This window comes from Pectobacterium wasabiae CFBP 3304, from assembly GCF_001742185.1.
Lineage (GTDB): Bacteria > Pseudomonadota > Gammaproteobacteria > Enterobacterales > Enterobacteriaceae > Pectobacterium > Pectobacterium wasabiae.
On sequence record NZ_CP015750.1, the window covers coordinates 2,650,169 to 2,880,854 of the forward strand.

Here is a 230,686-nt window from a genome sequence, read left to right on the forward strand (position 1 = left end):
CGGGGAGCGGAGTGATCATGAAGCCGCCCGTTTCCGTTTGCCACCAGGTATCGACAATTGGGCATTTGCCATTGCCGATTTTGTTGAAATACCACTCCCAGGCTTCCGGGTTGATCGGCTCACCGACAGACCCCATGATCCTGAGCGATTCACGTGATGTGCCCTCGATAGCCTTGTCACCTTCGGCCATCAGCGCGCGGATTGCAGTAGGGGCGGTATAGAGAATATTGACCTTATGCTTATCAACAACTTGCGCCATACGACTAGCGTCCGGCCAGGTTGGTACGCCTTCGAACATCAGCGTAATCGCGCCGCATGCCAGCGGGCCATAAAGCAGGTAGCTATGCCCCGTAACCCAGCCAACGTCCGCCGTACACCAGTAGATGTCACCAGGATGGTAGTCGAAGACATACTTGAAGGTTAGTGCGGCGTAAACCAGATAGCCGCCAGTGGTATGCAATACACCTTTGGGTTTGCCGGTTGAACCCGATGTATAAAGGATAAACAGCGGATCTTCTGCATTCATCTCTTCTGGTGGGCAATGGTCGTCTGCTTTTTCTACCAGATCGTGCCACCACAGATCGCGCCCATCTTTCCATTCACCGCTCTTTCCCGTGCGACGGAAAACGATAACGCTAGAAATAGTGGTGACATTTGGGTTCTTTAACGCCTCATCAATATTCTTCTTCAGCGGAATCACACGCCCGGCGCGAACGCCTTCATCGGCGGTGATGACGAGTTTGGCGCTGGAGTCGATGATACGCCCGGAAATGGCTTCGGGAGAGAAGCCCCCGAAGATCACCGAGTGAATCGCGCCGATTCTGGCACAGGCCAGCATTGCCACCGCCGCTTCCGGCACCATTGGCATATAAATGGCAACGACATCGCCTTTCTTGACGCCTTGCGACTTCAGTACATTGGCGAAGCGGCACACGGATTGGTGCAGCTCTCGATAGGTGACTTTCTTACTTTCTGTTGCGTCATCGCCTTCCCAAATAATGGCGGTTTGATCGCCACGCTCGGCCAGATGGCGGTCCAGGCAGTTTGCTGCCACATTAAGCGTACCGTCCTCAAACCAGCGAATACGGATGTGGCCTGGGTCGAATGAGGTGTTCTTGATCGTTTCATAGGGTTTGATCCAATCGACGATCTTTCCCTGCTCACCCCAAAAGGTGGCGGGATCGTCAACGGACAGCCGATACATATTTTCGTATTGCTGGGCATTAATCAGTGCATTTTCCGCAATAGCGGCGGGAATGGCGTGTTTATTATGTTGTGTCATAGCGCTTCTCCTTAAACATGTTAATGCTATGTCAAATAATGGTTAATTGTAGTTAACTCGTTATCTTTGTTTCTTTTTTGCGCGATTGATCACGCAATGCAGGAAAAGCAATGGGGCGTTACTTAAAAGGTAGTCTTTTAGTTCAGAAAACAGACAGTTTTTTTGTGGTAACTAAAATGCGATAAGTGATATACGTCACAATATGGAAGACGGCAGAATTAGCTATGCTGTTATAATGTCATTAACGATCAATTCATTGTTTTCAATAGATTATATCTATTGTTATCAAGTTTTTGATCGCCCTTTACGATCAAAAGGTATAAAGATCCCGCTTATTCAGCCGATAGTAAAAATCCTGTTCAGAGTATATTCCTACGCAGGCCAGCTATTTAGCGTGTTCAAGTGTGTTCTATGTGTTGAGATTTCGTTCTATTTGTTAATTGTCTGTAGCTATTAATGAAGTAGATTTATCCGATTATCAACGAGCAGATAAGTGTGAATAATCTACACTCTAGGTAGGCTTCATCGCACAATCGTAGGCCTCCTTAAAAAGAGTAAAGATGCCGCTCAGCAAGCTGCTGACAAAAAAGAAAAGTAAAATGTTATTTTTGTGTCTTATTCAGAAATATCCGGTTTCCAAAAATAAATAACATAGATATACCCAACATCACTGACGCAAAGTAAGGCGGCAGGTGTTTGAGCCCCGCTAGCTTGAGAACCGATAAACGGTTCCGGTCAGCGAAATTCACTCTTTTCGTTAGGTGATTTTCTAGGGTAGGTAGGAACACTATTAGTCCGGAAAACTTTTATTTTCCGGTAGGTTGATTGCTTATCAATGGCGTGCCGTGAGGTCATGGTGCGCTGTGAGATATCTTTTTACATAGCATGATGCAGAGGAAACAATGAGTCTGATATTTGGCCGGAATGAGATTTTAGGCATGCTTTCTCAACCAGTTCAGAATGATCGGCGTGCTGTTGCAGTGATTGACGAAAAATGTAAAGTCGTCTGCGCGAATTCTGCCTTCAACGCCCATTTTGGATTGCGTGCTGAAATGAATACGCCCGTCTCAATTGATGATGTGCTACCTATCAATGTTAAGTTTGCCTATCACGACTTTATAACGAATGCCAACGTGTTGAGTACGCGCGTGGTTTCGGATCTGTTGTCTGATGGCTTTACCAAAAAGCAGCTAAGCACGCTGTCTTTTTCTAAGCTGAACGTTGAAAATCGGGTGCTTTCCTTGTTGATCCTGAACCAAGATACGGTTGAGCCTTCAACAAATTTGGCATCATAAGTTTGGATCATCGTTGATTATCTGGCCAGAAGAGTAGACGCGCGTATTTTCCAGTAGAAAATAATGATAAAAGAAAAATTGTTGTTATTAACAACGTTGTTATTGCCAACAATAGTATCGTTTTTCTCAATGCAACCGATTGCGCTAGATTATTCCCCACGGCCGGTTACGGTTAGTAAAACAATAAGGTAGCATTGATTTTCCGCGAATGGAGAATAAGAAACATTTTCTATTTGCCACGAAAACTTGAAAAATCAAGTTAAAATAAATAGTTAACTATTTTATTGTATATAATATGCTTCTTTAAAATAAACAGCGAAACGTTTCGATTTAATCCTGCTTTTTTTCTATCTGCTTGCACTTGCTTGCGAATTATCCTTTTAACCATAACCGTTTATTAAATACGGTAGTTTTTTCTTAAAAATCTCTTAATTTTTAATGTATTGAGAACCTTAAGGGGTAGCACATCAATAAGTAGACTCTCGTCTACTTATTGATGTGGCTAGCTAATATAACCTTTGCTGCCAGATAGCACATTTTGATTAAGAATAACGTCATTTTTACTCGCAATGGCAGGGTTATCACTATTGATAACGTGTTTCCCATAATTATTTTTATTCATAATACATCATTTCAATTTTTTTCGATTTTTAGTTCCCCTTTTTACCTCCTCAATTGGCATAGCTTCTGAAAACAAATGTTTCTTATGCGATAGGGGATAAATAATGGTTAAGTTTCGTACCCACCTGTTGGCGCGTACTTTACGTGCCGGAGTACTTGGGGCATCGTTTGCCTCAGTGCTGCCAGTGGCTGTGGTCTATGCTGCCACTGTGGCACCTGTCCGGCCCTACGCGGTGTCGTCCGGCCCGCTCAATCAGGTGCTCAACCAGTTTGCCCAACAGGCTGACGTATTACTTTCATACGATCCGGCACTCGTGGCAGGTAAACGCAGCCCGGGGTTGCAGGGAAACTACAGCGTTGAGCAGGGTTTCCAGCAGATCCTCAACAACAGTGGCCTCAGTGCTCAATACAGCACCGATGGCAGCGTGACGCTAGTACAGCGCATGGCGAGTGAACCTGTGCCAGTTTCAGCGCCCGCTACTGCTAAAAACGATCGGATCGTCGTTACTGCGCCACCGAATACCGCGATGAAGCTGGATGTGCCGATTTCAGAGACGCCGCGTGCGGTTGCTGTTGTCACGGAGAAACAGATCGAAGAGCGTGGGGCGCAAAAGGTCGATCAGGCGCTGCGCTACAGCAGCGGCATTCTGGCTACGCCATACGGGCCGGATAATAAGGCCGAATGGGTGACGATTCGTGGATTTAGCGATCAATCCCGGTTCCAAAATGGCTTGGCTACGCTGAATGAAGATGGGTTCTATGGTCAGCAGATTGAGCCATTTGGCGTCGAGCGTATCGAAGTGCTGAAAGGCCCTGCTTCTGTTCTGTACGGGCAAAACCCGCCGGGTGGCCTGGTTAACGTCATCACTAAACGACCAACGCGTTTGCCGCAGGGAAAAGTGGAGCTGGAATATGGCTCTAATGACTATCGCCATCTGGCCGTCGACAGTGCAGGTCCGTTGAATGATGACGGTTCGGTGCTGTATCGGGTTGTCGCGCTGGCGCGTGATACCTCGGGCGAGATGGATTTCTCGAAGAGCAAGCGCTTTTATCTGGCACCGAGCGTCACGTTCCTCGGAGAAGACACGGAATTGACCGTGTTAGCCAGCTACATGGATACGAAGTCCGATACTACCAACGGCTTTAAGCTGCCATACGGCACATTACAGGGCACGCCGTTTGGCAAAGTGGGCTATAGAACCTCGCTGGGTGAACCGGGAATGAACCGCCACGACAGCCGACAGTTCAACCTGGGCTATGAGTTCACGCATCATTTCAACGATACCTGGACGTTCCACCAGAACCTAAACTACGCCTATCTGAATTTGGATCTGCGCAATGCCTATGCAATAGGTATGGTGGATGAACGTCGCGCCAGCCGTGGGCTGACCTACCGCGATGGTTTTGCGCAGAACTGGGCTACGGATAACCGTTTAGTGGGTGAATGGCAGTGGGAAAGTATTGAAAATACCCTGCTGCTTGGTTTTGACTATCGCCGAGCCAATACACAAAGCCGCGATGCTGATTTATCACCTTATAATTCAGCACAGTATCAGTTCATTAATGACCCGATTGATATTTTCAACCCAGTCTATGGCAACTATATGCTGCGCGACGATCAGCTTTCCTACCATCGCTCCGGCCGTCATCAGAATGGTTACTATATCCAGAACCAGATCAAATATGATGAACGTTTGATCTTCTTGCTGGGTGGGCGTTACGACCAGTCAAAATCACGTACGCAAAATGAAATCATGGGGATTGATTCCCGGACGGATGATTCCAAATTCACGAAGTCTGCGGGAGTGATCTATCTGTTTGACAACGGAGTTTCTCCTTATATCAGCTATGCAGAATCTTTCCTGCCTATCGCCGATTACGATGCATCAGGACGGCAATATCAACCGACGATGGGCAAACAAACTGAGGTTGGTGTTAAGTACACCCCTAGTGGGGTTAATGGCTATGCATCTGCTGCTGTTTTCAATCTGAATCAGGAAAATATCCTAACCACAGATATCAATAACCCTATTCGCCGGGTACAAGCCGGTGAAGCACGTTCTCGTGGTGTCGAGTTAGAGCTGAGCGGTGAGGTATATTCCGGCCTTTCGGTGACAGCCAACTACACGTACAACAAAGTTGAGACAACGAAGTCCGGCACCGTTGAGGAAGTTGGAAAACGTCTGGCAGGCTTGCCATTACATAGCGCTTCCGCATGGGCAACCTATGCCTTCTCTGGCCCGCTCGAAGGGCTGACGGTTGGGAGCGGCGTACGTTATGTTGGGAGTTCATTCGGCGATAAAATTGAAAGCCGAAACTTGAAAGTCCCTGCTTATACATTATGGGATGCGATGATCGCCTATGATTTCAGTAAAGACTGGCGCTTGCAGGTTAATGCCACCAACCTGACAAACCGTGAGTATGTCAGTGCTTGCGATTTCTGGTGCTACTACGGCGAAGGCCGTAACGTTAGCGCGAATGTCAGCTATCGCTGGTAATCGTTACGCTGAAGGGGCCGACATCAGTATTTTATTTAAAATATTTTTTCGGTTTCACAACGGGAGTGCGGCATCTGGCGGGTGCCGTGTTCCCCCCTTGCCCTTTTGGGAGAACCGCTCTCAAAAACGGCTGACACATTCCATTGCTAGCGTCTTGAATGCTGCAAAATCCGTACAGGCACACAATCTTGTCGTGGCGCGTTCACGCAGAAAGGTGACAAAGATGTCGTAGATAGCCATTGCCTCTTCATACTCGCGCTTGCTAATCGCTAGCAAAAAGATCACATATGCGGTTTCTTCTCCCCACTGGATCCCTTGTGGGGCTAATACGGTGTAGACCACGGTTTTTTGCGCCAGCAGTCCCAGTGAATGCGGCAGCGCGATCCCTTCGCCGAACAGAGTGCTGACAATCGCTTCACGCTCGACCACCGAATCGAGGAACGTTGTATCGACAAAACCTTCATCACGGAGCTGATCGCACAGGGTAGTAAACAGCGTTTGCTGATCGATCGTGCCATCAATAATGCGGAAATGCGTCGCGTCGAAATACTTCTCTAGCATCCACGGGCGAGTGCGATCCACCAACACTCGCTTACCGATTTGCTCTAACTGGTAGTCGGTAGGGAACGGGGCGATGGTGACCACCGGTTTATCTTTTTCGCTAATGCGTGCCGTGGAAATCACGAAATCTTCGACGATGTCCTCACACTGTTCATACTCGCGCAGAGTCACGGTACGCGTAACGATAATCTGTGGATACTTACGCGCCAGCACTGCCTCAACCATCCGCACCATTGCATTACCGGCGTCGCACACGAGTAACACGTGTGGTTGGCGCTGGTAGCCGATGTTGTAATGCCGCTCAAGCCCTACGCCGATATGCAACACCAGGAAACCAATCTCGTTTTCGCTGATTACATATGGTGTGTATTTTCCCCAGCTTGAGACTGCCGCCAGCGTCATATCCCACGCCATCGGATAGTGCTGTTTGATGTTATCCAACAGTGGGTTAGGGATCATTATCTGGTAACGTACACGGGTGATCATGGTCTTGATATGCGTCAGCAAATCTGCGTGCAGTTGCACATCATCTTGCAGGTTGTAGTTATAGTGCGTGTTGATATAGTCGAGGATGTAGTTCACTAGCGTTTCATCGTCATCGGCACTGATGGTGCTTGGTACGAGTTCCTGTACGCGCCGTCCGGCAATATGCACCCGCAACCAGTGCTCTTCGGCGGCAGCCAGCGGTTTCCCCGCCAACTGTTGCAACGCTGCCGAAATATCTTTCGCTGCGTCACGCACGTTGTCATCGCCATCTTCGGCGCTAAATTCCGACAAGGGATAACCTTCACTGATGCGGCGTATCGCCACCGCACAGTAGAGGCGAATAAACAAATCTCCCTCATCGGTGAGGCGAATGTGATGATGGCTAAAACAATCATGCAGGATAGAAGCGAGCGCCTCCGGTACACCCAGATTAAGCGTTTCTTCAGTGAGCAGCGGGCTTTTCGCGTTCTGTTGCGTCAATTCCCATAGCAGATCGGTCAGACAGGCGCGCAGAGACATTTCGCTGCCGAACAACTTCATACCGTGGCGCGGACGCGTCTCCAGTATTAATTGGTAGCGGGAGAGTCTCTCCCGCACTTCGGTCATATCATTTTGCAACGTGGCACGACTGACAAACCATTCGTCCGCCAGGTCTTCAAGTTTGAGGGAGAACGCTGAGGTTAGAAACCTGACCACCAGATATTGCACGCGTTCCTGCCCGCTACGGGGGATGCGCAGTGCGCGCGAGCGGGTGGTTTGTAACGTCTGGTAACGCGTTTCATCGTCGATTTTCAACTGATAACCGCTACCACGCGCCAGAATAAACTGCGCACCGTGTTGTTCCAACAGCGCGTTTAATGCAGTGATATCTGCTCGAACGGTACGCGTGGACACCGATAGCCGTTGTGCTAACTCATCCTGTGGCAGTGTCTCGTTTTGCAACATTATAAACAGTTGCGCTAAACGTTGGTTAGGGAATCGCACGTCGGTCTCCTCGCGTAGTCTTAAGTCCTGAGCCCGTTACACTCGCGCTTTGGTCATTGCCAGCAGTTGGCGAACATCAGATGGACGAGTGTCGCCGCTTACCTTATCAATAATAGAGCTATAAATGTGCGGAATGATTTTACTGACTCCTGCATCCAGAGCGATTTGTAAGATCTCGCTATAGTTATCCAGATCGATACCGCCAGTCGGCTCCAGCCAGAACCCGTTACGCGCACAGGCTTCAGCGACGGCCTGATACTCATCACGGCATTTCAGGCCGCCCATCGGGAAGTATTTAATCGAGCTACCGCCCATATCTTTTAGCAGGGCAATAGCGGTATCGATTGGCACGATGCCGTCCGTTGTCTGGCTGCTTAGTGGCCCGGTGGAAATTTTTACCAGACCTGGCGTACCGGTCGGTGACACCAGTCCGTTCACCACGGTGTCGTTTTGGCCCAGCAGTGCGCGGCTGGTTGCCACACCGGTAAATACCTGGTTGACGTGTTGCGGCTGTACTTCACGGGCGATGAGGCTGACCATCGCCGATTGGTTCGGATCGCCCGCACCAAGGCCAATAGAGAGCGCGTTATTGATACGCTCGGCATAGTCACGCATATCCGCCACGGCGCTTGCCACATCCGGGTAGTTTTTTGACAGCACACCGACCAGTACATGCCCTTCGGCGGCGTCGTAAATCTCACTGGCGTTCTCTTTGCTACCCGCCAGCACATTCAGGCATATACGGTCATGGTAAAAATTCGGTGTCAGTTTCATGCGGTGTGCTCCTTGTTCAATTCTTCGGCGATACGGCGGTAAACGATCTCTAACTGGTCGGCCGTCACGCTGCGTACATCGGCTTCGATAATCCCTTCATTGGCTTTGTAGCCACGGAAGTAGATAGCATATTCCCCTTGTTTTAGAGCGCTAACCAGCTCGGCAGTGGCAATACCGGTAGTGGCTTCATCAAATTTTATTTCGCTGCGGGCAATATCACGCCCAGCGCTGTCCCACACCACACGGGCGCTAACGCCATTCAGGGTATTGAGATGCTCAAGGAACGGCGTCATTTTGGCGACCATTTCCGTACCGCTCTCTTTATTTGCGCTGAGGTAGTGCTCTATAGCGCAAGTCAGGCCGAGGATGCCTTCTTTGCCTACCTTCATTGCGCGGCCAATACCTGCTGTCTGGCGTTTCACCCACTCCACATATTGTGTTTTACCGATCACCAGCCCGCTGGTTGGCCCTTCAATCGCTTTCGCACCGCTGTAAATAATCAGGTCGGCTCCCGCACGGTAGTAGCGCTGTAAATCTTCTTCCGCTGCTGCATCGACAATCAGCGGCACGTTGTGTTTGCGCGCTACCGCAGCAGCCTGTTCAACACTGAGCATGCTCTTTTGTACACAATGGTGGGATTTAATGTAGAGGATCGCCGCTGTGCGCGACGAAATTGCCGCTGCCAGTTGGTCTGCGGAGCACTCGTTGGCGTAGCCCGCTTCCACTACTTTGCCGCCGCCCAGCGCAACCATGGTGCTGACTGGTGCGCCGAAGTTAACGTTATGGCCGCGTGGTAGCACGATTTCGTTGTTATCTATCGCCGTGCTGTGCAAGTTTTCCAGCAGCCAGTCGCTGTCGCGTACCAGCACTGCCGCAACAGATTGAGCAATTCCTGCCGATGCGCATGACACCACGGTTGCGCCTTCAACCTCTAACAACCTGGCGATGTATTCACCGGTTTTGTTCACCAGATCTTTCATTTCGAAGTAGTGGTTCATGCCGCTTAATACCGCATCCACCACGTCTGGACGTGGCGTGGAAACACCGAGTGCGGTCATGCGCCCCGAGGCATTGATGACGCGTTTTAACTGGTACTTTTCATAAATCGAAGGCATGTTCTGCACTCCCTTGTTCGGTCAGATAGATTTTTCCCATACGCATGGCGGCCAATGGCGTCAGTAACTGGTCAGCCTGCAAACAGTTGTTTTCCGCATCGGTAAATCGTATTGGTTGTTTGCGGAGATCGAAGATCGTCAGGTCGGCGTCATAACCGACGATAAGCTGACCTTTACACTCCAGATGCAGGGCGGCGGCGGCATTGTTGGTCACGCAGGCAATCACCTGTGGCAGTGATAGGCCGATGGCGAGGAATTTGGACATCACGTTTGCAAGCGTTCGCACTGGGCCATCGATGCGATTGCGACAGTAAATATCGGAACTGATGGTTTGTGGCAAAATCCCCAAAGCAATCGCCTGCTGCGCCACGGCAAAGCTGAAACTGGCGCTGCCATGTCCGACATCCAGCCGCACACCGCGCGCAATCGCACGCGCCACCGATGCTCGCAGCTCACCGCTAGGGGTGAGAATACGATTCGGTTTGCCGTTATAGCAGTGAGTAATGATGTCCCCTGTGGTTAGCAGATCGGCAATTTCATCAAGGTTCGGCGGGTTGTTACCAATGTGTACCATTAATGGTAGTTCGCCGTTTGCTTTCTGAATTTCCTTTGCGCGCTCCAGAGGCGCGATACCGTTCTCGCCGACCACGCTACTGCTCATACGTGCTTTCAGGCCGACAATAAAATGGGGGTGACGCTTCACCGCGTTGCGCACAGCCTCGGCATCAATATTTGCCATATTGGCCAGTTCATTCTGTGCGATAAGCCCTACGCGAGAGATATTCAGCAGCGCGTATACCTCAGTCACTGCCTGGCGGGTAACGGTGTAAAAATCATCCACGTCATCAGCGCCGGTGCTGCCGGCATCAATCACTGTGGTTACACCTGTGGCGATCCCCACACTGTCTGGCTGGTCATGGTAGATAGGGGAGTGCGGGTAGCAGTGCACATGGGAATCGATCCAACCGGCACTCACGTAGTGCGCTGCGTGCAGGTCGATGGTTTTGAGTGCTGGGCCGTGGATCTCTCCCAATGCGACGATTTTCCCCGATTTGATGGCAATATCCGTTACTGTGTCGTCAGCCAAACGTGCCCGGCGCAGGAGTAAATCAAACATACATATCTCCAGTGGTAACGGGCACCTCAGTGCCCGTGTGTGTCAGAGGGCGATTGGGAAGAGGGAGCCCAGCAGCATCGCTCCCAAGATCGCGCCTCCGGTGATCGGCTTTTGCCAGAGATAGAACAGTAGTGCGCCGACTAAAGAACCGATGCCGATTGGAATTGAAGCCGTCATCGCGCTGAGAATGATCAATGGGCCAAGGAAGCGACCAGAGGCGTTACCCGCGCCCATCATCACGTCTGCACCGTAGGTGGAGTCGCTTTGGTTGATAGTAAATTTACGAGCCAGAATAATCAGGTAGCCAATCGCCAAACCGATCACCAGACCTGTCGCCAGAGAAGCAACAAAGTTCGCTACCGGAAACACAAACCCCGCACCAAGCAGTAGTGCTGGAACGCCGAGACCCACGCCGGTCTGGATTGCGCCGCCGATATCGAGGATCCCCACCAGCGAACCTTCAATAATACGGGCGAACAGGAAGCTGGCCCCGAACGCTGCTACCGCACCGTAGACACCGGTATCCATCCCGGCTCGTAGCATTGATACGAACGCGACTTCGTTAAACGCGCCAATACCGTACAGGTAATACATATGTGTTCCGGCGAAGACGCCGGAAGAGAGCAGGCCGACGAAAATTGGGAATGACCAGTCGGCGTACCAAAAGCCTTTATTCTGTTCCATCGTCTTTCCTTATTTACCGCTGAGCGAATTGTGGATGAGCTCCAGCCAGTTCGGCGCGCTCAGGTTGAAGGAGGCGATCACTTTCAGATCGAAACCACGGAAGAAGGCGCTCAGCACGAACAGCGCAACAATGGCTGTCATCATCACTTTAGTAACGCGGTTCCAGCCGCTTTCTTCCACACCTTTACCAATCAGAATACCCAGAACCAGTCCCGGTACGGCGTTCCCCATAATCAGTTGTGCTGAACCACCGAAAACGGTAGCCCAGAAGCCGGATTTTTTGCCTGCGTCAATTGCCGCTAGCCAGAAGATCACTGGCATCACGATATTCACCAGTAGATTGGCTGCGGGAACCAGCACCTTAACGGCGGTCACCTGTAGCGCTGCGGGTACGGAAGAGGCGGTCAGATTAAGGAAAGTCACCACGATCATGCCAATCAGACCACAAGCAATGGCCATCTTTTTTGGATCGTGCAGGGTTTCGCCAACATTGCGGTTTTTCACCATCAACGCCGCCGCGCCCCAGTTTGGGATAATGCGGTGGTCAACATCCTGAGTGAAAGAACCTGCCGCAACGGAGGATGCCCAGGCGTTAAAAAAGAAGCCCAGGCCGAAGGAGAAATGTGACGCCGGATCCCCTTCACAAGAGTTCAGTTCGCCCAGTGTACGAAATGCGCCCATTCCCTGAGTGGTCGGCGCATGAAACATGCGTGCAGCCCCTGCACCAACGCCGACGCCAACCAGGCCGCCAATGATGAGCGATTTTATTAGTATGATTAAGAACATCAGTCAGCCCTCTTCTATCTTGTAAATCCGCCCTCTAAGGGGGCGAAGAACTGGATATGCGTTGAGTTATGTCGTGACAAAATCCACTTTATCGAGATTGATGGCGGTCACGTTGACGGTAACGTCCAGCTCCACGCTGTACGTGCGTCTTTCTCGACGCAGAAAGAGGAACAAAAACGCCTCTTTACGCGCCGTTTCGTGCGCATGAACAACCTGCACATCCTGTGGTTCAATACGCAGTAAAATATGCGGTGACGCCTTCATCACCGCGGCTTGAACATGGTTCAGTGCATCGGCGAAGGCGCGCGTTTTTGCGTCACCTTTTCCCTTAACCCTGACCGTAGTGGTGAATTGTTCTTTCATGGTTATACGCCGTACTTTTTTTGCCACGCCAGTACCAGACGTTCGCCTAATTCTTCTTTATCCATAAAACCGAATCCTAGTACGTTGCAGCCTTCGTTGATGGCGGTGACACCCTCCTCAACAGAGCGCATGCCGTACTTGGCTTTGTAGCCGTACTTATTCTGTGCCGTGATAGCACCAGCGCCGCCGCTACCACAAAATGAAATGCCGAAAGTTGCGTTTTCCGCTTTCATCACATCGCCCAGCTTCATATCCGCCGCGACACCGGGTACGACAACCGCACGGCCTCCTGCTTTTTCAACACCTGCTGCCACTTTCTGGCCTTTGCCTAAACGATCGCCAATGATGACGGTAATCTGTTCCATCTTCCGTTCCTTATAGGTTGTTTTTCGCTACTTCAAAGTGGACTGACAGCAGCCAGGCCTCTTCCTCTGGGAGGTTGCCAAATTCCTCCACCACGTCGTGAGCAAGATCCATCGACTCTGGCGAAATTTCGTCAAACAGGCTGGCGTCCACATCCGGCAGCGGTTCGCCGGTCACGGACCGATGAGCCATCGCGCGGACATGAGAAGTCAGCATCTGTTGCTGTACTGCGTTCGGTGTGATGTCGTGGTGGCTTAGCAAGGTATAAATTTGCGCCAGCATACGCTCGGCGAGGGTTGCTGTTTGCTTCGCCCGATCTCCAACGTCGTTCATTACCGCTCCGTTATTCACTCGTCTTACCCCATTAATGGCCTTGGTATAAAACTAACGTTTGACGTTAAGAGTTTGTAGCGAGTAATTTTCCACTTCTAAGTGGAAAGGTGGATGTCTTGAGTGATCTACGCCACAGAAGTCGGCCCGGCTGGGATATCCCACGGCGAAATACGTATTTTATTGACTGAGATATGTGAAGAAATGCGGAAGGAAAGTGATTGGAGGTTAATTTTAACTTTTTGATTTGTCTGTGAATTATGTGTTTTGTGCTGACGGTGTCGATTTTAGGTTCGGCTCCAATGTTTGTCGCTTCTTCTATTTCCCCTATGCGATGCCGTATTCCCGAATACTGGCTGCTCAAGCTCATTTTTAGGAAAAACATGGGGATGAGGTTTCCGCAGGGACACCTTGCTCGTGGTGCTTTGTGTATCTCGATGCTTAAACGATCGACATTAGTCTTTGAGCTTCTTTCTCTTTGTACCACACGCCATGTAACCCTCTCCTTTTTACCGTAATCAGCACGATAGGCGTGAATAGTCGTTGACTTTGCTTTTAATGATAATGAAAATCATTTCATTGCTGTCACATTGAGCGAATGCCGTGAAGAGTCCTGCCGTTGCCTGCCCCCATCAGCCTGAAACCTTAAGCGTTCAGCAGATTTATTATGAGCACCATGCTTGGTTACAGGCATGGTTGCGTCGGCGTTTGGGGTGTTCACAGCAGGCTGCCGATCTGGCACAGGATACGTTTCTACGTTTAATCTGCCAGCATCAGACCGATCGTATTCGTGAGCCGCGTGCCTGGCTGACGACCGTGGCTCACGGGCTGATGGTGAACCACTGGCGACGCAAAGACATCGAAAATGCCTACCTTCAGGTGCTGGCAGAGCAAGAGTTTACCTTTTCGCCCTCGTTAGAGCAGCAGGCGATGGCGGTTGATGCGTTGCTGGCCATCGAACAGATGCTATCGACGTTGCCGGGGAAAGTGCGTCAGGCATTCCTATTGGTTCATCTTGACGGCCTGACCTACCGACAGGTGGCTGAACAATTAGCCGTTTCCGAGCGGATGGTGAAAAAATATATGGCACAGGCAATGCTGAATTGTCTATTGTGTCAGGACTTATGATTTCCTCTATCACATCCTCTATTCCGAAAGACGTTCTTTATGCCGCCGCTGAGTGGTATGCCACGCTGTATGACGAAGACTGTTCCGAACACGATCGCCAGACATGGCAGCGTTGGTTACATCAAGATGAAGCCCATCGGCTTGCCTGGCAGCAGGTTGAACAGGTTCATGCTCGCTTCCATGCGGTAGACAGCCAATTAGCCTCTTCGGTGTTGAGCAAGCGGGGTGAAGAACGCCGACGCATACTCAAATTGTTGGTGATTGCGAGCATGACTGGCGGCGTAGGTTTTAGCCTGCCGTGGGAAAGCTATGCTGCGGATTACCGTACCGGGAAGGGAGAAACCCGTGAGCTCAGCATCGAAACGGGGATGACCCTCTGGCTCAATACGGATTCGGCATTGAATCAGCAGGGCGACCCCGCGTTGTCTCAGCCGCTGACGTTTCAATTGATCAAAGGTGAATTGATGCTGGACAACCAAACAGCTCATGCAGTCAGGTTGACCACCCCGCATGGCGATCTCACCGCCGCGGCGCACTCTTGCCAATTGGCGCTACGCTATACGTCCACTCATAGCGTGCTCTCTGTTTTTCGCGGTGAGGTTTTGCTACAAACGGCAGTGCCTGCCGCGCAGCGCGTGATAGCAGGGCAGCAGGTTATTTTTACCCGTGACAAATGCAGCGAACCCGCACCCGCTGAGAGTTTCCGCCAGAGTTGGCGCAAGGGGCAACTGGTCGCGGATGGCATGCCGCTAGGGCAGTTCATCAATGAAATTTCCCGCTATCACAATGGGTATTTTCATGTAGATTCTGCTGTTGCGAATCTACGGATTTCGGGCGTTTTTCCGCTACAAGAGACCGATCGCCTACTTGATGCAGTGACACGGACGCTACCCGTGAAGGTAACAACGCGTTTTTCCTGGTGGATTGATATCCGTCCGAGCTAAAACACTGCTGGTATTTCACCGATAAAACACCAAAAATACTCCTCGTTTGTTATCTGGTTGGTTATCACTCGCAGAATAGACATAAATCTAGCGCATATATATCAATCTGTTGATGCCGAAAAAGGCGTAGCATACTCCACAAAGGGTATTCTCGGCGTTGCCTCTTCATACGGGATGTCATCATGCAGTTACTGAACCTGAAACAAGCTCGCCTGCTGAGCTTTTTCTTTATTATGGGTGGCTTGTTTATATTGCTGCCTTTACGCCTGCTGGCCTGCTTTATTGCCGGTTTTTTGGTGTATGAAATTGTCAATTTGCTGACCCCCTATTTTCAACGGGTCATCAGCGGTAAACGTGCCCGCTGGATTGTGGTTGCGGTGATCAGCACGCTGGTAGTCAGTTTGTTGAGTCTCTTGTTTGGCAGCTTGGTCGGATTGTTGATGCAAGAAATGAAGGATACCGCCGCGTTCAACGTGCGCATTGGCTATATCCTTAATGACATCCAGCAGCAAATTGTTCACTACTTGCCGGGGTATCTGCCGGTCAGTATTGAAGAGCTTCAGCATGAGTTGTTGCAATGGGTTCAGGCGCACATTGTGATGTTGCAGAACATGGGGAAAAGTTTCCTGCATGGATTTGTGACAATGCTCATCGGTATGGTGCTTGGGGCGATAGTCTCACTTTATAACGTCGATCAGGACACGGAAAAACCATTACTGAAAGCGGAATTGCTACGTCGGGTTTCGCTGCTGTCGGCATCGTTTCGCAATATTGTTTTTGCCCAGGTGAAAATTTCTGCGGTTAACACAGTGCTGTCTGCTATTTTTATTCTTGGTGCTCTGCCGCTGTTCGGTGTTCATCTACCGTTTGCCAAAACGCTGGTGGTGCTCACCTTTGTTTTTGGCTTGCTACCGGTTATCGGTAACCTGATTTCCAACTCGATCGTTTTTCTGTCTGGTTTATCCCTTTCGTTGCCGATCGCGTTGGTTGCACTGGTGTATTTGATGCTGATTCACAAGTTTGAGTATTTCCTGAATGCACAAATTGTCGGGACGAGGATTAAAGCACATGCGTGGGAAATCCTATTAGCGATGTTGGTATTTGAAGCGGCATTCGGCTTGTCTGGTGTCATTGCCGCCCCGATATACTACGCCTACCTGAAAAGTGAATTGAAAGAAGCCGCGCTGATTTAACCCTGCATTTCGGCAGGTGATTGAGACGATCGCCTGCTATGTCTTGCTCACTTAGCTAATCAAAAAACCAAAATGAATCAGCCCAATACAAGATTGGGCTGATTGTTTTTAAGTGATGGCCGCTTTTAACTGATGGCGGTTTTTAATAACCGCCTGTTTTCAATCGATGACGGGTTCCAATTAATGCTGTGCCGTCGCAACCTGTGGTTTTGTCTCTTCTGACTGAACACCTAACGGGTTGTTACCCCAGCACTTCTCATATTCCCAACCCGTCAACTCTTCCGCAACAGCGCGAGCATGAGGCGGTATATCACTAATGGCTCCACCCGCTTTGATACGTGCAATCTCTTCTAGCAGAATGCCGTGGTTCTTACGATCCAGCTTCATCTGCGTCGTGTAGTAAATTGCTACCAGCGCCAGAGCGATAACGCCCAGTGAGAACACGCCAACAATCGCCTGCACGGCAGATTCCGGCTGTACAGATTGCCCAGAGACAAAGCCGAATTGGCTCAGCGTCCAGCCCATTGCGAAGACAATGACGGAACGTACCATTTTGCCAGCAAACGTCATTGCACCTGCGTAAATACCCTCACGGCGACGTCCGGTCAGGACTTCATCCACATCGGCCAGGAAGGTATAAACCGTCCAGGGAATGTAGTAGATACCGCCAGTGCTCAAGCCAAATACCGCGGTAATGGCAAACAGGACGAAGATAGTCATGTCTTCTGACCAGTTCGCAAAATAGAGCGCGGCATAGGCCAATACGCTGACAATCACCACCATCAGTGCCAGACGGAACGGCCGTGCAAAGCCCATTTTCACGCAAATACCGATGAAGGCTGCGGTAGAAATTAGCTGCATGACCGAGCTGAAACTGTTGAGGTGTGACACCAGCGCCGTATTCTGTTTCAGGCCAAAGACGATGAAGTAGGTAAATGCGGAAGCGAAAAGCCATTCAGCGCCGAAGCCAAACAGGTACATCCCCAGATGCTTGCGGAAAATACGCAGGCGGAAGGTGGAGGCCATATCTACGCTCAGTTTTTTCATGGCCTGCCACAGGCTGGATGTGCTTTCACGGACGATTTCGTTTACCGGACGCTCCCAGGATGTCATATACAGTGCGATCATCGCAGTACACATAATGGCACCATAGACCAGACCGGTGTAGAAGAAGGGGGTCGCAGAGTCTTTACCGTAGACGGCAATAAACTGTCCTGGAATGAATGCTGCCAGAAAGTTGGCGATTTTACCGAAAATGGCTTTAGAACCTGTCAGCTTAGAGCGCAGTTTAAAGTCAGAGGTCATTTCGGTAGCCAGCGTTTCATACGGCACCATGATCGAGGTATAAATCAGCTCGAACAGCACGTATGTCGCCAGATAGTACCAGAAGCCAAAGCCTTCAACCCACAGCATGGGGTAGACCAGAACCAAAGGGGCACCCAGCAAAATAAAGAAGCGTCGGCGTCCAAATCGGCGACCAATACGGGTGTTGTAGAAGTTATCGCTGATGTACCCCATGATCGGGTTACTGATAGCATCAATGATGCTGGCGACGGAGAAAATAGCAGCAGCTTGAACCAATGTTAATCCACAAAATGTGGTGTAAAAGTACATCAGCCATGCGCCGCTGATAGCGAGCGCGCCACTGCCAAGCAGGTTTGCACTGCCGTAGCAGAAGGTGTGTTTAAAAGAGATTGGTTTATTCATGATCAGCCTAATTACAAATATGAAACAATATTTCAGTTCAATTGAACTATCATTTCTTTATAATTTGCTCTATTGAAAAGAAAGTAAACTGACGATCACGCTTTCGAGCGCTTTTAATGACGATCTGTCAGGTTGATCATGAAATCAAATATTTTAATTTGCTTTTTATTTTTTTTTGATTTTCATTTTGTGTTCTTAATTTACAAAATGTGTATATTTATTACGGTGAGGTAGTATGTATGCAAACAGGTGACGAGGAAATATTGAGCCCTGCCCGACAAATCGATAGCATAGTGTGCAATAACGCATTGACCTTATAGAGAAAATGGCGTCATCATCCCGAGCCGTGTGCTTTATCGTATTCCCTCATCAGGAGCCGTAACGTGAGTCATTTGCTGGTCTACGCCATTATTTATGTGATTTTTATTGCTGTGGTTGGGTTGTTTGCTTTTCAGGCTTGGTTACCTTCTTCGGCCCCGCGTGGGTTGAGAGATCGTGCGGGTATCTTGGTCGGGGTATTACGCTGCGTCACGCTGTTTCTTGTGGTTTCCGCATTGCAAATTTTATTTCCCAATTCGCTGCTGGATAAGCTTGTCTGGCTGATCGCCGTAGCGATGTTGGCGATCGCGGTTATTGGTGGGGGAATGAGTTGGTCAGCGCTGCCGTGGCTGGATGAAACAAAAGGCAAAAGCCGCACTCTGGGGCTAGGCATCCAAAGTGCGATTTACCTTGCGCTGCTTGGGTTTATTATTATTTAACGTCGTGTATCAGTGCGGCCACGGTGTTCTTTGCGCCGTGATCGCGCAGCTTCAGATAAGCCTGTGCGATGGCATTGAATACATCGTGGTTTACTGGCAGGTCCTCGCCGAAAATAGAACGAATATTGAGAAACGCACTGACCCGTTCGGCACTATCTGAGGTTTCCGAAACGATGTGCCCAAGCTTGTCAGCCAACGGATCGCGAATTTCGATCGGGTTGCCCGCATCATCTTTTCCGCTGACATAGCGCATCCAACCCGCGATCCCCAATGCCAGAGCACGATAGTCTCCTCCATTACGCACATGCCAACGTAGCGATTCCAACATGCGTTGAGGCAGCTTCTGTGAACCGTCCATTGCAATTTGCCAAGTCCGATGTTTGAGCGCTGGGTTGGAAAAACGAGCAAGCAACTGAACGGCGTAGTCTTTCAGATCGATATCCACCACGCTGAGTGTCGGTGCCTGCTCCAATAACATGAGATGAGACACCGCCCGACGATAGTTCTCGTCGTTCATACAATCGCTGACGTGATTATACCCGGCGAGATAGCCAAGATAGGCTAAAAATGAGTGGCTGCCGTTCAACATGCGCAGTTTCATTTCTTCAAACGGCAGGACATCATGTACTAGCTGTACGCCCGCTTTTTCCCATTCGGGACGTCCGGCGGTGAAACGATCTTCGATCACCCATTGAATAAACGGCTCACAGGCTATCGCACAGGGATCGGTAACACCAAGGTGGTCTGCAATTTCCTGCAATGCTTCTGGCGTTGCCGCAGGAACAATGCGATCCACCATCGTATTTGGGAAGGAAACATTAATCTTGATCCACTCGATCAGACTCTGATCGTTGATTCCTGCTGATTCCAGTACGGCAGCTTTGGCCGTTTTACCATTCTCTGGCACGTTATCACAGGAGAGTACGGTGAATGGCGCAATCCCGCGTTCGTGGCGCAAGCGCAGTGCTTCCGCTAGCAATCCTGGTACGGAGGCAGGACGACGCGGATCGGCGAGATCCTGTTGAATCAGTTTATTGGCACGATCCAATTTGCCGCTCGAACCGTCCATACAATAGCCTTTTTCGGTAATTGTCAGGGAGACGATGGCGGTTTCTGGTGCGGCAAGTTTCTCAATAATGGCATCAATGCCTTCTATTTTGGCATGTAGCGATTCACACACAGCACCGACGACAATCGGTTGGTTGCCCGTTGCGGCTTTTTCCAGCACGGTAAACAGGTGATCCTGCTGTCGCAATGCATTGATCATGGTGTCGTCGCTGAATAACACGACCTCACAAATCCCCCAGTCTCCTTCCACCTTATTCAGAACGCGATCGGTGAGCAGCGCCTGATGAGCGCGATGAAAAGCGCCAAAACCGATATGGACGATACGCGGCTTTAGCGCCCGACGATCGTAGAGAGGGAATTGGACGCTGGCAGGCAATTCACAGGTGGCGATATTTTTTATTTTATCAGTCATTTATTGCGCTTTCGGGTGGGGAGATCCATGACGTTAAAAGTAGCTGTGATTTGCAGACGGTGCAATACGATACGAGTAGATAGGTTACGGTGCGCACATTTTTTCCTCTGCACAAATTTTATCGCTTTTTCCGGTTCGGTCTAGCAGTAGTGTGTGGTTTTGCGAGGGGGCTCCAGCGTAATAATGTAACGCTGAAATTTAGTCTTGTTTTTACTAACTTATCTCCATTTCTTCTACATCATCAAGTGCTTTTCCCGATTGTAGTCTGCTATTTTGTCTCAATATTTTCCTCACTCCAACGATCAACAAAAAGGCCCGTAAGATGAAACTTGAATCCCTCGCGCTACATCACGGTTATGAATCTGAAGCGACAACGAAGTCCGCCGCTGTGCCGATTTATCAGACAACCTCTTACACCTTTGATGACACGCAACACGGTGCCGATCTATTTGATCTGAAGGTGGCAGGCAATATCTATAGCCGTATTATGAACCCGACAAATGCGGTGCTGGAACAGCGACTGGCGGCCATTGAAGGCGGGGTTGGTGCGCTGGTACTGTCGTCCGGCATGGCGGCAATTAGCTATTCGCTTCAGGCACTCACGCAGGTTGGGGACAATATCGTCAGCACCAGCCAGTTGTATGGCGGCACCTATAACCTGTTTGCTCACACATTGCCGCGTCAGGGGGTTGAGGTACGGATGGCCTCTTTCGATGATTTTACGACGCTGGAATCGCTGATTGATGAACGCACTCGCGCGGTTTTCTGTGAGTCGATCGGGAATCCGGCGGGTAATATCGTGGATATTGCCAAAATCGCGGAGATTGCACATCGTCATGGTGTTCCGGTTATTGTCGATAACACGGTGGCGACGCCTGTGCTGTGCCGACCTTTTGAGCACGGCGCAGATATCGTCGTCCACTCGCTGACCAAGTATATTGGCGGTCATGGCACTACGATCGGCGGGGCGATTATCGATTCTGGCAAGTTTGACTGGGTTGCGAATAAAGCGCGTTTCCCGTTGCTGAATGAGCCCGATCCTTCTTACCACGGAGTGGTGTATACCGAAGCCTTCGGTCCGGCGGCCTATATTGGGCGCTGCCGCGTAGTGCCGCTGCGCAATACTGGCGCGGCGCTTTCCCCTCATAGCACGTTCTTGTTGTTGCAGGGACTGGAAACCCTCAGCCTGCGTATCGAACGCCATTGCAGCAATGCGGAGGCGCTGGCTGGTTACCTGAATCAGCATCCGCTGGTGACGTGGGTGAATTATGGCGCATTGCCGGATAGCCCATACAAAGCGAACTGCGACAAAATTACCTCAGGTAAAGCATCCGGGATTATCAGCTTTGGCATCAAAGGCGGGAAAGCATCGGGTGGTCATTTTATTGATGCGCTGAAGATGATCTTACGACTGGTCAATATTGGTGATGCCAAATCGCTTGCATGCCATCCAGCAAGTACCACGCATCGGCAGTTGAATGCGGAAGAGTTGGCGAAGGCGGGAGTGAGTGAGGATCTGGTTAGAATTTCAGTGGGTATTGAGCACATTGACGACATCATCGCAGATGTGGCACAAGCGCTGGAAGCTTCACAGAAAGAGTAAACGGTAGGGCGTTTGAGAAACGCGTTGGAAACCTAAGTCGGTTTCCAACGCATCATGGCAATTACGAACGGTTGGCGTTGGCCTCTGTCGTCGTTTGTGACTCAACAGGGGCTGCGTTTTGTTCCGCATTTAGGCTGTCTTGTGACTGTGCTTCTGGAGTGACAGGTGCAGCAACAGATTCAACCGGGATCGCCGGCGAGACTTCTTCGATCAAACCATTGATTTTGGTCGGCATGCCAGAGCGTCTCTGGATTGCCTGATCGACTTCGCTGGTGTTCACGCTGGCATCGGCCAGAACCTTGCTCACTTTTGGCGTCATGCTGATCGGTGCTGGAGAATCAGAATGGAACTCTTCTACTGTGCGAGACAACGGATTGTGAACTTCGACATAGCGTGAACCATCTGGCTCAACGGTGGCTTTCACTGGCTCATTGATGAACTGAACGCGTGTACCGACCGGAACGTTGTTGAACAGATATTTAATATCATCAGCACGCAGACGAACACAGCCGTGGCTGACGCGCAGGCCAATACCAAAATTGGCGTTAGTGCCGTGGATGGCGTACAGGTTACCGATGTACAGCGCGTACAGCCCCATCGGGTTATCCGGGCCTGCTGGGAACACGGCTTTCAGCGTTTCACCGCGTGCGGCATACTCTGCATGCATCTTCGCGGTTGGCGTCCAGGTTGGACCCGCTTTCTTGCGCTGAACAGAGGTTGTCCAGTTAATCGGCGTATCTTTACCTAACTCACCAATACCGATCGGTAGCACCACCACTGTCTTGGAGCCTTTCGGGTAATAGTACAGACGCATTTCTGCGCTGTTAATGACAATGCCTTCACGCGGTGCGTCTGGCAGAATTAACTGATGAGGAATCACCATTTTGCTGCCGGGAACGGGCAGATAGACGTCCGCATCCGGGTTGGCTTCCATGATGTTGCTCAGCCCCATTTGAAACTGTGCTGCAAAATGCTCCAACGGCAGCGTGCTATCTCCCGGTACGGTGATTTCCAGATTCTCGCCTATTAGTCGGCTGTTAGCCGCAGGCAGAGGATAAACAACGGCAAAAGCGGCCTGGCTGAATGCGGCGGCTGCAAGAACTAAAGTAAAGATCGCGCGAATACTCATTTTCATTTCTTTATTTGAGTGATAAATGCGCCTCCGAATAGGGAGGCCGGGCTGCTAGGGTCGACAATGACCGGATGCGCATTATATGTGCAGAATGGCCTTTGAGGGAAACAACATGTGTAACTAATCACACTTTTTGACGCGCCAATAAGAGCGCGGGTTTATCGAGTATATCGCCAACTCAGCTTTCCCCTTCCAGCATGGGTTTTGTAAAACGTCGATTAGCGAGTACCGGAAGAACCTGACGGGCATGTGCCAGCCGTTCTGGCTGAATGTCGGCATAGATGAGCGCCGGAGTTTCCGGTGCCTGAACCACGACAACGCCTAAGGGATCGACGACCATGCTGTTGCCGATATTCTTGGCGCCGCATTCGCCAACGGCAACGAGATAGGTGGTGTTTTCCAGTGCTCTTGCGCGCACCAGTAGCTCCCAGTGCGCTTCTTTCAGCGGCCCCTTAATCCAGGCGGAAGGGAGTACGAGTACGTCTGCGCCATCCAACACCAGACGGCGTGCGAGCTCAGGGAAGCGAATGTCATAGCAGGTCATCAGCCCGACGTTCAATCCAGCGATGGTCAATAATGGCGGAATGACTTCACCTGCCAGAACGTTTTCCGATTCCTGTACGGAAAACGCATCATACAGATGCAGCTTTCGGTATTGAGCGATGATCTCGCCGTTGCGCAGTGCCAGCAGTGTATTCCAGACTTTCCCTTCGTCATTTGGAATATGCACACACAGCATGGTTGTCATGTCACTACCTTTGCTGGCCTCCAGCAGATGCGACACAAACGGGCCATCAAGCGGTTGGGCGGCGGTGAGCACCATGTTGGGGTTGGTGATATCGCGAGCCAGCACACCTTCAGGCAGCACCAGCAGATCGGCACCGTTTTGCTGTGCTGCCGACATAAATTCGGCGATTGTCTTGGCGTTTTGTTGCCATTCGCGGTCAACGGCGAATTGTCCCAGCGCGACTTTCATTCTTGCCCCTTCTTTGCCTGATTAATTGCGCTTGGCTGGCATCATGCGCAGCAGCGTGTTGTCTTTCATGACGTAGTGATGGAACAGGGCGGCGGCGGTGTGCAGGGCAATGAGCCAGTACCCTAACGGTGCCAACGTTTCATGCCAGCCAATCAGCGTTTCAGCAAGGTCGAAATTCGGCGTAGCGGATGTTGGCATACTGATACCAAAAAGCATCCAGTCGCGGCCGTTGTAATAGCGTGAGGCAACGCCCAGTATCGGCAGAGCGATAAACAGCAGATAAATAACGGCGTGAGTGAGTGAACCCAGCAAATTCTGCAAACGGGACGGCGGTGGCGTAATCGCAGGCGAGGCATGGCGATGGCGTAACAACAGGCGGGCCAGCATCAGAACCAATATGGCTACGCCACAGCTAAAATGCGTAACAATCATCACGGTGCGTAGCAACGAACCTCGTTCAGCAAATCCACGTAGTTCTATCGTCGCGTAGGTGACAACGAGCAACATAAAAACCAGCCAGTGCAGTGCAATCTGCGATGGTGCGAACTTTCCCTTCATGTTTCATCCTCTGCAACGTTGAGATCGATTTAACACCGTAACGAGCGAATAATCCCATAAAGTATAAGGTAACGCGTCTCTTGTCAGCCCCTCTTTACCCTGCCTGACAAACTGGGCTATCCGCGTTGGATTCTTTAGTATTAATCCTCATTCGGTTCTCCGTTTATCGGGGGAAGGAGCAAACCAAATGGTATTGATGAGTCGGCGTAAAAGAGGAAAGTGAGAAGGCAATGACAGAGGAAAAGGGATAATAAAAACGGCAAATAAAAAACCGGCCGAAGCCGGTTTGGGATGAAGGATTATTCCTGCGGGTTTTTCTCTGCCTTGCCTGCCATCATGGTCAGGAAATCAAAGCGGCGGCGTAGATCCAGCTCGGCCTCTTCATAGAGCTGCGCGGCTTCTTCCGGCATCATGCTATTCAAGCGGCGGAAGCGTTGCTCTTTCAGCAGCGTTTCGCTCAGGCTGCTTGATGGTGGGCGAGAATCCGTCACCAGCGCCGCTTTACCTTCTTCGGCGCGACGTGGATCGAAGCGATAGAGCGGCCAGAAGCCGGTTGCCGTCAACTGACGCATCTGATCGTGGCTGAATGCCAGATCGTAGCCATGCTCTTCACACGGGCTGTACGCGATAATCAGTGACGGACCTGGCCAGGCCTCAGCTTCCTGAATTGCTTTCACCGTTTGGTTCAATTGCGCACCCAGCGAGATCTGCGCGACGTATACATGGCCGTACATCATGACGTTGATGCCCAGATCTTTACGCGCTTTGCGTTTTCCTTTCTCGCCAAATTTGGTCACAGCGCCCAGCGGCGTGGCTTTGGACTGCTGGCCGCCGGTGTTGGAGTAACACTGCGTATCCAGTACCAGCACGTTGACATTTTCGCTCAGGCTCATGACGTGATCCAAGCCGCCGTAGCCGATGTCATATGCCCAGCCGTCGCCACCGATGAGCCAGATAGATTTATCGACAAAGTGGTCGGCTTCGCTTGCCAGCACGTTGGCATCGGTATCATTGATTGCTGACAGCAATCCACGCAACTGTTCAATCTGCTGACGTCGCAGATCGGGCGCGATGGACGCTTCCTGTAGCGCGTTCACCAGAGCTTGCGGCAGTTGCGGTGCCAATTTCTTGAGCAAACGCACGGCACGTTGGCGATGTTGATCGACGCTCAGACGGAAGCCCAGACCGAACTCGGCGTTATCCTCGAACAGCGAGTTTGCCCACGCTGGGCCGCGGCCATTGGCATCGGTGGTCCACGGCGTGGTGGGCAGATTTCCGCCATAAATAGACGAGCAGCCCGTGGCATTCGCCACCAGTAGACGATCGCCATAGAGCTGTGTCAGCAACTTGATGTATGGCGTTTCGCCACAGCCAGAACAGGCTCCTGAATACTCGAACAGCGGAGAAATAAGCTGAGAGGTACGGATATCAATACGTTCCAGCGTGGATTTGTCGATCTCCGGCAGTTGCAGGAAGAAATCGAAGTTCTCTTTTTCTGCTGTCAGATTATCCAGACGGGATTCCATATTGATGGCTTTGATTTCTGGGTTCTGACGGTCTTTGGCCGGACAGACTTCCACACACAGGTTACAGCCGGTGCAGTCTTCAGGGGCGACCTGCAACACGTATTTCTGGCCGCGCATGTCACGCGCTTTCACATCCAGTGATTGCAGCGAAGTTGGCGCATTCTCCATCGCATTGGGCTGGACGACTTTGGCACGAATAGCTGAGTGCGGGCAGGCGGCGACACAGTGGTTACACTGCGTACAGAGCTGCGGTTGCCACAGCGGAATTTCTTCCGCGATATTACGTTTTTCCCACTTGGTGGTGCCGGTCGGCCAGGTGCCATCGGGCGGCAGGGCAGAAACGGGCAGCGTATCACCCAGCCCAGCCAGCATTGCGGCTGTGACGGTCTTGACGAAATCGGGTGCCGCGTCGGAAACCACGGGTGGGCGTTGCGGGCTGTCTGGATTGACGGCTTCTCGCGGGATTTCTGCTAGTGCTTCCAGCGTGGCGCTCAGTGCTTGCCAGTTACGCTCAACCAGTTCCTGGCCTTTACTGCCGTAGCTCTTGGCGATGGCAGTGCGCAGTTTTTCTACCGCGACATCCGCTGGCAGAATCTGTGACAGGTGGAAGAACGCCATCTGCATCACGGTATTAATGCGCGCCCCCAGATGGCACTCGCGGGCAATTTTGGCGGCGTTGATACTGTACACACGGGCATTACGCTGGTTCAGCCCTGCCTGCACCTCCTGCGGCAAACGGTGCCACAGATCGTCGCTGCTATACGGTGAGTTAATCAGGAAAACGCCGCCGGGTTTTAGCCGCTCGACCATGCTGTACTTGTCGATAAACTGCCACTGATGGCAGGCGACGAAATCGGCCTGATCGATCAGATAAGCGGAGTTGATCGGGTGTGGGCCAACGCGCATGTGGGAAACGGTGAGACTACCGGCCTTTTTCGAGTCATAGACAAAGTAGCCTTGCACAAACATCGGGGTGGTTTCACCGACGATTTTGATCGCATTCTTGGTCGCAGAAACAGTACCGTCACTGCCCAGACCGTAGAACAGAGCCTCGAGTGATGCACTACTTGGAAAGTGCTGTTCCGGCAGCGGCAGAGATAAGTGAGTGACATCGTCATAAATCCCCACGGTAAAGCGTGGTCGTGGGTTAGCAAGCGCTAACTCATTAAAGATGGCCTGTATGCACTGCGGGGTAAATTCTTTGGAAGACAGCCCGTAACGTCCACCAATCACACGTGGCATAAGTGAACGCTCACCAGCGGAGAACGCCTCGGCCAGCGTGGTCATCACATCGAGATACAGTGGTTCAGCTAGCGCACCGGGCTCTTTAGTACGATCCAGTACCGCAATGCTCTTTGCCGTTTGCGGAATGGCGGCTAGCAGATGTTTGGCGGAGAACGGACGGTACAGGCGAATTTTCACCACGCCAACTTTCTCGCCGCGCGTCAACAGTGTATCGACCACTTCTTCACAGGTGCCGACGCCGGATCCCATCAGGATGACGACTTTGGTCGCTTCCGGGTGGCCGTAGTATTCAAACGGCTGGTACTGGCGTCCTGTGGCAGCGGCGAAATCGTTCATCGCTTGTTCAACGTGCTCATAAGCGGCGTCATACCAGCGGTTAGTGGCTTCACGCGCCTGGAAGAAGGTATCTGGGTTAGATGCCGTACCACGAATCACTGGACGTTCCGGTGTGAGTGCTCGTTCACGGTGCGCATCAATGGCCTGCTGTGGCAGAAGTTGGCGGATAACCTCATCACTCAGCGGCTCAATCTTATTAATTTCGTGTGAGGTACGGAAACCGTCGAAGAAATGGATAAACGGTAGGCGGCTGTTCAGGCTGGCAATCTGTGAAATCAGCGCAAAGTCCTGGGCTTCCTGCACATTGCTGGCGCACAACATGGCGCAACCTGTCTGGCGTACTGCCATGACGTCCGAATGATCGCAAAAGATGGAAAGTGCATGTGTCGCCACTGTACGGGCTGCGACGTGCAGTACGAACGGGGTTAGCTCGCCGGCCAGCTTATACAACGTGGGGATCATCAGCAGCAAACCCTGCGATGAGGTAAACGTGGTAGCGAGTGTACCCGTTTGCAATGCGCCGTGGACGGTAGCGATCGCACCGCCTTCCGATTGCATTTCAACAACGCGTGGCGTGTCTCCCCATATATTCAGCCCGCCGTCGCTCGACCAGGCGGCCGCGTGTTCAGCCATGCTGGAACTGGGGGTGATGGGGTAGATGGCGATGACTTCATTGCTTCGCCACGCCACAGAGGCGACTGCGTTATTACCGTCGGTGGTGATCATGACTTATAGCCTTCTTGCTCACTAAGCCCTTTATTTTACATGGTCTTTTCGGGCGATGAAAATGACTGGGCATAAACGAAAATGCGATTTTTATCGGAGGATTATCGCATTTCAGGAAAAAAGAGGGTGGAACGATGTATGCGGAGTTGTATCAAACTGTGTTTTATCTCCGTCATACTTCAAGCTATCTTTCTGTATGTTGCTTTCGTGATTAAGATGTAAGAAGAGCCGCGTTTCCGAAAGATGGGCGTTATTATATACCGCAGAGTGGGTTGATGTCTTTTTGTACCTATTCAAGAGCACTGATGCATGATTTTGTTTGCTCATTACGGTCATGACAGGTAGCGTGCTTATATTAAAACAACATCAGTAATAAACGTATGAAGGAACCGAATGATGGCGAATGATGAAATAAAAAATAAATTGGTTTCCGTACTAGCTTCACAACAGGCGCAGGGAAAAACGCCAGAACAGGCCGTCGAGAGCATCCTTCAGGCACTGGGTGGGCGAGTGGGGGATGTGTCTCGTATTTCGGTTTTGACGTCGACATTAATTGCCGATGTGCTTTATACCGTGTATCAAGACGCGATAACACACCAGCAGATTGCAGTGATTTTACGCAAACTGGGCTACGCTGCGCGTGATATAGCTGTTGCCTCACACGCTATCTACCCTCAGTTGACGGCTCAGGATATTGGTCAGCTTTTGCAGAGTTCGGATATTTATCCGGCAATCGATCGCGCTGCGTTACTCGATGCGCTGATCTATGCAAGCTTCCCCAAAGCGGAAAGTGAGCAGGCTGCTGATGCTCTCGGCATTTAATATTAAACTCGCTAATACCAAAACTGCACCGAAGCGCAGACAGCCAGACTCGTGACCTTTCCTATAGCCGCTATCGGGTTATTGCTTGATAGCGGTGACGTTCACATCGTTGACCCAAGCGTGACTTCCACTATTTCCTAGCGCCGTCGTTAGTGCGTACAGCCCCACTTTAGCACCTACCCACTTGCCGGGGCCTGCAGCGAAGCTATCGTCAAACGTACAATATTCCCCGTTATTGCCCAGCCAGGCGAACTGGCAAATGGCGTTTTGCCGCACGGTGACGCGCAGAGTTATGCTCTGCTGTCCAGGTAACACCGCTAAAGTCTTCTGGTGTTGTTCCAACTGCTGAGCATCACTCATCCAGCCGAATCCGGTTACCAATTCAAGACCTTCTGCGCTTTTCTCTACGCCGAGGAAAGCGAAACGCTCACCATAAATAATCAGGCCACAGCGATCGCCTATATGCTCAAGAACCGGTGTAAGGTGTGTGGTGACCTCGAATTCCTCAGCCGGAAATTTTTGCATCAGAAAATTCGGTACGTCATACCATGAAGGTTCACCCGCGCGGGTAGGCATGGGCTGGCAGAATAGTTGAAGCCCCGGCCGGTTGAGCATCAACCAGTGTTCGTCGGGGTTCGCTTGCCACTGCCATTGCCGCCCGAGTACTGCCGAAGAAAAATCGTCGGAGGTTAATGGCTGCTGCATGCTAATGGAGGCTCTTACGCGAGGTTTGGCGGCTTCCAACACCGGTTGCCCTAATCCTTGTGCATTATGCTGTTCACCGATCAGCGGCCAGTCGTTCTGCCAGCACATCGGCTGTAGGTGGACGACTCGTCCATAGGCATGGCGATCCTGAAAATGTACAAACCAGCTTTCACCGTTATCTAATTCGACCCAGCCGCCCTGATGCGGGCCATTAACCGATGTGGTTCCCTGATGCAGTACGATTCTGCTTTGCCAAGGCCCATTCAGTGAGCGTGCGCGTAGCACCGTTTGCCAGCCAGTGGGAACCCCTCCCGCCGGTGCGAAAATGTAATACCAGCCGTTGCGCTTATACAGTTTGGGGCCTTCGATGGTTGGCTGGGTTGTCCGACCATCAACTACGATCCTTCCTTCATCGAGTAGAGAGCGGCCATCTTCTGCCATCCTACAAAGTTGCAGCAGGTGTTTCTTACCGCTGCGGCTGAAGGCGAAAGCGTGGATTAGCCAAGCGGTGCCGTCGTCGTCCCAGAAGGGGCATGGATCGATCCAGCCTTTAGCCTGTTTGAGACAATGCGGTGTGCTCCATTCATCTTTGGGATCGTCAGCCTGTGACATAAAGATCCCTTCATCGGGCGTACTGAAAAACACCCAAAATTTTCCAGCATGATAGCGAATACTGGGTGCCCATACGCCTTTTCCAGGCTGAAATTGGTCGTATCCTGGCAGATCGAACCGGTTGAATACGTGATTGATTAGCGTCCAGTTCACGAGATCCTGAGAATGCAGGATCGGTAACGCAGGCATGTGGTTAAAGCTGGATGACACCATGTAAAAATCGTCACCGACGCGCACAATGTCAGGATCGGAATAATCGGCGCATAAAATTGGATTCTTATAGCGTCCGTTACCCAAATCTGGGTTCCAGGGAGAATGTACTGTACTCATATCATCATCCTGATAGTAAAGGGCGGGCAGCGTGCTACCCGCAGATATTGCGATCAGGCTGCGCCTTTTGGCGTCAGGCCCTGATCGACAGGAAGTTCGCTTTCCGCCGCACGGTCGGCTGTGTTGTGACGTTTCGCCAGATCGGCCTGAATAGTTTCCATCGTTTTATCGTCCAGCTTGTAAAAACGCACCAGCCAATAAAGTACCAGATAGGAAAGTGATGGGCCGATGCTCAGCAGGCCAATGATGCCAGCGGTAGCAAGTGGCGTTTGTGTAGGAGAACCCGCCACATAGCCGAACCAGCCGAGCGAAAAGCCGACGATGGCTCCCGCAATTGCCATACCCAGTTTCAGTGCGAACAGATTGCCAGAGAAAGAGAGGCCAGTAATGCGGCGGCCCGTTTTCCACTCGCCGTAATCGGCGGCGTTCGCCATCATGTTCCATTTGAACGGTTGGTACATCTGGTGGAAAAATCCGATCAAAAAGTAGAGCGGGAAGACGACAGCCAGCCACTGTGGCGGCACCATGAACAAGATGATGCCGACAAACACCAGCAACAGGTTGATATTTTTGAACAGGCTTATGCTGCTGAAGCGTTTACCAAAATAACCCGCCATCATCGCACCAATAATGGTGCCGACGACGCTGGTGGTGATAAACGCGGATTTCATCGCGGTGCCGGCTGCGCTACCTTGTTCCGGCCCAACCATCAGGTAGGTTGCATAGTACAGTGTCGCCGCGCCGCGCATGACGCCAGCCATGCTGGAAAAGAACGTAATAATAGCCACGATGCGCCACTGATCGTTGCTCAGCAGATTTCTGACATCGTCCCAGACGTTCTGATTTTTATCTACGGCAGGGTTGATACGTTCGTTTGTGGTGAAGAAGCAAAAAAACAGCATCACAACAGCCAGGCTACCCATAATCATCATGGTGCCCTGATAGCCTAATTGCTTGTTGGTGCCGCCAATCCAGTCGACCAGCCACAGCGTGCCGACTGACACCAGTAGCCCGGCCATTGAAGAAATAGTAAAGCGGTACGACTGCGCGGAAATCCTGTCTTTTTCATCGCTGGTGATGACACCGCCGAGTGAGCAGTAAGGAATGTTGATAAAGGTGTAGAACAGCATCAGCAACGTGTAGGTGATGTAGGCATAAACCAGTTTACCGGTGCCATTCAGCTCCGGTGTGGTGTAGGCCAACACGGCAATCACGGCGTAGGGGACGGCAAACCAGACCAGCCACGGGCGAAAGTGCCCCCAGCGGGTTTTGGTGCGGTCCGCAACGAGGCCAATCAGCGGATCAACGATGGCGTCCAGCACGCGAGTCACGAGAAACATTACCCCCACTGCGGCGGCGGAGATGCCATAAATATCGGTATAAAAGTAGGTAAGAAACATGGTTACGGAAGAATAAACGATGCCACAGGCGGCATCGCCCATGCCAAAGCCAATTTTCTCCGCAACGCTCAGCTTGTTATTGTTGGTCATTGGAAACTCCAAAAGAGGATTGAGGAACTTCTTGCTAGGCTCGCGGCTATTGTTATCCCCTTAGTAGAGGATTAACTATTGCGGATTTTATTAAGAAGGTTACGTTTCTTGGTATGTGTTAGACAGGTCACAAAAAAATGCTAACAAAAGCAGCGTAACCAGAAGATATGCGGAGCTATTTCCATTTTATATCAATGTATTAATGTGGCCTTTTTTCTGTTTTATCTGTATGACAAGTTATCTTATGATCTATAGAAAGCTTTAATCGATACGGTGTAAACCCAGGTGCATGATATTCATTCGTCGCTGTAGAAAATGCAGTTCATACAGTATTTTTAATCCGGTAGCATGGTAAGCCTTGGCTATTGTCGATACTGAAAAGTTAGCACCGGAGAAAAGACGCGTTATGAATATTGTCATCCGCCCTGCGCAGAAATCAGATGCGAGCGTGATTTTGGATTTAATCATTGAATTAGCTGTGTATGAGAAGGCGCGCCACGAAGTGTTAGCCTCGCTTGAAGATATTGAAAATTCGTTATTTGGCGAAGATGCGACGGCCGAAACACTGATCTGTGAGATTGACGGCAAGCCCGCCGGTTATGCGATTTTCTTCATGAGCTATTCAACCTGGCTGGGGAAATATGGCATCTATCTGGAAGATCTCTACATTGCGCAGGCGTATCGTAATGTGGGAGCGGGTAAAGCGCTGCTGAAACAGGTTGCGCATCTCGCGCAGGAAAGGCAGTGCGGACGGTTGGAGTGGAGTGTGCTGGACTGGAACCAACCCGCGATCGATTTCTATAAAAGCATTGGCGCAAAACCGCAAGATGAGTGGGTTCGCTATCGGCTGGATGAAAAGGGCATTGCTGATTTCGTCACGGCATCGTAAATACTGTGGCTCCTGTTGGCCTGAAGGCAGCAGGAGCCATATTTCTTAACGCGTTGACGCCGCCAACGTGGTGCCTGCCAGAATAAAGATCCCACCCGTTGAGCGGTTGAACAGCTTGATGCGGCGTGGATTGGAAAACAGCCCCGATAAACGACGGCCAGTGCAGGCATAGATAAACATGATGCTGAAATCGAAGAAAGCCCAGGTCACCGCCAGAATGATGAGCTGTAAGGCGTGTGGGGCGCTAGTATCGATAAAATTTGGGAAGAGCGCGGCGAAAAACAGCAGATCTTTAGGATTGCTGATCCCAACCAGAAAGCCCTTTCGGTATAGCGGAAACCAGCCTGGAGCCCCTGTTTCCTGCACATCCTGCTCCACTGCGGTCATATCTTTGGAACGCCATGATGCGATGCCTAACCAGATGAGATAAACCGCCCCAATAATTTTTAATACGATAAACGCAGTGGTTGACGCGGCGAGGATGGCACCTAACCCCAATGCTGAACAGGACATTAATATCATTGCCGCGCTGACTCCGCCGAGTACGGTTGCTGTTGCGCGTGAAGCGCCATAGCGCAAACCGTGCGACATGCTGATTAGGGCGGAGGGGCCCGGAATGGCAATTAGGGCGATGATGATTCCTGTATAAGCCAGCCAGAGGTGAAGGCTCATGATTTCTCCTGCGAGTCGTTTATTGTGAAAGCGTGATTGAGAGCGGCGATGTGATGCGAGATATATTTACATACATACCGCTATTTCCCAACGCGCGATAGTAACAGAAAAAGGGGCTGATGGCGTTCTCCTTCTTATCAACATTCTGTTGCCAACTCAGGTATGGGCGGAATGCCACTCACTGTTAGATCATGAGGGAGTATTAGTTTTTAAACACGACCTCATCATTGTTTGGATAAGTGATGAGATCGCCAATACAGGTGCTAATTGAAAAAATAGTTACGGGTATAGTCTGCATTTTTCTACCTAGCTAATCTGATTGTGTATAATTAAAGGCAAACGATTTTCACCCCACAGTACATTCAAACTGACATGAGCGAAAAAAATACTGAAAATGAGGTTATTCAATACCTCATGGAGCATTATCCTATTAGGATTCATTGGTTTAAATCCGGCATTAGGCAAGCCACTAAAGACTGGACATTGCAGGACGATTATCTGTTTCTGCCGGAAGATGCGCACGATTTCCTTCTCGATGTATTTGGACATTTTAATATCGATTATTCAAATTTTGAGGGAAGAAATTATTTTGCATATGAGTACCCAATCTGGCAAAAGAAACCACTACCGAAGGCGTTAAAACCACTCACTGTCGGGATGATCATTGAGTCAGCTAAAGCCGGGAAGTGGTTATATGATTAGGGGTATGTGATTTTATGAGTATGTGAATATCAATGTAAGGCTATAATACTAATGTATCAATACAGATCAGGGTGTGAATAATCGATCTTTCACCCTTACGGATGATCAGATCCCTCTAAAGCATCTCATCATCTATCAAAAAAACCTTGTTCCTCTGACTGAAGATCCAGAGAAATCTCACAGTAATGGTTCTCTTCACAGAAGAGGCAATGTACACTATCTGACCTTTTTGAAAATTATAAGAATAAGAACCATAGCAATTAATGCCCCAGTAAAAGAAACCGTGAGTAACTGGTCAAAATACCCTTCGTACAACTTAGCTATCGCTCTACATGTTTCAACAGATATGCTATTTCCATAGGGCGCCTCTTGATATTTTTTTGTGATTCCAAAATCTAAGGTAATTAATAAAATCTTACCGAAATAAATTCCGAATACTAACAAAATCAGCAACCATCTGATAAAAAGTTTCATATTATTAGTTAATTTCATAAGATCACTCCAAGTGAGCCACCAACCGCGCCGCCAGAAATACCAGTGGATGAACCTATGACGGACGCACTACCAGCAGCGACTTCTTCTCCTTCTCCTTCTCCTTCTCCTTCTCCTTCTCCTTCTCCTTCTCCTTCTCCTTTACCTTTACCTTTACCTTTAGCTGTCTGATCATCAGGTTTAACTCTTTCAATGTTGGGATATTTTTCCCTAAATAGATCAGTTACTTCAATAAATTTTATTGAAGAAATATCTGCACTTAATTTTCCTAAGTTATTCTGTAACGATAGAGGTACTGCAGGGTAGGCACCGAAACTATTGCGCTACAGGAGGTGACACAGCGACTTGAAAGCCGGATGGAGAGTTATCGCTTTGACATGAAAGAAGAAGCTCTGTTACAGGAAATCCGCCTCTATAGCGAATCCATTAAGAATGTGGATCAAAAATTATTGACCAGCCCAATAACAAGAATGAAAAAAGCAGAGGCACTGCGTAAACAGCGGGAGAACGCAAAATGATGCATTGCCCGTTCTGCGGCCATGCCACTCATGCGCGTACCAGTCGCCCGTTATCGGAGAACGTCAAACAGCGTTATCACCAGTGCTGGAATATTGAATGCTCCGCAACATTCCGCACACTGGAATCGATAGAGGAAATTATTCAGCCATCGAACCGAAGAGATCTGCCAGTGCCGAATATTCCGTTATCACCGGTCATGCAAAAAAAATATAAGGATTACCCAACCTCAACCCTGCGGAATTAATTAGCCTAATTATAATTTCATTTCCGTTAATATCAGGACGTCGCCCGCCATTGCGCGGGCTTTTTTCTCTGGCTAGCGATTTTTTGACCGTGCATGCATACGGCGCATGGATTTGCATGCAATACTTACCTCCGAATCTGCCCTACAGCGCCAGTATTGGCGCGGCCTGAACGCTTCCATGCAACTGCATGAAATGCGCTACATAAAGCGGGCAGGCGTGGCGGGGATAGCATTGCGCGCGTGGGGTAATGTTTTGCTATTGATTTTTTGCAACAAATTGAGGGTAGTATGAGAGATCTTGGCGCTATGGGAGAAAGCTTTTTTGCTTATATTTGTGCGACTGTGGGCTTAGTTGCTAATGGTTCAAAAATAGATAAAACAGGATGGGATTATTTTGTGGAGTTTCCTTTAAATGCTAATATCAATTCTAATGCCGACCTTATTCCTACACCTATCTCTTGCAGAATTCAAGTTAAAGCTACAGACAAGAATAATAAAAAAATTCAAATAAAAATATCAAATTTATTGACTTTGGCAAAAGCACATACACCATCTTTTATATTTTTTTTAGAATTTAATGGAAAAAATGAACCTCAGGGTACATATTTAGTTCATCTTAATCATCAAATGATATTTTCTATTTTGAAAAGGGCAAGGGAGTTGAGTGTTTTGAATCAAGGAGGGGAGTTACATAAAAAAACAATGACAACCCATTACGATAATTCTCATAAACTTGATGAGAATACCGGTTTGTCATTAAAGAAAATGATAGAGAATTATGTCAATAGAAGATATGAAAAATATGTTTATGATAAAATAAAGTATTTAAAGAATGCAGGGTATGAGAAAAGTGTAGCTAGCATATCTTTCAAGGTTAATACAATCAGCGATCTTTGCGATTTAATAGATTCATCCTTGGGTCTCAAAAAAAGTGGAAGAATTACAGATTTTTCAGTTTCTGATACACGGTTTGGAATAAAAACAAATTCACATATAATAAAAGAGGAGAAAGGTGTACTTTCGTTTAATGGAACGGGGCACGTCTCTGAGGGTAAAATAATATTTATAGAGGATAAGTTTTCTTCCCCTTTGATTTTTAATTGCAGATTATATAGTAGTCCATTTAACTTTTTTGTTAAAAAAGAACTTATTAAAATAAAAATAGAAGGTGAATTTTTCATTATTACCATAAACCCCTTTACCGGAAAAGTAACCTATAATTTTAACTATAATTCGGTTTTCATGCCACTGTATAAATTTAGAAATGCATTTCTTTTGATGGAGTTGCTTTTTTCTGGAGATAAGAAAGTAAAGGTAAGGACTGAGTTTGATGATTTTCCTGAAATGGTTTTTGACATCAAATGTCATGATAAAAAAACAACGTGGGTTAAAAATATTCAATCTTTTAATGACATGATTTATCTTTCACAAAGATTTAATATCCCTAGTGATGCTCAAACTACTATTGATTATGTGTTAGAAAATCATGCTGAGTTTAGTAAAATATCTCAATTATTGCAGGCGAATGAAAAAGATATAAATCTCAGTTTTATGTTAACTGATAGCGAATCTAGGCCTATTACAGTTGATTCAGAGTATTTATGTGTTATTAATACCATCAGATTTGATTTTCTAGGGAGAAGCATAGTCATAATTATGTTATTTTATGGATATGCTTCTCAAGGTAATGAACATCGAATTAATTTTGAAGTTCATAGAAAGAGTATTGAGAAAGAATTTTCTTTTATCAATAATGAGATAACTAATGAAGATATACAGGAACTTATTGAAAATATTTTTGATCTACATAAAAATGATGGAATTAAAGTTGTAGTGTTAACAAAATAAAATATTTCATTCATTAGTTATGGGAAATATTAAGATGATAATTTATGGAAGTAGATAAGCTCCCTACTTTCGGATTTCTTTACCCCACCAATCCATCAACTCTTTACGTTGCTCAAGGTAGGTAGAGCGGTTATAAGCCCGTCTAACCTCATTCTTATCACAATGCGCCAACGCCGCCTCAATCACATCAGGATTAAAACCGGCTTCATTCATTGCGGTGCTGGCTATTGGGCGTAAACCATGTGCGACCAGTTTGCCACCGTAGCCGATGCGTTTTAACGCAGCGTTGGCGGTCTGGCTGTTCATGGGTTTTTTAGGATCGTTGCGGCTGGGGAATACATGTTTCCGGTTGCCGCTGATAGGGCGCATGATGTCGAGTAACTCCAGCGCCTGATCGGAGAGCGGAACGATATGATCGTGCTTGGTTTTCATGCGTTCAGCCGGAATACTCCACGTTCTTTTCTCAATATCGATCTCTGCCCATGCCGTGGCGGAGGCTTCCGCCGGGCGAATCAGCGTCAGTAGCTGCCATTCTAATAAGCAACGGGTTGGAATGGACAGGTTAGACATGGCAATGGTGCGCATCAGCTTAGGGAGTTCTTCTGGCCGGATAGTCGGCATGTGCTGCTTTTTAGGGCGTTCAAAGGCCATACCAATGCCAGAGGCGGGGTTAGCGTCAATCAGCCCCGTATTGACCGCGTAAACCAGGATTTCGTTAATGCGCTGCACTAACCGCCTGACGGTTTCCAGTGCTCCGCGGGCTTTAATCGGTTCTAGCGCCTGTATCAGCGTGCGGGCTTTGATTTCCTGTACTGGGATATTCTCAATCGCCGGGAGCACGTCTTTTTCCAGCGATCGCCAAATGTCTTTGGCGTGATCTGAGCTGACTTTGGTCTGCTTCAATGTGAACCAATTACGTGCAACATTGATGAAGATGCTTTCTACCGCGATTTGCGCTTCTTCGACTTCCTTAGCCACTTTTTCCTGTGGGTCTATTCCTTTGGCTAACAAAGACAGTTTTTCGTCTCTCATGGCGCGTGCGTCGGCTAATGACAATGCTGGGTAAGCGCCAAATCCGATCATGGTGCGCTGGCCGGTTATTGGTTTCTGGTAGCGGAAGCGCCACAGCTTTTTCCCTGTGGTTTTGACTAAGAGGAATAACCCGTTGCCGTCATGCAACGTCAGATCTTTGTCTGTCGCTTTGGCTTTTTGTACTTCAGCGTGGGTTAGGGGGCGGGTTGTCCGTGCTATGGGGGAATATCCTTCGTGATTGGTATACGCCTTTTGGTATATATCCTACCGTATGCCAATTCGTATACCAATAATCTCTGGATTCAGGCGAATACCGTCGGACAATGACGGACACAAAAAAGCCCGCAGGGCTTGCGCCATGCGGGCTTTTCGTACTTCATCGGACTTATCTGGTAATACCCGATGTCTAAATTGGTGGAGCTGGGGGGATTTGAACCCCCGTCCGGAACTACTCTACCGTCGGTACTACATGCTTAGTCAGTCTTTACATTCGCTTGCCAACTGCGGACAGACACGCCATTAACAAACTAGCCTGATTAGATTTAGCACTTCAACCCCAGGCAGGGCATCCACGCGATCTCTTTTGGGTTTGACCTCTCTTGATCCCCGTCCTAAGAGCGGAGGCTAGGGAGAGAGGGCTCTTAGCAGGTTATTAAGCTGCTAAAGCGTAGTTTTCGTCGTTTGCGACTATTTTTTTGCGGCTTTTTACGAGGCAAACCGCCCCTCGGCATGCACCTTGGGCTTTGCAAATCCCGTCGAATCCAGAATCAGCCCCCAAGAAACTGTCGCCAGTATACCAGAACTCACCGTTGTTAAGCCAGCGGCTTAGCGCTTGGCGTTCTTCATGATACGGGCTTTGTCTACTTTCCATTCACGTTCTTTGATGTCATCACGCTTGTCGTGATCTTTTTTACCTTTCGCTACGCCAATTTTGACTTTACTCCAGGCATTTTTCCAATACATGGACAGCGCGACAACCGTATAACCGTCACGACTGACGCGGCCAAACAGTGAATCCAGCTCGCGTTTGTTGAGCAGGAGTTTGCGTGTGCGTATAGGGTCGCAAACGACGTGCGATGAGGCCACATTCAGCGGCGTGATCGTTGCGCCAAACAGATAAGCTTCACCTTTCATGAAGGTGACATAGCTGTCGCTGAGGTTCGCTTTACCTGCACGCAGTGATTTAACTTCCCATCCTTGCAGCGCAAGGCCAGCCTCAAATTCTTCCTCAATGGAGTATTCGTGACGGGCGCGTTTGTTCTGCGCAATGGTGGCGGAACCGGGTTTGTATGCTTTTTTCTTTGTCATAGTACCGTCATTATACTGGATGTCATTGGGAATGAAATCCCCGCCGTGCGTCCGTGTCGTGGTTAATGATATCGTGCGATAAGCTTCGCAGAGTTTTTGTCTGTCAGGCTATCAGTGCTATTATTTTGCGCGTTTTATGAATCTCGGAAAATAGTATGCCAAAGATAAGTCGTTCAGCACTGGTGCCGTTCAGTGCTGAACAGATGTACAAGCTGGTGAATGATGTTGCTTCTTATCCCGCGTTTTTGCCGGGTTGTACGGGGAGCCGTGTGCTCTCCTCGTTAGAAGGGGAGATGACTGCCGCCGTCGACGTTTCCAAAGCGGGTATTAGCAAGACATTTACTACACGTAATACGCTGACGCACAACCAGAATATCAATATGCAACTGGTCGATGGCCCATTCCGTCAGTTGGGCGGCGATTGGCATTTTACGCCGCTGAGCGCTGATGCCTGCAAAGTCGAGCTGCATCTGGAATTTGAATTCACCAATGCCTTGATTGAACTCGCTTTTGGCAAAGTATTCAAGGAGCTGGCCGGAAATATGGTGCAAGCTTTCACGCAGCGAGCAAAAGAGGTCTACCGTGTCCGTAATGCAGGTTGATGTGGTGTACGCGTTGCCAGAACGCCAGTATCTACGCACGGTGAAGCTGGAAGAGGGCAGTACGGTTGAGCAGGCTGTTGTGGCATCCGGTCTGCTGGAGTTGCGTCAGGATATCGATTTGCAGGTGAATAAAGTCGGAATTTACAGCCGTGCGGCGAAACTGACCGATGTAGTGCAGGATGGTGACCGCGTGGAGATCTATCGTCCTCTGATTGCCGATCCGAAAGAACTACGCCGCCAGCGGGCTGAACGTTCTAAGAATAAAGCCTGAGCAATACGGTTGAATGGAGGATGATGTTTTCCTGCTCGTGAATTACCAAAATGCCCTTACAAAAAAACACAGGCAAGCCTGAAATATTCAGATTTGCCTGTTGTTGCACCCATCATACATCAAGCGATGTTGAAATAATCAATCCAGCGCAGGCTTGTTGTTGATGTTGGTCAGCACACCACCGCTGCTGAAAGTGAGCGTCAGCGTTTGCTGTTTTATCGATTCATGACCAGGCTGTTGGCGGAAGATGTAAAACCAGGTATCGCTGCCAAACGGATCCTGCATCATGGGGGTACCCAGCGTATAAGCGACCTGTTGCTTGGTCATGCCGGTGTGAATTTTTGCAACGTCAGCCGGTGCCAGATAGTTTCCCTGATTGATGTCAGGCCGATAGACCACCTTTTCCAGTGTGGAACAACCGGCAGTCAGCATAACAACCACCGCGGCGACGACAGTCAGCGTTTTACAGCGCATAGTGATTACATTCCTTAAGGGCATAGGTTGCCGATGATAATAGACCTTGCAGGACTTGGAAACCTACAAGGCGATTGTATGACCTCAGGAAGGTAAAAAAGTTGAGCTTTTTTACCTGTTATGCCCCTTTCTAGCCCTTGGCGGCTGCAGATTTTACGCCGCCAGCAATTCTTTGGCATTCGCCAGCGTATTTTTGGTCACGGCGCTACCGCCCAGCAGTCTTGCCAGTTCTTGTAACCGCGCACGTTTATCCAACGGCTGCATCAGGGTTTCCGTTTCTGCACCGTCCGTTTGTTTACTCACGAAGAAGTGTTGGTGACCACAGCCTGCGACCTGCGGTAAGTGTGTCACACACATAACCTGTGTAGATTCACCGAGCTGACGCAGCATCCTGCCGACAATGGCGGCGGTTGGCCCGCTGATTCCCACATCGACTTCATCGAAGATCATTGCGGGGGTGTCCATTTTCTTCGCGGTGATGACTTGAATAATCAGTGCGATACGCGACAGTTCGCCACCCGATACCACTTTCGCCAGCGCCTGATGTGGTTGTCCGGGGTTAGTGGTGACGCGGAATTCAATACTATCGGCACCGGTGGCCGTCAGGCTGTCTGGCGTAAACGTGACATCAATGGTGAAGTGACCGTGCGGCATTGCCAGTTCACGCATATTGACGGTGATGAGTTGTGCCAGTTCACTCGCGTGGTGCTGACGATGCACGTGAAGTTGTTGTGCCAGGTGCAACGCCTGCTGGTGGTATTCGCCGACGGCGGCGCTGAGCGTGTCATGGTCACTTTCCTGCTGTTCCAACTGTTGTTGCTCTTCCAATAGTTGCTGGTGAAATATGGGGAGCGTCTCTGGAGCAACATGGTGCTTGCGCGCCAACGCGAGTTGACGTGACAGACGCTGTTCCAGCTCATACAGCCGAATCGGGTCGAGGTCCATCTGTTCGCTGTAGTGGCGCAGTTCATCACTGGCTTCACTTAGCTGAATGCCTGCTTCTTCGAGCATCGACAGCACGCCGAACAGGGTTTCATCCATGCCGATCAGTTCACCGAGCTGATTTTTTACGCTGTGCAACATATTAAGTATGTTCTGCTCTTCGTCTTCGCTCAGCAACTGCATGGCTTGTTGGCTCATCGTCAGTAGCTGACCGCTATTTGCCAGACGTTTGTATTCAACATCAATTTGTTCGTATTCACCGGGTTGTGGGGAGAATTCATTCAGCTCTTTCAATTGATATTGCAGCAGTTCTCGGCGGGCCTCGCGTTCAATCGCCGCCTGTTGTAGTTGTGCCAGCGCGCGGCAGCTTTGGTGCCACTGATGCCAAACCTGCTGCATGGCAGCCAGCAATTTGGGTTCATCGGCATACGCATCCAGTAGGTGTTTTTGATGGTCGGGGCGTAGCAGGAGCTGATGAGCATGCTGGCCATGTACCTGAATCAAGTGCTGACCGAGTTCACGCAGTTGAGACAGTGGCACGGCAGTGCCGTTAATAAAGCCGCGTGAGCGACCATCGGCACTAATGACGCGGCGTAGCAGGCACTCGTTGCTGTCATCTAACTGGTTTTCTTCCAGCCACTGACGTGCAGTCGGGGTATCTGCCAACGCAAATCGGGCGCAGATATCGGCTCGGGCAGTCCCCGGCCTGACCATGCTGGCGTCAGAACGATTTCCCAGACATAAGCCGAGGGCATCAATCGCAATCGATTTCCCCGCACCGGTTTCCCCGGTGATCACGCTCATTCCTGACTGAAAATCGATTTCTAATTCGCGCACGATGGCGAAGTTACTGATAGTGAGTTGCGCCAGCATGATAATTTTCCTGTATGGGACTGTGTTTACATACAGTATAAACTGGTTTTATATACAGTAAAGTAGATTAGTAGAATCTTAGAATAATTTTTTTGACCAGCCAAGTTTTGAACTTAGTGTATTGAAATAACTGTAGTTTTTTGGATGTATCAAATTCAGGTGATGTTCGCTGCGGCGAATCAGTACCTCTTCGCCTTCCTGCACCGGTAGCGCAATCTGGCTGTCGCAACTGATTTCCAGATCGTTAGTAATGCAAGAAAACTTCAGCCGAATTGTGCTGCTACTGTTGATGACCAGCGGGCGGGCAGACAAGGTGTGCGGGAACATAGGCACCAGTGCAATGGCTTCCAAAGACGGTGTCAGGATAGGGCCACCAGCAGAAAGCGAATAGGCGGTCGAGCCTGTGGGCGTGGCGATAATCAGGCCGTCCGAACGCTGAGAAAATGCGAATTTGTCGTCAATATAGACTTCAAATTCAATCATATGTGCGACTTTTCCCGGATGAAGCACCACTTCATTAATGGCGGTACTGATACTGTCGGGCTGGTTTGCGCGGCAAACGTGCGCTTCCAGCATGAAGCGCTGTTCGCTCAGGTAATGGCCGTCGAGTACGTCAGAAAGTTGCTGCTGGGCGTGATCGGGGTCGAGATCGGTTAAAAAACCGAGATTACCGCGATTCACGCCGATCACCTTGATGTCATAACGCGATAGCACGCGCGCGGCACCCAGCATATTGCCGTCACCGCCGACGACCACGGCTAGATCTGCCTGCTGACCGATATCGGCAAGGCTACCCGTCGGTGCATTTTTTAGGTTAAGTTCTCGCGCAATCTGCTGTTCGATCAGAACGGAGTAACCTTTTTCGGTGAGCCAATGATAGAGCATCTCATGCGTTGCCAACGCCGTTGGGTGGCGCGGGTGGCCGACAATGCCAATACAATTAAACGGCTTGTTCATTGTAAGCGGTGTGTTCATTGCTGTTTTGTCCTCAGCGTGGTGTATCGGCAGCGTTGGGAACCAATATATGACAGGTTCCCTTGAATCCCCGATTTTGATCCCCATAATAAGCAACTAGCGAGATTAATGCTAAACCGCGGAGAATTTCATGAGTAGTAAAGAACAGAAAACGCCTGACGAGCAAGTCCTGGATCAAAAGGAAGCAGCAAAAGGGCAGCAAGCGGATGCCACGCCAGAGACGGCAGACGTAGCTGACCCGCGTGATGCGCGCATCGCCGAGCTGGAAGCCCAGTTTAGTGAGCTGCAACAGCGCGAACGCGACAATATGCTTCGCGTTCGTGCCGAAGCCGATAACGTTCGCCGCCGTGCGGAAATGGATATCGAGAAGGCGCATAAATTTGCGGTAGAGAAATTTGCCAATGAAATGCTGCCAGTTATCGATAATCTGGAACGTGCGCTGGATACGGCGGACAAAGCCAACGAATCATTGGCTGCGATGATTGAAGGTGTCGAATTGACGCTGAAATCGTTGCTGGATGCCGTGCATAAGTTTGGTATCGAGGTTGTAGGTGATGTGGGTGTACCGTTTAACCCAGAAGTGCATCAGGCGATGACCATGCTACCTTCGGCCGATCACCAGCCGAACCATGTCATGATGGTCATGCAAAAAGGCTACACGCTGAACGGCCGTTTACTGCGTCCGGCGATGGTTGCCGTATCAAAAGCACAAGACTGATACCTTCTGCTTTTACGCGCCATCTGCTTTCTACGCATTCTATTTACCACGTATCTTCATTCCAAACCCTGTGCTTGCTGCATGGGGTTTTTTGTTTATATCTTGTTAAGATTTGTTTGATAAAAAAGATGTTTTTTAGCTTTTGAATGACTCATCATCGTTAACTATCAAAAGAATTGGTATTACCACTCTAAATGCACTTGATAATCATTATCGTTTTTGTGAGAGTAATAAAACAACAGTGTTAGAAGGGTCATACTATGCCGAGTAGCCGTGCTATTGAGTCAACAAGCCGTACATCAAGGAAGGTCAAACTTTCTCTGATGGGCCCGGCTTTTATCGCGGCAATTGGTTATATCGATCCCGGTAACTTTGCCACGAACATCCAATCTGGTGCAGCCTATGGCTACACGCTGCTGTGGGTGGTGGTGTGGGCGAATCTGATGGCGATGCTGATCCAACTGTTGTCCGCCAAGTTAGGCATAGCAACCGGCAAGAATCTGGCGGAACATATTCGCGATCGTTTCCCGCGCCCGGCCGTTTGGGCATATTGGGTGCAGGCTGAAATTATTGCGATGGCGACCGATCTGGCCGAGTTTATCGGCGCGGCGATTGGCTTCAAATTGTTGCTGGGCGTGTCACTGCTGGAAGGCGCGATCCTCACTGCTATTGCAACCTTCCTGATCCTCATGCTGCAACAGCGTGGGCAGAAACCGCTAGAGATGGTCATCGGCGGACTGCTGCTGTTTGTTGCTGCGGCGTATATTGTCGAGCTGGTATTTTCTCAACCTGAGCTGTCCGCGTTAGCCAAAGGCATGGCAATGCCTAGTTTGCCGACCTCCGATGCCGTGCTGCTAGCTGCGGGTGTGTTAGGCGCGACCATTATGCCGCATGTGATTTACCTGCACTCTTCGCTGACGCAACATGAGGGAAACCATACCCGTGCCGAACGCTATTCTGCAACGAAAGTTGATGTTGCGATTGCGATGACGATCGCGGGATTCGTCAATCTGGCGATGATGGCAACAGCAGCCGCAGCGTTCCATTTTAGCGGCAATCAGGATATTGCCGATCTGGATAAAGCCTACCTCACGCTTGAGCCGCTGTTAGGGAAAGCAGCCGCAGTCATTTTTGGTTTGAGTCTGGTGGCGGCGGGTCTTTCCTCTACCGTTGTCGGTACGCTGGCAGGACAGGTGGTGATGCAGGGATTCGTGCGTTTCCATATTCCGCTCTGGGTTCGCCGCACCGTTACGATGCTGCCGTCGTTTATCGTGATCCTGTCCGGTATGGATCCGACGCGGGTGCTGGTGCTAAGTCAGGTCGTTCTGAGCTTCGGGATTGCGCTGGCGTTGGTTCCCTTACTGTCCTTCACCGGTAACCGCGAACTGATGGGTTCGATGGTTAACGGCAAATGGGTACAGCGTATCGGACAACTCATTGTCGTGCTGGTCGTTTCCCTGAACATGTATTTGCTGGTTGATACCATGCTGGGGATATAAGTTTGGGGTAGGTTTCGTTCTACGTGGGTTGTGCCACATTATTGATTCAGCGTGACGTAACCAATGTAGTGGGGTCCTTCCCACAAGGTCCATGTGCCAACACGAGAAAGTGTGTCTACTTGTTCTGCTGAAGCGATAACGGTTACGGTGGCTGAGGTTGTTTCTCCTGCGGCGATCTCACCGTCAAAATGGAATTGCCCCATAAAGTACGCGCCGCTAACCGGATCTTTATGATTAGGCCGATAGCCGGAGCGGCAGGGGGTACGTCTGGCTGACTCTGCGGCTAAACATAACGTTACCTGAAATTCAGCGGTTTTATGTTCGTGCATCACGACACCAGTTCAGAAAAACCGTTAACAGTTTTGTCAGATTACTGACGCTACAAAAACCAATGAATTGCAGGTTTTCCGTTTTGCAGAATAGCCAATCGTTGTCTTCTGATTGCTCGCCTTGACTTAGGGGGGCAAAAGACTTGCCAGCAAGTGATGTTTCAGCCAGATCGATTTTTACTTTCCAGCCAGGGTTATCCAGCGTATCGATGCTAATGCCGAACGTGTGTTCCCACACTCCGTTACACTGCGCCTGATACCACTGTTGAATTTCCTGCAACTCGTTCATTCATCATCGTCTCATGGGCGTTCAATATGAGGTATTTTCTTGGTCTGCTGATGTTTCAGCGTCGGGGAAGATTTCTTGTAGTTCCACTCGTTTGCAAATGACAAAGCCAGAATCAAAGAGTAATGCTTTAACGTTCCCTTTCATTTCAACTGATGGAACGAAGCGGGTTTTAAGCACGCTGGATAACGCCTGTTGATAGGCTTCCAGTAAAGGTTTGGGGCCGTTAGCGAGTAATCCGTTGCCATCATTGCCGAATATCGGCTCATCTTGGTGCCGATAAGTGTTGATATAACGGCTCATTGGTCGCCAGTCGCTGAGAAGATGTTGGTGAACCACCCAGATGCGCCCGAGTAGTTCATAGCTTGATGCTGTCGCTGCGGTGGAATAGTACAAGCCGCCTTTCTGTGCGTTGTAGTCCCATAATAACGGATGCTGATCGGTAAATGTCAGTTCGCCTGAGCTGGTAGGTTGGATGTCATGCTCGACAACGCCATAGCAGCAAATCATAAAGTGACGCAGATAAGACTCATGCGGTTCGCAGTAGACGGAGTAATTGTGTTGCTCGTCATAGCGCCAGTTATCACAACAGAAATGGATCGTTAGCGTGTTCGTATTGGTGTGTTGTACGCTGGAAATATAGCCGTTTAAATCCTCGTATAGCGCCTCGGCTAACTGTTCAATATCCATATTTCTTGCTCCCTTAAGCGGTGGATTCCCAAAGAAAATGCAGGTATTCCTGTTCATACTCGGCAAAGATGGATACCAGCATATCAGTATCTGCTTCGTACATCAGCAAGGCCCCGTGAAAGGAAACATCCTTAATCACCATCAGGCGGTGCAGTGGGTTTCCCTGCCGCTTTTCTTAACGCCGTTACTGGCACGCCGCCAATCCCCCAGTTATCCGTTTCAACTTCATCAATCACGACTACGGTCGTTTTTGGGTTTTTATTGAGCACATCGACCAGCAACTGTGTCACGCCCTCAATCAACTGACGTTTTTGTTCAGCGGTGACGCCTTCATTGGTGATTTTGATATTGACGTATGGCATGGATTCTCCGGGGATTGTGGCGATCGACGATAAGGTTAGGAGATTTATCATACGACGATCGAAGACAAGAATGCCGTTATCCTGCCCGTTTTCTCATCAAATAAAAGGGGATATGATGAATTTACGTTGTTATAAATGAACGAGCCCTTCCAACCATCGATCGCCGAGGTGTTTGCATGTCGTCTCCTATTGATATCGTCGAAAAGAAGCTGCTATCCGATAACTGGTATATTTTGAATAAATATACTTTTGATTTAAAAAGAAATAATGGCGGCGTAGTTCGCCAAATTCGTGAAGTCTACGATCGTGGTGATGGGGCGACAATTCTGTTGTACAACCGGGCGAAAGGCACGGTGATTCTGACTCGGCAGTTCCGTATCCCGACCTACGTTAACGGCAATGAAGGCGGCATGCTGCTGGAAACGTGCGCCGGCTTGCTGGACGATCATTCGCCTGAAGAGTGCATTCGTAACGAGGCGATCGAAGAAACAGGCTATGCGATCGGCAACGTTGAGATGTTGTTCTATGCCTATATGTCACCGGGCAGCGTGACGGAACGCGTGTACTTTTTCGCTGCTGAATATGATGAGTCGCTGCGGGATAATGCAGGCGGTGGTGTGGAAGATGAAGATATCGAGGTACTGGAGCTGCCGTTTAGTGAAGCCGTCGCGATGATGAACGATGGCCGGATTAAAGACGGCAAAACTATCATGCTGCTACAGCACGCGATTATTCACGGTTGGTTTGCCTGAGCCGACACCGCAGGATCGCGATGATATTATCGCCACCAGCGAGAGCAATATTCGTACTATTCTGAATATGCCGCCGTAACCTATCTTTCTCCGTTGCGCGGTGTGTTTGCATCACGCGACGGCTTTTCCCCGTTTTGTCTGAATTTCTCCCGGTTGTCCTATTCGGCGTATCTGATTCTGACTGCAAATTGAACAAAAAACCGTCGAATAAAATAACTATATTAACCAGCATTCCCCCTCAGTTTTTGCCATCCTCGGTAGTGTAGCCATTGGTAAACATTATACTGGGTACTCTTTACCCTACAGACACAACAAAACCGAAAAGGTACATAAAATGGATGAACAGCTAAAACAAAGCGCCCTTGATTTCCACCAGTATCCGATTCCTGGAAAAATTCAGGTTTCCCCGACTAAGCCACTGGCGACGCAGCGCGATCTGGCACTGGCGTACTCTCCCGGCGTGGCAGCACCCTGTCTGGAAATAGCCGCAGATCCGCTGGCTGCTTACAAATACACGGCACGCGGTAATCTGGTTGCGGTGATCTCTAACGGAACGGCCGTTCTGGGTCTCGGCAATATCGGCGCGCTGGCCGGTAAACCGGTGATGGAAGGCAAGGGCGTTCTGTTCAAAAAATTCTCCGGCATTGATGTGTTCGATATCGAAGTCGACGAGCTAGATCCAGACAAGCTGATCGATGTGATCGCTGCGCTGGAGCCGACGTTCGGCGGTATCAATCTGGAAGACATCAAGGCACCGGAGTGCTTCTACATCGAGAAGAAACTGCGCGAGCGTATGAAGATTCCGGTCTTCCACGACGATCAGCACGGCACCGCGATCATCTGTACCGCCGCCGTTCTGAACGGCCTGCGGGTAGTAGAGAAGAATATTTCTGATGTGCGTCTGGTGGTATCCGGTGCGGGAGCGGCATCTATCGCCTGCCTGAATCTGCTGGTGGCGCTGGGTCTCCAGAAGCACAATATCGTGGTGTGTGATTCGCGCGGCGTGATTTTCCATGGTCGTGACGAAAATATGGAAGAAACCAAAGCTGCTTACGCTATCGAAGATAATGGTGCTCGCAAGCTGGCTGACGTGATCCCTGACGCGGATATCTTCCTCGGCTGTTCTGGCCCCGGCGTACTGACACCAGACATGGTGAAAACTATGGCACCACGGCCGCTGATCATGGCGTTGGCAAACCCGGAACCGGAGATTCTGCCGCCGTTGGCGAAAGAAGTGCGACCAGATGCGATAATCTGTACTGGCCGTTCAGACTATCCGAATCAGGTGAACAACGTACTGTGCTTCCCGTTCATCTTCCGTGGCGCACTGGATGTCGGCGCGACCACAATTAACGAAGAGATGAAGCTGGCCTGCGTACACGCGATTGCCGATCTGGCGCTGGCGGAGCAGAGTGAAGTCGTCGCTTCTGCCTACGGCGATCAGGAGCTGTCATTTGGCCCGGATTATCTGATTCCGAAACCGTTCGATCCGCGCCTGATTATCAAGATTGCACCGGCAGTGGCGAAAGCGGCAATGGATTCTGGCGTGGCGACGCGTCCGATCGCAGACTTTGATGCCTATATCGAAAAATTGACCCAGTTCGTCTACAAAACCAACCTGTTCATGAAGCCGATCTTCGCACAGGCGCGTCAGCAGCCGAAGCGTGTGGTCTTTGCCGAAGGTGAAGATGCTCGCGTGCTGCACGCTACGCAGGAACTGGTCACGCTGGGGCTGGCGTTCCCGATCCTGATTGGCCGTCCGAGCGTCATCGAAATGCGTTTGCAAAAGCTGGGGCTGCAACTGACCATCGGTAAAGATTTCGAAGTGGTTAATAACGAATCCGATCCGCGCTTCAAAGAATACTGGAGTGAGTATTTCGAACTTATGAAGCGTCGCGGTGTGTCACAGGAAAAAGCACAGCGCGCGGTGATCGGCAATCCAACGCTGATAGGTTCGATCATGGTTCACCGTGGCGAAGCGGATGCGCTGATTTGTGGCACGATTGGCACCTATGAAGAGCATTTCGATGTGGTTGAGAAAGTGTTCGGCTACCGCGAGGGCGTGCACGTTGCTGGCGCGATGAATGCGCTGATGCTGCCGAGTGGCAACACGTTCATCGCCGATACCTACGTCAACGCAGATCCAACGCCGGAACAACTGGCGGAAATTACGCTACTGGCGGCAGAAAGCGTGCGTCGTTTCGGTATCGAACCGAAAGTCGCGCTGCTGTCGCACTCCAGTTTCGGCACCTCGGACTCCCCGACGGCGCAGAAGATGCGTGCCACGTTGGCGTTGGTTAACAAGCTGGCGCCGGAACTACAGATCGACGGTGAGATGCACGGCGATGCCGCGCTGGTGGAAGCGATCCGCCGTGAGCAGATGCCAGATAGCCCGCTGAAAGGCTCGGCTAATATTCTGGTCATGCCTAACATGGAATCTGCGCGTATTAGCTATAACCTGCTGCGTGTTTCGTCTTCAGAAGGTGTGACGGTGGGGCCAGTATTGATGGGAATTTCGAAACCGGTCCACATCCTGACGCCGATTGCTTCGGTGCGCCGGATTGTAAACATGGTGGCGCTGGCCGTGGTGGAAGCACAAACCAAGCCGCTGTAAGTTATTTCCATTAATACAGACAAACCCAGTCGATGGTTGGCTGGGTTTTTATTTATCTCAGTTTATCGACCAAATAATCGACTAACCACGATGAACCGATGGAATAATTTTCTTTTTGTGCCATGATCCCGCCTCGTCTGTAGGGGGGCACTTTCCTCGGACTCGATAAAAAAACCAACGAGCGAATATCGGTTATGGTCACACACGTAGTGAAAGAAAATACAGTAGAAAAAAGCGGTGCAGAAAAGCGTCTTCCTTCGCTATTTGGCGGGGCGATGATTATTGCAGGGACGATTATCGGGGCGGGGATGTTCTCCCTGCCAGTGGTGATGTCGGGTGCCTGGTTTTTCTGGTCATTTGCCGTGTTGGTGTTTACCTGGTTCTGTATGTATCACTCGGGGCTAATGATTCTGGAAGCTAACCTGAATTATCCGAGCGGTGCCAGCTTTGACACGCTGACCAAAGATCTACTGGGCAAGCGCTGGAATGTCCTTAACGGCATATCGATTACTTTTGTCCTCTATATCCTGACCTACGCCTATATCTCGGCGAGTGGTTCCATTATTCATCACACGCTTGCTGAGATGTCGATCGATTTCTCTGCCCGTGTCGGCGGTTGCCTGTTTGCGCTGTTTGTCGCGTTGACCGTTTGGTGGAGTACGTCGGCAGTGAGTCGGATGACCGCATTTTTTCTGGCGGCAAAGATACTGACTTTTTTCATGACGTTCGGCAGTTTGCTGTGGAACGTTAAGCCTGCCGTTTTATTCAATGTTGCGCAAGAAGCGCCCAGCTATCTTCCGTATGTGCTGATGACGCTGCCATTCTGTCTGACTTCTTTCGGTTTTCATGGCAACGTTCCCAGTTTGGTGAAGCATTACGGCCACAAGCCACAGGTAATCAAGCGTAGCCTGTTCATTGGTAGCGTGCTGGCGCTGGTGATGTATGTCATCTGGCTGATTAGCACCATGGGAAACATCGCCCGTCCTGACTTTATCGGAATTGCTGAGCGGGGCGGCAATATTGACGTTCTGGTGCAGGCGCTGGGCGGCGTGCTGAATAGCGCTTATCTGGACGTGTTGCTCACTGTTTTTTCCAACTTTGCCGTTGCCTGTTCGTTTCTCGGTGTCACGCTGGGGTTGTTTGATTATCTGGCTGATTTGCTGAAATTTGACGATAGCCGAATGGGGAGAGCCAAAACGGCGCTGGTGACCTTTTTGCCGCCGATTATTGGTGGGCTGGTCTATCCGAACGGTTTTATTTACGCGATTGGGTTTGCCGGGCTGGCCGCTACCGTATGGGCGGTGATTACGCCAGCGCTGTTGGCGCTCGCGTCGCGTCGCCGTTTCGGCAGCCCGCAGTTCCGCGTGTGGGGGGGCAATGTGATGATTGCGCTGGTGTTGTTATTTGGCATCGGCACCGCGCTGATACATATTATTGCCAGCCTTGATCTGCTACCGGTTTATCGCTAAGTCATATGCGCTTACCCGCCTTGCCTGCCAAAGCAGAGGGGGCGGGATAGTTACCACTCAAGATAACGATGGTTCCAATCACTATTCCCTAGTAATCATGCCCAAATAACTATGACTTCCGTACCTGCTGCAACCACTTGTCCAGTTCATTGGCAAACTGCTGACGATCGCGTTGGTTTAAGGTGCTGGGGCCGCCGGTCTGTATCCCGCTTGCACGCATGGTGTCCATAAAATCGCGCATGTTCAGACGCTCCCGAATGGTGTCCGGCGTATAGCGCTCCCCGCGCGGATTCAACGCGATGCCGCCTTTTTCTATCACTTCCGATGCCAGCGGAATATCCGCAGTGATCACCAGATCGCCCGTTTCAACGCGGCGTACAATTTCATTGTCGGCGACGTCAAAACCCGCCGAGACACGCAGCGTGCGAATGAAGCGCGACGGCGGCACTTTTATGGTTTGGTTGGCGACCAACGTGACCTGCATTTGTGCGCGATCCGCCGCGCGAAAGAGCACTTCTTTGATAACGTTAGGACAGGCGTCGGCATCGACCCAAATCTGCATGGCTTATGCTTCCTTGTTGTACGTGTTACGTTCTGCCAGCCAGTCTCTGGCCGGTAAAAAATCTTGATACAGCAGGGCTTCCGGGCTACCCGGCTCAGGCTGATGCTGGTATTCCCAACGGGCCAATGGCGGCATCGACATCAAAATGGACTCGGTGCGGCCGCCGCTTTGCAGGCCAAATAATGTGCCGCGATCCCAAATCAGGTTGAATTCCACATAGCGGCCACGACGGTAGAGCTGGAATTCGCGCTCGCGTTCTCCCCACGCCAGATCTTTACGCCGCTCGACGATGGGGAGATAACCATCGAGGAATCCGTTACCGACAGCACGGATGAAAGCAAAGCTGGTAGCAAAATCGGGTTCGTTGAGATCGTCAAAAAACAGTCCGCCGATGCCGCGTGCTTCGTTACGATGCTTGAGGAAGAAATAATCGTCGCACCACTTTTTGTAGCGCGGATACACATCGTCACCGAACGGCTGGCACAGGTCGTGAGCGGTCTGGTGCCAGTGCACGGCGTCTTCTTTAAAACCATAATAGGGTGTGAGATCGAACCCGCCACCAAACCACCAAACCGGTTCTTCTCCTGGCTTCTCGGCGACGAACAAGCGCACATTAGCATGGCTGGTGGGAATGTAAGGGCTAAGCGGATGAATCACCAGCGACACGCCCATCGCCTGAAAGCTGCGGCCTGCCAGTTCAGGACGATGCGTGCTGGCTGACGGTGGCAACGACGTGCCGGTCACATGGGAAAAATTTACGCCAGCCCGTTCAAAGATACGTCCGCCGGACAGCACGCGACTGCACCCGCCACCGCCTTCGGCACGTTGCCATTCGTCCTTGGCAAAATCAGCTCCGCCATCGATCGCCGCAAGCTGTTGACAGATATCTTTCTGTAAATTAAGTAAAAAATTTTTTACCGCATTGACGTCAAACATAGTGGACATCTCGTTTCCATAGCGATGGTGGCACAGTAATCAGGCGAGCAGTATACCATCAATAAAATTGATCCCCGGTCACCCGTTGTGTGATTCCTGATAGCGGCACGCAATTTTGGATTGCGTCTGATAAAAATCACGCGATAATCACGATTTACCTTATTGTAAAATGGCGACTGTGATGGAAATCCGCATATTCAGGCAGGATGATTTTGAAGCCGTGATCACCCTCTGGGAACGTTGCGATTTGCTGCGTCCGTGGAACGATCCTGAAATGGACATCGAACGTAAGCTCAATCACGATCCCGATCTGTTTCTGGTCGCAGAAGTGAACGGTGAGATCATAGCATCGGTGATGGGTGGGTACGACGGCCACCGTGGGTCTGCATACTATTTGGGGGTACATCCTGATTTTCGTGGGCGCGGCATTGCAAATGCGTTGATTAGCCGTCTGGAGAAAAAACTTATCGCTCGCGGCTGTCCGAAGATCCACCTGATGGTGCGTGAAGACAACGATGCCGTGATCGGTATGTATGAAAAACTCGACTATGAGATCGTCGATAGCGTCACGTTGGGAAAACGCTTGATTGAAGATCGAGAATATTGATTGTTGGTGGTTACAATCATTCCCATCTGTGATGCTCGGAAGGGCGTTGTTTAAAAAGTGTTGCATCGTGTCACTGGCTTAGATGATAATGAGTATCAATTAAACTAATATCATCTGCTTTTTGCCTGTTGAAACCACTATGACGCAGCTAACTTCTTTCTGGAGTGATTTTTACCAGACCCACCAAGGATGGCTGCGGGGATGGCTTTGTAAAAAAATGGGCTGTATCCATCAGGCAGATGATCTTACCCATGACACCTTTCTTAAACTCCTGACGCTTGCCGACCCTTCTGCTATCCGTCAACCTAAAGCCTATCTGATGGTGACGGCGAATCACGTCATGATCGATCAGTTCCGTAAGCGTAAGTTGGAGCAAGATGCGTTATCTGCATTAGCGCTGCTGGTTGATGGAGAAGAAGAGCACTCTGCGGAATACCGTGTTGCGATAAGCCAACTGGTGGCGACGGCGCTGCATATTCTGACCCATGAGCTAGACGAAAAAGTACAGCGTGCGTTTATTATGGCGCGTGTGGAAGGGCACGATTATCGGACGATTGCTGAGGCGTTGCATGTGAGCGAAAGTAGCGTAAAGCAATATCTGGCAAAAGCGATGGTGCATTTCCACAGTCGGATCTTTTTTCAGGAACAGGATGAAGCGTAACGCTGATTTTGAGCAGATCCAACAGCAGGCCGCTGAATGGATACTACGCTTCTCGGAAGTCGAGCAGGATAGCGACGACGCAATATTACTGCATAAAGAGTGGCAGCAGTGGTGCCTGATAGATGCTCGACACCCTGTGGTTTATCATCAGATGCAGCAATTATGGACAAGTGCGACAGTCACACCTGCCTCGACATCACGTAAATCACGTCCATCCCGTTATGCTGCTCTGGCGATTTTCATCGCAGGGGGCTGGTTGCTAAGCCAGTTACCTTATGCTTATTGGTTAGCCGATCAACGAACGGTAGCGGGTGAAGTTCGACGTATTGTGCTGGACGATGGCAGTGAACTGATGCTCAACAGTAATTCGGCTGTGAATATCTCCTTTACATCACAGAAACGAACGATCACGTTGCTACGTGGCGAAGTCTATGCGCATGTTGCCAAAGATCCGCGCAGCAGACCGTTCGTGATTGACAGTGCACAGGCAACGGCTCAAGCCTTAGGTACTCGCTATAGCGTGCGTGACGCCGGGGAAGATACGCTGGTAAGCGTTGACGAGTCTCGTGTTCGCGTTACTGCAAATAAGAATCCAGATATCCGTCTCGACCTTGGTGCTGGCCAACAAGTTGGACTCGATCAGCACCATATTACCCGACCTGTGAGTGCATCAACGGAAGCGGGCTGGATCCACAACCAATTGATTTTTGAAAATGCACCGTTCACTCAGGTTATCGATGAACTTTCCCGTCACTATCCAGGGCTGATTTATCTGGATCCGCGCCAGCGTCAGGAACTCGAGCGTTTGCACTTTACTGGCGTTTTGCCATTGAATAACAGCCAGCAGGCACTTGAGCTACTGAAACACTCCCTTCCTATCTCCGTCCGACAGTCCTTTGGCTATATTTTCTGGATTGGTGAAAATAAAAATCGTTAATAATCAATGATAAAACAGATTTTTAAATATAAATGATAATTATTTTTATTTTCTTCTGCCCGATTTCCGCTGAGCAACGTCTTCTCTCCTGAAAACATAAAATAATTCAGGGTAAATTCATGCGTAATTTTTTGGGGATGCGTAACACAATTTGGCCGATAACCGTGCTCACTCTGGCGTTAAGCGGGGGCAGTGCGGCGTTTGGTGCAACAGCACAATCAATACACCTTCCTGCACAGTCATTGGAAAAATCATTAACACAATTGGCGCGGCAGACCGGTGTTAATTTTGGGGTTGATAGCCAACTGGTTGCAGGGAAGCAAGCTCCCGCGCTGGAAGGGAACTACACGGTTGAACAGGCTTTGGATCGGTTATTGAACAGTAATAACCTTTATGCGGAGCCTACGGAAGCCGGTAAAGCGTTTATCATTCGCCCCATGGCCAGTATGTCGGCGTCGGATGATACTCAGACGATCAATACGAGTGCAGCGAATAGTCGTTCGGGAACCGAAAACAATGGCGATGTGATCACGGTAAAAGCGCAGATTTCGCCGGGACCGATGGAGATCGGCAGTCAGCAACTAGTGGCCGAGGAGATCGCAAAAAAGCCGACCGCTAATGGAAATATTACTGAGTTGCTGCGCACCAATCCAAACGTGCAATTCTCTGAAACGTCACGTAATAGTGAGACACCTGGAGAACTGGCTCCTGACGTTGTCTCGTTCCACGGTGAGAAGTTCTATAACAACAACTTCATGATCGATGGGATGTCGAACAACGATCGTCTGAACCCAGGCGTGAATGTCGGTGAGGTTGGGGCTGTCGCCAATGGGAATGGCCCTAATGATTTCCCATCTGGCCATCCTGAGTCTTTTTGGATAGACAGTAGCCTGATTGAAAGCTTGTCCGTTTATGACAGCAACGTGTCGGCGAAGTATGGCCAGTTCACCGGTGGTGTCATTGATGCAAAACTTAAAAAACCGTCGTTTACCGAGCCATCCGGTTCTGTCTCTTACAGAACAACGCGTTCATCATGGACGAAATATCATCTGGAGAAAAAAGAGGAAGCCTCGTTTAGTGCCGCAACCACGCTTAAGAAGCAGCCTAAATTTACCAAAAATTTTTATAACCTGAACGTTAGCCAGCCCCTTAATGATAATGCGGCGCTGATGTTTGTGTATAGCCGTAAGGAATCTGATATCCCATTCTGGCATACGATTTTCCAAAGATGGGAAGATCAATCACGCGAATCCGAAACCTATATGTTACGTGGTGCGTGGGATGCGAATGAACGGAACCAATTTAGCTTATCACTCATGCATTCACCCCATAGTGCAAGCTATGTGCGTTCCAATATGAAGGATGCTGGTTTTACTGCTGAAGGTGGTGGATATAATGCCAATCTGAAGTGGGATAATCAGAATAAATGGGGAAAAGTTGCCACACAGTTAATATGGAAGCAGAACGAAAATACCATCAAAAATAAAGGAAATAATTTTTATAATTGGGTTAAAACAGACAGTATTGACTGGGTATCGAGCTATTCTGGAACTGCTGCTCAGGAAGGGGGATATGGCACGGTAAGAACCGAGCAGTCGGGCATTAATTTTAAGCAGGATTGGCAGCTAAATCCTTTTTCTGCCTGGGGTGTACAACACCAGTTTGATTTCGGCTTTGATACCGATTTTTCCGAGGCTCGTTATCAGCGTAAGAACAATTCCTATTCTTATGCTACTGCGAACAGAAAAAGTACTGTGGTATGTAACGGCGATTCTGCATGTATTGACGGTGAGCAGTATTTCCGCCAACGGACAGTATATGAAGCATCTGATGTAAAAGTGGCGGCAAGCACTTATGCAGTTTATTTACAAGATACATTAACCTATTCCCGCCTGGCTGTGACATCCGGTATTCGCGTTGATTATGACGATTACATGAAAAACGTGAATATCTCTCCACGTTTCAGTTCGAGCTATGATGTTTGGGGCGATCGTTCCACTGAGTTTTTCGGTGGAATAAACCGTTACTATGCGGGCAATATTTTGGCTTATAAGCTGAGAGAAGCGCGTAAGTTGGGCTATAACGAATGCCGCGCTGAACATGTGAATTCGCGTGGATCATGTAATGCCTTGTCAACGAGTTCCAGTAATACGCCAGGTGAGTGGGTCTTTAATAAGGCATCTACTCAAGCTGATTACCGATACACGTCATTAAATACTCCTTACAGTGATGAACTCAATCTCGGTGCGCAGCAGCGAATTTATGACACCGTTTGGACGTTGAAATGGGTTCATCGTGAAGCAAAAGACCAATTTGCTGCTGAGAAAAATAAAACCACAAAAACCTATGAGTTAACCAATAACGGGAAATCCGAGTCCGACACATTTAGCTTGATGGTCAAGCCTGTTTCTCCCATTGAATGGAATTCTGCGGTATTCAGTTGGTCGGCGGGAGCGAATATTCATAAAAGTACCTCCTCAAATAAGGACTATGACACTGAGGTGGATCTCGATCGCCAGATTATCTATAACGGAAAAATGATCCGCGCGATTGATAAACCCGCCGATAATTACAACCGCCCCTGGACGGCGTTTCTTGAGCTGAATACTGAAATACCCAACTGGCGTTTAGATTGGACACAGCGTTTAAGTTATGTCGGCGGCTACAAAGCCATGAAACGGACTGAAACCATTAACTGTCCAGATGATGACCGCTGTTCCGGGTATGTCGGTTCTACTGATGTATATGAAGAAGATCAGTATGGCAACAATATGCTGCTGGACTGGCGTGTGAATTATACCCAGCCATTAGGTAAGCAGAATCTAAAAGTGGGTGTAGATGTACTCAATGTCCTGAATAAAGCCAACAAGAACGAATCTAATTATGGATTAGGTCGTCAGTTCTGGCTGGATGTGACGTATTCATGGTAAGTGATAAAAATAATAAAGGTCAGTGATGAAAAATAAAATTATGTATTGGCTGACAGGTGTTATTTGCCTGTTAGCGGGAAGCATTGTGGGCGTGAGCCAGGCCGAAGAAATAAAAAGTCCGTTACCGGTTATTAAAGAAGGGACGCTGGCTAACGGGTTGCGTTATACCCTTGTGCCGCTGGAAGGGCAGAAGACGCGGGTCGATATTCGCCTGATTGTTGATGTTGGTTCGATTGATGAAAACGACAATGAATCTGGTGTGGCACACATGGTGGAGCACATGGTGTTTCGCGCCAGCGATACGTTTCCTCAAGGTGTGAGCACGGAACTGCACAAACAAGGCTGGGTTCGTGCGCAGCACTATAACGCCATGACCAACTACGAACGCACCATGTACATGATGAGCCCACCGAAAGGTAATCGCGATCTGGGCGTGACGTTACAGGCGCTGAGCCAGATGACGGGTCATGCCAAGCTGTTGCAAAGCGATCTCGACGACGAGCGCAAAATTATTTTGGAAGAGTGGCGTGGCAAGCTGGGCGTCGCGGAGCGGATGAATCAGCAGCGCGTACAGGCGATTCGCCATGACTCGCGTTATCCTTCGCGCCCGGTGATTGGCACAGAAGCATCGATCAACGAGATGCCTGCCAGCGTACTACAGGATTTTTATCAGCGCTGGTATCGTCCGTCGAATATGCGCTTGATGATCATTGGTGATATCACACCTGCGGATGCGGAACGTGAAATTCAACGCTATTTCACACCATTGCCCAATGTCGCTGTGCCTGTTCGTGATTATTACGAACCATTATTGAAACCGCAGCTTAAAGTTATGCGTTTGCAGGATAGCCAAAGCGGCAGCAGTCAGGTGTCGTTTGTCTACCGTTTCAATGATAAAGACACATTAGGTCAACCTGAGTATCGTCACCGTTTACTGACGCAAATCACGATGTCTGCGGCCACGCGTCAGGTTCGCCGACAGAAATCGGAATTGCCGCAAGACGCCAGTAGTCTGGTGGTGCGTAAATCGGATATCGGTAAAACGACGGCAGCGCTGGGCTTTTTCGCCAATGTGATGCCGGGAGGCCATGACGCCGCGCTTTCTGCCGTACTGAAAGAAATTGAGCGGTTAAAACGCTATCCGTTAAACGAGCGGGACATCACGGAGATCGCATCCGACATTCGTGAAGTTGCGCAGCGTATGAGCGTTACCCCTGAAACCCGTGAGTTTGCGGACTGGGTACAGCAGTTGACCATCGTCTGGCAACAGGGTCGTCCTTATGTCGGCAGCCAGCAGCGCGGTAAAGATGCGCTGGAAGCGCTGGACACCATCACGGTGGAAGATGTGAATCGCCATTTGCAACGCTGGCTAGCCTCACCGGATACGCTGGTGCAGTTTAGCGTGCCGGGCGCGACACCTTTCACGCTGCCTAAGCCGGAAGTGATTCTCAAATTGCAGAGACAGTGGGCGGTAGCGACGTTGGCACCGTTGCAGGTAGAAAAAGAGAAAGTCATCCCTGAGCTTCCTTCCGTGACACAAAGCGGAAAGCGTACAGCTGTGAAAACTTTTGCTGCACAAAAGGTAGAACAGTGGCAACTGAGTAATGGTGACCGCGTGGTATGGCTACGAACGCCAGAGGCAGGTAAAAACATCCACCTGACCGCCATCAGCCAAGCGGGATTTATGGCAACCTCAATGAATCCGTGGCAGGCACAGTTGGCAAGTCAACTGGTCAATCAAAGCGGCCCTGCGACGTGGAGTGGTGAAGCGTTAAGTAACTGGAAGAAAGAAAAAACGCTGTCGCTGAGCATCAATCAGGAATCGGATCAACTGACAGTCAGTGGCACCGCACCCATGGAGCAACTGGCAAGTTTGTTTGGGCTATACCGTGAGCTAAACGTTGCGCCGGGAATCGATCCGGATGTGATGAAAGAGAGCATGATGAGCCTGGCGCGTCAGAAAGCCAATGACGACCAGTCTGTTTCAGGTATACGTGCCAGTGAAATTACTAAACTGCGCTTTGGTGGGCCAACCTGGCAACAGCCTGAAATTGCCGAACTGAAGCACATTACGGCACCAGCCTTACTGTCGCAGTGGCATAAAGCGGCTTTTGCGCCTGTTACTTATTATCTGGTGGCGGATATGCCTGCCGCACAACTGTTGCCGCAGGTAGAACGCTATCTGGCGACCATTCCGCGTCAGCCTGCTAGTGATGTCAAACAGCACCTTGCACTGCTGGGCCAGCGTGAAGCAACCTCTGCCATCAATATCGAACCGCGTGCTGATATCTTGACCTGGAGTTTCACACCGCATACGTGGACGCCGCAGGCTGCGGTACAGGTGAGCATTGCTCGTAGCATTGCAAATAAATACCTCAAAGCTAGCCTGCGTGATGACGCTCTGGGTATTTACCGCATGCGTATCGATAGCGAGTTGGAAGATAAAAAACAGCGCATTGAGACAGAAGTGAACTTCACCACGGCACCTGGTCGTGCGCAAGAGCTGTGGAAGCTGGCGGAACAGCAGTTTGCTGAATTGCCATCAAAGATTACGCAGCAGGATGTCGACGAACAAAAAGCACGGTTCATCCGTATGGAAAAAGGACGTCAGAGCGATCTGACCACCATACAGCGCCGCTTGATGTTGAGCTACCGCCACTATGACGATCCGCGCTATTTGAGTAGCGTATCCAAACTGGCAGACAGCATCACGCTGGAAGGCGTGCGCTCCATGTCGGCGAAGCTCTATAACCCCGATAACCGGGTGCTTTACATCGCCTTGCCACAAGAGGTTAAAGAGTGAAGAAGATCGTGGTGCAGTTTGTCGATCTCTGCCGTCCCTTTTGGGGCGGCAAACGAAGTTGGCAGGCTTGGTTACTCCTGTTTGTTACTATCGGGATGGGCGGGATGATCGTCTATCTCAACGTGTTGTTAAACGCGTGGAGTAAAACGTTTTATGATGCGCTAGGGGCATTCGACAGCGGTTTGTTGCTTTCCCTGATGAAAGAATATGGTATTTACATCCTGCTTTATATCGGGTCGATCGTGTATCAGGAATGGTTTACCAAACTGCTGATTATCCGCTGGCGCAGCGCGTTAACCGCAGAGCTGGTGGACAGTTGGCTGGCGAAGCGGGCATTTTATCGTATGTCGGTGGCGGGCAAGATTGATAACCCAGACCAGCGTATTGCCGAAGATATCAACCTGTTTGTCGACAAAGCCGTTAGCCTGGTCGTCGAGTTTTTGATCGTGACGGCACGCTTGTTTTCTTTTGTCGTTATCCTGTGGGGGTTATCGGGCGTTCAGCGCTTTACGTTGTTTGGTGAAGAGTGGGTAATCAAAGGTTATCTGGTTTGGATCGCTATTCTGTATACGCTGATCGGCAGTCTGATTACGCATGTGGTCGGGAAACGCCTGCACGATATTAATTACGATAAGCAAAAAGCGGAGGCAGATTTCCGCGCCGCGCTGCTGCGTAAGCATGATAATGCTGAGCAAATCGCGCTGTACGGCGGCGAAGCGCAAGAGAAACGTCATCTTCAGCGCCATTTCTCTGCCATTGTGTTGAACTGGGGACGTTTTATGAATGCCGAACGTAATCTGGGCTTTTTCACCACGGGTTATATGCGCGTGAGCCAGATTGTGCCGGTCTTTGCGGCGTTGCCTGCCTTCCTGAGTAAGACGGTCACTCTGGGCGGATTGATGCAGATCCGCGGGGCGTTTGCGCAGGTACACGGTGCGCTGAGCTGGTTTATCCATAAGTACAAGGAGTTTGTGATTCTGTCCGCCAGTATGGCGCGTCTGAGTCAGTTCAAAGAAGAAATCAGACGTCATCAGTCTGAACAGGCCGATGCGCCAGTAGGACAGGATTTACGCATTGAGCAACTCTCCTTTACTACGCCACAGGGCTCTCCGCTGTTGCAAAATGTGGATCTGAGTTGCGAAGCGGGTAGCTGGAGTAAATTTTCTGGCCGCAGCGGGTTGGGGAAATCCACGCTGCTGCGCACGCTACATGGTTTATGGCCGTATTACGATGGCCGGTGGCAATCGCTCGAAGGGCGCAGCCTGCTGTTACCACAGCAAAGCTATTTAGGACAGGGCACGCTGGCGGAGATCCTCTGCTATCCCCATCCACCGCTGGCTGACAGCGAGATGTTGCGCCAGACGCTGGATAACGTCGGGCTGGGGGCGTGGCGCGATCGTTTAAGTGAGCAACTGAACTGGGATCGGGTGTTTTCCGGCGGCGAGAGACAACGTATCGCTTTTGCCCGTGCGCTGATTGCCAAACCCGATACGCTCTATCTGGATGAAGCGACCAGTAATCTGGATCATGACTCTGCCAGACAGCTTCTGGCGCTGCTCAAGCTGGCGTTGCCGATGTGTACCGTGGTGGCGATTACGCACCAGACAGAATTGGACGATCTGTTCCCACATCGTTATGACTTAACGGATTTCGCCTCGCCACGCAGTTGATGTTGTCCGCAGGCTTTCCGGTTCTCGGAGGGCCTGCGGTTCTGGTAGGTTTCTTTTCGTATGCCCCCTATAATCTTCCGCAGGATTATCTAATACCGATCGTTTAAGGCTCAAGCTCACGTGGCGACCACGGTGCGAGGCATCCCTGCGGGAGCCTCATCCTCGTGTTTCCCCTCAATACACGATTAGGTAAATGCCAGACATCAGCGTCATTTTGTCTTTTACGGCACTTTTCGTCGCTCGCAGACTCCAACTCCCATCTTGCCAGAGGGGCTGATGACGGAAGCCGTTCAATTTTGAGGAGTACACACTATGAATTTTCGCTCGCGCTCTTTGCGGTTACCGCTCGTGTTGGGTTTACCGCTACTGCTGGCCGGATGCAGCACGCTGTCCAATTTTTCCTGGTCCAGCCTATCGCCGTTTAACTGGTTCGGTAGTTCGCTGCAAATTACGGATGCGGGCGTCGGTGGTATTAATGCGGGTACGCCGTTATCTGAAGGCGCATTACAGAATGCGCTGGATGGCAATTATCAACTGCGTAGCGGAATGGGAACCTCCAATGGTCAACTGGTCGCGTTTTATCAGGCGCTGGATGGCAAAGAGGTGAAGATGATCATCAGCGGCCAGCCGAAGGGCAGCGTGCGCAAAGTTGAGGTCATGGACCCGACGATTGGCAGTGCAGGTGGCGTGAAAATCGGTGATGCCTTTAGCAACACTTACAATAAAGCCTTTGAGTCTTGTCAGTTGGGACAAGGTGATGATGCGCAGGGCGTTGAATGTGCCGCGCCACAGAGCGCGCATATCAGCTACGTTTATTCCGGCGAGTGGAGCGGTCCAGAAGGCTTGATGCCGCCCGACGATATCCTGAAAAGCTGGAAAGTGAGCAAAATTGTGTGGCATGCGCAGGCGCGTAACACATCCGTTCTATAAAGGGACGTCTTGGCGTTAATGGACTAATTTGTCTTCACGCAAGGTAAAAGTCAGGCGGCTTCCGGTATGATACCTGTGCCGCCTGATCTTTTTTCGGCCGCCGTATTTGCTGTAACCATGGTAGTAAACCATAACAACAAAAGAAAAAACTGACGCTTGAGGAAGCAGAAATGACACCAATTCAAAGCGGTATTTTATTGGAACACCGCCGTTTTGCCATTTTTATGGAAGCGATGATTCAGGGAGAGTTTGATGCTATCCGGCAGGGATGCAAAAAATTCTGTCAGACATTACAAGATTTACAGCAGCAGTATCCCGATGCTGGGTTAGGTGCGGTGCTGGCATTTGGTAACGATGTTTGGCGCGATCTGGACTGCAACCACAGCGCGACGGAGCTGAAATCGTTTACGCCGTTGGGTAAAGGGCTTGCCCCGGCAACACAGCGCGATCTGTTGATCCACATCCAATCGCTTCGCCATGATGTTAACTTCACGCTGGCACAGGCGGCGCTGGCCGCGTTTGGTAGCGCGATTCGCATCGAAGAAGAAACACACGGTTTCCGCTGGGTGGAAGATCGTGATTTAAGTGGCTTTATCGATGGTACGGAAAACCCACAGGGTGAAGCTCGGCACGCCGTGGCAATTATCTCTGAAGACCAGCCGGATGCAGGCGGTAGCTACGTGTTTACCCAACGCTGGGAACACAATTTGAAGCAGTTGCAGCGTTTTAGCGTGGAACAACAGGAACAGATGATCGGGCGCACGAAGCAGGATAACGAAGAGCTGTCTTCCGATGAGCGCCCTGTGACCTCGCATCTCAGCCGCGTGGATTTAAAGGAAGACGGCAAAGGGCTGAAAATTCTGCGCCAGAGCCTGCCTTATGGCACCGCCAGCGGGAAGAACGGGCTTTACTTCGTTGCCTACTGCGCGCGTCTGCACAACATCGAGCAACAGTTGTTGAGTATGTTCGGCGATCGTGACGGCAAACGTGATGATATGCTGCGCTTTACGCGGGCCGTCAGCGGCAGCTACTTCTTTGCGCCGTCTTTGGCGAAGCTTTTGTCGCTGTAAGATCTGACGCATTTTCCTGATGCCTGTGTTTGTGCAGGCATCGGTTTTTTCTGCTTCTTTTCATCGGCTACATTGCCGCGCTTTCTTCTCCTCTCTCTCCTCCTTTTTCCCTGTTATCTCTCGCTGTGACGTTATGCCCTTTAGCGCTTAAAAACTCCGAAATATTATATATAAAGGTTATATGTTAACCAGCACTTCCCCTACACTGATTTGCGCTATGCCCGTCATACTTCAAGCTGCTTGTGCGTTGGCCGCCCTTACTCACCCCAGTCACTTACCTGAGTAAGCTCCTGGGGATTCGCTCGGTTGCCGCGTTACAAGGCCATAAATGAGCCTTGCCCTAAAGGGTCAACGCAGAGCGTTGTTCAAAACGTTAACGTTTTGTCACGCAACTCGAATTATTTAGGGTATATACAAAAACGGCTATGAAACGGCCCCGATAACAAAGCCTACCGAATAGGCTCTAACTCTGGCAGGACATAAGATGAATCAAGTACAGGTGAAAGGCTGGCTGGTGAAAGGTTCTCTGGCGCTGTCATTGCTGCTGGGCGGGCAGAGTGCTGTCTCCGCTACCGAGCTGTTGAACAGCTCTTATGATGTGTCTCGTGAGCTATTTGTGGCGCTCAATCCCGGCTTTGAAAAGCAGTGGTTGTCGCAGTATCCCAACGACCCGCTAACAATCAAACAATCACATGCGGGTTCATCTAAACAGGCGTTGGCTATCCTGCAAGGGTTGAAGGCCGATGTGGTGACCTACAATCAGGTGACGGACGTCCAGATCCTCCACGATCGTGGGCAACTGATTCCCGCTGATTGGCAGGCACGTTTACCGAATAACAGCTCTCCGTTCTATTCCACCATGGCTTTTCTGGTTCGCAAAGGTAACCCAAAAGGGATTCACGATTGGAACGATCTGGTACGTGATGACGTAAAACTGATTTTCCCGAACCCGAAAACCTCCGGCAATGCCCGTTATACCTACCTTGCAGCCTGGGGCGCGACCAGTAAAGCTAACGGCGGCGATGACGCCAAAACTCGCGCATGGATAACGCGTTTCCTCGCGAATGTCGCGGTATTTGATACCGGCGGTCGTGGTGCAACCACCACGTTTGTGGATCGCCAACTGGGCGATGTGTTGATCAGTTTTGAATCTGAGGTGAATAACATTCGTAACCAGTACGGTGCCGAGAACTACGAAGTGATCGTTCCGAAGGTCAACGTACTGGCGGAATTCCCCGTGGCGTGGATCGATAAGAATGTCGAGAAGAATGGCACGGAGCAGGCGGCAAAAGCCTATCTGAATTATCTCTATAGTCCAGAAGCACAAAAGGTGATCACCGATTTTTACTACCGTGTGAATAACCCCGAACTGGCGCAAACGCTAAAATCTCGCTTCCCAGAAACCACACTGTTTCGAGTTGAAGATCAGTTTGGCTCGTGGCCACAGGTGATGAAAACCCACTTCGACACCGGTGGTGAACTGGATAAACTGCTGGCGGCTGGTCGTCAGTAATGTCTTTGGGTTCGGGTAAGCGGGTGCTGCCGGGATTCGCGCTGAGTCTGGGCAGCAGCCTGCTGTTTGTCTGTCTGATTCTGCTGCTGCCCTTAAGTGCGCTGGTGATGCAACTCTCAGAAATGAGTCTGGCGCAGTACTGGGCGGTGATATCTAATCCGCAGGTGGTGGCGGCCTACAAAGTAACGCTCTTGGCTGCGGGGCTGGCGACGGTCTTTAATGCAGGATTCGGCCTGTTAATGGCGTGGATTCTGACACGCTATCGTTTTCCCGGTCGTGCCTTTCTGGATGGATTGATGGATTTACCCTTCGCTCTGCCCACCGCCGTCGCGGGGCTGACGCTGGCCGCGCTGTTTTCAACGACCGGCTGGTACGGTGCATGGCTGGCAGAATACGGCATTAAGGTGTCCTATACCTGGCTGGGTATCACGGTTGCGATGGCGTTCACCAGCATTCCTTTTGTGGTGCGTACCGTGCAACCGGTGTTGGAAGATCTGGGGCCAGAATATGAAGAGGCGGCGCAAACGCTGGGGGCGAATCGCTGGCAGTGTTTTCGTTACGTCATTTTACCAGAGTTAACGCCAGCGCTATTAACCGGCACCGCGCTGTCGTTTGCCCGCAGTCTGGGTGAGTTTGGCGCGGTTATCTTTATTGCAGGGAATATCGCCTGGCAAACAGAGGTCGTTTCGCTGATGATTTTTATCCGCTTGCAGGAGTTTGATTTCCCTGCTGCCAGCGCGATTGCCTCTGTCGTGTTAGCCGCGTCCTTATTGATACTGTTTGCTGTCAACGTGCTGCAAAGCCGTTTTGGTCAACGGACTCGGAGCGTGTAATGGCAGAGATTCCTACTGTGACGCCGCGGCGTCAATCTCAGCCTGTTCGGCAGGCGCGCAACTGGGCGAGAACCGCGCTGATTGCGCTGGGCGTGATATTATCGCTCATCATGTTGGTCATCCCCTTGGTGTCAATTTTTGCCGCTGCGCTGGCGCATGGGCTGGGAGGCGTCTGGCGTAATCTGAGCGATCCCGACATGCTGCATGCGATTGGCCTCACGCTGCTGGTGGTCGCGATTGTTGTACCAGTGAATCTGGTCTTTGGCACGCTGCTCGCGTGGTTGGTTACACGCTTTCAGTTTCCGGGGCGACAACTCTTGCTTACGCTGATCGACATTCCTTTTGCTGTCTCACCAGTGGTCGCCGGTTTGCTGTACCTACTCTTTTACAACACTAATGGCCCGGTTGGCGGCTGGCTGGATGAGCAGGGGCTACAGTTGATGTTTGCCTGGCCAGGTATTGCGCTGGTGACAATATTTGTGACCTGCCCGTTTATGGTCAGGGAGTTGGTTCCGGTGATGATGAGTCAGGGCAGCCAAGAGGAAGAGGCTGCTGTACTACTCGGCGCATCAGGTTGGCAGGTGTTCTATCAGGTGACGCTACCGAATATCCGCTGGGCGCTGCTCTATGGCGTCGTGTTGACCAATGCCCGTGCGATTGGCGAGTTTGGCGCGGTATCCGTCGTATCGGGCTCGATTCGTGGCGAAACTTACACGTTGCCGCTACAGGTTGAATTACTGCATCAGGATTATAACAGCGTGGGCGCGTTTACCGCGGCGGCGCTGCTAACCGTGATGGCGATACTGACGCTGTTTATCAAAAGCGCTATTCAGTGGCGTGTAAAACGGCAAATGAATAAACACTAACTTTTATCTCACTCACGCAGCAGGCGTGAGTTTTTTTAGGACTCAATTTGTGACGACGCTTGAGCAGTGTATTGGCAATACCCCACTGGTGAAATTGCAGCGTGTGACGCAGGGGTTAAACAGCGAAATCTGGCTGAAATTGGAAGGGAATAATCCCGCTGGATCGGTAAAAGATCGTGCTGCGCTTTCTATGATCCAGCAGGCAGAAGATCGCGGGGATATCGTTCCCGGCGACAGGCTGATCGAAGCGACCAGTGGGAACACCGGTATTGCGCTGGCGATGATCGCGGCGGTAAAAGGCTATCGACTACGCCTGTTGATGCCGGACAATATGAGCTATGAACGCCAGACCGCGATGCGTGCCTACGGTGCGGAGCTGGTGTTGGTCAACCGCAAACTAGGGATGGAAGGCGCACGGGATCGGGCGAAACAGATGGTGCTGGCGGGGGAAGGGAAAACGCTCGATCAGTTCAATAATCCAGACAATTCGCTGGCGCACTTTCTCACGACGGGTCCAGAAATCTGGCAACAGACGGCGGGGAAGCTGACCCATTTTATTTCCAGCATGGGGACAACCGGTACGATCTCTGGCGTCAGCCGTTATCTGAAGCAGCAGAATCCGGCAATTTGTACGGTTGGGCTACAGCCTGCGGAAGGGAGCCACATTCCCGGCATTCGGCGCTGGACGCCGGACTACATGCCGGGCATCTTTCGCGCCGATCTGGTCGATCGTATTTTGGATATGACACAGGTGGAAGCCGAAAATACGCTGCGGCAGTTGGCGCGTCAGGAAGGCATCTTTTGCGGCGTCAGTTCCGGTGGAGCGGTGGCTGGCGCACTGCGGCTTGCGGCGGAAAACCCCGGTAGCGTGATTGTGGCGATCGCCTGCGATCGCGGCGATCGGTATCTGTCTACCGGGGTATTTGATTAACCTACTCGTCGTACTTCAAGTTGCATGTGCGTTGACTATTCCCGTTCCAGCGCGTGAATCGGTTCCATCCGTGCCGCGCGACGGGCGGGGAAGAAGCCAAAGATAATGCCGATCAGGCTGGAGCACAGGAACGCGGCAATAATCGAGGCGCTGGAATAGATCATCGCGAAATTGCTGCTGAATTGTGCGAACAGCACGCCGATAGCTAGCGACAGCCCCACGCCGATTATGCCGCCGAACAGACAAACCAGCACCGCTTCGATAAGAAACTGCTGCATGATGTCGCTGGTGCGTGCGCCAACCGCCATGCGAACGCCGATCTCTCGGGTTCGTTCAGTGACAGACACCAACATGATGTTCATCACGCCGATACCGCCGACCAGCAGCGAAATCAGGGCGATCATCGACACCAGCAGTGCGAGTGTGGTGGTGGTTTTCTCGATCATCTGGCGGATGTTGTCGGTGTTCATGATAAAGAAGTCTTTCGTACCGTGCCGCTGCGTCAGCAGCGTGGTGATGTTCTTCTCGGCGATGTTCATATCAATATTGTCTTTTACCCGCACCGTGATGCTTCTCAGGTAGGACTGCCCGACCATGCGCTTCATCACCGTGGTGTATGGCACCCAAACGTTCAGATTTTCATCGCTGCCGAAGCCGCCCTGATTCTTGCTGACGACACCGATAATCCGCACGGGTAGTGAGCCCAGCAAAATCACTTGCCCAATGGGGTCCTCGCCGTGGGGAAACAGCTTATCGCGCGTATTTTTGTCAATCACCGCATCCTGCGTCAGTTGATCGACGCTGCTGCGCGGGAAAAGCACGCCGCGATCCAACGTGTAGCCGCGCACGGTGAAGAACTGTTCGCCAACCCCAGAAACGCTAGCGGAAACGGCAATGTTGCCGTAGCGCATGGTGACGCTGGTGGAGATTGAGGGCGTGACGCTATGCACGTAGGGCTGCTGTGTCAGTGGTTGAATATCGCTGGCGCGCAGCGTCTGGATCGCGCTGGCATCCATGTCGCCAAAGCCTTTGCCGGGAAAAATTTCCAGCGTGCTTGTGCCCATCGAGTTGATATCGGCCAGCACCTGCTCCTGCGAACCTTTTCCCAGTGCGACTACCGAGACGACCGACGCGATGCCGATGATAATCCCTAACATGGTCAGGAAGGTGCGCATCCGCTGTGCATTCATCGCCAGTAGCGCCATTTTAAAGGCATCAATAAAGCGATCTTTGAACTGATTCAGAGCCGAGGTGGTAGGCGACGCGGTTTTAGGTAACGGCGCGGTGGCTTCTTCGGGACGCGTTTGCCGATCGGCAATCACTTCACCATCGCGCAGTTCGATGATGCGCTGCGCGTGTTCGGCGATCGTCATATCGTGCGTGACGATCACAACGGTGTTGCCCTGTTTATGCAGGTCGCGAAGTATGCCCAGGACTTCGTTGCCGCTGTGGGTGTCCAGCGCCCCGGTCGGTTCATCCGCCAGAATGATACCGCCAGCATTCATCAGCGCCCGCGCGATACTCACGCGCTGCTGTTGGCCACCGGAAAGCTGGCTGGGTCGATAGTGAAGGCGATTTTCCAACCCCAGTCTGCTTAGCAGATCTGCTGCCCGCTGACGGCGCGCCAGCCGACTCTTCCCGGCATAAATCGCAGGGACTTCAACATTCCCGAGCGCCGTCAGGTCACCAAGCAGGTGATAGCGTTGGAAAATAAAGCCAAAATGCTCGCGGCGCAGTTCGGCCAACTGATCGTTATCCAGTTCGCCAACGGCGCGCCCTGCCACCTGATAGTCACCGGCGGACGGCTTATCCAGGCAGCCGAGAATATTCATCAGCGTGGATTTTCCCGAGCCTGATGCACCGACAATCGCCACCATTTCTCCCTGGTTGATGGTCAGATTAATATCTTTAAGAACGGTAACGTCCTGTTCACCGTTGGAAAAACGGCGGGTGATACCAGTCAGTTTAAGCAAAGATGTGGACATGCGTTACATCCCCACTGGCGGGCCGGGATGCGTGGAGGTTACATCGCCGGGGGAGGGGCTGACAACGACCTGCTCCCCGACGCTGAGCCCCGAACGGATCTGGGTGCGCACGTTATCATTGAGGCCAAGCGTGACCAGACGTGATTCAACCTTTTTGTTCGCATTGACGACCTGCACGTACCACATGCCATTGCGCAAGGTTAACGCTGTCGCAGGGACGACGATGGCATTTTTCACCGAAGACAGCAGAATATTGACCTGCGCCGTCATCGAAATACGCAATACGCCATCAGGGTTTTGCACATCGAACTGACCGTTGTAATAAATTGCGGTACTGGATGAGGAACTGGAACTGCCTGTGCTGGATGATGTGGTTGCCGAGTCTGTGTTGATAGAGTCCGGCGCGGGCTCTATCGAACTCAACGTCGCTTCATAACGCTTATTCGGTTCGCCCAGAATGCTGAACCAGACCGGCATGCCGGTTTTCACCTTAACGACGTCGGCTTCTGAGATTTTTACCTTGATGGTCATGGTGTCCAGATTAGCGACTTTGGCAATGGTCGGCGTAGTCTGGATCGCGTTCACCGTCTGGCCTGCTTCAACCGGAATCGCTACCACCGTGCCCTCCATCGGTGAGCGAATTTGGGTATACCCAAGATTCACCTTGGCGGTGTTAACGGTGAGCTGCGCCTGAACGATTTGAGCGTCTAGCGCGTCGATATTGGCTCTGGTGGCATCAAGCGTTGCCTTCGCACTATCGTAATCGGCCTGAGCGCCCACTCCGCGCTTCATCAGCATTTGCTGACGCTGCCAGCTTAATTCGTTATTACGCAATTCCGCTAGTTTGGCTGCTCGCTGGGCCTGAACGTTTTTTAGCGCGGCTTCGCCATTCTTTAATGTGTCCTGCTGGGTGAGGTCATCAATCTCGGCGATCAATTGCCCTTTTTTCACCTTATCACCCAATTTGACGTGCAGCGCTTTGATTTGCCCCGAGGCTTGAGCGCCGACGCTAACCTGCTTCTGCGCCTCAATGTTTCCATCGGCGAGTACCGTTTGTTCGAGATCCGCGATCTCTGCGGCGGTGGTGACCGCGTTTGGCACGGGCGATGGCTTGCTGAAAAACAGATGAATAAGCACGGCAATAGCAATAAGGCCAAGTGCGATCGTGATACGGCGTCGTGTAAAAAATCGTGATTGCATCAGGGGGAGTTGTCCTTAATAAGTGCGTATCAACGGGAGTAAATAGCGCAGGTGAGTAATTTACCCTGAGTCCGTAAAGGTAGCGGTAATCTTTGCTGAAAGAAATGGTAAGGATTACGTAAATCTGGCTGCGAATATTAACGCCAGGCCTGAGAATACAACATATATACCGTCATATTTTACGTTGCTTGTGTGTTTTTTCTACAAATCGAATTATGCAGGGACCCGATTAATAAGGACAGAATATGAATATTTTACTGGTCGATGATGACGTAGAGCTGGGCGATATGCTCTGTGAATATCTGAATGCGGAAGGATTTTCGACCTCCCGGGTGCTGACGGGCAAAGAGGGCGTCGATGGCGCAATGTCGGGGGATTACACCGCGATGATTCTGGATGTCATGCTACCGGATATGAGTGGGATTGATGTACTGCGCCAGATCAGAAAAACCGAGCAGTTACCCATCATTATGCTGACGGCGAGAGGGGATAATATCGATAGGGTCATCGGTCTGGAAATGGGGGCGGATGACTATATGCCCAAGCCGTGCTACCCGCGTGAACTGGTGGCGCGACTGAGGGCGGTGCTACGTCGCTATGACGAGCAGCCGAGTACGAAACGGGACGAAAGCGCAGCGGCCAGTGGTGAACTGGTATTGAACCCTGCGACGCGCATCAGCGCATGGCGCGGGAAGCCGTTTGATCTGACGGCATCTGAATTTAATTTGCTGGAACTGCTATTGCGTTTCCCCGAGCGGGTGGTGTCAAAAGATGAACTGTCTGAAAAATGTCTGGGGCGTCGCCGTGAGGCTTATGACCGCAGCGTAGACGTACATATCAGCAATATTCGTCAGAAGCTTGGGGCATTGTCGGGCAACACGATGACGATTGAAACCGTGCGCAGCGTCGGATACCGGATTCGCTGATGATGATTCGTGGAAGGCTTTTCTGGAAGATATTGCTGGGATTCTGGCTGACGTTCCTCGTTATGTCTCAACTGCTGTGGTTGGCTTTTTCTCTGGACGGAGATCGCCATAAACCGCTGGAAGAGATGGTGGTATCGCGTATTGCGACAGTGCAAACAGAAATAGTGGCTGCGGCGTTACAACATGGTGGCTTGGGCGAACTCAACGATGTGATATCGCTGCTGCCAGAAGAGGATCAACAATACATTTCCATCACGGCGTCACCGTTCCCGCTGTCGGAACAGGATCTCGCCGCCTCACCACAGAACGCCCTGCTCGACGATGCTTTCACGCTGGATAAACGTGGCGCGCAGCGGGCCACTTACGTTATCAAGCAGGTTAGTGGCCCGGCAGGAAAGTGGTATCAGATACGTTATGACGCCGAGCGGCTGCGCAGTGAATTTCGTCCTCCTCGTCCCGTTGAATTTCTCAATGTGCCAGCGCCGTTTGTCATTATTGCGGGGTTTGGCGGTTTGCTATTTAGTTCGGTGCTGGCATGGAGTTTAGCTCGCCCGTTGAACCAGATTCGTGCCGGTTTTGATCAGGTTGCGCAAGGCGATTTGAACGTACGTCTGCTGCCAGTGATGCGCAAGCGCCATGATGAAATCAGCGACGTGGCACGCGATTTTGATTCCATGGTCGAACGACTGGACAGCCTGGCCAGCACGCGCGAACAACTGCTTCATGATGTCTCGCATGAGCTACGTTCTCCGCTGGCGCGTTTGCAGCTTGCTATCGGGCTGGTGAGGCAGAACCCAGACAACCTGGAGAATTCCTTGCAGCGTATCGAACGTGAGGCACTGCTGATGGATAAGATGATTGGTGAACTGTTGACGCTATCGCGCACGGAGCATTCCGGCATTGAGGAGGCTTATTTCGATTTGCTGGGGTTAGTGACAGCCGTGGTAAATGATGCGCGTTATGAAGCACAGGTCACCGGCGTTGAAATCCTGCTCGCGGCGGATGAAGATGAAGACTACACGGTCAAAGGCAACGCGGAGCTGATGCGCAGGGCGGTCGATAATGTCATGCGCAACGCGCTACGTTTTTCTGCTCCTGCACAGCCGGTTGCCGTGTCGCTCATTGGCAATGAGCAGGAATGGATGATTCAGGTTGTCGATCAGGGGCCTGGCGTAGAGAAAAGTAAGCTCTCCAGTATTTTTGATCCTTTCATTCGTGTTGATTCGCCGCTGTCCGGCAAGGGCTATGGATTGGGGCTGGCAATAGCCCGAAAGGTTGTGCTGGCGCACGGTGGGCATATTGAGGCGGATAATGGTGAGCAGTGCGGATTAGTGATTCGCCTGTGTGTACCGCGCTGGAAAGCCTGAAACGAAAACGGCACCATCCTGGTGCCGTTTCGTGCAAACGTAGTAAACCATCCGTAGAGGAAAGGCTTACTTTTTGATACGGATAACCGGTGTTTCACCGACAACAACCGTACCACTCAGTTTGGTCAATTCCTTGATTTCATCCATGTTGGAAATAACCACTGGTGTCAGAGTAGACTTCGCTTTTTCTTCCAGCAGAGCCAGGTCAAACTCGATAACGAGATCGCCTTTCTTCACGCGCTGGCCTTCTTCGGCGATGCGTTTGAAGCCTTCGCCTTTCAATTCAACGGTATCAATACCAAAGTGCACAAACAGCTCAATGCCGCTGTCAGACTCGATGGAAAACGCATGGTTGGTTTCAAAAATTTTGCCGATGGTGCCATCTACTGGTGCAACCATTTTGTTGCCAGTTGGCTTGATCGCAATGCCATCACCGACGATTTTCTCTGCAAATACGACATCAGGAACATCTTCAATATTGACGATTTCACCGGACAGCGGGGCAATGATTTCGATGCTGCCAGTGTCTTTTTTATCGTCAGAAACCAGAGATTTCAATTTATCGAACAAACCCATGATTCTCTCCTAAGCATTAATATTGGGCCAGCGCATACCCTAATCTTTCAAGTTGTTGTGGCATTTGCGTTTTTTCGCTACCCCGACGGCGACGGTATCGACTGTCGGGGGTGCTGATTGCCACCTTGAAACCTATTAGGTAAAGCAGAATCAGCAGAGCGTTTTTTCTTTAATAAAGCGGCTCACCAGATTGCTTAATTCTTGTGCTGTCGGTTGAGCTAGTGCTTGATCCGCCAGCGCCTTCGCATCTTCGTAATTCGCATTACGGATGATTTTCTTGATGCTCGGGATAGAGATCGCACTCATACTGAATTCGTCCAGACCCATTCCCAATAACAGTAGTGTAGCACGTTCGTCACCGGCGAGCTCACCGCACATCCCTGTCCACTTGCCTTCGGCGTGAGACGCGTCGATGACCTGCTTAATCAGGGTAAGGACGGCGGGGGACATCGGGTTATAGAGATGAGAAATCAGCTCATTACCGCGATCAACTGCCAGAGTATACTGGGTTAAGTCATTTGTCCCAATACTAAAGAAGTCGACTTCTTTGGCTAAATGAGAAGCAATGGCGGCGGCGGCAGGCGTTTCAACCATCACGCCGACCTCAATGCTTTCGTCGAAGGCTTTACCTTCTTCTCGTAGCTGCGTTTTCAGCATCTCCAGTTCAGCTTTTAGCTCACGTACTTCTTCCACGGAGATGATCATCGGGAACATGATACGCAGTTTGCCAAAGTTGGACGCGCGTAGAATGGCACGCAACTGAGCATGCAGAATTTCTTTGCGATCCAAACAGATACGAATAGCACGCCAGCCAAGGAACGGGTTCTCTTCCTTCGGCAGATTCATGTAAGGCAGGTCTTTGTCGCCGCCGATATCCATGGTACGGACGATGACGGCCTGTGCACCAACGGCTTCGGCAACGGCCTTGTACGCCTGGAATTGCTCTTCTTCGGTCGGCAGCGAGTCACGATCCATGAACAGGAATTCGGTACGATACAGGCCAACGCCTTCTGCGCCGTTACGCTCCGCACCCGCGACATCACGCACGGTGCCGATGTTGGCACAGACTTCAACCTGATGACCGTCCAGCGTGATAGCTGGCAGATCTTTCAACTTAGCCAGCTCATATTTTTCAGCGTGGTATTGCTGCTGAACGGCTTTTAATTCTTCGATCTTATCCGCAGTCGGATTCTGATAGATCTTGTTGTTGACCGCATCCAGAATCAGATAGTCGCCGTTTTTGACCTGACGAGTGACATCTATCGTGCCGACGATCGCAGGCAGTTCCAGCGAACGGGCCATAATGGAGGTGTGAGAGGTACGGCCACCGATATCGGTAATGAAGCCTAACACTTTGTCCAGATTCAACTGTGCGGTTTCTGACGGTGTCAGATCCGTTGCGACCAGAATCACTTCATCCTGAATATCGCCCAGATCGACGATGGTCATATTGAGAATGTTGCGTAGCAAACGCTTCCCGATATCACGCATGTCTGCGGCGCGTTCTTTCAGATATTCATCATCAAGTTCTTCCAGCGCTTTGGCCTGGTTTTCGATAACGGAAAACGCGGCGGCATCGGCGGAAGCATGTTCATCTTTAATCAGGGCTATGATTTCCTGCTCGAACTCTTCATCTTCCAGCAACATGATGTGGCCTTCGAAGATGGCTTCTTTCTCTGCGCCCAGCGTCTCGCCCGCTTTCTTCTTGATAGCTTCCAACTGTGCGGATGCTTTGGAACGGCCAGTCAGAAAACGTTCAGTTTCCTGTTCTACCTGATCCGCAGAGATTTTTTTCCGGTTGATGAGAATTTCATCTTCTTTCAGTAACAGTGCCTTACCAAAAGCAATTCCCGGTGATACTAATATGCCTGAAATCATAACCCTACCTTACTCGATTCTGATGTTCACTAAAAAGACCCGTCGGTTACTCGAGCTCTGCCATCAGTTTAACCAGATGTTCAACCGCTTTTTGTTCGTCTTCGCCTTCCGCAGCGATAGTAACCACAGTTCCTTGGGTTAAGCCGAGTGTTTGTAATTTGAACAGGCTCTTGGCGCTGGCGCTCTTGCCGTTAGACGTCACGGTGATTTCGGAGGTGAAGCCTTTGGCTTCTTTGACGAATTGAGCAGCGGGACGAGTGTGCAGGCCATTTGGTGCGGTGATAGTCACTTCTTGCTGGAACATGTTTTTTCCCCAACTTATGGATTAGATTAATGTTGTGGAACTAAAGTTTAGCTGATTCACTGAACTTTAGCCTGTTTGGTTAGCGCCTGATTTATGTTACAGGGGCGAGCCACGATGCGACAAGAAAACCGTCAAACGTATTTCCTGAATAAAATACCATCAAACACCGCAGATTCCGCCACCCATTATCTTAACCCCGGTCGCAAAACGGCGATGTGGCTATCGTGCGCGGGGAACAAACAAGGTAATGAGGCGTGGCATTTGTCGGATATTAATTTCACGCATCAAAATAATTGCTTGGTTAAATACTAAACCTGATGCGGAAAAGCAATCTGTATGTGGTGGAAAGTTTGAAGTGTGCCACAAAAAAGCACCTAAATAGGTGCTTTTTTAACACATTGTTTACTTAGTGTTCGAGGGGGCGACGTGGCTATTGTTGCAGTTCCTGCTCGGTGAACAGGTCGGCAAAGAGTGCGGTGCTGAGGTAGCGTTCGCCGGAAGAAGGCAGAATAACGACGATAGTTTTACCGTCAAACTCTTTCTCTTTGAGCAAATTCAGCGCGGCAGCAACGGCTGCACCAGAAGAGATACCGGCCAGAATGCCTTCTTCTTCCATCAAACGGCGCGCGGTGCTGATCGCTTCTTCATTCGTGACTTTTTCTACGCGGTCAATCAGTTTCAGATCCAGGTTATCAGGAATAAAACCTGCTCCGATGCCTTGAATCTTGTGCGGGCCGGGTTTTAGTTCTTCGCCTGCCAGCGCCTGAGTGATTACCGGTGAGTCGGTAGGTTCAACCGCCACGCTGATAATGGCTTTGCCTTTGGTGTTTTTGATGTAGCGGCTTACACCGGTCAGCGTACCGCCAGTACCGACGCCAGAGATAAAGACATCAACCTGACCATCGGTATCTTCCCAGATTTCAGGGCCGGTAGTTTTCTCGTGGATCTCTGGGTTAGCCGGGTTGCTAAACTGTTGCAACAGCAGATAACGCTTTGGATCGCTGGCGACAATCTCTTCCGCTTTGGCGATCGCGCCTTTCATGCCTTTCGCGCCTTCGGTCAGCACCAGGTTGGCACCCAGTGCTTTCAGCAGCTTACGGCGCTCAATGCTCATGGTTTCTGGCATGGTGAGCGTGAGTTTGTAACCGCGAGCGGCTGCGACGTAGGCCAGGGCAATCCCTGTGTTTCCGCTGGTAGGTTCAACCAGTTCAATACCTGGTTTGAGAACGCCACGCTTTTCTGCATCCCAAATCAGGTTGGAGCCGATACGGCATTTTACGCTAAAGCTGGGGTTGCGGGATTCCACTTTAACCAGAATGCGTCCGTTGCCGATACGGTTCAGGCGAACCAGCGGCGTATGGCCGATTGTGAAAGAATTGTCTTCGTAGATCTTGCTCATAGCCTGTCCTTAATAACTGTATGAAATTTTTGCGAACGTAGAGAGAATACTCGTTCACACTTTTCAGTGAAGTAAAGAATTGCTATATCGTTATGTTCTTAAGAAATATCTTTTCATTACAATAGAAAACACTTGCCATGATCAACCCATGTACATTGTCTTTTTATGGTGCTGTTTTCGGTAGCGTCGCGGACAGATCCCGATAGCGATCCACCCACAACTGCGTCGCACCACATACCGCAACGGGCATGATGACCAGATTCAAGAAAGGCACCAGCGTAAATAGGCTGACCAATGCGCCAAACTGCATATTGGTGACTTTGTGGCGGCGTAATGCCTGCCGCATTGTGGAGAAGCCCACTTTGTGGTTATCAAAAGGGTAATCGCAGTACTGAATCGCCAGCATCCACGCGCTGAATAGAAACCACAGAAGCGGGGCGACAGTCTGTCCGATGCCGGGGATGAAATAGAGAAGCAACAATACAATCGCGCGTGGCAGGTAATACGTCAGCTTTTGGACCTCACGCGTCATGATGCGCGGGACGTCTTTGGCAATGCTGAGTATGCCACTGTCCGGCAGCGTTTGGCCGGTTAATTTTGCTTCCAACTGCTCTGCCAATAAGCCGTTAAACGGGGCGGCAATAAAATTGGCGATAGTGCTGAATAGGTAGCTGAATACCAGCAATATGGAGAGTACGGCGAGTGGCCAAATGAGGTAACTGAGCCATTGCAGCCAGCTCGGTATATAGCTCATGATCTGAGGGATCCAGTTATTAAGCCGGGTGAAAAGCCACCAAAAAGCGCCGCCCATCAGCACGATGTTCATGAGTAAAGGAAGAATAACGAAACGTCGGATGCCAGGTAGTGAGATCAGACGCCATCCGGCAAGAAAATAGTGTATACCACTGCGAGTTTGGTCTGCTGTATTGCCGTAAGGCGGTTTTTCGGAAGACATTGTGACAATGTTCTCAGTCATTTGTTTGTTGAGGCATCATATCGGGATGATCTTATGCTGGCTAGCCTATATTTGGATGAAAAAACAGCAAAAAAATGCGTTCTATCTATCTTTATTGCCATAAAGTACCGCGCAGGCTTGCACTTGTGTACTCAGGCAAATAGAGTTAGTAGTATAAGTATTTGCCGTGGTGGCAATGTATTGTTAGAACAATTGGGATAGCAATGATGCAGGACTTGCGTCTGATATTAATCGTTGTTGGCGCGATCGCTATAATAGCGCTTTTACTGCACGGCTTGTGGACTAGCCGTAAAGAGCGCTCGTCCCTTTTTCGTGACCGCCCGGTTAAACGAGCAAAGAAAACGCGGGATGAAGCGCCGCTTGACGATCTGGACGAAGGCGTTGGCGAAGTTCGCGTGAAGGGGGCTCGCTCGCAGCAGAATGAGCCTTCATTTGGCGGTACGTCCTTTGAGCAGAATGAGCCTTCATTTGGCGGTACGTCCTTTGATAACGCGCCGTCTGACAACGCGTCGTCTCATCACCATAGTGCACGCGAAGACGTTCGTTCTGCGGCGAAATCGCCGTTTGAGAATCTGTCTCCCGTTTCGTCTTATGACCCTTTGTTGGATGAAGCGACGCCAGTAGATTCGTCACGTGCGCAGGTGCGCGGTGAGACGGCTCCGCAGTTCAGAGAATCCTCTGTTTCTGAGCCCAATATTGCTGCTCCGCGTGAGCCATTTGCGTATGATGCACCGCCATCAGCGCCACAGGAACCTGCAACGCATTCACTGCATGAGAAGGTTCAGCCCGCGCAGCCTCTGCAACCTGCGGAGCCGGTTGAACCCGCCGCGGCAAAAGAAGCCGTTCTGGTGCTGCACGTGGTGGCGCATCAGGGGGGAGTGATTGGCGGTGAGGTGCTGTTACAAAGCCTGCTTCAGGCTGGCTTCCAGTTTGGTGAAATGAACATTTTCCATCGTCATGTGAACCCGGCTGGCGCAGGGCCAGTGTTGTTCAGTTTGGCGAATATGGTGAAACCCGGTTCGTTTAACGTGGATGCGATGGCCGAATTCTCGACGCCCGGCGTGTCCATTTTCATGATGGTGCCGTCTTATGGCGATGCCGGCCAAAACTTTAAACTGATGTTACAGTCTGCGCAGCGTATTGCTGACGATGTCGGCGGCGTGGTGCAAGATGATGAGCGTCGTATGATGACGCCGCAGAAGGTTGAATCCTACAAAGCCCGTATTCGCGACGTGCTGAAAGCCAACGCCTGATAGCACAATCTATCTATGTGAAAGCATAAAAAGCGTATGTGAAAGCATGAAATTTGTGAATGCAGTGGGTGAGAGAGAAGCCTCCGTTAGTGGAGGCTTTTTTTTATCCTTTGCTCTGGCAGTAGTGTAAAAAAGTAAGAAAAGGGTGACATGTTGTGAGTGAAGCAAAAGGATTAAAACAAGAGCTTGGCCTGATTCAAGGCGTTGGGCTGCTTTCTACCTCGCTATTGGGGACTGGGGTATTTGCGGTTCCTGCGCTGGTCGCACAGTTGGCACAGCAAGACAGCCTGTGGGCATGGCCGATTTTGATCTTGTTTGTTTTTCCTATTGCCATTGGCTTCGCTGCGCTGGGGCAACATTTTCCTAATGCGGGCGGTGCTGCGCACTTTGTTAATTTGGCCTTCGGGCCGCGTATGGCGCGTGTGACCGGCTGGCTATTCCTTTCCGTTATTCCTCTTGGGCTACCGGCGGCCTTGCAGATTGCTGCCGGATTCTGGCAGGCGGCATTTGGCTGGAGCGATTTGGGGCTGCTCTGCGTACAGTTGCTGACGCTGGGTGGTATCTGGCTGCTTGGCCTGCGCAGTGCAGGATCGAGTGCCAACATTCAGATCGTCATCGCGCTGCTGGTGGTGGGATTAGTCGCCGCAATCTGGTGGCAGGGAGAAATCACGCCTGCGCATATCCCTTGGCCGTCGGTGAATGAATTGTCATGGCCTAACACCTTCGGCGCGTTGGCGGTCATGTTTTGGTGCTTCGTTGGCCTTGAAGCTTTTGCGCATATGGCGACGGAGTTTCGGGTGCCAGAGCGGGATTTTCCACGGGCTTTACTCATCGGCATGCTGGTCGCAGGTGCGGTTTATTGGGGATGCACGGTCGCCGTACTGCATTTTAAGGCTTATGGGGAAGGGATTGCCGCAACGGCATCACTGCCGGGGATCGTCGTGCAATTGTTTGGTCAGCACGCGCTGTGGATCGCCTGCTTTGTCGGGTATCTGGCCTGTTTTGCCAGCGTGAATATCTACACGCAGGGGTTTGCCCGTTTAGTCTGGTCGCAGGCGCCGAAAGGCAGTGCATTGGCTAAGCTGTCCGCAGGGCAGGCACCAGTGAATGCGCTGTCGGTTGTGGTGACCTGCTGTCTGGTGTGTTGCCTGGTGATTTACTGGCTCAGGCTACCGTTGGACATGCTGATTGTGTACGCGAACGGCATTTTTGTACTGATCTATCTGCTGTGTATGCTAGCGGGATGGCGTTTGCTGCAAGGAAAGGCCAGAGTGATGGCTGTAATCGGAGGCATACTCTGCTGTGCGCTGTTGCTGATGATCGGCTGGAAATCGCTGTATGCGTTAATCATGCTGGCCGTACTATGGCTGTTTTTGCCGCGCAGGCACGTTGAACTGGTTTCTCACTGAGTTCTTTTTTCTGACATTCTGCGGTGTGAAATTTTTCGTTCTGAAGAACTGCTGCTGTTGCCGTGTCTGGAATTGAGCAGCGCCCTGGACAGGGCGCTGCATCGGGTGACGATCAATCGTTTTCCGCTACGGCGGCCGGTTTTTCTTCCGCAGACAATTTTGCTTCCAACTCGGTCAGACGCTGTTCCAGACGGGCAATCTTCTCGCGCGTGCGGAGCAGAACCTGCGTCTGAATATCGAACTCTTCACGGTTCACCAAATCCAGTCGGGTCAGTTGTGCCTGCAAGACCTGACGAACTTTTTTCTCCACATCATCACCCAATTCCCGGATACCTTTTGGCATGGATTCATGCACTTGACGGGCGATTTGCTCAATCTTCTTTGGGTCAATCATGTCGCTTTCCTGATTAGGTTATGTAAGTAAATACTATAGCAAGAGCAAGTGTAATGCCTATAAACGAAATCCGACATCTGCTTTGCACATATTCAGCATAATTTTACTGTATTCCAGCATACGTTTTGCCCTATTTCCTGCAGCGGATCAATTGCCCTATCGAGGTATTAGCGTTATAGTAAATCCGCTTATTCTCAGGGCGGGGTGTAATTCCCCACCGGCGGTAAACCAGTGAACGTATGAACGAATAAGGTTCTGCGCACTGGAAGCCCGCGAGCGCTTACGCTGTGTTTTCCGGTTCTTATTGCCGGTTTCGCAACGTCAGGTCAGCAGATCCGGTGTAATTCCGGAGCCGACGGTTAGAGTCCGGATGGGAGAGAGTAACGGTATCTGTCGGGCTATATGCCCGCTCGCGTTATTTTTGTTAGCCATTACTATGCAACCAGTGGTAGTGGTTACTCCTCAAGCTCGCCCTGATTCTGGTAATTCATAATAACATTGAGGTTTTTTACCATGAATCAGACATTACTTTCTGAATTTGGCAATCCTACCGAACGCGTAGAACGCGCACTTGATGCATTGCGTCATGGCCGCGGTGTGCTGGTACTGGATGATGAAGATCGTGAAAACGAAGGTGACATGATCTTCTCCGCTGAAAACATGACCGTTGAACAAATGGCGCTGACGATCCGTCACGGCAGTGGCATTGTGTGCCTGTGCCTGACGGAAGAGCGTCGCCAGCAGTTGGAATTGCCGATGATGGTGGAGAAAAATTCCAGCCATTACCAAACGGCGTTCACCGTAACCATCGAAGCCGCCGAAGGCGTGACGACGGGGGTTTCCGCTGGGGATCGCTTGACCACCATTCGTGCTGCGATTGCGGATAATGCGAAGCCGAGCGATCTGAATCGCCCAGGCCACGTGTTCCCGTTGCGCGCCCAGCCGGGTGGCGTATTAACGCGCGGTGGTCATACTGAGGCAACGGTTGATCTGATGACGCTGGCGGGCCTGAAGCCGTCTGGCGTACTGTGTGAACTGACGAACGATGATGGCTCAATGGCGCACGCGCCGGAAGTGATCGCGTTTGCCAAACAGCACGATATGCTGGTGCTGACGATTGAAGATCTGGTCGCTTACCGCATTGCGGCAGAGCGCAAAGCTAGCTGATTTTCGCGGATATCATGTAGACAAAAGGGCCAATTAATCGGCCCTTTCGTATTTTATGACTTATATTTTCAGCGGCTTAGGGCTTTCTTGCCAACAGCGTAGCGAAACGCAACTTGATGCGATTACCCTGCGCGTCTGTCTTATGTAATTCACCCATATCCTCGTTATATTTGAGGATCTCCCAATCGGCGTAATAGTTTTTCAGTTCGTCTTCTTTAAAAGTAAATGAGAAGGGCATTGGGCACGGACAATCTTCCGTCGACATCGCGGCGATAATCAGGTTATAGCCGCCGCTAACGGTGCTGTCCTGCATATTACTGATGATGTGTGGAATACGGTCACGTTCCAGGAACATCAATACGACGGTCGACAGGATAAAGTCGTACTGCTCTTTGATTTCCGCCAGATTGATGTTGTAAACGCCCGCACGGATGTTTTCCAGCGCTTCGCTCTTGATGATATTATTCAGCGAATCAATGCTTTGCTCGTGTTTATCACAGGCCGTTACGTCAAACCCACGCAGGTTCAGATACAGCGAGTTACGCCCGCCACCACAGCCTAAATCCAGCGTTTTGCCTGGTTTGATGTGCTGTACCGCGTTGATCACTTCGGAATGGGTGCGCGTCAGACCGTATTTTTTATGGTAAAAATCTTCCGCCGAGCAGAAAAAGCTGAGCTGACATTCCAGATCGTCAGAAAACGAGACGATGCGGTGCCACGCCTGCGGCTCAACAAACGGTGGCTGGTTCTGCTCGGAGAACTGGAATGTTTCCAGCGTCTCGCCGTCTTCAGTCAGCATGGAAAAGGTCATTTCCCCTTTCAACACGATCAATTTTGCCCAGGTGCCTTCCTGCGTGTTGTGCTTTTCCTGAAACGCGGCAGGCAGCGTCTGGTTGTTCCACTGCGGCATCTTCTTATAACAAATGAGATCTTGCATCTTCACCTCGGTGTGTAAATTTCAAATAACTATGACCGTATTCTATAAATCTGCGCGCAGGCTGGCTATAAAATATGTATTTTAAATGCATTATTTGTTTTTCAGTGTCAAACGGTAGTGGAAAGCTGTCGCAGCAGCGGAAACGCCTCTTTCATCCACTCGCCGCCGACCACAAAGGCACGCAGCTTTTGCTGACCATCCAGCGCTTTCGCCACCATACCCTGCTCGTTCCATTCCTGCTGCCAATGCAAATCGTCGCCAGTGGTATCACCAGCCATCTGTAGGGGGAACAGCGGCGTCTTGATTTTAACCAGCATCGGCGGCAGTGCCAGCGTCTCATTGGCTCCCAGCAGATTTTTCGCCAGCGCGATGGCGCTGAGTTGAATCGGTTGCAGGAAAGGCAGCAACTTACCGCCAATTTCCGCACAGTCGCCCAGCGCATAAATCTGCGGATCGGTGGTCTGTAACTGTGCATTGGTCTGGATGCCTTTCCGCACCGCCAAATCTGCCACTTTCGCCAGTTGCATATTGGCCTGCAAACCGATTGCAGAGATGATTTCGTCCACTTCGACCGTGCGGCCATCGGTAAATATCGCCTGCACGCCCGTTTCGGTTTTCTCTAACTGCTGCACGGTCGTCTTTAGCAGCAGCGAAACGCCCTGCTGCGTCAGTGTGAATTGTAGCCGTGCGCTGACTTCGGGTGGCATCAACGCAGGTAGAATGCTGCTGGCGCAGTCAACCAGCGTAACCTGTTTTCCGGCGCGGCTCAGATCCATCGCCAGTTCGGTGCCAATGAGTCCGGCACCGAGCACCAGCACGCGTTCGGCCTGCCAGAGTCGGGATTCGTGGGTGCGGTATTCCTGCTGGCTATTGAGCGTCAGCATGTGCTCGCGCCCCGGAATCGGTGGCACGATGGCGCTGGCCCCAGTTGCGAACACCAGCTTGTGGTAATCGTAACGATCCGCACCGCAGATGACCTGCTGTGTGTTGCGATCAATTGCGGTAACGCGCGTATTGGCCAGCAGCGTAATACGGTTTTCTTCGGCAAATGCGGTGGCCTGCATCTTGGTCAGATCGTCGGCGTGCTGCTGCTGGCTCATCACATGGCTTAAATCCGGCTTGTTGTACTCATCGCCGTTGTCGGCAGTAATCAGGCGGATAGGGCAGTGCGCATCCAGCTTGCGTAGCTGCCGGATGAGCTGGCGGGCGGCAAAGCCCGCGCCAATAATCACGATATCTTTCATCATCCTCTCCTTAGCGAATCGGATTGAAAACGTCTTTACCCAGCCCACATTCCGGGCAGAGGAAGCTGTCTGGAACATCTGACCACATGGTGCCAGGTGTGACATCCTGCATCGGTTCGCCGAGTGCCGGATCGTAGATCCACTGGCAGACGCTGCACAGCATACAGCCGCTTTCTGACTGTGTGGTTGGCTGTGCTGTTGACCGTGGCGCAGCGACTTCATTACATCCACAGGCGCTTTCGGCAGGGGCGCTCACATTTTGTGGGGCGGCTGCGGCTTGCGGTACGGCTGGGGTCGGTTTCACTGGCGAAATGACGCGACGAGCAGGCGTATCATCCAGCGGATGCAGCGCCCACTGACGAGCGATTTCGCGACCGTGCTCGCGGCAAATTTCTAGCGCTGAACCGTCAGGACGCCATTTGGTTTTCAGCGCCAGCGTGGTTTCAAAACCGGCATCCATCAGACGGGTTTGCACACGGTCTACCGCGCCGCCGTTCCAGCCGTAGCTGCCGAACGCCGAAGCCTTCTTGTTTTGGAAACGCAGGCCGGTGATCTCTTCCAACATGGCAGCAACTTTCGGCATCATCACATTATTCATGGTGGACGAACCGACGAGCACGCCTTTCGAACGGAAGACCTGCGTCAGGATTTCGTTCTTGTCGTGACGGGCGACGTTGTAAATTTTTACCGCTACGCCGGGATCGACATCGTTGATACCTTGCGCAATGGCGTCGGCCATCATGCGGGTGTTATTGGACATGGTGTCGTAAAACAGCGTGATGCGATCTTCCTGATAGCTGTCTGCCCACTTCAGATACAGGTGAATGATCTGGGCCGGATCGTCACGCCATACCACACCGTGCGAGGTCGCGACCATCGACAGTGGCAGGTTAAAGCCCAGCACTTCGTGGATCTTCGCAGTCACCAAACGGCTGAACGGCGTCAGGATATTAGCGAAATAGCGCTGGCACTGCTCAAACAGCTCGGTTTGATCGACTTCGTCATTAAACAGGTGCTCATCACAGTAGTGCTGACCGAACGCATCGTTACTGAACAGCACGGCATCCTCGGTCATGTAGGTCATCATGCTGTCCGGCCAGTGCAGCATCGGTGTTTCGATAAAGATCAATTGCTTGCCGTTACCGATATCCAGCGTGTCGCCGGTTTTGACCGTATGGAAATTCCACTCAGGATGGTGATGATGACCGGTAATGGAATCGATCGCATTGTAAGTACAATAAATTGGCGTATTGGGAATACGCGCCATCAGCTCGCTCAGCGCGCCGGCATGATCCTCTTCGGCGTGGTTGATCACGATATAATCAATCGTGTTCAGATCCACTTCTGCCATCAGATTCTGCACAAACTCGCGGCTGAATTTGTGATCGACGGTATCGATCAGCACGGTTTTCTCTTCGCGGATCAGGTAGCTGTTGTAGCTGCTGCCTTGCAGCGTTTTGTATTCCGTACCGTGAAAATCACGGACTTCCCAGTCGCGTTGCCCAACCCAGTGGATGTTGTTCTTAACGTGAATCGTCATGTTCTGAAACCTCAATAATCATATGCGGGAAAATATGTTGTAGAGATTGCAGGAAGCGTGCCAGTTTTTATTGTGTTGATTTATAAAGATTTAATAAATAACTATTGTCAAAATGACATTGTTCATCTATTGTCTTAATGACACAGATAATGTCATTAGGACACACCATGACGCTCTCCATTAACGCTCTTGCCCGCATCGCTATCGAACTGCAAATGGGGTTGTCGAATCAGGATCGCTTTCAGCGTTTGATCAACAGCCTACGTCAGTTGCTGCGCTGTGATGCGTCGGCGCTGCTGCGTTACGAAAATCAGTTGTTCCGCCCATTGGCGATCGACGGGCTAGCACCTGACGTGCTGGGGCGTCGTTTCCGTCTGTCCGATCATCCCCGGTTAGAGGCGATTGCTCGTGCAGGCGACGTGGTACGTTTTCCGGCGGATAGCCAGCTTCCCGATCCATATGACGGCCTGATCCCCAGCCAAGAGGATCTTAAGGTGCACGCCTGCGTTGGTCTGCCGCTGTTTGCCAATCAAAATCTGATCGGTGCGCTGACCGTAGACGGCATGGACCCTTGTCAGTTCGACCATTTTAGTGATGAAGAACTGCGGCTGGTGGGAGCGATGGCGGCGGCGGCGCTGAGTAATGCGCTGCTGATGGAGCGTCTTGAGCGGCAGTTACCTGCACCGGTGCGGGCTGAAAGTCCGGCGGCGGAAAGCGTGGAGGAAATGGTTGGGCTATCGGAACCGATGCAGCGGTTGAAGAAAGAGGTGAATATCGTCGCAGGTTCCGATCTGAACGTATTGATCATGGGAGAAACTGGCGTCGGTAAGGAACTGGTAGCGCGGGCGATCCATCATGGTTCCAGTCGTGCGAATCATCCTTTGGTCTATCTGAACTGTGCCGCGCTGCCTGAATCGGTGGCGGAGAGCGAACTGTTTGGCCATGTGAAAGGGGCGTTTACCGGTGCGATTCACCATCGAACCGGCAAGTTTGAAATGGCGGATAACGGTACGCTGTTTTTAGATGAGATTGGTGAATTGTCGCTGACGCTACAGGCGAAACTGCTGCGCGTATTGCAGTATGGCGACCTACAGCGCGTGGGGGATGACAGCAGCCTGAAAGTGAACGTGCGTGTGCTGGCGGCGACCAACCGCGATCTGCGGCAAGCGGTGTTGGATGGTGCGTTTCGTGCCGATTTATTCCACCGCTTGAGCGTGTTCCCGCTGTCTGTACCGCCGCTGCGCGAACGTAGTCAGGATGTGGCGCTGTTAGCCGGTTTCTTCTGTGAGCGCAGTCGTGCGCAGTTAGGGTTGGCGCGTCTGGCGTTAACCGCGGAAGCGGGGGCGCTGTTGGAGCAGTACGACTGGCCGGGTAATGTACGTGAACTGGAACATGCCATTTATCGCGCCACCGTGCTGGCGAGAGCGGGGCAGGAATCGGGCGAAGTGCTTTTAGGCCCTGAGCATTTCAATCTTGAACTTCCCTCCCAGCCTGTTCATGCGACCTCCGGTTCATCGAGTGCTATCGACACGGTACCCGCGTATTTCATCAGCGGCGGCCTGCGAGAGGCAACGGATGACTATCAGCGTCGGATCATCCAACAAACGCTGGCGCGCCACGAAGGCAACTGGTCATCCTGCGCAAGAGAACTGGAAATGGACAGCGGCAACCTGCACCGCCTAGCGAAGCGGTTGGGCATCAAATAAAAAACGCCCCGAAAATCGGGGCGCTGAGGTTGCTGACAAAGCCCGCAGAGCGGGGGTAACGGATAGATCGTAAAGACGCTGCAAGTACGTCCATGTAAGCCCGAGTTGCGCAGATATGAATCTCATCCCTGAGATTCACCCTTGCAGGGCCGTCGCTAGCGACGTTCAAAAACGTTCCTGACGTTTTTGTCCCTGGCGCAAACGCTTTACTCTTCTATTCCGTTACTCCCGTTTTCGTTCGGTAAATAGGTTTGTCAACGGTCTGAACGTCCCGAAAATCGGGGCGTTGGCACACGAAATATCTCCTAACCTCTAATCACAGCAGAGGTGAGTTAACCGCATTTCACGCACTTGGCGCTCTGAATCACCTGGAAGAAATCGTTGCCTTTATCATCGACCAGAATAAAGGCAGGGAAATCTTCGACTTCGATTTTCCAGATGGCTTCCATTCCCAGCTCTGGGTATTCCACGCAGGTCAGGCTCTTGATGCTGTTCTGCGCCAGAATTGCAGCCGGGCCGCCGATGCTGCCGAGGTAAAAGCCGCCGTGTTTATGGCACGCGTCGGTCACCTGCTGGCTGCGGTTGCCTTTCGCCAGCATGACCATGCTGCCGCCGTTGGCTTGCAGTAAATCAACGTAGGAATCCATGCGGCCTGCGGTCGTTGGGCCTAATGAACCCGATGGGTAACCTTCCGGCGTTTTTGCCGGGCCGGCGTAGTAGATCGGGTGATCTTTGATGTACTGCGGCAGGCCTTCGCCGTTATCCAGACGCTCCTTCAGCTTGGCGTGAGCAATGTCACGACCCACGATGATGGTGCCGGTCAGGGAAAGGCGGGTGGATACCGGATACTGCGACAGCGTCTTCAAGATCTCGGTCATTGGGCGGTTCAGGTCGATTTTAACCGCATCACCTTCGCCCGTTTCACGCAGGTGCTCAGGGATATATTTGCCCGGATTTTGCTCTAGCTGCTCCAGCCAGACGCCTTTGCGGTTGATCTTGCCTTTGATGTTACGGTCAGCGGAACAGGACACACCCATGCCGACTGGACACGATGCGCCGTGGCGCGGCAGGCGGATAATTCGCACATCGTGTGCAAAATATTTGCCGCCGAACTGTGCGCCCAGACCCAGATCGCGCGCCGCTTCCAGAATTTCCTGCTCCAGCGCCACATCGCGGAACGCCTGACCATGTTCATTACCTTCGGTCGGCAGTTCGTCGTAGTACTTGGTTGAGGCCAGCTTAACGGTTTTCAGCGTGGTTTCTGCCGAGGTGCCGCCAATCACAAACGCGATGTGGTATGGCGGGCAGGCCGCTGTGCCCAATGAACGCATTTTCTCGATCAGGAAGCTTTTCAGCTTACCCGGTGTCAGCAGCGCTTTGGTTTCCTGATACAGGTAGGTCTTGTTGGCTGAACCGCCGCCTTTAGTGACGAACAGGAATTTATAGTCTTCGCCCTCGGTGCTGTAGAGATCAATCTGCGCAGGCAGGTTGGTGCCTGTGTTGACCTCTTTATACATATCCAGCGCGGCGTTCTGCGAGTAACGCAGGTTGTCTTCAATGAATGTGTTGTACACGCCATGCGATAGCGCTTCGGCATCGTTACCGCCAGTCCACACGTTCTGGCCTTTTTTGCCGACGATGATCGCCGTACCGGTATCCTGACAGGTTGGCAGAATACCCTTAGCGGAAATTTCTGAATTGCGCAGGAATTGCAGGGCAACGTATTTATCGTTTTCGCTGGCTTCCGGGTCGTGGAGAATATCGGCAACTTGCTGCTGGTGAGCGGGGCGGAGCATGAAAGAAGCATCATGGAAGGCTTGCTGTGCCAGCAAGGTCAACGCGGCTGGCTCGATTTTCAGGATGTCCTGACCTTCAAATTTAGCGACAGAGACAAAATCGCTGCTCAGCAGGCGATATTCGGTGTCATCTTTACTGAGTGGAAAAGGATCTTGGTAATAGAAGGGTTTATTCGACATTTTTTTCTCACTTGCAATGGCATTAATTAATAAATTCCGACCTTTATAGGATTCAACGTCTTATTATTAAGGTAAGGCGTATTACGCAGCACTACAGGGATGTCTCGAATACAAAAGTAGTGTACCCGTCATACTTCAAGTTGCATGTGCGTTGGCTGCATTCAGTCACCCGAATCACTTACCTGAGTAAGCTCATCGGGATTCCTTCTCTTGCCGCCTTCCTGAAACTCGAATTATTTAGGGTATAAACACCATAATAGTATGGTTTTTTGTCGGGAAGTACCACTTTGGTACATCACAATAATAATGATGTGACAGGTTATTTTTTTCCCTGCGGTAGACGAGCGAAGCCGCTGTGCCGCGCCGATTTGCCGTGTGAGGATTCCACAGGAAACGCGTCACCCTATCTACTATGCGGGCAAGATTGAGCGTAAAAATATTTCTCTTTTAATTGGCTTAATTAAGTAAAGTAAACGGTGAGATTAAAAATAATAACCATTTAACCTTTAATGCTATTAATTGGCGATATAAAGGAACCGTTATCGGCTAATACCGATCGTTTAAGTGCCGAGATACATGGAGTGACCACAGGGCGAGGTGTCCCTATGGGAACCTCATCCCCGTGTTTCTCCTAAAATGAGGCTTAAGTGACCAGTATTACCGTTATCGGCGTTATGACGGCGTACTCTCTTGTTGGGCAAGGAGATTGTCGATCATCCATAGCCCTGCCGGGCCGGGAGGATGGGGTTTGGACCAAATGACATCGACGTCGATCCACTGTGGCCAGCCTGCAACGGGCAGTTCTACCAGTTTTTGTCGGTCATATTGTGCCACCAGCCAGCGCGGTAGAATGCTCCAGCCGTGCCCCTGCTGTGCCATTTCCAACAGCATGAGGTAGGACGGTGCCGACCAGACGATCCCCTCCGGCTGTGGTCGGTCACTGCGCTTATAGGTATTGAGATAGAGTTGGCGGATCGTCGCCAGTTGACTACGGGTTACGGTTTTTTCGATAGCGAGTGGGTGGGCTGCTGACACGAAGACAGCCATTTCAGTCTTAACCTGTAAACGCGCGGCGGCGATATCGGGCGGGTAATCTGTTTGGGTTCGTACTAGCCCAACATGTGCGCGGTCCATTTGCAGCAGATCGATGACGTCGTCGCCTTCCGCAACCAGACATTCAAATTCAATGTCGGGAAAGTTGTGTGCAAAACGCTGAATTACAGGTTCGTAATGGGTGGCCTGCCAGATATCGGACAGCACAAACGTCAGGCGGGGTTCGATATGGTCAGCCAAACGGATCGCCAGTTCATCCAGTTCCTCACTGGCGGATAAGATGGCCTGTACGTGAGAAAGCACTTTTCTGCCCGCCAGCGTCAGTACCGGTTGGTGGCCGCTACGATCAAACAGCGTCAGCCCCAGATCGGTTTCCAAATTCGCTATAGCGGCGCTGATGGTGGACTGGCTTTTATGTAGACGTCGTGCGGCGGCAGAAAACGAGCCTGCATCAACGGCGGTGATAAAAGCCAGCAAGGATTCTGGTGAATATCGCATCTTTATTTACACCCTATCGCTTTTATCGATGGAATCTAACTGTACTCTACCATCTTATGCGATGAAAATAAGACAGTAATACGATGCCATCCATGGTCATGGCAAAAACTGACCAGTAACGTGTAATAAATAAAAGTGAATGTGCTATGCAGAACAAGACCAGCAAAACCTTACGTGAACGCCTGTACCATGCGGTGGGCTTTGAGCTGATTGCGTTAATGATCTGTGCGCCGGCGGGTGCCTGGCTACTGAATAAACCGCTTTTCGATATGGGCGCGTTGGCGATTATGCTCTCCAGCGTCGCGATGATCTGGAATATGATCTATAACTCGGTGTTTGATCGCTTATGGCCTGCGGATCGCGTTAAGCGCCGACTACCCATTCGTATCGCGCATGCGCTGGGGTTTGAAGGCGGCTTTATCCTGATTGGTCTGCCGCTGGCGGCGTGGATGCTGAACATTACGCTGTGGCAGGCGTTGATGGTGGAGATCGGCTTCTTCCTGTTCTTCCTGCCTTACACTGTGGCGTATAACTGGATATACGATACGTTGCGGGAACGCATTATGAACCGCCGTCGCCACGTTCGTCAGGTGTCGGCGAACTCCCGTCTGCGTTAACCCTACGCTTTACCGGTGTGTCAGTTTAAAACTCTGATACGCCGGTAGTTCAAGCGAACGCCATAAATACCATGATGCCACCGTGCGATAAGGCTGACAGGACAGGCTAAGCGCCTGCAAATCGCGCGGTTTTGGCATATCCGGTAAATCATAGACGTAGCGTAACCCCTGACGAATTCCCAAATCATCGAGCGGCATGATATCGGTACGTTCCAGCGAATAAATCAAAAACATTTCCACCGTCCAGCGCCCGATCCCTTTTAGCGACGTGAGTTGCTGAATGAGCGTGTCATCATCCCTCTCTGCTGCCTGTTCGAGACTGGGCACCAATCCACTCAGCACGCCCTGTGCGATACCATGCAGCGTATCCGCTTTGCGAGCGGAAAAACCGCATTGCCGCAGCGTGTCGGTGGAGCAGGCCAGCACCTGCTCCGGGTTGGGAAAAACATCGTCATGCACCCGCAGGAGCTTTGCGACCATCGCATCTCCGGCGCGGGTTGTTAGCTGCTGATAGGCGACGGCACGCATCAGCGCCTCATAGGGTTCCCGGTGTGGCGCGGTCTGATGACGACAGTCACCGATCTGTTCGATCACGCTGGCCCAGCGTGTATTGATGGCACTGAGATGTGTTTTGGCGTGCTGCATGAAATCCGGCGGTGGGTGGGATGGCATAAACGGCTTCCGTGATAAGAACGCAAAGGACAGGAAATGAGCATAGGAGATTGCCGCGCGGCGCGCTATCTGGGAAGGGATATTTCAGCGGCTGACTACGCCGCTGTTGAACATTAATAATAATCGCCGTGCCGATAGTCCCAGGTGGTGAAGGTGTCAGACAGCAGCGACATCACCTTGTCCACATCCAGCCCCTTGCGTATCAGCGCCGGGCAAGGAAACACGCTACGTCTTCCTTTCTGTTCCGGTATCAACTGACCGTCCATATCCACCATCGACACCATGACTCCCTGCTCATAGCGCGTGTCATGAGATTTATTCGGCTGGATAGATTTCACATAATCGTCGGCTTCGATAACCAGATCGGCGAAGGCATGAATACGCTCGCCGATACCCTCTACTTCGCCTCGATTCCCTTTACCTGACGGATTGGCTGAACTGGCAAAGGTCAATTTACCGTACCTTTCCCATAGCTCCTGCGTAAGGATTTCACTCGGCTTACCGAATTTAATAACGAAACAGCTAGTTTTGCGGTCGTCCATCATCAACGCTTTCGAACCGTCTTTGGGGATACGCGCTAATGCACTATCGTGCCAGGGAAGGATACAGCCCAGCAGCACATCGGTATTCCAATGACGTTGATACAACCGTTCGATTTCTGGATTCAACTGCGCCAGCGCTTTCAACTGTGCGAGGGAGCCACACAGCACGACGCCCGGCTTGTTCCTGCTACGCTGTTTGGCATCAAACTTGCGCTCTAGCCCAACCTTATCGGAAGCCATGATGATGTAACCGACTTTGGTGGGGGAAACGATGATTCCCCCGCCGCGAGACATAATCTGCACTGCATCATCATGTAAACCGCCATTCCAGTGAACGTTATTTCCACTCATGTGGCCCCCGGTTGCAGAGAAAAAATCTGAGTCCCACCGTGTACCATTTATTCACATCACAGATTTGTTCGAAAAGTAACCACAAATGTCGACGGAAATATCAATGTGAGCCTGTTTTCTGTGTGTTAGTCATCGCTCCTGTACGAGAAAGGTTCGAATGAAAAAGCAAGAGCTGAACGTGTGCATTGGGCTGCTTCAGTTTAGCCTTAGCTCATAATGTGACTTTCAGTAATATTACGATGAGCAGCCATGCTGAATGGGAATGAGGTGCACAAATGCGTAACGACATAATGCTTAATGATACGCCATTTCAGGATGCCGACTCGCGCTGGCAGGCAGTGGTTACGCGTAATAAGGCGGCTGACGGCTGCTTTATCTATGCGGTGAAGACGACGGGGATTTACTGTGCGCCGTCTTGTGCATCACGCCAGCCTCGGCGTGAAAATGTGGTGTTTTTCACGACGGCTGATGAGGCGTCGGCAGCGGGTTTCCGCCCATGTAAGCGATGTCGCCTGGGAACGCTGTCGCGGCAGGAACAGCAGGCGCAGCAGATTGCCCGCGCGTGCCGGATGATTGAGCAGTCGGAACATCCGCTGACGCTGGCGATGCTGGCTCAAGCGGTAGGGATCAGCGCTTTCCATTTTCATCGCGTGTTCAAAACCACAACGGGTCTGACGCCGAAACAGTATGCCAGCGCCCATCGTCACCGGCAGTTACGTGAACAATTGGCAGATAACGATGAGGTGACCGCGGCGATTGTCGCGGCCGGTTATGACGCCAGCGGGCGCTTTTATGCTGAATCGGGTGCGCATTTAGGGATGACGCCGACGGTGTTTCAGAACCGGGGGAAAGGGATGACGATCCACTTTGCCATTGGTCGCAGCTCACTTGGCGAGGTGCTGGTGGCGGAAAGTGAGAGAGGGATCTGCGCGATCCTGCTGGGAGACGATCCTGAATCTTTGCTCAATTCACTTCAGGAGATGTTTGCCAACGCACACCTGATTGGTGGTGGTGCGGCGTTTGAACAACGGATGGCGCAGATCGTTGGGTTTGTCGACGATCCGTCCATCGGGCTGACGCTGCCGCTTGATATTCGTGGCACCGCATTCCAGCAGCGTGTCTGGCAGGCGCTGCGGGCAATTCCGGCAGGAGAAACGCTGAGTTATCGTGAGGTTGCTGAGCGAATGGGAGCGCCTGCGGCTGTGCGTGCTGTCGCGGGTGCCTGTGCGGCGAACCGGTTGGCGGTCGCGATCCCTTGCCATCGCGTGGTACGGCATGATGGGGCGCTGTCAGGCTATCGCTGGGGTGTTGAGCGTAAGCGTGCTCTGTTGGAGAAGGAACTAGGGAAAGAACAGATTGTGCATCAGTCAGAGGAATCGTCACCGTGAATTTTGATTTATTTGCCGATGAAGCGCCGCGTCGCTGGACGGAAACGCTGGCACCGGGCGCGGCCATCCTGCGTGGTCACGCCTATGACGATGCGCCAATATTGCTTGCGGCGCTGCAAACCGTCATTGCGCACGCGCCGCTGCGTAATATGATCACACCGGGCGGCTTTGTGATGTCGGTTGCGATGAGCAACTGCGGACAGCTCGGCTGGGTGACGGATGAACAGGGTTATCGTTACACCTCACGCGATCCGCTAAGCGGAGAAGCGTGGCCCGCCATGCCGGAGGCCTTTTCCCGACTGGCGAAGCAGGCGGCGGGCGACGCTGGTTTTGCGGATTTTGAACCGGATGCTTGCCTGATCAACCGCTATGATGTCGGTACGCGTATGTCTCTGCATCAGGATAAAAACGAACGGGATTTTCGCCAGCCTATCGTGTCTGTTTCGCTGGGTCTTAGTGCGACATTCCTGTTTGGCGGAATGGTGCGTAGCGATAAAGCACAACGTGTTCCGCTGACACACGGCGATGTGGTGGTCTGGGGCGGCGAATCGCGGCTCTATTTTCACGGTATTTTGCCGTTGAAAAGTGGCTCCGTACCGGAAGGAATGCCTGATGAATGCCGTTTTAATCTGACGTTTCGTAAAGCCGGATAAGAGAGCGCGATGCTGCTTACCGTGAATTTTGTTTGCGCTTGAGTGAATAGCCAGCCCGCATCGGCATACAGGCTGGCTTAAGGGCATAATACTGGTCACTTAAGCCCGTTGTTAGGGGAAACACAGGGGGAGGTTCCCGTAGGGACGCCTCACCCCTGTGGTCGCCCCGTGTATCTCGATGCTTAAACGGTCGGTATTAGGTTTAGAGTCGAGCTTATTTCTTGCTGAACTTCATATAATCAAGGGCGCTTTCTGCCGCAATACGACCTGAGTTGAGCGCAAAGCCAAACGTACCGCCGCCTAACAGCAGGTCATAGGTATCGCCATACATGCCAGCGGCATCATTACCTGTGACATACAGGCCCGGAATAACCTCACCAGATTTATCTATCGCCTGCATTTTCTCGTCGATCTTCACGCCACCCAAGGTGCCCAGTGCGGCGGGCTGCATTCTCACCGCATAGAACGGGCCGGTTTTTATTGGACGCAGGTAATCCATGTTTTTGTTAAACACGTCATCCCGTTTTTGTGTCGCAAACTTGTTGTTTTCTTCCAGCGTATGCTTCAGCACGCTGGCATCAACGCCCATCTCTTTTGCCAGCCCGTCAACGGTGGCGGATTTGAAGACGAAGCCGCGATTTTTCTGACTTTCCTTCGTAAATTCGCTATCGAATTTTGTCAGCTTGGTATTGGCGATCACCCATTCACCAATCGGTACATCAATGCCATCTTCGACATAGTGCTTACGGGATGCTTCGTCAAAAATGGAGTACATGATGCCGCCCGCTTTTGACAGTGCGTTGCCGGAGTGTGGCCAGATGATGACATTAGATTCATCGGTAAAGCGGCGGCCGTGTTGATCAACCCACAGATAGGGCTGGCGCGCGGCGGCCAGCAGGTGGGAGTTAGGGGCGTAGTCTGGCAGGCCGGGGCGATAGGCTTGCAGCAGACCCAGGCCGTCCGGTTTTGCTCCGGCTTTCCAGGCCATATTGATCCCGTCACCGTCTTTACCGACGTTGCCGACCATGATGGTGTCGGGGAAGGCGGCGTATTTTTGCAGCATCTCTTTGTTGTTGGCATAGCCGCCGGTTGCGATGATGACGGCCTTGGCGTCTATCTGGAAGGTGTTGCCTTCGCTATCTTGTGCGATGACGCCCGTCACTTTACCGTCTTTCACGACCAGATCTTTACCCGCTGTTTTCACCAGCGTGGTGACATCCATACTTTTAAACTGCTCGTGGAATGTCTTAATCAGGTGGCGTCCGTGGCCGGGGCCGTCAATGACATGCCAGGTCAACATACCGCCGGGGCCGCCGGGGCCGATGTATTCAAACTTGATGCCTTTCGATTTCACCCACTCAATGGTGTCCGCCGAGCGGTTCACGAAGGCGCGAACCACGAAGGGATTTGCCATCCAGTGGCTGTATTCCATGATGGTCTTAAAGGCCATATCTGGCGTCACCACAATCCCCTGACGTTTCTGCATGCTGCTGTTGGCGGCGAAGATGCCTTCGGCAAAGTTACCTGTGCCACCGACAATCGGCTGTTTTTCCAGTAAGACGATTTTCGCCCCTTTTTCTGCGGAGGCCATGGTTGCCGAGGTGCCTGCCGCGCCTGCACCGATAATAACGATGTCGGCACTTTTCGGGATTTCTGGCTTTGCCGTGTCTGCCGCCTGTGCGGTAGACCAGCTCATCATCGAGAGACAGAGCGTCGCGAGTACACTTTTTCTGAAGCGTTTCATGATGTTTTCCTTAATGTTATTAATATTCTTACAACACGGGATTAATTCGCCTTAGCCTGCGAGTACGCGTCTTCCGCCGCTTCTTGCACCGCGCCACTGGTCATCGTGGCACCGGACACGCCATCAACCTGTATGCTTTGCTTTTCGGTCATGGCTTTTGCGAGTTCGATTGCTGCTTCCCCGCCGACTTCGGAGGTCTCTTCCGGGGCATCAATCGTTGATTTGAGGACTTTCCCTTGCGCATCGATGTCGAGCGTGACGGTGACATCCCCGCCGATACCTTGTCTGGCGGCGGAATAAGTGCCCGCTTTAAAATTCCCTTCTTGTGCAACGGCGGTTCCGATTACGAATAACAAGCAAAGCGGAAAGATTCCTGAGCATATTTTCATATCAATAGTTCCATGCGTTTTTGAATAAATACGGTGAATAGCCACGTTATTTCTCATAAATAAAGCTATCTCCCATGAATAAAGTGATAACCGTCGTCGTTATTGAGGGGCCTGAATATCAGGCAGCACATCGGTAAGCCAATGCCGAGTAATAAAAACAACAGGCTGAAAGGGTTAAGATTGAAGAAGACTTCAAACTGAGAGAGAAAGCGTAAGATTGGAAACGTCAGCGTCATGCTGAGCATGACGGAAAGTAATTGGCTAATGGTTAACAGGTTATTACCGCTATGGTAGGTGCTGTCGTTCAGATTACTGAAGGCCAGCGTACTTTCGGCTGAATATAAGGTCGAAATCAGCACACCTAATAGCATGGCGATAATGCCAATGAGGTGCATCGATCTCTCTTGCACGGCGACACTCAAAGCAAGCACACATAGCGATGTTACACTGGTCGTCAGCATCAACAGCCGCCGGTAGCCGATACGCTTGATCAGCGGCTCGAACAGCAGTTTTGACAGCAGTGCGCCACTGGAAAAGAGCAGCAGAATCAGACTGGTTTCGGCGGGTTGACAGGCCAGCGTCGTTTGTAGCGTTAATGAAAGGACGACTGGTGTTGATGCCAGTAGCGTGCGCGTCGCGATGCCGCCAATAATACCGACAGAAAAAGTTCTGATGCCAAACAGGGCACGCGGAAATAATGCGGTCTCTGCAATGAGATGTTGTCGGTAGTAAAGAAATACTAATCCTAGGGTGCTGCAAGATAGGAATAACATGACGAACGTTGGCAATATATTTTTCGTGGCGCTGGTTAGCATGAAAGCGATAAGAAATAACATCAAAATGGGAAAGGCCACTTCATAGGCACCCGTGCGTGACGTCTCGTTTATCGTTGCAACAGGAATATATTTGCTTGCCAGAAAAAAGCAGACGAAAGCCAGTGGAATATTGACGAGGAAAATAGCCTGCCAGGAGAGAAAGCTAACCAGAATATTACCGAGCACGGGGCCGAGTAGGGTGCCAAGTAATCCCAACAAGGTCACCCGATTAAGAAAGCGTAACTTCAGGCTCTGCGGTGTGGTACGCAATATCACGGTTCTGATGATGGGTAACATAAGTGCACCGCCAATGCCTTGAATAAAGCGGTACACGCTTAAGCTGCCGAGCGTGGTGGCCGTCATGCACAGTAGCGAACCGAGCGTGAAAATGGCAATCGCGATTTGGTAGGTTTTTCTTTCTCCCAGCCGTTCCGCCAGCCAGCTATTGGCCGGCGTAAACGCGACGACCGTGACAATGTAAGAAATCACGATCGTTTCCATATGCAGTACCGGTTGGTGCAGCGACTGTGCGATAGCTGGAATAGCGATATACACCATGGTGGTATCCAGGGATTGCATGAAAAAGGTGGTTGAGGCAATCCAGAATAAGACCCATGACGTATTCATTTAGGCCACCGTCATTTGTCCGGCATAAAGCACGAACAGTCGTAGCAGGAACACGCCGAACAGGCTCATGACGGCTAAGGTAATCACTTGCCCTTTGCCCGAATGGGCGGAAGGTTTGCGTACCCGATTGATCATTGAAGGGATCACAATGCCGATGCCGATAATGCCAATCCAGAATACGCTGCCCCAGAAGCCTGACAGCGCGGTCTGAGCGGCGATAACCTTTTGCCCGCCGCCAAGCAGCAGCCCGACAAAAAATGCCAACAGCAGGAACAGCTCGGCATACACCACAGGGGTTTCCACACGATGGATGAAATGCAGGGAGCGTGAATCCCCTGAGGTATGACGCCCCCACGCGCTGGCCAGCAGCATGACGGCAATACCGGATGTCGTACCGGATACCAGAAACAGGACGGGCAGGACGGGGTTATTCAGCAGCGGGAACGATTTCAGTGCGGACAGCAGGAAACCGGTATAACAGCCGAGCAGGACTGCCAGTACCAGCAGCAGGTTTTCAATCACCGCGGCATTTTTAACGATAATCATCGTTAACTTACGTGCTCGTGTAGCCAGTGCGGGCCGATGCCAAATGGTTTCAAGATGAGTCAACCATACGTCATGATAAAGCGTGGCGAGCCATAACAGCATGACAACGAAATACACCTGAAAGAGCATCACCCCAAGCGACATGATGGAGGTGGGATTGTAAAAGACCATCAAATACCAAAAGGTCAGCGGTTTAGTCAGATGAAAAATCAGAATCACCAGCCCGAAGATCACGGCAAGCGGTGCCACGATGGCGGTGGCTTTTATCATGCGATTACTGCCGTTATATTCGGCGGGAACGCAGTGCCTGAGGAGCATTGAGAGCGACACCATCCCCGCCGAAATGCCGACCAGAAGAAGATAAACGGCGACGGGCCAATCCCACACCAGCGTGTCGAACGTGAAGGCATTATGCATTGTCGATGACTCCTCGTTTCCCAGGAATACGATAGAGTTGAGGCTCTGTACCCAGATAAACCTTGGAACGGTAGGTCGCGTTGCTCTCGATCATCTTGGCAATGTTGCTCTCAGGATCGTTGAGGTCGCCAAATACCAACGCTTTGGTAGGACAAATCTCGACGCAAGCGGGTTGTTTCCCGGCGGCTAGATTGGATTCGCGACAAAAGTTGCATTTGTCTGCCGTTTTCGTGACGGGGTTGATGAAACGCACATGATAAGGGCACGCGGCAATACAGTAGCGGCAGCCCACGCAGCGTTTATCGTTGACGTCGACAATGCCAGTGAGCGCATCTTTGAAGGATGCGCCCGTTGGGCAGACGGCAACGCAGGGGGGATTCTCACAGTGCTGGCAGGACTTGCGGAAAAATTGCTTGATGGCACGCGTTTTCTCGACGGCGGGAATATCGACGGTTTGCAGTATGTCCAACCGGGTTACGCCATCAGGGACGTTATTCGTCTCTTTGCAGGCTTTGATACAGGCTTTGCATCCAATACAACGCATTTCGTTATGTAATAAGCCATATTTAACGGCTAATTTACCCTGCGTTTTTTCTGGCTCATTTTGCGCTTGGGCGAGACCGATATTTCCACTAACGGCAATCGCACTCCCCATATAGGCAATAAAACGACGGCGAGATAATTCTTCCATATTATAAATCTTCACATTGAGGTGACAGTTGCGTGAGCACCCAATTTTTCATGGATGTTATTGATCCAGCAATAGCGCTAATATTTCGCACTTTGACGCTAATAGAAAAACAGTGGTCAATCATTACGATGAAAGTAATAAATAGGCCATGTCGTTATTGTGGTTTTATTGGAACATGGCAATAAAAGGCTAAATGTGACCAAGTGCACATTTGTTTTTTTTGTAGAATCGTATATGACAAATATGGATTTGTTATAAGTGGGTTTTTATTTTATTTATTCTTCTCGTTCATTTAAGAGATCGTGTTTCTATTATATATACCCGTCATACTTCAAGTTGCATGTGCGTTGGCCGCGTTCACTCACCCGAATCACTTACCTGAGTAAGCTCATCGGGATTCCTTCTCTTGCCGCCTTCCTGAAACTCGAATTATTTAGGGTATAGACGTACGCTGTTATTTTTATTCTCGAGATAAAAGTGAATAATTGATGTGTGTCAGATTACTGGTTTTTTATGTGAGGAGTGTAAGGGGAGATAAATAGATGATGACCTTTTTTGTAACAAATAAAAAACGTTAATGCTTACTTAGCACTAACGTTTATGTAGTCTGAATCATTAAGAATACAGATTGGTGTTAGGGTTTTAGGTGTTTATCAAGAAAACGGACGGTAATCTGCATGATTTCCGGTTGCAGCCAGTGTGGCCCACCGTGCTCTGCACCGTTAACGCTGTAATAGGTCGATTCGATATTTTTCGCTGTCAGAGCCTGATGCAGTCGTTCGGTCTGGCGTGGAGAAACTGAGGTATCGTTCGTGCCGTGCATGATCAAAAATGGAGGTGTCGCGCTGCTGATAAAATTAATCGGGTTTGCGGCTGCCGCTTTGTCTGGATAACGAGTGATTGCGCCTCCTTCATTAAACACCGCCGTGCCGTTAACCCAGATAGCTTCAGTCGCGGAAGACGACGCGTGTTTCTGAACGACATCGTCAGGGAAGCCTTCACCAACGAGCGTCAGATCGGATAAGCCATAGAAATCGATCACGGCCTGGACATCACTGCTTTGGTCAAGATGATCGCCTTTATCGTAGGTTTTTGAGCTATTGGTCGCCCCAGCAAATGCTGCCAGATATCCTCCCGCAGATGCGCCAAAAACCGCAGCATGTTGACCGTCAATACCGAACTTTTTCGCGTTTGCCCGCAGATAACGAATAGCGGATTTTACATCTTCCAGCGGCGAGGGGAAAAGTACGGTGGGGGCGACACGATATTCCATGCTGGCAACCACATAACCCGCCTCGGCAATGTTAAGGCGCTGTTGTAGGTAATTATCTTTATTGGCGTTAACGAAGCCGCCGCCGGTAATGAATAATACGACGGGAAGTGCTGTCTTCGCTTCAGGCTGGAGAATATCCATTTTTAATGCAACATTCGGATAGCCCCGCACTGATACCTGAGAATAAACGACGTCAGAGATTAACTTCACCGATGTGGTTTCCTGCTTTACGGTGATGTCATGTTGATTCTGTGCCGCATTGATTGCTGTCGCGCTCATCATTGCCAAGGTTGCCAATCCTATTTTTTTTGCTTTCGAATAATCCATATCTTAAGTCCTTTTGTTAGGGGGATGTAAATTTTTTCGGTTTTTGAGCGGTAATGTCATATTTGTAAAAATAATATTAAAAAATCTTTAATATTATGAGTTGTCGTCTTAAGTGAATAAATTATTCCCTCATTGATAATAAGTTGACTATATCTACTATTAACGTTATTTCTCATTAATTAAATGTGGTTCTAATCACATTTGATTATTTACAAAGCTATATAATTATTATTGTGGTTAGTTATAAATGAGGCAGTTGATGCGTAATATAAAACAATGTTCAGCATAAAGCGTGTGATTTATTATCAGGAACTCATCCGGGTCGGGAGTTTCACTAAAGCGGCGAAGGCGCTGAATATTTCTCAGGCTTTTTTGTCACAGGAGATCGCACGCCTGGAGAGTGAAACGGAAAGAAAACTGATCAACAGAACCACCCGACAGTTTTCTCTGACACCATTTGGGAAGATCTTTGCTGACAAAATTCAGGGGATGATTAAAGAACACTATGAGCTGGAGCAGTTTGTCAGCAGCTATGAAGAAAGCTCGGATGGTGCGTTACTGGTTGGTGTGATCCCGATTTTTAATCGTCTGGCGCACTACAATGTGTTTAACCTGTTTCAGAAAGCCTACCCCAATATCGATATCTCTTTCATTGACGGCGTAAGCACCGATTTACTGGAAAGGGTGCGCAATAGCGATATCCACCTGTCTTTTTCGACGCCTTTTGATGAATACCTGAACGATCCTTTGTTTCATCACACCATTTGCCAGATTGATGACATGGTGGCGGTGATGGCGACGTCCCATCCTCTGGCATCGAATAGCACGCTAAGTCTGCCGCAACTGGTAAAAGAAAAGCTGATCGTGCCGCAGAAAGGAACGGGGGAGCATGCTGCTGTTTCTGCGTCTTTCACCAGACAGGGTATCAACCCCAGTTATTTCCGCGAATGCAGCAACATGGACATTATTATGGATCTGGTGATGAACCTGTCCGGCGTGGTCTTCCTCTGTTCGTCCGTCGCCAAAAGCCTAACCGCTTACGACGTCGCCGTGATCCCGCTAGAAGAACAGTTGAAAAGAACCTTCGCGATTAGCTACCTGAAGCGAAGCGTGAATATTCCCATGGTGCGCCTGTTTCTGGATTTTCTGCAAGATTACCGCGAGCCTGATCGGTAGCGCGTTTACTCCCCCTCGATTCATTCAAGCCCTTTTTCCCACCACTCACGGGTTTTAGATACATTTTGCAAATGTGAATAAATGTGAGGCAATTCAAATTATCACCATTAATATACTTGTATGGTAGTCAGCATAAACGAATGACTACATGCACAGAAGGATAAGTAACGTGAAGATTGTCAGCGCTGAAGTGTTTGTCACCTGCCCAGGGCGGAACTTCGTCACCCTGAAGATTACGACAGATAGTGGATTAACTGGCCTTGGTGATGCGACGCTCAATGGGCGTGAGTTGCCGGTTGCCTCTTACCTCAAAGATCATGTGTGTCCGCAGCTTATCGGCCGTGACGCACACCAGATTGAAGACATTTGGCAGTATTTCTACAAAGGCGCGTACTGGCGTCGTGGGCCCGTTACCATGTCCGCGATCTCGGCGGTCGATATGGCGCTGTGGGACATCAAGGCTAAAGCCGCCAACATGCCGCTTTATCAACTGCTGGGCGGCGCATCGCGCACAGGCGTCATGGTGTATTGCCACACGACAGGCCACTCGATTGATGAAGTGTTGGATGACTACGCCAAGCATCGCGATCAGGGTTTCAAGGCAATTCGTGTGCAGTGCGGCGTGCCGGGCATGAAAACCACCTATGGTATGGCGAAAGGCAAAGGGCTGGCCTATGAGCCTGCGACGAAAGGCAACTGGCCGGAAGAGCAGTTGTGGTCCACTGAAAAATACCTCGATTTCACGCCGAAGCTGTTTGAAGCGGTGCGCGATAAGTTTGGTTTCAACGAACATTTGTTGCACGACATGCACCATCGCCTGACGCCGATTGAAGCGGCGCGCTTCGGCAAAAGCGTTGAAGATTATCGTCTCTTCTGGATGGAAGACCCGACGCCGGCGGAAAATCAAGAGTGCTTCCGGTTAATCCGTCAGCACACCGTCACGCCGATTGCCGTCGGCGAAGTCTTTAACAGCATTTGGGATTGCAAACAACTGATTGAAGAGCAGCTCATCGACTACATCCGCACCACGATTACCCACGCGGGCGGGATTACCGGTATGCGTCGTATTGCCGACTTTGCCTCGCTCTATCAGGTACGTACCGGTTCACACGGGCCGTCGGATCTGTCGCCTGTCTGCATGGCGGCGGCGCTGCATTTTGACCTCTGGGTGCCAAACTTCGGCGTGCAGGAATACATGGGCTACTCGGAGCAAATGCTGGAAGTGTTCCCACATAACTGGACATTCGATAACGGCTATATGCACCCAGGTGAAAAGCCAGGGTTAGGCATTGAGTTCGATGAAAAGCTGGCGGCCAAATATCCCTATGACCCCGCTTATTTGCCGGTTGCCCGTCTGGAAGACGGTACGTTGTGGAATTGGTAATAAGAGGCCAAAACATGAAAAGCATTGTGATACAGCAGCCAAATGAGCTGGTGATTGAGGAACGCCCGATTCCGCAACCGGCGGCAGGCGAAGTTCGGGTGAAGGTTCGTTATGCCAGTATTTGTGGCTCGGACGTGCATATTTTGCATGGGCATAACCCCTTTGCTAAATACCCACGTGTCATCGGGCATGAGTTTTTCGGCGTGATTGATGAAGTGGGCGAGGGGGTGGATGCAGCACGACTGGGTGAGCGAGTCTCGGTTGATCCGGTGGTGAGCTGCGGCCACTGTTACCCGTGTTCAATTGGTAAGCCGAATGTCTGTACCTCGCTAGTGGTGCTGGGTGTGCATCGTGATGGCGGGTTCAGCGAGTACGCTGCCGTGCCAGCGAAGAATGCGTACCGCATCCCCGATTCCATACCGGATAAATTAGCGAGTTTGGTTGAACCTTTCACTATTGCGGCAAATATTTGTGCGTTCCTTAAGCCAGTATCAAATGATATTGCGCTGATATACGGCGCAGGGCCGATGGGGTTAACTGCTGTTCAGGTATTAAAAGGCGTCTATAACGTTCGACAGGTTATTGTTGCGGATCGATTACCTGAACGTTTGGATATGGCGAAAGAAAATGGTGCTGATATTGTATTAAATAATAGTGATAAGCCACTTTCTGAGTTATTAGGTGATATTAAACCTACGTTGATTATTGACGCTGCATGCCATCCTTCTATTTTAGCTGAAGCGGCTGCATTGGCCTCACCTGCGGCACGTATTGGATTACTTGGTTTCTCCGGTGCAGTTAGCGAAATTACTCAGCAAAGTTTGACGAGCAAAGAACTTTCTTTATTTACTTCACGATTAAATAGTCATCGTTTTCCTCTGGTGATTGACTGGATGAATAAAGGATTGGTTGATGCTGAAAAATTGGTGACACATTATTTTTCATTGGAAGATATTGAAGAGTCTCTACGTGTTTTTGAACACGATCAACGCAATTGCTGCAAAGTGATTTTAGCTATTCAATGACGTTAATGCGGGTTGGTTCCCGCATTAAAAACTAAACCTTTGTTACCCTAAAAATAAAAAAATAATATCATGAGGTCCTTTTATGATTAACAAGATGAAAGAAAGGCCATTGACACCTAAAAATATGCTGGCTTATGGTGGTGGCGATTTTTTTGGCGGGGGAAGTTTTGCGGTTCTCGGTCTCTGGCTTATGTTTTTTTATACCACGTATGCCGGATTAAGTCCTGCGGAAGCCGGTGCGGTTATTGCTATTGCAAGATTGCTTGATGCCTTCTTTGACCCACTGATGGGATATGTGACAGATAACTTTTATCGCACTAGTTTAGGCCAGCGTTTTGGGCGGCGGGGATTCTTTTTCCTGCTTGGTGCGCCGCTTGTATTCATTACTTATGTCATTATGTGGATCGATGGCATGGGATTTGGATATTATCTTTCCACCTATATTTTGTTCTATGCCGCCTATACCTTAGTCATTGTGCCTTATGAAACGCTTGCGGCTGAAATGACTAATGACTTTAAAGTCCGTTCGAAATTAACGGGCGTAAGGATGTTCTTCTCTACAGGTGCGGGAATACTGGCTGCCTGGTTACCCGGAAGAATTATTTCATTCTTGGGAGACGATTCATCTTCTTCATTCCTCTATATGGGGGTGATCTTCGGCAGCTTGTTTGCCATGGTGATCGTCGTACTGTATTTGTTTACATGGGAACGCCCAATTGCATTTGATCCTAATGAGCCGAAAAAGTCCTTTAGCCATGACATGAAGCAACTCTTCAAATCACTGGTATCGACTTTTAAAGTGAGAACATTCCGCCAGCATGTCGGGATGTATCTGGGGGCTTATGTTGCATTGGATATATTAGGTGCGGTGCTTGCTTATTATATCATATTTGTTCTGGGGCAAAGTGCAGTGAGTGCGTCAAATGCATTGACATTGATGACCATTGTTCAATTCCTTTGCGTTGCTCTTTTTATCTCGCTCTGTATTAAGTTTGGTAATGGTTTCTCTTATCGTTTCGCGCAAGTATTTATGCTATCGAGCGTAGGTCTGTTTATCGCTATACATACTTTTGAATTACCGGGGACTATTTATCTTGTTTATGTTGCCGCTTTATTAATGGGGATCGGACGATCTGGCAGTTATTATGTGTGCTGGAATATTTACAGCTTTATCCCAGATATTGATGAGGCGCTGACTGGTGAACGTCGAGAAGGTATTTTTGCTGGTGTGATGACATTTGTCAGGAAGGCAGTCCAGGCTGTTGCCTTATTCATCGTCGGTCTTGTCTTACAGCATTACGGATTCATTGCTAAAAGCGCTACCCAACCGGAAGAAGCCGTTCATGGTATCGTAGTCATATTTGGCTTTGGCTCTCTCATATTTTTGCTGTTTGGTATATATAGCTCATTGAAATTTTCTTTAACGCGAACTAATCACACTATATTAGTTAAAGAAATTGAAAGGCTAAAAAGCGGTGGTAAAAAATCAGAAGTTACTGGTGAGGCCAAAGCGGTTGTTGAGAAACTCACTGGTTGGGAATATGAGAAAACGTGGGGTAATAATAACATTATCTCTGCAACTGAAAGTGTAAATAAAACGACTGTTTTGCAAGCTGGGAATAAATGAGGAATAAATTATGCAAAGAATTAAATTTGACGTAATGAAAGCAACTGTAAAGCAAGCGCTGTTAAATGCAGGTTTGAATGATGCTAAAGCCGATATTTGTGCACAAATCCACACTGAGTCCAGTTGTGATGGTATTTACTCACATGGCTTAAACCGTGTTGCGCGTTTTGTTGATTATGTTGAGAAAGGTTGGGTTGATATTAACGCAGAGCCAGAATTGGTTAAGTCATTAGGTGTAATAGAAATTTATGATGGCCAGCGTGGGGTTGGTATCACGAATGCGCTTTTCGCTATTGAACAGGCAACGGAAATTGCCCGTAAAAATGGTGTAGGTATTGTTGCTCTGCGTAATACAACACACTGGATGCGTGGTGGTACCTATGGCTGGAAAGCAGCAGAAAAAGGTCTTGCCGCTATCTGTTGGACTAACACGGAAGCTTGTATGCCAGCTTGGGGGGCTAAAAACCCGCGTTTAGGCAACAACCCATTTGTTATGGCTGTACCGCGTGAAAAAGGTGCAGTAGTGCTGGACATGGCAATGTCACAGTATGCTTACGGTAAGCTGCAAGTCACTCGTTTGAAAGGAGAGAAACTCCCCTTCCCAGGCGGTTATGACAAAGATGGTAATCTAACGAGTGAGCCAGGCCCGATTGAAGAATCCATGCGTATTCTACCAACTGGCTACTGGAAAGGTTCTGGTATGGCGGTGTTGTTGGATGCGATGGCAGCATTGCTTTCTGCTGGATCACCAACCAATGCTATTGACAAGATTGAGAAGGGAAGCTGTACCGGGGCGAGCCAAATATTCATGGTGTTTGATCCTACCCAGTTGGGCGGTAGCGATTTTAATAATCAAATGGCAGATAGCGTTGCGGAGTATGTAAAAAGTTCCGAACCCGCTGAAGGGCAAACCGCTGTTTACTATCCTGGTGAGTTGGAAGTGAAAACTCGCAATGAGAATACTTCTCAGGGTATTCCGGTTGACGACGGCGTTTGGGCGGAAGTGGTTTCTCTGGCTGAGGGGACCGTAAAATGATTGTCGGTAATATCGCCCAATTAGAGGCGAGCAGATGGGAATTCCCGCCTGCTATTTACGAAACGCTCAGCACTATCAGTCAATGGGATCTTGATTGCCACCCTGATGGAGAAAAAAAAGAGGGCGATGTCGTTTATAAAACGTTTCATGCGGAAACGGTACCTTCAGAGAAAAGAATTGCAGAGACGCATGTTGAAAACATTGATGTGCAGTTTGTGATTTCAGGTGAGGAATACTTGGAATATCAGCCTGTGCTTCAGCATATTGCTGCTGATCCACATCCTGAGCAGGATAATTTTTTCTATCAGGGAAAAACGGGCAGTGAACAGCGTTTATTGCTGAAGAAAGGTGATTTTGTCGTGCTTTTCCCGTGGGATATTCACGCACCATTATGCCAGACCGATGCGCCGAAAAAAGTCCGTAAAATTGTGGCTAAAGTCCCTCTCTACCTACTAACAGGGCAGTGAGGAAACGATGGCACTTTCATTGAAAACATTACTGAACGTAAAACCGGGAACGCTCGTCCCCACTTATGCACGTTCACAGCTAAAAACACGTATTGCGCATATTGGCTTTGGCGCATTCCACCGGGCGCACCAGGCAGTCTGCGCCGATAAACTGGCGGCGGAGCAGGGCAGCGATTGGGGTTATTGCGAAATTAACCTGATCGGTGGTGAGCAGCAGATCGAGGCCATTCGTCAGCAGGATTTGCTGTGGTCGGTTTCCGAAATGGCGGACAGTGGCTGGAATAGCCGGGTCATCGGCGTGGCGACGTGCGCACTGCATGCGGAAGTCGAGGGTATCGAGGCGGTGCTGGAGGCGTTAAGCGCGCCGGATATCTCCATCGTGTCGATTACCGTAACGGAGAAAGGCTATTGCCACCATCCGGCGACGGGGCAGTTGAATAGTGAACATCCGCTGATTTGCCACGATCTGGCGTTACCCGCAGAACCACGCTCCCTGCCCGGTGTGATTCTAGCTGCCATCAAACGCAGACGGGAACGTCAGCTACCGGCATTCAGCGTGATGTCCTGCGACAATATGCCAGAGAACGGACACGTTACGCGCAACGTTATCGTACAGTTGGCCGAGAAGCAGGATGTCGAACTGGCGCGCTGGATTGAACAGCACGTCACCTTTCCCTCCACCATGGTGGACCGGATTGTGCCCGCCATTACCGAAGAAACGCTGGAGACGATCCAAGTACAACTCGGCGTTGCCGATCCGGCTGGAGTCGCCTGTGAGCCGTTCTTCCAGTGGGTGATTGAGGATAACTTTGTTAACGGCCGTCCCGCATGGGAAAAAACGGGTGCGGAGCTGGTGCAGGACGTGCTGCCGTTTGAGGAAATGAAGTTGCGTATGCTCAACGGCAGCCACTCGTTCCTCGCGTATCTCGGCTATCTCGCTGGCTATCAACACATCAGCGAGTGCATGCAGGATGATGCGCTGGTCGCGGCGGCACACCACCTAATGCTGCGTGAACAGGCACCGACGCTGCGTACACAGGGGGTCGATCTCGCCGCCTATGCGGATGCGCTGCTGGATCGCTATCGCAACCGGGCGCTAAAACACCGCACCTGGCAGATTGCGATGGACGGTTCGCAAAAGCTGCCGCAGCGGATGCTGGATTCGATCCGCTGGCATTTGGCACAGGGTAGCCGTTTTGATGCGCTGTCGCTCGGTGTGGCGGGGTGGATGCGCTATGTCGGCGGTATCGATGAACAGGGGCAACCGATTGAAATCAGCGATCCGCTGAAAGAGGCGATCGCTGAAACGGTGCAAAACAGTATGGAAGGGGAAAGCCGAGTTGCGGCGCTGCTGACGCTGACGGCGATTTTCGGTGAGGATTTACCGAAGGACCCTGTCTTTGTAGAGGCGGTAACGCAGCATTATCTGGCGCTGTTAGAAAAAGGCGTGAAGGAGATGTTGCAAGCGGCAGTCTGGTAACCGTAAAAAATGCGGTAGCCGCTGAATACGTTGGCTATCGCGACCATGTAGGGCAAGGGGAATGTTTACTCCCTTGCTCTACTTATCTCTATTCCTCCTCGCCATGATTGCGGTCACCATGACACTTGCCATGTTAAGCCTGTAACACTGGCGGAAAATTCGCCGTAAATCGATTTATTGCCGAACAACCAGTCCGGCGTGGTTTCCTCTGTTTGCTGTGGCCTCATCTTTTTTACCCCCGAATGTCACCCTTTTGATGTATTTCTGCTCCGCCTTGAGCTTTAGATAAATGTTGCAAATGTTAATAATTGTGAGGCGATTCAAGTTATCAATATTGCTGTACTTGTATGGTAGTAGGCGTTAGCAAAGTTGTCTGTTAGGAAGGGTAAGTTACGTGAAACGCGTTCTCAGGGAGAAAAAGCGATAAGTAAACTCGAACAAAGCCCGAGAGCTTGTTGCCACGTGGTTTTAGCTATCCAGTCATGGTGATGTTCATCGTGGCATGTTGGTCTGCAGAGTGAGATAAAAAATATGCAAAGAATTAGTTTTGATGTCATGAAAGCGACAGTAAAGAATGCATTCCTGAATGCGGGATTAAGTGAGCAAAAAGCAGATGTTTGCGCGCAAATTCACACGGAGTCCAGTTGTGATGGCGTCTACTCGCATGGCTTAAATCGCGTATCTCGGTTTATTGACTACGTCAAAAAAGGTTGGATCGATATTCAAGCTGAGCCTACTCAGGTTAAGTCATTGGGCGTGATGGAGATCTATGATGGTAACCAGGGGATTGGTATCACTAACGCTTTGTTTGCGGTTGAAAAAGCGGCGGAGATAGCGCGTGAAAATGGCATAGGGGTTGTTGCTTTACGTAATACCACGCACTGGATGCGCGGCGGAGCATACGGTTGGAAAGCCGCGGAAAAAGGTCTTGCCGCAATTTGTTGGACGAATACAGAATCGTGTATGCCTGCGTGGGGAGCAAAAAATACCCGCTTAGGCAATAACCCTTTTGTCATGGCTGTGCCGAGAGAAAAAGGGCCGATCGTATTAGATATGGCCATGTCGCAATATTCATACGGCAAATTGCAGGTTACGCGGCTTAAAAATGAACGTTTGCCATTCCCCGGTGGTTTCGATCAGCAAGGACATTTAACCGATGAGCCGGGACCCATTGAACAATCTATGCGCATCCTCCCTACCGGATACTGGAAAGGTTCTGGGATGGCAGTTTTGTTAGATGCGATGGCGGCGTTATTGTCTGCGGGTCACCCGACAAATGAGATCGATAACATTGGTAAAGGCAGTTGTACCGGAGCCAGCCAGATTTTTATTGTTTTCGATCCCGCCCAACTTGGCGGCTGTGAATTTAGCGATCGCATGGCTGATAGTGTGGCAGATTACGTTAAGTCATCAATGCCGGCAGAAGGTAAAAACGAAGTTTATTACCCCGGAGAAAATTCAGCTAAAAATCGAAAAGAAAACCTTGTCAAAGGCATTCCCGTTGATGATGGGGTATGGGCTGAAGTCGTTAAGCTGGCGCAAGAGGTGAATAACTGATCGTTGGTAATATTCTGCAACTCGATAGAAGCCGTGCTGAATTACCTGAGGCAATCTATAAGGTTTTAGTTCGATTACACAGTCCGTCCGCAAGGTTGTGGCGAAAGTGCCGCTTGAGCTTATAAATTAAAAAGAGAGGTTCAGTAATATGATATTTCGTTATTATTGAATGACAACATTAAACGTTGATTTTATGAACCAAATTTTCTCATCTCCTTCACTTAAATCCTAATAGGAAAGTGATGGGCTTATTATTACATTCAGATTTTAACATAATTTAAGTCTTTGTGATAAACATCGCAAAATAATTACGTGGCGATAAAAAACGGCGCTTACTTGTATGGTAATGGTGTGCAGTGTTTTTTTATTATTAATGGCATAGTGTGATTATGAATGAAGCATAAGTTAAGTTTGATTGATAAGTGAAATTTAACCAACTGATATTTAAGGATGAACAAACATTAATTAAGACTCGGGGAGTTATTTTTCTAATGCCTTGGCGGAAAAATATTTTACCCATCGATATGTTAAAAATAGCAGGGCTGGTATTTTTACATGCGTAACTTTTCCTTTGGAGAATAGAGAGATATGTCAAAATATACCTTAAGTTTCGAAATGAAATATTTTTATGTTCTAACATCGGGGATAGGTAGAAAAATAGCACTTGCTTCATTGCTTTCTCTTTTTGCCTTATCTCCTGTTGCTGCTAAAACCTATGATTTCAACTTGAGCACTGCGTTAGCGCCAGACGATCCTATTTATGCAGGATTTAAAGAATTTAAGAAAAATGTTGAAAAACGCACGGATAAAAAAGTGCGAGTGCGGTTATTCCCAAGTGGTCAATTGGGGGCTGATGGGGAGTTGATTCAGCAGGCTCAGGTAGGAAGCAATGTTGGCGTTCTTACCGATGGCGGTAGGCTGGCGCAATTTGTGCCAGAGTTGGCAATACTAAATGCACCCTTCTTATTGTCAGATTATGAGCAAGCCTCAAAATTTGTCGCAACTCCCCTATTTAAAGGATGGGAATCACAGTTACAGGATAAATCAGGTTTGGTCAGCCTTTCATTCAACTGGTATCAAGGTTCTCGTATGATGATTACGAAAAAACCTTTCACGCAGCCGGCTGATTTAAAAGGTGTCAGAGTAAGAGTACCTGATGCCCCTATCGTTATCGAAACAATCAACTGTATGGGAGCCTCACCAACACCTATGGCGTGGTCCGAAGTTTATTCTGCCATTCAGACAGGTGTAGTGGATGCCGCCGAAGCGCACCCAACGGCGTTATACGGTTCTAAGCTCAATGAGGTGGCTAAATATATTACTAAAACCAATCACTACCACTTAATGACGTCAATTATTGTTGGCAGTAAATGGTTTAGCCAACTTCCCGAAGAATATCAGAAGATTCTTCATGAGGAATCTTATAATGCAGGCGCATTCGCATCCCAAAAAATTATAGAGCAAAGTAATATCGTTTTAGAAAAAATGACAAAAAGCGGTGCTAAAGTGGAAGAGATCGATCTCAGTCCTTTTATTACCGCCTGTGCTAATACACCCGCTAAACTTGGATTAGAATCCGCGCGTGATAGTTTGAAAGCCGCGTTGGGTACCCAATAAATTAGCTTAATTACCTCTGTGCCGCTCCCGCCTTTATGGCGGGGCGTTGTGTGAGATATTGCAGATGAAAACACTGATTAAAATAGAAATAGCCATTGCAAAAATTATGTTTATCATCATGGTGATACTTATTTTGGTTGCGGCTATTGGACGAGCAGTGGGGTATCCACTGATTTGGTCTATAGAGATATCCATGGTTTTATTCGCTTGGGTAAGTATGTTCGCTATCCATTATTCTCAAGCCAGTCAACGCAATATGGGAATTGACTTTCTATTGAAGCGGTTGCCTGAAAAATTACAAAGTGCAATAGATTATATTAATAGGATTTTGATTATATCATTTCTTTGCTTTGGGACTTACTCCGGGTATCTTTTTGCCTGGGATACTCGAGCCCATGTATTACCTATTTCCGAGATGAACCATGTTTTCTTAAGTGCAGCAGTTCCGACAGGATGTTTGTTAATAATGTTTACCTGTGTTGAGCAACTGATTGATAAAGTTAAATCCAGTCGAGCATTATCTGTTAGAGGTGATTTACTATGATATGGTTGACCGGTGTATTATTTATTGTTTTTATGTTGATGGGCATGCCTGTAGGATTTGTTATTGCCCTATCAAGTTTGGCCTATTTCTTTACGTCAGATTTTCTACCGCTTGGTATCGCTTTTCAAAAGTTTGCAGCGCCGACACAGTCATTTCCGATGATTGCAGTTCCTCTGTTTATCCTGGTTGGAAATTTACTGACACGAACAGGTATTACTGAGCGTTTATTAGATTTTGCTCGTCTACTGACCGGCTGGATGATTGGTGGACTGGCGCAAATTAACGTATTGCTCGCGATGCTGATGGGCGGGGTTGCCGGTTCGGCGGTTGCTGATGCGTCCATGCAGTCGCGTATGCTCGGGTTCTCTATGATCGATCGGGGCTATCCACGGGCTTATACGGCAGTTGTTATCGCTTTTGCGTCATTGATCACGGCTACGTTACCCCCAAGTATCTTGTTAATTTTATTTGGATTTGTGGGGAACGTTTCTATTGGTAAATTATTCCTTGCGGGCATTATTCCAGGCTTTTTGCTGACGATAACCCTGATGATAACGAATTACATCATGGCTCGTCGTATGAAAATCCAACCAGAAATGTTGTCAAAGCCGACGTTCAAAGAGGTTATGGTGAGCTTTCGCCGCGGTTTTTGGGCGCTGATGTTCCCCGTTATTCTCATTGTAGTGATTCGTTTAGGACTGTTTACTACTTCAGAAGCAGGGGCATTTATTGTTCTCTACGCCATTATTATTGGTGGTTTGGTTTATAAAGAACTAACTTGGCAAGGGATGCTTGATACGCTGACTGAAACGCTAAGCGATCTTGGTATTGTCATGCTCTTGGTTATGGCTGCCTTTATTTTGGGGCATATCAGCGTGTTGGACCAGTTGCCCCAGACAATGACTGAGTTCATTACTGAGTTTACAGAAAGCCCGACAGGTATCATGCTACTGATTTTTGCTTTGGTGCTCGTCATTGGTATGGTTTTGGATGCCAGTCCCCTGGTTCTATTGCTGACCCCAATATTATTGCCTATTGTGACAGAAATAGGTTATGACCCTATTCATTTCGGAATCATGTTCATTACCTTAACGTTATTGGGAGCGAATACGCCGCCAGTTGGTATTTGTATGTACACGGTCTGTGGGATTCTAAAATGTGATACCGTTGATTTTATGAAAGCTTCAGTACCCTACTTATTGGCGTTCATCGTTTTCGTCGCGGTATTATTTATCTTCCCGCAAACGGTAATGTTCTTGCCTAATTTGCTCATGCCGTAATTGACTCACGCCATCGTGTTATTGGTGTTTAATGATGTATTTTTAAATATGAGGTATGCGCTAAGCAAGCCGAATGTCGGTAGCAGTTAAACGAAACGCGTTTAGGGAACGACTGACTCCCGGCAAGAGGTATTCTGTTTCTCATTATCCTCCCACTGACTGGTGTGGGTGGGGGGATGAGAGAAGCTAGCGAATGTGCAGTTTGGTGTATAGCAGGTTAGTATGGCAGGCAGTAAGTATGGCGGGTATAGTCCTGAATTAACATGTATCATAAACGGTAAATTTCTTGGGTAAACACAGTGGCATGGATACGTCTTTTCAAATCAACAACAATGAACCAGTAAACCAGCAAATATATCGCGTACTGCGCAAAGACATTGTGGAATGCAATATTCCACCGGGCAAGTTGCTGTCTGAAAAAGAAATTTCTGTGCGTTTTGATGTTTCCCGCCAGCCAGTCAGAGAGGCTTTTATCAAGCTGGCCGAAGCCGGGTTGGTGCAGATCATGCCGCAGCGCGGTACGTTTGTGATGAAGATCTCCGAGCAGCGCGTGGCGGAGGCCCGTTTTATCCGTCAGGCGTTGGAATGTGCCATTGTGCGCCGGGCAGCCGAAATGGTGACGGATGAACAACTACTAACGCTAGAGCACAACTTACGCCGTCAGGAACTGGCCGCGCAGAATGAACAGGTGCGTGAGTTTCTTAGCCTCGATGACAGCTTCCATCAGCTTCTGACACAGGTTGCCAACTGTCCGCTGGCGTGGGAAACCATCGAGTCGATCAAAGCGACGATGGACCGCGTGCGTTTTCTCAGCCTGAGTCAGGTATCTCCCCCGCCAAGCCTGATCCAACAGCACTACCTGATTTTTAACGCTCTGAAAGCGCATGACCCCGATGCGGCGGAAAAAGCGATTCGTGAACACTTGCAGGAAATGATCTATTCAATCACGCCGATCGCACAACAGAATAGCGACTGGTTCGAGCACGCCTGAGCGCGTTGAAGAAGGGCTTCCACTTCGATCCTTTAGACAAGCTATTTCATTGGTATACCCTAAATAATTTGAGTTGCATGAAGGCGGCGACGCAGTGAATCCCCAGGAGCTTACATAAGTAAGTGACTGGGGTGAGTGAGGAAAGCCAACGCATATGCAGCTTGAAGAATGACGGGTATAAAGCTATTTCAGCGGCTGTGCCAGATGAATCAACCACAGCTCGTTGTCGGCTTCTGGCTTCTGCAATGGTTTGATTGCTAATGTTGTCTCGACCGCCTTGCCATCTCGCGTAAGTTTGCCGTCGGCCGTCGCCTGATAGTCGTCCGCCTTATCTTTTTCCTTCACGGGAGAGTGCAGCACGGATTGCAGGCCAAAATCGTTGTCATTGATGACGGCTAGCGTTTGCTTATCAACTAGCGCCAGGCCTTCCACTTTCTCCTGCTGCCAGCCGAGCTTACGCAGGTTAACTAACTCCTGCTTGTGCGCCAGCGTAATGCCGCGTTTTTCCAACTGCGCGGGATCGTCAAATTCTGGTGATTTCCCCTCGGCATCGAACGGCGTCAGATCGCTCGCCTTACTGAGATCGACCAGATAGATGCGGTTCTGCATCTGCTTGTCTTTATCCGCACCTTGCTCGACCAGCAGAATGCGCTGATTATCCAGTGCGACGATATCGCCGATCTTGGCATCTTTCGCTTTCTTATAGCTGTCGATGTTGATGGGATAACCCAGCATACGACTGGTTTGCGTTTCCGGGTTAAACATCACCAGACGCGTAAACTGCGCTTTGTTTTTGCTTTTACCATCGATATCCAATGTACTTTGCACGGCCATGACGATGGTGCCGTCCGGCAGGCGAGTCAGGCCTTCAAAACCGCGATTCGGCTGACGCCATTTGATGATATTTGGTAAGCCGCTGGCAACAGAGTGTTCATTACCCGTAGGCGTCGGCCCGAATTTTTGCAGGATTTTCCCGCTGGCATCAATATGGATCAGGAAAGGGCCGTATTCGTCACACAGCCAGAAACCGCCCTTGCCATCCGGCGTGATCCCTTCGGTGTCCAGCCCGCGCTGGCTGGTGCTGAGCGGTTGTAGCGCGTCGTTCAGTGCGACTTCGTTGGTGGTGCCGATAAAATCCGCAGGCAGGGGCAGGCCAGTGATATTGCCCTCAGCATCGTGCAGCGATCGAGGATTAATGGCTTCGGCGGCTTTCGCGCTAACCCGAATATCCATAATTAGCGGTGCAAAGTCGGGGCTAGCGAAGATCTTGGCCTCTTTTCCGTCAGACAGCGGTGCATCGGCATTTGGGCCGCGATCGGTGACGGTGGTGAACATCAGGTCATCTCCCTGTTTGCCCGTGAAATAGAGGCCAGAGCCAATACCAACCGGCAGGCCGTTGGGAAAGTCTTTGGCGAATTTTCCCTGATACGGGACATGATCGCCAGCCGGGAAGGTAACGATATAGCGCGTTACGCTTTCTCCTTCGGCTTGCGCGCTGAACGGCAGAAATCCGGCAACCAGCAGTGCTAACAATGTATGTTTCATGGGGGGCTCTTTTGATATGAGTCGATTTGACAGAAGTATCGTCGGAGCATAGATAATAGATATGTCAGTTCTGTGATCGCACTCCTGATTTTGCAAGGAAAGATGCGATTTTTATGGCATATCGTTGCTTAGGGAGGGGGGAGTTATCCTTTTCCCCTGGGTTTCCTGAAGACGAAAAAGAGTTGCAGCGTGTTGCATAGCACCAGAAAAGCGGTGACGACGAACACCCAGCGGAACCCCATCAGTGCGGACACGCCGGAGCCCATCAGCGGCCCCAACACGTTGCCCAGGTACATGAATGACTGGTTATAGCCAAAGATACGGCCTGTTACCTGCTGGCTGCTGTATTTGACTAATAGCGCCTGCACGGTTGGCATCAGTGCGCCATCGGCAAAGCCCAGCATGAAGCGCAGAATGCCAAGCTGTGTCGGACTCTGTACCATTGCCATAACCAAGAATAGCAGCACGCTGATCGCCAGCGCGGCGATCAGGACGCGATGTGCGCCAATCCGGTCACCTAAGCGGCCAAGACGCGGTGCCGATAGCAGCGCGGATACGCCGGGAATGGCGGCAATCACGCCGCTGATAAAGGCAATATTGTCCGTACCGGGAGCCAGATCGCGGATAAACAAGGTGAGAATGGGGCTGATGGAGCCGTTTGCCATTTGGATCATCATCGTCGTAATGAACAGGCAGATGATGAGCGTTGGATAAGGCAGCGAAGCAAAAACGGCTTTCCCGCTGAGCCGATTCTCTTTTGTGACCTTAACCACGCTCTCTTTAATCGCGAAAAGCGTAATCAGGAAACTGGTAAACAGCAGGCCGCCAGTGATGAAAAAGACGATGCGTAGCCCGATGTAATCGGCCATAAAGCCGCCAAATAAAGGGCCGAGGATGACACCAGCGATCTGCCCGGTTGATAGCATACCCAGCGCCCAACCGCTTTTTTCACGCGGAACCTGCGAGGCGATCAGCGCCATCGCGTTAGGAATGTAGCCGGAGGTCAGCCCCATTAACGAACGCAGGATGAACAACTGCCACACGTTGGTCGCCAACCCTTGCAACGACATCACGATCGCCATACCGAGTGCGGCGCGCAGCAGCATGAGCTTGCGGCCTTTACGGTCGGCGAGGCTTCCCCACAGTGGTGCCACAGCGGCAGAAATGAGAAAAGACGAACTGAAGATCAAACCAGACCACAGGCTCAGCGATTCGTGTGAATTAACACCGAGCTGCTCAATGTACAGCGGCAAGAAGGGCAGTATCTGGCTCATGGCCAACCCGGTGAAAAAGCATCCCAGCCAGGCAGAGAAGAGGTTAAGTTTCCAGGTTTCCATGTGGACGGAAGGGGCCTTCATCAGCGAATAACCAATAGCGAAATCGTGGTGACCGTGCGTGAAAAATGGGCTAACGGACAGTAAATAGCGCTCAATTAATAACGAGATGTGACTAAAATTTCGTCTTTCATCATGAGCATAGCATAGCCCGTAGCGTATTGGTCACTAAGAGTAATGATTCGCAACAAAAGAAAATCAGCATGGCAGGGAGTTGGTGCGGGTAAATATAATTTTGTGATTCACGTCACAAAAAATGTGCTTTTGCTAAGCAGGCGTTGTAGAATTCTTCGACATAAGGCAAAGCATCGCCATTAAGAGAACCGTTATTCCATCGCGTGATTAAAGCTATTGCTTAGTTAAACAATAAGTTAAGTAAAAACAAGGTGAAAAAAGTGCGTAACTTCTTTAAAAAAATGCTGGCGGCTTACCTGAATACTTATAAAGACGTGCCGCCTGGCGCACTGTTCTAAGAATCTGTGCTATGCATCGCATGAAACAGGCCGCCATATTGGCGGCCTGTTTATTTATGGGGCCGACTTATTTTGAGAACCAACGTAACGTGGTTCTGAGCTAGCCCCATACCTTTTCGTGGTTATCCTATTTTGTGCTGTAGACCGGAACCGCCGTCACTTCTGGCACGGCGTCGGTCAGGTAAGCACCGGCTGCGCTGCTTTTGACTTCCTCTTCATCAATAAAGCCATAGAACACGCCTTGCGACGCGGAAACGCCGCGAATTTCCGCGTCCCCGCGCATTTGCGCATTGCCTGACAACACAATGCCGCGTTCATAGGCTCCCGGCCCCATGAAGACCGTATGCAGCCGTGCATTATCACGGACGATAGTATCACCCTGCATTACGGTCAGGCCGCTAACAACGGCACGTCCTTCCACCGTTCCGCTCAGAATCGTTGCACGATCTTCAATTCTGGCGTTATCCCTCACCGTACCGCCGATCACGCGTGCATAAGGCCCGACGTATGCGGTAGGGGCGACATTGGCGGAGTTAGCTACCCAGCCGCCGCCGTTTGGATGGCGAGAGCCGTTGGCGGTTGGATTCGGTGCACCGGGTTGGCTGCCTTCTGGCCAAACGCCAGTGAAATCAGCCATCCACGGATAGCGGTAAAGGGAGTAGTAAGCTTGATCCCACTTGATCTTCTGCATTTGCGACGGTGTACCCATCACTACCATGTAAATGCCGCGATCGTCCTGTCGGATAGTGAAGTTTTTCAGCGTAGCCGATGCGCCCCGCTGCAATTCGCTGTAACGTGAAACGCCGTCTGAGCCAATCGCAACAATACCCCAGCGCCAGTCGGAATTCGGCTGCGGCATGGTTGCCGGATCGTTTTTCAGCCCAGGGAAACGGGTAATGGCCGATTTACTTTGCACCATGCCACGGAATTTGACGGTGATTTTCGTCGCACCACTTTCAGGGATTAACCGGACGATGTTGTAGCCCAACTGCTGTGGAGCCTGATCGAACGGTACAGAGAAGCGTCGAAGGTTGGTGCTGGCACCGACAACCGGCTCAAGCGCTGTCGTTCTCAACAGGCGGTCGGCGTTGCTCTGGTTAGGTTGTACCGCACCATAGCTGCCGTAGGTTGAACGATAAAAACGACCACGGTCGAAACCATCTGGATCGACGTAATCCCAGTTGACGTTGTGCATTGCCCAGTCGCCGAAGATATCGTTGAATTCAGACTGGCTCCACGCCATGTTGGTACGCAGAACGGACAATGGATCGGCAGTAGCCTGACCGCTTTCGCCCCCTTTCGGCGCTTTTGACCACATATCGTTGATAACGCCATAGCCAAAGCGGTTTTTCAGGTATTCCATAAACTGCCAGTTGCAGTAACGGTTACGGGTTGAGCCGAGATAAATATGCGAATAGTTGACCTGCATTTCCGAACAGTGTGCAGACGTACCGCGGAATTCATCCATCTGGTGCGTCATCCAGTTCGCATGGGATTCCCAAATCCAGCCAACGTAGTCTGCCCCGCCCGAACCCTGAAAACCACCGGTTTGGCCTTGTAACGCATGGGTAAATTCATGCGCCAGCCCCCAGTTATCCTTCAGTGAAGCGGGGCCGATCCACATTCCCATGCTGCCACCGCCAGCAATACCGCCGCTGAGGCCAAAAGTAGGATCGATGTGAATATTGGCTTTATATTTTACGGTTTGCTTGCAGTAAGGCTCGGGGTACTGAATTTGGTTAATGAACTTATCCCAAATTTGTTCCAGTTTCTGCCCGGCGGCAACCGCGTCATTACGATTAACGTCGTTATTATTCCAGCGGAAGGCAAAGTGCTCAGTCTGGTATTTCACGGAAGGCATATCGGTGATGGAACTATTTACCTGCCAATTACCTGCGACGCAAGCTTCAGCGGCGTTTGCCGTATTGACCATCAATGCGCCGCTTAAAACGAGTAAACAGTTTATCGGCGTGAGAAGTGTTTTCATCTTTGGCATAAATCCTTTTCCTAGCATGAATATTGCTAATCAGCCTTATTATTTTCTGAGAGTGAATTTCTCTTCTATATATAAGGCCCATCCCAAGGCCATCATGGCCTATATCCGTTATACTTCAAGTTACCTGTACGTTGGCTTTCCTCGTTCACCCCAGTCACTTACTGATGTAAGCTCCTGGGGATTCACTGCGTCGCCGCCTGCATGTAACTCGAATTATTTAGGATCTATTTTACTTAAGTGAAAAAATATCGGCCTCTATGAAAAGAGGCCGATATGGATTATAGATTAACTTTATCGCGTAACCTATTTCATTTTAAATTTTGGTTATGCTCGAGTTTCTTAAAATAAATAGAGTTGTTGGTATAACGCTTAATTATCCAATAAAACAGGCTGGCAGCCAGTAACGAATTAAACGCTGGCACGCCCCACTCAAAGGCTAACCCGATGATGGCCCCAACAACGCTGGCGATAATAGCCGGCCAGCCAATCAGCGGCGTTTGTGCACTGTCGGGTAATTTGCCTTCGGCACGACTGGTGTCGAGCAGCGTTCTGTGAGTGCGTAAAATATAATAATCAACCAGCATCACGCCGATAATCGGTGGGAATAGCACGCCCAATAGCGTCAGAAAATCGATAAAGCGGTCCAGAATACCGGCTACGGATAGTGCGGTGCCGATGAGGCCAATCACCAGTGTGATTGATACATAGCGTAGTTTTTTTCCCGTGACGCCTTCTATCGCGTTGGCGATTCCCAAAGAGGAAGAATAAAGGTTGATATCGTTCACCCTCAATGTCGAAAATATAACGGCAATCAGCCCGATACCCCCTGCCGCCTGGGACATGATCGTCACAACGTCTGCGGTATTGAGTGCGCGGGCAATAATGATGGCGAGGCCATTCACAATAAATTCCCCGACGATAATCGACAGCATCGTCATCCAGAAAACGTGTTTTCCTTTTTGGGAATAACGCGTCATGTCTGGAGTAATTAAGCTGGCGACAATGCAACCGCCTACCACCATTGTCGCACCTGCGCTAATGGAAATGACTTCGCCGTTGGGAGCTGAGGCAAGCAGCTCAGCAATATTGTGGCCGGAGAGCGTCATGATCGAGATATAGCCGACAACGATAATAAACATCGGTACGGCAATTTTGGCGGTGAAACGTAATGCTCTGAATCCAAAGGCAACCAGCAGCGTTAGTGCAATACCGGAAAGGGCAGCAGACCAGCCAAAACCGAGCTTGTTCTCCATCGAGAAGTTGAGTGCTTTGGCGAATACGGCATTCTGGACACCGAACCAACCTATGAGGCTAATGGCGATAACCAACCCAATCAGGACTGATCCAATACGGCCGAAACCGCACCAGCGCGCAAGCAGACTGCCGGACATCCCTTCTTTCATCCCGGCGTAGCCCAATCCCACCGTTACCACGCCAAAAATGGCGCTGCCAATAAAGATGGCGATAAAGGCTTGGCTTAGCGTCATTGAATGGCCGAGCACCGCGCCTAACATAAATTGGTCTAGCGCGGTTAGCATACCGATGTGTACTAACGCTACGTTTAAAAAAGGCAGTCGAACATTTAGCGGAACGCGACTGACTGGATAATCATCGATTTTTTCCATGTGGATATATTCTCTTATATAAATTGAATGCCTTTTTCTATCAGGGAATTGGGAATATAACCATCAATCCCAAGATGACGACAAAATTCCTCAAATTGAGGTAATGAATGAGTCTCCGCCTTTTGATACATGCTATATATTCTGTTCTCGATAGTTTTTGGTGATACGTTCATTTTTCTTGCGATTTCTTTGTTTGAAAAACGCTGTAACATCAAAAATATAGTGTCAAGTTCTGACTGGGTAAAAATACTGGTAGTTAACTCGGTTTGTAACGTAGTCGGTTTTTTATGGTCTATATAAATAAGTGGAGAGCGCGTATCCATAGCCCTGGCATTCCACATCGTACCAATGCACACCTTATTTTCATCAAAGATAGGAATCTTTTCGCTGACGAAGGGCGTCAGCGTTTTCTTTCCATACCAATAGTGTGTTTCGATCACGGTTACGCGCTGTTCACTATTTTCTGTCAGCCTGTCATGCTCTTTTAAATCATCAGAAAGCTCCGCCCAACTGGCAGGAAATTCATCATCTAACCGTCCTTCAATATCAAAACGTATTGGCGTATTGGTATAAAGGTAAGCGGCTTTATTCATGTAAACATGGCGCGATGATAAATCTTTAATACCCCATGGTTCATTTAAACACTCCATCATAATAATCAGGTTGCGAATATAATCAGTCATGTTTTCTTGTGATGATGGCATCCTGCCCTCCTTAATAGGTCGGGATTAATTTAACGGATCAGTTTAGCTAAATAATGTCGAGTATGCTTGTGCGCGTAACCCGGTAGGTTGCCATATTCCTTGTACCCTAATTTTTCGTAGAATCCCTTGGCTTGAAATTCGAATGTGTCTACATAAGCCAGATGACAATCGCGCTTTAGTGCTTCTTTTTCAGCCGTTTGCATGAGTTTACGGCCAAGGCCGCTTTGACGATACTCTTCACTAACCCAAAGGTATTGAACTTCCAATGCTCCCCACCAGGTTCTGGATATTAATCCAGCAATAATGTTACCTTCATCGTCTTTGAAATTTAAAAAAAGAGGTGAAATATCAACGGCATCATACTGTGCGTTGTGTTTCCACAGGCTTGCTATTACAAATTCTTCTTCATCCGACTCTGGTGTGTCAGTAATATTTAGATTCATTACAGTAAAACCTCATTATTAGCATGCTAAATTATATTTCCAATATGAATATTTCTTTATCATATTAAATATATTTAAGCAAGGGTGAGTTTCACTCGTTTTTAGATTGCAATGTCACGCTATGATAAACACATCATCTGATATGTTTTGAACGTATGGTGATAAAAATAGAAATTAAACATGTGTTTGCCTCACCAGGGAAAACACCAAATAAATTATAATAAAATTCAGGTTGTATCGAAAATATGTTTTTTATGAGTAAGTTGCTCGTTTGTTGATCTTCCTGAAACTTGATTTTTGCTAAAAACAGAGGGGGCATGATAAATCATGCCCCCCTTTTTTCACCATTTATTTTTAGTTTACTTCAGCTTCAATTTCCGCCAGTGCAACAATACGACGTTCTGCCGCCGCACGCGTTGCCGCTTCTGCCATCATTTGAGCGCGGAGCCCATCATAAACGCCGGGAACGGAAATGGCCTCTGGCGTACCCGCGTTACGTACAAATACCGTGAAGGCGTGAATCGCGGCGGCGTAGCTTGGTGCCATGCGGATCATTGGATCTTTAGGCAACCCTTCCGTCAGGACTTTATCATCAAAAATACGCATGACGCTGCCTTCGGTAATGCGTGATGACTCAGCCAGTCCGCCTGTGCCAAATACTTCAATGCGATCGTCATAACCATATACGGCTCGGCGAGCGTTATCGATTTGGCAAAGCGCGCCGCTGGTGGTGCGCAGCGTCACCATCGCAGTATCCACGTCGTTAGCTTCAAGAAACAGCGGGTCGGCAATGACTGAACCGAAGGCTGAGATATCCGTGACTTCTTCACCCGTTAACCAGCGTACCAGATCGAAAAAGTGGATCATCTTGTCATAAAACAGGCCACCAGAAACGCGCAGATACTCCAGAGAAGGGATACCGTTAGGACCGCGTGACGTGATTTGTACGGTTTGTACTCGACCAAGACGCCCCCGTGTAATGTCCGTTTGTATCGCGGCATGGTTACGATCGAATCGACGGTTAAAACCAACCATTACCTGCTGTTGCTGCTCACCCAGTTCAATCAGTGTGCGATGCGCTTCTGTCAGCGTTGAGGCCAACGGTTTTTCGCAATACACCTTCTTTCCCGCTCGCACGGCGGCCAGCATCAGCGGGCAATGCGTTTCCGTTGACGATGCAATAATGACGGCATCAATTTCATGCGCCGCAATGAGTGCTTCCGCATTAGGGAATACGCGAGCACCATGCTCGGCGGCAATCGCCTCTGCCCGCGTCGTCAATGGATCGGTAACGGCAACAAGGCGTGCAAACGGGTGATTTTTCAGGTGTTGAGCGTGCACTGAGGCAATGCGACCGGCACCAATAAGTCCGATAGAAATCAAAATGGTTCTCCAATGGTTATTCGGTAATCATGAGTTATCGCGCGTAATTAGCCGACGGTCATCGGGAGATCGTCCGCGTCTGCCCATTCGGACAGCGAGGCATCGTAAAGCGCGACATCAGGATGGCCGAGTAGCGTCAGGACAAAAACGTCGGCACTGGCTGCTACGCCGTGTCCGCAATAGGCAATGACTTTTTTATTGTCGAGATTGAGTGTGGCAACGGCGTCGCGCAGCCGATCTAACGGAAGATACGTTCCACTGGTGGGATCGAACAGGCTGGCGGCGGGTAGATTATGGCTACCGGTGATGCGTCCTGCACGACCGTAATTGTTTCCCTCCGCGCCGGCGAACTGTGCGGGTTGGCGTGCACTAAGGATGCAAATGTGCTCATTACCGATAGCACCCAACACGTCATTCTTCTCGGCGATGAGGTGCGGACGTAGCGTGGCAACGAACTGGCCTGCCGGGCGATAGCGGCTCTTGCCACTTTCGAGCGGCAGGTGTTCACGCCGCCATTTTTGCAATCCACCATCCAGTACGGAGACGTTATCAAAGCCAAAAACACGTAACAGCCACCAGACGCGAGTCGCCCACCACGGATCGGCACTGGAATAAACCACAATGTGTACACCGGGACGCACGCCAAAGCGAGTCATGGCAGCGGAGAAGCTCTCTGGTGTGGGAAGCATGTATTTATAGCGATGGGCGTTATCAGACAGGTCGGCCTGGACATCAATAAACTGTGCGCCGGGGATGTGACCAGCCTGAAAATCCGCCCGCGCGGGTTCTGCGCGGTACAGCGTTTTTTCATCAGGGACTAAACGGGTGGTACAGTCAAAAATCAATATGTCGGGATCGGTTCGATGGGCTGCAAGCCATTTGGTACTTACCAACCCGTTAGCATATGGCGTCTTCATTATGTTTTGTCCGTTGCTATTACAGCACTTTGTCCAGAAAGGCTTGTGTACGAGGGTCCTGTGGGTGATCAAAGAATGCCTGCGGCGTGTTGCTTTCAACGATCTTTCCCTTGTCGGTAAAGTAAATACGGTCGGCAACCTCGCGGGCAAAACGCATTTCATGGGTGACCAAAATGCAGGTCATGCCGTCACGCGCCACATCCTGAATGGTGGTCAGCACTTCTTTGACCATTTCGGGGTCTAATGCCGCCGTTACTTCGTCAAACATCATCACTTCCGGGTTCATACACAGCGCTCGCGCAATAGCTACGCGCTGCTGTTGTCCGCCGGATAGCTCGCCTGGATAAGCATTGGCCTTGGCTTCCAGATGCACTTTTGCCAACAGCTCGCGGGCGCGCGTTTCCACGTCTCGCGCTGGCTGTTTTAACACCTGCATGGGGGCCATCATGATGTTTTCCAACACAGTACGGTGTGGGAATAGGTTGTAGCTCTGGAAAACCATTCCTACCTTACGTCGCAGTGCCAGCGCATCTAGCTTGGGATCGTTCACCTCAATGCCGCCGACGGTGATCGATCCTGCGTTGATCGGTGCCAGCGCGTTGATGCAGCGCAGTAGCGTAGATTTTCCAGAGCCGGAAGGGCCGATAATACAAACAATTTCTGAACGTGCGACGGACAGGGAAATACCGCTCAGCACGTTTGTTTTGCCGAAGGATTTATGAACATCGGTGAGGATTACCTGTGCAGGCAGCGTATGCGTATCAGTCATCAGCGGGTTCCAAATTGCCACGTCCGTTCTAAACGGCGTGAAAATAACGAGATCGGAAAAACAAAAGCAAAAAAGAGGATCAGCGTAATGCTATAGGCTGGCAGAATCAGGCCGGGGCGTGTTTCCGTGGTGAGAATCGTTTGGGTGATCGTCATGACTTCCTGTACGCCAACCACATTAGCCAGCGATGTTGCCATAACCACTGAGCAATACAGGTTCATGGTGGGAGGCACCATTTGGCGTATCGCCTGCGGTAAAATGATCGTGAGCGTGGTACGAACGCTGCCGAAGGCGAGGGCAGCGGCCGCTTCCCACTGGGTGGTGGGGATGGATTTCAGCCCGCCGCGCACAATCTCCGAGGTATAACCACTGACGGGAATAGCCAGCGCCACAACGGCTTTCACCCAGTCTGGAAAACTGAACCACGTACCTGCAATCTTGATCTCAAACGGCAGTAGGAACATCACATAAAACATGATGACCAGCCAGGGACTGTTGCGAAAGAACAATGTCAAAATGCGGGCAGGCAGTCGGATAATCGCAAGGTTAGCCATTTGTGCCGCACCCAGCAGCGTACCGGCCAACATGCCAATCGCCATGCTCAGAACCGAGATGAGCAAATTGAGCCCAAACCCTTTCAGGATCAGCGGTAGCCAGGGAAGCAATACTGCGAAAGCGCTGCCTGCTGGAAAAATTGCGTCTATGATCGTCATCGTCCTAGCCCCGGTACTTTTAGCCAACGCTCCAGCAGTTTCACCAACAGCGTGAATATGCCCATTAACCCCAGATAGCTGAGTAGTACCACGTTCATCATTTCGAGCACGTTGAAGTGTTCCGTCCAGATTTCATGCGCCACATACAAGGCTTCTGGTACTGCGATGGCATAAGCAAGCGCAGTACTCTTGACGATCTGAGCCATGTTATTACCCAGGGCAGGCAGACTGGTGCGAAAAGCCAGCGGTAAAATGATATGAATCATGGCACGGGTACGGTTGTAACCGAGGGATTCTGCCGCTTCGACCGTGGTTCTCGGCACAGCTTCAATGCCTGCTCGCAGGATTTCAGCGACAAATGCGCCGTATTGCAGTGACAGAGCGATAACCACGAATTGAAACGGCGATACCAGCGGTAGTTCGCCGTTTTGTCCGTAAGTGGAAAGGTGAAAGTAAGAGCCGATACCAAAGAATAGAAAGTACAGTTGGGCGAGCCCCGGCGTATTACGAAATAATTCGACATAGGCCGTGACCAGCCAGCGCAAAGGCCGCAGGTTGGACTGTCTGGCAAACACGCACAGGAACCCAATGAGCATTGAGCCAAGGAGCGACCAGACCGCCAGTTCAACGGCAAGGGTAAGCCCGGTAAGGTATTTTTGGGCTTCCCATGCGTTGTAAAATACCGAAAAGTTCCAGCCCGTTTGCTCGTAGAGCGCTTTAAACCCATCGGCGATAAATGACATCATTGTTATAGCTTAATGGCTTCTTCGTGGGCTTTTACTGCAAACGGTGCCGGTTTCAGTCCCCATTTTTTCGCCAGTTCAATGATGGTGCCTTGCTTGTTCCAGTCTTTGATCACATCGGAAATGAATTGAGTAAACTGTGGTTCGTTAAAGCGAACCGCCAGACCCCATGGACCTTCGGTAAACGGTGTCAAATTTTGAATGAGGTAATCTTTCCAGATACCGTCTTTGTCGTTAAGAAAACGAGCCTGAAGATAGCTGTCATCGGATACGAGTGCGGCGCAGCGTCCGTCACGTAAGGATTGATCGACTTCTTGTTGAGTCTGGAAAGCAACGATGTTGGCACCAAACTTCTGTTCTAACGGTACGTTCCAGCTCGATCCCTGGTTGCTACAAATCGCTTTGCCTTTCACTTCTTCCCAGTTCGAGAAGGTTACGCCTTTTTTCGTCAGCAGCGCTGGGCCAGCGGCGTAATAGTAAGGTTCGACAAATTGTACCAACTTCTTGCGCTCTTCACTGACCGTCAATGAAGTAAACAGAATGTCGCATTTGCCCTGTTGCAGGAATTGCACGCGGTTTGCGGGCAAAACAGGAACCAGATCCACTTTGACCGTTTTACCCAGTTGCGTGGACAACCGTTGAGTAAAGTCATTCAGCAGATCGATGTGCAGACCTTTGGTTTCTCCCGAGGACTCCAGGAAAGCCAGCGGTGGATTATTGACGTTTGTACAGACCGAAATTACGCCGCGATCGGCAATTTTTTCCAGCACATCAGCGTGGGCAATCGTGGGAATAAATGATGCGGCGAGCGCAACACCACTCAATGTCATCAGAGAACTCAGTGTTGTTTTTGACATATGATCAATTTACCTTAGTTAAGATAAGAGCCTCTGATATATTTTGCTCACGAGGCAGCCCAAAGATAGAGGGAAATGTAGGGGGAACTGCCATTTTGTGTCAATAAAATCAACATTCGATTAAGTTGTATATATATCAACTTTTTGCATATGCCCGTTAATAGAGAGAATGGAAACGTGAAAACCCGCAACGTCCAGCCAGTGACGAACGCAACTGAAGAGGCGACTCGAACCGAAAGCGTGAAAGGGGAGCTTAAGACGCTGACAAAAGGCCTGGCGGCGCTCGATTTGCTGATACATAACCAAACGGTGCGAACCAGCGATGTCGCCGATGTGCTTGCGATAGATAAAAGTAGCGCATCGCGTATTCTGCAAACGCTGGCTCAGGCGGGCTATGCGCAATCCGGCGAACGTCGCAGCTTTATGCTCGGGCCCAAATTGGCTGAGCGGCCGAATACCGTGCGTCCGCAGAAAAGCCTGCGCGTGTGTGCCCGGCCGGTTCTGGAACGTTTATCTGCCCGTACCGGAGAAGCGGTGCATTTATCGATTCTGGCTGACGAACAGGTTTTGTACCTGGATACGATCGAATCCCGCTACTCTTTGCGGGTTGATAGCCGTCCCGGTACTCTGGCTCCCTTGGCGTACACGGCGATTGGCCGGATTTTTCTGGCACTGGCGGATGCACCATTACCCGAACAATTGCATGCGCAAACGGAGCATACCATCACCGATCCACGTCTCTTTCAGATCGCGCTGCAGACTATCGCACAGCAGGGTTACGCACTGCATGATGAAGAGTTTCATTTGGGAATTCGTGGCGCGGCGGCACCGTTGTTCGACCGCAACGGTTACGTCATTGGGGCTGTTGGCGTTTCAGGTCCAACTGTCCGTATTCGCACCGAAGACCTTGATGCATTAGGCGTCCTGGTACGTGAAGAAGCGGAGAAATTTATCATGGAATAAGGGATATTGCCGTGTCTTCCGGCGTGTTTCTTATCCCGTGGCATCAGGTTCATGTCAATTCGGAATATGATGTAATATTGCTGTATATGAAAAATACAAGATAGTTGTTGATTTAGGGATGGGTTGCGGCAGACTGGTAAAAAGAGAGGAATCGGGCCAGCCCATCAACGAGAACACGATTTATCATGAAACCTGAAACGAAGGTTATCCATGCCGGACGCCATCCAGACGATTTTCTTGGCACGGTGAATACACCGGTCTACCGTACATCCACGGTGATTTGCGGGTCGATGGCGGAATGGGACAATAAGCAACGGCAGCAGACATCTTTCGATGAGCCGGAACTTTTCTACGGCCGACACGGCACGCCAACCAGTAAGTCGCTGCAAGAGGCCATCGCCGAGTTGGAAGGTGGCTATAAATCTTTTGTTTACCCTTCCGGTGTTTCTGCGTGTACCACGGCCATTTTGGCTTTTACTTCGGCAGATGATCATGTGCTGGTGCCTGACAGCGTTTATGGCCCGGTGCGCCAAATTGCTGGCACGTTGCTGAAAAGATTTCGCATCAACGTTGAGTTCTACGATCCCGCACTTGGCGCGGATATTGAAAAATTATTCCGCCCTGAGACTCGTGTGGTCTACACCGAAGCGCCAGGTTCAATGACGTTTGAAATGCAGGATATTCCCGCCATCGCCGAGGTTGCTCATCGGCATGACGCCATTGTGGTCATGGATAACACCTGGGCTAGTCCGTTGTATTTTCAACCCTTTACTAAAGGTGTCGATATCTCTATTCAGGCGGCGACAAAATATATTGTCGGCCATTCTGATGTCATGATGGGAATTGTTACCGCCACCGAAGCCACCTACCAACGTCTAAAATCGACTACGCATGAGTTGGGTTTGCTTGCCAGCCCTGATGATTGCTATCTGGCGCAGCGTGGTTTACGCACACTGCATGTCCGTCTGGAACGCCATTATCAAACAGGGCTTCGGCTTGCCGAATTTATTGCCCGTCAGCCAGAAGTTGCTCGGGTCATTCACCCAGCCTTACCCGGCGATCCGGGATATGCCTTGTGGAAACGTGATTTCACGGGGGCATCGGGGCTCTTTGCGTTTGCGCTGCACCCCGAGCTAAGCCAAAAGCGTACTGCGTTTGTTGAAGCGCTCACCTTGTTTGGCATTGGCGGATCCTGGGGAGGCTACGAAAGCCTGATCCTGCCACTGAACCCTGTCCGATCGGTTCACCCGGATGCGCATCCAGGCACGCTGCTGCGTATTCACGCGGGATTAGAGAGTGTGGACGATCTGTTGGCCGATCTGGAGCGGGCTTTTGCCCTTATTCGCCAACCTTAGCCTTCCATTCGGGTTATCCCATCGAACGACACATCATGCGAAAAGAGAGTCATGCTATGCGAATTATTGCCTGTGGGGATTTACTGTTTTCCAGCCGCAATCTGGCTGCGCGAGTAGACAAAAACATCGTTGACCAACTTGCGGCGGCGGATGCGGTTTTCGCTAATGCTGAGTTTTGTTGCCCAAAACCCGCCACGCCACCTGCGGCGGGTCGTGGCTATATCACGGCAGTGAAGCAGGCAACGCTGGACGAGTTTATTGATTTGAATATCAAGCTGGTTTCTTTTGCTAACAACCACACGGGGGATTTTGGCTGGGAAGGTGTCGTTGATACGATCGACGCGGCAGAAGCACGCGGGCTGATTCATTGTGGTGTGGGGCGCAACCTTGATGACGCTCGCGCTGCGCGGTTCCTCGATACGCCAAAAGGACGGGTCGGCGTGGTGGCTGTCAGCAGCACCCGTTCGGAAGTTTTTGCCGCGAGTGTCGCTGGGGGAAGTGTGGTGGCACGTCCCGGCCTCAACCCGCTACGCTGGGGGCGAGCTTACGTGTTGCCGGATAAGGAGTTTGAGCAACTTCAGGGGATCACTGAACTGCTCGGTGTTGCTGCCAGCAACCGTGAAGGAGCCCGAATTGAAGTGATGGCGGATCAGGGACCCGATCGTTTCAAATTTGGCTCGTTGTTTGAAAGTTCGATACCCATTGAGCGTGGCGAGCAGGCTTATGTTCGCACATTTATGAATGAAGAAGACTGTGCCGCGATTCTTAAAAGTGTGCGCGATGCAGCAAACCGTTCTGATGTCGCGATTGTCAGCCTGCATACGCATGAAGGGGAAGGGGATGGCTGGTATGCGCCGCATCCGCCTGCATTTATCGAAGATTTTGCCCGCCGGGCCATTGATGCTGGTGCGTCAGCGGTGGTGGGGCATGGTGCGCACTTCCTGCGTGGCGTGGAAATTTATAATAAACGTCCGATTTTTTACAATCTGGGTAGCCTGCTGATGGAGTTTGAAGCGGGTGAATCGATTATCGCGCCAGAAATGTACACCGCCTATGGTTACAATCACGATGCACGCCCTTCCGATTTGCACCGGGCACGAGCAAAAGATCGGGAGGGGAACTTTATTGGCTTCAATGCCGAATCACGTTTCTCCAAAAACTGTGCCGCGCTGCTGGATTACGTAGATGGGGCGCTACAGTTCACACTGTTACCTCTCGATCTGGGTATGAACCGTGAACGTCCACTCGATCGTGGTTTACCCGTTACGGTGTCTGCGGCACTCGGACATGAAATTGCGGCAGACCTGACGCGTATGAGTGCCCGTTATGGCACGGTATTACGTTACGACGAGGGGCTAGGAACGATCGTGATTGAAGACGCTTAACCCGTAATCCTCTGCCAGCCTATGCCTCATGCAGGAGGCATAGGTGAATATTTTTCCGCTAGCCTTTCCTCTATGCCGCTATTTCCTCGCTTTATTGAGTGGCTTAACCCTCTCAAATGTTTCTTTTTTAACAATGCCCTGTTAACAGTATGGTGAATTGTTCTTTTTTATCTATTTGTATTTTAATGGAATTAACCATTTTATTGAAATGTTGATAATAATGCGTATAGTTATCATTTACCATTCTGTGCAAATGTTGACAAAAAACGCCTCAGCATCTCGCCAAAATTACCATCAGTTAATCGAGGATATACCATGTCTTTTAGAGTTACTCGCGCCGAAAAAACGCGCGTTTGTGATTCTTCGCTGGCCGGAACAAAACCATTCGGAGTCTCTCTTCTCGCCCTGTTGATTTCTGCCTCTTTCCTGCCTGCTCAGGCTATTGCCGAAGAAAATCCCACCTCAGGTGATACGCTTGTCGTCAGTGCCAATGCTAATGCAGAGGCCAGCGACCCGCAGGATTACAGCGTGAAAGTCACTAACGCTGGAACGAAGATGACGCTGACACCGCGTGATGTTCCGCAGTCGGTGAGTGTCATCAGCAAGCAGCGTATCGAAGATCAGAACCTGCAAACGATTGGCGAGGTGATGGCGAACACGACGGGTGTGTCCTCTAAAATTATCGACTCTGAACGTGTGACTTATTTTGCTCGCGGTTTCCGTATCACTAATTACCTGTTCGACGATATTCCGACGGTCGTGAACGAAATTTGGGATTTTGGTGATTCAGGCTCAGACACAGCGATCTATGACCGTATTGAAGTCGTGCGTGGGGCTACGGGGTTAATGACGGGAACGGGGAACCCTTCTGCTGCTGTGAATATGGTGCGCAAACATGCGGACAGTCGCGAGTTCAAAGGCTCGGTGTCGGGTAGTTACGGTTCGTGGGATAAACAGCGGATGGTGGCCGATCTGTCTGCGCCGCTGACGGAGTCTGGCAACGTGCGCGGGCGCGTAATTGCGGGCTATCAGGATAACGACACCTGGCTCGATCGTTACCACAGCCGCAAAAAATTCCTCTACGGCGTGATTGATGCGGATGTAACAGAATCCACCACGTTATCGCTTGGCTATGATTATCAGGAAAGCAATACCGATAGCCCTACGTGGGGCGGATTGCCGACGTGGTTCACTGACGGTAGCCGTACACATTTCAGTCGTAGTTTTAACTCCGCACCGAACTGGAGCTACTCCGATAAAACGTCGAGAAAAGTCTTTGCCGATCTGACTCAGCGTTTTGATAACGGCTGGCAGATGCGAGTGAACGGGACGCACGGCGAAACCAACTTTGATTCCAAGCTGATGTATGCCAATGGTTTCCCCGATAGAGATACCGGAATACTTGTTGATCCGTCTGGCGCTAACGTAGGTGCTTACGGTGGATGGAACAAAGGAACTCGTAAAGTTGATGCGATTGACACCTACGCTTCTGGCCCGTTCGAGTTATTAGGACGCCAGCATGAGCTGGTGGTTGGCGGCAGCTATACTCGACAGCGTAGCCAGTTCTATAACACGCAATCCACGATCAGCCCAACCGATATGGGCAATTACTACAACTGGAATGGCAATATTGCTGATCCTACATGGGGATCTTGGGTTGATAACGCTTTTGTGCCGGGAGTCTGGGCGGATTATGAACATTCAACTACGCGCCAAAAATCGCTCTATGCGTCGGCGCGCTTCTCTCTGGCCGATCCGCTGCATCTGATTGCTGGCGCGCGTTATACCGACTGGAGCATTATTGGTTCGACGGGGGATACCAGCAATAATCGTATCACGCCTTATGTTGGTCTGGTTTATGACATCAACGATACCTGGTCGACGTATGCCAGCTACACCGATATCTTCCAGCCGCAAACGCAGAAAGACATTAATAAAAAATATCTGTCTCCGACTACGGGGAGAAACTACGAAACGGGTGTTAAGGGAGACTGGTATAACAGCCGCCTGACTGCCTCGGTATCAATTTTCCGTATTGAGCAGGATAACCTGGGACAATCAACAGGAATCGCGATCCCCGGCGGTGGTGGTGAGTTTGCCTACCGTACCGTTGATGGTGTTGTCAGCAAAGGGATCGAATTTGAAGTTAACGGCGCGGTGACGGACAACCTGCAAATGACGTTTGGTGGTTCTCGCTATGTGGTTGACGATCAAGAGGGCAAGTCAGTCAACCCAGAACAGCCGCGCACGTCGCTCAAGCTGTTTACTCGCTACCAGTTGCCAGTGCTGCCGGAATTAACCGTTGGCGGCGGTGTGAACTGGCAAAACGGCATCTGGCAGGAAGGATCTGGCCCGCAAAACACAACGTTGCGCGCCGAACAAGGCAGCTACGCGCTGGTTAACCTGTTTGGCCGCTATCAGGTCACTAAACAGCTTGCGGTACAGGCGAATATCAACAACCTGTTTGATAAAGAGTACAGCGACTATCTTGCGCCTTATGCCGTGTATGGTGCGCCGCGCAGCGTCTCAATGACGGTCAACTATGCGTTCTAGTCCGATGTTCTGAATTGATACTAGTGACTTGCTCGACGGCGCGGTGACTTGCCGTCGGGAATAATGATAGCGCCCGTTGTCTCAATGACGCGGGCGCTTTTTCTTTTACCGCTCTGTAGGATATTTTCAACACTCACCTGAGTACGTGCTACATGAATGGATGGTGGAATGGGGTTAACATTAATTTGGGGATCGGAGACAATGACGGGTGATATCAAGACGGGGAACCGTTTTTTCCTTTCGGAACATTTTTACAGGGATTAAACAATGAAGTGCTTGAACTGCGAGAACGAGGCGCAAAAAGAGTCTGGCTTGTGTACTGATTGCGAAGGAAAAGAGCAGCAGAAGATTAACGGTATTCTCTACCTTCCGGCGCTGGGAATTATTCTCTCTGTCATTATGGCACCGTTCTCGCTGTATGAGCTGGGCAGTGTCGTGCTGGCGCATTTCAAAAGAACGGGATTTGTGAGTTATTACAGTCTGTTAGCTCTATTTTGCGTAATTGTTTTATTTGGCATGTCGATTTTTACTGCGCTGACGTTTTTTCGACGCAAACGGCGAACGAAGGTGGTGATGGTCGCTTACTATGTCATTAATGCCGTCTGCGTATGTTGCCTAACGTTACTGCCTTCACTGCTGTTTGGTGTCGCGCTGGACGATAATGCATTTAGTATGCTTGCTGCGATTGTTTTCAGCATTGTCGTCTGGATCCCGTATTTCCTATTCTCGAAAAGAATTCCTGTGGTCTTTAGCCGCTAGCCAATAGGCTTAGCCGAAAGAGTATGTGTGCCAGTGTCGAGTAACGCACGTAGCGGCCTATGCTTCACTCTTAACCTGCTACAAATAGCTTAAGGTGAAGTTCGCCGTTGCCACAAAATCACCGGATTGAATCAAATCGTCGCGTATCTTTTCGATGCGGGCTGAAAAGGGAATGGCGTTGCCCCCACTTTGCAGCACAATGCCATCCGTGTTGCTGTTGATGCCGATCAGTTGATTGGCATGATAAATGCCAATCGCGATACCTTTGGCTCCGGATGGCGTATCTAGCGCCAGGCGCTTGGGCAATAGCGGCTCTTCTTTTCCTGAAAAATGAACGGTAACGTTTTGGTAGGTGTCCAGATTGCAGTCCGTGAGGTTAATCGTGAAGTCATGCCAGTTACCGTAGCTATTGGCTTTTAAATAGCGCTCAGAGACTTCACTCATGTTGACCACAATCGCTTTGCTTTCCGTACTGACATTACAGGCCGCGTTAACGACGGAGACGTGGAACGTCACTTCACTATTGCTCAGAAGAGGGGGTTGTTGTGCAAGAGGCGAACTTGATTGTAGTACCATGATGCCGACCGCTAAAGTGAGCAGGGCATGGCGTGGCTTGATTTTCATTACTGTGTTGTCATTTTTTATCATCGTTGCTATCTCATGCTGGCGCGCGGATTAGTGATAATTAAATCGCAGAATAATAGTTTTCTCGGTATCGCCGACTATTGCGGGGCCTGCGGCATAGAGTTGTGCTTTATAGCGTCGCTCCACCACGCCGCTTGATGCCGTCAGCCCTTCAACCAGACTAATAAACTGATTAAACGTCACGTTATTACCGCTGCGCATATCTTCGATTTTCAACGTGGCGCCGTTCCCCATATTCATGCCATCTATCCCGACGAGTGAATTCCCCCGCGAGGTGGCATCAAAGTTGATGTCCAGATCGAATCCCTTACCGCAGTCTTCGCCACCGTCGGTGGACACATCAATGTTAAATTCCGACTGTGCTAGTGGACCGGTCTCCGTTCCTGACCACGCCCTGACCGTATCAAAATCGACATAGCCATCGGGCGAAATGTTGATATTTGCCGCGCACTGCATGATGTCGATGCCGTGTAGTCCTGACAGGCTCAAACCATAGTTGCTGTCGGGTTTATTATTAATGCCCCCTTCACCGTCAAGCTGGAAGACCCGCAGAGCATCTGCTCCTGCCGTGGTGTCGGTAATGTTTCCCGTTTTTTCGAGATAGAGCTGTACTGTGACATTCAGCATGGTTGGGGTGGCTGGCGGGCTTGAACCGTTGGGGCCTGCTGCGACCCACTGTCCTGTGGGCACGCGAGAAGCGGTGGTGCCGCCATTGGTAATCACGCCGAGATCTTGTCCGTTATAGATGATGCCGATTCCGATGCCCTGTCCGATGATCTTTCCTTCGGGATTTGGATAGAAATAGGACATCTCGCCCTGCGGACGGACGGAGTGATATGCCCAGCAGGCCAGACTGCGGGTATAGGCTTTTGACGTCCAGAGGCGGCTGCCGATAGGTAACGTCGCCGGGATCTTGAGCATGCCAATATCGTCATAGTCGGCTACCGGACCCGTCACGGTGCCCAATCGACATTCCAGCGCACTGGCGTTAAACGTCGTTAAGCTGAGAAAGAGCGCTGCACAGAGGGCAACATAGTGATTTTTACGAACGGCTAACCAATGCATGGTGGATATCCCTGTAGCTTATTCATCGGTAATGGGCTGGCACTGGTTTTGTGCGCAAGTAAAAGGCAATGCAACATGGCCGCCGTAGTCGTTGACGTAGTACAGATAGAAGCGATTGATCGCGCCGTCATTGATTTCAACAGGCAGCGTTGAGCGCGGTGCCACCATAAAGGCGTTGCCTTTTAACAGATTGGCAGGGTTGGCATTGGCGACTTTGGGTTGCTTCAGGATGCTGCTTACGGTGATGTAGTACGGCGTCGGGTTTTCCACCTGGAAAATGTTGCCCGTTTTTTTGATCAGCAGTTTTTTCTGCCATATCTCATCTTTTGCGGGTTTCACACCACGCGGGCGGAAGAACACCTTGATTTCAGACTGAATGGCGATCTGCAATACGTTAGCCTTTTCCGTTTTTGGCGGAATTTCCCGGACGTTAAGATAAAACAGCGATTCGCGATCGGTTGGCAACTGCGTGATTTGTTCCGTCTTAACCAGACGGATCAGGCTATATCCTTTCGCTTCGATGCGCTGTAATGGCGGTAACACCATCAGCGGACTTGTTACTTTATTGCGTTGCTCGTCCGTCAGCCAGGACTGCGCCAGAAACGGATTCTCCGCGTTTTGGTTCATCAGCATCACCGTTGCTGACTGTTCATCATCGTTAAAAATAACGCGGGTGCGATCGAGGCTCAGCGCACTATAGGCTGAGGGTATCAAAAGCAGGCAACTGATAATGATTCCTGCCGTTTGCCGATAAGATGGGTATTTCATTCGTACTCTCCCGGATTTTCTATTTCTTGCCGCTTATTTGCAGGGCAGCAGCAATGTATCAAGGTGGTTTAAGGTCGCGGGTAGGGTGATGGAACACTGTGCCTTCCCTTCCCAGATGACGGACAGCGTTTCGTCAGGCGACACGCCCGCGATATAGGCCTGTCCGTTGTTGGTGATCATGGCAATGTCGCGGCCTTTCTTGTTTTTTATCTGAGCCGCGAAGGGAGGATATTTGCCATCAGCCAGCGTGATATGCCCCATGATTTTTGCCCCGCTGACCACGTCGAATTTGCGGTAGCCGATTGCACCTTCAGTCAGGGTTCCTTGAACCACGGTCGTCATCGCTTCAATATTTTGCGGTAATTTCTGCATATCAATGCGGGTCGATACATCGTAGTAGCTACTGCTGCCAGCAATTACAGCCAGGCCATAGCGGTTAGTCTCGACTTGGCTACCAGCGAATGCTACGCCTGCCTGATCCGTGTCGACCATAATGCGAGTGCCACCTTGATTGCCTTTCGGATGTGCTGCGACGCCGTGGCGGGTTGCGGTAATGCCGCCGCGCAGTGAACCGTTCAGATAGGTATAACGATCCTGCTGCCAGGCGACGCCAACGGAGGCATCGGTCATGGGGGCCAGATGGGTATAGTTGCCGCTCAGGTACGTATTCTCCCTGCTGTCGTGCCGGGTACTCAGGTTCCAGGTTCGGTGCGGATCGGTGTTATTGGAATAGGTCAGCGTCTGATTACTGCTGTTGTTGTAGTGCCCCACGCTGTAGCTCAGGCGATCCTTCTCCCTGAGTGGAATGGAAAAGCTGAGGTACAGACTGTCATCAGTGCGTTGGTTGAATTCAGTGCGATAGGCCGATAAATTCGCAGAAATACCTTTGATTTCGCCGATATCAAAATATTTGTTCAGTGAAATTCCATAGCGATCCTGCTCGGCTTCATTCCAGTAGGTTTGGCGCGTATAGGTAACGTAAGTCGATAGCCCACTCAGCAGTGAGGCTGTCTCTTGTGTCGCGAAGTTTTTCGAGAGGGTAATGGTGTAGCGTTCTTTTTCATTGCGATAGCGACTATCAAGATTCAGGGCATAGAGATACTGCGCCATACTCATGTACGTTTTTTCTGAAAAGCGGTAGCCCGCAAAGCTGACTTGGCTATCGATCGAATTGAAATATTTAGACCAGTTAAGCGAAAAAGCATGCCCCATCTGTGACGAGGAGGGGGACGGTAGCGTGGCGCGTGACTGAGTGACGTCAGCGGACAGTGCGCCAAAGAGATAAAGATTTTTCCCGATCCCCGCCGACCAGGACTGATAGCTATCGGACAAAATAGTGCCGCCGTATACCGACCAGGCGTTGGATAATCCCCATGAGGCTTCCGCGGCAGAAAAGGCCGGACCTTGCAGGCGATGCTTGGTATTCGACGGTTTACCCGCCGCGAGTTTGTACTGGACGTGCCCTGGTCGTGTCAGGTAAGGCAGATTGGCCGACTCGGTCTGGAACGTTGTCACCGTACCATCTTCTTCCGTTACGCGAACATCCAGCGTACCGCTGACGCCGTTTTTCATATCCTGAATCGCAAAGGGGCCGGCAGGCACGGTTGTTTCATAGATCAGCCTGCCATTTTGCATCACGGTCACTGTCGCGTTTGATTTAGCGACACCACGAATTTCGGGCGCATAACCACGCAGAGAAGGGGGAAGCATGTTGTCGTTATTGGCTAATGACATACCGGTAAAGCGGTAGCTATCAAACAAATTACTGCTGAAATACATTTCACCCAGTTTGAGATCGGCTGACAGGGTGGGAAGTGGGCGGTAAGCGTAAAACTGATCCCACGAAAAGCTATCGCGATTCGAATTGCGTGATTTTTGTAGAAAATAGCGATAATCGGCACGGTAGCGCCAGGCCCCCAGATTGAATCCGGTTGTGCCATAACTACTGAGATAGTGCGATGTGCCTCTGCCGTTCGTGTCACGACGCATATTCCCAACGAGGTTGTAGTCCAGCAGTGCACCGCCGATCCCATGGTCCCATTGTTCTGGTGGAATCCAGTTGCGATCGCTGTACATCAACCACGCTTGGGGGATCGTAATATTCAGCGTTCCCATGCCTATTTGGTTAGAGACTTTGACGCCGGCAATGGGGGTCAGATCGACGCACGTTCCGTCATTCCATAATTCGATTTTATCGCGTGCTTCTTTTTTTAGCGCCAGTTTATCGACAAGTTCAAGTGGGAGACAGGCTGTAGGTCGGGTACTCTTATTGCCTTCTGGCAAGTAGTTTATTATCTGCTGCTGTATTTCACGCGAGTTTACTTTTAGGGATAAAAGGTAGGCACCTGGTGTGACATATTCGGGATCGGAAAAATGGCTAAGATCAATGTCGTTGCGATCGTCGACATCAAGTACATTGACGTTAAATTCTGTTGCACTGAGCGATGTAGTAGTCAAAGAAAAAATAAAAATACTATAGCGACCTAACATGGTTTTTATTTTTTCTTCGAACGTAATGTTTTTCATTGCCATAGGGAATATATGCTTAAGCAGATGCCGCATTGTAGGTATCCACTCACGTCAAATGACATGTGGAATAAAGAGGGTATAGGGGAAGAATCCTCCCCCCTTTTATTGGATATACCCGTTCAAACCTGCTGTTGGCATAGCTACCTTTTATTGATAAGAAACAACAAAATTAGCGGTGCTAGAGAAGCTACCCGTTGTTACTACTGGGGCTTGGCCTGCCTCTGGTGTTGGCAGTTTTTCGACATAAGAGGTGAAGGAGAAAATATTATCCCCATTTGATAACGGCGTGGCAGCTACGGCCAGCGTCGTTCCGTCGAATTTAATTTTTTCGCCGACCCGTTCTACTGCAATACCTGCACCGCTCGCACTGCCATTTAACGCTAACAGCTCATTATTGGTGCCGGATGCTACACCGCCAGAGAAAACAATTTTGGCGCTGGTTGCTGTGTCCAAACTGCAATCTTTTAATGTGATGTCAAACGGCTTAATTTCTGAGGTACCACCGTTTTCCAATACAGTTTTGCTGATTTCACCAAAATCGATAGTTTGGTGTAGATCTTCGGGAGACACCGAGCAGGGCGTATCAATAATTTTTCCTTTAAACGTCACCGATCCATTGTGTGAATCTGCTGCCTGTGCGCCGACAGAAAATATCACGGAGATGAGTGATACCAGGGTGAGTTTTGATAATTTCATATGATGCTCTCTCTGTTGATTACTCTATTAAAAACGTGAACGTGAATCATGAGCACTCGCCACATTCCTACATGGTGAGTCGTGCCTTTTCTTTTGTGGTTGGTTAACGATCTGCAGCCTTACTCACGTGGTGAATATATTGGCTGGATTGCCCAGTCGGCTGACCTGGGATTGGTAAAATAGTAGTGTTAGGTTGTTTTTCAGTCAAATATATTGATTTAATTACATTTATTTAGATTAAATGTTTTAAATTTATATTTATTTAGGTTTTTATTCTAATTTGTGTGATGGTGGTAGATGTGGGGTAATGTGATTTAAATATCATTTACTAGATAAGTTATTTTAATTCAATGTGTTATTTGTCATTTTTTTTATTGGATGGTTGATTCAGTTGGATATCTATTGGTTTATAAAAATAATGAAATGTCTTTTTGTTTATACAATGCTTAAATGAAAATTAAATAATCTTTGACAATATATAGGTAAGTTTTTATCCTTGCCAAAGATAGCCTTTGTAAGGCTATGTATATAATTGATTTTTATTTTGTGGATGGCGTTTTTTTTGTAGTGATTTTTCAGACTATTCCGTAGGTTTTATGCCCATAAGACAGCGTATCTATAATCTTACTGTAACAAATGAATAGTGCCTCTAATCTTGATGGAAAAAGGTCGAATGGTTTATTTGATTAATGATTTAATCATTTTCAACGAGGGAGAGGGAACACTGGCATGGATAGAACGTGAAAATGAAGCAACCTCTGTGAATTTTCCTATTTCACGATTGCTCTGCTTGTTGATAGAGAATAAAGGGGTAACGCTAAGCCGTGATTTTTTGTTAAAAGAGGCACTGGAAAAGCATGCACTTTGCCCTTCTATCAATAATCTCAACAATTATCTCTCTCTACTAAGGAAGGTATTGCGCGAGTTTGATCTTTCGGACTCGGTTGTGACTATCCCCAAGCTAGGTGTTGTTTTTAATGTCGCGAGTATTGTTTCCTACCCGACGTCAGAGAGGAGAGAGAAAGGAACGTTAAATCAAGGGGAAGAGGAGAAAGTTAAAGAAGATGTTTATGAAAAAGAAAAACCATTTTCTATAAAACACCACGCCATATCTGAGCCAGTAAAAAAACAGCAATATGTTCGGTTCCTTCTCATATGGATAATGATAGTTGGGGTTTTCCTGCTCGTGTTGGAGAACGTAAACCGTTTTCCGTATCGACATCTTGTCGATGTGAAGATGAATGGGAAGTGCGATCTTTTCTATTTATATAAAAGTGTGAGTTATCCTCTCCCGACCGACTATAAAAATCTGTGCTCAGATAACTCATTATTCTTCCTATCGAAAAAGATTGTTATATCTGAAGTGTTGGATAAGAAAAGTGAAATCGTTATTTCCTGCAATAAAGATGGGCATGGATGTATCACTTATGTTAATAATTAAAGTCAGAAAGAAAATTTTTTGCACCACATTGGTGCTTTTTATTTCATTTTCTCTTGGGGTTATTTTTTATTTAACCAGCAATTTATACAGAAAGCCGCTGATATGTCAGGGCGAAGTAAAGCTCTACGAAGAAGATCAGAAGGTTAGAACGGAATATGACGTCTATTTTTATCTAAATAAACAAAATAGAGCGCTGGTTTTAGTCAATGGTCTTTACATTGGCGAGGATGGCGTACCGTTGACGATTCGGCGCACGTTTAGCTTTGATTCCGTGTGGGAGGGGAGTCGGCTGGTGGTGAACAATATCGGGATGAGTAAGAATACCAACGATAATGCGCCCGATGAGGCGATTCCCCTTTTGGCTGAAAATGATGTTATCCAGTTCGAAATGCTGACGAAGCAGACCTATCTGATTAGCACCGTCCAATCAAAGATGGCATGTAATATCAGGGAGTGATGCCAGGCTGGATACATAGTGTGATCGGAGATAATGAATACGTGGCTGATGCGTTGACCCCAAAGGGGCGGGGACACGACGGGTCGAGTATTTGCACGCAGCCAACGCACATGCAACCTGAAGTATGATGGGTATATGCGATAACGCAATATTGTATCCTGATACGCGGTGGTAGAATCAGTGCATACCATTTGTTACAGGGAGTTTGTAATGAGAGTTGGCGTTTTTTGTGGTTCGGCATCGGGAAATTCACCTATCTATATTGAGAAAACTAAACAGATGGGGCATTTTCTCGCCGATTCCGGTGTAGAGATTGTGTATGGTGGCGGTAAAGTCGGGCTGATGGGGGAAATAGCAAATTCCGTACTATCCCACGCTGGCACCGCGATCGGCGTGATGCCCAGAGCACTGGTTGAAAAAGAAATTGTGCATCAGGGGCTGACAGAATTGCATGTTGTTGAAAATATGCATGAACGTAAGAGCAAGATGGCAGCGCTGTCTGATGCGTTTATCGCACTTCCTGGCGGTGCTGGAACATTTGAAGAAATATTCGAGCAGTGGACATGGGCGCAGTTGGGTATTCATGATAAACCCTGCGCTTTTCTTAACATTGCTGGCTATTTTGATCCCTTGCAAGACATGATTAGCGGTATGGTTGATGCAGGATTCTTACGTCGTGACTATGCGGATATGCTGCTGTTTTCAGACAGTCCTGAAGCGTTATTAACATTCTTCCACGCCTATCAGCCACCAGAAAAGAAATGGACGCAAAAGTAAGCGCGCCGATTATTGTCTGTGTCGCCTGTATTTTTAATCGCGTTACATAATGCCTTCTGGTGTGTAAATAAGAAGCGAGAGATATTTCGCTGCCGGGGAGGCGATCCCCGGCGAAAATCAGTACGACCGTTGGCGTGTTTCCTGCTGTGCCGTAGGCTGGTGCCTTTTACTACAATGTCTGTTCTTTCAATGGCAATGTCGTCATGCAGGTCTGGCTGTCGCTATAGGTCGCAAACGGTGAGCTTGCCACGCGTCCTTGATAAGTGACATCAATCGTTCCTTCAATATTGCGCGGCAACCATACGCCAACAAAACCGTTCTGGTGACTACTTAGGGTTTTCTGCACGATAACGTTACCGGCTTTATCCGTGATTTTTACGTCAAATGCCGTATTGGCGAGTTCGCCCTGACAACCGGACAAACTGTGGTTAAAGCAGGGATGTGTTTGCTGAATATAAGGGGCGAATGAGAGGTAAAATTTATCTCCCAGCGGATAGCTATATTGCTGCTGTCCATCCGATAATTTCAGTTCTTTGCTGGTAATGGAAGCGCTGTAGGGCAAAGGTCTCGCTTGCGGCGACCGATCGATAACATCGACGATCTGCTCGACGGTTTTCCCCGCCAGCCCCTGCTTGGCTAGAAACGCGTTTGCGTCAGCCTCCGCTGCGAAACCAGAACTGCTTAATGTCAGGCCGAGTAGTACCGCCATCATCGTTATCTTCATCATTACTTTCCCTCAATAGCGTCATTATCTTGAAATAGCATGCTATGACGTTACACCTTCCCCCTACGGGAAGGTCAAAAGTTTGAGGGTATAGAAAAGTAAATTAATGTATTTGCTGGTTTTTTATTGATTTTGATCAATTTTAAACCACGATAAATGGCGGTGATACTTGCGTGATGATTGATGCAGGTCATAAGCCAGTTTTTTTAATCCGCGCTTACTGACCTGACCAGTAAAATTCGATGCGGATCCCACTTGGTTCATAGCACATCATATGCATTGCTGGGCCATCATTAATCAGGGAAGGTGAGAACTCGATGTTGATGTTATGGGCTGATAATTTTTCAAAGATCTCAAACAGTGCCACTTTGCTATCAACCTTAATCGCGAGATGGTGCAAGCCGACATTGTTTTTCCGATCGAACTGAACAGGCTCGTTGGTTTGTACTTGCCAAAGCGTGAGCATCACCGTTCCATCACTGACAAAAATAGCGGGGTAATCCTCTCTTCGCTTTACCTCTTGCCAACCCAGCAGGTCGGTAAAAAAGTGTGCGCTTTCTTCCAATGCTGATACCGTCAAACCAATATGGTGAGCGCCTTGCGTTACTGGTGAATTCATCGTTACTTCCTCAATTAAAGGTCAGGTTAATGGCGGCTATTCGTCCGTCTGTTCGCTCTGCCGATGCGCGACAGGTGGCTAGGGGAAGGGGATGCTAAGAGCCTGGCCTGTTGCCGATAAACATCCTCGCCGCTGGCTACGCGAGTACATTCCGCTCTCACGGTTGTCGCTTCAAGAAACGTTATGATAGCTTCAGCTATTTTGCAGAGAAGCGTTATGGCGTTCGTTTACACTACACCTTTGCACCATAGAGATAATGACATGAAACAGTTCATCCTTAGCCTGTTGTTCCGTAATAATCCCTTTCACCGCGGCGTAAGATAGCCCTTCGGCGGAGCCGATCATGGCCCGCAGTGCGGCATCATGAAGTGGTTTTCCTACGCAGAATGGAGCAAAAAGCGCGCGGCATTTCTCCGTGAAAATGGCATCGTACTCTTGTCGGATTTGTTCGAGCTCGGGTGTTCCGGTAAGCGCCGCCATAACGTTGGGCATTTCATGTCCCTGAAGGCGTACACAATCGATGTAGGATGTGGCAATCACCGCAGCCAGTTTGTCGAGCACGGGCTCAGTTTTACGGATAATGTCATCCATAATCGCTGTCTGGCGAATATCATATTCTTTATAAAGTGCAGCTAACAGCCCCGAACGGTTAGTAAAGTGATCGTAAACCACTGGCTTTGTTACGCCAGCTTGCTCCGCCAGACGCCCAAGCGTCAGCGCTTCCGTACCTTCTTCCCGAATAATCTGCCTGGCGACTTTTATCAGTTGCACATAGCGGTCTTCTCTTGATAAACGCTGCCGTATCTGTGATCTGGACATTGCCGTTATGATCCTCTTGACATTGTTATATACCAACAGTAACTTACTTGTGGTAGGTTACTGTTGGTATATAAGATTATATCTGACGTCGTCTCATGGCAATAGGGAGTACCCAGAATGCACGCATTACTTGTCGTTTCTCATCCTGTTAATACCTCACTCACCCACAGTGTCGCCACCGCCATTGCGGAAGGAATCGTTGGAGTAAACCCGGAAAATACAGTTGAAATCGCGGATCTGGCGCAGGAAGGGTTTAACCCCGTGTTTTCTGTGTCAGATGTGGCGGCTTTTCAGTGTACAGATGCAACACCGTCTGACGTTGTTGCTGAACAATCTCGTATTGATAATGCGGATGCGCTGGTGCTGGTGTTCCCGATTTATTGGTGGTCTATGCCGGGGTTGTTGAAAGGGTGGATTGACCGCGTTTTTGCAAACGGTTGGGCCTATGAGGAAGTGGCTGATGGGCATGTGGTAAAGAAACTGGGGCATTTACCAGTGCACCTTGTGGCTCTGGGCGCTGCCGACCAGAGAACATTCGAAAAACATGGCTATGCGGATTCCTTTCATGCGCAGATCGCACATGGGATTTTTGACTACTGCGGTGCGCCAGTTATGACGTCTGAGATACTGTTGATGCCGGAACTAGGAACACCAGAGGCGTGTATCGATGCTGCTCACAATATTGGTGAGCATGTTTTTCGGTAATTTTTTTATTGAGCCTACGTTTCGTGTTATCGCTGAATTGGTAAGGCATGCTATGCATGTGAAAGGTTTCTGTGTGTTATTTGGTAACCCATACCGGAGCATGAAGAAGATTATTAATGAATACCTCTTTTCAATCAGATTGAACACCGTACCGCATGGCTAAACTTCATTAATACTGTTATTAAAAACATGTTATTAATAACAGTATTGACATGGCTTTTAAAATCCGTAGATTGGTTGTTAATAGCAGTGAGGTTTCAGTCTGCTGTTATATTAAAGACAACGAACATGTTCTTTAATAAGTATTTTTGCGATAAAGGTCACGAAGTATTTTTGTATGGTAATCGATGTTGAGAAAAATTAATATTCTCACTCGATAATGCTTAAGGCCACGTAGTCAGTATCTACAATCGCAAAAGGGGACGAAAGCGCGATGATGTAAGGCTATGATTTAGCGTTATTGTTTGCGATAGGTTGAGATTGAGTTATGTGAAAAATATCGCAACGAGAGTAAGGCCACGCATCAAAGAGTATATATCGCGATGGGGGATGTACCTACCTTTGAGTGTTTAGCAAGGTTGGTAGAGTGTTTAAATCAGCAAATATAGGGGAGGTTGTAGTCATTTTTTTAATACCCAATATTATCTGTGATAAACGTGTACATTTGAGGCAGTATCAATAGTAGTAAGACGTTATTAAGTCAATGAATGTTAAATATTAAGTCTGTAGTACCTTAAAAGCCCTGGCTAACGCGGTCAGGGCTTTTATCATTTTTATATCTAACTATACAAAGAATCACTTTTCGGTTGGTTGAACGTTAACTTCCTGTTCTTTCGTCCTGTGCAAGGGATTATTTATTGAAATTATTGGCAAATGCTCGCCAACGTACCTAAAGCAGCCTCTATAGCAATTTATAAAAGAAGGTTGTGCCATCGAGAGTACCTGCGGAGCTGCGAGCAAACTGTGGGATTTGACCCGCTTCCTGATAGCCCGATTTACGATACAAAATGGAGGCCGTGTCATTGGTGCGGGTATCAAGCACGAGTAAGGTTCGCCGATTAGCCTGTGCCTGGCGTTCTACTTCTGCCATTAACTGCTGAGCAATGCCGCGTTGACGAAATGCCGTATGCACCATCAGTTTTTCCACTTCAGCACGGTGACTGCCATTTTTCTTTGGACAATAGCTGATCTGTACTGCTCCCACGATGCGTCCCGCCTCACGCGCAACCAATAGCTGACGACCGCCTTCAGACAGGTCGGCGGCTACCCCCTGCCAGTAGCGTTCAGCTTCACCGGCTTCCAGTGGGGCAAGAAAACCAATGGAGGCTCCACTTTCCACACAATCATTCAATAAGACAACTAACTCATTATGGCTTTCTGACAGAGTACTCAATTGCTCAATGTTCATTATATTCTTGTCTCTCAAAGTACTACCTTGGATGGGAAAACCAACAGCATCAGGTTTGTAAAGAAGTGATTAACGGGTAGCTTACAGCATCAGGTAGGTAATGCTAAATCCAGAGTGGGAAAACAGGTAGCCTAAATCAACTGGGGGATGCCAATTATCTTGACACCTACCTGAAACTTGAATTATTTAGTATATATAAAGCAGAAAAGAAAAGTGCTGGTTAAAAACCAGTAAGGAGAAATATATTTTTTAATGACCGAATTCAGATATTCTGAGTTCCCTGATCAATCGTTTTTAGCAGCGTCGTACATAGCCCACGGAAATCAGATTCCATTCCCTGCATCCGCTCAACCAGACCAGCCAGACCTTTTTCACGATCGCCAAATAGGTACTCTTTTGTCATCGAACCTTTCAACGTTCCGTCAACACGATCCTGAGCTATATTGCTAGCAAGAACATTCACGTCACTGTACTCAGATGTTGGCCAACCCAGAGATTTTAAATAAGCCTTATCACTGCCAGTGAGATTATCTTCAACATTAAAAAATGTATATTCCTGCCCAGACGGAAAAAATCCCGTTGTTATTTTTGGCTGAAAATCAGCATCATTGTTTAATTTTTTATTGTCAATATTAACAGCCTCTGATTTATCAGAGAGTTTTACTTTAAAATCATTAAGAATTTCAGAGAATACTTCAGCACTGCCACTAGTTCGAGTAGGATTAAAAACCTCATCGGTGAGATTACCCACTTTAATCGCCAGAGCCAGCCTGCAATTAGCGGGGATATTGGAGCCAGAAGCTACAACGGTGTCACTACCGGAAGTTGTAATACCAGCTATTACCGTAGCGTAACGGCCTTGTCGTACCACGCTGTGGCGTCATGGCTAATCCAGAGCGTCAGCTTGGTAATCCAATGGAGGCCGTCGGCGATGGTATTCTACATTTTTTGCAGGACCAATATCGCTCCAAAGGCATTTAGAGAAAAAGAGCGCGCCTGTTACTGATATGGCGGGTTACCTTTAAGCGGCGACGAGTCGCTCATCACCCGTTTACTCGCTGGCGACTACTTACCCAACTCCTCTACCCTGATAAGTGCCATGATGTTTTTCATTTAGCACATAAGTTAAGCTGAATTTATAATTAACAAAAGGCATAAACAATGGTTTATGATGCGAATAATAAACAGTACATAATGGTTTTTTACTAAGATGTGATGAGGGTAAATATCTATTTATGTTCGTTATGAATTCCTGAGTTGATACCATTGTAGGGGCGGTGGTTTAGGTGTAAGGGTTATGGAACGCATAAATTAATTTTTTATTATTTTATAATAACTATCATTTTTTATTAAAACCAGGATTGAATGGAATACATCATCATGTCGATGGTGTTCTGTTTTTTTTTAGTCAATATAATTAAAAAAGAGAATTTCATAATATGAAACCGAATGAACGCTTGCAGGTAGCACTTGCTAACGGCGTTCCTGATTCTGTTCCTGTAGGGGCATGGGGACACTTTTATATTCAGGAAATTAAAACGGCTGATTTCGCCGCCACAATGGTTGAGTTTTATCACCGTTATCAGTGGGATTTTATTAAAGTACATTCACGAGCCAGTTACCATGTTGAAGGTTGGGGATATACCTATCGTCCTTCAACAAACTCTTCCACGTCACATTATTGTTTATCTTCTCCGATTTCACAGCCTGAAGATTGGGCGAAGCTGCGGCCATTGGATTTAAGCTGCCCACCACTGGCTGAGCAACTTGCTATATTGCGCTCGATTCGCCGACAGGTTGGCCCGCACGTGCCTATTATCATGACCGTCTTTTTGCCCCTGGATGTTGCTGACAAACTGGTTGATCGTAATACGGAATTGCTTCGTCAGCACCTGGCCATTGCGCCAGAACTTGTTTGCGGTGCTCTGGATGCGATCGCTACCACGTTTGCCAATCTTGTTCGTGCACTGGTGAATGAAGGTGTGGATGGGATTTATTTTTCCAGTAAATGGGCCAATAGCCATCATCTGTCTTCATCCGATTACCTGAAATGGATAAAACCTTATGACCTGCGGGTGATGAGTGAAGCCAAAAGTTTATGGTGTAATTTTTTACACTTATGCGAGAACGATATTTATCTGAATGATTGCCTGGATTATCCGGCGCAGGTAATGCATTGGGATACGGCGTCCGGAAATAACCCTTCATTTGCCACTGTTCGCCAGAAAATACCATCACTGGTTGTTAGCGGAGGAATATCCTCTTCACTGCTGGCTTACGGTAGTACCGATGATGTACGCCGAAGCGTAAGAGAAGCGATTGAGCAGACTCAGGGGCGCGGTTTTATCCTAGCTCCAGGTTGTTCTGTTCTTATTGGGAAAACGCCACAAGAAAACCTTGATGCATTACGGCAAGCAGCTCAGTTCCGCTAATGCTATGCCGGAAATTTAATATTGATATTCAGGGGATTTATATTATGAGTGCCAGGCAATTACACGAGCGGGCTATTGTTATCGATGGCTTACAGACCAGTGAATGGACCCGGGAAAATTTTATTGAAATGCGCGCAGCGGGCCTGACCGCCGTCAATTGTTCTTCTGTACTGTGGGAAAATTTCCGTGAAGGCATTGCCTATGTCTCACAGTGGAAGCACCTGTTACAGGAAAACAGCGATTTAATTCGTCCGGTGAAAACGGTAGCCGATATTAACGCGGCGAAGCAGGAAAATCGCACCGGAATTATTCTTGGCTGGCAAAACACCTCTCCGCTGGAAGACAAGTTGGACTATGTCGAGATTTTCAAGGATCTGGGCGTTGGCATTATGCAACTCACCTATAACACCCAAAACTATTCCGGTGCAGGCTACCTTGAAGAACACGACAGCGGACTAACCGGCTTTGGCAAAGAAGTGCTGGCGGAAATGAATCGTGTCGGTGTGCTATGCGACCTGAGCCATGTCGGTGATCGTACCAGCGCAGATGTGATTAATACCTCGCGGGCTCCTGTCTGTATTTCTCACGTATTGCCGCGTGCGCTGAAGGACGTTAAGCGAAACAAACCCGATGAGCTACTGAAAGGCTGCGCTGAAAAAGGGGGAATCATTGGCGTCAGTCTTTTTGCGCCAGGGCTAGCAGCAGGTAATGACGCCACTATTGATGATTATCTTGATGCCATGAGCTATGTCATTGAGCTGGTTGGCGAAGATCATGTCGGTATCGGTACTGACTTTTCACAGGGACGTCCTCGTCCTGGTCCGTATTTGCTCTGGGCTAACCGCGATAAGGGGACTGCCCGCAAGTTAACGGAATTCGGTTCCGTAAAAATCAGCAAACCGCAGGGTATTGCGCGCATCGGTGAGGTTCCCAATCTGACCGAACGTATGCTTTCCCGTGGGTGGCATCCTGATCTGATCCTGAAACTTCTCGGTAAAAACTGGCTGAGCGTCCTTGGTTCAGCATGGCAACCCGTTGTTACACCAACGGCAATATCTCATTAATTGGAAAGAGAAAAATGCAAAAGAAGACATTATCCCAGCTTTCTTTATTAAAGGTGGTAGCCAGTTTAAGTATGGTCATCAGTGCTGCGCTAGTCCCGAATGTTTCGCATGCGGCTGAGAAGGAGGTTGTGAATATCGTTGGTTTTTCAGGTGTGTTTGCCGACAACTATAAAAAATTTGTTATTGAACCGTTTAAAGCTAAATATCCCAATATTGACGTTAATTACCAGCAAAGTAAGAATTCTGCTGAATCTTTGGCATTGTTGGCGCTGCAAAAAAACAATCCGAAAGTCGATGTCGCGCTGATCGATGTCGCTGTCGCGATCCGTGCCAACAAACAGGATTTATTTACACCGCTTGATGCGAAGATTGTCACTAACCTGAAAGATATCCCCACGTGGGCCAATATCGACGACAACCGAACCATCGCCTTCTCACAAGATAACCTGTCCATTCTGTATAACACGGACAATGTTAAGCAGCCGCCACAAAGCTGGAACGATCTGACAGACAGCCGATATAAGGGGAAAATCGCAGCACCGTTGGGTGATACCCGCGGCGTGATCCTGCTGCCGATTCTGACCAAACTGAAAGGTGGTGATTATAAGCAAAGTATTGATCCAGGCATTAATGCGCTGAAGCAAATCGCGCCGAATGTTTCAACCTGGGATCCCGCGCCGGATTGCTACGCCGTCATTCAAAGTGGTGAAGCGGATTTAGCGATCTGCTGGAATGGCCGTGCGCAATACCTCCACGATACGCAGGGAGGAAAGATCGGCATCGCTTTACCTAAAGAGGGCAGTATCGGCCAGACCAATACCATCAATCTGGTGAAGGGGTCGACACATCCTCATGCGTCTCAATTGTTCATTAATTACGCTATCGGCGTGGAGGCGCAAACCGTCTTCGCTGAAAAGAGCTTCTATGCGCCAGTAAATCAGGCGGTCGCGCTGGAAGATGCCGTCGCGGCACGGATCTACGGCAGCAAGGAAGCGCAGGCGGCGCAATCGTCGCTGGACTGGCCTTGGATCGCGGAACAATACGCACCGTGGATCCAACGTATCCGTCGTGAAGTCATTGCGGTTAACTAAATCACTGATGCTGGCAAGGGTTGTATGTCTGATTTTCATGTTGTAGTTGAGGATTTGGTCAAAACGTATCCGGGGTCTGCAACGCCGTCTGTCGACCATGTCAGCTTTTCGCTGCCGCAGGGGGAGATGCTGGCGTTGTTAGGACCTTCGGGCTGCGGCAAGACAACGATGTTACGTATGATCGCCGGGCTGATAGAGCCGGATACCGGCACGATAAGTCTGAATGGTCGTGATATTTCAGCCATCCCCGTTTATCAGCGCAATATCGGTATGGTTTTCCAGTCATACGCCTTATTCCCGCATATGACGATTGCACAGAATGTCGCTTTTGGTCTGGACGTGCGCAAGGTTGGAAAATCTGAACGGGATAGCCGTGTCAGGAAAGCGCTGGATCTGGTTAAGCTAACTGGCTTGGGCGATCGCCGTGTCAGCCAACTTTCTGGCGGACAGCAGCAGCGTGCGGCTATTGCCCGTTCGCTGGTCATCGAGCCTGCGCTATTGTTGTTCGATGAGCCGCTCTCCAATCTTGACGCCAAGTTGCGTGATGAAATGCGCGACGAGATCCGCGATATTCAGCGGCGTACTGGCGTTACCGCAATCTTTGTCACGCACGATCAGGATGAAGCGTTGTCGATGGCGGATCGTCTGGTGGTGATGTCGAATGGGCGTCTGGAGCAAATTGGTACGCCAAGTGACATTTTTGACCGCCCGCAAACCGACTTCGTCGCGCGATTCATTGGCAGCGGTAACTTTTTCTCTGCGTTGATCACCCGCGAGGGCATCCGGGAGATCCCTGGTTTAGGCGCTATCCATATTGCCAGTGATACGCTACTGAGGGAGACGGTGAACGTGTTGATTCGCCCTCATCGTCTGGTGCCGGTGCTATCTGGCAAACGTGATGGCGTTAATCACTTCCACGGTGTGGTTGAGCGCATTGTGTATCGTGGGCAAGTGCAGGCGCTGACGGTGCAGTGCGGCCGATATCAGCTACAGGCCGAAATCTTTACTCACATTGGCTATACGCCGAAAGTGGGTGAACCTATTACTTTTGTCGTCGATCCCGCCGACGTCACGCTGATCGGGCGGGATGTGGCATGAAAAAGCATAAACAACCACATGTTCTGTTGTTTATGCTCCTGTTTCCGGGGCTGCTGGCGCTGGGCGTCACATTTCTGGCACCGCTGATTTGGCTGATGAGAACGTCCCTTTCTTCATCCGCATTCAGCGGTGCTGGTTCAGCCTGGACGCTTACGTCTTACCGCAGCATTCTGGTCGATTCTTTTTACTGGCAAGTCGCGGCGAATACGCTGTTGCTAGGCGTTAGTGTCAGCGTAGCTGCGGTTGTGCTGTCTTACCCCATTGCGTTGTTCCTCATTCGTAGCACCAGTCGCTGGCGCGGTGTACTGACGGCGCTGGCGATAGCACCATTATTGACATCGATGGTGGTCAGAACCTATGGCTGGATGGTGTTGCTGGGGGATAAAGGCGTGATCAACAGCCTGCTGCTTGGCCTGTCACTGCTTGAATCGCCGCTGAAATTAACGAATAACTCGCTGGGTGCCAGTATTGCTCTGGTCGAGATATTGATGCCTTACGCCATTCTGGCGATGCTGAGTGGGTTCGGTCGGCTGAACAGCCAGCTAGAGGAAGCCGCCAGTATGTTAGGTGCTAATCGTTGGCAGGTATTTTCCCGCATTATTCTGCCGCTAAGTTTGCCCGGTATTTTGACGGCAGCATTGTTGGTCTTTGTACTGGCGATATCGTCGTTTGTCACGCCGCGATTGATGGGCGGTGGACGGGTATTCGTGCTGGGTACTGAGATATTCAGCGAAGCGACGGTGACGCTGAACTGGCCACTGGCTGCCGCTTTGTCATTTATCCTGCTGTTTTTGTTCGGCAGTATTATTGTTTTTTATCAGCGAGCATTACGCTCTCTGGAAGGATAGAGGCCTAGCATGAAACACCGTCGCATCGCTACGGGCAAACTTGCCTGGCGTACCCTGATTTCATTCATTTATCTTTTTTTGCTGGCCCCTATTATCGTTGTATTGATCATTTCGTTTGATACCCGACAGTATCTCTCCTTTCCGCCAGAAAGCTTTTCTTTCGGGTCATACATTAAGGTGCTCAATAACGCTGAATTTATTGCTGCTTTCTGGCGTAGTCTGGCTATTGGGGTCATTGTCGGGACGATTGCTGTGATATCTGGAATTTTGCTCTCGCTGGCGCTTACCCGTTTCCGTTTCCGGGGGCGGCAACTGATTACATTTTTGGTTGCCGCGCCGTTTCTGGTTCCGCATATTGTGCTGGCGGTTGGCTTGATGTTGGTATTTGCCCCGCTGGGGCTACTCGATAGCTATGGTGGGATCATTCTGGCTCATTTAGGTATCACTATTCCTTATACTGTTCGCACGATTGCCATGAGTCTGCTCGCGGTGGATCCTCGTCTGGAAGAAGCGGCGCTGATCCACGGAGCCCGGCCTTTCACTGTATTTCGGCGCATTACGCTGCCGTTGATTCGTCCCGGCCTGATTGCGGGGGCTGTGATCGCTTTTCTTATTTCCTTTGATGAAGCTACGTTATCGCTATTCATTGTTTCAACGCATACTTCAACGTTACCGACGCAAATTTATCACTATCTTGAATATTCCACGGATCCGCAGATTGCCGCGCTTTCTGTCTTGCTGATTTTGGTGTCTGTGGTGGTGGTGGTGATCCTCGAACGACTGGTTGGGCTGCGCAGGGCGCTCTGAAGTGTCGCTTTTTCATTATCGAATCGCAGGGAAATGCCATGATTGTGCAAACACAGGCTGGCTGGGTAGAAGGTTTTACAGAAAACGACATTCCTACATTTTTGGGGATACCCTACGCCGCGCCGATTACGGAAGAAAACCGATTTTTCGCGCCACAGCCAGTTGCGCCATGGCAGGGCATTCGTTCCGCTAAAATGTTTAGCCCGGTTTGCCCTCAATATCCTACCTACGGGCCTGTCGGCTGTGCTGCCACGTCACACTTACGGGTTGGTCATGATTTTCTTACGGTAAATGTCAGAACCCCGAGTTTGACGGGAAACGCCCCCGTACTGGTCTGGATTCATGGCGGAGGCTACGCCGTGGGGTCGGCCAATGAACCGCTGCTACAAACGGGCGCGTTTGCGGCCAGCGGCATTGTTGAAGTGAGCGTGAATTATCGGTTGGGCGCGTTGGGGTTTATGCATTTGGGAGGGGAATTCCCAGATAACCGAGGGTTACTGGACCAAATCGCTGCGCTGCGTTGGGTGCAAAACAATATCGCCGCTTTCGGTGGCGATCCCAGACGGGTAACTTTCTCCGGACGTTCTGCGGGTGGTTTTTCCGTCGCGGCGGTGATGGCTATGCCCGATGCTGAAGGGCTATTTTCACAGGTGCTACTACAAAGTGGGGCGAGCACGGCGGTATCCTCGCGGGAAGATGCGCAGAAAGTCACGGCTAGAATGCTGAGTGCGTTGGACATCAAAGCGGATGATTTATCGACGCTACCGATTGAACGTCTGTTGCTGGCACAGAAAGCTGTTTGCGATGAATCATATAACCACCATGATTACGAACGTGACGGCGGGGTAACCGCGCTTGGCGTTCCTTTCGTGCCTGTCATCAATGCGATCTCGCTACCGCATCATCCAGAGCAAGCCGCGGAAATAGGGCTGGTGGCACGGGTACCGATGATGATCGGTTGCACAACGGGTGAGTATGTTACTCATTCTAAAATGTACTCTGAGCTGACTTTTGCCGATGCTGAACAGCGATTAGATCCTCGCGTCAGGCCATTTGGGTTGCGTGGCGTGGAGATTATCCAGCGATACCGCAGGCATTTACCCAACTATACTGCACTTGGCCTGTGGCGAGCGATAGGTGGAGACATGGTTTTTCAAAACCCATCGACCCGCTTTGCTCAATATCATTCCCGCTATCAGCCGGTTTATAAATATCTCTACGGTACAATCGAAGATGATGGGCACGGGGCTCCCCACGGGGCAGAGGCCGGACATGTATGGTATCGGGATCGATCTAATCTCAGCCATCTTAGCGCGCATCAACGCATAACCGACGCTGAGTTTGCTCGAACGCTGCATAGGCTTTGGTCTTCGTTTATTCACCATCAATCTCCCGCCTGTGGGGGCGTGAACTGGCTGGCCTTCAGTGAAACAACGCCAGTGGTCTTACGGTTGACACCAGAAAAAATCTGGCATGAGGATGATCCTTTTACTCCACGCATTCACTGGTGGAAAACGGAATAAAAATAGACGAAGCCAATAGGTAGTTTGTTCGATGCCAAACTTTCCGTTTCTCCGTAGGCTGCGTGTTTTCCATGTGTTTGGGGTTGTGACTCCCCTTCTCGGCATGCCCTGCTGGTTTCATGACGGATGCCTCATTTTCCTCTCTGTTGTACTGTGGGGTTCTCGTATCATCCGGAAGATTCTCTTGTAGGATAAATTGCAGGATAACTGCCATTTTTTAACCTGAAACTGGCGTATAAAAGATCATCTAACTGCCTTTGTTGATAATTTTTGTTATGAAATGCCGCCAATTTTTATGGTTAGGTTTTTTATGCTTATTTTGTGCTTTTTTGTAGTGTAATGATCTGATAATTTCCATTAAAAAATCAATGCTTGCTAAACTATCTCATATTTATTTCTTAATAAAAAAATAATCCCGTAAAGTAATTAGGTTGTTTATTCTGACAAAAGTAAAAAATAGAGGGTAAATAGTTTTACTAAATTAAAATAAATGGGCTATTTGTAACCCTATTAATTTACTAGCTAACTAAGTATTTCGTTTCTAATGAAATTAAAAGGCACGAAATATATTCTTTTTCCGTTAATTGAAACTCAGTGGTTTACTCTCTTTTTTTGTGGTTTTTTTTACTTAATGTTTTTCTATGTATTTGTTTTTAATTTATTTTTTGTTTTAGCTGTTCTCTTTACTTGCTCTCCTATATAAGCGTTGACCATGCGTTTGTGTTGTGTGTATGATCCAAACTCAAAATATGAATGTATTTAACTTCCTTCTTGGTGTGAGTCTTCCACACCGATGTAAATCGTAAAATTACGGTTTTATTATGGTTTTTTAATTCGGTTTTAATTTATTTCATCTCGCTGGTCGAAAAACAAATACGCTATTTGTTTGCCGAGTCGCTGCCGTGCTTATGGATTATGGTGGGGTTTTGGTAGGAATCGACTTTACTTCTCCGGGCCCGAGTGCCCTTACGTTGGTATAGACACATGGCAAAAGGAACTGATGGTGCATCTGTCGCACCAAAGGAACGTATTAATATCAAATATGTTCCGGCCACTGGTGGTCAGCAGGCGGAAATAGAATTGCCGCTGACGCTGATGATCGTGGGAAATATGAAAGGGCGCACAGAGGAAACGCCGATCGAAGAACGTCAGACTGTCTCGATCGATAAGAACAATTTTACCTCCGTGATGAAAGAAGCCAATCTGGAACTGAATTTCAGTGTGCCAAATCGCCTTGAAGAAGAGAGCCAAGACGACCTGCCAGTGAAACTGAGTATTGCTGGCTTGAATGATTTCTCTCCTGACCGCATCGCCCAACAAGTGCCTGAATTACGTAAACTGCTTGATTTACGTGAGGCGTTGGTCGCGCTGAAAGGCCCCCTCGGCAATATTCCCTCATTCCGTAATCGTTTGCAGGATCTGTTGTCCAGCGAAGAAGCCAGAGAGCAGCTTCTCAAAGAGCTCGATCTGGTCAAACCCGCCGAATAATTGATATTCATACACTAAGCACATGCAGCTTGAAGTATGACGAGTATATTGACGAAATAGGGAAACAATATGTCAATAGTTGAAGAACAGGCCCAGGCAGGGGCTGCCAGCGCCTCAGGATCGCTGCTTGATGATATCATGGCTCAAGCACGTATCAGCCCGGTTGATGAAGGCTACAGCGTGGCTAAACAGGGTATTGCCGCGCTGGTTGCTAACATTCTTGATAGCGGTAATGCAGCAGAACCCGTGAATAAAGCGCTGGTCGACAGCATGATCGTCGAACTGGACAAAAAGCTCAGCAAGCAGATTGACGTGATTCTGCATGCGAAAGAACTTCAGGAACTGGAATCTTCCTGGCGTTCAATGAAACTGCTTATCGATCGCACCGATTTCCGTGAAAACATCAAACTGCTGGTGTTGCATGCGACAAAAGAAGAACTGTTGGAAGATTTTGAGTTTGCTCCTGAAATCTCACAGTCTGGCTTCTATAAGCACGTGTATTCCAGCGGTTACGGCCAATTCGGCGGCCAGCCTATTGGCGGCGTGATCGGTGACTATGCGCTGACGCAAAGCTCACCAGACATCAAACTGATGCAGTATGTCAGCGCCGTTGGCGCGATGGCGCATGCACCGTTCATCTCTTCCGTTGCTCCGACCTTCTTTGGTGTAGACCGCTTTACCGATCTGCCTTCCATCAAAGATCTGAAATCCGTTTTCGAAGGCCCTGCCTACACGAAATGGCGCTCGCTGCGTGAATCTGAAGATGGTCGCTATTTGGGACTGACTGCTCCGCGCTTCTTGGCTCGTCTGCCTTATGACCCGGTAGAGAACCCGATTAAGGGCTTCAACTACAAGGAAGATATCAGCACCAATCACGAACACTATCTGTGGGGCAATACCGCCTATCTGATGGGAACGGCGCTGACGGACAGCTTCGCGAAATACCGCTGGTGTCCGAACATCATTGGTCCGCAGAGCGGTGGGGCGATTACCGACCTGCCAGTGCATGTTTATGAAGCCATGGGGCAACTTCAGGCCAAGATCCCGACTGAAGTGTTGATCACCGATCGTCGCGAATATGAAATGGCTGAAGAAGGCTTTATCACGCTGACGATGCGTAAAGACAGTGACAATGCTGCCTTCTTCTCCGCTAACTCAGTGCAGAAACCGAAGGTGTTCCCAAACACCAAGGAAGGCAAAGAAGCGGAAACCAACTACAAGTTGGGTACGCAACTGCCGTACATGTTCATCATCAACCGTCTGGCGCACTACATCAAAGTGCTTCAGCGTGAACAGATTGGCTCATGGAAAGAGCGTCAGGATCTTGAACGTGAGTTGAATACCTGGATTAAACAGTACATCGCCGATCAGGAAAACCCGCCGGCAGATGTCCGTAGCCGTCGTCCTCTGCGTGCTGCACAAATCAAAGTGCTGGATGTGGAAGGAGAACCAGGTTGGTATCAGGTCACTATGTCTGTGCGTCCGCACTTCAAGTACATGGGGGCAAACTTTGAGCTGTCGCTGGTAGGGCGCTTGGATAAGGAATAAGACTTATGCCGTCTCTTTCTGCCTGGGAAAGGGGAAACGCGGCAAGTCTGTTTGATCGTATCCGTGGGGAGGAGCGTCGTTCCTCCCCTGAAACGGAAGTTGAAGCACTGATCGAGTCCGTTAAGCGTCAACTGGACAATGTGCTCAACACCCGGCCCGGAAATTGTCGCAGCGCACCTGAGCTTGGCGTGATTGATTTTAATGACGCGACGCAGGGTGGTGCGGACATTCGAGGGAAAATCCGGGAGGCGATCCGGCAGTGTATCTGTCGCTTTGAACCTCGAATTGTTCATGTGGATGTCGACACATCGGACTATTTATCGAATCCGATGGAGATGTCGTTTCAGGTTACCGCTCGGGTTAGGTTGGAAGACCTAGAGCAGGTCGCCTCTTTCAATATCCATATGGATAGCCACCGCCATTACAGAATGATCTGATTATGTCACTGGAACATTTTTTCAGGGATGAGCTGACTTACTTGCGCCTGCAAGGGCGCGAATTCGCCAAGGCGCACCCTGAGCTTACCCGATTTTTGTCAGAACAAACCACGGATCCAGACGTTGAGCGACTGCTGGAAGGGTTCGCCTTTTTGACAGGGAGCCTGCGGGCGAAGATCGAGGATGAATTTCCGGAACTGACACACGGTCTGCTGGGCATGCTCTGGCCTAATTACCTGCGTCCAGTACCGAGCATGACGATGATGCAATTTTCGGTGCATCCCGGTGCGATTGCACAGCCCGCATTTGTTGAGCGCGGCTGTGAGCTCGATAGCCTGCCGATTGATGATGTGGTCTGCCATTTTCAGACCTGTCACGATATCTGGATTTATCCGGCGGATATCCGCGAGATTAAAGTACAAAGCGGTAACGATCTTTCCACCATTACGCTGGATATTGGGTTGCATGGCCCGTTATCGCTAAGCGATCTGCAACTCGACAAGCTGCGCTTTTATCTGGGCGGTGATACCTATACGGCCTACGAACTCTATTTCTGGATCGCCAGCCAACTGTCGCATATTGAGCTGGAAGTCGATGGCCAACGCTTCCGTCAAGAGGCCAGCGTGCTGAAGACGGTCGGCTTCGAGCGAGAAGACGCGCTATTGCCGTACCCCGGCAATGTCTATTCGGGCTACCGTATCCTGCAGGAATACTTTTGCTTTCCTGAAAGTTTTCTCTTTTTCCAACTTGCTGGCGCGGTATGGCCGGATCTCCCGCTGACGGTAACGGAGTTCCGTCTGCATTTTTGCTTTGATCGTCCGTTGCCGGCGGAGCTGAAGATCCGCCCTGATTCATTCATGCTCAACTGTGTGCCTGCGATCAATCTCTTCCGACACGATAGTGAGCCGATCAACCTGAGTGGACGCCAGACGGACTACCCGCTGAAGGCCAGTTACCGCAACGCCGATAGCTTTGAAATCTTCTCTGTGGATAAGGTTGAAGGGTGGGTTGAAGGCAATTCAGGCCGTGCTCGGGGTATCCCACGCACGTATCAGCCTTTTGAGAGCTTTCAGCACCAAATCGAGCGAGCTAAAGGGCGATTGGCGCTTTATTACCGTATTCGGATAAGAGAAGCAGTGAACGGCAATGGTTTTGAACACATGCTCTCTTTTGTGCGTGGCGATGAGCGGGAAGTCATTGATTTGGATGAATCCATCTCGGTGACGCTGACCTGTACCAATCGGTCGCGTGCGGCACAACTACCCGTTGGGGCGATTTGTGTACCAGCCGGTAATTCACCGTCTTTTGCGACGTTTCGTAATTTGCTACGGCCGACGCGGCCACTGCGGCCTGCGATGGATGGCAGCCTGCACTGGACGCTGATCTCCAACCTGTCGCTGAACTATGTGTCGCTGCTGCGGCGTGATGCGTTGGTACAGATTCTGCGTACCTACGATTTTCCTGCGCTACACGACAAGCAGGCGGAACAAGCCTCGCGTAAGCGTCTGGCGGGTATCGAGTCTATCGAAACCACGCCTATCGATCGTCTGGTTCAGGGGATGCCGGTTCGTGGCTTGAAATCAATCCTGTCTGTACGGCAATCCGCGTTTTCCAGTGAAGGAGAACTGTACCTGTTTAGCACGGTGCTGGCGCACTTTTTCTCGCTATACGCCAGCGTCAACGCTTTCCACCTGTTGGAAGTGGTCAACATCGATAACAAGGAGCGCTACCGATGGCCGGTACAGATAGGTCAACACTCAATGATGTAACGTTCCGTCAGGATGTCTCACGCTTCAATTTTTTCCAACTGGTGGAACTACTCAACCAGTTGGAAGGCGTGGATCTGGAACAAGAGCTGGATTTTCGCCCTGAACAGGAACGTCTGCGCTTTCGCTCCACGGCCTCCATCGGTTTTCACCCCAGCGATATCTTGCAGGTGGGGTGTGATGAAGAGGGTCGTCAGGAATTGGAAGTCGCGTTTCTGGGCCTGCACGGTAGTCAGTCGCCGATGCCCGGCTATTACCTCGAAGAACTGGCCTGGGAATACGCACAGGGCGAACAGAAGCTGGGCGTGTTTCTCGATTTCTTTCATCACCGCTTACTCACGCTGTTGCATCGCGCATGGCGGAAATATCGCTATCACGTCCGCTTTCAGAATGAGGGGGAGGATGGATTCTCCCGTCTGATGTTCGCGCTCGTGGGCTTGGGCAACGATGCCGTGCGTGACAGCCTGCCGGTTAACCGCGCCAAGATGCTTTCCTACGCCGGGGTGTTGGCAAGCCCCAGCCGCTCCCCGGAGGTCGTCGCGGGTCTGGTTATTCACTGTTTTGATCTGGATGACGTCGCCGTTTTGGCCTGGCAGCACCGCCGTGTTCCCATTCATGAAGGGCAGCAGAACCGGCTGGGAAAAGGAAACATGATGCTGGGCGGTGATTTTGTCATCGGTGACAAAGTGAATGATTGTGCCGGCAAGTTCTTGCTCAAGATCGGCAATCTCAGCTTTAACCGCTTTCTCAGCTTTCTACCCAACGGCGAACATTTTCAGCCGCTGGTGCGTTTTGTCTCTTTCATTCTTCGCGATCAGTTGGCTTGGGATCTACGTCTTGGGTTTGCAGAAGATGAAGCCAAGGGCTTGAGCCTGGGCAGTGAGCAGAGCAGCCGTTTGGGGTGGAGCAGCTTTCTCGGGCAGCCGCCAGCGGATCCCTATGTGACGATTTGTGTGCAGGAGTAAATGTGAACGTAACCCATCCACTCACGTTGGTTGTGCTCAACAGTGAGCAGCTCGATATCAATTCTCAGGTGCAGCATCAGTTCGATCACCTCGGTGGCACGCTGGGTGCCTCGGAAAAAGATCAGTGGCAGCTACGCGATCGATTGGGATCGGTGTTACCCGCGCATGCACGTATCGAAATGACCGATGGTTATTTCAGTCTATGCGATCTGAGCGGGCAGTCTTTTATTAACGGTTCGCTGTCGCCGATTGGGCGGGATCGCAACGTCATTTTGTCGCACGGCGATGAGTTGGTGATTGGGCCTTTCCGGCTGGGCGTTTACATCGGCGATCCCACGACGGAACAGGATATCGATCAGGTGTTAGGGCTGCGCACGGACGATGTGTTGGGCGGCTGGTTAAGTGAAAAGAAAAAAGGGCGAACGGCAGAGAGTGCAGATACCGCGGCCGTGCTGAATGACCCGCTGTGGGCGCTACAGAAAGAACAGAGCCAGCCACTATTGCCATCAGACAGTGAGAGGGGCGGACAATCGCTCACGACCTCTCTTTCTTCTTTTTCTGCTGTTGAGGACACCATGGATCAGAAATTTGTCGAATTACCGAGCATCAATACCCCCTACGCGGGAGAAGGGCTGGAAGGGTACAGCGATGGCACGTTGCTGGCTCCGTTGATGCGTGGGCTGGGGCTGTCGCTTCAGCCGGGTGATGATGCTCGCCTGCGTGAAATGCTGGAAGAAATGGGGAAAAGCCTGCGTGCGATGGTTGAAGGACTGCTGACATTGCAGACGGAACAGGCCGCACTGGCGGACACGCATTTACGCCCGATTGAAGATAACCCGCTGCGTCTGGGACTGGGCTATGCGGATACGCTGTCGGTGCTGTTTGCCGAAGGGAAAAGCCCGGTTCACTTGTCTGCACCGGCTGCGGTGGAAGAAGTGCTGAACAATGTGCGGGTGCATCACATCGCGAATCATCAAGCGATTGCAGCGGCGTTGGAAAATATTCTTCAGGCCTTTTCGCCAGACGCGCTGCTCAGCCGCTTTGAGCACTATCGCCGTAGTGGTGAACCACTGGCGGCGGATGACGGCTGGGCATGGCAGATGTATCAGCACTACTACCGAGAATTGACGTCGCCACGCCAGCAAGGTTTCCAGAAACTGTTCCATCAGGTGTATGCGCAGGCGTATGACCGTGCCGTGCGCCAACAGCAGGAGCAAAAATGATGCTGCGGGCATTTTGCTTATGTTCGCTGATGGTCGTGCTGTCGGGGTGCTCCACGCTGGGCAAGATGGCGCAGGTCGCGGCGAATCCGGATATCCAGATAGGCAGCAACAATCATCAGCCTTCTACCGTGGGTTTTAGCCTACTGGCGGAACCGGACGTTAACCCGAATGAAAGCGGTGAAGCCGCCCCTATCGAATTCCAACTGGTTCTGCTGGCGGAAGATTCTCGTCTGTTAGCCACCGATTATGACCAGATAACGACGGATATCGAAAAGGCGCTGGCCAAGAATTACATCAGTCATCAGGACTACACGCTGTTGCCGGGGCAGTTCAAATACCTGCCGCCAGAAGCGTTGGATGAAAAGGTGCACTACCTCGGCGTGGTCGCCCGCTATGCGGATTCGGAAAGTGCGGAATGGCGCAAGGTGATCAAGCTGAAAAATGTCGGGCAAACGTATCAGATCCTCGTGCACCTGCGCCGGGATGAAGTCGAAATCAAAAAAGACCAAGAAGAAGAATAATTATGTCGAGTCGCAATCGCATTATCTGGCGGGAAGGTTTGTTCATTAAACCGCAGCATTTTCAACAGCAGCAAAGACATACCGATTACGCATTGCATGCGCGTCTCAGCGCACTGAGTGATTATTTTTATGGCTTGCAATCGCTGGAGATTAATGAGGAATACCTCAATTTTGGCCGCATCGCGCTGGTTAACGCCAGCGGGGTGATGCCTGACGGCACCGTGTTCAATATTCCGGGCGATGACGCCCTGCCGCTGCCGTTGGAGATCACCGACGTTGCGCTGGCAAACCAGAAAGTGTATCTGGCACTACCGCTGGCGGTGAATGGCGTCAGTGAAGTGGGTCAACCGGGGCAGGGGATCGCCAGCCGTTTGCAATCACATCGGCATGATGTGCGCGATCTGCACAGCGACGGCGGCGATATCGTCTCTCTGGAGGTTGGCAAGGTCAGCCTGCGGCTGATGCTCGATCGTGACGATCGCAGCGCCTATGCCTCGCTGGCGATTGCCAACATTCTGGATAAACGCCCTGACGGCGGTTTGATCCTGGATCCTAATTTTATGCCATGCAGCATCAGCGTTACCGCGATCCCCGCCTTAAAACGCTTTTTGGGAGAATCCGCCGGTCTGGTGGCTGAACGTGCGCGCAGTCTGGCGCAGCGCATTGCCGCACCGGGGCAACAGGGCGTGGCGGACGTAGCGGAATTCATGATGCTGCAATTGCTTAACCGCGCCCAGCCCAGATTGTCGCATCTGGCACGCCTTGGCACGCTACATCCAGAACGCCTGCACGAGGCGTTGGTCGAGCTGTGTGGTGAACTGATGACGTTTACCGATGAGTCGCGTCTGCCGCCTGAATTCCCTGCCTATCGTCATGAACATCAGCAGGCCAGCTTTGAGCCGCTGATGATGGCGCTGCGTCAAGCCCTGAGCACCGTACTGTCACCGCGTGCTGTTTCCATCCAACTGAAGAAACAGCCGTATGGCGTGATGGTGGCGATGGTCGGCGATGCGGAATTGATGGCCAGCGCCGAGTTTGTTCTGGCGGTACGCGCGCGTATGCCGCAAGAGCATCTGCGTAAACAACTGCTGCAACAAACGAAGATTGCCTCCAGCGAGAAGATCCGCGAACTGATCAGCCTACAACTGCCTGGTATTCCACTGCTGCCGCTGCCGGTTGCGCCGCGTCAATTGCCTTACCACGCGGGCTACAGCTATTTCCAACTGGATAGGCAAAGCCCCGCCTGGCAGGTGCTGGTATCTGGCAATACGTTGGCGTTCCACATTGCTGGCGAATTCCCGGAACTGGATATGCAGCTTTGGGCCATCCGCGGTCAGTAGTCAGGAGAGAAAGAGATGAGCATCGAGGTTATTAAAAACGATCAACTGGGCGATCTGCTTTTTGACCACGCCCGACAGTTGGATATGGATTCCGACTACTGGTTCCGCCTGCGTGGACAAAGCATTAATCCGATGATTGATGCCGTTACACCGCTGTTGGGCATGGTGGAGCGGGTACGTCAGCTCTCTGCCTATGAGGGTGTGGAGGATCTCTATCAGCGTGTGGTATCTGAAGTTCAGGCTATCGAGCAGGAATTGCACTCTCACAGCTATGAGAACGGTGTGATTCTGTCCTTCCGCTACATCCTCTGCACATTTATTGATGAAGCCGTGATGGGGCGGGAGTGGGGCGGACAAAGCATGTGGTCGGCACATTCTCTGCTGACTCGTTTTCATAATGAGACCTGGGGGGGCGAAAAGGTTTTTGTCCTGCTAGAGAAGCTGTTGGACGATCCCACCCGCTATCGCGACATTCTGGAGTTTATCTACCTCTGCCTCTGTCTGGGCTTTGAAGGGCGCTATCGGGTGATGACTCAAGGGCGTGAGGAGCTGGATCGCGTCGTGAGTAAGCTACATGACACCCTGCGCCCTGAACCTACGAATGCGCCAACGGTATTTCACCTGAATTTGGGACAGCAGGCCTCGCGCTATCAACTGCGTAGGCAGGTGTCATTGCGCACGTTGTTTATCGGCGTGTGTGTCGCCTTGGTGGCCGCATTCGGCCTGTACCGTTACCAGCTTACTCATCAGACCCAGGACGTACTGCGTCAACTGGGAGAATTATTACAATAACAGGAGCTACACCGTGATTCGAATTGAACTGCCGACACTGGTTGAACGACTCAACCCCGTGTGCCGTCATATGCTGGAAGAAGCGGCGGCACTCTGTATTCAGCATCAGGGTGCGGAAATCCGTATTGAGCACCTGTTGATGAAAATGCTGGAAACGCCGCTGTGTGATGTGCGGCAGATCCTCAAACGTGCGGGCGTTGATGCGGATGAACTGTCTGCGCTGCTGTTGCCTTCCTCCGTGGATAAAGAATTTGAGGCGGGCTATCCCTCATTCTCCCCTCTGCTGGTGGAGTGGTTACAGGATAGCTGGCTGCTGGCCTCGGCTGAGTTTCAGCACGTGCGTCTGCGCAGCGGCATATTGTTGCTGGTTTTGCTGATGACGCCAAACCGCTATGTGGCAGGGGCGGTATCTCGCCCGCTGGCGCAGATTAATCGTGAGCTTTTACGCCAGCAGTTTGATGAGTGGGTCAAGGATTCCGTTGAAACAGAAGTGGCGGTACGCTCCGCTACGGCGGAGCAGGCGGCAGCAGCGACCACTCAGCTCTCGCGCTACACGCAAAACGTGACGGAGTCTGCCCGACAAGGGCAGTTGGATCCGGTGCTGTGCCGCGACCACGAAATCGATCTGATGATCGATATTCTCTCCCGTCGTCGTAAAAACAACCCGATTGTCGTGGGGGAAGCGGGCGTTGGTAAAAGTGCGCTGATCGAAGGGTTGGCGCTGCGTATTGTGGCGGGTGCCGTGCCGGAAAGATTACGAGATGTAGAGCTGCTTACGCTCGATTTGGGGGCGATGCAGGCGGGTGCGTCAGTTAAAGGCGAATTTGAGAAACGCTTCAAAGGTGTGATGCAGGAAGTGAAGGATGCGCCACGCCCGATCATTCTATTTATCGATGAAGCGCATACGCTAATCGGGGCGGGCAATCAGGCTGGCGGGCTGGATGTATCCAACTTGCTCAAGCCTGCGCTGGCGCGCGGCGAGCTGCGTACCATCGCGGCAACCACCTGGAGCGAATACAAAAAATATGTCGAGAAGGACGCTGCGCTCTCTCGCCGCTTCCAGCTCGTCAAAGTCGGTGAACCGAACGCGGAAGAAGCCACGGTGATCCTGCGTGGGCTGCGCGGTATCTATGAAAAAGCACATGGCGTCCTGATTGATGAAGATGCGCTTCAGGCGGCGGCGCAACTGTCGGCGCGTTATATCTCCGGTCGCCAACTCCCCGATAAAGCGATTGACGTGCTGGATACCGCGAGTGCGCGCGTAGCTATTAACCTGACGACGCCACCGCGTGCCGTCAGCCAGCTACAGACCCGTCTGCGCCAGCAGGAAATGGAAATCACCCAGCTTGAGCGTCAGGCACGCATCGGTCTGGGCAATACCGAAGAGCGGTTAGTGGAACTGCGTGACGCCCGCGAAGCTGGCGCGGCACAGTTGGTACAGTTGGAGGCCGATTGGCTGCAACAGAAAACACAGGTTCAGCGCGTAATTGAACTGCGCACGGCGTTGCTGGATGAAGAGCAAACTGCTGATTTCGATGCCGTGTCGGCGGCGGCGGAACTGGCAGACTGTGAACAGGCGCTGGAAGCGTTGCAACAATCCTCCGTGCTGGTATCCCCTCACGTCGATAAAACACAGATTGCCGCCGTGATTGCCGAGTGGACGGGCGTGCCGCTTAACCGAATCTCGCAGGGTGAAATGGATATCGTCACGCGCCTGCCTGAATTCCTGGGCGAGACGATTAAAGGACAGCAGTTGGCGATTGCTCAATTGCATAAACATTTGCTGACCGCACGTGCGGATCTTCGTCGTCCTGGGCGTCCGTTGGGCGCTTTCCTGCTGGTGGGGCCGAGCGGCGTGGGTAAAACGGAAACCGTGGTCCAGATTGCCGACCTGATGTTTGGCGGGCGTAACTATCTGACCACCATCAACATGTCGGAATATCAGGAGAAACATACCGTTTCACGCCTGATCGGTTCGCCGCCGGGCTACGTCGGGTTTGGCGAGGGTGGCGTATTGACCGAAGCGATCCGCCAGAAACCGTATTCCGTGGTACTGCTGGATGAAGTGGAAAAAGCGCACCCGGATGTCCTGAATCTGTTCTATCAGGCCTTCGATAAAGGTGAACTGGCCGACGGTGAAGGCCGGGTCATCGATTGCCGCAATGTGGTGTTTTTCCTAACGTCCAATCTCGGGTTCCAGACGATCGTGAACTACGCCGAGCAGTCGGATGTGTTGCTGGATGCGCTCTATCCTGAGCTGGCGGCTTTCTTCAAACCTGCACTCTTGGCGCGTATGGAAGTCATCCCTTATCTGCCGCTGGCGCATGCCACCATGGTCGAGATCGTACAGGGTAAATTGTCGCGTCTGGTTTCTCTGCTGCAACAGCGCTTTAGTGCGGAGGTCATCATCGAGGACGAGGTGCCGGAAGAAATTCTCCGGTTGGCAAACCGCAGCGAAAACGGGGCGCGTATGCTCGAATCGGTGATTGATGGGGCATTACTGCCACCTGTATCACTACAACTGCTGCAACGACTGTCGGCGGGAGAACCCGTCAGCCGTATTCATTTCCGCGTCGAAGCCGGCCAGTTCCAGACCGAGGTGGAGGGCTGACTATGCAACATGCCCTCAAACTGGCGCTTGCACTCACCCAACAGCATGATGAAGCCAGTCTGTGCGGCTGGCTGCTGGAGGCAATGCAGGCCGCCTGGCAACCGCAAGGGATGCTACTGGGTATGGTGGATGTCAGCGGCAGGCAACTGATCTGCCAGGGTCGGGTGCATGAAACGCCAGTGGCGCTGAGTCTGGGGGTGGATGACTTTAGCCATCCGCTGGCTTATGCGCTGCATAAGAATCAGGCGCGCACCTGGGACTCTCTCTATGGCGGTGCCCGCATTGAGCACCGTGAATTTCGGCAGATGCTGATCTCTGTCGGGGCGAGTTGTGGGCTTCACGCGCTGCCGCTGCTGTCGGATGGCGGTAAGCCGCTGGCCGTGCTGGCGCTGTTGGATACGCCAGCTCGCCTGCAAACGCTGCATCAGCAGGGAGAATGCGAACAACTGACGCAGGTGTTTTGTCGACAACTGATGCTGCTGCGTGAGCTGGCATATACCCGGCGGGAACAGGTCGCGCTGAGAGATTCGCTCCGCCAGATTAAGGATGAAGGGCAGAGCCGTCGCGAGCAGGAAAGACGGGTGGAAACCACGCTGGTGGGTCAGTCTGCCGTGATGAAAGCATTACATCAGCAGATTTATCAGGCGGCAAAACACCGTCTTTCGGTGCTGATTCAGGGCGAAACCGGTTCAGGGAAAGAGGTGGTGGCGCGGTTACTGCATCAGTGTTCTGAACGTGCCGACAAGCCCTTTATTGCCATCAACTGTGCCGCAATCCCCGAAAACCTGATTGAAAGCGAACTGTTTGGCTATCAAAAAGGGGCGTTCTCCGGCGCGCAAAGCAACAAGGTCGGTCTGGTAGAACAGGCTAATGGTGGAACCCTGTTTTTGGATGAGGTCGGCGATATGCCACAGTCCATGCAGGCCAAGCTGTTAAGGGTATTGGAGACGCATAGCTTCCGTTCCCTTGGTGCGGATAAAGAGGTTCATTCTGACTTCCGTTTGATTGCCGCGACGCATCAGCCGCTGGAACAACAGGTGTCTGACGGGGTGTTTCGGCAGGATCTCTATCATCGCCTCTGCCAGTGTCTATTGCAGCTCGCGCCGCTGCGTGAGCGGCCGGACGATATTCGCCTGCTGTGCGAGCACTTTATCGATCAATTTGCGGACGAACGACAAAAGCACGTTGGGCCGTTAAGCCGTACTTTCCTTCGCCAATTAATGGGATATGACTTTCCCGGCAATGTACGGGAACTGCGCAACCTGCTGGAGGTCGTCTGCGCGAATACGCCGGACGGCGATGTGCTGTCTCTGACATCGTTGCCCCCCGAACTGCGTGAACGGCTGATGAGCAGTTCGGCTGAGGAACAGGATTGTTATCAGCACATTCACGATTTACGCATCGCCACACAACGGTATGAAGCGGCTGTGATTGAAGCACGTCTGCGCCAGTTTCAGGGCAACCGCCTGCTGGTAGCCGATAGCCTCAATATCCCTAAACGTACTCTTGACCACAAATGCCAGAAGCTGGAGGTAAATTGATGTTTCTGACGATGGCACCCTTACTGTTGGCAACCGCCGCGACGCCCGACCCTGCCTGGCAGTCGTTATGGGAACAGTGCCGTAATGAGACGGCTTCAGAGATCCGGCTGGCGTGCTATGACGCTCTGGGTCGGGAAGCTGAACGCACCGGCACCCTATCCCCACAGGATGATAAAACGGCCGCTGGCGGGGCATTTCAACTGGGACGTGAAGTAGATAGCGGTGATATGACGCTAACCCGCGTGCTGGCCGATGGTAATACGCTAGTGATTAGCTGTGCCAGCAATATCACGCACTTGCGCTTAACACTGAGCCAACCTTGGGCGGGGGAGTCTGTCACGTCGCAGCTTGATGGCGTGACGGTTTCCGACAGTTGGTTTATCCGCAACCGCGGGCTGCTGCTGGAGTCCGGTCGCGGTCTGGTGGCGATTGATGCGCTAAAGCGTTGGATTGGGCATCGCGAACTGGTGCTTAACGGCGCGGACGGTCACGCGCTGCGTATTGAACTCGCTGGGCTGGGTGAAGCGTTAGCGCCGCTGCGTCAGCAGTGTCACTGGTAAAGGAGGCAATCATGCATGCACATCCCTGGTGTAAACGCCTGCAAACTTCGTTGCCGGATGAGAAGTTGCGCGCCGCAGTATTGGCTGACGATCCGCTTTGGGAAAAGGTAGAAACGGAGCTGGTCAAACTGGGATCGCTGGCGCACAACCAGGTCGATCTTAACGTGGTGGCGGGCTATTGCCTGACGTTGCTGGAAAGCAAGACCAAAGACATGCGGGTATTGGTGCAGCTATTGCGCTGCTTACAGCACCCGGCTAAAGCGACACCGTTTTCTACCGCGCTGATGTTGCTGGACAGTTGGCTGGAGGGTTACTGGGTTACCGCCTGGCCTGCCAGCCCGGTTCAAAAACAAAAGTTGATGATCCAGATTATTCGGCGTTTTGAGGGCGCGCTCCCGCGCATTGCAGAGAGCGCCTCCAGTGCAGAGTTAGAGCAATTACAGCAGTTAACCGAGCAGGTGGCGACCCGCTGGGGCGAACTGGTCAGCGACAAAGCCTCGCTGTTGGATGAGTTGGTGCAGGGCTTTAAACGTGCCAGACAGCGGCAGCAGGCACAAGAAAAGGCGAACCAAACGGCCAATTCGACCCCGGCAGCGAGCAACAGCGGTGCCGCAGGGGGGAGTGACACCAGCGCCAGTACAGCTTCTACGCCACCGGTGAGTTCCGTGGAGATTAATTCATCCGACGAGCGTGGATGGCGGCAAACCCAGTTGAATGTTGCGACGCTGCTGGTTGAGCGTCATCCCAGTTCACCGATCGGCTACCGCCTGCGACGTCATGCTATCTGGTCCGGCATTGCGACTCCGCCGATGTCGGCCAAGGGGAATAAAACCCAATTGGCACCCGTCTCTGCAGATCGTGTGGATGAATACCAAAGTGCGCTGGCACAGGCTGATTTGGCACTGTGGGAACGTATAGAACAAAGCCTGGTGCTGGCTCCTTATTGGTTTGATGGGCATATGTTGTCGGCCTCGGTGGCATCGCGGTTGGGGCATGCTCCTGTTGCGACAGCCATTGCTGAAGAGCTTTCTGCATTTATTCAGCGTTTGCCGGAGCTGCGTGAGCTGGCATTCAGCGATGGCGCACCATTTTTGACAGGGAAGTGTAACCAGTGGTTGCAGTCCAGCCAGCCGGTGCGCGGCGGTGGCGGCGCGCGGCAGGACGATCTGGCGACGGAGGCGGCTGCCTGTCGGGATGAGAAAGGTATTGGGGCGGCGATGTTGTTATTGGATGAGCGCATGCGTCGCCTGAAAGAGCCTCGCGACCGTTTTTATGCCGAGTTGGTACTGGCGGATTTACTCGCTGAAGAAGGAATGAAATCACTGGCAGCACAGCACTATCAGCACATGTGGCAGGAAAGCCAGCAATTGGGCCTGATGCAATGGGAACCGGGAATGGTCAGCCGCGTGGAGCGGTTGGCGGCATCCCGCAAAAAATAAGACATTCGGAGTGAATGGTCACTTATGTTTAAAATAATTATAACCTTTCTACGCAAGCAGTTGCCTAAACTGAAACCCTCTTGGCTGCTTTTAGGGGCGCTACTGTGGGTCGTGGTGTTGGTTCTGGCCTGGTGGCTGGGGCCGCGTTTGACGGTAGGCGAGTCGCGCCCGTTACAGGGAATCTGGGGCCGTGTGGTGTTCACGCTGGTCTGGCTGTGGCTGGCGTTCTCCTATAGTGCCTGGCTGGTCTGGCGGCGTGTGCAACTGATGCGGTCAGAGCGTCATGAACAGCAGGTGATCGAGCAGGATCCCCTACAGGTGTATGTCGACGGCCAGCAGACGTTTCTCGATCGCTGGCTGGACGCGTTTCTGACCCAGTTGGGTAAAAAAGCGCTGTATGCGATGCCGTGGTATCTGACGATTGGTTTGGCTGGCAGTGGTAAAAGTAGCCTGATCCACCGTGCCAACCCGGCAAACAAAATGAATCCGAAGTTGGATGCAGAGCTGCGGGATGTGGCAGCGGGCCAGCAGGTGAGCAGTTGGGTCGGGGAGTCTGCCGTTATCTGGGATCCTAGCGGGCAGCTACTCGCACAGCCTGAATTGGAAGGCGACGCGCTCGGGCAGCGTCATGCTCGGCTGTGGCAGCACCTACTACAGTGGCTCAGTGAAAATCGCCGCCGCCAGCCGCTCAACGGTCTGGTTCTTACGTTGGATATCTCCTGGCTGGCACAGGCTGGCGTCGCGGATCGCAAAGCCTACGCGCAAGTCATGCGCGCCCGTTTGCAGGAAATTTCGGTCAATATCAATACGCGTTTACCGGTGTATATCGCACTGACTCGGCTGGATATGCTGAGCGGTTTCGACAAAGTCTATCGCCAGTTGAACCGCGATGCGCGTCAGGCGGTATTAGGGGTGACGTTTACCCCGCAGGCGAGCAACAGCAAAGGCTGGTTAGAAGAGCTGGAGCGCTTTTGGGATGAATGGGTCACGCATCTGAATGACAATCTACCGGATATGCTGTTGACCCAATCGGACAGAAGCGTGCGCAATTCGCTGTTCTCGTTTGTCCGCCAGTTGGCCGGGGTGAAAGACTATGTAATGGAAGTGCTGACGGAAACGTTAGCGATAGGTGAAGATCGTGCGTTCCTGATCCGTGGCGTCTACGTCAGCTCTGTTTATCAACAAGGGGTGCCGTTCGATGCTTTTGCACAGTCGGCCTCCCGACGTTATCAACTGCCAGAGCCGATTAACCCTGCGCTGCGCGGTGAATCGAATACGTTCTTTGTCCAGCGTCTCTTCCCTGACGTCATTTTCCCTGAAGCCAGCTTGGCCGGAGAAAACCGACTGCATAGCCTCTATCGTCGGCGTCGGTTGAGTATTGGCGTGGGCTGCATGCTGCTCGCTGGTTTGGCGCTGGTGGGCAGTTGGCACCATTTCTATCGGGTCAATGAAGAAGCCGGGCGTAACGTACTGACGAAAGCGCAGGCGTTTATCGGCACCAATGAACTGGAAGGTCAGCCGGGCTATGGCTATCAGCAGTTGCCGCGTCTGAATTTGATTCGCGATGCGACATTATCCTTTGGTAACTATCACGAACGCACGCCGCTGCTGGCCGATCTGGGTCTGTATCAGGGCGATAAGATTGGGCCTTATGTCGAAGGCACCTATCTACAAATGCTGAATCAGCGCTTTTTACCGGCGGTGATGCAGGGGTTGCTGGAAGATTTGAGTCAGGCGCCTGCTAATAGCGAGCAAAAACTGACTATTCTGCGCGTAATGCGGATGCTGGACGATGCTTCTGGGCGCAATAAAGCGCTGGTTGAACAGTTTATGGCGCAGCGCTGGCAAAAGGCATTTCCTGCTCAAGGTCAGGTGCAGGAAGAACTGATGCAACATTTGGATTATGCCCTTGATCATACCAACTGGCATCAGTCCCGTGAGCAAAAAGATGCGGTAGCGATTAGCACTTTTGCACCGTTTAATGGGCCGATTACGCTGGCTCAGCAGGAACTCAGCAAACTGCCGATGTATCAGCGCGTTTATCAGAGTCTGGTCATGAAGGCGACCCAAGTGCTGCCGCCAGATTTAGCGATCCGTGATGAAGTCGGGCCGACGTTTGATCCAGTATTTTCCCTGCGTAACGACAAGGCGGGGAGTGTGCCACGACTGCTAACCTATCCCGGTTTCAGTGATTATTACCTCAAGCAGGACAAAGCGCTGCTAGAGCTGACGGCATTGGATGCCTGGGTTCTGGGGCAGCGTGAACGTGCACAGTTCAGCGAGGCCGATCGGCGGGAAATTCTGCGTCAGGTGAATGACCGCTACATTACGGATTACATCAACCAGTGGCAGAAAGTGTTAGCGAACATTGATGTGCAGGCGCTCGATACGCCAGAACAGGCGCTCGATATTCTCACGGACATTACCGGTAACGATCAGCCCTTCCAGCGCGTGCTGACGACGGTCAGTGATAACACCCGCATCCGTAAGCTGGCCGATGATGATAACGACACGGCGCAGAACATCAATACGCGCATCGGTCGTCCGTTTATGACCATCAATGCGGCACTGAGTGGACGCGGTGAGCAGGGGCCGTTGGTGCAAGAGGTTAATCAGAAACTGACCGATCTCTATCACTATCTCGACCAGATCGTTAACGCGACCGATCCGGGGCAGGCGGCATTGAAGGCGATGCAGGCGCGGCAGGGAAATAAATTTGCCGATCCGGTATTTGCCTTACAGCAATATGCTCGCAGCCTTCCCGCGCCGCTGGACCGCTGGGTAGGACAATTAGCCGGAGAGAGCGCCAGTCTGGTGACAGGGCTCGCGATGTCATCGCTGAACCAGGAGTGGCTGGATAAAGTCGTGACGCCATTCAACGAGAAGCTGGCGAATCGTTACCCCTTCGATCCGTCATCCGATAAAGATGTGCCGCTATCGGAAATGGAAATGTTCTTCATGACGGGCGGGACGCTGGACAGCTTCTATCAAACCAACCTCAAAGCGATGATGGAAAGCGGCATGCTGGAAGAAGGTATGGCGTCGCCCATGCAGGCCGAGCTGATGAAACAGCTTGAACGCGCTAATCGTATCCGCCAGACCCTGTTTAATGCGCAGGGTAGCCTGGAAGTGCATTTCGTTCTGGAACCGCTGGAACTGACGGCGAACAAGCGCCGCAGCGTGCTGAATCTGGATGGACAGCTACTGGAATACAGCCACGGCCGTCGCCAGAAAACGCCGCTGGTGTGGCCAAACAGTATGCGCGACGGGGCTGAAAGCAAGTTAACACTGGTGCCGGACGATCGTGAGCGCTCGCCGCGTAGCCTGAGCTTTAACGGGCCGTGGGCCATGTTCCGGTTAATCAATAGCGATCAACTGACGAAGGTTAATGAAAACACCTTTGACGTGCGTTTCTCGCTGGAGAATGGGGCGATGACGTATCGCGTGTATACCGACGCCAGCCATAACCCGTTTGCTGGTGGTCTGTTCAGCCAATTCACGTTGTCTGACTCGCTTTATTAACTTAACTCTCGGGAGCTGGCTTAGGCTAATGCTGGTCACGTAAGCATGGATTTTGGGAGGAAACACGGTGATGAGGTTCCCGTAGGGATGCCTCACACCGTGGTCGCCCCGGTATCTCACCCTTAAAACGATCAACATTACTCGCTCAGGCTCCCTATTGCTGGATGATGTGATATGCAAGATGCACAACAGGCCCTGAAAGTTGGCCGAGATCCACGGATGCTGCCGGAGTTTGACGCACTTCGGGCGGAAATTAACAAACTGAGTCATGCGTCTCGCCCTGATGTGGATTGGATGCTGGTGCACGATATGGCCACAACTATCTTTGAAAAGCAGGGCGTGGATCTTCAGACCGCGATCTACTTTACCCTAGCGCGTTCACGACTGGCTGGCTTGACGGGCTTCACGGAAAGCTGTGAATTTTTGGCGAACCTGATCGTGACGCAGTGGGATAACTTCTGGCCACCAGTGCATCAGGAACGGGCGCGTATCGAGATGCTGGACTGGTTTATTGCCCGCATCAGCGAAGTCGTGCGGCAGTACGCCATCAGCCATGAGCACAAGCGACTGGTTTATCGTTGCGAACGTGCGCTGCAACTGATGAGTGAAAAGCTGCACAACACGGGGTTAAGCCGTATTCCTCGCGTCGAGAATCTGCTGCACTTCGTCGAAGGTTATACGCATCTGTTTGATGAAACGGAAATTGTCATTGTGTCGGACGATCAGGAATTGAAAAAGCAGGATATGCAGATTCCCCCTATGGTGTTCTTTCATTCAGACATGGAGCCGGGGGCGACGGTACAGAGCGGAGGTTCATCGGGTTCAGGCCAGGCTGCACTGCCTGCGGGCAGCATTCTCATCGGACGGGAGAAAGGGCAAATGAAGCCGACGGTATTGAAAATTGAGGCGCATAAAAAACAGAAGCCAGCCTGGTTCTGGTTTGTTTCTGGGCTGTTGACCTGTGCCTTACCGGTTGCGGCCATTACGGGATGGCAGTATTGGCAGGAGCAAAAAGCCGATGCGTTGGCGCTACTGCAACAACCCGCGTATGCATTGCCCACTGCCCCCGACCATAATGACATTCGTCGGGTGCGTATTGTTCTGGGCGAGCAGAAATTGCAGGGCATGGAAGGTGAGCTGATCAACCGCTATCAGGCACAGTTGGAGCAGGTAAAAAATGCGTCACCGTTCTACCTCTATCAATATGGTAATGGGTTGAAAAATGTGATGCAGCAACTCTATCCCGATTCGCTGGCGGTGAAGGAAATGGAGCGCCAATGGCAGATTGCGCTTGAACGTCAACAGGGCGATGAGCCGAAAACGCTGGGTTATGAACAGGCGCGCGCCAGAGTCAACGAGACCTTGCAGCAACTGCTGGAACTGGAGCGTCAGCGCCGGACGGTGACGATTTCCTACCTGAAATCAAAACTCTATGATATGCAAAAAGACCTGATGTCAGATGTTCCTTTCGGGATCCGGCTGCGCGAACTTGAAGTGCGTAAAACCAAGAGCCAATCGCTGACGCCCGCGGAGTTGCGTGCGATGGAGGACGAACTGCGCTCCTTCAATATTCGTTTGTACCGTTTGCAGCAGGGTAATTCTGCCAGCTAATTATCGTGAAGGGAAAAACGCTGAGCACATGATGAAATACAAAAAATTATTGCTAGTCCTGTCGGCCTGTTGGCTGGCGTCTTGCCAGGCACCCGTCACGTCGCTGCCTGAGTCGGAACTCGTGGCGTCAGCGAACCGAGGGAATGGTGAGGCGCAGTATCATCTGGCGAAGACGCTAGCGGCGCGCGCGCAGTACACCGAGGCGATGCAGTGGATGCAGAAGGCATCTGGCCTGTCTGAACTCCCCGGTAATGCAGAAATGCGGGCTGCCGCCGCACTTCAGGTTGGCGATTGGTATCAGGCCGGGTTAGGTGCGCCAAAGAACAGCCCTTTTGCCCGCCAGTGGTGGACAACCTCTTCGCGTCTGGGAAATGGCGAAGCGGGGCATCGGCTTGGCATGGACTGTCAGGTTCAGCATCAGGGAAAATTGGTGGCGGCCTGCCTGAGTGCGTTTGAGTCCTCTGCGGCGAATGGCTATCCTCCTGCGCAACTGATTGTTGCCCAGTGGCATGCGACGCATGTAGGGGGAGAAAAAGATGCGGTATCGTGGTTGCTGAAAGCTTCCGAACTCGGTAATCGGGATGCACAGTACCAACTGGCGCAGCGCTATGAACAGGGCAACGGTGTCGTTATCCGTCGCGATCTGGCTGAGCGTTGGTACTTCCGCGCAGCAACGCTGGGACAGGCACAGGCGCAATTGTGGATGGCCCGACATGAAGACGGCGAGAATGCGTTGAACTGGTATCAAAAATCTGCGTCATCAGGCGATGCTGAAGCACAGCTCTGGCTGGGTAAGGCATACCGTGAAGGTAAGCGCTTACCTTGGGATGAACAGAAGGCGCGTTATTGGCTGGAACGTGCCGCAACCGGAGGGTCGGGCGAGGCCGATTATTTGCTCAGCCAGAAACAGACAAGCCATGAAAAACGCGATCAATATTTAGTACAGGCTTCCTCTGCGGGCTATACCCGGGCGCAACGCGACCTGGGTGAACAGTTATTTAAAGCGAATGAATTCGCGCGTGCGCGTGAAGAATATGCTAAAGCGGCATCGGCAGGAGACACCGAATCCCGACTGGCCTACGGTGAGATGTTGCGGCTGGGACAAGGTGGGAAAGAGGACTATGTTGAGGCGATGAAGCAGTACCGCCTGGCCGCGAATGACGGCAACCGCATGGCTCAGTACCGTATGGGCATGATGCGTCAGGATGGGCTGGGGGCATCCCGCAATCGTATTCATGCCTACGCCTGGTATGCTATGGCCGCGACGGAGGGGATGAGTGAAGCTATTCATGCGCGTAACGATCTGGAAGCGGCAATGCAGCCGGATGAAATTAAAGCTGGGCAGAGACTGGCGATGCATTGGTCGTCGGGTAAAACGGAGTAATCCCTGATAGTAGATTATTCATATCGGAGCAGGACATTCACCAAGACGATGCCAATTCCAGGTTGTCGAAGCCTAACCGTTCTGCCTCTAACCCGGGTTCGTCCCGGGTTTTTTGCGATATGATAGACAATAACTCAGGTATTTTATTTAATCAGGATAGCGACGTGCCGTTCCGAGGTAACCTAGGGCGTGCGGTAGCCATGTCTAATTTTTGGGCCACCGAGGGTGGTGGTATTGCCGAGCATTCAGAAAGGCGGTGAAGGAATGTATCATTGGGAGAGGACGATGAAATGGTGCAGAAAAATTTAAGGGCGGTATTAAAGGATGCCGAAAATATTGATTGGCATTTGGCTTTATATCTTCCCAAGGATGTTCCTGCGTGGAGCTTGGACTCATTGGTGATGATAGAAGATCCTGACGATGTAGATTCCGATGATCCAGATGAAGATCCTGACGTGGTTAAAAATGCGGGATATAGATATGTCATGGGAATTCAATCAATACAAGGTATCGTTAATAACGCTAAATGCCAGTTGAATGATATTTCAGATACGTCTTTATTTACATGCTTCATCTTCTATTTTGAGCATGATGCTTTTATTGAACTATAAATCCCCATGATGTCATAATTTGGTTGGGAATGGTCTCGGTAATATTTTTTGATTATATAAATTGGCAGAATGAAAAATAATTTAAATTTACGTTTTATCAATTTATCAGAGAGGTTAAATGCATCGTATGCTAATAACTACCTTTCTGATGAAGACGAATATCTTGAGAATAAGAAAATAAAGTCAGAGATTGTTTGTTTTATTTGTGATGCACACACTTGTGGTGAGCAGTTATTGGTTGAGGAAGCATTTAAACTGCTTTTAGATAACACGGGGTGCCAAGAGGATTTTGAGATTTTGGAAGAAATCTTATCCCCTGTGTTTAAGAAGAAAGTCATCGATAATGAATTGTTGAAAGAATATCTAAAAGATAGCCCGTTATTTCGGTGGTTATGAATGAATTAAAAGGAATGGCATTAAAATAAAATAGCCAAAAACGATCTTAAATCATCCTTTATAGCGGATGCATTGGGTGGTTTTATCCGGAATAAAGTGACTATGATGAATGTAGAGAGTTTTATTAACGTTGGCGATGGCTTCGTTAGTGTCAGTGAGTTTAAAGGGAAGGTAAAACGCTCTGAATATATTGATGGGGCAATATCGCTCACTATCAACTATGTTGAAATTATAAATATATCAATGTGGGATTATATAGATCAGTTATGGATTTATATATTAAACGCTTTACTTGATTTGAATAATGGAAATGATGTTGAGTTCTATTTTCCCGATCAACCGATCAAAGTGACGATGAAGAACGTAAAAGATAATATTTTTTTGAAAGTTGGTGATTCTGGGCTTATGGTAGATAAATATGAGTTTATGATCTTCATGGCAAACTCATGCCTGAAATTTTTAAGGGATATGATGAGTATAAATGGTACTCCTGATTATGGTACGGAAATTAAATTGTCGTTAAATTTAATTGAGAAATTAAATTCACAATGGAAATAGAAAGAGTAGGTCCGGAACATATGACGCTAATCTGAATGAGGTAGAAGATGCGTTATGAAATATTCTTACAGAGTGACTAAGTATAAAAATATTGATGGGAGTGATGATGTTTGTTCATCTCCTGGTGAATGGACCAGTTTTTTTGACGTCGGTGATAAGGTTGACATTAATGATTATGATGAAGTGGAAAACCAATATGTTGATTTTGTAATAAAAGCGTGTTCGTTTTTTTCGGTTAACGAATGTAAACTAAAGAATGTTGAAATAAATGGTGATGTTGATTATTCAAACGACCAAATGGTTAACGTTGGCTTAATTAGTGAGGTTGTTAGGAACATATTGAGGGAAAAGGTGTGGTGTAAATTAGTAAGTGATTCTCTAGAGTTTCATTTTGGGTATGATTTTTATATGTATTTTTTATCACGTGAAGATCCTATGTGTTTCCTTAATGAATTAAAATCCCCATTAACTGTTAAAAAGTCTGTGTCACCCTATTTGTAAATAACCACCGAAAAAGAACTCATCATTTTGCTCAATAAAACAGAGGTTGCATGAAATATATTTCTTGCCAGAATTGTTATTCTAATTATGAGCCAGAAGAAATGCGGTGCCCAGATTGTAACGCTTCACAGGGAAAAAAAGACGATGGATTGATTGTTTTCACAGATCCGGTTCGATGTGAGATATCCCGGCTTGGTGGCATTTTTTACGATATCATTACACTTCCTTTTTATCGGTATATCATTCCATGCGAATGGGGAGTGATATTCTTTGATAATAAAAAACAGACTTCCTGGAACTATCTTTGTGGAATAATCAATTCTGTAACGGTACATGACTATGTGGAAGTTCATCATGGTGTACATAAAGACTATCTTGCTATCGATAAAGGTACGTTAATTAAACGAGAATTATTGAAGTAAGATAGCTCTCCCCTACAATGAATGAATATTGACTCACATATAAATGCTTTCATGAAAAAAAACGCGAAATAGACATGAGGTTTGCTATTGCAGCCAATACAGGATTAAATTTTCTGGAAACGGCTGATATGATGGAAAATATATTTCCTGCTTTTATAAGAAATACCGCTTTTTCCTTTTTTGAAAATAAGAATATGTTAGTTTTAGATAATAATTTTGAGCATGATGATGACAAGATCCATGATGCGGATGGATGGATGTTTTATCAATATGAAATATCAGTATTTCCTATTAATGAAACAGATTTAGAATATCAAAGGAAGTTGTCGAAGAGTGTGTTAGAGGTCTTTGTAAATAACGGTTTTTTGGCTGAAATTATTTGCGATGACGATTTTTACAATGAGTTAATTAGTTGATTTATATTTTTATGTTATGATGATGATTGGATATATGATCACATAGTATGTTGTCATTAGGAGTATAAACCATTGTAAGAATGGTTCCTTTTGGTTGCGAAAGAGAGAATGGAACGTATGAATATTAAAGATACCTATTTAATATTAAATGAGTGGGTTTCTCTGAGTAATGGCGTGATGATAGATATCGGTGCCGATGAGAAATATTCTTTTACCAGAAATTCTTATTTAAGTGAGAGTGAGTTATCGATTTTTGAGAGCGAAAGTAAAATTAAATTACCCTGTGACTATAGGGATTTTTTAATTTCAGTTGGTTCTGTTGATATTTTCGTTGGTGAAGTCAGTTCAGGTATAGAAATACTATCACCTTTTGATGTGAAAAAATTCTCAAAATCTGTTTTTGAGAATTATGGTGATGATTTATTCCCCGATTTATTTTTAACCACATCTATACCAAAACTTGGCTATTTTGGTGGTTTTTTATTAGATGGCGAATTAGGAAATAATTACGGAGTCTTTTATCCAGAAACTCCACCAGAGTTGTGGATAGAAGAGTGTGATTTTATACCATTTAATGACTGGATTATTAGATTGGTTGAGTTTAAGTCAAAGAAAATATAAGTGTAGTTGGCGGGCAACGTATGATTATTCCGATATTAATGTATTCACCGCGTTGCAGGATGGCGAAGTTCGGTGAAGACTATCTCGAATAGGGTGTGTTATGTCAAATGATGTATTTGGATTTATATATCCATCTCCCAAAGGGGATGATTATAAAAAAATTATTGATTATATATCTAGCATTGATATCGGAATATTTAGAATTGGTAAGGAAGAACTGTTTAATATCCCTCATGAAATGATTCCTGAAGATGATATCTTTTCATTTTTAATCGGTGACAGGCCAGATTACCCGAATGCCACCTACTTAATTGACTATTGTGAATATGATCCTGATTCATCAACTATAGGTTTTCCTGGTAATCCAAAAGATAGGTTGAATATACTTTTAGATGTTATTTCTTATGTTTTTTTAATCACTAACCCTGAAAGAATGCTTATCGCATTGACTGACAGTAGTCAGATTGAAAGAATAGAGAGAATAAATCATTCAGATATTTACAAGGTCATTCATGGTGATTTTGAAATACATCAAGGCCCACCTGATACGCTGTATGAAATAGTGTGATGATGAATGTATTAAAAATTTTAATGTATTAAAGGCGCTAATAGTAAGATGAGTGATTTTATGATCATAGATATGTTGGATGAAATAACCAATGGATATGATGGACTTATCAAAAGGATTGATTTTACCTCTTTTGATAGTGTGGCTATTGATGTATCCGTTATCCGAAAAAAAGATAAGAAATGGTTGAACGTTACATTTAAATTAAAAGGGCTGGTCGAATTCGCTGTTAAGAAAAATATAAAAAATAATAATGTGGTGATGAGTAATGGTATCGCCTATCAGTGTATAGATAATATCCATTACATTGATTTTTCTCCCTATTCTTGTGATATGAGCGATGTTGGTGATTACCGTATGTCAGATGTATATTTTGCTGCAAGAGAAATTGAATACCATAGTAATGATTGTTTATAAAATATGCGGGTGGTTTAAATATTTGTTATGAGACTCTATGAAGAAAAATAAATTAGTTAATGTATTGAGAGCGCGATTTCCTCTCTTTGCTAACACAAATGACGATGATGATATTTATTTGCTATATGGATCTTTTGGATCGTTTTTTATTGATTTAATAAATTTGCGTTTTTTTAATCGCTGCGATATTAGATATTATTTTTATAGCGATGTTGAATTAATCTATAAAGACACATCTCTTCTTGATGAAGAAATAAAGAAGATATATTACTTTATCGATGAACTCTATTTGAGTTCTGATTCAGAGATTGTTGATGTGTTAAATACATGCATATTTGAAGCAATTATGGAGAGTGATTTTAGCTATGATTTAGCTAGGGAATATCTCAGCAAAGAAGCATATAATCACTATGTAGAGATAACGAAATAATTTCCGTATATCAGTGTGGAATTATTTAGTTATCTAACAGGACTGTTTCATGAATGGGCTTGTGATATACCAGAACTTTTTATAAAATATTTTTCTGAGAGCAAATCTACATCGATGGAGTGAATAGTATGAGTCTCAGTGATATAGGGAAGAGCATATGTGACCACCTTGCCTCAGCGTCGATTGATAAAGAGGTCGAAGAAATAGAAATGTTTCTAAAAATAATTGATGAAGGTAATGATAGAGAAGAGGTAAATTTGGCTATAGATAATTTACTATCACGTTGTCATATCCGGTGGCTAGGGGATTATTATATTGAAGGTATCACTTATCAGGAGTGGAATAAATTAATATCAAAATTCAGGCGTTCTCTTAATAAGTTAAAAAATAAATAACAATAACAATAACAATAACAATAACAATAACAATAACAATAACAATAACAATAACGATGCAGTCTGAGTGTTTTTGGCCATTACAGCGTGTGAATAATTAGTTAATCTGATTTTTTATTCGTGTTGACTAAGAGGGATAAACGCACTAACTCATTTTCATGTGGTTGTTTTACAAACTTTATATCAATGTATAAGAAAATATTTTAAAATGATTAATAAGAGGTTTAAAATGGTTAATGATATTTTTCAAGCTATCCGAAGTGGTTTAAATGAAGAATTATTTACTGTAGTTAATATTGACAACATAAATGTAGTTAATGAATACAATCAAAATTTACTGCATGAGGCTATTACTTCTGGGAATGTCGAAGTAATCGATAGATTGGTTGAATTAGGGATTGATGTTAACCATCAGGATAATAATGGTCAAACACCTTTACACTACGCGGTGCAACGCAAAATGGGGGATGTTAGTGAGACGATTCTAATGAATAAAGGTGATGTTTTAATTGCTGATAAATCGGGTAATCAGGCTCTTTGGACCGCAGTATTTAATGCCAGGGGAGACTACGGTATGGTCCATTTATTATTGAAGTATCATGCAATTCCGGATCATAAAAATCATTATGGAAAATCTCCATTGGATTTTTCCAGACAAATTAAAGATGCTGAAATCATATCAATATTTGAAGGGGCGATATGAATTTAATTTTTTTGATGTGGGTTTTTATTTTAATATGACTTGATTGGATTATATCTATTTGACATGATTTTACGCTACGATTCTATCGTAAAATAACCCAATCACTTGGGGGGGGAGTGAGTTGTTTAATATCGATAATCAGATTGAATGGGTCTTGTAAAATAGGGTTAATCAACATGGGGTAGGGACTTTCCATGGTCGGTGAAATAATGAATATTAAATTAATAAATGATTTCCTTACTTTAAATGGGTTCTCTAAAGATAATGATATTAATTTTTTCAGAGTGAATAATGGTTTTTTAAATTGCATTAATTTTCAAAAAATAACTACAGGAGATGTTTTTTTTATAAACTTGGGTGTTCATCCTATTTTTGACCAGAAAGACAACCCACTGCCTTTTAAAAGAGAGATTGATTGTTATATTCGTACTCGTTTGTCTACGGATAAGAGATTAAGTGTTGAGTTATTCAATTCATCAGAAGGGATCTCATTCGTTATTAATGAAATAGAAGAAAAAGCTTGGCGTTTTTTTGATCTTTTTAGTTCTACTAATGATGTATTCTCTTGCTTAAGCATCAATGATATTAAAAATAAAAATATTCCTGATAAATTTAATGGTGTTACCGTTACTCGATTAGTATCGATGTGTGTTAATTACCATCTTTTCAACAATAATGTAAGTATGGCTCATGATTTTGCAAACTATGGTGTATGTATCTCAGGGATGGCTATAGGAGAAAGGAAAAAGTTCAAACAGATTTTAAAAGATATTGAAAAATATTTATTACCTTAGGTTTTTTATTTTAATTAATAGAACATCTACTGAGCGTCAGGAAATATTATCAGGGGAAATAGGACAGCTAAATAATGAAGATATCTGATTGTGCAAAAAAAAGACTCAAGGATATTGATTGGTTCGCTAATGTTGGTGCAGCGTATGATAGCGCTTTTTATCGAGTGGTAAATGTCAGTGACTTCATTTCTTCTATAATGAGTGATGAATGGGAAGATACGACTTTAGAAGCTAGGAATGAGATTACTGGTTTTTTGGCAAGAAAACATACTGTAATTTATCAAGAGTGGAATAAATTAACCAGGGAGGCTAGTGGTTTTGTTGATGAGAGTATTATTCCATTGATTCCAAAAATAGATGGAATTGACATGGAGATGATTTTTATTAACCTTAAGTGGGATTTAGTTAGTTATTTAGTTGAGGATGCTTATAAAGATAAATTACGCAGTGCGCTTTTTTTTAATGAACTTATTTTCATTTATGAGAGAGGGCATATCCCCTGCGGTTGGGATGGCGTTTGGCCGAACGGTAATTTAGTTATTTATTGATATATAAATTTTTATAAGCGTTTGCAACGCATCTTTCATCTTTTATTGATGATTGAGGATTGTTGGGATTACACGAGGTCTATTGTGAGGATTGGGGTATGTCTTTGCATTTTTTCCAAACAGATAGGTTTACTGGGCTAGTCAATAGGTATAAAAATCACGGGTATGTGACGATTAGCGCCAATTTTAATCAGGCGAAAAGCATCTATGATGTATTTGATGAAATAAAAGCATCTCTGCCTTTGGATCCTCCCCTGTATAGCCTATGTAATTTTGATGCTTTTTCTGATTCCCTTTTTGGGGGATTGGATTCTCTCGGGGAGCATAAAATATGTGTTTTCCTTGTGGATCTAAAAAGTGCTCTTAAAAATGACGATGTAAATTATAGCCTTATCCTAGAGGTTCTTTCTGATAACGTTTCTTACCTTAAGACTGAAGGAGTGCAAGTTTTTTTCTTTATTAGTTGATTCAACCAATTAGATGTGGTGCCGTGATTTTCTTTGGTGTTTACTGCCGTAATTTAACTGCTAGGATGAATGTTATTACGGTTCTTCGGAAAATATCCAGTCAATATAATTTTAAGGGATTCGTTGTGATGGATTATTTAACTATTGCTGATGATTTGGTTTTTCGTGATGAAAAAACGGATGAGAGAGTCGTTTTTAATTACTTTACCTGGGTCGAAGTCATCAAGGGCATTATTTTTAAATACACGGAAAAATCTAAAGAAGACATTGATTTTTTAGTTTTATCTCACTCATTAGTAAAAAATGCTAATAACAACTACATTTCTGTTGTGCTATGCAGTCATGAGGTCGAATATCATTGGGCGATGTTGATAGTATATGGTGAACTATATTGGAATCACGGAGTTACTCAAAACGAACCTGATGGGTACTGGGACTGGGAAACGGATTACAGAAAATCTAATGGCCTTGCTGAGGATAGTTTTGTTTTTATCGATTAATTCCAATTGAAGCTGCGCTATACTCTAAATAGTTAAAGTTGTGTGGCGAAATGTTAGTGTTTTGAACAACGCCAGGTATTGGCCTTTTAGAGCAAGGTTCGGCGATGAGTTCAGCAAATAAACTGTTTGCAGTATGATGAATATCAATAACCTTTCTATTTATCCTAACAGGAAGGGAGGTAGCAGGAAAACTCTATTGTTTTAATCAATAATCATCATGCAGGCATTATGATTATGCATTAGGTTTTAAAGTATATTAAGGTAAGATGGCGTTTTATTTAGAGGGGCTAGATTGGCTATGATAGATATTAAAGCAAATATTATTCCATCAGTGTCATTAGGTGGGGTGATTTTGGGAGAGCACATTGGGCGTTATGAGTACCTTCTTGATAAGCATGTTGTTAAATATGTTCAGGATGCGATTTTTTCAGTGAAATATAAATTCCCTGATTATCACTTGTCGATATCAGTGGATGTGAGGAATGGTAATATTTACAAAATTACTGCGCACAGTGGATATATCGGTGGGATGAATGGTGTATTTATTGGCGATCCGATTATAAAAATACCCAAGTCTTTTGTTTATGATGACTGTGATGAAGGATATATGGATAAGAATATGGATGGGGTTATTATTCAAACGGATATTGACGATCCTCTTCCTGAGGAATTGGCTAGTGCTAAAGTAGGTGTGATAGCTGTTTTTTTACCTAGCGCCTTTACGCTAAGCTCTGAGTGTTCGAATCGGGAGATCGTGTAACATTTCTTTCCATTAATTAGCCAGCAACAATCCATCTACTCCCCTTTATTTTATCATATTCCTTTCCCGACGGCAGAGCCTCAATATTCAGTGACTGACTGATGAGTTGATGACTCGCCGCTCATCAAAATACGTTATTTATCCAGCCTATGCAGTTACTGCCACTTTGCGGGTAAGATAATCCTCGGTTTTACACTTATTTTTTTTCGATTCATTCCTCTCTTTCATTTCTCATTTGGCAATATATCATTGTTGGGTTCGATGAATGTGCTCAGCGCGTAGTATATGTTGCAGCTTATTAATATAAGAATAGTGGTGATTATATAAGTATTAAACAATAATTAGATTATTCTCGATTTTACTTTTGTTTTTTTAGTTTCTTTGGATTATTTTTATGCTTTGAGTATTTTCTTATATCGCAGTTGGTAACTGTGATGAATTGTTAGTTATGTAAATAAAAATACTGAATATGTTATTCAGTATTTTTTTTGTACTTATGTGGTTTTTTTATTCTATTGTTTCTACGCCGCATCTATGTGGATAATTACTTTCCTTAAATTAATGAGGTTATTTTGGATATAATAAACAATGAATTAGTTTCATCGCTAATACTAAGTGAGTTAATTCAATACCGGCGTAGATTTACTCACTCGACGAAATCGATTAGCGAAGAAGAGGCTTTAGTAACTCAGGTTCAATTACCCAGAATTCGTGCTTTTGTTGATGAAAATAGCCGTATTGAACTTATTTTACCTGCGTTCCCTGTAAAATCTCCTAGCCCTTATAAGGTCCTAGGCAGAAAACCGGATATGGCAGAACGTTTGTCCCTGATATTCCTAAATTCATTATGCCAACGCATTCAGCTTTATTATCCACCTGGTGCTCATATTCGTATTTGCTCCGACGGGCATGTGTTTGGCGATCTAATTGGAACCAGTGACGAAACCATTAATGCCTATCAGCATGAGATTGAAAATTTACTGCATGAACTGGGTGCTGCTCATCTCAGTGTTTTTAATCTTAAGGATGTAGAGAATATGGCCGCGCTCACCGCTGATTACGATCATCTTCGCCAGCGGTTGGTTGAGGATTATGCTGAATCAGAAGAGGAGGTTAAATCGCAACTCATGCAGAACGAAGAAGGCTTGCAGCTTTATCGTTCAATCACCCGCTTTCTCTATGAAGATAGCCTGCGACCAGACTATACCGGCTCTAACGCTGCGTTACAGAAGGATGCCAAAAAACGTGCGTGTGGCGTTATTCAACGTAGCTGGGCGTGGGGCAACCTGCTCGCTGAAAATTTCCCAGACGCTATTCGTCTATCTATTCACCCCCAGCCTTCGGACAGCCTGAAACTGGGTATTCATATGATGCCCACTAAGGACGATTGGTTGACGCCCTGGCATGGTGTCGCCGCCAATGTTAATGGCCAGTTCGTGCTCATGAAGAATACCGATGCACAGCAGTTGGCTGGTGAAGTCGTGGAGATCCGCGGTACGCCGAGTTATTACGTCGTTAAGCAGCATGATATGGCGTAAGCGTACTTTTCTCGCCTTATCATTCGTCGAGACATCGATAATTGTCATCTTATAAAGGAATATACATGATGGAGAATAGTATGAACTGTCGCATTGAACTGCTTTCCCCTTTTGGTGCGTTGTTGACGCCTGTTGAAGCGGAGCAGAGCATCGTCACGCTGCCAATCGATACACTGCGTCAACTCGCTCGAGAGCATCATCTTCTGGTATTACGCGGGTTTTCTTCTGGTTTTTCCGATCCTGAAACGTTGACCGAGTATGCTGGCCACTGGGGGGAAATCATGATGTGGCCTTTCGGGGCGATACTGGATGTGAAGGAGCATGCGGGTACCAAAGATCATATCTTTGATAATAGCTATGTGCCGCTACACTGGGATGGAATGTACAAACCCACTATCCCCGAATTTCAACTGTTCCACTGCGTTTCTGCGCCGGGGCAGGATCAAGGTGGACGTACCACTTTCGTTGATACCACGCGCTTGTTGGCAGAGACCGACGCACAGTTAGTCGATGAGTGGCGTCGTGTTTCAATTACTTATCGTATTAAAGCCGTTGTACATTATGGCGGTGAAGTCACTTCTCCATTAATCATCCCTCATCCTAACGGCGTTGGGGAGATTATGCGCTATAACGAACTACCGACCGAAGGGGAGCGTTTCCTTAACCAGCATGCGCTGGAATATCATAATGTCACTCCGGAAGCGCAAAGCGCATTTAGCCAGACGCTACGGCAGCATTTGTACGATCCTCGTTATTATTATGCACATAAATGGCTACAGAGTGATGTTGTGATCGCCGACAACTTTTCGCTGCTGCATGGGCGTGAAGCCTTTACGGCTCATTCGGCTCGTCATCTGCAACGTGTGCATATTCAGGGCACTCCGGTTTGCGTGAATACTTGCATCGATAACGCGGCATAAGGGAAAGCATCATGGCACATATTCTCATGGCGGCGATGGCAACGCCGGGACATGTTTATCCTTTGCTGAGCATCGCTCGCTATTTGGTTGAGCAGGGAAACGATGTCACGTTGTTTAGCGGCGCGTTGTTCCGTGAGCAGGCAGAGGCGGCTGGGGTTGGTTTTATTCCTTTTAGCGATGAAATTGATTTTGACTACAGGCACCTTGAGCAGCACTTCCCTCTGCGAGCTACGCTGCCACCGGGTAACGCGCAGATGGCTCTGGCGCTGAAGAATTTCTTTGCTGCACCGATTCCATTGCTGGATCGCCAATTGCGTGATGCGCTGGAAAAGACCCATGCCGACCTGCTCATCATTGAAAATTGTTTTTATGGTGTTTTGCCGCTGTTGTTTTCTGATTCGCGGCCGCCGGTTATTGCGATAGGCGTGACGCCGTTGTCCTATTCGACGCGAGATTCAGTTTTCTATGGGCCGCGCATTCCACCTAAATTGCTGCCGCCCGACCTGAGCCATGAACAACTGGTGGATGAAGAAACGCGCGAACTTTTGAACGACGTTCAGCACGTGTTTAATGATGTGATGGTGCAAGTGGGAGGAGAGCCGCTTGAGCAGCCTTTTATGGATGCGCTAATTAGCCATTGCGATCGTTTCTTGCAATTATCGACCACTGAGCTTGAGTATCAGCGGGATGATTTGCCACCGAGCGTGCGATTTATTGGCCCATTATCCCATCACATCGCAGCAGGGCGCGTTCCGCAATGGTGGGCATCAGATGACAGCCGGCCGCTTATTATCGTTTCACAAGGAACACTGGCGAATGTCGATCTCCAGCAGCTTATCGGGCCAACGCTGCGCGCCCTGGCGGATTTACCTGTCAGAGTGCTGGCGACCACGGGGGGGCGTTCGGTTGATGCACTGCAAACATCATTACCTGAAAATGCCGGAGTGGTCAGTTTCCTTTCTTATGATGACTGGCTGCCAAAGGCGTCGATATTGATCACCAATGGGGGATACGGCTCGATTAATTCCGCGCTGAAAGATGGCGTCCCATTAATTGTGGCTGGCGTTGGGGAAGATAAACAGGAAAGTGCCGCGCGCGTAGTATTTGCTAAATGTGGGATTAACTTACAAACCAGTACGCCGAGTGAACAGCAAATTAAGCAGTCTGTCATCGAAATATTGGAGAGCCCAGGCTATTTACAGCACGCAAGATGGATTCAGGCAGATTATGCAAGCCATGACGCATTTGCTCTGATTAACGCTGAGATTAATGCGCTAGTCAGCCAAGGGAGGACGGCATAGCGTCAGGTAGAGGATATCTCTGCGCGATGTATGAGATTGCTCTACGGCGTTATTACTTCATATAACACATACTGAAATCGGCCACACGTTATGGGGTGAAATAGTGCCCCATAACGCTATTGTGAATCGTATTATTCCTACAGCGCTTTATCGGTCAACAAGGCGACCTTGCTGGCTGTTGATACGTGCTCAAGGTAGGCGTGGACGTTAGGGCCAAACTGTATCCCTTTCACGATCGTGAGTGACAGTAAAATAGGGAACAGAATAAAGTCGGTGGTGGAAATGGCGCTAATATTTGCCAAACGTGGTTCCAGTGCATCAAGTTTCTGCTTCACTTCCTCAATCAGTTCTGGCGTTTTCGCTATCAATGCATCCAGATCGCCAAAAGCTTTTTCTTCGCGAAGAAGGTAGGCATGACGTGCCTCTGGCGTAGAAAGCTCTTTAAAATCGGCTTTCGTGAAGCGGGGAACCGCAAGGTTAAATACTGCGCTGGAAACGGACTTACACCAGGCCTCAATATCGGCATCAACCGGCTTGTCGGCGATTAACGGCACCTGCTTGCTGTCGACATAGTGGACGATATCCATACTTTCCGGCATGAAGCTGCCATCTTCTTTCTGAAGGATCGGCACCACTTTGCGGCCCACCATGCGCGTTGGTGTGTCAATGTCGCCTTCCATAATGACGGATTGCTCAACAGGCAGATCTTTCAGACCAAAAATCATTCTGGCTCTGACACAGAATGGGCAGTGTTCGTAAATGAAAAGTTTCATGCATCGCCTCGTAAGATTTTGAAAAAGGCCGCGAAAATTTGCGCACCCGGTCATGACAAATCATGCCATCAGAGTAATACCTGATGCGGTCAGCGGTAAAGTGAATGTGGTTCGCCTTTGCTGAAAGGGTGATATGAAGTGTGCCTGCATTACCTAAGCTGGATTGCGGTATGATGCGGTGCCACCCCTTTGCGGAAGAGAGACAATGGATCGCCTGAGCGCGTTGGAAACATTTATCTGCGTTTTCGAAACGGGGTCGTTTTCCGCTGCGTCCCGTAGACTTGGTATTGGACAGCCTGCGGTTTCCAAGGCGATCATGCAGCTTGAACAACAATTGGCCACTCCGCTGTTGATTCGCTCTACCCGAGGGTTGACGCCAACGGAAGCCGGGCAGTATTTTTATGAGCAAATCGCTCCCGCGTTAAAGATGCTGGGAGAGGCTCAAGATCATGTGGTTAGCGGGAATGCTGCGATGTCCGGTCGGCTGCGCATTTGTGCGCCGGTTACCTTTGCCAGGCTGCACATTATGCCGCGACTCCATGAATTTATGGCCGAACATCCACAGCTAAACGTTGATGTCATTCTTGACGATCGTCCGATCGATCTGATTGCTGAAGGTATTGATGTGGCATTGCGTTTGGGCGAGATGAAGGATTCAAGCCTGCTCGCACATCGGCTGGCCTCGTGTACTATGCGCCTGTTGGCGACACCCGATTATTTTTCCGCTCATGGCATACCGGTTTCTCCTGATGCACTGTCTGCTTATCCTGCCGTTATCTATTTGCAGGGAGAGAGGACCGATCGCTGGATTTTTTCTCAAGATGGAACACAGACCACGGTATTCCCCAATGCGCGTATCCGTGTTTCTGCGGCGGAAGGTGTGCGTGCTACGGTGCTGTCCGGCGCAGGGCTGGCTGTGGCATCTGAATGGATGTTTGCACCAGAGCTTGAAAGCGGACAAGTTATCACTGCACTGGATTCATGGTCGCTGGGTAAGATGGATCTGTGGGCTGTCTACCCCGGAGGCCGCATGACATCATCTCGCGCCAGAGTTTTTACCCGCTTCGTTCAATGTCTCTTTTGCTGATTTATTCCCATTTGGAATAGCTGATATCCATTTTACCGCTCTATTGGGAATGATTTCTGCGCCTTATGCTGCACTCATCGCTTGCCGACCTCCGGCGGGAAAGACATAAACAGGTATGACGATGAGTACATTATCCAGCGAAGCCGATGTCAGAACACAGCATATTCCCGGCAAATTATTGATTTTCTCAATGGCGGCAGCCAGCGGTGTTTCTGTTGCCAATATTTATTACAACCAGCCGATGTTGGGCGTGATTAGCGAAAGTTTTACGCCGAATGGCGCGGTTTCGCTCATGCCGACGGTAACGCAATTAGGCTACGCACTCGGACTGCTGCTGCTGGTTCCCCTCGGTGATAAGTTTGATCGCCGTCGGCTAATTGTTTGGCAATTCTTGATGTTGGCACTGGCTTCTGTGTTTGCTGCGTTGTCGACATCGGTTTTTTCCTTGTTAAGTGCCTCATTGCTCATCGGTTTTGGTGCCACGGCGGCGCAGCAGATTGTTCCGGCTGCCGCAGCTCTCGCTGATGTGAAGCAGCGTGGCGCCATTGTCGGGACGGTGATGAGCGGGTTGCTAAGTGGGATTCTACTTAGCCGCACGATTGCGGGCGTGGTGGCGGAAAGTGCAGGCTGGCGTGCAATGTTCTGGCTGAGCGTGCCGCTGGCGCTGGCGGGCGCGTGGACGATGGCAAGAATGTTACCGGCTTTCCCATCGAATCAGACCATTCGTTACAGCGAACTCATGCATTCGCTGGTGGCGCTGTGGCGGAGTGAACGCACATTACGCAAAGCTACGCTGATTCAGGCGTTGTTGTTTGCATCGTTCAGCGCGTTCTGGAGTGTGCTTGCGCTGTATCTGGAAAGTGGGCGATTTCAAATGGGGGCTGCCGCAGCGGGGCTGTTTGGTGCGATCGGCGTGGCTGGTATTTTTGCGGCTCCGCTGGCCGGAAGATTGGTCGATAGAATCGGTAGCCGTCCAGTTGCGATCGCCGGAGCACTGCTGACGCTGCTGTCATGGGGGGTATTCATCGGCTTCGATTCTATTATTGGTCTGATTATTGGCGTTGTACTGCTCGATCTCGGCGTGCAAAGTGCGTTAATTGCCAATCAGCATGTGATTTACGGGCTTGGTGAGGCGGTCAGAGGCCGAATCAATACCGTATTTATGGGCGGTATGTTTCTGGGCGGTGCTGTTGGTTCCTCCGTTGCAATAGTGGCCTGGCAGCAGGGGGGATGGATGATGGTCGGGGGGCTTGCCATCGTGTTGGCAATGATGGCACTGCTGACCGCGCTGATGAAAGCGAAAAAGGCATAATAGGTATCAGGAAAGCGGCGAGATATTGCAGTAAGAAAAGCCTCGCCCATGTTGTTTTACAACCGGTAGATTAACCTTACTTGCTGATGACAATACTATACATTTGGCTTGCTATAGTCATTTCATCCCTTGTCAGTACCTCACATCCTTGTGAGTGTTGTGTAGTTAACCATCCCTGTCATTAGAATGACCTTACCCGCCTCGTGCGGGTTTTTTTTTGCCTGTACTTCAGCTAGTTGGATTAATGCCGGGCGGGCCTATTCCGTGTCGTTTTTGATTGAACGATCGGGGACTATTTTGGTAACGACCCGGTTTCTGCCTTCATGCTTGGCCTGATAGAGGGCGTCATCGGCAGTTTTTAAGACGCTATCGATCTGTTCCGTTCCTGGAGTAAAACAGGTGACGCCTAATGAAATCGTGATGTTTTCAGGAATTGGCAGCGGCATTTTTTCAACTTTTTTACGCAGCCGCTCGGCAATCTCGGCGGCTTGCTTCATGTCCGTATCGGGTAGGAGCGCCAGGAACTCCTCTCCACCCGTGCGACAAATCAGATCGGATTCCCGTGAGCCTTGCTTTATGTTGTCAGCCAACAGTCTGATGACGTCATCGCCGACATTGTGCCCATAGGTGTCATTGACGCGTTTGAAATGATCGATATCAATCACGATAGCGGCAACCTGATTGCTTTTTGACAGAATGAGTTCAACATTTTCATAGATACCACGTCGATTGAGTAACCCAGTGAGCGGGTCGGTGTGGGCTTGCAAACTCAGTTTGCCGATCCGCTTGTGCAACAGCACAGTACCGAAAAGAATGACGCGTTTTAGCTGATCAACCTCAAAATACCAAGAGGGAACTTTCTTGATTTTTTCAATGACGTCAGGCTCCTCCATTTTACTGGCAGAAACGGCCAGCAAGCGCAAAGGGTTGGCAATAGAGAAGGCAAGCAGGGTGAGTGCAATCAGCGTTAATGCCATCACCGGTGCGCCTTCGTATAAGACGGAGCGCATGACGCTGTTAAGTGAATCGAGCACATTTTGATAGGGATGTAAGGTAATGATAACCCAATCGGATGATTTCACCGTATCAAATCCCGCCAGTGACGGTGTGCCGCGCATATCGGGTATGGAGAGGGTTCCACTCTTCTTGTTCTGAAAGGCTTTCTTGATTTTCTCGTCGGTGACGGGCTTACCGACCCACTGTTTATCCTGATGGTAGAGAACAATTCCGTTTTTATCGATGACATAAACGCTGGAGTAATCGTTATAGAAATGGGTATTCATGAACTCGTTCAACACGCTTTTACTTTTTAAATAAATGGTTCCGCCGATGTAGCCAAGATAATTACCTTGTTTATCTTTGATGGGGGAAGAAACCAGCACGATGAGATTTCCTGTAACGGAAATATAAGGCTGGCTAATTAACGGCTTTTGTTCCGCTAGCGCGAGCTTGCTGGCATCTGAGGCCAGCGTACTGCCTTTCAGGTTGAGTGACGTTGGGTAAACCGTGTGTATGCGGTTCTGGCTGTCTGCAACGAAAACAGAATTAAAACTTTGACTCATGCGGAAGGTCTGCTCACTTTTCTCCAGCAGCGCATCATCGTCACTAAAACTATCCGCCATCGATGTTGCGCTGTAAGCCAACTCTTGCTGTGCGGAAGATAAAAACCCTTCTGTGGTTGCCGCCAATTTGGTGGAGTAATTAAGGTTTGAGTTAAGTATCTGATCGGTAATGAGCTTTTTTTGTACATTATAAACGGCGATATAAGCATTCGTCAGCGTAACGATCATACTGATAATCGCAAGGGATAAAATGAGTGAACGTAAATTGACTGGGAACCGCTTTTTTATTTTCATGATTGGCCGCCCCTATTTTCCGCTAGGTAAGCAAAAATTAATCTTTCTTGTTTTTATGAAAATTTGTTATGTAACGCGGGCTGAGCATCTCTTACGGCCGTTGAATAAACCCCGCTATTCAAAGTTATAGACGCTAACTGGACTATCTGGCAACGTTCAGCTTAATGGAGAGAATGCACGATCTCCAATGTGCCATTAATAATGAATTGCACACCCATGCAAACTAGCAGGAATCCCATCAGCCGCGAAATGGCTTCAATGCCGCTTTTCCCGATCAGACGCATAATCAGGCCTGAGCTTTTTAGGCTTAGCCAGACGATCAGGCTGATCAGCATAAACGTGAGGACAGGGGCAACGGTAATAACCCATGGCGTAATATCGACGCCGCTCTTGATTTGTGATGCAGAACTAATGATGAGGGCAATGGTGCCTGGCCCAGCAGTGCTGGGCATCGCCAATGGAACGAAGGCGATATTGACGTCATTGGCGGAAAAACTGTCGTTAATTTCTTCTTTTTTGCTTTTGACTTCGGGGGCATGTTCTGGTTTTTGCTGAGGAAAAAGCATGCGAAAACCGATAAATGCCACGATAAGCCCGCCGGCAATACGTAATCCAGGGATGGAAATGCCGAAGGTATTCATCACGATCTGACCTGCATAGTACGCGACGGTCATAATGATGAAGACATAGAGTGAGGCCTGAAAAATCTGACGATTTCGTTCCCCTTGACTCATGTCGCCGGACATCGCCAAAAATACTGCTACTGTTGTCAGCGGGTTCGCGAGTGGCAGGATTAACACCAGACCAAGACCAATGGTTTGAATCAATTCCAGCATTCTACGTTCCTCTTTATTGGGGCGCTTTCGTCAGTTAAGGAAAAGGGGCAATGATGACCTGTCGCGGTGGTGTCCGATGTGGGCTAGGCCAACTCACCTTCCGCTAATTTTTTAAAACGATAGAGCGTCTTAGTCAGCATATCGCGAGAAAACATATCAAACATTTGACCAATCTTTTTTCCGATCAGGCCTCCTGGTGGATTGTAGCGAATTGTCAGCGTTACGGTTGTCCCCGTTTCTGACGAGGCTGGCTGAAAAGAAAGCCGGCCTTCATTAGGAACACGAGCACCTTCCAGTGAACGCCAGTGGATATATTCTCCCGGTTTTTCATCAATTATACGGGCCTGCCACTCAATGAGTGCGCCAATCGGTGTGTTAATTCGCCAATTAGAGTCGGTGTGGTTCAGTATCTCGATACTGGCAAAATGGCCCATCAGGATCGGCAACGTTTCCGGTTTGCGCCAAAGATCAAACAAGCGTTCTTCTGGGCGATTGATCGTGATGCTGCCACTGATTTCATTGGCATAGTTGCTGCTTTTTTCTGTGATTTTTCTTAAGAAAGAGGGAAACACCCGTCATCCTCGCTAATGGATTATTACCCCTTTATGGGCATATATACGCCATTCTGACTGATATCGACCCGCTAAGCAAAATTGGAGGAGGCTAGCGGTAGTGTCGGTGTTGGCTATCACAGCAATAGCCTAAGTTTTTACGCGCCTAATGTTACATTAATGTTCATTCGATACCGTAAGTGTCAGACAAAAGTCGAATGGTATGCCGCAAAACACCAGGATTTTTCCATAACGATAATAGCAGCACCTCGCCCACTATTTTTAGTGGGCTTTTTACTTAATGTTCCTTTTTGGAATATTTTATTTTTATGTGATTTGATATTTATCAATTTATTGCTAATAGCTTTGTACCTATTAAGATGTAATAGGTCTTCATCTATGTAGTCTGGTCTTTAAATAATGTATTGATTGTGATGCGATTTACTTTATAAACATGTCGTGATACGTTTGCTATCAGCTTTTACGCTGGTGAGTATATCAATATGAATAATCCATTTATTGCCAGATGGAGCCGTAATGGCAACCTGCTTTGCCATGGCCATTGGTTAATATCTTATAAAGAAAAAGATTTCACGTTACCGGAAAAATATAAAGAAAATCATATGGGAACAATGGGGATCTACTCTGTCATTGATCCTGATGATGAAACCTATCGGGACGGATTAGATGAGGATGACTGGATCCTTGGAAATATCGACTGGCTTGCCGATAGCTTTGAAGAGAATAATATTCCTATCGAGGAATGTTATTTTAGATATTTTTTTCAGGCCATAAATAAGCAGGACTGGCGATGCACCAGTTGTGCGGGTTGTATGTAAATCGCACTGTTGTTATTAATTATTCCTACTTCCCCTTTGTACCCTACTAACCGGTGAACTATTAAGGTCGTGCTGTTTTTTTGCCTAATTATCCGGCTGCTTTCTATTCAATCCACTCGGTTTTTCTCGTTTTTCATCCCTGTTTCGTCTTCTTTGAGAGGCGCTTCGCATACCGTGCTGCGGGGCGTCTTTTTTGGGGAAAAGTGTTACCCTGACCGAACAATCCTTGATTAATATGAGGCGACAATGACAGAAGCTGACATTCTGCGGTTAAGTGTTTTGGTGGGCGAACAACTGAAAGCGCGTGGCGCTGCATTGACGTGCGCAGAATCTTGCACTGGAGGCTGGCTGGCTAAGTCTATTACCGATGTTGCGGGGAGCTCTGGCTGGTTTGATTATGGTTTTGTGACATATAGCAATCTGGCCAAACAGCGTCTGGTGAATGTGAGCGCAGAGACATTGGAGCGGCATGGTGCAGTGAGTGAAGATGTCGTCAATGAAATGGCCGCAGGAGCTTTGCGGGCCGCCAGTGCAGATTTTGCTATATCGGTAAGTGGTGTTGCTGGGCCAGACGGGGGAACCGAAGAGAAACCTGTCGGCACGGTGTGGTTTGGCTTCACTAGCAAGCAGGGCGGAGGATTTGCCCGAAAAATGCGATTTAGCGGAGACCGAAATGCGGTACGTCTGCAATCAGTCCATTTTGCGCTGCAAACGCTGCTCGACGCGTTTCTGAAAAAATAACCTTGATGCTGTATGCGCATACAGTATAATGTCAGTAATTATTCAGCAATTCATGATTAAGCCGCCGCGTAGAGACAGTAGCTTTACGCCGCATGACAGGAGCAAAAATGGCTATTGATGAGAACAAACAAAAGGCACTTGCGGCAGCACTGGGTCAAATCGAAAAGCAATTTGGTAAAGGTTCTATCATGCGGTTGGGCGAGGATCGCTCAATGGATGTTGAAACCATTTCTACAGGTTCTTTGTCCCTTGATATTGCTCTGGGAGCCGGTGGTTTACCGATGGGGCGTATCGTTGAGATTTATGGCCCAGAATCTTCCGGTAAAACCACGCTGACCTTACAGGTGATTGCCGCTGCTCAGCGCGAAGGCAAAACCTGTGCGTTCATCGATGCTGAACATGCGTTGGACCCGATTTATGCGAAAAAACTTGGCGTAGATATTGATAACCTGCTGTGTTCTCAGCCGGATACCGGTGAACAAGCACTGGAGATCTGTGATGCACTCACGCGCTCTGGCGCTGTTGACGTTATCATTGTCGACTCTGTTGCAGCCTTGACACCAAAAGCTGAAATTGAAGGCGAAATCGGTGACTCTCACATGGGCCTTGCGGCACGTATGATGAGCCAGGCTATGCGCAAATTGGCGGGTAACCTGAAGCAAGCCAATACGCTGCTGATCTTCATTAACCAGATCCGTATGAAAATTGGTGTGATGTTTGGTAACCCTGAAACCACTACCGGTGGTAACGCACTGAAATTTTATGCCTCTGTTCGTCTGGATATCCGTCGTACTGGCGCTATCAAGGACGGTGAAGAAGTTGTCGGTAGCGAAACTCGCGTTAAAGTCGTGAAGAATAAAGTGGCAGCACCGTTCAAACAGGCTGAATTCCAAATTTTGTATGGTGAAGGCATCAATATCCACGGTGAGTTGGTTGATCTGGGTGTGAAACACAAACTGATCGAAAAAGCGGGTGCATGGTATAGCTATAACGGCGACAAGATCGGTCAGGGTAAAGCAAACGCCTGCAATTTCCTGAAAGAGAATCCAGCGATTGCTGCCGAACTGGATAAAAAATTGCGTGAAATGCTGCTGCATAAAGGCAATGAGCTAACACCTGCCGCAGCAGGGAATAGCCATGACGAAGATGAATTCGCTGGTGAAGGCAACGAAGAATTTTAATGGCTGCTGAATTACCCGTAGCAGAACACATCAGCGGATCGATGGATGAATAAACCATTACGCTATGCGATGAATGTGCTTTCTGTTCGCGATTATAGTGAAGTCGAAATACGCCGCAAATGTGCGGCGTATTTATATAAGTCAGAAAGTACGGAAAGTGAAGCAGATAAAGCCGCTGCCCGAGTTGCAGTGGAAGACGTGGAAGCTGCGATTGCTTATTGCAAGGAGCACGGTTGGCTGGATGATGCGCGCTATGCTCGCCGTTATATCAGCAGTCGGAGTCGCAAAGGCTATGGCGTCCAGCGGATTAAAATGGAGCTGAGCCAGAAAGGAATCGATAAAACAACGTTAGCTACAGCATTGAATGAGAGTGATATCGACTGGTGTGCGCTGGCTAAATCAGTTGTGGAACGGAAATTCGGGCATCCGCTGTCCGATGAATGGAAAGACAAAGTCAAACATCAGCGATACCTGCTCTATCGTGGCTTCTCTCATGAAGAAATCCAGTCAATTTATACGAATTTTTCAGATTGAACGCACACGGGATTTTACTTCCCATCGAAGAAAATTTATCTTATTCCCACTTTTTGTTCGTGAGTTGCTCGGTAACGTCAGCATGCTGGACTAACCTTGCCCGCGATCTGTTCTTCTAGCTTGATTCCAGGACAATTATGAGCAAGAGCACCGCTGAGATCCGTCAAGCGTTTCTCGATTTTTTCCACAGTAAGGGACACCAGGTTGTTGATAGCAGCTCTCTGGTGCCGAACAACGATCCGACATTGTTATTCACCAATGCGGGTATGAACCAGTTCAAAGATGTGTTCCTCGGGCTGGATAAACGTAGCTATGTCCGAGCGACAACCTCGCAGCGCTGCGTACGTGCAGGTGGTAAACATAATGACCTGGAAAACGTAGGTTATACCGCACGCCACCACACCTTCTTTGAAATGCTGGGTAACTTCAGCTTCGGTGATTACTTCAAGCATGATGCGATTCGCTATGCGTGGGAATTGCTGACGTCTCCCCAGTGGTTCAATCTGCCAAAAGAAAAATTGTGGGTAACGGTATACGCAACGGATGATGAGGCCTACAACATTTGGGCTGATGAAGTTGGCGTACCGCACGAAAGAATTATTCGTATTGGTGATAACAAAGGCGGACCTTACGCCTCTGATAACTTCTGGCAGATGGGTGAAACGGGACCGTGTGGTCCATGCACCGAGATTTTCTTCGATCACGGTGAGCACATCGCGGGTGGCCCGCCGGGAAGCCCTGATGAGGACGGCGATCGCTATATTGAAATCTGGAATCTGGTGTTCATGCAATTCAACCGTCAGGTTGACGGCACAATGCTGCCACTGCCGAAGCCTTCCGTCGATACTGGTATGGGCTTAGAGCGTGTTTCTGCGGTATTGCAACATGTCAATTCAAACTATGACATTGATTTGTTTAAGACACTGATTGATGCGGTAGCGAAAGCCGTTGGTACAACCGATTTAACTAATAAATCGTTGCGTGTTATCGCCGACCATATCCGTTCTTGCGCGTTCCTGATTGCCGATGGTGTTATGCCGTCTAATGAAAACCGTGGTTATGTCCTGCGCCGTATTATTCGCCGCGCTGCGCGTCACGGTAATATGCTGGGTGCGACGGATGCCTTCTTTTACAAGCTGGTTGCGCCTCTCATTGACGTCATGGGGCCTGCGGCTGCCGAGTTGAAAAAACAACAGGCGGTGGTTGAGCAAGCGCTGAAGATGGAAGAAGAGCAGTTTGCCCGCACGTTAGAACGTGGGCTATCTCTGCTAGACGAAGAAATTAAAAACCTGAAAGGGGATACCCTGGACGGTGAAACAGTCTTTCGCCTGTATGACACCTATGGTTTTCCTGTCGACCTCACTGCGGATGTGTGCCGTGAGCGCGGCTTAAAAGTTGACGAAGAAGGTTTTGAATCCGCGATGACGGCTCAGCGTCAGCGTGCTCGCGAGGCCAGTGGATTTGGTGTGGACTACAATAGCCTCATCCGAGTGGATGAAAACACACCATTCTGCGGTTATGAAAAAACGCAGCAGCAAGCGAAGGTGATTGCGCTTTATCATAATGGGAACGCGGTTGATCAGATTGCGGCAGGTGATGAAGCCGTAGTGATTCTTAACGAAACGCCGTTCTATGGCGAATCCGGTGGTCAGGTTGGCGATCAGGGTGAACTGAAGAATGCGGGCGTCAACTTCGCTGTTCAGGATACGCAGAAATACGGTCAGGCCATCGGCCATGTCGGTAAACTGACTCAGGGTACGCTGCGTGTTAACGACCATGTCGATGCAAATGTTGATAACCAGCGCCGTAATCGTATTCGTCTGAACCACTCCGCGACGCACTTGCTGCATGCTGCGCTGCGTCAGGTTCTGGGCGATCATGTTGCGCAGAAAGGTTCTTTGGTTAACGATAGCTATCTACGCTTTGACTTCTCACATACGGAAGCGATGAAGCCTGAACAGATTCGTCTGGTTGAAGACATCGTTAACGCGCAAATCCGTCGCAACCTTACCGTGCAAACGGATGTCATGGCACTGGATGATGCGAGAGCGAAGGGCGCGATGGCGCTGTTCGGTGAAAAGTATGACGACCATGTCCGTGTTCTGACGATGGGTGATTTCTCCATTGAACTCTGTGGGGGCACGCACGCCAGCCGTACTGGTGATATTGGTTTGTTCCAAATCATCTCTGAATCAGGTACTGCCGCCGGGGTACGTCGTATCGAAGCGACCACGGGTGAAAATGCTTTGTCCGCACTGCATCGTCAGAGTGACGTTCTGCAAGACATTGCGCAACTGTTGAAAGGGGATAGTCACAACCTGACTGATAAGGTACGCTCTGTACTGGATCGTGCGCGTGCGTTGGAGAAAGAGCTTCAGCAGTTGAAGGCTCAGCAAGCGGCGCAGGAAAGCTCGTCCCTGTCCGGCAAAGCAAAAGAGATTAACGGTGTGAAGTTGCTGGTCACGCAACTGGACAACGTGGATCCTAAACTACTGCGTACGATGGTTGACGACCTGAAGAACCAACTGAGCTCTGCTGTTATCGTTCTCGGAACGGCGACAGAAGGCAGGGTTAGCTTGATTTCTGGTGTAACGAAAGATCTGACTGATCGTGTAAAAGCTGGCGAACTGATAGGGTTTGTGGCCCAGCAGGTTGGCGGCAAAGGCGGTGGTCGTCCTGATATGGCTCAGGCTGGTGGTTCAGACGTGTCGGCATTGCCCGGCGCGTTAGCCAGCGTTGAGTCCTGGGTCGTTGCTAAGTTATAAGCTATAAGCTATAGATAACGTTTTATTTGCGTTATCCGACAAGAACGCCATAACTTTCTGGTTGTGGCGTTTTTGTCTGCGAAAAAGGATTCGTTAAATAGAGGATAAAGTATGTTACCTTCAGATATTCTGAAGCTTTATATGCTCAGCCCTCTTGTCGTGATAACAAAAGCACAAGCTACTGATATCGACTAAACTAACAAGTAGTAACGAACCGGAGTGTGATGGGGTGGTTATACCATCGTCTAGGTTTACGTTTTCACAGCACATGATGGATAATGGCGGGGAGACAGAGAGACCCGACTCTTTATAATCTTTCAAGGAGCAAAGAATGCTTATTTTGACTCGTCGAGTTGGCGAAACCCTCATGATCGGCGATGAGGTAACGGTTACCGTATTAGGAGTGAAAGGCAACCAGGTGCGTATTGGTGTTAATGCACCTAAAGAGGTTTCTGTCCACCGTGAAGAGATCTATCAGCGTATTCAGGCCGAAAAATCTCAACCGACGTCATATTGATTGACAATGCGTCTCGTGTTCGCGGGACGCAATTGCCACTTCCCATTTTTCTCCCACACATTTATCGATATATCTATTTTTATTGTGCGTTTCCTTTTGCAAGGTAACCGCCTGTTTTTCTGTCGATAAAACAGACTTTTTGTTGTGAAAATGCTCGTCTTGGATGCGAATTGTTCAAACGAACGTAAGGTGGGAAAAATTGTTTGACTTATAAGTCTGGGAAAGTAATATGTGCGCCACGCAGTACCGGTGAGCACTAACAAGAAGTTCTTAGTAGCAAATCAGGTAATGTAAGGTGAGGTGGCCGAGAGGCTGAAGGCGCTCCCCTGCTAAGGGAGTATGCGGTCAAAAGCTGCATCGAGGGTTCGAATCCCTCCCTCACCGCCATTTAATATGCATCCGTAGCTCAGCTGGATAGAGTACTCGGCTACGAACCGAGCGGTCGGAGGTTCGAATCCTCCCGGATGCACCATTAAATACTGCCTTTGCGAGGCAAGTTGTATTAGTGAACGCAAGTTTGTCGTAGATAAAGAATTAGTAATGCATCCGTAGCTCAGCTGGATAGAGTACTCGGCTACGAACCGAGCGGTCGGAGGTTCGAATCCTCCCGGATGCACCATATCTCGATATGGATAAGGTTGTTATCTTGCTCTTATAACCGATTGTTTTGGTTTGTAAGAACAAGGGAGGAAAACGTCGCTCTGGCAACGGCTCGAAGGGCGAGGCAAAGCCGAGTAATCCTCCCGGATGCACCATTCTTAGGTATCTCGTTTAATTGCTCACCCCCTTGTTTTTCTGCACCACACTCTGCATCCGTAGCTCAGCTGGATAGAGTACTCGGCTACGAACCGAGCGGTCGGAGGTTCGAATCCTCCCGGATGCACCATATTTCGATATCAATACAGCACTTCTTTACTTTTATCATCAATATCTTGGTCTGTAAGCACAAGGGAGAATAACGGTGCTTTCGCAACGGCCCGAAGGGCGAATCACGCCAGACAATATTCTCAGATACACCACTTCCGTTCCATCAACCGTTCTCTATCGACTTTTAGCGCGATAGCATCATTGTTCTTTCTTGCCTATCCTGAACGATATTTATCTCGTCGCGCCCGCACCTTAATCCTTGCTCTTATCCTGTCTATATATCGATATTGAATCAGTGAATAAATAAAGGTTTTTTTACCACTATGGTAGTAATAACCTGTTTTTTATAAGGTTATTGAGTAAGCGACAACGTTTTCACTTTACGATAAAGTAAGCTCTCTTTTCAGTGAGCATGGAGTCATGATGTACGATCGCTATCAAGGGTTGATCTTTGATATGGATGGCACCCTACTCGATACGGAACCTACGCACCATAAAGCGTGGGATCTGGTGCTTGCCCGATATGGTATGAGTTATGATGCCGGTGCCATGACAGCATTGAACGGCTCGCCTACCTGGCGTATTGCGCAGCGTATTATTGAAAGTCATCAGGCTGATATTGATCCTATCCAACTGGCCGCGGAAAAAACGGCTGTTGTTGAGGAAATGCTGCTGGATACTGTACAACCGCTACCGCTGATTGATGTTGTTAAACATTACCGCGGACGGCGTCCTATGGCGGTTGGCACGGGCAGCACGCATGGAATGGCTGACAGATTGCTAACGCATTTGGGTCTGCATAATTATTTTGATGCGATTGTCGGGGCAGACGATGTCACGCAGCATAAGCCGTTTCCCGATACTTTTCTGCGTTGTGCCGTGTTGATTTCTGTCGCACCGGAACACTGTATCGTGTTTGAAGATGCTGATTACGGTATTGAAGCTGCTAAGCGGGCTAATATGGCTGTGGTTGACGTCCGTAAACTGTGAGTGAATTCTGGGCCGTTTTTTCTCTTTTCTGGAGTAGCCTGCTCAGTGCAACACTATTGCCAGGTAGCTCGGAAGTACTGCTGGTGACATTATTGTTGGCTGACAGCGCAAAACCTTATCTGTTGATCATAGTGGCAACGATAGGAAATACGTTGGGTGGGTTAACAAATATTTTTATAGGGCGCTTACTCCCTCAGCCAAAACAACAAGCTGGGCATACTATGGCCATGCGCTGGTTACAGCGCTATGGCTGTGCTGCGCTGTTATTTAGCTGGGTGCCGGTAGTAGGCGATTTATTGTGCGTGTTAGCGGGTTGGTTACGTATGCCCTGGGTGAAATCGGCGGTTTTTATCGGTATTGGAAAAGCGCTGCGGTATATCGTATTGGTAGGTATAACGTTACAGGGGATGGCGTGGTGGTCTTAGCCAGATCGCAATGCGAACTGGTGAGTACTGCTGAGTTTCAATTATGCTTACAACCATTACATTTTAACAACGGGAGGTCGATTTGATCCCGGACATTTCAGAAGCACTTTCTTGGCTGGAAAAACACCCACAGGCAGTGAAGGGGATTCAGCGTGGAATTGAACGCGAAACATTGCGCGTAACAGAGAACGGACATCTTGCTACGACAGGGCACCCTGAAATATTGGGCTCGGCGTTGTCACACCCGTGGATTACGACAGATTTTGCTGAAGCGCTGTTGGAGTTTATTACGCCGGTCGACAACGATGTCGATCATCTGCTGACATTTTTGCGCGATATTCATCGTCACGTTTCCCGCAATCTAGGCGATGAGCGGATGTGGCCATTGAGCATGCCGTGCTTTATCGACAGCGAACAAAATATAGAACTGGCGCAGTATGGTTCTTCAAATATTGGGCGTTTTAAAACGCTCTATCGCGAAGGGCTGAAAAACCGCTATGGCGCGTTGATGCAGACCATTTCCGGCGTGCATTATAATTTCTCTCTGCCGTTGTCATTCTGGCAGGCGCGAGAGGGCGTAGCAGATGCAGAAAGCGGGAAGAAAGCCATTTCTGCGGGATACTTCAGACTGATTCGTAACTATTATCGCTTTGGTTGGGTGATCCCTTATCTGTTCGGAGCTTCTCCGGCGATTTGTTCTTCTTTCCTGAGAGGGCGAGAAACTGCACTGCCGTTTGAGCGCACGGAAAAAGGCATGCTTTATCTGCCTTATGCCACCTCTCTACGGCTTAGTGATTTAGGTTATACCAATAAATCACAGAGCAATCTGGGGATTACGTTTAACGATCTGGATACCTACGTTGCGGCATTAAAACGCGCGATAAAGACGCCGTCTGAGGAATATGCCCAGGTTGGTATGAAGAAGGATGGTCGTTATCTACAATTGAATACGAACGTCTTGCAGATTGAGAACGAGCTCTATGCACCGATTCGTCCGAAGCGTGTGACGCGTGCAGATGAAACACCATCTGATGCTTTGCTGCGTGGCGGAATCGAATATATCGAAGTGCGCTCGCTGGATATCAACCCGTTCTCTCCGACTGGGGTGAGCGAAAGTCAGGTGCGTTTCCTGGATTTATTCCTGATCTGGTGTGCGTTAGCGGATGCGCCGGAAATGAGCGCAGATGAACTCTTGTGCACGCGTAAAAACTGGAACCGAGTGATCCTGGAAGGTCGTAAACCAGGGCAGACGGTGGGCATGCGGTGTGAAACCATCCAGCAGCCGATTGCCGAGGTTGGGAAATCCCTGTTTGCGGATTTACGCCGTGTTGCGGAAGTGTTGGATGCGGAAAACGATCAACCGCACTATCAGCAGGTATGCGATGAGCTGCTTGTTGGTTTTGACGATCCAGAAACGACGTTCTCTGGCCGACTGTTAACGTTGATGAAGCAAGAAGGCAATGGTAGCGTGGGGCTAAATTTAGCGGAGGAATACCGCAAGATGCTTAGCAACGAGCCGTTGCAGGTGTTGACTGAAGAGCAATTAGCGACTGCAAGCGAGCGTTCCTGGCAGCGTCAACGTCAGATTGAGTCTGAAGATACGATGAATTTTGACGATTATCTGGCGATGCATTAAAAAGAAAAGGCCACAGGAACTGTGGCCAAATAAACATCTCTAATAGGGATGATGATAATAAATGCGCGTCTTTCAGTAAGTCAGACTCGCATAAAAAGGAAAAGTTTCCCGGAAACGAGAAAAAATAAATTTTTTCTATGAGGAGGTGGCATTATGCCGTTACTAGATAGCTTTACCGTTGACCATACTCGTATGGCCGCACCCGCCGTTCGGGTCGCTAAAACCATGAAAACCCCTCATGGCGACAATATCACTGTATTTGATCTGCGCTTCTGTCGCCCGAACATCGAAGTCATGCCAGAGCGTGGAATTCATACGCTAGAGCACCTATTTGCTGGCTTTATGCGGGATCATTTAAATGGTGATGGCGTTGAAATTATCGATATTTCTCCGATGGGATGCCGTACTGGTTTCTACATGAGCCTGATTGGCACGCCGGATGAGCAACGTGTTGCCGACTCTTGGAAAGCGGCAATGGCGGACGTTCTGAAAGTGACCGATCAGCGTAAAATCCCTGAGCTGAATGAATACCAGTGCGGCACCTATGATATGCATTCACTGGAAGAAGCGCAGGAAATCGCTCAGCATATTTTGGATCACAATATTGGCATTAACCAAAATGACGATCTGGCGTTGCCGAAAGACAAGTTAGCTGAGCTGCATATCTAGTTTGTTGGATAGGTGCAGATAAAAAAGAGAGCCGAAAGTGGGCTCTCTTTTTTCTGCATATTAAGAATGTCAGACTGCGAGAAAGTGCTGTATAACCCGGCTACCAAAGTAGGAAAGCGTCAGCATCAGTGCACCGAGCAGGCTGAACCAGACGACGCGCCGACCTCGCCATCCCTCATGGTAATGTCCCCAGAGCAACAGAATATAGATGAACCAGGCAAATAGTGAGAACACCGCCTTGTGCAGGTTCTCTTTATTGTCGATCAGGTCGTCCATATAGAACAAGCCAGTACAAAGCGTCAGCGTGAGCAGGATGACGCCAATCTGCGTGATGTGAAACATCTTCCGTTCAATGCCCATCAACGGCGGCATATCAGCGGCAAACCCTAGCTTCTTGTTCTTGAGCAGATAATCAAGCCAGGCAAGCTGGAGCGCATAAAGTGCTGCAATCAGCAAGGTTGCATAGGAAAAAAGCGCCAGGCCGATATGGATCATCAAACCCGGCGATGCTTCCAGATGCGTAATAAATTCACTCGGCATGAAGCTGGCAAAGGCCAGATTGATCAGCGCGAATGTGTAGACGATGGGGAGAATAAACCAGCCGCGATCGCGCGCTGCGACAATCGTCATAACGGTACAGATGATGAGGCTGACCAGCGAACCGATATTCAGCAGGCTAAGATTTTGTCCCACCTGAACATCAAAAATGCGTTGATAGAGCGCCACCGCATGGCAGATTAGCGCAGCGCTGGCCGAGAGCATTGCCAGCCGACGATATGCACTGTTCTTGCGCAGCAGACTGGGGATAATCAGTCCGAGGCTGAGTGTGTAGGCGACAAGCGCCACAATAGCGAAAACAGACATACGAATAGGTTATTAAATATCAACTAGGTAAAATAAAGAATCAGTATAGCGTTAGTCGTCGTGGGCACCAACAGTTCTCCGTCAGCAGCGCTGAGATCGTTCTCGCTTTTGTGTATAATCCCTTCTATTCGTGTCGCGCTGCGGCCTGTCTTACGTTGAGCATGAGATATGTTTGAAAATTTAACCGATCGACTCTCGCGCACATTGCGCAATATCAGCGGCCGCGGGCGGTTGACTGAAGAAAACATTAAAGAAACGCTGCGTGAAGTGCGGATGGCATTGCTGGAAGCAGACGTCGCGTTACCCGTGGTGCGTGATTTTATCAATCGTGTAAAAGAACGCGCTGTTGGGCATGAGGTCAACAAAAGTCTGACGCCGGGGCAAGAGTTCGTCAAGATTGTTAAAAATGAACTCGTCAGCGCAATGGGCGAAATTAACGCCGAACTAAATCTCGCTGCTCAGCCGCCTGCGGTGGTCCTGATGGCCGGCCTGCAAGGTGCGGGTAAAACGACCAGCGTGGGCAAGTTGGGAAAATTCCTGCGCGAAAAGCAAAAGAAAAAAGTGCTTGTGGTGTCTGCCGACGTTTATCGCCCTGCGGCGATTAAACAGTTGGAAACGCTGGCACAGCAGGTGGGCGTCGATTTCTTCCCGTCTGATGCACAAGAGAAGCCGCTTGCTATCGTAGAACGTGCATTACAACACGCTAAGCTGAAATTCTACGATGTCTTATTGGTTGATACCGCCGGTCGTCTCCACGTCGATGAGGCGATGATGGACGAAATCAAACAGGTTCATGCGGCAATTAAGCCGGTTGAAACGCTGTTTGTTGTTGATGCCATGACGGGGCAGGATGCGGCGAATACGGCAAAAGCCTTTAATGAAGCGTTGCCGCTGACTGGGGTTATCCTCACCAAGATTGATGGTGATGCCCGCGGTGGTGCGGCGTTGTCTATCCGCCATATTACTGGCAAGCCGATTAAATTCCTCGGCGTCGGTGAAAAAACTGAAGCGTTGGAACCGTTCTACCCCGATCGTGTTGCATCACGCATTCTTGGTATGGGCGATGTGCTTTCTCTGATTGAAGATATTGAAAGCAAGGTTGACCGTACACAGGCGGAGAAGCTGGCCCAAAAGCTGAAGAAGGGTGACGGGTTCGATTTGACCGATTTCCTGGACCAGCTTAAGCAGATGCGCAATATGGGCGGCATGGCGAGCATGATGAGTAAAATGCCCGGCATGGGGCAACTGCCTGATAATGTTAAATCACAAATGGATGACAAGGTGCTAGTGCGTATGGAGGCGATCATTAATTCGATGACGCGTCAGGAGCGTGCCAAACCTGAGATTATTAAAGGATCGCGTAAACGCCGTATCGCGCAGGGTTCCGGCATGCAGGTACAGGACGTTAACCGTCTTCTGAAACAATTCGATGATATGCAACGAATGATGAAGAAGATGAAAAACGGCGGCCTGGCGAAAATGATGCGCGGTATGAAAGGGATGATGCCACCTGGATTCCCGGGGCGTTAATCACCGAAATCGATGGTGTAGAGAAACTCTTGGTGTGATTATACGCTTTAGATTGCTTTTTGCGCCAAAATGAGTAAAATTTTCGGGCTTTTTATATGACATACTGGGCTCCGTTCCTCGATGGGGCCCAGTTGTTTTATTCACTAAAGAGGATGTTATGGTAACAATTCGTTTGGCACGTGGCGGCGCAAAAAAACGCCCCTTCTATCAAGTAGTCGTGACCGATAGCCGCAATGCGCGTGATGGTCGTTTCATCGAGCGCGTAGGTTTCTTCAACCCAATCGCATCTGGTCAAGCAGAAGCCCTGCGTCTGGATCTGGACCGTATCGAGCATTGGGTTGGTCTGGGTGCAACTGTGTCTGATCGCGTATCTTCGCTGATCAAAGACGCTAAAAAAGCAGCATAATCTGTTGCGGTGGTGATAATGAGCAATCAACTTAGCCCAAAACCTCCCGTTAACCCGATTGTGATGGGGAAAATTGGGTCGGCGTATGGCATCCGAGGTTGGCTCAGAGTGTTTTCATCCACCGAAGATGCCGATAGCATTTTTGATTATCAACCTTGGTTCATCCAAAGTAAAAGCGGTTGGCAGCTTGTCGAGATTGAAGGCTGGAAGTATCACAATCAGGACCTGATCATTAAAGTGAAAGGAGCTGATGACCGTGATGCGGCTAATTTACTGACCAATTGTGAAATTGTCGTAGATTCGTCACAACTGCCCGATCTGGGCGAAGGTGATTATTACTGGAAGGATCTTATTGGCTGTCAGGTCGTAACCGTAACCGGTTATGAGTTGGGTAAAATCATCGATATGATGGAAACTGGCTCGAACGATGTGATGGTGATAAAAGCTAACCTGAAAGATGCCTTCGGGGTCAAGGAGCGGCTGGTTCCGTTCCTCACCGAACAGGTTGTTAAGCGCGTCGACCTTTCTGCTCAAACTGTTGAAGTAGATTGGGACCCTGGTTTTTGAACTCTGAATCGACAAGTAGTACCCAGCGGAACGAAACTATGTGGATTGGGGTGATTAGCCTGTTTCCAGAGATGTTCCGGGCAATTACTGATTACGGAGTCACTGGCCGGGCAGTTAAAAATGGCCTGCTGAACGTACAGTATTGGAGTCCTCGTGACTTCACTTACGATCGGCATCGCACCGTGGATGACCGGCCTTATGGCGGTGGTCCCGGAATGCTGATGATGGTGCAACCTTTACGGGATGCGATCCACGCAGCAAAAGCAGCGGCAGGTGAAGGCGCGAGAGTGATTTATCTATCACCTCAGGGCCGTAAATTAGATCAGCAAGGCGTGCGTCAACTTGCTACAAACCAGAAGATGATTCTGGTCTGTGGACGGTACGAAGGGATTGATGAGCGCGTAATTAAAACCGAGATCGATGAAGAATGGTCGATAGGGGATTACGTACTCAGCGGTGGGGAACTGCCAGCGATGGCCCTGATTGACTCCGTTGCCCGTTTTATACCGGGCGTTCTGGGGCATCAGGCTTCAGCAGAAGAAGATTCTTTTGCCGATGGATTGCTGGACTGTCCTCATTTCACTCGCCCTGAAATACTGGAAAGCATGGAGGTTCCGGCAGTGTTACTGTCTGGCAACCATGCGGAAATACGTCGCTGGCGATTGAAGCAGTCGCTGGGCCGAACCTGGCTTAGAAGACCTGAACTTCTGAAAAGCCTAGCTCTGACTGACGAGCAAATAAGGTTGCTGGCTGAATTTCAACGTGAATATCAGTCTGAGCAACGAGAGTATTAGATGGTTACGCCGGTTTACCGTGCGAACCCAACTATCAGTTTACCTAGGGTAAGAGACATATTATGAGCAACATTATTAAGCAAATCGAAGACGAACAAATGAAGCAGGACGTACCTGCATTTCGTCCGGGTGATTCCGTAGAAGTGAAGGTATGGGTTGTTGAAGGCAGCAAAAAACGTCTGCAGGCATTCGAGGGCGTGGTTATCGCTATTCGTAACCGCGGTCTGCATTCTGCATTCACTGTTCGCAAAATTTCTAACGGCGAAGGCGTGGAGCGTGTATTCCAGACTCACTCTCCAGTTATTGACAGCATCTCTGTTAAACGTCGTGGTGCCGTGCGTAAAGCCAAACTGTACTACCTGCGTGAGCGTACTGGTAAGTCTGCTCGTATCAAAGAGCGTCTTAACTAAGATAGCGCTTTCGCAACATCCGAAAGTTGTTATTTTTCAAATGCCTAGCGAATTCGCTAGGCTTTTTTTTGTCTCAATCGCAGCAAAGTGGCGGCAGAGAATTGCATAGAGGCATCACTTTCTGCTGAGATATAAACGCCGTGATTAAGGTTCATTCTTCAAATATCGACTACCTTGGTAGCAGAAAGCCCACCAAACTTGGTGGGCTTAGTTTTCCCTGGTGCCATCATTATTGTTTGAATTTCAGTACTATGATGACATTAGGTGTGGTTATTTTATAAACGTTTATACAGATCAATTTTCTAATATTGATCGGTTATGGCGATCAAATATCGCATTGATGCCATTTTTCCACCCTATTCATAACGGTTTGTTAGCGATGACCGTTGGGTACATGTGCATATGGTCGTTAATAAACTGAATATCTGTAAATCCGGCCCGCTCTAATTGTGACTGTGTTTGTTTGTGGGTGCGAAATGCGGTCCATGTTGCGCCAATAATGCGTGAAAAAAGTACATATTGGAGTGCTAGCAATTTCGGGTCGGCGTTTATCCATGGGGAGTCTTGCGATTGCGTAGGAGGCGGTGTCATAAAGCTGGTTATTAGTGTTCCTCCTGGCTTCAGCCCAGAATAGAACACGCGGTAAAGTTCAGTGACTTTGTCATCATCTGGCTCATAGACATTGAGTCCGTTGCTGGTAATCACATCCGCTTGTTCTGCCAAATCAATTGTCCAGGCATCAGCAAGAACCAGCGATATCTGGCTTTCCAGCCCTTGCTGATTGGCAAGTTTGTAAGCTTCTTCCAGCGCCTGTTTATCCAGATCGATCCCGATTAATTTCGCATCTCGATGCCGCGTATAGTCCAGCAGTAATAAATCGGCCATGACGCCACAGGGAACGGATACCATGACAGCGTTGGGGCGCAAGAGTTCTTGAAGCAGGCGTTGGAATATGCTGAATCGTTCACGTGTCGCTAAAACGTTGGGTAAGCGTGTGTAGATGATTTCTTCGAGTGAATTGACATAGTGGGTTGGCTGATGTGTTATCACATTATGCGTCCAGTATGCATTTAACCCATGGTGTTGTAGTAAAAATTGGCCTAACTCAAGGTGGGAGAAGTCATCCAGGAGTGCCAGTTGCTCCTCTATGGAAATACCGGGATGATCGCCAGACTCAATAATGTTGTTTTTTACTGCAGCAACCCGTTCATCATGGCTTTTCTTTGATGACGGATCGTGTGATAAGAGTCTTGGGCTGTTATTCGGCGACAGGCTATGAGTCTTGTTTGGACCGGGCATGTGAGCACTCCATAATATCAATCGTTATCAGGGATGGTGGGGTCAGCTATCAGTGATATATGATTTTTTCGGTATTTCAGCGTTAGCCCATTAATAACTTAATGTGATTGTTTCATATGGGTGATAATAGAGATGAGGTGTGTCTGGCGTATTTCTGGGAGAGTATAAAAGTGAGTGGAATTGTTACCAGATGCGATGAACTCTAGCTTTTTGCCAGCTACGCTGCATATTCGTGTGGGTCATCACCAGTATTCAGGAGGATGTTAAGGCAGATTTTGTTGCCAGCGAGTTCGCAGTGTCTCTGCTGATTCTACGCCATCGCAACTGGCGGGGAAATTCTTCCCTGCTTTTCCCCATTCTTCCATGTTGCCTGCACGGCAAAAAGCTGACTGTCCGGCCTGATAACCGCGTAGGTAGGTTTCACGCTCGATCTGTGGATCACCAAACCATTCTTGTAAGGTACTATCGTCTTTCACAACCACGCCAGAGATTGCATCCTGATAGCCAGCTTCATACCAGAACCCTGACTCACTTTTAGCCGGTAGCGACGGTTCGTTGCTTTGGCACGCTGTCATTAAAAGAATTACAGCCAAGGCATAACTGTATTTCATCATCAAACCTTTAATATTTGCGGCCATCGGCCTGAACGAACACTCTATTAGAGAATGCCTAGCTTTTCTTTCAGTAACTTGAGATAGCGGCGACTGACGGGAATGTGTTTTCCCGTATGTGTCAGCACTTCTGCTGCGCCATTCTCCATCAACTGGATCTCTTTCAGTTGCTCTGTGTTAACCATATATTGACGATGGCAGCGGACGAAAGGTGTTTTCTCTTCCAGCGTTTTTAGGGAAAGTTGGGTATAGCCCGATTGGCTGACGCCCACCACATGTACGCCGCTGAGTTCTGAACAAAGATACTCGACTTCCTCAATCTTGAGCAAAAAAATACGATTATGTCCGTTGCAGGGAATATGGCGCAGCAAAGGTTCTGAAATTATCTGTACGTTTTTATTTACACTCGTGCCGCGACGTAAACGATTTAGCGTTTTACTCAGCCGCTGTGCATCCAGTGGTTTTAGTAAATAGTCAAAAGCATGCTCTTCGAATGCCCTCACCGCGTACTCATCATAGGCTGTTACGAAGACGACGTAAGGCATATTTTCTGGATCCAACATGGCAACCAGCTCTAATCCGCTGACCTTTGGCATCTGTATATCCAGGAAAATCACATCCGGCTGCAGTCGGTGAATGGCCGGTATTGCCTCCAGCGCATTGCTACATTGCGCAATGATGGTGATATCAGATTCATTTTCCAGTAGCAGGCTGAGCTCTTCGCGTGCCAACTGTTCGTCATCGATGATTATGGCTTTCAGCATCCTTCCCCCTTGTTGACGTGATTCTATCATTATTCACGCTGGAGATAGGTATGGTTACATTGGGAAGCTATAGAGCATGCAGATATCGTTTTTCTGGCAATATTTAGGATGGTAATTTTTTATTTACACTGGGTGGATTGAAATCTTTACGGTTCGTGTTATGGTGTAAACATCATACGTAGGTTGTCTAGACAATCGCGAACAGACCGAACTTTTCAGGAATGGGATCATGCAGAAAGATTCACTTAACAATATTAATATCAGTGCAGAACAGGTTTTGATTACTCCTGATGAATTGAAAGCCAAGTTTCCACTTAACGATGCGGAACAATGCGATATTGCGCAGGCGAGATCAACCATTGCGGATATCATTCATGGCCGCGATGATCGATTGCTGATCGTTTGCGGGCCTTGCTCTATTCATGACACGGATGCTGCGCTGGAATATGCCCGTCGCTTGCAGTCGCTTGCTGCGGAATTAAGCGATCGCCTCTACATCGTGATGCGTGTTTATTTTGAAAAACCCCGCACAACCGTGGGTTGGAAAGGGCTTATTAACGATCCGTTTATGGATGGCTCATTTGATGTGGAAGCTGGGCTGCATATCGCTCGTGGGCTGCTATTGGAACTGGTGAATATGGGATTGCCGCTGGCGACAGAAGCGCTTGACCCAAACAGCCCGCAGTACCTGGGCGATCTATTTAGCTGGTCAGCGATCGGCGCACGCACGACTGAATCTCAAACGCACCGCGAGATGGCTTCCGGCTTGTCGATGCCTGTCGGGTTCAAAAACGGTACGGATGGTAGTTTGGGAACGGCGATCAACGCGATGAGAGCCGCTGCGATGCCGCATCGTTTTGTCGGTATTAATCAAACTGGGCAAGTGTGTTTGCTGCAAACGCAGGGGAACGTTGATGGGCACGTGATTCTGCGCGGTGGTAAAGAACCAAACTACAGTGCGCAGGATGTCGCCGAATGTGAAAAACAGATGCAGGAAGCAGGACTGAGACCTGCGCTGATGATAGATTGTAGCCACGGCAATTCGAACAAAGACTACCGCCGTCAGCCACTTGTTGTTGAATCTGCGATTGAGCAAATAAAGGCAGGAAACCGCTCGATTATAGGGCTGATGCTGGAAAGTCACCTTAATGAGGGGAGCCAGTCTTCAGAACAACCGCGTTCAGATATGCGCTACGGTGTATCAGTGACGGATGCCTGCATCAGTTGGGAAAGTACAGAAACGTTGCTGCGTTCCGTTCATCAAGATCTGAGCGCCGCACGTGTGGAACATTCAGGAGAGTAACAAGATATGGTAGCTGAACTGACCGCATTACGTGATCAGATAGATGAGGTAGATAAGGAGCTTGTCGCGCTGTTATCACGTCGGTTGCGTTTGGTGGCGGAAGTGGGTGAAGTGAAAAGCCGCTATGGTTTGCCTATTTATGCGCCCGATCGTGAAGCGGCCATGCTCAGCTCACGTCGCAAGGAGGCCGCGTCGATGGGGGTTCCGCCGGATCTCATTGAAGATATCCTGCGGCGCACCATGCGCGAATCCTATTCCAGCGAGAACGACAAAGGTTTTAAAACACTGTGTCCACAACTGCGTCCGGTTGTCATCATTGGTGGCCGTGGTCAAATGGGCAATCTGTTCGAGAAAATGCTGACGCTGTCGGGATATCAGGTGAGGATTCTGGAGCAAGATGACTGGCCGCGCGCTAATGAGCTGTTGTCTGATGCGGGTATGGTGATTGTCAGCGTGCCGATCCACGTTACTGAACAGGTTATTTCCCGTCTGCCAGCCTTGCCAGATGATTGTATTTTGGTTGATCTGGCGTCGGTAAAAAATGGCCCGCTTCAGGCAATGTTGGCGGCACATAGCGGTCCGGTGCTCGGTTTGCACCCGATGTTTGGGCCAGACAGTGGTAGTCTTGCCAAACAGGTTGTCGTTTATTGCGATGGCCGGCAACCGGAAGCCTACCAGTGGTTACTGGAGCAGATTCAGGTGTGGGGCGCACGTCTGCATCGTATTAGCGCGGTCGAACACGATCAGAACATGATGTTTATTCAAGCACTGCGTCACTTCGCGACATTCGCCTATGGCCTGCATTTAGCGGAGGAGAATGTGCAGATTGAACAGCTATTAGCGCTGTCATCGCCGATCTATCGTCTGGAATTGATTATGGTCGGGCGGTTGTTTGCACAGGATCCGCAACTGTATGCCGACATTATTATGTCTTCAGAGGATAATTTGGCGCTGATTAAGCGTTACTACAAACGTTTTGGCGAAGCGATTGAGTTACTGGAACAGACAGATAAAGCGGAATTTATCAGTAGCTTCAAGAAGGTCGAACACTGGTTTGGCGACTATGCCAAACGTTTTCAGGCTGAGAGTCGGGTGCTTTTGCGCCAGGCAAACGATATTCGCCAATAGCTCGATTTGATCTTTTGAACAGTGTTGGAACGTTGAATTTTGTTTGAGAAGCCATCCGGGCGGATACCCGGATGGCTTTTTCAATTATTCGTTCACATCGATTATTCGTTTACATCAACAGGTACGACGTTTTCACTCGGGTAGCAGCCCAATACTTTTAACGAGCGAGTAATGGGGGATAATCCTTTTAGCGCTTTCTGCATGGCATCGCTGCGCAAATTAGCTTGCACATCAAGATAGAACATCTCTTCCCACGGGTTGCCGTTGATTGGTCTGGACTCCAGTTTGGTCATCACAATACCGTTATCACGCAATACTAGCAGTGCTTCTACCAATGCGCCTGACTGTTGGCCTGTCGCCATAATCAGCGTAGTTTTCGCAGGCACTTGCTCAGTTACATCAATCGGCTTACGCGCTAATACGATGAAGCGAGTGATGTTTTGCGATTGATTTGCCAGATTATGTTCCAGTACTTGTAGCTGATAAAGCTGACCACCGGCTTCGCTACCGAGTGCTGCCGCTTTTGGTGAGTTAAGCGCCGCGACTTTCTCCATCGCCGCTGCGGTACTCTCACAGTATTCAATTTTCCAATGCGGGAAACGATTGATGAAGTGGCTGCACTGCTGGAACGGCTGAGGATGGCTATAAACCGTTTCGATTTGTTCCAGAGACGTATCGGTGGCGACCAAGACGCAGTGATTTATCGGGTTGGTTAATTCGCCGACGATGGATAACCCCGTGTGTTGCAGCAGATCATAAACATCGTTGATCGAACCGGAACTGGTGTTTTCAATCGGCAGAACCGCATAGTCGGCTTGCCCTGTTTCCACCATGTTGAAGATGTCTTGAAATTTCTGGCAACCACACTCAACCAATTGCTCAAAATGTCGCGCGGCATATTGGCGGGCCGCGAGATGAGAATAAGACCCCTTCGGACCAAGAAAGGCGACGCGGGCAGAGTGTGACGTTGTTTGGTTGAGGTGGTGCTGTAAGAGCGCCTGCTGCGTCAGTACTGAATCTTCAATGACGAGTTGGAATAAACGAGTAATATAATGGCCATCAAGATGATGCTTTTTCCCTGCGGCTGTCAGTTTGTCCAGTAAATCGCGTTCACGCTCCTTATCACGGATCGGGCGATGCGAATGTAACTTGCTGCGGGCAACGTCCAGCGCGAGTTCTCGTCTTTGTGCCAACAATTCAATTAATTGCAGATCCAATGCGCTGATGCGTTCTCGCAGTGCCAGTAATGGGTTGTCTGTCATGATGCTGTTACCTGTCTTATGTTCTTATATAAAAAAAGCCTCCTAGTCAGGAGGCTTTTTTGTTCGTCTTCGTATTCTTGCTCTTACGACGAATCGCCTCCCAAATCAGGGGAAGGTGAAAAAGAATACGAAGAAGAACAGCTTATTGATCATATTTGCTCGGTTAGTCAGGAAAATATCCAGTTTCTGAGCAGGTAAGGTAACTGTTGGCTTTTCATCCTGTCAATACAAAATCGCCGAGCGCAATTTCAAACCCTGTATGCTATGGGGGCTTTAGGCCGCAGCGTGATGATTCGTAGTATGCAAAAACGCGCCCTTGGGCGCGTTATATTGAGAGGAAGAGAATGGTGATTACTCTTCTTGCGTCGGCTGTAAATTGGCTTCTTTGACGCCGGCTACCGCACGTCTGGCTTCACCTTTATGCTGGAGTTTGTCCAACTGGCGTTCGAGCTTGGTAATTAGCTCATTGATGGCGGCATACATATCATCATGTTTGGCGCTGGCAACCAACGGGCCATTTGGCGTACTGATAGTGGCATCGGCCACAAAACCCTGCGGTTCTTTTGACAGAATAATATGCGGGTTGATCAACTGGGTTTGCCACTTGTCCAGCTTAGAAAGACGGTCTTCGACATGTTGACGAATTGCGGGGGTGATATCCATTTGCTTACTGGTAATATTAATAGTCATATAAACTTACCTCTCTGCCTATGTCCGTCTTGGATAATTTCAGCATACCGCGAGTTGTGGCAAAAAGCGTGATATTGATCAGTTTTTTTCGTCACTTTTTGTCAAGAAAACGCGATTTGTGAAGCACCATTGGGAATAGAAGGGAAGTGCTTGAGAGGGCATCTGGCCTATGCCATTATTGATAGGATGTATTGAGGTTACCGCGCTGCTGTTGATTCCCGCCAACCCTGTTTTTACTGCTCATCGACGTATAACGAACTGATAGAACCCATAAAAAAACGGCAACCGAAGCTGCCGTCTCATTATTGGGTGTCACCGATCGTTTATGCCGGGTTAGCGGCAATCACTTTTGCGACTTTGTCCGCCTGTGCGGCCAGTTGTAGTTCGCGGTAGGCGCTTTCCATCAACGGCAGGGCATTTTTTGTTGCCTGGGTATCAGGGTAATCACGCAGCATTTGCTCAACGCGATTAACTACTGCCACATAAGCGCCGCGTTTCGTGTAGTATTGCGCGACAGAAAGTTCATACTTGGCCAGACGCTCTTTGAGGTAAACCAAACGCTTGTTTGCGTCGGTGGCGTATTGGCTGTTCGGATATCCCTGAATGAGCTTGCTGAAATCCCGGAATGCGGTGCGGGCATACTGCGGGTCGCGATCGGAACGATCGACCCCGAAGAAGCCTTGTAACGCACTATCATCCAGCGCCATGTCGGTCAGACCGCGCATGTACAGGACATAATCCACGTTTGGATGGGTCGGGTTGAGCCGCAGGAAGCGGTCAATAGAAGCTTGGGCCAATGGCAGTTCTGCGGATTTGTAGTAGGCGTAGATCAAATCCAACTGTACTTGCTGCGAATAGGGGCCAAAGGGATATCGGTTATCCAGTGCTTCCAACTGCGTGATGGCTGCTTTAAAGTTGCCGTCCTGCAGTTTTTGTTGAGCATTGGCATAGATTTCAGATGGCGGACTATCAGGAACCGCATCTTTGGAATTGCCGGAGCAGCCAGCCAGCGCCAGGCTCAACGTGGCGGCAGCCACCAGATATTTCATACGCGTCATGACGTTTTGATTATCCTCAGAATGTTATTCCGGGAGGCTGTCCGTGAAGCTCCCGATTTAGACCAGCTACAATAGTACATTATTTTAAACGGCGTCGCCGTCAAAACCCAACGTTAACGAAGAAGCTGCATAATATGGCACAACAAGTACAACTCACCGCAACGGTGGCCGAATCTCAACTCGGACAACGTTTAGATCAGGCTTTGGCCGAATTGTTCCCTGATTATTCACGATCCCGCATAAAAGAGTGGATTCTTGAGAATCGGGTACAGATTAACGGCAATGTCATCAATAAGCCAAAAGAGAAAGTACTTGGCGGCGAATCGGTAGCCATTGATGCATTGATTGAAGAAGAAGCACGCTGGGAAGCACAGGATATCAAGTTGGATATCGTGTACGAAGATCAGGATATTCTGGTTATTAACAAACCCAGAGATCTGGTGGTTCACCCTGGTGCCGGTAATCCAGATGGCACGGTATTGAATGCTTTGTTACATCATTATCCTGAGATTGTCGATGTGCCCCGCGCCGGGATTGTGCATCGGCTTGATAAAGATACTACCGGGCTCATGGTCGTCGCGAAAACCGTGCCGGCACAGACGCGTCTCGTTGAGGCGTTGCAGGCACGCGAAATCACTCGTGAGTATGAGGCCGTCGCGATTGGTTCGATGACGGCAGGCGGCATGGTCGAGCAACCTATCGCCCGTCACGCAACTAAGCGTACTCACATGGCGGTGCACCCGATGGGCAAGCCGGCAGTCACGCATTACCGCATCATGGAACATTTCCGCGCGCATACCCGCTTACGACTGCGGTTGGAAACGGGACGCACCCACCAGATTCGTGTGCATATGTCACACATTAACCACCCACTGGTTGGCGATCAGTTATACGGCGGCCGCCCTCGTCCGCCAAAAGGCTCGTCGGATGATTTCATTGAGACGCTGCGTGGGTTCGATCGTCAGGCTCTGCACGCTACGATGCTACGCTTCTACCATCCTATTACCGGAATCCAAATGGAATGGCATGCGGCATTACCGCAGGATATGGTCGATCTGATTGAGGCGCTGAAAGCCGATACTGAAGCGTTTAAGGATCAACTCGACTGGTAATACATTCAATTTGATCAATGCTGATTTATAGAGGTGACGGACTATGCTGATATACCCCGACTGGCCTTTGCCAGAAAGTGTGAAATCTTGTAGTACGACGCGTGTTGGCGGACGTAGCGCGGCACCTTATGATTCGCTGAATTTGGGGAATCATGTGGGTGATGAACCCGCATACGTCACCGAAAATCGGCAAACGCTGGTGGCGCTGGCAGAGCTTCCTGCCATGCCACATTGGTTGGAACAGGTTCATGGTACTGATGTGATTCGTATCGGTGAGGCTTTGCCATCGGTTGTTTGCGGTGATGCTGCTTATACGGATAAGAAAGGTCAGGTTTGTGCGGTGATGACGGCTGACTGTTTGCCGGTGCTTTTTTGTGCAGTCAACGGCGGTGAAGTGGCTGCTGCACATGCTGGTTGGCGGGGATTACACGCGGGTGTGCTGGAAGAAACGTTAGCTTGTTTCCGAGCTAAACCCGCGCAAATTATGGCGTGGCTGGGACCCGCTATCGGGCCTAAAGCCTTTGAGGTCGGCCCAGAAGTTAGAGACGCATTTATTCAGCATGATGCGGCAGCGGCCTCTGCATTTAGGCCTGAAGGAAACAAATTTTTTGCCGATATCTATCAACTGGCAAGTTTGTGTTTACGCGCCGCAGGGATCACGCAAATTTTTGGTGGAAATTCCTGTACTGTGAGCGAGCCTCACAAATTTTTCTCTTATCGGCGCGATGGCGTGACTGGCCGCATGGCAAGTTTAATCTGGCTGATATAACCTATTGAATTAAGGCGATCCAAGACAAGTAACGTTTAAATCCCGTCACGACTGGCAAAATAACCTTGAAATTTTTGAGGGATGACCTCATTTAATCTCCAGTAGCAATTTTGACCAGTGTACGGGAGGTGTTATGCGTCTGGATCGTCTTACCAACAAATTCCAACTTGCTCTTGCCGATGCCCAGTCTCTTGCCCTTGGGCGCGATCACCAGTTTATTGAATCACTTCATTTGATGAGCGCTTTGCTTCATCAGGACGGAGGAACTGTTGGTCCACTTCTGACTGTCGCAGGAGCCAATCTTAATCACCTGAAAGCTGAAATCGACCAGGCAATCACGCGTTTGCCGCAGGTTGAAGGCACTGATGGTGATGTCCAACCTTCTAACGAGTTAGTCCGCGCATTGAATATGTGTGACAAACTCGCGCAAAAGCGTGGTGATACCTTTATTTCCTCGGAACTTTTCGTGCTTGCTGCTCTGGAGTCTCGCGGCACGCTGGGGGATATATTGAAAAAGGCGGGTGTCACGCAGCAAGGTGTCACAAACGCGATTGATCAAGTGAGAGGAGGGGAGCAAGTGAACGATCAGGGGGCTGAAGATCAGCGCCAGGCATTAAAAAAATTCACGATTGATCTCACAGAACGTGCAGAACAAGGCAAGCTCGACCCGGTTATCGGACGTGATGAAGAGATTCGCCGTACTATTCAGGTTTTACAACGTCGAACCAAAAATAACCCAGTATTAATCGGTGAGCCTGGCGTGGGTAAAACCGCGATAGTGGAAGGGTTAGCCCAGCGTATCGTTAATGGCGAAGTGCCTGAAGGCTTGAAAAACAAACGCGTACTTTCCCTGGATATGGGTGCGCTGGTGGCTGGTGCGAAATATCGCGGTGAGTTTGAAGAACGTTTGAAAGGCGTGCTCAACGATCTGTCCAAACAGGAAGGCAACGTCATTCTGTTTATTGATGAACTCCATACGATGGTTGGTGCGGGTAAAGCCGATGGCGCGATGGATGCCGGCAATATGTTAAAACCTGCGCTGGCGCGTGGTGAACTGCATTGTGTCGGTGCAACGACTCTGGATGAGTATCGGCAGTATATTGAAAAGGATGCCGCGCTTGAGCGTCGTTTCCAAAAGGTGTTTGTTGCGGAACCTACTGTTGAAGACACTATTGCGATTCTACGCGGGCTGAAAGAGCGCTATGAATTGCACCATCACGTACAAATCACTGACCCAGCGATTGTTGCGGCGGCAATGTTATCCCATCGTTATATTGCGGATCGTCAGTTGCCGGATAAAGCCATTGACCTGATTGATGAAGCGGCATCCAGCATTCGTATTCAGATTGATTCAAAACCAGAGCCCCTTGATCGGCTTGAGCGCCGAATCATCCAGTTAAAGCTGGAGCAACAAGCGCTGAAAAAGGAATCTGATGAAGCTAGCCAGAAGCGGCTTGAATTGCTGAGCGCGGAGCTTGACCAAAAAGAGCGTGAATATTCCCAACAAGATGAAGAGTGGAAAGCAGAA

Annotated in this window: 212 protein-coding genes, 4 tRNA genes, 1 other RNA gene, 1 pseudogene, 1 riboswitch and 1 other annotated feature (2 of these 220 cut by a window edge); of the genes and pseudogenes, 132 read left to right on the plus strand and 86 right to left on the minus strand. The window is 49.4% G+C overall.

Annotation, left to right across the window (positions count from 1 at the left end; genetic code table 11):
• Positions 1-1,282 carry the 5' portion of an acetate--CoA ligase gene (acs, locus tag A7983_RS12005; protein WP_005971731.1) on the minus strand. The gene continues 680 nt to the left of window position 1, outside the view, so 1,282 of the gene's 1,962 nt are visible here — the first part of the coding sequence; its start codon is at positions 1,280-1,282; its stop codon lies off the left edge, out of view.
• Positions 1,283-2,184: 902 nt separating this feature from the next.
• Between acs and A7983_RS12010 the strand changes: the two genes are divergently transcribed.
• Positions 2,185-2,577: a hypothetical protein gene (locus A7983_RS12010; protein WP_005971734.1), complete on the plus strand. Its 393-nt coding sequence runs from the start codon at positions 2,185-2,187 to the stop codon at positions 2,575-2,577.
• A 725-nt stretch (positions 2,578-3,302) separates the two neighbouring features.
• Positions 3,303-5,696 (plus strand): TonB-dependent siderophore receptor, encoded by a 2,394-nt coding sequence (locus A7983_RS12015; protein ID WP_005971736.1) that lies wholly within the window; start codon positions 3,303-3,305, stop codon positions 5,694-5,696.
• A gap of 120 nt (positions 5,697-5,816) precedes the next feature.
• On the opposite strand, the gene A7983_RS12020 is transcribed toward A7983_RS12015, so the two are convergent.
• From A7983_RS12020 to A7983_RS12060, 9 genes are all read right to left on the minus strand, one after another.
• The gene (locus tag A7983_RS12020; RefSeq protein WP_005971738.1) at positions 5,817-7,727 is read right to left on the minus strand and encodes a BglG family transcription antiterminator; all 1,911 of its coding nucleotides are present in this window, start codon (positions 7,725-7,727) and stop codon (positions 5,817-5,819) included.
• A gap of 36 nt (positions 7,728-7,763) precedes the next feature.
• Entirely contained in the window at positions 7,764-8,501 is a 738-nt protein-coding gene (dagF, locus tag A7983_RS12025) for a 2-dehydro-3-deoxy-phosphogluconate aldolase (RefSeq protein ID WP_005971742.1), read from the minus strand.
• Entirely contained in the window at positions 8,498-9,616 is a 1,119-nt protein-coding gene (locus A7983_RS12030; RefSeq protein WP_005971745.1) for a DgaE family pyridoxal phosphate-dependent ammonia lyase, read from the minus strand. Before A7983_RS12030 ends, dagF begins: the two co-directional genes overlap by 4 nt.
• Positions 9,600-10,733 carry an amidohydrolase/deacetylase family metallohydrolase gene (locus A7983_RS12035; RefSeq protein ID WP_005971749.1) on the minus strand — a complete coding sequence of 378 codons (1,134 nt, stop codon included), beginning with the start codon at positions 10,731-10,733 and terminating at the stop codon, positions 9,600-9,602. Before A7983_RS12035 ends, A7983_RS12030 begins: the two co-directional genes overlap by 17 nt.
• Positions 10,734-10,775: 42 nt before the next feature.
• Positions 10,776-11,417, minus strand: coding sequence for a DUF4310 family protein (locus A7983_RS12040; RefSeq protein ID WP_005971751.1), 642 nt, complete (start codon positions 11,415-11,417; stop codon positions 10,776-10,778).
• Between the two features lie 9 nt (positions 11,418-11,426).
• Positions 11,427-12,203 carry a DUF4311 domain-containing protein gene (locus tag A7983_RS12045; protein ID WP_005971753.1) on the minus strand — a complete coding sequence of 259 codons (777 nt, stop codon included), beginning with the start codon at positions 12,201-12,203 and terminating at the stop codon, positions 11,427-11,429.
• A gap of 66 nt (positions 12,204-12,269) precedes the next feature.
• The gene (locus tag A7983_RS12050; RefSeq protein ID WP_005971755.1) at positions 12,270-12,566 is read right to left on the minus strand and encodes a DUF4312 family protein; all 297 of its coding nucleotides are present in this window, start codon (positions 12,564-12,566) and stop codon (positions 12,270-12,272) included.
• Between the two features lie 2 nt (positions 12,567-12,568).
• Positions 12,569-12,931, minus strand: a complete 363-nt coding sequence (locus tag A7983_RS12055) for an SFCGS family glycine-rich protein (RefSeq protein ID WP_005971757.1) — start codon at positions 12,929-12,931, stop codon at positions 12,569-12,571.
• 10 nt (positions 12,932-12,941) lie between these two features.
• The gene (locus A7983_RS12060) at positions 12,942-13,280 is read right to left on the minus strand and encodes a glycine dehydrogenase (RefSeq protein ID WP_071531133.1); all 339 of its coding nucleotides are present in this window, start codon (positions 13,278-13,280) and stop codon (positions 12,942-12,944) included.
• A gap of 582 nt (positions 13,281-13,862) precedes the next feature.
• On the opposite strand from A7983_RS12060, the gene A7983_RS12065 reads away from it, so the two are divergent.
• The 3 genes from A7983_RS12065 (at position 13,863) to A7983_RS12075 (ending at position 16,524) form a co-directional block, all read left to right on the plus strand.
• On the plus strand, positions 13,863-14,387 hold the full coding sequence (locus A7983_RS12065; protein WP_005971761.1) for a sigma-70 family RNA polymerase sigma factor: 525 nt from the start codon (positions 13,863-13,865) through the stop codon (positions 14,385-14,387).
• Complete coding sequence (locus tag A7983_RS12070; protein ID WP_005971764.1) at positions 14,384-15,331, plus strand: FecR domain-containing protein; 948 nt, start codon at positions 14,384-14,386, stop codon at positions 15,329-15,331. Before A7983_RS12065 ends, A7983_RS12070 begins: the two co-directional genes overlap by 4 nt.
• A 182-nt stretch (positions 15,332-15,513) precedes the next feature.
• Positions 15,514-16,524: an AI-2E family transporter gene (locus A7983_RS12075; protein WP_005971767.1), complete on the plus strand. Its 1,011-nt coding sequence runs from the start codon at positions 15,514-15,516 to the stop codon at positions 16,522-16,524.
• Between the two features lie 180 nt (positions 16,525-16,704).
• Here A7983_RS12075 and A7983_RS12080 read toward each other — a convergent pair whose 3' ends face one another.
• Entirely contained in the window at positions 16,705-18,231 is a 1,527-nt protein-coding gene (locus A7983_RS12080; protein ID WP_005971770.1) for an MFS transporter, read from the minus strand.
• Positions 18,232-18,614: 383 nt separating this feature from the next.
• On the opposite strand from A7983_RS12080, the gene A7983_RS12085 reads away from it, so the two are divergent.
• Positions 18,615-18,989: a hypothetical protein gene (locus tag A7983_RS12085; protein WP_005971773.1), complete on the plus strand. Its 375-nt coding sequence runs from the start codon at positions 18,615-18,617 to the stop codon at positions 18,987-18,989.
• On the opposite strand, the gene A7983_RS12090 is transcribed toward A7983_RS12085, so the two are convergent.
• Positions 18,982-20,469: a mannitol dehydrogenase family protein gene (locus A7983_RS12090; protein ID WP_005971775.1), complete on the minus strand. Its 1,488-nt coding sequence runs from the start codon at positions 20,467-20,469 to the stop codon at positions 18,982-18,984. The genes A7983_RS12085 and A7983_RS12090 overlap by 8 nt on opposite strands.
• 322 nt (positions 20,470-20,791) lie before the next feature.
• Here A7983_RS12090 and A7983_RS12095 point away from each other — a divergent pair, with 322 nt between their 5' ends.
• A complete protein-coding gene (locus A7983_RS12095) occupies positions 20,792-22,072 on the plus strand; it encodes an O-acetylhomoserine aminocarboxypropyltransferase/cysteine synthase family protein (protein ID WP_005971777.1) in 1,281 nt (426 codons plus the stop codon).
• A gap of 61 nt (positions 22,073-22,133) precedes the next feature.
• Here the strand turns inward: A7983_RS12095 and A7983_RS12100 are convergent, their stop codons facing one another.
• The 4 genes from A7983_RS12100 to nifJ all read right to left on the minus strand — a co-directional run bounded on the left by A7983_RS12100 (position 22,134) and on the right by nifJ (position 28,571).
• Entirely contained in the window at positions 22,134-23,201 is a 1,068-nt protein-coding gene (locus A7983_RS12100) for a L,D-transpeptidase family protein (RefSeq protein WP_005971779.1), read from the minus strand.
• A 181-nt stretch (positions 23,202-23,382) separates the two neighbouring features.
• Positions 23,383-24,180 carry a deaminated glutathione amidase gene (locus A7983_RS12105; RefSeq protein ID WP_005971782.1) on the minus strand — a complete coding sequence of 266 codons (798 nt, stop codon included), beginning with the start codon at positions 24,178-24,180 and terminating at the stop codon, positions 23,383-23,385.
• Between the two features lie 21 nt (positions 24,181-24,201).
• Positions 24,202-24,738 carry a cytochrome b561 gene (gene cybB, locus A7983_RS12110; protein ID WP_005971785.1) on the minus strand — a complete coding sequence of 179 codons (537 nt, stop codon included), beginning with the start codon at positions 24,736-24,738 and terminating at the stop codon, positions 24,202-24,204.
• A gap of 299 nt (positions 24,739-25,037) precedes the next feature.
• The gene (gene nifJ / locus A7983_RS12115) at positions 25,038-28,571 is read right to left on the minus strand and encodes a pyruvate:ferredoxin (flavodoxin) oxidoreductase (protein WP_005971788.1); all 3,534 of its coding nucleotides are present in this window, start codon (positions 28,569-28,571) and stop codon (positions 25,038-25,040) included.
• Between the two features lie 396 nt (positions 28,572-28,967).
• Between nifJ and A7983_RS12120 the strand changes: the two genes are divergently transcribed.
• Entirely contained in the window at positions 28,968-29,393 is a 426-nt protein-coding gene (locus A7983_RS12120; protein ID WP_005971790.1) for a hypothetical protein, read from the plus strand.
• A 78-nt stretch (positions 29,394-29,471) separates the two neighbouring features.
• Here the strand turns inward: A7983_RS12120 and A7983_RS12125 are convergent, their stop codons facing one another.
• Both A7983_RS12125 and A7983_RS12130 read right to left on the minus strand, forming a co-directional pair.
• Positions 29,472-31,040: a glycoside hydrolase family 43 protein gene (locus tag A7983_RS12125; protein WP_005971792.1), complete on the minus strand. Its 1,569-nt coding sequence runs from the start codon at positions 31,038-31,040 to the stop codon at positions 29,472-29,474.
• 53 nt (positions 31,041-31,093) lie between these two features.
• Entirely contained in the window at positions 31,094-32,530 is a 1,437-nt protein-coding gene (locus A7983_RS12130) for a glycoside-pentoside-hexuronide (GPH):cation symporter (RefSeq protein WP_005971794.1), read from the minus strand.
• Positions 32,531-32,936: 406 nt separating this feature from the next.
• Here A7983_RS12130 and A7983_RS12135 point away from each other — a divergent pair, with 406 nt between their 5' ends.
• A complete protein-coding gene (locus A7983_RS12135; RefSeq protein ID WP_005971797.1) occupies positions 32,937-33,419 on the plus strand; it encodes a GNAT family N-acetyltransferase in 483 nt (160 codons plus the stop codon).
• A gap of 45 nt (positions 33,420-33,464) precedes the next feature.
• Here A7983_RS12135 and A7983_RS12140 read toward each other — a convergent pair whose 3' ends face one another.
• Positions 33,465-34,091, minus strand: coding sequence for a LysE family translocator (locus A7983_RS12140; RefSeq protein WP_005971799.1), 627 nt, complete (start codon positions 34,089-34,091; stop codon positions 33,465-33,467).
• A 372-nt stretch (positions 34,092-34,463) separates the two neighbouring features.
• Between A7983_RS12140 and A7983_RS12145 the strand changes: the two genes are divergently transcribed.
• On the plus strand, positions 34,464-34,793 hold the full coding sequence (locus A7983_RS12145) for a DUF1493 family protein (protein ID WP_005971802.1): 330 nt from the start codon (positions 34,464-34,466) through the stop codon (positions 34,791-34,793).
• Positions 34,794-35,009: 216 nt separating this feature from the next.
• Here A7983_RS12145 and A7983_RS12150 read toward each other — a convergent pair whose 3' ends face one another.
• Positions 35,010-35,285: a hypothetical protein gene (locus A7983_RS12150; protein ID WP_005971804.1), complete on the minus strand. Its 276-nt coding sequence runs from the start codon at positions 35,283-35,285 to the stop codon at positions 35,010-35,012.
• Positions 35,286-35,641: 356 nt separating this feature from the next.
• Here A7983_RS12150 and A7983_RS23925 point away from each other — a divergent pair, with 356 nt between their 5' ends.
• From A7983_RS23925 to A7983_RS12165, 3 genes are all read left to right on the plus strand, one after another.
• Positions 35,642-35,803, plus strand: coding sequence for a hypothetical protein (locus A7983_RS23925; RefSeq protein ID WP_217266155.1), 162 nt, complete (start codon positions 35,642-35,644; stop codon positions 35,801-35,803).
• A complete protein-coding gene (locus A7983_RS12155; protein WP_005971810.1) occupies positions 35,800-36,048 on the plus strand; it encodes an ogr/Delta-like zinc finger family protein in 249 nt (82 codons plus the stop codon). Before A7983_RS23925 ends, A7983_RS12155 begins: the two co-directional genes overlap by 4 nt.
• 288 nt (positions 36,049-36,336) lie before the next feature.
• On the plus strand, positions 36,337-37,896 hold the full coding sequence (locus A7983_RS12165; RefSeq protein ID WP_005971812.1) for a hypothetical protein: 1,560 nt from the start codon (positions 36,337-36,339) through the stop codon (positions 37,894-37,896).
• Between the two features lie 63 nt (positions 37,897-37,959).
• Here A7983_RS12165 and A7983_RS12170 read toward each other — a convergent pair whose 3' ends face one another.
• The 3 genes from A7983_RS12170 to smpB all read right to left on the minus strand — a co-directional run bounded on the left by A7983_RS12170 (position 37,960) and on the right by smpB (position 40,236).
• The gene (locus tag A7983_RS12170) at positions 37,960-39,147 is read right to left on the minus strand and encodes an integrase domain-containing protein (RefSeq protein ID WP_039477933.1); all 1,188 of its coding nucleotides are present in this window, start codon (positions 39,145-39,147) and stop codon (positions 37,960-37,962) included.
• A gap of 193 nt (positions 39,148-39,340) precedes the next feature.
• Positions 39,341-39,703, minus strand: a transfer-messenger RNA (tmRNA) gene (ssrA, locus tag A7983_RS12175).
• 50 nt (positions 39,704-39,753) lie between these two features.
• Entirely contained in the window at positions 39,754-40,236 is a 483-nt protein-coding gene (gene smpB / locus A7983_RS12180; RefSeq protein WP_005971816.1) for an SsrA-binding protein SmpB, read from the minus strand.
• A 155-nt stretch (positions 40,237-40,391) separates the two neighbouring features.
• Between smpB and A7983_RS12185 the strand changes: the two genes are divergently transcribed.
• Entirely contained in the window at positions 40,392-40,838 is a 447-nt protein-coding gene (locus tag A7983_RS12185) for a type II toxin-antitoxin system RatA family toxin (RefSeq protein WP_005971818.1), read from the plus strand.
• Entirely contained in the window at positions 40,828-41,109 is a 282-nt protein-coding gene (locus tag A7983_RS12190) for an RnfH family protein (RefSeq protein ID WP_407670502.1), read from the plus strand. The genes A7983_RS12185 and A7983_RS12190 overlap by 11 nt, the downstream gene beginning before the upstream one ends.
• A gap of 138 nt (positions 41,110-41,247) precedes the next feature.
• On the opposite strand, the gene bamE is transcribed toward A7983_RS12190, so the two are convergent.
• The 3 genes from bamE to nadK all read right to left on the minus strand — a co-directional run bounded on the left by bamE (position 41,248) and on the right by nadK (position 44,355).
• On the minus strand, positions 41,248-41,583 hold the full coding sequence (gene bamE, locus A7983_RS12195; protein ID WP_005971821.1) for an outer membrane protein assembly factor BamE: 336 nt from the start codon (positions 41,581-41,583) through the stop codon (positions 41,248-41,250).
• Positions 41,584-41,736: 153 nt separating this feature from the next.
• Positions 41,737-43,398, minus strand: coding sequence for a DNA repair protein RecN (recN, locus tag A7983_RS12200; RefSeq protein ID WP_005971823.1), 1,662 nt, complete (start codon positions 43,396-43,398; stop codon positions 41,737-41,739).
• Positions 43,399-43,476: 78 nt separating this feature from the next.
• Positions 43,477-44,355, minus strand: coding sequence for an NAD(+) kinase (gene nadK / locus A7983_RS12205; protein ID WP_039477936.1), 879 nt, complete (start codon positions 44,353-44,355; stop codon positions 43,477-43,479).
• A gap of 148 nt (positions 44,356-44,503) precedes the next feature.
• Here nadK and grpE point away from each other — a divergent pair, with 148 nt between their 5' ends.
• Positions 44,504-45,091, plus strand: coding sequence for a nucleotide exchange factor GrpE (gene grpE, locus A7983_RS12210; protein WP_005971827.1), 588 nt, complete (start codon positions 44,504-44,506; stop codon positions 45,089-45,091).
• A gap of 260 nt (positions 45,092-45,351) precedes the next feature.
• Positions 45,352-46,590, plus strand: coding sequence for an Nramp family divalent metal transporter (locus A7983_RS12215; protein ID WP_005971829.1), 1,239 nt, complete (start codon positions 45,352-45,354; stop codon positions 46,588-46,590).
• A 38-nt stretch (positions 46,591-46,628) separates the two neighbouring features.
• Here the strand turns inward: A7983_RS12215 and A7983_RS12220 are convergent, their stop codons facing one another.
• The 4 genes from A7983_RS12220 to A7983_RS12235 form a co-directional block, all read right to left on the minus strand.
• Positions 46,629-46,919: a hypothetical protein gene (locus A7983_RS12220; RefSeq protein ID WP_005971831.1), complete on the minus strand. Its 291-nt coding sequence runs from the start codon at positions 46,917-46,919 to the stop codon at positions 46,629-46,631.
• Positions 46,906-47,208, minus strand: a complete 303-nt coding sequence (locus A7983_RS12225; protein WP_005971833.1) for an immunity 53 family protein — start codon at positions 47,206-47,208, stop codon at positions 46,906-46,908. Before A7983_RS12225 ends, A7983_RS12220 begins: the two co-directional genes overlap by 14 nt.
• Before the next feature lie 21 nt (positions 47,209-47,229).
• Entirely contained in the window at positions 47,230-47,895 is a 666-nt protein-coding gene (locus A7983_RS12230; protein ID WP_005971835.1) for a hypothetical protein, read from the minus strand.
• Positions 47,896-48,026: 131 nt separating this feature from the next.
• Positions 48,027-48,257 (minus strand): 2-hydroxymuconate tautomerase family protein, encoded by a 231-nt coding sequence (locus A7983_RS12235; protein WP_005971837.1) that lies wholly within the window; start codon positions 48,255-48,257, stop codon positions 48,027-48,029.
• A 176-nt stretch (positions 48,258-48,433) separates the two neighbouring features.
• On the opposite strand from A7983_RS12235, the gene nudK reads away from it, so the two are divergent.
• The 3 genes from nudK to mtr all read left to right on the plus strand — a co-directional run bounded on the left by nudK (position 48,434) and on the right by mtr (position 53,092).
• Positions 48,434-49,009, plus strand: a complete 576-nt coding sequence (nudK, locus tag A7983_RS12240; protein WP_005971839.1) for a GDP-mannose pyrophosphatase NudK — start codon at positions 48,434-48,436, stop codon at positions 49,007-49,009.
• A 334-nt stretch (positions 49,010-49,343) separates the two neighbouring features.
• Positions 49,344-51,623, plus strand: a complete 2,280-nt coding sequence (maeB, locus tag A7983_RS12245; RefSeq protein WP_005971843.1) for an NADP-dependent oxaloacetate-decarboxylating malate dehydrogenase — start codon at positions 49,344-49,346, stop codon at positions 51,621-51,623.
• Between the two features lie 194 nt (positions 51,624-51,817).
• Positions 51,818-53,092, plus strand: a complete 1,275-nt coding sequence (mtr, locus tag A7983_RS12250) for a tryptophan permease (protein WP_005971845.1) — start codon at positions 51,818-51,820, stop codon at positions 53,090-53,092.
• A 109-nt stretch (positions 53,093-53,201) separates the two neighbouring features.
• Here mtr and A7983_RS12255 read toward each other — a convergent pair whose 3' ends face one another.
• Positions 53,202-53,654: a YaiI/YqxD family protein gene (locus tag A7983_RS12255; RefSeq protein WP_005971847.1), complete on the minus strand. Its 453-nt coding sequence runs from the start codon at positions 53,652-53,654 to the stop codon at positions 53,202-53,204.
• A gap of 3 nt (positions 53,655-53,657) precedes the next feature.
• Positions 53,658-54,590: an oxygen-dependent coproporphyrinogen oxidase gene (gene hemF / locus A7983_RS12260; protein WP_005971849.1), complete on the minus strand. Its 933-nt coding sequence runs from the start codon at positions 54,588-54,590 to the stop codon at positions 53,658-53,660.
• A gap of 181 nt (positions 54,591-54,771) precedes the next feature.
• Here hemF and A7983_RS12265 point away from each other — a divergent pair, with 181 nt between their 5' ends.
• The 12 genes from A7983_RS12265 (at position 54,772) to cysM (ending at position 70,341) form a co-directional block, all read left to right on the plus strand.
• A complete protein-coding gene (locus A7983_RS12265; protein ID WP_039477943.1) occupies positions 54,772-55,197 on the plus strand; it encodes a GNAT family acetyltransferase in 426 nt (141 codons plus the stop codon).
• Between the two features lie 139 nt (positions 55,198-55,336).
• Positions 55,337-55,858 carry a sigma-70 family RNA polymerase sigma factor gene (locus tag A7983_RS12270; RefSeq protein WP_005971853.1) on the plus strand — a complete coding sequence of 174 codons (522 nt, stop codon included), beginning with the start codon at positions 55,337-55,339 and terminating at the stop codon, positions 55,856-55,858.
• On the plus strand, positions 55,848-56,795 hold the full coding sequence (locus A7983_RS12275; RefSeq protein WP_005971855.1) for a FecR family protein: 948 nt from the start codon (positions 55,848-55,850) through the stop codon (positions 56,793-56,795). Before A7983_RS12270 ends, A7983_RS12275 begins: the two co-directional genes overlap by 11 nt.
• 119 nt (positions 56,796-56,914) lie before the next feature.
• Positions 56,915-59,725, plus strand: a complete 2,811-nt coding sequence (locus tag A7983_RS12280) for a secretin and TonB N-terminal domain-containing protein (RefSeq protein WP_005971857.1) — start codon at positions 56,915-56,917, stop codon at positions 59,723-59,725.
• A gap of 25 nt (positions 59,726-59,750) precedes the next feature.
• A complete protein-coding gene (locus A7983_RS12285; RefSeq protein ID WP_005971859.1) occupies positions 59,751-62,528 on the plus strand; it encodes a M16 family metallopeptidase in 2,778 nt (925 codons plus the stop codon).
• Positions 62,525-64,198 carry an ABC transporter ATP-binding protein/permease gene (locus A7983_RS12290; RefSeq protein ID WP_005971861.1) on the plus strand — a complete coding sequence of 558 codons (1,674 nt, stop codon included), beginning with the start codon at positions 62,525-62,527 and terminating at the stop codon, positions 64,196-64,198. Before A7983_RS12285 ends, A7983_RS12290 begins: the two co-directional genes overlap by 4 nt.
• 312 nt (positions 64,199-64,510) lie before the next feature.
• Positions 64,511-65,128 (plus strand): RpoE-regulated lipoprotein, encoded by a 618-nt coding sequence (locus tag A7983_RS12295; protein ID WP_005971864.1) that lies wholly within the window; start codon positions 64,511-64,513, stop codon positions 65,126-65,128.
• Positions 65,129-65,298: 170 nt separating this feature from the next.
• Positions 65,299-66,198 carry a Dyp-type peroxidase gene (locus A7983_RS12300; RefSeq protein ID WP_005971866.1) on the plus strand — a complete coding sequence of 300 codons (900 nt, stop codon included), beginning with the start codon at positions 65,299-65,301 and terminating at the stop codon, positions 66,196-66,198.
• Positions 66,199-66,682: 484 nt separating this feature from the next.
• On the plus strand, positions 66,683-67,711 hold the full coding sequence (locus A7983_RS12305; protein WP_005971868.1) for a sulfate ABC transporter substrate-binding protein: 1,029 nt from the start codon (positions 66,683-66,685) through the stop codon (positions 67,709-67,711).
• Positions 67,711-68,544 (plus strand): sulfate/thiosulfate ABC transporter permease CysT, encoded by an 834-nt coding sequence (gene cysT / locus A7983_RS12310; RefSeq protein WP_005971871.1) that lies wholly within the window; start codon positions 67,711-67,713, stop codon positions 68,542-68,544. Before A7983_RS12305 ends, cysT begins: the two co-directional genes overlap by 1 nt.
• Positions 68,544-69,410, plus strand: coding sequence for a sulfate/thiosulfate ABC transporter permease CysW (gene cysW / locus A7983_RS12315; RefSeq protein ID WP_005971874.1), 867 nt, complete (start codon positions 68,544-68,546; stop codon positions 69,408-69,410). Before cysT ends, cysW begins: the two co-directional genes overlap by 1 nt.
• Positions 69,411-69,459: 49 nt before the next feature.
• On the plus strand, positions 69,460-70,341 hold the full coding sequence (gene cysM, locus A7983_RS12320) for a cysteine synthase CysM (protein WP_005971876.1): 882 nt from the start codon (positions 69,460-69,462) through the stop codon (positions 70,339-70,341).
• A gap of 35 nt (positions 70,342-70,376) precedes the next feature.
• Here cysM and A7983_RS12325 read toward each other — a convergent pair whose 3' ends face one another.
• Together A7983_RS12325 and A7983_RS12330 are read right to left on the minus strand one after the other, a co-directional pair.
• Positions 70,377-72,326 carry a MacB family efflux pump subunit gene (locus tag A7983_RS12325; protein WP_005971878.1) on the minus strand — a complete coding sequence of 650 codons (1,950 nt, stop codon included), beginning with the start codon at positions 72,324-72,326 and terminating at the stop codon, positions 70,377-70,379.
• Positions 72,327-72,329: 3 nt separating this feature from the next.
• Positions 72,330-73,526, minus strand: coding sequence for an efflux RND transporter periplasmic adaptor subunit (locus A7983_RS12330; RefSeq protein ID WP_005971879.1), 1,197 nt, complete (start codon positions 73,524-73,526; stop codon positions 72,330-72,332).
• A 245-nt stretch (positions 73,527-73,771) separates the two neighbouring features.
• On the opposite strand from A7983_RS12330, the gene A7983_RS12335 reads away from it, so the two are divergent.
• Both A7983_RS12335 and A7983_RS12340 read left to right on the plus strand, forming a co-directional pair.
• Complete coding sequence (locus A7983_RS12335) at positions 73,772-74,452, plus strand: response regulator transcription factor (protein WP_005971881.1); 681 nt, start codon at positions 73,772-73,774, stop codon at positions 74,450-74,452.
• Entirely contained in the window at positions 74,452-75,819 is a 1,368-nt protein-coding gene (locus tag A7983_RS12340; RefSeq protein ID WP_005971883.1) for an ATP-binding protein, read from the plus strand. The genes A7983_RS12335 and A7983_RS12340 overlap by 1 nt, the downstream gene beginning before the upstream one ends.
• A 66-nt stretch (positions 75,820-75,885) precedes the next feature.
• Here A7983_RS12340 and crr read toward each other — a convergent pair whose 3' ends face one another.
• The 5 genes from crr to cysZ form a co-directional block, all read right to left on the minus strand.
• Entirely contained in the window at positions 75,886-76,395 is a 510-nt protein-coding gene (crr, locus tag A7983_RS12345; protein ID WP_005971886.1) for a PTS glucose transporter subunit IIA, read from the minus strand.
• Between the two features lie 150 nt (positions 76,396-76,545).
• Entirely contained in the window at positions 76,546-78,273 is a 1,728-nt protein-coding gene (ptsI, locus tag A7983_RS12350) for a phosphoenolpyruvate-protein phosphotransferase PtsI (RefSeq protein ID WP_005971888.1), read from the minus strand.
• A gap of 46 nt (positions 78,274-78,319) precedes the next feature.
• Positions 78,320-78,577 carry a phosphocarrier protein Hpr gene (ptsH, locus tag A7983_RS12355; RefSeq protein ID WP_005971891.1) on the minus strand — a complete coding sequence of 86 codons (258 nt, stop codon included), beginning with the start codon at positions 78,575-78,577 and terminating at the stop codon, positions 78,320-78,322.
• A 430-nt stretch (positions 78,578-79,007) separates the two neighbouring features.
• Positions 79,008-79,976, minus strand: coding sequence for a cysteine synthase A (gene cysK, locus A7983_RS12365; RefSeq protein ID WP_005971893.1), 969 nt, complete (start codon positions 79,974-79,976; stop codon positions 79,008-79,010).
• Positions 79,977-80,139: 163 nt separating this feature from the next.
• Complete coding sequence (gene cysZ / locus A7983_RS12370; protein ID WP_005971895.1) at positions 80,140-80,931, minus strand: sulfate transporter CysZ; 792 nt, start codon at positions 80,929-80,931, stop codon at positions 80,140-80,142.
• Between the two features lie 224 nt (positions 80,932-81,155).
• Here cysZ and zipA point away from each other — a divergent pair, with 224 nt between their 5' ends.
• Positions 81,156-82,205, plus strand: a complete 1,050-nt coding sequence (gene zipA / locus A7983_RS12375) for a cell division protein ZipA (protein WP_005971897.1) — start codon at positions 81,156-81,158, stop codon at positions 82,203-82,205.
• 155 nt (positions 82,206-82,360) lie between these two features.
• Complete coding sequence (gene yjeH / locus A7983_RS12380; RefSeq protein WP_005971900.1) at positions 82,361-83,614, plus strand: L-methionine/branched-chain amino acid transporter; 1,254 nt, start codon at positions 82,361-82,363, stop codon at positions 83,612-83,614.
• 112 nt (positions 83,615-83,726) lie between these two features.
• On the opposite strand, the gene ubiK is transcribed toward yjeH, so the two are convergent.
• A complete protein-coding gene (gene ubiK / locus A7983_RS12385; RefSeq protein WP_005971902.1) occupies positions 83,727-84,008 on the minus strand; it encodes a ubiquinone biosynthesis accessory factor UbiK in 282 nt (93 codons plus the stop codon).
• A gap of 186 nt (positions 84,009-84,194) precedes the next feature.
• Positions 84,195-84,394: riboswitch (FMN riboswitch) on the plus strand.
• Positions 84,395-84,521: 127 nt separating this feature from the next.
• On the opposite strand from ubiK, the gene ribB reads away from it, so the two are divergent.
• On the plus strand, positions 84,522-85,175 hold the full coding sequence (gene ribB, locus A7983_RS12390; RefSeq protein WP_005971904.1) for a 3,4-dihydroxy-2-butanone-4-phosphate synthase: 654 nt from the start codon (positions 84,522-84,524) through the stop codon (positions 85,173-85,175).
• A gap of 76 nt (positions 85,176-85,251) precedes the next feature.
• Here ribB and tehB read toward each other — a convergent pair whose 3' ends face one another.
• The 3 genes from tehB to norV form a co-directional block, all read right to left on the minus strand.
• A complete protein-coding gene (tehB, locus tag A7983_RS12395; protein ID WP_005971906.1) occupies positions 85,252-86,112 on the minus strand; it encodes an SAM-dependent methyltransferase TehB in 861 nt (286 codons plus the stop codon).
• Positions 86,113-86,219: 107 nt separating this feature from the next.
• Complete coding sequence (norW, locus tag A7983_RS12400) at positions 86,220-87,359, minus strand: NADH:flavorubredoxin reductase NorW (protein WP_039477951.1); 1,140 nt, start codon at positions 87,357-87,359, stop codon at positions 86,220-86,222.
• A gap of 7 nt (positions 87,360-87,366) precedes the next feature.
• Complete coding sequence (gene norV / locus A7983_RS12405) at positions 87,367-88,896, minus strand: anaerobic nitric oxide reductase flavorubredoxin (protein ID WP_005971911.1); 1,530 nt, start codon at positions 88,894-88,896, stop codon at positions 87,367-87,369.
• Between the two features lie 167 nt (positions 88,897-89,063).
• Between norV and norR the strand changes: the two genes are divergently transcribed.
• The gene (norR, locus tag A7983_RS12410; RefSeq protein ID WP_005971914.1) at positions 89,064-90,602 is read left to right on the plus strand and encodes a nitric oxide reductase transcriptional regulator NorR; all 1,539 of its coding nucleotides are present in this window, start codon (positions 89,064-89,066) and stop codon (positions 90,600-90,602) included.
• A gap of 332 nt (positions 90,603-90,934) precedes the next feature.
• On the opposite strand, the gene fumA is transcribed toward norR, so the two are convergent.
• Positions 90,935-92,578 carry a class I fumarate hydratase FumA gene (fumA, locus tag A7983_RS12415; protein ID WP_005971917.1) on the minus strand — a complete coding sequence of 548 codons (1,644 nt, stop codon included), beginning with the start codon at positions 92,576-92,578 and terminating at the stop codon, positions 90,935-90,937.
• 672 nt (positions 92,579-93,250) lie between these two features.
• On the minus strand, positions 93,251-94,129 hold the full coding sequence (locus A7983_RS12420; protein ID WP_005971919.1) for a LysR family transcriptional regulator: 879 nt from the start codon (positions 94,127-94,129) through the stop codon (positions 93,251-93,253).
• 146 nt (positions 94,130-94,275) lie between these two features.
• Here A7983_RS12420 and A7983_RS12425 point away from each other — a divergent pair, with 146 nt between their 5' ends.
• The gene (locus A7983_RS12425; protein ID WP_005971921.1) at positions 94,276-94,746 is read left to right on the plus strand and encodes a multidrug/biocide efflux PACE transporter; all 471 of its coding nucleotides are present in this window, start codon (positions 94,276-94,278) and stop codon (positions 94,744-94,746) included.
• 9 nt (positions 94,747-94,755) lie between these two features.
• On the opposite strand, the gene A7983_RS12430 is transcribed toward A7983_RS12425, so the two are convergent.
• Together A7983_RS12430 and A7983_RS12435 are read right to left on the minus strand one after the other, a co-directional pair.
• The gene (locus A7983_RS12430; RefSeq protein WP_005971923.1) at positions 94,756-95,418 is read right to left on the minus strand and encodes a DNA-3-methyladenine glycosylase family protein; all 663 of its coding nucleotides are present in this window, start codon (positions 95,416-95,418) and stop codon (positions 94,756-94,758) included.
• Between the two features lie 113 nt (positions 95,419-95,531).
• Entirely contained in the window at positions 95,532-96,311 is a 780-nt protein-coding gene (locus A7983_RS12435; RefSeq protein WP_005971925.1) for an L-threonylcarbamoyladenylate synthase, read from the minus strand.
• A gap of 275 nt (positions 96,312-96,586) precedes the next feature.
• Here A7983_RS12435 and ada point away from each other — a divergent pair, with 275 nt between their 5' ends.
• Together ada and alkB are read left to right on the plus strand one after the other, a co-directional pair.
• Positions 96,587-97,699: a bifunctional DNA-binding transcriptional regulator/O6-methylguanine-DNA methyltransferase Ada gene (ada, locus tag A7983_RS12440; protein ID WP_005971928.1), complete on the plus strand. Its 1,113-nt coding sequence runs from the start codon at positions 96,587-96,589 to the stop codon at positions 97,697-97,699.
• A complete protein-coding gene (gene alkB / locus A7983_RS12445) occupies positions 97,696-98,352 on the plus strand; it encodes a DNA oxidative demethylase AlkB (protein WP_005971930.1) in 657 nt (218 codons plus the stop codon). The genes ada and alkB overlap by 4 nt, the downstream gene beginning before the upstream one ends.
• Before the next feature lie 214 nt (positions 98,353-98,566).
• Here the strand turns inward: alkB and A7983_RS12450 are convergent, their stop codons facing one another.
• The 6 genes from A7983_RS12450 to A7983_RS12475 all read right to left on the minus strand — a co-directional run bounded on the left by A7983_RS12450 (position 98,567) and on the right by A7983_RS12475 (position 105,181).
• Positions 98,567-100,096: an FAD-dependent oxidoreductase gene (locus A7983_RS12450; RefSeq protein WP_005971932.1), complete on the minus strand. Its 1,530-nt coding sequence runs from the start codon at positions 100,094-100,096 to the stop codon at positions 98,567-98,569.
• 41 nt (positions 100,097-100,137) lie between these two features.
• Complete coding sequence (locus A7983_RS12455) at positions 100,138-100,485, minus strand: FMN-binding protein (RefSeq protein WP_039477956.1); 348 nt, start codon at positions 100,483-100,485, stop codon at positions 100,138-100,140.
• 65 nt (positions 100,486-100,550) lie between these two features.
• Complete coding sequence (locus tag A7983_RS12460; protein ID WP_005971936.1) at positions 100,551-101,927, minus strand: MFS transporter; 1,377 nt, start codon at positions 101,925-101,927, stop codon at positions 100,551-100,553.
• Positions 101,928-102,890: a cytochrome c nitrite reductase subunit NrfD gene (gene nrfD, locus A7983_RS12465; RefSeq protein ID WP_005971938.1), complete on the minus strand. Its 963-nt coding sequence runs from the start codon at positions 102,888-102,890 to the stop codon at positions 101,928-101,930. It abuts the gene before it with no gap.
• The gene (locus A7983_RS12470; RefSeq protein WP_005971941.1) at positions 102,883-103,581 is read right to left on the minus strand and encodes a 4Fe-4S dicluster domain-containing protein; all 699 of its coding nucleotides are present in this window, start codon (positions 103,579-103,581) and stop codon (positions 102,883-102,885) included. Before A7983_RS12470 ends, nrfD begins: the two co-directional genes overlap by 8 nt.
• Before the next feature lie 634 nt (positions 103,582-104,215).
• Positions 104,216-105,181 carry an alpha/beta hydrolase gene (locus A7983_RS12475; RefSeq protein WP_005971943.1) on the minus strand — a complete coding sequence of 322 codons (966 nt, stop codon included), beginning with the start codon at positions 105,179-105,181 and terminating at the stop codon, positions 104,216-104,218.
• Positions 105,182-105,457: 276 nt separating this feature from the next.
• Here A7983_RS12475 and A7983_RS12480 point away from each other — a divergent pair, with 276 nt between their 5' ends.
• The 12 genes from A7983_RS12480 to A7983_RS12535 all read left to right on the plus strand — a co-directional run bounded on the left by A7983_RS12480 (position 105,458) and on the right by A7983_RS12535 (position 119,365).
• Positions 105,458-106,357 carry a LysR family transcriptional regulator gene (locus A7983_RS12480; protein ID WP_005971946.1) on the plus strand — a complete coding sequence of 300 codons (900 nt, stop codon included), beginning with the start codon at positions 105,458-105,460 and terminating at the stop codon, positions 106,355-106,357.
• A gap of 169 nt (positions 106,358-106,526) precedes the next feature.
• A complete protein-coding gene (gene manD, locus A7983_RS12485; protein WP_005971947.1) occupies positions 106,527-107,741 on the plus strand; it encodes a D-mannonate dehydratase ManD in 1,215 nt (404 codons plus the stop codon).
• Positions 107,742-107,755: 14 nt separating this feature from the next.
• The gene (locus tag A7983_RS12490; protein WP_005971949.1) at positions 107,756-108,766 is read left to right on the plus strand and encodes a Zn-dependent oxidoreductase; all 1,011 of its coding nucleotides are present in this window, start codon (positions 107,756-107,758) and stop codon (positions 108,764-108,766) included.
• An 82-nt stretch (positions 108,767-108,848) separates the two neighbouring features.
• Entirely contained in the window at positions 108,849-110,393 is a 1,545-nt protein-coding gene (locus A7983_RS12495) for an MFS transporter (protein WP_005971951.1), read from the plus strand.
• Between the two features lie 10 nt (positions 110,394-110,403).
• The gene (gene yiaK, locus A7983_RS12500) at positions 110,404-111,429 is read left to right on the plus strand and encodes a 3-dehydro-L-gulonate 2-dehydrogenase (RefSeq protein WP_005971955.1); all 1,026 of its coding nucleotides are present in this window, start codon (positions 110,404-110,406) and stop codon (positions 111,427-111,429) included.
• The gene (locus A7983_RS12505) at positions 111,426-111,896 is read left to right on the plus strand and encodes a YhcH/YjgK/YiaL family protein (protein WP_005971957.1); all 471 of its coding nucleotides are present in this window, start codon (positions 111,426-111,428) and stop codon (positions 111,894-111,896) included. Before yiaK (A7983_RS12500) ends, A7983_RS12505 begins: the two co-directional genes overlap by 4 nt.
• Before the next feature lie 7 nt (positions 111,897-111,903).
• The gene (locus A7983_RS12510; RefSeq protein ID WP_005971959.1) at positions 111,904-113,376 is read left to right on the plus strand and encodes a mannitol dehydrogenase family protein; all 1,473 of its coding nucleotides are present in this window, start codon (positions 111,904-111,906) and stop codon (positions 113,374-113,376) included.
• Positions 113,377-113,907: 531 nt separating this feature from the next.
• The gene (gene yiaK / locus A7983_RS12515) at positions 113,908-114,933 is read left to right on the plus strand and encodes a 3-dehydro-L-gulonate 2-dehydrogenase (protein WP_005971962.1); all 1,026 of its coding nucleotides are present in this window, start codon (positions 113,908-113,910) and stop codon (positions 114,931-114,933) included.
• 588 nt (positions 114,934-115,521) lie between these two features.
• Positions 115,522-116,550, plus strand: a complete 1,029-nt coding sequence (locus A7983_RS12520) for a C4-dicarboxylate TRAP transporter substrate-binding protein (protein ID WP_005971965.1) — start codon at positions 115,522-115,524, stop codon at positions 116,548-116,550.
• Between the two features lie 64 nt (positions 116,551-116,614).
• The gene (locus tag A7983_RS12525; protein ID WP_005971968.1) at positions 116,615-117,094 is read left to right on the plus strand and encodes a TRAP transporter small permease; all 480 of its coding nucleotides are present in this window, start codon (positions 116,615-116,617) and stop codon (positions 117,092-117,094) included.
• Complete coding sequence (locus A7983_RS12530; protein WP_005971971.1) at positions 117,091-118,374, plus strand: TRAP transporter large permease; 1,284 nt, start codon at positions 117,091-117,093, stop codon at positions 118,372-118,374. The genes A7983_RS12525 and A7983_RS12530 overlap by 4 nt, the downstream gene beginning before the upstream one ends.
• Positions 118,375-118,678: 304 nt before the next feature.
• A complete protein-coding gene (locus A7983_RS12535; RefSeq protein ID WP_005971973.1) occupies positions 118,679-119,365 on the plus strand; it encodes a GntR family transcriptional regulator in 687 nt (228 codons plus the stop codon).
• A 183-nt stretch (positions 119,366-119,548) separates the two neighbouring features.
• On the opposite strand, the gene A7983_RS12540 is transcribed toward A7983_RS12535, so the two are convergent.
• Positions 119,549-120,910, minus strand: coding sequence for an esterase-like activity of phytase family protein (locus A7983_RS12540; protein ID WP_005971976.1), 1,362 nt, complete (start codon positions 120,908-120,910; stop codon positions 119,549-119,551).
• A gap of 143 nt (positions 120,911-121,053) precedes the next feature.
• Positions 121,054-122,247, minus strand: coding sequence for a multidrug efflux MFS transporter (locus tag A7983_RS12545; RefSeq protein WP_005971978.1), 1,194 nt, complete (start codon positions 122,245-122,247; stop codon positions 121,054-121,056).
• A 392-nt stretch (positions 122,248-122,639) separates the two neighbouring features.
• Between A7983_RS12545 and azuC the strand changes: the two genes are divergently transcribed.
• A complete protein-coding gene (azuC, locus tag A7983_RS24875) occupies positions 122,640-122,717 on the plus strand; it encodes a stress response protein AzuC (RefSeq protein WP_014914323.1) in 78 nt (25 codons plus the stop codon).
• 127 nt (positions 122,718-122,844) lie between these two features.
• Here azuC and A7983_RS12550 read toward each other — a convergent pair whose 3' ends face one another.
• The 10 genes from A7983_RS12550 to A7983_RS12595 all read right to left on the minus strand — a co-directional run bounded on the left by A7983_RS12550 (position 122,845) and on the right by A7983_RS12595 (position 132,867).
• Positions 122,845-124,713 (minus strand): Svx/AvrXca family virulence/avirulence protein, encoded by a 1,869-nt coding sequence (locus A7983_RS12550; RefSeq protein ID WP_005971980.1) that lies wholly within the window; start codon positions 124,711-124,713, stop codon positions 122,845-122,847.
• A gap of 308 nt (positions 124,714-125,021) precedes the next feature.
• Entirely contained in the window at positions 125,022-126,338 is a 1,317-nt protein-coding gene (locus tag A7983_RS12555) for a purine-cytosine permease family protein (protein WP_005971983.1), read from the minus strand.
• 14 nt (positions 126,339-126,352) lie between these two features.
• Complete coding sequence (locus A7983_RS12560) at positions 126,353-127,042, minus strand: helix-turn-helix transcriptional regulator (RefSeq protein ID WP_005971985.1); 690 nt, start codon at positions 127,040-127,042, stop codon at positions 126,353-126,355.
• 29 nt (positions 127,043-127,071) lie between these two features.
• Positions 127,072-127,485 (minus strand): GNAT family N-acetyltransferase, encoded by a 414-nt coding sequence (locus tag A7983_RS12565; RefSeq protein WP_005971987.1) that lies wholly within the window; start codon positions 127,483-127,485, stop codon positions 127,072-127,074.
• Positions 127,486-127,839: 354 nt separating this feature from the next.
• On the minus strand, positions 127,840-128,868 hold the full coding sequence (locus tag A7983_RS12570; RefSeq protein WP_005971989.1) for a Gfo/Idh/MocA family oxidoreductase: 1,029 nt from the start codon (positions 128,866-128,868) through the stop codon (positions 127,840-127,842).
• Between the two features lie 47 nt (positions 128,869-128,915).
• Positions 128,916-129,785: a sulfurtransferase gene (locus A7983_RS12575; protein ID WP_005971992.1), complete on the minus strand. Its 870-nt coding sequence runs from the start codon at positions 129,783-129,785 to the stop codon at positions 128,916-128,918.
• A 19-nt stretch (positions 129,786-129,804) separates the two neighbouring features.
• Positions 129,805-130,554, minus strand: a complete 750-nt coding sequence (locus A7983_RS12580) for an amino acid ABC transporter ATP-binding protein (protein WP_005971994.1) — start codon at positions 130,552-130,554, stop codon at positions 129,805-129,807.
• Complete coding sequence (locus A7983_RS12585; RefSeq protein ID WP_005971996.1) at positions 130,554-131,267, minus strand: amino acid ABC transporter permease; 714 nt, start codon at positions 131,265-131,267, stop codon at positions 130,554-130,556. The genes A7983_RS12580 and A7983_RS12585 overlap by 1 nt, the downstream gene beginning before the upstream one ends.
• Positions 131,264-132,013, minus strand: coding sequence for an amino acid ABC transporter permease (locus A7983_RS12590; protein ID WP_025919888.1), 750 nt, complete (start codon positions 132,011-132,013; stop codon positions 131,264-131,266). The genes A7983_RS12585 and A7983_RS12590 overlap by 4 nt, the downstream gene beginning before the upstream one ends.
• 2 nt (positions 132,014-132,015) lie before the next feature.
• Positions 132,016-132,867, minus strand: coding sequence for a transporter substrate-binding domain-containing protein (locus A7983_RS12595; protein WP_235778037.1), 852 nt, complete (start codon positions 132,865-132,867; stop codon positions 132,016-132,018).
• 177 nt (positions 132,868-133,044) lie between these two features.
• Between A7983_RS12595 and A7983_RS12600 the strand changes: the two genes are divergently transcribed.
• The 5 genes from A7983_RS12600 (at position 133,045) to A7983_RS12620 (ending at position 139,882) form a co-directional block, all read left to right on the plus strand.
• The gene (locus A7983_RS12600; RefSeq protein ID WP_152413545.1) at positions 133,045-133,830 is read left to right on the plus strand and encodes an IclR family transcriptional regulator; all 786 of its coding nucleotides are present in this window, start codon (positions 133,045-133,047) and stop codon (positions 133,828-133,830) included.
• A gap of 185 nt (positions 133,831-134,015) precedes the next feature.
• Positions 134,016-135,185, plus strand: a complete 1,170-nt coding sequence (gene metC / locus A7983_RS12605; RefSeq protein WP_005972004.1) for a cystathionine beta-lyase — start codon at positions 134,016-134,018, stop codon at positions 135,183-135,185.
• Between the two features lie 56 nt (positions 135,186-135,241).
• Positions 135,242-136,570, plus strand: a complete 1,329-nt coding sequence (locus A7983_RS12610) for a CapA family protein (RefSeq protein ID WP_005972007.1) — start codon at positions 135,242-135,244, stop codon at positions 136,568-136,570.
• 315 nt (positions 136,571-136,885) lie between these two features.
• Positions 136,886-139,123, plus strand: coding sequence for a ferric-rhodotorulic acid/ferric-coprogen receptor FhuE (gene fhuE / locus A7983_RS12615; protein ID WP_005972009.1), 2,238 nt, complete (start codon positions 136,886-136,888; stop codon positions 139,121-139,123).
• 267 nt (positions 139,124-139,390) lie between these two features.
• The gene (locus tag A7983_RS12620; protein ID WP_005972010.1) at positions 139,391-139,882 is read left to right on the plus strand and encodes a DUF2569 domain-containing protein; all 492 of its coding nucleotides are present in this window, start codon (positions 139,391-139,393) and stop codon (positions 139,880-139,882) included.
• A gap of 78 nt (positions 139,883-139,960) precedes the next feature.
• On the opposite strand, the gene A7983_RS12625 is transcribed toward A7983_RS12620, so the two are convergent.
• The 5 genes from A7983_RS12625 to A7983_RS12645 all read right to left on the minus strand — a co-directional run bounded on the left by A7983_RS12625 (position 139,961) and on the right by A7983_RS12645 (position 145,585).
• Complete coding sequence (locus A7983_RS12625) at positions 139,961-140,506, minus strand: fimbrial protein (RefSeq protein ID WP_235778038.1); 546 nt, start codon at positions 140,504-140,506, stop codon at positions 139,961-139,963.
• A gap of 51 nt (positions 140,507-140,557) precedes the next feature.
• Complete coding sequence (locus A7983_RS12630; protein ID WP_005972013.1) at positions 140,558-141,592, minus strand: hypothetical protein; 1,035 nt, start codon at positions 141,590-141,592, stop codon at positions 140,558-140,560.
• An 18-nt stretch (positions 141,593-141,610) separates the two neighbouring features.
• Positions 141,611-142,360, minus strand: a complete 750-nt coding sequence (locus A7983_RS12635) for a fimbrial biogenesis chaperone (RefSeq protein WP_005972015.1) — start codon at positions 142,358-142,360, stop codon at positions 141,611-141,613.
• A gap of 33 nt (positions 142,361-142,393) precedes the next feature.
• Complete coding sequence (locus tag A7983_RS12640) at positions 142,394-144,892, minus strand: fimbria/pilus outer membrane usher protein (RefSeq protein WP_039478028.1); 2,499 nt, start codon at positions 144,890-144,892, stop codon at positions 142,394-142,396.
• A 144-nt stretch (positions 144,893-145,036) separates the two neighbouring features.
• Positions 145,037-145,585, minus strand: coding sequence for a fimbrial protein (locus A7983_RS12645; RefSeq protein WP_005972019.1), 549 nt, complete (start codon positions 145,583-145,585; stop codon positions 145,037-145,039).
• A gap of 673 nt (positions 145,586-146,258) precedes the next feature.
• Here A7983_RS12645 and A7983_RS12650 point away from each other — a divergent pair.
• The 3 genes from A7983_RS12650 (at position 146,259) to A7983_RS12660 (ending at position 148,260) form a co-directional block, all read left to right on the plus strand.
• A complete protein-coding gene (locus A7983_RS12650; protein ID WP_005972021.1) occupies positions 146,259-147,026 on the plus strand; it encodes a winged helix-turn-helix domain-containing protein in 768 nt (255 codons plus the stop codon).
• Positions 147,013-147,483, plus strand: coding sequence for a hypothetical protein (locus A7983_RS12655; RefSeq protein ID WP_005972023.1), 471 nt, complete (start codon positions 147,013-147,015; stop codon positions 147,481-147,483). The genes A7983_RS12650 and A7983_RS12655 overlap by 14 nt, the downstream gene beginning before the upstream one ends.
• A 210-nt stretch (positions 147,484-147,693) precedes the next feature.
• On the plus strand, positions 147,694-148,260 hold the full coding sequence (locus A7983_RS12660) for an LOG family protein (protein WP_005972026.1): 567 nt from the start codon (positions 147,694-147,696) through the stop codon (positions 148,258-148,260).
• 169 nt (positions 148,261-148,429) lie between these two features.
• Here A7983_RS12660 and cueP read toward each other — a convergent pair whose 3' ends face one another.
• The 3 genes from cueP to A7983_RS12675 all read right to left on the minus strand — a co-directional run bounded on the left by cueP (position 148,430) and on the right by A7983_RS12675 (position 150,422).
• Complete coding sequence (gene cueP / locus A7983_RS12665; RefSeq protein ID WP_005972028.1) at positions 148,430-148,987, minus strand: copper-binding periplasmic metallochaperone CueP; 558 nt, start codon at positions 148,985-148,987, stop codon at positions 148,430-148,432.
• Positions 148,988-149,201: 214 nt separating this feature from the next.
• Positions 149,202-149,603, minus strand: a complete 402-nt coding sequence (locus tag A7983_RS12670; RefSeq protein ID WP_005972030.1) for a VOC family protein — start codon at positions 149,601-149,603, stop codon at positions 149,202-149,204.
• A 192-nt stretch (positions 149,604-149,795) separates the two neighbouring features.
• Positions 149,796-150,422 (minus strand): TetR/AcrR family transcriptional regulator, encoded by a 627-nt coding sequence (locus A7983_RS12675; RefSeq protein WP_005972032.1) that lies wholly within the window; start codon positions 150,420-150,422, stop codon positions 149,796-149,798.
• A gap of 117 nt (positions 150,423-150,539) precedes the next feature.
• Between A7983_RS12675 and A7983_RS12680 the strand changes: the two genes are divergently transcribed.
• Entirely contained in the window at positions 150,540-151,127 is a 588-nt protein-coding gene (locus A7983_RS12680; RefSeq protein WP_005972034.1) for an NAD(P)H-dependent oxidoreductase, read from the plus strand.
• A 901-nt stretch (positions 151,128-152,028) separates the two neighbouring features.
• On the opposite strand, the gene A7983_RS12685 is transcribed toward A7983_RS12680, so the two are convergent.
• Both A7983_RS12685 and A7983_RS12690 read right to left on the minus strand, forming a co-directional pair.
• The gene (locus A7983_RS12685) at positions 152,029-152,535 is read right to left on the minus strand and encodes a GNAT family N-acetyltransferase (protein ID WP_005972037.1); all 507 of its coding nucleotides are present in this window, start codon (positions 152,533-152,535) and stop codon (positions 152,029-152,031) included.
• A gap of 262 nt (positions 152,536-152,797) precedes the next feature.
• A complete protein-coding gene (locus A7983_RS12690) occupies positions 152,798-153,406 on the minus strand; it encodes a hypothetical protein (RefSeq protein WP_005972040.1) in 609 nt (202 codons plus the stop codon).
• 568 nt (positions 153,407-153,974) lie between these two features.
• On the opposite strand from A7983_RS12690, the gene A7983_RS12695 reads away from it, so the two are divergent.
• From A7983_RS12695 to A7983_RS12905, 43 genes are all read left to right on the plus strand, one after another.
• Complete coding sequence (locus tag A7983_RS12695) at positions 153,975-154,967, plus strand: uroporphyrinogen decarboxylase family protein (protein WP_005972041.1); 993 nt, start codon at positions 153,975-153,977, stop codon at positions 154,965-154,967.
• Between the two features lie 44 nt (positions 154,968-155,011).
• Positions 155,012-156,031: a dipeptidase gene (locus tag A7983_RS12700; protein WP_039478030.1), complete on the plus strand. Its 1,020-nt coding sequence runs from the start codon at positions 155,012-155,014 to the stop codon at positions 156,029-156,031.
• Between the two features lie 14 nt (positions 156,032-156,045).
• A complete protein-coding gene (locus A7983_RS12705) occupies positions 156,046-157,122 on the plus strand; it encodes an extracellular solute-binding protein (protein ID WP_005972044.1) in 1,077 nt (358 codons plus the stop codon).
• 24 nt (positions 157,123-157,146) lie between these two features.
• On the plus strand, positions 157,147-158,220 hold the full coding sequence (locus A7983_RS12710) for an ABC transporter ATP-binding protein (protein WP_005972046.1): 1,074 nt from the start codon (positions 157,147-157,149) through the stop codon (positions 158,218-158,220).
• Positions 158,217-159,068, plus strand: a complete 852-nt coding sequence (locus tag A7983_RS12715; protein WP_005972048.1) for an ABC transporter permease — start codon at positions 158,217-158,219, stop codon at positions 159,066-159,068. The genes A7983_RS12710 and A7983_RS12715 overlap by 4 nt, the downstream gene beginning before the upstream one ends.
• Positions 159,069-159,077: 9 nt before the next feature.
• The gene (locus A7983_RS12720; protein ID WP_005972050.1) at positions 159,078-159,875 is read left to right on the plus strand and encodes an ABC transporter permease; all 798 of its coding nucleotides are present in this window, start codon (positions 159,078-159,080) and stop codon (positions 159,873-159,875) included.
• 38 nt (positions 159,876-159,913) lie between these two features.
• Positions 159,914-161,398 (plus strand): carboxylesterase/lipase family protein, encoded by a 1,485-nt coding sequence (locus A7983_RS12725; protein WP_005972052.1) that lies wholly within the window; start codon positions 159,914-159,916, stop codon positions 161,396-161,398.
• A 984-nt stretch (positions 161,399-162,382) separates the two neighbouring features.
• On the plus strand, positions 162,383-162,886 hold the full coding sequence (tssB, locus tag A7983_RS12730) for a type VI secretion system contractile sheath small subunit (protein ID WP_005972057.1): 504 nt from the start codon (positions 162,383-162,385) through the stop codon (positions 162,884-162,886).
• A 69-nt stretch (positions 162,887-162,955) separates the two neighbouring features.
• Positions 162,956-164,434 (plus strand): type VI secretion system contractile sheath large subunit, encoded by a 1,479-nt coding sequence (gene tssC, locus A7983_RS12735; RefSeq protein ID WP_005972059.1) that lies wholly within the window; start codon positions 162,956-162,958, stop codon positions 164,432-164,434.
• A gap of 5 nt (positions 164,435-164,439) precedes the next feature.
• Positions 164,440-164,871 (plus strand): type VI secretion system baseplate subunit TssE, encoded by a 432-nt coding sequence (gene tssE, locus A7983_RS12740; protein ID WP_005972060.1) that lies wholly within the window; start codon positions 164,440-164,442, stop codon positions 164,869-164,871.
• A gap of 2 nt (positions 164,872-164,873) precedes the next feature.
• Positions 164,874-166,640: a type VI secretion system baseplate subunit TssF gene (tssF, locus tag A7983_RS12745; protein ID WP_005972062.1), complete on the plus strand. Its 1,767-nt coding sequence runs from the start codon at positions 164,874-164,876 to the stop codon at positions 166,638-166,640.
• Positions 166,604-167,602 carry a type VI secretion system baseplate subunit TssG gene (gene tssG, locus A7983_RS12750; protein ID WP_039478032.1) on the plus strand — a complete coding sequence of 333 codons (999 nt, stop codon included), beginning with the start codon at positions 166,604-166,606 and terminating at the stop codon, positions 167,600-167,602. The genes tssF and tssG overlap by 37 nt, the downstream gene beginning before the upstream one ends.
• A 2-nt stretch (positions 167,603-167,604) precedes the next feature.
• A complete protein-coding gene (gene tagH / locus A7983_RS12755) occupies positions 167,605-168,825 on the plus strand; it encodes a type VI secretion system-associated FHA domain protein TagH (RefSeq protein WP_005972064.1) in 1,221 nt (406 codons plus the stop codon).
• Positions 168,825-169,346 carry a type VI secretion system lipoprotein TssJ gene (tssJ, locus tag A7983_RS12760; RefSeq protein ID WP_039478034.1) on the plus strand — a complete coding sequence of 174 codons (522 nt, stop codon included), beginning with the start codon at positions 168,825-168,827 and terminating at the stop codon, positions 169,344-169,346. Before tagH ends, tssJ begins: the two co-directional genes overlap by 1 nt.
• Before the next feature lie 2 nt (positions 169,347-169,348).
• Positions 169,349-170,686, plus strand: a complete 1,338-nt coding sequence (tssK, locus tag A7983_RS12765; protein WP_005972068.1) for a type VI secretion system baseplate subunit TssK — start codon at positions 169,349-169,351, stop codon at positions 170,684-170,686.
• A 15-nt stretch (positions 170,687-170,701) separates the two neighbouring features.
• Complete coding sequence (icmH, locus tag A7983_RS12770; protein WP_005972070.1) at positions 170,702-171,478, plus strand: type IVB secretion system protein IcmH/DotU; 777 nt, start codon at positions 170,702-170,704, stop codon at positions 171,476-171,478.
• 13 nt (positions 171,479-171,491) lie between these two features.
• Positions 171,492-174,089 carry a type VI secretion system ATPase TssH gene (gene tssH / locus A7983_RS12775; protein ID WP_005972072.1) on the plus strand — a complete coding sequence of 866 codons (2,598 nt, stop codon included), beginning with the start codon at positions 171,492-171,494 and terminating at the stop codon, positions 174,087-174,089.
• Positions 174,090-174,091: 2 nt separating this feature from the next.
• Positions 174,092-175,630 carry a sigma-54 interaction domain-containing protein gene (locus A7983_RS12780; RefSeq protein WP_005972074.1) on the plus strand — a complete coding sequence of 513 codons (1,539 nt, stop codon included), beginning with the start codon at positions 174,092-174,094 and terminating at the stop codon, positions 175,628-175,630.
• Positions 175,630-176,190: a type VI secretion system-associated protein VasI gene (gene vasI, locus A7983_RS12785; protein ID WP_005972077.1), complete on the plus strand. Its 561-nt coding sequence runs from the start codon at positions 175,630-175,632 to the stop codon at positions 176,188-176,190. Before A7983_RS12780 ends, vasI begins: the two co-directional genes overlap by 1 nt.
• Before the next feature lie 11 nt (positions 176,191-176,201).
• A complete protein-coding gene (gene tssA / locus A7983_RS12790) occupies positions 176,202-177,629 on the plus strand; it encodes a type VI secretion system protein TssA (protein WP_005972080.1) in 1,428 nt (475 codons plus the stop codon).
• 24 nt (positions 177,630-177,653) lie between these two features.
• Positions 177,654-181,151 (plus strand): type VI secretion system membrane subunit TssM, encoded by a 3,498-nt coding sequence (gene tssM / locus A7983_RS12795; protein ID WP_005972082.1) that lies wholly within the window; start codon positions 177,654-177,656, stop codon positions 181,149-181,151.
• 174 nt (positions 181,152-181,325) lie between these two features.
• On the plus strand, positions 181,326-182,762 hold the full coding sequence (locus A7983_RS12800) for a VasL domain-containing protein (protein ID WP_005972084.1): 1,437 nt from the start codon (positions 181,326-181,328) through the stop codon (positions 182,760-182,762).
• Positions 182,763-182,790: 28 nt separating this feature from the next.
• Positions 182,791-184,146, plus strand: coding sequence for a tetratricopeptide repeat protein (locus A7983_RS12805; RefSeq protein WP_039477970.1), 1,356 nt, complete (start codon positions 182,791-182,793; stop codon positions 184,144-184,146).
• A gap of 272 nt (positions 184,147-184,418) precedes the next feature.
• The gene (locus tag A7983_RS12810; RefSeq protein WP_235778039.1) at positions 184,419-184,757 is read left to right on the plus strand and encodes a DUF7716 domain-containing protein; all 339 of its coding nucleotides are present in this window, start codon (positions 184,419-184,421) and stop codon (positions 184,755-184,757) included.
• 69 nt (positions 184,758-184,826) lie between these two features.
• Positions 184,827-185,153: a hypothetical protein gene (locus A7983_RS12815; RefSeq protein WP_005972092.1), complete on the plus strand. Its 327-nt coding sequence runs from the start codon at positions 184,827-184,829 to the stop codon at positions 185,151-185,153.
• A gap of 102 nt (positions 185,154-185,255) precedes the next feature.
• Positions 185,256-185,711 (plus strand): hypothetical protein, encoded by a 456-nt coding sequence (locus A7983_RS12820; protein WP_005972094.1) that lies wholly within the window; start codon positions 185,256-185,258, stop codon positions 185,709-185,711.
• A gap of 54 nt (positions 185,712-185,765) precedes the next feature.
• Positions 185,766-186,212, plus strand: a complete 447-nt coding sequence (locus A7983_RS12825; RefSeq protein ID WP_005972097.1) for a hypothetical protein — start codon at positions 185,766-185,768, stop codon at positions 186,210-186,212.
• 50 nt (positions 186,213-186,262) lie between these two features.
• Positions 186,263-186,634, plus strand: coding sequence for a hypothetical protein (locus tag A7983_RS23460; RefSeq protein WP_005972099.1), 372 nt, complete (start codon positions 186,263-186,265; stop codon positions 186,632-186,634).
• Between the two features lie 74 nt (positions 186,635-186,708).
• Positions 186,709-187,050, plus strand: a complete 342-nt coding sequence (locus A7983_RS23465) for a hypothetical protein (protein ID WP_051983885.1) — start codon at positions 186,709-186,711, stop codon at positions 187,048-187,050.
• 117 nt (positions 187,051-187,167) lie between these two features.
• The gene (locus A7983_RS12840; RefSeq protein ID WP_005972104.1) at positions 187,168-187,671 is read left to right on the plus strand and encodes an SMI1/KNR4 family protein; all 504 of its coding nucleotides are present in this window, start codon (positions 187,168-187,170) and stop codon (positions 187,669-187,671) included.
• Positions 187,672-187,771: 100 nt separating this feature from the next.
• Positions 187,772-188,239, plus strand: a complete 468-nt coding sequence (locus tag A7983_RS12845) for a hypothetical protein (protein WP_005972106.1) — start codon at positions 187,772-187,774, stop codon at positions 188,237-188,239.
• A 48-nt stretch (positions 188,240-188,287) separates the two neighbouring features.
• Entirely contained in the window at positions 188,288-188,656 is a 369-nt protein-coding gene (locus tag A7983_RS12850) for a hypothetical protein (RefSeq protein ID WP_235778040.1), read from the plus strand.
• A gap of 37 nt (positions 188,657-188,693) precedes the next feature.
• Positions 188,694-189,086 (plus strand): hypothetical protein, encoded by a 393-nt coding sequence (locus A7983_RS12855; protein WP_005972110.1) that lies wholly within the window; start codon positions 188,694-188,696, stop codon positions 189,084-189,086.
• 128 nt (positions 189,087-189,214) lie between these two features.
• Complete coding sequence (locus A7983_RS12860) at positions 189,215-189,481, plus strand: hypothetical protein (protein ID WP_005972112.1); 267 nt, start codon at positions 189,215-189,217, stop codon at positions 189,479-189,481.
• Positions 189,482-189,710: 229 nt separating this feature from the next.
• Positions 189,711-190,184, plus strand: a complete 474-nt coding sequence (locus tag A7983_RS12865) for an ankyrin repeat domain-containing protein (protein WP_005972114.1) — start codon at positions 189,711-189,713, stop codon at positions 190,182-190,184.
• A gap of 194 nt (positions 190,185-190,378) precedes the next feature.
• Positions 190,379-190,978: a DUF4304 domain-containing protein gene (locus A7983_RS12870; RefSeq protein WP_005972116.1), complete on the plus strand. Its 600-nt coding sequence runs from the start codon at positions 190,379-190,381 to the stop codon at positions 190,976-190,978.
• Between the two features lie 74 nt (positions 190,979-191,052).
• Positions 191,053-191,526, plus strand: a complete 474-nt coding sequence (locus A7983_RS12875; protein ID WP_005972118.1) for a hypothetical protein — start codon at positions 191,053-191,055, stop codon at positions 191,524-191,526.
• A 98-nt stretch (positions 191,527-191,624) separates the two neighbouring features.
• Positions 191,625-191,993: a barstar family protein gene (locus tag A7983_RS12880; RefSeq protein WP_005972120.1), complete on the plus strand. Its 369-nt coding sequence runs from the start codon at positions 191,625-191,627 to the stop codon at positions 191,991-191,993.
• A 128-nt stretch (positions 191,994-192,121) separates the two neighbouring features.
• Positions 192,122-192,493: a hypothetical protein gene (locus A7983_RS12885; RefSeq protein WP_005972122.1), complete on the plus strand. Its 372-nt coding sequence runs from the start codon at positions 192,122-192,124 to the stop codon at positions 192,491-192,493.
• A gap of 298 nt (positions 192,494-192,791) precedes the next feature.
• Positions 192,792-193,253 carry a hypothetical protein gene (locus A7983_RS12890; RefSeq protein WP_005972124.1) on the plus strand — a complete coding sequence of 154 codons (462 nt, stop codon included), beginning with the start codon at positions 192,792-192,794 and terminating at the stop codon, positions 193,251-193,253.
• Positions 193,254-193,825: 572 nt separating this feature from the next.
• Complete coding sequence (gene pvcA, locus A7983_RS12895) at positions 193,826-194,791, plus strand: L-tyrosine isonitrile synthase (protein WP_005972126.1); 966 nt, start codon at positions 193,826-193,828, stop codon at positions 194,789-194,791.
• A 65-nt stretch (positions 194,792-194,856) separates the two neighbouring features.
• The gene (locus tag A7983_RS12900; RefSeq protein WP_407670419.1) at positions 194,857-195,711 is read left to right on the plus strand and encodes a TauD/TfdA dioxygenase family protein; all 855 of its coding nucleotides are present in this window, start codon (positions 194,857-194,859) and stop codon (positions 195,709-195,711) included.
• Positions 195,712-195,722: 11 nt separating this feature from the next.
• Positions 195,723-197,012 (plus strand): glycosyltransferase, encoded by a 1,290-nt coding sequence (locus A7983_RS12905; RefSeq protein WP_005972130.1) that lies wholly within the window; start codon positions 195,723-195,725, stop codon positions 197,010-197,012.
• Between the two features lie 137 nt (positions 197,013-197,149).
• On the opposite strand, the gene grxB is transcribed toward A7983_RS12905, so the two are convergent.
• Positions 197,150-197,785, minus strand: a complete 636-nt coding sequence (gene grxB / locus A7983_RS12910) for a glutaredoxin 2 (protein ID WP_005972132.1) — start codon at positions 197,783-197,785, stop codon at positions 197,150-197,152.
• 205 nt (positions 197,786-197,990) lie between these two features.
• On the opposite strand from grxB, the gene A7983_RS12915 reads away from it, so the two are divergent.
• Positions 197,991-198,872, plus strand: a complete 882-nt coding sequence (locus A7983_RS12915; protein WP_005972134.1) for a LysR family transcriptional regulator — start codon at positions 197,991-197,993, stop codon at positions 198,870-198,872.
• 121 nt (positions 198,873-198,993) lie between these two features.
• Complete coding sequence (locus A7983_RS12920; RefSeq protein ID WP_005972137.1) at positions 198,994-200,184, plus strand: MFS transporter; 1,191 nt, start codon at positions 198,994-198,996, stop codon at positions 200,182-200,184.
• 257 nt (positions 200,185-200,441) lie between these two features.
• On the opposite strand, the gene A7983_RS12925 is transcribed toward A7983_RS12920, so the two are convergent.
• From A7983_RS12925 to A7983_RS12935, 3 genes are all read right to left on the minus strand, one after another.
• The gene (locus tag A7983_RS12925; RefSeq protein WP_005972139.1) at positions 200,442-202,040 is read right to left on the minus strand and encodes a sensor domain-containing diguanylate cyclase; all 1,599 of its coding nucleotides are present in this window, start codon (positions 202,038-202,040) and stop codon (positions 200,442-200,444) included.
• A gap of 161 nt (positions 202,041-202,201) precedes the next feature.
• Positions 202,202-202,876 (minus strand): MarC family NAAT transporter, encoded by a 675-nt coding sequence (locus A7983_RS12930; protein ID WP_005972142.1) that lies wholly within the window; start codon positions 202,874-202,876, stop codon positions 202,202-202,204.
• A gap of 83 nt (positions 202,877-202,959) precedes the next feature.
• A complete protein-coding gene (locus A7983_RS12935; RefSeq protein WP_005972145.1) occupies positions 202,960-203,448 on the minus strand; it encodes an SRPBCC family protein in 489 nt (162 codons plus the stop codon).
• Positions 203,449-203,930: 482 nt separating this feature from the next.
• Here A7983_RS12935 and A7983_RS12940 point away from each other — a divergent pair, with 482 nt between their 5' ends.
• The 14 genes from A7983_RS12940 to luxS all read left to right on the plus strand — a co-directional run bounded on the left by A7983_RS12940 (position 203,931) and on the right by luxS (position 214,591).
• Positions 203,931-204,266, plus strand: coding sequence for a hypothetical protein (locus A7983_RS12940; protein ID WP_005972147.1), 336 nt, complete (start codon positions 203,931-203,933; stop codon positions 204,264-204,266).
• 246 nt (positions 204,267-204,512) lie between these two features.
• Entirely contained in the window at positions 204,513-205,007 is a 495-nt protein-coding gene (gene pncC, locus A7983_RS12945; protein ID WP_005972149.1) for a nicotinamide-nucleotide amidase, read from the plus strand.
• 107 nt (positions 205,008-205,114) lie between these two features.
• A complete protein-coding gene (gene recA, locus A7983_RS12950; RefSeq protein ID WP_005972151.1) occupies positions 205,115-206,188 on the plus strand; it encodes a recombinase RecA in 1,074 nt (357 codons plus the stop codon).
• A 45-nt stretch (positions 206,189-206,233) separates the two neighbouring features.
• Complete coding sequence (gene recX / locus A7983_RS12955; protein WP_005972153.1) at positions 206,234-206,722, plus strand: recombination regulator RecX; 489 nt, start codon at positions 206,234-206,236, stop codon at positions 206,720-206,722.
• Between the two features lie 137 nt (positions 206,723-206,859).
• Positions 206,860-209,487 carry an alanine--tRNA ligase gene (alaS, locus tag A7983_RS12960; protein ID WP_005972155.1) on the plus strand — a complete coding sequence of 876 codons (2,628 nt, stop codon included), beginning with the start codon at positions 206,860-206,862 and terminating at the stop codon, positions 209,485-209,487.
• Positions 209,488-209,818: 331 nt separating this feature from the next.
• Entirely contained in the window at positions 209,819-210,004 is a 186-nt protein-coding gene (csrA, locus tag A7983_RS12965) for a carbon storage regulator CsrA (RefSeq protein WP_005972168.1), read from the plus strand.
• A gap of 294 nt (positions 210,005-210,298) precedes the next feature.
• Positions 210,299-210,391 (plus strand) — tRNA-Ser (locus A7983_RS12970).
• Between the two features lie 8 nt (positions 210,392-210,399).
• A tRNA-Arg gene (locus tag A7983_RS12975) sits at positions 210,400-210,476 on the plus strand.
• Positions 210,477-210,546: 70 nt separating this feature from the next.
• A tRNA-Arg gene (locus A7983_RS12980) sits at positions 210,547-210,623 on the plus strand.
• A gap of 190 nt (positions 210,624-210,813) precedes the next feature.
• A tRNA-Arg gene (locus A7983_RS12985) sits at positions 210,814-210,890 on the plus strand.
• Positions 210,891-211,294: 404 nt separating this feature from the next.
• A complete protein-coding gene (gene yqaB / locus A7983_RS12990) occupies positions 211,295-211,861 on the plus strand; it encodes a fructose-1-phosphate/6-phosphogluconate phosphatase (protein WP_005970371.1) in 567 nt (188 codons plus the stop codon).
• Positions 211,858-212,286 (plus strand): YqaA family protein, encoded by a 429-nt coding sequence (locus A7983_RS12995; RefSeq protein WP_005970370.1) that lies wholly within the window; start codon positions 211,858-211,860, stop codon positions 212,284-212,286. The genes yqaB and A7983_RS12995 overlap by 4 nt, the downstream gene beginning before the upstream one ends.
• Before the next feature lie 82 nt (positions 212,287-212,368).
• Positions 212,369-213,922, plus strand: coding sequence for a glutamate--cysteine ligase (gene gshA, locus A7983_RS13000; protein ID WP_005970369.1), 1,554 nt, complete (start codon positions 212,369-212,371; stop codon positions 213,920-213,922).
• Between the two features lie 153 nt (positions 213,923-214,075).
• A complete protein-coding gene (gene luxS, locus A7983_RS13005) occupies positions 214,076-214,591 on the plus strand; it encodes an S-ribosylhomocysteine lyase (protein WP_005970368.1) in 516 nt (171 codons plus the stop codon).
• A gap of 69 nt (positions 214,592-214,660) precedes the next feature.
• Here the strand turns inward: luxS and A7983_RS13010 are convergent, their stop codons facing one another.
• Positions 214,661-215,455 (minus strand): cytochrome C assembly family protein, encoded by a 795-nt coding sequence (locus A7983_RS13010; RefSeq protein WP_005970367.1) that lies wholly within the window; start codon positions 215,453-215,455, stop codon positions 214,661-214,663.
• 168 nt (positions 215,456-215,623) lie between these two features.
• Here A7983_RS13010 and ffh point away from each other — a divergent pair, with 168 nt between their 5' ends.
• The 5 genes from ffh to rplS all read left to right on the plus strand — a co-directional run bounded on the left by ffh (position 215,624) and on the right by rplS (position 219,162).
• Positions 215,624-216,985 carry a signal recognition particle protein gene (gene ffh, locus A7983_RS13015; RefSeq protein ID WP_005970365.1) on the plus strand — a complete coding sequence of 454 codons (1,362 nt, stop codon included), beginning with the start codon at positions 215,624-215,626 and terminating at the stop codon, positions 216,983-216,985.
• A 157-nt stretch (positions 216,986-217,142) separates the two neighbouring features.
• Positions 217,143-217,391 (plus strand): 30S ribosomal protein S16, encoded by a 249-nt coding sequence (rpsP, locus tag A7983_RS13020; RefSeq protein WP_005970362.1) that lies wholly within the window; start codon positions 217,143-217,145, stop codon positions 217,389-217,391.
• An 18-nt stretch (positions 217,392-217,409) separates the two neighbouring features.
• Positions 217,410-217,958: a ribosome maturation factor RimM gene (rimM, locus tag A7983_RS13025; RefSeq protein WP_005970361.1), complete on the plus strand. Its 549-nt coding sequence runs from the start codon at positions 217,410-217,412 to the stop codon at positions 217,956-217,958.
• Between the two features lie 38 nt (positions 217,959-217,996).
• Positions 217,997-218,752: a tRNA (guanosine(37)-N1)-methyltransferase TrmD gene (gene trmD, locus A7983_RS13030; RefSeq protein WP_005970360.1), complete on the plus strand. Its 756-nt coding sequence runs from the start codon at positions 217,997-217,999 to the stop codon at positions 218,750-218,752.
• Between the two features lie 62 nt (positions 218,753-218,814).
• Positions 218,815-219,162: a 50S ribosomal protein L19 gene (gene rplS / locus A7983_RS13035; RefSeq protein WP_005970359.1), complete on the plus strand. Its 348-nt coding sequence runs from the start codon at positions 218,815-218,817 to the stop codon at positions 219,160-219,162.
• 360 nt (positions 219,163-219,522) lie between these two features.
• Here the strand turns inward: rplS and A7983_RS13040 are convergent, their stop codons facing one another.
• The 3 genes from A7983_RS13040 to btsR all read right to left on the minus strand — a co-directional run bounded on the left by A7983_RS13040 (position 219,523) and on the right by btsR (position 221,836).
• The gene (locus A7983_RS13040) at positions 219,523-220,461 is read right to left on the minus strand and encodes a class I SAM-dependent methyltransferase (protein ID WP_005970358.1); all 939 of its coding nucleotides are present in this window, start codon (positions 220,459-220,461) and stop codon (positions 219,523-219,525) included.
• A 263-nt stretch (positions 220,462-220,724) separates the two neighbouring features.
• Positions 220,725-221,099: a DUF2799 domain-containing protein gene (locus tag A7983_RS13045; protein ID WP_407670420.1), complete on the minus strand. Its 375-nt coding sequence runs from the start codon at positions 221,097-221,099 to the stop codon at positions 220,725-220,727.
• A gap of 20 nt (positions 221,100-221,119) precedes the next feature.
• Positions 221,120-221,836 carry a two-component system response regulator BtsR gene (btsR, locus tag A7983_RS13050; protein WP_005970356.1) on the minus strand — a complete coding sequence of 239 codons (717 nt, stop codon included), beginning with the start codon at positions 221,834-221,836 and terminating at the stop codon, positions 221,120-221,122.
• Between the two features lie 229 nt (positions 221,837-222,065).
• Between btsR and A7983_RS13055 the strand changes: the two genes are divergently transcribed.
• Positions 222,066-223,139 (plus strand): 3-deoxy-7-phosphoheptulonate synthase, encoded by a 1,074-nt coding sequence (locus A7983_RS13055; RefSeq protein ID WP_005970354.1) that lies wholly within the window; start codon positions 222,066-222,068, stop codon positions 223,137-223,139.
• Positions 223,140-223,145: 6 nt separating this feature from the next.
• Positions 223,146-224,267, plus strand: coding sequence for a bifunctional chorismate mutase/prephenate dehydrogenase (gene tyrA / locus A7983_RS13060; RefSeq protein WP_005970352.1), 1,122 nt, complete (start codon positions 223,146-223,148; stop codon positions 224,265-224,267).
• A 101-nt stretch (positions 224,268-224,368) separates the two neighbouring features.
• Here the strand turns inward: tyrA and pheA are convergent, their stop codons facing one another.
• The 3 genes from pheA to bamD form a co-directional block, all read right to left on the minus strand.
• Positions 224,369-225,529, minus strand: a complete 1,161-nt coding sequence (gene pheA, locus A7983_RS13065) for a bifunctional chorismate mutase/prephenate dehydratase (RefSeq protein WP_005970350.1) — start codon at positions 225,527-225,529, stop codon at positions 224,369-224,371.
• 28 nt (positions 225,530-225,557) lie between these two features.
• Positions 225,558-225,683, minus strand: a sequence feature (Phe leader region).
• Positions 225,684-225,880: 197 nt separating this feature from the next.
• Positions 225,881-226,219 (minus strand): ribosome-associated translation inhibitor RaiA, encoded by a 339-nt coding sequence (gene raiA, locus A7983_RS13070; RefSeq protein WP_005970349.1) that lies wholly within the window; start codon positions 226,217-226,219, stop codon positions 225,881-225,883.
• Positions 226,220-226,542: 323 nt separating this feature from the next.
• Positions 226,543-227,277, minus strand: coding sequence for an outer membrane protein assembly factor BamD (bamD, locus tag A7983_RS13075; RefSeq protein WP_005970348.1), 735 nt, complete (start codon positions 227,275-227,277; stop codon positions 226,543-226,545).
• A 134-nt stretch (positions 227,278-227,411) separates the two neighbouring features.
• Here bamD and rluD point away from each other — a divergent pair, with 134 nt between their 5' ends.
• The 3 genes and pseudogenes from rluD to clpB all read left to right on the plus strand — a co-directional run.
• Positions 227,412-228,389, plus strand: a complete 978-nt coding sequence (gene rluD, locus A7983_RS13080; protein WP_005970347.1) for a 23S rRNA pseudouridine(1911/1915/1917) synthase RluD — start codon at positions 227,412-227,414, stop codon at positions 228,387-228,389.
• 43 nt (positions 228,390-228,432) lie between these two features.
• Positions 228,433-229,158: a purine nucleoside phosphorylase YfiH gene (yfiH, locus tag A7983_RS13085; protein ID WP_005970346.1), complete on the plus strand. Its 726-nt coding sequence runs from the start codon at positions 228,433-228,435 to the stop codon at positions 229,156-229,158.
• A gap of 133 nt (positions 229,159-229,291) precedes the next feature.
• Positions 229,292-230,686, plus strand: a pseudogene (gene clpB / locus A7983_RS13090) (ATP-dependent chaperone ClpB) (it continues 1,181 nt past the right edge of the window).

What these genes read in the sequence shown, in the direction of transcription:
- A7983_RS12010 (WP_005971734.1), top strand. Translation starts at nt 2,185, where the DNA reads ATGAGTCTGATATTTGGCCGGAATGAGATTTTAGGCATGCTTTCTCAA.
- A7983_RS12015 (WP_005971736.1), top strand. Translation starts at nt 3,303, where the DNA reads ATGGTTAAGTTTCGTACCCACCTGTTGGCGCGTACTTTACGTGCCGGA.
- dagF (WP_005971742.1), bottom strand. Translation starts at nt 8,501, where the DNA reads ATGAAACTGACACCGAATTTTTACCATGACCGTATATGCCTGAATGTG.
- A7983_RS12030 (WP_005971745.1), bottom strand. Translation starts at nt 9,616, where the DNA reads ATGCCTTCGATTTATGAAAAGTACCAGTTAAAACGCGTCATCAATGCC.
- A7983_RS12035 (WP_005971749.1), bottom strand. Translation starts at nt 10,733, where the DNA reads ATGTTTGATTTACTCCTGCGCCGGGCACGTTTGGCTGACGACACAGTA.
- A7983_RS12040 (WP_005971751.1), bottom strand. Translation starts at nt 11,417, where the DNA reads ATGGAACAGAATAAAGGCTTTTGGTACGCCGACTGGTCATTCCCAATT.
- A7983_RS12045 (WP_005971753.1), bottom strand. Translation starts at nt 12,203, where the DNA reads ATGTTCTTAATCATACTAATAAAATCGCTCATCATTGGCGGCCTGGTT.
- A7983_RS12050 (WP_005971755.1), bottom strand. Translation starts at nt 12,566, where the DNA reads ATGAAAGAACAATTCACCACTACGGTCAGGGTTAAGGGAAAAGGTGAC.
- A7983_RS12055 (WP_005971757.1), bottom strand. Translation starts at nt 12,931, where the DNA reads ATGGAACAGATTACCGTCATCATTGGCGATCGTTTAGGCAAAGGCCAG.
- A7983_RS12070 (WP_005971764.1), top strand. Translation starts at nt 14,384, where the DNA reads ATGATTTCCTCTATCACATCCTCTATTCCGAAAGACGTTCTTTATGCC.
- A7983_RS12075 (WP_005971767.1), top strand. Translation starts at nt 15,514, where the DNA reads ATGCAGTTACTGAACCTGAAACAAGCTCGCCTGCTGAGCTTTTTCTTT.
- A7983_RS12080 (WP_005971770.1), bottom strand. Translation starts at nt 18,231, where the DNA reads ATGAATAAACCAATCTCTTTTAAACACACCTTCTGCTACGGCAGTGCA.
- A7983_RS12090 (WP_005971775.1), bottom strand. Translation starts at nt 20,469, where the DNA reads ATGACTGATAAAATAAAAAATATCGCCACCTGTGAATTGCCTGCCAGC.
- A7983_RS12095 (WP_005971777.1), top strand. Translation starts at nt 20,792, where the DNA reads ATGAAACTTGAATCCCTCGCGCTACATCACGGTTATGAATCTGAAGCG.
- A7983_RS12100 (WP_005971779.1), bottom strand. Translation starts at nt 23,201, where the DNA reads ATGAGTATTCGCGCGATCTTTACTTTAGTTCTTGCAGCCGCCGCATTC.
- A7983_RS12105 (WP_005971782.1), bottom strand. Translation starts at nt 24,180, where the DNA reads ATGAAAGTCGCGCTGGGACAATTCGCCGTTGACCGCGAATGGCAACAA.
- cybB (WP_005971785.1), bottom strand. Translation starts at nt 24,738, where the DNA reads ATGAAGGGAAAGTTCGCACCATCGCAGATTGCACTGCACTGGCTGGTT.
- nifJ (WP_005971788.1), bottom strand. Translation starts at nt 28,571, where the DNA reads ATGATCACCACCGACGGTAATAACGCAGTCGCCTCTGTGGCGTGGCGA.
- A7983_RS12120 (WP_005971790.1), top strand. Translation starts at nt 28,968, where the DNA reads ATGGCGAATGATGAAATAAAAAATAAATTGGTTTCCGTACTAGCTTCA.
- A7983_RS12125 (WP_005971792.1), bottom strand. Translation starts at nt 31,040, where the DNA reads ATGAGTACAGTACATTCTCCCTGGAACCCAGATTTGGGTAACGGACGC.
- A7983_RS12130 (WP_005971794.1), bottom strand. Translation starts at nt 32,530, where the DNA reads ATGACCAACAATAACAAGCTGAGCGTTGCGGAGAAAATTGGCTTTGGC.
- A7983_RS12135 (WP_005971797.1), top strand. Translation starts at nt 32,937, where the DNA reads ATGAATATTGTCATCCGCCCTGCGCAGAAATCAGATGCGAGCGTGATT.
- A7983_RS12140 (WP_005971799.1), bottom strand. Translation starts at nt 34,091, where the DNA reads ATGAGCCTTCACCTCTGGCTGGCTTATACAGGAATCATCATCGCCCTA.
- A7983_RS12145 (WP_005971802.1), top strand. Translation starts at nt 34,464, where the DNA reads ATGAGCGAAAAAAATACTGAAAATGAGGTTATTCAATACCTCATGGAG.
- A7983_RS12150 (WP_005971804.1), bottom strand. Translation starts at nt 35,285, where the DNA reads ATGAAATTAACTAATAATATGAAACTTTTTATCAGATGGTTGCTGATT.
- A7983_RS23925 (WP_217266155.1), top strand. Translation starts at nt 35,642, where the DNA reads ATGGAGAGTTATCGCTTTGACATGAAAGAAGAAGCTCTGTTACAGGAA.
- A7983_RS12155 (WP_005971810.1), top strand. Translation starts at nt 35,800, where the DNA reads ATGATGCATTGCCCGTTCTGCGGCCATGCCACTCATGCGCGTACCAGT.
- A7983_RS12165 (WP_005971812.1), top strand. Translation starts at nt 36,337, where the DNA reads ATGAGAGATCTTGGCGCTATGGGAGAAAGCTTTTTTGCTTATATTTGT.
- smpB (WP_005971816.1), bottom strand. Translation starts at nt 40,236, where the DNA reads ATGACAAAGAAAAAAGCATACAAACCCGGTTCCGCCACCATTGCGCAG.
- A7983_RS12185 (WP_005971818.1), top strand. Translation starts at nt 40,392, where the DNA reads ATGCCAAAGATAAGTCGTTCAGCACTGGTGCCGTTCAGTGCTGAACAG.
- A7983_RS12190 (WP_407670502.1), top strand. Translation starts at nt 40,828, where the DNA reads ATGCAGGTTGATGTGGTGTACGCGTTGCCAGAACGCCAGTATCTACGC.
- bamE (WP_005971821.1), bottom strand. Translation starts at nt 41,583, where the DNA reads ATGCGCTGTAAAACGCTGACTGTCGTCGCCGCGGTGGTTGTTATGCTG.
- recN (WP_005971823.1), bottom strand. Translation starts at nt 43,398, where the DNA reads ATGCTGGCGCAACTCACTATCAGTAACTTCGCCATCGTGCGCGAATTA.
- nadK (WP_039477936.1), bottom strand. Translation starts at nt 44,355, where the DNA reads ATGAACAAGCCGTTTAATTGTATTGGCATTGTCGGCCACCCGCGCCAC.
- grpE (WP_005971827.1), top strand. Translation starts at nt 44,504, where the DNA reads ATGAGTAGTAAAGAACAGAAAACGCCTGACGAGCAAGTCCTGGATCAA.
- A7983_RS12215 (WP_005971829.1), top strand. Translation starts at nt 45,352, where the DNA reads ATGCCGAGTAGCCGTGCTATTGAGTCAACAAGCCGTACATCAAGGAAG.
- A7983_RS12220 (WP_005971831.1), bottom strand. Translation starts at nt 46,919, where the DNA reads ATGCACGAACATAAAACCGCTGAATTTCAGGTAACGTTATGTTTAGCC.
- A7983_RS12225 (WP_005971833.1), bottom strand. Translation starts at nt 47,208, where the DNA reads ATGAACGAGTTGCAGGAAATTCAACAGTGGTATCAGGCGCAGTGTAAC.
- A7983_RS12230 (WP_005971835.1), bottom strand. Translation starts at nt 47,895, where the DNA reads ATGGATATTGAACAGTTAGCCGAGGCGCTATACGAGGATTTAAACGGC.
- A7983_RS12235 (WP_005971837.1), bottom strand. Translation starts at nt 48,257, where the DNA reads ATGCCATACGTCAATATCAAAATCACCAATGAAGGCGTCACCGCTGAA.
- nudK (WP_005971839.1), top strand. Translation starts at nt 48,434, where the DNA reads ATGTCGTCTCCTATTGATATCGTCGAAAAGAAGCTGCTATCCGATAAC.
- maeB (WP_005971843.1), top strand. Translation starts at nt 49,344, where the DNA reads ATGGATGAACAGCTAAAACAAAGCGCCCTTGATTTCCACCAGTATCCG.
- mtr (WP_005971845.1), top strand. Translation starts at nt 51,818, where the DNA reads ATGGTCACACACGTAGTGAAAGAAAATACAGTAGAAAAAAGCGGTGCA.
- A7983_RS12255 (WP_005971847.1), bottom strand. Translation starts at nt 53,654, where the DNA reads ATGCAGATTTGGGTCGATGCCGACGCCTGTCCTAACGTTATCAAAGAA.
- hemF (WP_005971849.1), bottom strand. Translation starts at nt 54,590, where the DNA reads ATGTTTGACGTCAATGCGGTAAAAAATTTTTTACTTAATTTACAGAAA.
- A7983_RS12265 (WP_039477943.1), top strand. Translation starts at nt 54,772, where the DNA reads ATGGAAATCCGCATATTCAGGCAGGATGATTTTGAAGCCGTGATCACC.
- A7983_RS12270 (WP_005971853.1), top strand. Translation starts at nt 55,337, where the DNA reads ATGACGCAGCTAACTTCTTTCTGGAGTGATTTTTACCAGACCCACCAA.
- A7983_RS12275 (WP_005971855.1), top strand. Translation starts at nt 55,848, where the DNA reads ATGAAGCGTAACGCTGATTTTGAGCAGATCCAACAGCAGGCCGCTGAA.
- A7983_RS12280 (WP_005971857.1), top strand. Translation starts at nt 56,915, where the DNA reads ATGCGTAATTTTTTGGGGATGCGTAACACAATTTGGCCGATAACCGTG.
- A7983_RS12285 (WP_005971859.1), top strand. Translation starts at nt 59,751, where the DNA reads ATGAAAAATAAAATTATGTATTGGCTGACAGGTGTTATTTGCCTGTTA.
- A7983_RS12295 (WP_005971864.1), top strand. Translation starts at nt 64,511, where the DNA reads ATGAATTTTCGCTCGCGCTCTTTGCGGTTACCGCTCGTGTTGGGTTTA.
- A7983_RS12300 (WP_005971866.1), top strand. Translation starts at nt 65,299, where the DNA reads ATGACACCAATTCAAAGCGGTATTTTATTGGAACACCGCCGTTTTGCC.
- A7983_RS12305 (WP_005971868.1), top strand. Translation starts at nt 66,683, where the DNA reads ATGAATCAAGTACAGGTGAAAGGCTGGCTGGTGAAAGGTTCTCTGGCG.
- cysT (WP_005971871.1), top strand. Translation starts at nt 67,711, where the DNA reads ATGTCTTTGGGTTCGGGTAAGCGGGTGCTGCCGGGATTCGCGCTGAGT.
- cysW (WP_005971874.1), top strand. Translation starts at nt 68,544, where the DNA reads ATGGCAGAGATTCCTACTGTGACGCCGCGGCGTCAATCTCAGCCTGTT.
- A7983_RS12325 (WP_005971878.1), bottom strand. Translation starts at nt 72,326, where the DNA reads ATGTCCACATCTTTGCTTAAACTGACTGGTATCACCCGCCGTTTTTCC.
- A7983_RS12330 (WP_005971879.1), bottom strand. Translation starts at nt 73,526, where the DNA reads ATGCAATCACGATTTTTTACACGACGCCGTATCACGATCGCACTTGGC.
- A7983_RS12335 (WP_005971881.1), top strand. Translation starts at nt 73,772, where the DNA reads ATGAATATTTTACTGGTCGATGATGACGTAGAGCTGGGCGATATGCTC.
- A7983_RS12340 (WP_005971883.1), top strand. Translation starts at nt 74,452, where the DNA reads ATGATGATTCGTGGAAGGCTTTTCTGGAAGATATTGCTGGGATTCTGG.
- crr (WP_005971886.1), bottom strand. Translation starts at nt 76,395, where the DNA reads ATGGGTTTGTTCGATAAATTGAAATCTCTGGTTTCTGACGATAAAAAA.
- ptsI (WP_005971888.1), bottom strand. Translation starts at nt 78,273, where the DNA reads ATGATTTCAGGCATATTAGTATCACCGGGAATTGCTTTTGGTAAGGCA.
- ptsH (WP_005971891.1), bottom strand. Translation starts at nt 78,577, where the DNA reads ATGTTCCAGCAAGAAGTGACTATCACCGCACCAAATGGCCTGCACACT.
- cysK (WP_005971893.1), bottom strand. Translation starts at nt 79,976, where the DNA reads ATGAGCAAGATCTACGAAGACAATTCTTTCACAATCGGCCATACGCCG.
- cysZ (WP_005971895.1), bottom strand. Translation starts at nt 80,931, where the DNA reads ATGTCTTCCGAAAAACCGCCTTACGGCAATACAGCAGACCAAACTCGC.
- zipA (WP_005971897.1), top strand. Translation starts at nt 81,156, where the DNA reads ATGATGCAGGACTTGCGTCTGATATTAATCGTTGTTGGCGCGATCGCT.
- ubiK (WP_005971902.1), bottom strand. Translation starts at nt 84,008, where the DNA reads ATGATTGACCCAAAGAAGATTGAGCAAATCGCCCGTCAAGTGCATGAA.
- ribB (WP_005971904.1), top strand. Translation starts at nt 84,522, where the DNA reads ATGAATCAGACATTACTTTCTGAATTTGGCAATCCTACCGAACGCGTA.
- tehB (WP_005971906.1), bottom strand. Translation starts at nt 86,112, where the DNA reads ATGCAAGATCTCATTTGTTATAAGAAGATGCCGCAGTGGAACAACCAG.
- norW (WP_039477951.1), bottom strand. Translation starts at nt 87,359, where the DNA reads ATGATGAAAGATATCGTGATTATTGGCGCGGGCTTTGCCGCCCGCCAG.
- norV (WP_005971911.1), bottom strand. Translation starts at nt 88,896, where the DNA reads ATGACGATTCACGTTAAGAACAACATCCACTGGGTTGGGCAACGCGAC.
- norR (WP_005971914.1), top strand. Translation starts at nt 89,064, where the DNA reads ATGACGCTCTCCATTAACGCTCTTGCCCGCATCGCTATCGAACTGCAA.
- fumA (WP_005971917.1), bottom strand. Translation starts at nt 92,578, where the DNA reads ATGTCGAATAAACCCTTCTATTACCAAGATCCTTTTCCACTCAGTAAA.
- A7983_RS12420 (WP_005971919.1), bottom strand. Translation starts at nt 94,129, where the DNA reads ATGCGATATTCACCAGAATCCTTGCTGGCTTTTATCACCGCCGTTGAT.
- A7983_RS12425 (WP_005971921.1), top strand. Translation starts at nt 94,276, where the DNA reads ATGCAGAACAAGACCAGCAAAACCTTACGTGAACGCCTGTACCATGCG.
- A7983_RS12430 (WP_005971923.1), bottom strand. Translation starts at nt 95,418, where the DNA reads ATGCCATCCCACCCACCGCCGGATTTCATGCAGCACGCCAAAACACAT.
- A7983_RS12435 (WP_005971925.1), bottom strand. Translation starts at nt 96,311, where the DNA reads ATGAGTGGAAATAACGTTCACTGGAATGGCGGTTTACATGATGATGCA.
- ada (WP_005971928.1), top strand. Translation starts at nt 96,587, where the DNA reads ATGCGTAACGACATAATGCTTAATGATACGCCATTTCAGGATGCCGAC.
- A7983_RS12450 (WP_005971932.1), bottom strand. Translation starts at nt 100,096, where the DNA reads ATGAAACGCTTCAGAAAAAGTGTACTCGCGACGCTCTGTCTCTCGATG.
- A7983_RS12455 (WP_039477956.1), bottom strand. Translation starts at nt 100,485, where the DNA reads ATGAAAATATGCTCAGGAATCTTTCCGCTTTGCTTGTTATTCGTAATC.
- A7983_RS12460 (WP_005971936.1), bottom strand. Translation starts at nt 101,927, where the DNA reads ATGAATACGTCATGGGTCTTATTCTGGATTGCCTCAACCACCTTTTTC.
- nrfD (WP_005971938.1), bottom strand. Translation starts at nt 102,890, where the DNA reads ATGCATAATGCCTTCACGTTCGACACGCTGGTGTGGGATTGGCCCGTC.
- A7983_RS12470 (WP_005971941.1), bottom strand. Translation starts at nt 103,581, where the DNA reads ATGGAAGAATTATCTCGCCGTCGTTTTATTGCCTATATGGGGAGTGCG.
- A7983_RS12475 (WP_005971943.1), bottom strand. Translation starts at nt 105,181, where the DNA reads ATGGATTATTCGAAAGCAAAAAAAATAGGATTGGCAACCTTGGCAATG.
- A7983_RS12480 (WP_005971946.1), top strand. Translation starts at nt 105,458, where the DNA reads ATGTTCAGCATAAAGCGTGTGATTTATTATCAGGAACTCATCCGGGTC.
- A7983_RS12490 (WP_005971949.1), top strand. Translation starts at nt 107,756, where the DNA reads ATGAAAAGCATTGTGATACAGCAGCCAAATGAGCTGGTGATTGAGGAA.
- A7983_RS12495 (WP_005971951.1), top strand. Translation starts at nt 108,849, where the DNA reads ATGATTAACAAGATGAAAGAAAGGCCATTGACACCTAAAAATATGCTG.
- yiaK (WP_005971955.1), top strand. Translation starts at nt 110,404, where the DNA reads ATGCAAAGAATTAAATTTGACGTAATGAAAGCAACTGTAAAGCAAGCG.
- A7983_RS12505 (WP_005971957.1), top strand. Translation starts at nt 111,426, where the DNA reads ATGATTGTCGGTAATATCGCCCAATTAGAGGCGAGCAGATGGGAATTC.
- A7983_RS12510 (WP_005971959.1), top strand. Translation starts at nt 111,904, where the DNA reads ATGGCACTTTCATTGAAAACATTACTGAACGTAAAACCGGGAACGCTC.
- yiaK (WP_005971962.1), top strand. Translation starts at nt 113,908, where the DNA reads ATGCAAAGAATTAGTTTTGATGTCATGAAAGCGACAGTAAAGAATGCA.
- A7983_RS12520 (WP_005971965.1), top strand. Translation starts at nt 115,522, where the DNA reads ATGTCAAAATATACCTTAAGTTTCGAAATGAAATATTTTTATGTTCTA.
- A7983_RS12525 (WP_005971968.1), top strand. Translation starts at nt 116,615, where the DNA reads ATGAAAACACTGATTAAAATAGAAATAGCCATTGCAAAAATTATGTTT.
- A7983_RS12530 (WP_005971971.1), top strand. Translation starts at nt 117,091, where the DNA reads ATGATATGGTTGACCGGTGTATTATTTATTGTTTTTATGTTGATGGGC.
- A7983_RS12535 (WP_005971973.1), top strand. Translation starts at nt 118,679, where the DNA reads ATGGATACGTCTTTTCAAATCAACAACAATGAACCAGTAAACCAGCAA.
- A7983_RS12540 (WP_005971976.1), bottom strand. Translation starts at nt 120,910, where the DNA reads ATGAAACATACATTGTTAGCACTGCTGGTTGCCGGATTTCTGCCGTTC.
- A7983_RS12545 (WP_005971978.1), bottom strand. Translation starts at nt 122,247, where the DNA reads ATGGAAACCTGGAAACTTAACCTCTTCTCTGCCTGGCTGGGATGCTTT.
- A7983_RS12550 (WP_005971980.1), bottom strand. Translation starts at nt 124,713, where the DNA reads ATGCCAAAGATGAAAACACTTCTCACGCCGATAAACTGTTTACTCGTT.
- A7983_RS12555 (WP_005971983.1), bottom strand. Translation starts at nt 126,338, where the DNA reads ATGGAAAAAATCGATGATTATCCAGTCAGTCGCGTTCCGCTAAATGTT.
- A7983_RS12560 (WP_005971985.1), bottom strand. Translation starts at nt 127,042, where the DNA reads ATGCCATCATCACAAGAAAACATGACTGATTATATTCGCAACCTGATT.
- A7983_RS12565 (WP_005971987.1), bottom strand. Translation starts at nt 127,485, where the DNA reads ATGAATCTAAATATTACTGACACACCAGAGTCGGATGAAGAAGAATTT.
- A7983_RS12575 (WP_005971992.1), bottom strand. Translation starts at nt 129,785, where the DNA reads ATGAAGACGCCATATGCTAACGGGTTGGTAAGTACCAAATGGCTTGCA.
- A7983_RS12580 (WP_005971994.1), bottom strand. Translation starts at nt 130,554, where the DNA reads ATGACTGATACGCATACGCTGCCTGCACAGGTAATCCTCACCGATGTT.
- A7983_RS12585 (WP_005971996.1), bottom strand. Translation starts at nt 131,267, where the DNA reads ATGACGATCATAGACGCAATTTTTCCAGCAGGCAGCGCTTTCGCAGTA.
- A7983_RS12590 (WP_025919888.1), bottom strand. Translation starts at nt 132,013, where the DNA reads ATGATGTCATTTATCGCCGATGGGTTTAAAGCGCTCTACGAGCAAACG.
- A7983_RS12595 (WP_235778037.1), bottom strand. Translation starts at nt 132,867, where the DNA reads ATGTCAAAAACAACACTGAGTTCTCTGATGACATTGAGTGGTGTTGCG.
- metC (WP_005972004.1), top strand. Translation starts at nt 134,016, where the DNA reads ATGAAACCTGAAACGAAGGTTATCCATGCCGGACGCCATCCAGACGAT.
- A7983_RS12610 (WP_005972007.1), top strand. Translation starts at nt 135,242, where the DNA reads ATGCGAATTATTGCCTGTGGGGATTTACTGTTTTCCAGCCGCAATCTG.
- fhuE (WP_005972009.1), top strand. Translation starts at nt 136,886, where the DNA reads ATGTCTTTTAGAGTTACTCGCGCCGAAAAAACGCGCGTTTGTGATTCT.
- A7983_RS12620 (WP_005972010.1), top strand. Translation starts at nt 139,391, where the DNA reads ATGAAGTGCTTGAACTGCGAGAACGAGGCGCAAAAAGAGTCTGGCTTG.
- A7983_RS12625 (WP_235778038.1), bottom strand. Translation starts at nt 140,506, where the DNA reads ATGAAAATCAAGCCACGCCATGCCCTGCTCACTTTAGCGGTCGGCATC.
- A7983_RS12630 (WP_005972013.1), bottom strand. Translation starts at nt 141,592, where the DNA reads ATGCATTGGTTAGCCGTTCGTAAAAATCACTATGTTGCCCTCTGTGCA.
- A7983_RS12635 (WP_005972015.1), bottom strand. Translation starts at nt 142,360, where the DNA reads ATGAAATACCCATCTTATCGGCAAACGGCAGGAATCATTATCAGTTGC.
- A7983_RS12640 (WP_039478028.1), bottom strand. Translation starts at nt 144,892, where the DNA reads ATGGCAATGAAAAACATTACGTTCGAAGAAAAAATAAAAACCATGTTA.
- A7983_RS12645 (WP_005972019.1), bottom strand. Translation starts at nt 145,585, where the DNA reads ATGAAATTATCAAAACTCACCCTGGTATCACTCATCTCCGTGATATTT.
- A7983_RS12650 (WP_005972021.1), top strand. Translation starts at nt 146,259, where the DNA reads ATGGTTTATTTGATTAATGATTTAATCATTTTCAACGAGGGAGAGGGA.
- A7983_RS12655 (WP_005972023.1), top strand. Translation starts at nt 147,013, where the DNA reads ATGTTAATAATTAAAGTCAGAAAGAAAATTTTTTGCACCACATTGGTG.
- A7983_RS12660 (WP_005972026.1), top strand. Translation starts at nt 147,694, where the DNA reads ATGAGAGTTGGCGTTTTTTGTGGTTCGGCATCGGGAAATTCACCTATC.
- cueP (WP_005972028.1), bottom strand. Translation starts at nt 148,987, where the DNA reads ATGATGAAGATAACGATGATGGCGGTACTACTCGGCCTGACATTAAGC.
- A7983_RS12670 (WP_005972030.1), bottom strand. Translation starts at nt 149,603, where the DNA reads ATGAATTCACCAGTAACGCAAGGCGCTCACCATATTGGTTTGACGGTA.
- A7983_RS12675 (WP_005972032.1), bottom strand. Translation starts at nt 150,422, where the DNA reads ATGTCCAGATCACAGATACGGCAGCGTTTATCAAGAGAAGACCGCTAT.
- A7983_RS12680 (WP_005972034.1), top strand. Translation starts at nt 150,540, where the DNA reads ATGCACGCATTACTTGTCGTTTCTCATCCTGTTAATACCTCACTCACC.
- A7983_RS12685 (WP_005972037.1), bottom strand. Translation starts at nt 152,535, where the DNA reads ATGAACATTGAGCAATTGAGTACTCTGTCAGAAAGCCATAATGAGTTA.
- A7983_RS12695 (WP_005972041.1), top strand. Translation starts at nt 153,975, where the DNA reads ATGAAACCGAATGAACGCTTGCAGGTAGCACTTGCTAACGGCGTTCCT.
- A7983_RS12700 (WP_039478030.1), top strand. Translation starts at nt 155,012, where the DNA reads ATGAGTGCCAGGCAATTACACGAGCGGGCTATTGTTATCGATGGCTTA.
- A7983_RS12705 (WP_005972044.1), top strand. Translation starts at nt 156,046, where the DNA reads ATGCAAAAGAAGACATTATCCCAGCTTTCTTTATTAAAGGTGGTAGCC.
- A7983_RS12710 (WP_005972046.1), top strand. Translation starts at nt 157,147, where the DNA reads ATGTCTGATTTTCATGTTGTAGTTGAGGATTTGGTCAAAACGTATCCG.
- A7983_RS12715 (WP_005972048.1), top strand. Translation starts at nt 158,217, where the DNA reads ATGAAAAAGCATAAACAACCACATGTTCTGTTGTTTATGCTCCTGTTT.
- A7983_RS12720 (WP_005972050.1), top strand. Translation starts at nt 159,078, where the DNA reads ATGAAACACCGTCGCATCGCTACGGGCAAACTTGCCTGGCGTACCCTG.
- A7983_RS12725 (WP_005972052.1), top strand. Translation starts at nt 159,914, where the DNA reads ATGATTGTGCAAACACAGGCTGGCTGGGTAGAAGGTTTTACAGAAAAC.
- tssB (WP_005972057.1), top strand. Translation starts at nt 162,383, where the DNA reads ATGGCAAAAGGAACTGATGGTGCATCTGTCGCACCAAAGGAACGTATT.
- tssC (WP_005972059.1), top strand. Translation starts at nt 162,956, where the DNA reads ATGTCAATAGTTGAAGAACAGGCCCAGGCAGGGGCTGCCAGCGCCTCA.
- tssE (WP_005972060.1), top strand. Translation starts at nt 164,440, where the DNA reads ATGCCGTCTCTTTCTGCCTGGGAAAGGGGAAACGCGGCAAGTCTGTTT.
- tssF (WP_005972062.1), top strand. Translation starts at nt 164,874, where the DNA reads ATGTCACTGGAACATTTTTTCAGGGATGAGCTGACTTACTTGCGCCTG.
- tssG (WP_039478032.1), top strand. Translation starts at nt 166,604, where the DNA reads ATGGCCGGTACAGATAGGTCAACACTCAATGATGTAACGTTCCGTCAG.
- tssJ (WP_039478034.1), top strand. Translation starts at nt 168,825, where the DNA reads ATGCTGCGGGCATTTTGCTTATGTTCGCTGATGGTCGTGCTGTCGGGG.
- tssK (WP_005972068.1), top strand. Translation starts at nt 169,349, where the DNA reads ATGTCGAGTCGCAATCGCATTATCTGGCGGGAAGGTTTGTTCATTAAA.
- icmH (WP_005972070.1), top strand. Translation starts at nt 170,702, where the DNA reads ATGAGCATCGAGGTTATTAAAAACGATCAACTGGGCGATCTGCTTTTT.
- A7983_RS12780 (WP_005972074.1), top strand. Translation starts at nt 174,092, where the DNA reads ATGCAACATGCCCTCAAACTGGCGCTTGCACTCACCCAACAGCATGAT.
- vasI (WP_005972077.1), top strand. Translation starts at nt 175,630, where the DNA reads ATGTTTCTGACGATGGCACCCTTACTGTTGGCAACCGCCGCGACGCCC.
- tssA (WP_005972080.1), top strand. Translation starts at nt 176,202, where the DNA reads ATGCATGCACATCCCTGGTGTAAACGCCTGCAAACTTCGTTGCCGGAT.
- tssM (WP_005972082.1), top strand. Translation starts at nt 177,654, where the DNA reads ATGTTTAAAATAATTATAACCTTTCTACGCAAGCAGTTGCCTAAACTG.
- A7983_RS12800 (WP_005972084.1), top strand. Translation starts at nt 181,326, where the DNA reads ATGCAAGATGCACAACAGGCCCTGAAAGTTGGCCGAGATCCACGGATG.
- A7983_RS12805 (WP_039477970.1), top strand. Translation starts at nt 182,791, where the DNA reads ATGATGAAATACAAAAAATTATTGCTAGTCCTGTCGGCCTGTTGGCTG.
- A7983_RS12815 (WP_005972092.1), top strand. Translation starts at nt 184,827, where the DNA reads ATGAAAAATAATTTAAATTTACGTTTTATCAATTTATCAGAGAGGTTA.
- A7983_RS12820 (WP_005972094.1), top strand. Translation starts at nt 185,256, where the DNA reads ATGATGAATGTAGAGAGTTTTATTAACGTTGGCGATGGCTTCGTTAGT.
- A7983_RS12825 (WP_005972097.1), top strand. Translation starts at nt 185,766, where the DNA reads ATGAAATATTCTTACAGAGTGACTAAGTATAAAAATATTGATGGGAGT.
- A7983_RS23460 (WP_005972099.1), top strand. Translation starts at nt 186,263, where the DNA reads ATGAAATATATTTCTTGCCAGAATTGTTATTCTAATTATGAGCCAGAA.
- A7983_RS23465 (WP_051983885.1), top strand. Translation starts at nt 186,709, where the DNA reads ATGAGGTTTGCTATTGCAGCCAATACAGGATTAAATTTTCTGGAAACG.
- A7983_RS12840 (WP_005972104.1), top strand. Translation starts at nt 187,168, where the DNA reads ATGAATATTAAAGATACCTATTTAATATTAAATGAGTGGGTTTCTCTG.
- A7983_RS12845 (WP_005972106.1), top strand. Translation starts at nt 187,772, where the DNA reads ATGTCAAATGATGTATTTGGATTTATATATCCATCTCCCAAAGGGGAT.
- A7983_RS12850 (WP_235778040.1), top strand. Translation starts at nt 188,288, where the DNA reads ATGAGTGATTTTATGATCATAGATATGTTGGATGAAATAACCAATGGA.
- A7983_RS12855 (WP_005972110.1), top strand. Translation starts at nt 188,694, where the DNA reads ATGAAGAAAAATAAATTAGTTAATGTATTGAGAGCGCGATTTCCTCTC.
- A7983_RS12860 (WP_005972112.1), top strand. Translation starts at nt 189,215, where the DNA reads ATGAGTCTCAGTGATATAGGGAAGAGCATATGTGACCACCTTGCCTCA.
- A7983_RS12865 (WP_005972114.1), top strand. Translation starts at nt 189,711, where the DNA reads ATGGTTAATGATATTTTTCAAGCTATCCGAAGTGGTTTAAATGAAGAA.
- A7983_RS12870 (WP_005972116.1), top strand. Translation starts at nt 190,379, where the DNA reads ATGGTCGGTGAAATAATGAATATTAAATTAATAAATGATTTCCTTACT.
- A7983_RS12875 (WP_005972118.1), top strand. Translation starts at nt 191,053, where the DNA reads ATGAAGATATCTGATTGTGCAAAAAAAAGACTCAAGGATATTGATTGG.
- A7983_RS12880 (WP_005972120.1), top strand. Translation starts at nt 191,625, where the DNA reads ATGTCTTTGCATTTTTTCCAAACAGATAGGTTTACTGGGCTAGTCAAT.
- A7983_RS12885 (WP_005972122.1), top strand. Translation starts at nt 192,122, where the DNA reads ATGGATTATTTAACTATTGCTGATGATTTGGTTTTTCGTGATGAAAAA.
- A7983_RS12890 (WP_005972124.1), top strand. Translation starts at nt 192,792, where the DNA reads ATGATAGATATTAAAGCAAATATTATTCCATCAGTGTCATTAGGTGGG.
- A7983_RS12900 (WP_407670419.1), top strand. Translation starts at nt 194,857, where the DNA reads ATGATGGAGAATAGTATGAACTGTCGCATTGAACTGCTTTCCCCTTTT.
- A7983_RS12905 (WP_005972130.1), top strand. Translation starts at nt 195,723, where the DNA reads ATGGCACATATTCTCATGGCGGCGATGGCAACGCCGGGACATGTTTAT.
- grxB (WP_005972132.1), bottom strand. Translation starts at nt 197,785, where the DNA reads ATGAAACTTTTCATTTACGAACACTGCCCATTCTGTGTCAGAGCCAGA.
- A7983_RS12915 (WP_005972134.1), top strand. Translation starts at nt 197,991, where the DNA reads ATGGATCGCCTGAGCGCGTTGGAAACATTTATCTGCGTTTTCGAAACG.
- A7983_RS12920 (WP_005972137.1), top strand. Translation starts at nt 198,994, where the DNA reads ATGAGTACATTATCCAGCGAAGCCGATGTCAGAACACAGCATATTCCC.
- A7983_RS12925 (WP_005972139.1), bottom strand. Translation starts at nt 202,040, where the DNA reads ATGAAAATAAAAAAGCGGTTCCCAGTCAATTTACGTTCACTCATTTTA.
- A7983_RS12930 (WP_005972142.1), bottom strand. Translation starts at nt 202,876, where the DNA reads ATGCTGGAATTGATTCAAACCATTGGTCTTGGTCTGGTGTTAATCCTG.
- A7983_RS12940 (WP_005972147.1), top strand. Translation starts at nt 203,931, where the DNA reads ATGAATAATCCATTTATTGCCAGATGGAGCCGTAATGGCAACCTGCTT.
- pncC (WP_005972149.1), top strand. Translation starts at nt 204,513, where the DNA reads ATGACAGAAGCTGACATTCTGCGGTTAAGTGTTTTGGTGGGCGAACAA.
- recA (WP_005972151.1), top strand. Translation starts at nt 205,115, where the DNA reads ATGGCTATTGATGAGAACAAACAAAAGGCACTTGCGGCAGCACTGGGT.
- recX (WP_005972153.1), top strand. Translation starts at nt 206,234, where the DNA reads ATGAATAAACCATTACGCTATGCGATGAATGTGCTTTCTGTTCGCGAT.
- alaS (WP_005972155.1), top strand. Translation starts at nt 206,860, where the DNA reads ATGAGCAAGAGCACCGCTGAGATCCGTCAAGCGTTTCTCGATTTTTTC.
- csrA (WP_005972168.1), top strand. Translation starts at nt 209,819, where the DNA reads ATGCTTATTTTGACTCGTCGAGTTGGCGAAACCCTCATGATCGGCGAT.
- yqaB (WP_005970371.1), top strand. Translation starts at nt 211,295, where the DNA reads ATGTACGATCGCTATCAAGGGTTGATCTTTGATATGGATGGCACCCTA.
- luxS (WP_005970368.1), top strand. Translation starts at nt 214,076, where the DNA reads ATGCCGTTACTAGATAGCTTTACCGTTGACCATACTCGTATGGCCGCA.
- A7983_RS13010 (WP_005970367.1), bottom strand. Translation starts at nt 215,455, where the DNA reads ATGTCTGTTTTCGCTATTGTGGCGCTTGTCGCCTACACACTCAGCCTC.
- ffh (WP_005970365.1), top strand. Translation starts at nt 215,624, where the DNA reads ATGTTTGAAAATTTAACCGATCGACTCTCGCGCACATTGCGCAATATC.
- rpsP (WP_005970362.1), top strand. Translation starts at nt 217,143, where the DNA reads ATGGTAACAATTCGTTTGGCACGTGGCGGCGCAAAAAAACGCCCCTTC.
- rimM (WP_005970361.1), top strand. Translation starts at nt 217,410, where the DNA reads ATGAGCAATCAACTTAGCCCAAAACCTCCCGTTAACCCGATTGTGATG.
- trmD (WP_005970360.1), top strand. Translation starts at nt 217,997, where the DNA reads ATGTGGATTGGGGTGATTAGCCTGTTTCCAGAGATGTTCCGGGCAATT.
- rplS (WP_005970359.1), top strand. Translation starts at nt 218,815, where the DNA reads ATGAGCAACATTATTAAGCAAATCGAAGACGAACAAATGAAGCAGGAC.
- A7983_RS13040 (WP_005970358.1), bottom strand. Translation starts at nt 220,461, where the DNA reads ATGCCCGGTCCAAACAAGACTCATAGCCTGTCGCCGAATAACAGCCCA.
- A7983_RS13045 (WP_407670420.1), bottom strand. Translation starts at nt 221,099, where the DNA reads ATGGCCGCAAATATTAAAGGTTTGATGATGAAATACAGTTATGCCTTG.
- btsR (WP_005970356.1), bottom strand. Translation starts at nt 221,836, where the DNA reads ATGCTGAAAGCCATAATCATCGATGACGAACAGTTGGCACGCGAAGAG.
- A7983_RS13055 (WP_005970354.1), top strand. Translation starts at nt 222,066, where the DNA reads ATGCAGAAAGATTCACTTAACAATATTAATATCAGTGCAGAACAGGTT.
- tyrA (WP_005970352.1), top strand. Translation starts at nt 223,146, where the DNA reads ATGGTAGCTGAACTGACCGCATTACGTGATCAGATAGATGAGGTAGAT.
- pheA (WP_005970350.1), bottom strand. Translation starts at nt 225,529, where the DNA reads ATGACAGACAACCCATTACTGGCACTGCGAGAACGCATCAGCGCATTG.
- raiA (WP_005970349.1), bottom strand. Translation starts at nt 226,219, where the DNA reads ATGACTATTAATATTACCAGTAAGCAAATGGATATCACCCCCGCAATT.
- bamD (WP_005970348.1), bottom strand. Translation starts at nt 227,277, where the DNA reads ATGACGCGTATGAAATATCTGGTGGCTGCCGCCACGTTGAGCCTGGCG.
- rluD (WP_005970347.1), top strand. Translation starts at nt 227,412, where the DNA reads ATGGCACAACAAGTACAACTCACCGCAACGGTGGCCGAATCTCAACTC.
- yfiH (WP_005970346.1), top strand. Translation starts at nt 228,433, where the DNA reads ATGCTGATATACCCCGACTGGCCTTTGCCAGAAAGTGTGAAATCTTGT.